The organism is Streptococcus hillyeri (genome assembly GCF_041081565.1).
GTDB classification, from domain to species: Bacteria; Bacillota; Bacilli; order Lactobacillales; family Streptococcaceae; genus Streptococcus; species Streptococcus hillyeri.
In genome coordinates, this window is the sequence record NZ_CP163513.1 from 1550341 (window position 1) to 1781026 (window position 230686).

Genomic DNA, 230686 nt, shown 5'->3' on the forward strand with positions numbered 1-230686 from the left:
AAATGGTAATTCAGCCACACGTGGTTCAGCTTTCAAGGCATCACGCACATCGAAAGCGTGGTCAAAACCAAATTGAACAAGAGCTGTTTCCGTTGGGTCACCGATAAGTTTGCCGTTTTGGTCAACTTTTGTATCGTTGGCAAAGTTCATGACACGAAGGGTCATATTGTCATCTGCGATATCATCTGCAGCATCAAAGACTTGACCGTTGTAGTAAACTTTTTCAACTGTCATTTGGTTCATTGTCAAGGTACCAGTTTTATCTGATGCAATGATTTCTGTTGAACCAAGTGTTTCAACCGCTGGTAATTGACGAATGATTGAGTTACGTTTCGCAAGAACTTGTGTTCCCATTGAAAGAACGATGGTAACAACTGCTGGAAGTCCTTCAGGAATAGCAGCTACCGCAAGAGCTACCGCAGTCATCAATGAATCAAGTGGCTTCTCACCACGGACAAATACAGAAACCACAAATGTAATTGCAGCAATAACAAGCACAGCATATGTCAAGACTTTAGATAAGTGGTGCAAGTTTTGTTTAAGTGGTGTGTCAGTCTCTTCAGCATTAGCAAGCATGCTCGCAATGTGACCAACTTCTGTGTACATACCAGTGTTTGTAACAACACCGATACCACGTCCGTAAGTGACGTTTGAGTTTTGGTAACCCATATTCACACGGTCACCAAGACCTGCATCTTCAGCAAGCGTTACAGCCAAGTTTTTCTCAACTGGCACAGATTCCCCTGTAAGAGCAGCTTCTTCAATTTTAAGCGAAGCAGCTTCTAACAAGCGCATATCTGCTGGTACCACATCACCTGCTTCAAGCATAACAATATCACCAGGTACAAGGTCTTTTGAGTCTACTTCTGTGACGTGACCATCACGGCGAACACGTGCCACTGGACTTGACATTGATTTAAGGGCATCAATAGCAGCTTCTGCTTGCCCCTCTTGGTAAACCCCAAAAGCAGCATTCAAGACAACTACCAAAAGAATGATAATCGCATCTGTTAACCCTTCAGTTCCTTCAGTGACAACTGAAAGTGCCGCAGCGACAAGCAAGATGATGATCATCAAATCCTTGAATTGATCCAAGAATTTTTGCCAGATGGTACGTTTCTCACCTTCATCCAATTCATTATGGCCGTAGGTAGCCAAACGTTTAGCTGCTTCTTCACCTGACAAACCTTTTTTAGACGTTTGTAAAGCTTCAAGAACAGCTTCCTCTGTCTGCGTATAATACGCCTGACGGTTTTGTTCCTTAGACATTTCGTCTCCTCCTTTGGTCTTTTCAAAATAAAAAGACCTGTTTTATTCCAAACAAGTCTCGCGGTTTAAGATTATGCCGGAAATTAATTTCGTAATGACGACATAATCACGGGCTGACCCGTCTGCTACTCCCTTGATATTTTTTTATTATATAAAAAAAACATGAAAAATACAAGTTTCAATCCGAAAATTCATACATTTTTCTCCTACTAAAAGGCAACAATCGTGGACCTTGCAATTGGGCTAACGAAGTAAAAATAAGGTACTCCAGCTTATCTTTAGAACCAATTATACCTCTCTTCCAAAAACAGAGCATACCTAGTTTAGTCATAAGGACAAGAAAATATTTTACAAGTCTGCCTATTAAAGGTACAATAGCAGTATGATGTTCTATAAAATTTTAGCCCTATCTTTTCTATTTTTAACACCACTATTTGGACTGGCTTTGGTCAAACTCTTTAGTCTTGAGCGTTTTAAGGTCAATTTTGCTGACTTAGCTCTACCAGTCTTTATGTTCGAGATTGTGATTGTTTCTCAAAAATTTTTCGTGCACTCCTACCTTCCTCATTATCTTCTTGTTTTAAGCCTTTTAGCAATTGGAGTGTCACTCTGGTTGTTTAAAACAAGCAGGGAGAATTTTACCTATCGTCGTTTTTTCAAATTCTTTTGGCGGTTAAGCTTCATCTTCAGCTTCTTTTTCTATTTGGCTGTGGTTATTGCCGTTTTTGCATTTTAAAAAGTCTGTTCAGAATGACATCTGAACAGACTTTTATACTTATTTCTAGTGGAAGAAACATTTTAGCCTCACTTCGTTCGGTAGTCTATCAATAATATTAGAGGTTCAAAATGTAAATTTTGATTTTGGACAAGTATTAGTCCATCTCGCTCCGTAAGTTCGAAACAAATAAATCACCCGTTAGACGGGTGGTTATGATCTGCAATAAGCCATTATTCATGAATTTCTAAGGGGAGGCCATCTGGATCAAAGAAGAAGGCCATTTTCTTTCCATCGAAATCATCATAGCGTAGTTCTTCGTGGCGGATGCCTAATTGATCAAATTCTGCTAAACAGGTTTCGACACTTTCAACTTTAAAGGCTAGATGACGGAGGCCTGTGTGTTCTGGATTGGGCATAGCAGGGCGTTTCGGTGCATCTGGTTTGATAAAGATTTCTAAGGTCAACTGACCTTTTTTCACATTGAAAAGAATGTCATTTTTTTCAGGACGAATATGTTCATCCAATTGTTCAAAACCTAAATAATCGACGTAAAATTGTCGCGTTTTCTCATAGTTACTTCCAATAATCGCGACATGATGCACAGTGTCTAAATTCATTGCTCTAATACCTTTCTTGGTTTCGTTCCCTCTGCTGGTCCGATAACACCTGCTTCTTCTAATTCTTCCATGAGACGAGTTGCACGGTTAAAGCCAACTTGCAAACGCCGTTGTAACATTGAAGCACTCGCTTTTTGTGTTTCAATAACCATAGCTTTTGCTTCTGCAAAAAGAGGATCGCCCTCAGAAGCTCCGCCTTCTCCATCAAAACCACCATCTGTTTCAGAAACGTCACCAGGGTCAAAGGACTCATCATAGTCAGCTTCTGCTTGATTTTTAACAAAATTAACAATTCGTTCCACATCGTCATCGGAGATGAACGAACCTTGCAAGCGAATTGGGGCAGATTCTCCAATTGGATGGAAGAGCATATCTCCTCTACCAAGCAGTTTTTCAGCACCATTTTCACCTAAAATGGTACGTGAATCTGTTCCTGATGCCACGGCAAAAGCCACTCGTGATGGGACATTTGCCTTAATCAAACCGCTGATAACATCAACTGATGGTCGCTGCGTTGCCAGAATCATATGAATACCAGCTGCACGCGCCTTCTGACCTAGACGAATAATAGCATCTTCCACTTCCTTGCTGGCAACCATCATTAAGTCAGCCAACTCATCGACAATCACCACGATTAGGGGAAGGGGGACTTGTTTTTCTTGAGAAGAAGCGTTGTACTCAGCTACCTTGGCATTGTAACCTGCAATATTTCTCACACCGATATGACTGAATAATTCATAGCGGTTTTCCATTTCTTGAACAACTTTCTGCAAAGCTTTACTTGCCTTACGTGGATTGGTTACGACAGGAATTAAGAGGTGGGGAATATCATTGTAGACTGATAATTCAACCATTTTAGGGTCAATCATCATAAATTTGACTTCATCAGGTCTGGCTTTCATGAGAATGGACGAAATAATTCCATTGACCGCAACAGATTTCCCTGAACCTGTTGAGCCTGCGACCAAAAGGTGAGGCATTTTAGCAAGGTCAAAGGACTTAGCTGTGCCATTCACCGCTTTACCAAGTGGAATTTCTAAGAGATTTTCAGGTTTGGCATCTGATTGTTCCCATAATTCGCGGAAGGAAACTGTCGCAATCTCTGAATTCGGAACTTCAATTCCCACTAAAGATTTCCCTGGAATTGGGGCTTCAATACGCACATCCTTAGCTGCAAGAGCCAAGGCCAAATCGTCAGCCAAGTTTGAAATACGGTTAACACGAACACCCACCGCTGGTTTTAATTCATAGCGCGTCACTGACGGTCCGATTTCTGCCCGCTCCACCTTGACTTCGATACCAAAGCTCCTAAAAGTATCCTCTAAAACTTTGATATTTTGTCGGACAATATACTTTTCTTTCGTTTGGTTTTTCGGCTTATCTGGGGCAAAAAGATCAATCGTTGGTAATTGATAGAGGAGCGCTGCTTTTTTCGGTGAAAAATCAACCGTCACAGGCTCATCATCCTCGACAGGCACTGCTTCTTGTGACAACTCTTGAGGAGCCTCCTCTAGCAGATGATCCATGTCATAGACCTCTTCGTCTAATTGATAGCCTAAAATCTCTGGCTCAAAATCGTCTTCATAAGGTAGATTAGACACCTGTCCATCAACAGGCTCTAAGATTTCACCCGTTTCCGGATCGTAAGCTAATTCTGCCAGACGAGCTTCTTCTTCCAGTCTAGCTTGTTCTTGAGCGGCAGCTTCTTGTTGCTGTCTTTTTTCTTCGCGGCGGACAAAGCGTTCTTGGCGTTTCAACTCGGCATTGCTCTGCCATTTTTCAAAAGCTTGCGCAGTAAACTGTGATAGGTCATGGACATCCCAAGGGCTCATCAAAAACAGGCCTAGCAAAATGAATAGGGTGCCAATCATGAAGGTCCCAATATTGGTGACAAGGAAAGAAACTGGGGCATAAAGAATCGCACCAAGCATCCCTCCACCGACAAAGTGTTTGACTTCAAAAGCTGAGATATCCTTAGCAAGAAGACCAAGTGTTGTCTTGAAAACGGCTTTCCCAGCAAATGCCTTCATGGTAAATAGCCAAGCATGCCACTCCATCAAAAGCCCCATCATGAAAATCACAAAACCACTAACCAATCCTTCTATCTTATGAAAAAACTTAAAGCCAATCAAATAGATCATGGTAAACAGAAAGACTGGATAGGCTAGACTTCCTACAAAAAAGCGGCCAATATTGTAAAGAGTGGTTCCAAAAATGCCAATACGAAAGACTGCAAAAATCGAAAAAAGGACAACAATAACGGCTGTTATCAGTCGTTTAGTCGCCTGACTTTTTTCGAAATCTGCCTTGGTCTGACGTTTGGTAGAACGTTTATTAGATTGTTTTCGAGTATTTGACATAGCATTATTATATCACGTTTTTCTCGTTTTGAGGAATGAAGGCTCATTGGTCACTGATTTCTAAAAAAAGAGACAAGCTCTCTAAAAGAAGTTGCTTATCTCTTATATCGTTTATTCAGAATACTTATAGGTTAAAAAATAATCTCCATTTTTCTCCGTGAAAGTAAGGCTAACATCAGATAATTTTCCTGCATCAGCTGACCAATCGGTGTAATAAAGATTAAGCTCCTTGGTAAAACCATCTCCGTAATTTGACAATGTGTATTCAGCAAATGTTGGTTGTCCATATTTTGAAAGGATATCTTTCCATGAATTGCCCAACTCTAGCCGATCATAGTCACCTTCTATCAGTTTATCAAACTCTTCTTTGGTCCAAGTAGAGTTATAATCCTCCTCGGCTACTATTTTGATATCTTTCGCTTCAGTTGTCATATAGCCATGGTTTAGCATCCAATCCCCTAATTCATTTTGAAAAAAAGATAGGTCAACATATTTACTGTCAGTTTCATCACTATAAGAAAGAGTCAAATAATTATCTAAATAGGTTCCCCTATTAGCCATTCCATATTTGTCAACAAGCTCGTCTGCTGTGATACTTGAAGTGATTGTATCTGGTTCAAAATTTAGGGATTTGAATTTTTCCTCTGTCCAACGAAAAGGCGCATCTGGATCAGTATAAAACTCCTCGTCAAACGCTTCTTCAAAAGAATCTTCTTCGTCATAATCCCAATCCTCATCAAATCTGCTCTGAGCGATACTTTCAAACCTCTCTACGGTAGCATGATAAATTCCAACACTAGTCGCGATAACTAGGGCTCCTACGGCTAGTGGCAGAGCAATCATCGACAGGATTTTCTTTTTCTTATTAAAGTTAACCGCTAAACTCACAATTCCTAAAGTCAATGAAGCCAGAGACAGAGTCAAAAGTAACAAAGGCGACTTGAGCACTAGGCTTAAAAGAATTGTCACCCCAGATATGACAAATGACACAATCGGTAAAGCAATAATTTCCTTGCTAGGATTTAGAATAAATGTTTCAGTCGGCTTAGAACTAGAAATAACATTATCTGAGTTTTGAATAGTTTCTAGAGAGGGTGCCGAAATGGCAACTTCATCACGAACCGTTACAACCTCATCTGCGACAGCACTGTCTTCAAAAAACTTTCCTTCAGAAATCGGGATGATTGCTTTTGGACTAAAGCGACTTTTCTCGGCAGCTAAGACCTCTATTTCTGTCGGTGCACGCCCAACAACCGTCTCAAACAGCCGGCACCATTCTTCTCTTGTTTTCATATCATTCTCCTTATGAACTTTTTTCCATTATAACACAAATTTAGCATCACTTGTCATTTAAGCCATTCCTGATGACTTTATGGTAAAATAGAGAGGAATTTAAGATTTAAGGAGTACCTATGACAAAATTTGCAAAATTATCATTGCTTGCGCTAGCCTCTATGACTATTCTTTCAGGCTGCCAACAACTTGACCGTGCGATAAAAGGGGATGATTATGTGGATGCTCAGCTTGCTTCTAAGAAAAAAAGCGAACACATCGAAAAGCTCAATCAATCAGATACCGTTTTCCCACAACTTTCTACAGAAGTGGCTGAAAATGAAGCTTCCATTGTGATGCATACTACCAAGGGAGATATCACCATAAAATTATTCCCAGAAGAAGCCCCTCTGGCGGTTGAAAACTTTTTGACGCACGCTAAAGAAGGCTACTATGATAACGTCATTTTCCACCGTGTCATCAATGAGTTCATGGTTCAATCTGGTGACCCACTCGGCAATGGAACAGGTGGTGAATCAATTTGGAAAGATAAGGACAGCAAGATTGATAGTGGTTTTGGTTTCAAAAACGAAATCTCTGACTACCTCTACAATATCCGTGGTGCCCTTTCAATGGCCAATGCTGGACCAGACACCAATGGTAGCCAATTCTTTATCGTTCAGAACCAACAAGATTGGTCTGCGCAATTAGATCCAAGTTACTACCCAGAAAAAATTATCGATGCCTATAAAAAGGGTGGTTTCCCAAGCACTTCTGGTGGAGATGGTAACTACACCGTCTTCGGTCAAGTCATCAAAGGTATGGACATCGTTGATACTATCGCCTCTGTCGAAACCAACGATGCCGACAAACCACTGGAAGATATCGTTATCAAATCTATTGAAGTTACCAAAGATTATCAATTTAAGTAAATAAAAAGATAGGATAGTATGATTAGCTATCTTATCTTTTTTGTAGTAATCCTCATCAAAATCACAAGGCATCAAAATCACAAACCAATCAAAGTCCCTGAAAGTTACTAAAATATTTCAAAATATCTATTGACATTATATATATATAATGCGCTTAGGAGGAATATTCTATGAAATTTTTTGGTAAAATGGTAGCTAACAAATTAGCAACAGTATTGGTATTACTAGTCATTTTAGCAAGTCTAGGACTTTTTATTACTTGGAAAATAAACCGATTTAATGGAACTTCAAATGCTCAGTACAATTTTGTCCTCAAAAAATTCACAAAGGAAAATCAGTTACTGGTTGCAGGAGCTGAGTGGGAAACCACTCGAAATCAAAATTTTGAATCTGAAGCTACTAAAAAATGGCCAAAATGGACGAATTTTTTCAAAGACCTTATTATCAGCCGAGACATCGAAGTTAAAGTTCCTATAAAAACAGAATTTAAACTTGATTTAACTCAGTTAAACCAGGATGATATCGAACTCAAAGATAATGTCTTAACCTTTAAAACGCCTTTAACAGTCAATGTTGATAGTCAACAAGAGGGGAATCCCAAAATTGTTAGCTCCTCTTCTGGAATTGTTGATAAGGCAGTTGACCTTCTTACTGCTAGCAAAAAAGCGATGGATTTTCTAGAAGAAAAGGCTCAAGAAACCGTATATGAAACTAGTCAAGAGGCTATCAAGGATAGCGAACGTCAGGAAAAAGTTGCAAAGTATGCCGCTGAAAATCTTGAAAAACTACTCAATTTAGATAATCAAAATCAAGAAAAAATTGATGTTCAAATCTCTACCGCTGACCTGACATTCAAAAATACTGACCCTAAAAAATAAGGTAAGATAGTAGCATTTAACTCACCACAAACCAAAATCAGCTAAGGACATCCCCACAGGATCCTCACAGGAAATTTTTCCTAGTTGACAAAATTTCTAATCTCTGATATATTATTGTTCGGGCACCTCTTTTTGAGGTCGTAAAAAGCTCCCTAGTTTCTAGGGGGTTATTTTTGTTTTTTCTCTCAGAAAAATGCTGAGCGCGCAAGCTTTTTCTAGAAACTAAAAAACATTTCCCAATCACACTAAATATCATCGAAATCACACCATTTCGCCATGATACAGACTTAAACTATTTTTGGAGAACAACAATGATAAAACAAGCTTTTAACTCTGAACACTATTTAAACCTGCAACGAGATCATATTTTAGAGAGAATCGCCCAATTTGATGGTAAACTCTACATGGAATTTGGCGGTAAAATGCTTGAAGATTTCCATGCTGCTCGTGTGTTACCCGGCTATGAGCCTGACAATAAAATAAAACTCCTCCACGAACTCCGTGATCAAGTTGAGATTGTTATTGCAATCAACGCTAGCAATATTGAACACTCTAAAGCTCGCGGTGACCTTGGTATTTCCTACGACCAAGAAGTTTTCCGCTTAATTGATAAATTTAATGACTTGGATATCTTTGTAGGTTCTGTCGTTATCACACAATACTCTGGTCAACCTGCAGCTGATGCCTTCCGTAAAGAACTTGATAAACACGGCATCGCCTCTTACCTCCACTATCCAATCGCTGGATATCCAACAGCCATTGATCACATCATTTCACCAGAGGGAATGGGGAAAAATGATTACATTCAGACTAGCCGTAACCTCATCGTTGTGACGGCACCTGGACCTGGTTCAGGTAAATTAGCAACTTGTATCTCTCAACTTTATCATGACCAAATCAATGGGGTGACTTCTGGTTATGCGAAATTTGAAACTTTCCCTGTTTGGAATTTACCACTGCACCATCCAGTTAACCTTGCCTATGAAGCTGCAACAGCAGACCTTGATGACGTTAACATGATTGATCCTTTCCACTTGGAAACCTATGGAAAAACAACTGTCAACTACAACCGTGACATTGAAATTTTCCCTGTTGTTAAGCGCATGCTCGAACGTATCTTAGGAAGCTCACCATACGCTTCTCCTACCGATATGGGAGTTAATATGGTCGGCTTTGCCATTACAGATGACGAGGCTGCCAAAGAGGCTTCTAAGCAAGAAATTATCCGTCGCTACTATCAAACCCTTGTTGAATTCAAGGCAGAGCGTGTTGGCGAAACAGCTGTTAAGAAGATTGAACTTCTGATGAACGATCTTGGTATTTCTCCATTGGATCGTTTGGTGACAAAAGCTGCGCGTGAAAAAGCTGAATTGACTGGTGCACCTGCTTTGGCTATGGAATTACCAAATGGACAAATCGTCACAGGTAAAACCTCAGATCTCTTTGGACCATCTGCCGCAGTTATTGTCAATGGTATCAAAGCCCTTGCTGGTATCGCTAAGGATACTCATTTAATCGAACCTGAGTATGTCAAACCAATTCAAAATCTAAAACTTAGCCATTTAGGAAATCGCAACCCACGCCTTCACTCTAGCGAGCTATTGATTGCTCTTGCCATTACCGCTATGAACAATGAAGAAGCTGACAAAGCGATGAAAGAACTTGGCAACCTAAAAGGCAGCGAAGTCCACTCAACTGTAAATCTTCCAGAAGAAGATAAAAACGTCTTCCGTAAACTCGGTATCAACGTAACCTTTGACCCAATTTACCAAAAAGACAAACTCTTTAGAAAATAAATAATAAAAAGTGCTAGACGATAATTTTTACTCGTTTAGCACTTTTTAGTTTCTATCTTAAAAATTAGTTTATTGCAATTGCCCTAATATTCCCAGCGTCTCTAATAAAATAAAGATGTAAGCTAGGCTATTATTTAAAATATGAGCCACCGTTGAAAAATAGATATTCTTTTTCCAAAGATAAACGACACCTAGTAACAAACCCAAACCACTATAGACAACAAGTGATAACAACTCACCAAAGGAATAGATATGAACCAAACCAAATAGTAATGATGAGACTAACAATCTAGCGAATTGAACACCCTTTTTTGATTCTCCTTCTCCAATTAAAATTTTTCGGAAAATCAACTCTTCATTAATAGGACCGATGATACTCACAACTAAAATAAAGAGAAATGTTTCAAAACCTTCACTTGCAATATAACGATTCGCTAGAACTGCTTCATTACTAGATTCTTCTAATGGCAGACTGCTAAGTAAAATATTAGCTACATAAAGACCGACAAAAATCAGTATTACCCATAAGATATTCTGAAACACTTTTTGTGAAAATTGCTTTGCTTCTTTTACATAATCGTCTCGATACAGCCATAACATCCCGACACCAAAAATCAGCAAGTGGCGCCCATAAAATAAAACAGTATTTAACAACGGTGGTAATTCAAAATGATTACTGATTTGACGATACAGATAGACTGCCATCACATAAAGTACGATTAAAACAACTGAACGAGAACGTTTTAGTGTGTCCATAATTTCCTCACTTCTATTATGTATTTATCTAACGCTAGAATATTACATCATTTCATTTGCTAGTGCAACCCTTTACAACAATCTTAAGCTATTTTTATGGTAAACTTTAGATTATTTTAATCATTTTTAGATATTGTTTATTTTTGCTATTCTCAATCGCCTTCTATCACTGCTTATTTCATTTATAGTCGAATGAATTAGCTTTAAGACAAGGGACTGAGACGCAAACAGTACTTGAGTACGGCAAGTCGAAAGTAACGATATATTAAAGTTAATTCAAATAACTATATTTATCCGATGTTTCCCCAAATCTTATACTACACGACTTTAGGTATTATCCTTTTAATTCAAGCGACTAGATTTGCCATCTCATAAATCGTACAGCGAAAAGCCCAGCATCTTGGCATACTGAGCTTTGACCATAAATCAATAGCATCTATGATTGCTAAAATAATGTTTTGACATGCTATGGCTATTAGCACATCATACTCTCTTCCTTATTAATTGACTTACACTTCAAAGAACAAGGAGAGCAAAAGTAATAGACAACTATTACCAACTTGCTTTTTTGACACCTGGGATTTGTCCCTTATAAGCTAACTGACGGAAATTAATACGACTCATGCCAAATTTGCGCATGTAAGCATGTGGTCGTCCGTCAATCAAATCACGATTTTTCAATCGATTAGGGTTTGAATCACGCGGCAATCGACGAAGCCCTTCATAGTCTCCTTTGGCTTTTAATTCCCTACGTAATTCAGCATATCGCTCAATCAATTCCTGTTGCTTCTTAAATTTAGCGATTTTGGATTTTTTTGCCATACTCCCCTCCTTTTCTGATATGATGTGCAATCAAATTAACCAGTTAACTAAATTGCAATAATTATTATACCTATAAGTTCTAAAATTAGCAAGTAAAAACATTAACTGGTTAAATATTTTTTTGAATTTTCCGTTGATAATACTTAACAAAAATCAAAAATTACTTTTTTGCTTCTTTCTTAAAAGTGCGGACGCTCCAAAGGTCTGGGAGACCTTTGGAGGTGGGAAATAGAGTTGACGAAGTCAGTCTCCCAACCTTCTACGGAGTTTCATTGCTAGATTTGAGCTTATCTCTATCGCAGTAGATAATTGGCTGTACTTGTCGACTACTCGACAGCGTCCAACCTAATCATCCTTGCGGGGGAACTACTACGAAATTGACTTTCAATTTCTGTAGTTCTCCCAAAAATCCGTTCTTACCAAGCAAATTCCTCTCGCTCTTTTATTTCTGAGCTTGGGCTAAAGAAGCTCTGGAAAATCAATCCATTTATTGGTTCTTGATTTGACTTAAACTGCTAATTTTGATTTTGGATGAGTATTACCCAGCCTCTTTAGGATTATATCTCATTTTTGCTACCGCAATACCATTACATATTTTCTAATTCAGTTACAATTGGTAAGGTAAGCTCAAAGACTTTAGAATAAGGGGCAACATTTTCTGTTCGAAGGCATATATTTCCCCCATGTAAGGTAACAATCTGCTTAACAATGGCTAAGCCAAGTCCAGTCCCACCTTCTCCAGACGTTCTTGCAGAATTTCCTGTTACAAATGGTTGAAAAATAGTTGCTGCAATATCTGTTGAAATCTTTGTACCATCATCAGCAATAGCTAAAATCAAGGTATGTTCTTCACTTCTCACCTTGAAAGATAAAGTTGTTTGTGAAGGATTGTATTTTATGAAATTATTCAATAAGTTATCCAATGCTCTGGTAAAGCGAGAATCATCAAGTTGAACAAAATAAGACGTTTCTGGAATTTCAATGTTCAAGCGATAATCTTGCAACATAAACTCATCATAGCGTTTTGCCCAATAATTTCGTAAGTATTCACAAAAATCAATACGCTCTGCCTGCAACTCAAAATTCGGATGCTGAGCCTGACTAAACTCAAATAAAGAAGAAATCAACTCACCTAATAAAATCGATTTTTGATGGATAATCTGAGTATAACGCTCCCTAGTCTCCTCAACAACAAGTTTGTCTGTTAAAGCCTTAGAATAACCTTGAATAACCGTAATAGGTGTCCTTAAATCATGTGAAATATTAGCAATCATCGTTTGCTTACTTTCTTCTAATTCACGACGTTTTGCCTCACTATTATAGAGTTCAAGAGATACGGCATTAAAGGTTTCAAAAATCTCCATCAATTCCCTTGGTCCACTATAATCAGATACGGTCTCAACCCTATCCTTTTGAGATAATTTTTTAATCGCATCATCCAAAACTTTCAGCGGTACGGAAATTCTTTTGTTCAGTCTCCAGGTAAATACAATGATAACAATCACTACCAACAACAATAAAAATCCCAAATTAAAGATGATACGGTCATAAAACGTTTGCACTTCCAAACTAGTATCGTATGGTCTAAACATCACTACGGACATTTCTTCACCACTATCTGTTTTAAAATCATGTTTATACAGATGGTATTCATCAAAAAGCGTTTGAGTTAAAATTCTAAGTTCTCGAGACGTAAACCGTTTTTTCTGGTTTGACTCCTTTGACACTAAGATATTAAGATTGTTATCTAATAGATAAACGAACTCTTCTTCTTCAACAATCACATCAGAGGCAACATACTTATCCATTGATTCTCTATTTCTTTGGACAAAATAACGCATGCTACCATCATCAGTTGAATAAGGGGTACTAGTATAATAATAGTCTGCATCATAAGGCAACATAATCTCTAATTCTTCATTAGAAAAATTATGATTATGAGAAGGATCACTTGAGTAAACAATCCCCTTATCATGAGAAATGATTTCATAAAACTGCCCATACCGATTAAGCACTGAGAATAACCTAGAATCGAAATTCTCTTTTTTTAATTGCTTCTCAATCTTAGATAACTCCATTTTGGAAACGCCCATATTAAAGGTTGCCATAACTGTTAATGATAGGTAAATCCAAGTAAACACAGCTACCAATAGGATGATCATGTAAATAATAAACTGCCCTAAGAGGACTTGAACCAAACTAGCACGCTTTTTAGATTTGTTTTTCAAACTTATATCCTATCCCTCTTAATGTCTTAATATAAACGGGGTTCTTGGCATCATCCTCAATCTTATCACGGAGGTTAGAAACATGGACAACAATGGTATTATCATCTCCCTCCATATACTGGGAACGACCATTGATTTCCTCATAAAGCTGCAATTTAGTAAAAATTTGCCCTGGATATTTCATCAATTTTTGTAAGATTTTAAACTCAGTTGCTGTTAAAGGAATGATCTCATCGTTTTTATTAAGAATAGCTTCATCAACATTCAACCGTAAACTGCCAACTATGATTTCCTTTGACTCTTTATTAGCCGGCCCATTTAACTCATAATATCTTCTTAAATGAGATTGCACACGTGCCACAATTTCCAATGAATTAAAAGGTTTCGTCACGTAATCATCAGCACCGATATTTAGCCCTAAAATCTTATCTACATCAGATATTTTAGCAGACAAAATGATAATCGGAATATTACTATCTTGTCTAATCAATTTCGTTAGCCCGTAACCATCTAGTTTAGGCATCATGATATCAACAATAGCCAAGTCTACCTCATGACTTTTAAAAAGATCATAAGCAGCTTCACCATCATGAGCTACCAACACCTTATAGGCTGAACTTTCCAAATATAATTGTAACAATTCTACAATATCGTGATCATCTTCAGCAAGTAGTATCGTATGCATAACTTTCGCCTCTTTCTTTATTGACTTCAACATCTTTCTCTTTATTTTAGCATTTTTAAGCAATTATGAAAATAATCATAGCCAAAATGCACGACAAACGCATGAAATCTTCTATTTCCATTTTGCAAGTGTTGAAAGTTTTTTGCCCTAAAGCAATTGTTTTAAATACTTGTCAAAGGACAGACTTAGGGCATATTTCTTACGACGCAGACTCATCTTCTTTCCAAAATCTAACTGTTTTAATACCGCTAAACAGAATTTATCCATGACATTTAAATTAAATGCGAGTTGTTTATTCAAAGTCTTATTGGCATCTTCACGAAAAACAACATCTAGTAGCCAGTGCATACTCTCTATTTGCCAATGACCTCTCACATAGTCACACAACTCTTTAGCGCTAACCTGACAACTTAAAATAAAGTAGCGGGTTTCTTCGCTCTCTTGACCATTCTTTGTTATCTGAATACGCGCCCGTCCAATGCTTTGGATATGTCCCCAATCAGGATGCTCTTGACGTATCCACTCTGTATCAGTAATGACTTCATACTGTCTCAATTCAATCTGACCGTGCGCTTTCTCAAGCGTTTCATAGCTATCGTCAAAATTCTGAGAGAGTTCAAAATAGGGACGAATATCTTCTAGAAGGCTCTTTTGATTCTCTTTGACTGCTAGACAATAATCTGCTTTCTTCATGATAATCTTATCCGCAATAGCCTTTTGTGTGCCCATGGCGTCAATACTAATCATGCACCCTTTTACTGAAATCATGTCTAATAATCGTGGAATCGCTGTAATCTCATTGCTTTTTTCATCAGTCGCTACCTGGCCATACGAAATCCCTAAATCTGTCGCATAGGCTGAGACAATATGTAGGGCTTTTTGAGTTTGACTGCCATTACCACGGATAGTCTTCCCGTCAATGGCTACTAAACGTTTTGAAAGTTGTGGTAAGGTTTTAGATGATGAGTCACACGCTTCAAGAAGAGAAGTCCATATCTGTGTGAGTTCTACAAGAACTTGTGAATCTAAGGTCGCAAAAACACGTTGTAGAGTGTCATGAGAGGGAATGCCATTTTCTAATTTGAGAACGGTGCGTAAGGATTTCTCATAGGCAATACCAAACTCCTCTATCTCATCCCAGTGTTCTGCGCCTGATAAGCGAGCAAAGAAGATGAGAAGAACGATATCTGACAATAAGTGTTTAATTTTCCATGGGGAACGGTCGTCTCTAACAGTAATCAAGAAATTTAAAAGGTCTTCCATAACAAAATCCTCCACTTTTATTATAGCGAAGGATTTTGAATTCATCCATGAAAGTCTTTTCTGTAAGCCATATTTTCTTCATGCGTTTGTCGTGGCCAAAATGAGATGTTCGGATATTTCTTAACCTTATCTAGATTTTTCTGAGTTAGGTAAAATTTGACTCACAATCAAATGATTTTCTTCTTTAATACGATTTCCAAGAATAACCGCATAGAGTGGTCCTACAAAAAGCAAGGTGTACCAGGCATGACACAATAGACTAAGCCCTATCAATTCTGGAGCAATATTTAAAAAGTAATTAGGATGTTTAACAACTCGGAAAAGCCAATGGTCATTAAATTGGTGATTATTAGCAATCATGAGCTTGACTGTCCAAATATCTGACAATAAGCGAACAACGACAACTAGCATAATAAATGCAAAGAAAAGCAATCCTAATCCTAAAAGGCTAATGCTATCAAGTGCCGTCCGACGCAAGTAAGCCTCAATAAAGCAACCTAGATAAAACATGATGTGAGCAATCGTTAAACGCTTAGTATTTTCCACGCCATACTCTACACCGCCATTAGCCAAAATAGCAGCTTCATTTTTCTTTGAAATTTTTAAAAACGCTAAACGCAGTACAAACACTGCTCCAACAATCATTAAAATCACGTGTTTCTCCTTTATTATATTATTAATCATTTCTCATCAGGGAATTCAGTTTCACAAATGGTACACCCCTATCTTACCAAGTTAAAGTTATGGTATTGTCACACTTGGGTAAGTTACTTAAAAACAAAGAAGCTGAAAAAAATATTTTCAGCCTCTTGTTTCTTAGGAATAGTGACAGTTTACCTAACGCTAACCTTTACATTAACGGCGACGTTTCATCACATAAGCTACGAGTGATAGAATACCTGCTACTCCTAAAGCTGACATCATAATTGAGATGAGACTTGTCTCTTCTGAGTTTGTTCTAGGAAGTTGATTACTTCTACGAGATGGTGTCATCTTACGCGCGATACCATGTGTTACTTTTGGTTCTTTTTGATTAGCATTTGATTTTGGTGCCACTTCTGAACGTTTCTGCTCTTGTTTCATGTGCTCTTTGGGTTCTGATTTTTGTTCCACCTTATCGTCACCTTTTGGCGTTGATTTGTCAGATGATTTTGTATCATTCATCGCTTGCTTATAGAAAATCGCATACACGCTAAAGTGAGTGACTCCGAAGCTGACAGTGCCATTAGCATTAAGTGTAAATGGTAAGCTTTCTTTCATATCATCTAGCACATAGTAAACCTTATCAACGATTCCATTGGCTGGTGCTGTTACAGTAACAGGACCTGTTGGTTGAACAAGTTCCCCTTTAGCATCCACAAGGGTAATGTCATAGCTATCAGATGGTGCTTGACCAAGAATAGCAGCTCTCATTGGCACGACACGAACACCTACAGCACCATTGAAATCTTTTTTCTTCGCAGATACAGAAACTTTTGTCGCTGGGTCTTGGAAGGTGATGATTTGGTTTGAATCATCTTGCTGAGAGTCATTCATATCCTGAGTTTTAGGGGCTTCTTCTTGTTGACGAAGATCTTCATGCTTATCTTGTGAAAGATTCATACTACGTGATACAATATCCTTCAATTTAGCTGTTGCATCAGACACAATCTTCTGAACATCTGCCTTGCTTGAAGCCTCACGGATGGCAGCTACTGCTTTCACGATACTTTCTTTTAATTCAGCTTTCAATTCAGGAGTTTTGAGACTATCATAGTGCATTCCTGCTTGTGCTTTTAATTTCACTGTTTCGTCTAACTTGAATGTGTGCAAAGCTTTGCGTTCTTCTTCTTGTTGACGAAGTTCCTCAGCCTTACGAGATTCTTCAGCTTTACGCTCTTGCTCTTTGCGTGCTTCTTCGGCCTTGCGTTCTTGCTCTTTACGCAATTCTTCTTTACGCAATTCGTCTTTACGCAATTCGTCTTTACGCAATTCGTCTTTACGCAATTCGTCTTTACGCAATTCTTCTTTACGCAATTCTTCTTTACGCAATTCTTCTTTACGTAATTCTTCTTTGCGTAATTCTTCTTTACGTAGTTCTTCTTTACGTAGTTCTTCTTTACGTAATTCTTCTTTACGTAGTTCTTCTTTGCGGAGTTCTTCTTTACGTAGTTCTTCTTTACGTAGTTCTTCTTTACGTAGTTCTTCTTTACGTAGTTCTTCTTTGCGGAGTTCTTCTTTACGTAGTTCTTCTTTACGTAGTTCTTCTTTACGTAGTTCTTCTTTACGTAGTTCTTCTTTACGTAGTTCTTCTTTACGTAGTTCTTCTTTACGTAGTTCTTCTCTGCGGATTCTCTCTTTGAGTTCTTGCTCTCTGCGTGTTTTTTCAGCTTGGAATTTAACTTCCTGTTGAACAATCTCTTGTATTTTGCCCTTAGCTGTATTAAAGATTTTTTGAATTTGCTCTGTGGTTTGAGCCTTATCTATGTCTTTTTTAGCTATTTGAACGAGCTTAAGCACTTCAGTTTTACGTTTAATATCTTTTATTTCACCACCCAAAACTTGAGGATATGCTTCAGTTTCTAATAGTTTTTTCTGAGTATCTTTATAAGTTGAAAGTTCTTCTTTCTGACGATTAACTTCTAATTGGACAATCTCTTTGATTTTTGCTTTAGCAATATCATAGATTTTTTTAGCATCTTCTTTATTTTGGGCATTATCTATTTCTTTTTTAGCTTCCTCAACTATTTTGCGAACAGCTGCTATCCGGTCGGGATCTTTTATCTCGCTATCATCTCCTTTAATATGGGATCTAGCTTCTGTAGTTAGGAATGTTTTGTGATCGTTCTTATATTTGGAAAGCTCTGCTTTACGCAATTCTTCTTGAGCTTGTTTTTTCTGATTATCATCCTCTTCTTCTAAAGATTTAAGTTGTTCTTTCAAATCAGCTATTGCTGTTTTAGTCTCAACAGTTTGGTCTGCTCTAACAACAGTTGGCGCTAACATACCTCCAACTAGCATCAGAGATAGAAGTGTTGTCCCCACACTAACCCAAACTTTTTTCCGTTTAATCATTTTGACGCAATGCGTTGTATTCTCTTGTTTCATAATTATTTTCCTTTCTAGGTATCGTCTAAAACACCCTTTATTATCTAGTTTAATAGCTTTAGCCATTATTTCAATAGGATTTCAACGATTTTGCCTAAAGATTGGGTTATCTTAATGTTGGCTAAATATTCTTAATGTTATATTAATATTCTAGGTGTTCTGAGCATTTCCGAAGGGCGATACGACTGTTTCTAATATATAAAAAAACAGCCACAAGGGCTGCTTTTTAGTGTGAGTGCCAGATGTCTTCGTTGTACTGTTCGATGGTACGGTCAGATGAGAAGAAACCTGCTTTGGCAATGTTTTTAATGACTTTTGTCATCCAAGCGGTTTGATCTTCATAGTCAGAAAGCATTTGTTCCTTAACTGCGATATATTCTTCTAAGTCAATCAAGGTCATGAACCAGTCTTTATTGAGCAATTCTAGGTAGAGACGCTCTAAGCGTTCTTCATTTCCTAAATTAAGAAGTTTTGGATCAATAATGAAGTTAACTGCCTCTTTGATAACTGGGTGTTCATCATAGTAGTGTTTAGAAACGTAACCACTTGTTGCATAAAGGTCAATAATGGTATCTGAGTCTTTACCGAATGTGTAGATGTTTTCAGCGCCTGCTAACTCTGCAATTTCCACATTGGCACCGTCCATAGTCCCAAGGGTAAGGGCACCATTTAGCATGAATTTCATGTTCCCAGTTCCAGACGCTTCTTTTGACGCAAGAGAAATTTGCTCAGAGATATCTGTGGCTGGAATGAGTTTTTCAGCTACGGTAACATTGTAGTTTTCCACAAGGTGAACATTGAGGTATGGGCTTACTTCTGGGTCGTTGTTAATTAATTCTGACAAGCAAAGGATAAGGTGGATAATGTCTTGGGCAATGGTATAAGCTGGCGCAGCTTTACCACCAAAGATAACTGTGATTTTGCGTTTTGGAAGGTTGCCACGTTTGATTTCCAAGTATTTATGAATCACATAAAGGGCATTCATTTGTTGGCGTTTGTACTCGTGGAAACGTTTGATTTGTGTATCGATGATTGAATTTTCATCAAGCTCAATGCCTTTATTTTCTTTCAAATAACGTTTCAAAGACAATTTATTAGCGTGTTTGATTTCTGCTAACTTCGCGTGCACCGCTTTGTCATCCGCAAAAGCCAAGAGTTTTTCAAGTTTAGTAGCCTCCGTCAAATACTCATCGCCAATAAGTTCTTTGATGTAATCAGCTAAATCTTGGTTGGCAAATTCTAACCAACGGCGGAAAGTGATTCCGTTCGTTTTGTTGTTGAATTTTTCTGGGTAAAGGTCATAGAAGCCTTTAAGTTCAGAGTTTTTGAGGATTTCTGTGTGAAGGGCAGCTACACCATTGACTGACGTTGCAAAGTGAATGTCCATGTGTGCCATGTGAACTCGGTAATTTTCGTCAATGATGTGTAGGGCTACATCTGGCACTTTTTGGGCAATCATGGCGTCCAATTTTTCAATGATGGTTACCAAGTGTGGCACCACTTCATTGAGGTAGTCAAGTGGCCATTTTTCCAAAGCTTCTGCAAGGATGGTGTGGTTGGTGTAACCAACCATTTTTGAAACGACTGACACCGCTTCTTCAAAGTCAAAGCCGTGCTTTTCAGTCAAAAGACGAATCAACTCTGGAATCACCATTGATGGGTGAGTGTCGTTGATTTGTACATAAGCATACTCATGAAGGTCGTGAAGGTTTGAACCACGCTCAATCGCTTCATCAATCAAGAGCTGTGCAGCGTTTGACACCATGAAATATTGTTGGTAAATGCGGAGCAATTCACCATTTTTGTCAGAATCATCTGGGTAAAGGAAAAGGGTAAGGTTTTTCTGAATTTCAGTCTTATCAAATGAAATCCCATCTTTAATGAGACCGTAGTCAAGTCCATCAATGTCAAAAAGGTTAAGGTAGTTCTTAGTCTCTTTTTTGTAACCAAGGACATCAATACGGTCCAAACGTGATTTCAATGTGAAATCTTTGAAAGGCACATCGTAAGAAATATCTGTTGGAACCAGCCATGAATCATTTTCAATCCAGAAGTTTGCCTCTGCTTCTTGTTGGTTTTGTTTAAAGACTTGTTTGAACAAACCACAGTGATAGTTAAGGCCCACACCTTCACCATTGATTGCTAAGCTAGAGATAGAGTCAATAAAGCATGATGCCAAACGTCCAAGACCACCGTTACCAAGTGATGGTTCTGGCTCTACATCTTCAATTTCTGCAATTGATTTTCCAGCTTGTGCCAACTCTTCTTTGACATCTTTGTAGATACCTAGGTTAATCAAGTTATTTGATAAAAGTTTACCAATCAAAAATTCAGCTGAAATGTAGTAAACTTTACGTTTTGCTGTGTTTTTTCCTTTGCCTGCAGCAGCTTCTTTGACAAAATTCAAAAGCGCTACATAGATTTCCTCATTGCTCATTTGAGCTAAAACGTGTCCTTTTGTTTCAAGATAATTCGTAAATGTACCAGTCATCATTCTTATTTTTATGCTAGCTTATTTGAATCAATAAGCCTACATGTCATCCTTTCTTTGTTCATCAGGGGTACGAGCATAAAGCTCTGTAATATCAGTTAAAAATGCTTTACGTTCAGGTGTTAAATCTTCTGCAAGCATACGCCATTGCCAGTTTCCACCGACAGTATTTGGAGTGTTGGTCCGAGATTCAGCACCTTTATCCAAAACATCTTGCATACAGGCAATCGCAACGTCACTAACTGTTGCATAAAGCGTGCGCAACATTGCCTGTGTGATTGGCTCATCTGCTATGCGGTGAAGGTATTTATCTACAAAATGCTGTTGTTCTTCTGACAAATTGTCATACCAGCCATTGACCACTTCGTTGTCGTGAGTACCTGTATAGGCAATGGTGTTTGACGTGTAAAAATGTGGAAGGTCAAAGCTTTGACCAGTCGTATCAAAAAGACCAAATTCCATGATTTTCATACCTGGGAAAGCTGTATCTGCTAATAACTTTTCAGCTTTTTCATCAATATAGCCGAGGTTTTCAGCAATGATTGGCAAGTCACCAAGTTCCCTTTTTACAGCGTCGAACAAGGCAACTCCCGGTCCAGAAACCCATTGACCTGGTTTAGCTGTCTCTGATCCTTCAGGAATTTCCCAATAATCTGAGAAGCCTTTAAAATGGTCAATACGAAGTAAGTCATAAATTTTGAAACTTTCTTTGATACGGTAAACCCACCATGCAAAGTCAGTCTCTGCATGTTTATCCCAGGCATAGATTGGGTTCCCCCAAAGTTGGCCTACATCTGAAAAATCATCTGGGGGACATCCTGCGATAAAAATTGGTTTCTTATCAGCACTTACTTTAAAGAGCTCAGGCATGGTCCAAACTTCCACACTATCAGCTGACACGTAAATTGGCATATCGCCAATGATTTGAATCCCTTGCTCATTAGCATAAGATTTAAGCGCTGTCCACTGTTGGAAGAAGAAATATTGTGTCACTTTAAAATAAGTGATTTGATCTGCTAATCGCTGACGATAAGTTTCAAGTGCCTCGGGCTGACGCTCAACAATCGCTAAGTCATCCCATTCTTGAAGCGCTCGATTGCCAAAGTGTTCTTTGATTGCCATAAACTCAGCAAAATCAGATAACCATGACTGCTCTGCTTGTTCAAAAGAGGCTAAGAGAGCCTGGCCATTTTCACTTGCTAAAAATCCAGAAACCGCTTGTTCTAAAACTGGACGACGTGCTTCATAGATACGAGCATAATCCACTTCTTCTGGATTATCACCAAAGTTGATATTCTCATAAGCTGCTCTATCTAAATAGCCCGCTTGCGCTAATAAATCCAAATCAATCAGATGGGGATTTCCAGCAATGGCAGAAAAGGATTGATAAGGAGAGTCCCCATAACTTGTTGTTGTTAACGGTAAAATCTGCCAGTAAGTCTGTTTAGTTTCTTTTAAAAAATCTACAAATTGGTAAGCTGCTTGACCGAAAGTACCAATTCCTTGATTACCTGGAAGAGATGTTACTGACATCAAGACACCACTTAAACGTTTCTTCATACGGAATTCCTCCTGCGATATTATATAACTATAATAGCGCAAGCGTTTGCGTAAGTCAAGCAAAAATTTAAAAAAATCTGAGTTCCCCCAGATTTTTACCTTATTTTAATAAATTTCTAACCGTTTCTCTTTCTTTTAAAAGAAAAGGAATGATCACGCGCTCTGTATGTAACATCCGTTTTTCAACCATATCTAGTAAACGCATCAGACTAGAACGTCCCAAGCTTTTGACATTGATATCAAATGTAGTTAAGTAAGGATGCATAATCTTAGCATAGACTGAGTTATTGAAGGAAACAATAGAGGCATCATCTGGCACTTTAATGCCATAAAATGATAGAAACTGCATCACTCTCAAAGCGAGCATATCATCAATAACAATCAAAGCTGTAATTGAGTTTTCTTGGATTGTTTCGATAAATAGTTGCAGTGATTCCGCATCTGTACGGTCAAATAAAATCGCTTCGCTACTCTTTAATCCAAGCTTATTAACGCCTTTTAAATAACCGATATAGCGCTCAGAAAAAATCTCGCTCTGAAGATCATCTGTCACAAAAAGGATATTTTCATGACCACGTTGATTCAAATAATCAACCGCTGTTTTTGACATGAGCTGATTGTCATTATCCACAAACGTCACTTCATTTTCAAATTCTTCCGGTTGCCCAACAATGACAAAAGGAATATTATTTTCCATTAGGTAATGACGAACAGGGTCATGACTTTCTGAGTAAAGAACAATAAAGCCATCAACTAAACGTTGACGATACATGAGTTGCACCTGCTCTTTTAATTCTTCAACACTTCCACCTGTCGCAATTGAGACGGTAAAATCACGTTTTTTAGCCTCATCATTGATAACCGTTAAAATCTCCATAAAGAAGGGGTGGGTGACACGCTCTTCATTTGACAGCGGAGGAAAAATGACACCAACAGCGTGTGTCAATCCACTTGCCAGCATTTTGGCAGCCACGTTAGGCACATACCCCAATTCTTGCATCGCTTTTTTAACTTTATCTTTTGTTTTTTGCGAAATGGTTGAACTATCCTTTAAAGCACGGCTTACGGTAGAAGCATTAACGCCTGCGCGCTCTGCTACATCTTTTATGGTAACCATTATTTCCCTCCATCCAGAGATTAAAATTACTAAAGGAACCGTGACACATTTTAGTACACAGTTCCTAGCTGATATTATTCATTTATTTTTTATAGTCTTTAAAACCAGTTCGATACAAAACAAGCATCATCATCAAAATACTACCAAAAATTTGGACATTCATCAATAAAATAGGATTGTCAACTAAGCCTAAACAAGCCATAATGATGGCAAGAAAACTTGGTAATCCCATACAATTTAACAAGAGCCCAAAGCACTCTTTTAAGGTTTTTAAATCAAATATTCCAGCTTTTCGTGTCATATATAAGGTCGCTGAACCTGCTACTAACAACAAGATAGAACCGACATAGAGAAATGCTGTGTAAACTAGAATGAGAAATAAAAACACATCGGCCTTATGACTTACAAACCATTGTTGATTGATAAAGTCTCGAACATCTCTCTTAGTTTTTAACGTTGATAAATCTTGTTGACCTGATATAAGCGCTTCTAGACTATGTCCATTTGGATAGGTGAAAATCCACTTATCTCTGGTCAATACTAAGCCATACTTACCACTTGTCGCTATTTTTTGCTGCTCTGCTTTTGTTGGCAAAACCGAAACAACAGCATCAGTTCCTTCAATTGATACAGGTTCTCCAGTAAATTGATTTTCTGAAATTTGCCCCACTTGCAAGGCCTGATAAGTCTCATCTGTCACAGCATTTAAACCTTTTGAAACGATTCTCTCCATGTCATAGGTCTTTAAGCTAGCATAATGCAGAGAAACTGGCATTAAAATCAGACTATTTAAAAAGACAAGACTAATGACAATCTGCCACCATTTATAGGATTTTCGACTGGCAAAAATCCTACGAGGTGCCATGATTTGAGCAAAATAAGAAAAAGGGAAGGGCATTGATCAAAACTCCTTTCATCAAGTGGACTCGCAGCTCTTCCCAATAACTTATCCCTTAGTACCACCATTAGTTAAGCCTGATACAAAGTTCTTTTGTAGGAAGAAGAATAATACTGAAATCGGAACGGCAATCAGAATTGCCCCTGCAGCGAATAAGGTTACTTTTTGATTTTTAGCATCTGAAATAAAGGTTTGAAGTCCAACTGCTACGGTATAGTATTCTGGTGAGCGTAGCAAGAATTTCGCTAACATAAAGTCACCAAATGGTCCCATAAATGCCCAAAGCGCTTGGACCGCCAACATTGGTCGTACCAATGGTAACACGATTTGATAAAAAATTCGGAAGTGCCCTGCACCATCTAGCTTCGCTGATTCATCAAGATCATATGGTACGGTATCAAAGTAGCCTTTCATCAGCCAAGCATTCATCGGAATACCACCACCAACATAGATGAGAATCAAGAACCAATATTGGTTAAGAGCATTAAAGAGCCAAGCCATAACAAAGTAAGCTGTTAGAGCTGCCATTGTTGGTACCATTTGGACAATCAAGAAAAACATCAAACTCTTTTTGCGTCCAATAAAATTATAACGGCTGTAAGCGTATCCTGTCAAGGTAATGACCGTTACCTGAATAAGCATCGTAAAAGCAGCTACGATAAGGGTATTCATATACCATTTAACATAAAGCGTTTCTGTGAAGAGACGATGAAAGTTTTGTAGTCCCCATTCTTGACTTAAATTCAGAGTGAAGGATGTCACATTTCCAGACCTAAAAGCTGAGCTGACTGTTACCATTAGAGGAAATAGGATAACGATTGTCAGTAGCACCAAGTAAGCATAGGTCCAAAATTGTGTCCAAAAGCGTTTCATTTTTAGTGAACTATTTACACGAGGTTTAGCCATTTATTTATCCCCCATATCAAAAGCATTGAATTTTTTAAAGCTAATCAAGGATACTGAGATAACAATTAGAGAAATCACCAAGGTAACTGCTGATGCCATTGAGAATTGTGGTGACGTTTGTGTTGTTAATTTGTAAATCCATGAAATCAAAATATCTGTCGCACCAGCACCACCACCTACAGATCCTGGTCCACCATTGTTGAATAGGTAAATGATAGAGAAGTTGTTAAAGTTAAAGGTGTACTGTGAAATAAAAGTTGGTGCTGCAACTGCTAAAATCATTGGTAAGGTAATTTGACGGAATTTTTGCCAAGCCGTTGCACCATCTACTGTTGCTGCCTCATACAAATCAGCAGGAATAGATTGTAAAATTCCCGATACCAAAACATAGATATATGGGAAACCTAACCAACCTTGTACCATGATAACGGCAATCTTTGTAAAGGTGGCATCAGTCTTCCACGGTACAATGCCAAAATCAAGGAATGGTAACAATTTTTCAATAAATGGTAGCACTTGAACATTCATGGCACCGATTGAGTCATTGAAGAAATTACCAAAACTCATGATTGAGATAAAGGCAGGTACCGCCCAAGGTAATAGGAAAATAACACCAAACAGACGTTTGAATTTGATAAAGTTTTGGTTGGCAATAATCGCAGTAGCAACACCGATAACGATTTGAAGCGTTGAAGCTGCGAAGGTCCAAATGAAGGTCCATGAAAGAACTGAACCAAACGCCTTACGGAACGTGCTCAATTGCACCATATTGACAAAATTTTTGCCCCCAACCCAGTCTAATAATTTTTGAGGCGGAATATGACGAAAATCATAATTTGTAAATGCAATAAATAGGGTTACAACAACTGGAAAGACAATTGCAAAAGCCATTGCTAGATATGCTGGAATGATGAGAAGATAAGGAAAACCATTTTCATAAAGACTGTTAAAGGTTTCTTTAAACGTCATTGGAACCTTTTCACCATTGTTCAAGCGCTCTGCAGTTGATTTAGCATCATGCATACTTGCTGAATGAATTAACACCATAACTAAGGTCATAATCAATTGCATTGATCCTTGGATAAGCATGAACAGAGAGTGATCCACTATCGGTGTATCTCCCAAAGTCACCAATCCAATTAGAGCAGACGCCCCAAAAACGACCCATTCAATTATTTCCAAAACAAAGACCAAGAAAAGCAATAGTGCTTTACTTTTTTGCCCATTATAAAACTGTCCCAATCCTGGAATCAGCCCCAAAAGCATGGCTAGTTTTGGATTTTTGTGTTCAGTTGACGTTTTCATAGGTCAACTCCTTTCTTTTTGAATATTTCAATAAAGCAAAGCCCTTAGGCATAAGATCATGCTGTTCTAGTAGGTGACTAGCTAAGACTTCTCCTTGTGGTAAAACCTGTGGTTGCTTGCTGTCATTGACTCGTAATTCTACCACAGTATCGCCTAGCTCTCTGCGGATGATAAAGGTACCTTCTTTGCTCAATAATCGCGTATTGCCCTTGTGTAAGCACTCTTCGTATTTACGACTATTGATAAGACTTCGCATTGTCACCCAGAAAGGATTAGCTACCCCTGCTTTTTCCCAGTCAAAGCCTCTGCGACAATCAGGATCATAACCACCACTCATGGCTATCTCTGTACCATAATAGATACATGGACTGCCCTCAAATGCTAGAAGAATCGCCACTGCCAATAAGAGCTTATCTTTATCCCCATTTACTTGTGTTAAAAAACGATGAGTGTCATGCGAATCAAGAAGATTCAAATTCATCTGATTAACTTGCCATGTATTGCGCATCCTCAAATTCGTCAATGTCTCAATTAAGACTTGACTGTCAAAATCATCTTTTGAAACGTAGTCTAAGACAGCTTTTGAGAAAGCGTAGTTCATGATACTATCAAACTGGTCACCTCTGAGATAGGGGTATGCGTCATGCCAGTTTTCTCCAATGATAACCGCATCAGGATTCAGTTCTTTTACAATTTTTCTAAATCGCCTCCAAAAATCATGAGAAATTTCATCTGAAACATCTAATCTCCAGCCATCAATTTGATACTCCCTAATCCAATAAGCTGCAATCTCAAGAAGATAGTCCTGAACTTCTGGATTTGAAGTGTTCCATTTTGGCATCTCTGAAACGGTTGCAAAGGTCTCATAATTTAGTGGTTTCCTTGTTGGAAAATCCCCATTAATCATGAACCACTCATAATATTTAGATTTCCGACCGTGTTTTAAAATGTCTTGAAACTCAGGTAAAAGGTAGCTTGAATGGTTAAAAACAGCATCCAAAACAACTTTTATGCCTCTGAGATGTGCTTCTTTTATCAAGTTTTTCAGAGAAATCTGATCTCCAAATTGCGGATCAATCGCATAATAATCACTAATATCATACTTATGATTACTAAGTGATTTGAAAATCGGTGTCAGATAAATAGCGGTAATTCCTAAATCTTCAAGGTAATCAAGTTTCTGACAAACACCTGCTAAGTCACCACCAGCGAAGCTACGAGAGGTAGGTTTTGCAAACCAATCCATATCAATGTAGCTATCGTCTTTTTCAAAATCACCACGCGCAAAGCGATCAATAAAGATTTGGTAGAAAGTCCCCTGACTCATCCATTCCACTGGACGGTGAACATCAATCGCATTGATATAGGGCATCTGGAAATAGGTCTGATAACCTAGGTCAAAATCATAACTGTCGAAAAAACCGCCCTCACTATAATAGAAACATTCTTCGCCATACTTAATATGAAAAATATAAGCTAGCCGAACATCCTCTAAAGGGAGGCAAATTTCATAATAAGCATGAAGATGGTCACAACCAACAAACGGCATTTTAATCCGTTTTTGATGATTGTGATAATTGTATTTCATGCCATAAACTAGCTCAATCTCTGCTTCTTTATCCTCTTTGGCTAAACGCAAACGAAGAACCAAAGTATCATTTGAAATTGCAAAACAATAACGTGAATCTGGCTCATGAAAAATAGCCGCTCTATTCATGATGTGTTCCTTTTCTAAATGCCATAGCCTTAGCTTCTTATCTCTCTGTCACATGAGCTGAGACAAAGAGATAAAAAGCTGATCAGAAATGTTCTGAATCAGCTTTTGACATGTTCATTATTCAGAATATTTTTGTTCGATAGCTTCTTTAATCGTAGATACAGCTTCTTTAGCTGCTTCTTCTGGTTTTTTGTTACCAGATGCAACATCGAAGAAAAGTGTAGCTGCTGGTTCCCAAACTTCTGCCATTTGTGGAATGTTTGGCATTGGTTGAGCATCTGCGAATTGAGCAATAACAGCACTTGTTAATTCATTTCCTTTAGAAGTTGCATACTCACGTGCTTTAACATTGGCAGGGATTTCTTGTGTCGCATCATAGAATGCTGATTGGTTAGCTTCATTTGTGACATAATCCAAGAATTTTTGAGCTACTTTCATGTTTTTGCTGTAGCTAGAAACTACCCATGCTTTACCACCACCGAAGGCTTCATATTTACCTCCGTTAGCAAGTGCTGGGATTTGTGCTGCTCCCCATTTAACGCCAGCTTCTGTCAATGACGTTGCTGCCCAAGGTCCATCGATGATTGCAGCTGTTTTACCAGTTGTAAATTGCTCTGTAATAAAGTCACCGGCTTTAGTTGTATCTTGCATACCTTGTGGCCAAGTGTCATACCAAGATTTAGCGTAAGTCAAACCTTCAACAGCCCCTTTATTTGCTAATCCGAGGTCTGATGCGTCAGTACCATCTTTACCGAAGACATAACCACCATAACCAGCAGTCAAACCGTAAGCATAGTAGAAGTTAGTCCAGTTGGCAAGGAATCCGACTGCTTTACCTTCTTCACCAGCAAATGCATATTTCGCATCTTTTTGAAGAGCCATCAACTCATCAAATGTTTTTGGTGCTTCCTTGATAAGGTCTTTGTTGTAGTAAAGGATTAAACTTTCAACAACAGCGGGAGCTCCATAAACTTTACCTTCAAGAGTAACTAATTTTTTAGCAGTTTCATCATACTCAGCTTCATTACCAAGTTTTACTTCTGCAATTTGACCATCCGCTCCAAGTCCACCAACACGGTCATACGGAGCGATGAACACATCTGGTGCTGCACCTGTTGGTCCATCTGTAGAGAGTTTATCGAGGGTATCAATCATTCCCTCTTCTTTAACTTCAATATCTACACCATTTTCTTTTTCAAAATCTGCTTCAATTGATTTGATGTAATCAACGTAGCCAGTGTCTACAGATACGACTAATTTTTTAGAATCTTCACCTGAATCAGCTGACTTGTTTGAAGAACCATTGCCACAAGCAGCTAAAGTTACTGCTGAAGTCAATGTTACTGCACCAAAGGCAAATTTTTTCCAATTCCATTCCATAAATGGGTCCTCCGTAATAGGTTTTGTTTTGATGATGTTAGTATAGCATAGTTTTATTTTTAATGCAAACGGTTTCCGTTTGTTTTTTTTTTTGATTTTTTCTAAAAAATATTTTAGCGCTTTCAAAATCAGGCTATTTTATCGATACTAAGAATATAATTGCTTTATCTGAAACAGTTATCTTTCCATTGATAATAGTGACTTTTTGCCCATTTAGTAAATCCTCATAAGCTCCATCTGGTACTTCAACTGAAACTTCCGTTTCTTTTCCTTTTAGTGAAATAATAGCGACAATCGTTTGCTCATTTGTCTGATGTGTGATGAGGACAACATCATTAGTATCATCGGCTACTAACTGATACTCTGATTGTGGTGAAATCATTTTTTTGATTTGTGCTAATCTCGTTAGCTCCTCAGAGATATCTTCCCCAGACCAATCAATGGGAGCTTTTTCAAACAAACTTGGAATCGTTAAGGCTTGTCGCTCTTGTCCATTATAGATAAGCACTGCACCCTTTTGTAGGTAATTAAATACTGTCCAATTCAACAAGTCAGATTTATTAGGAATCAAGTCTGCTGCTCTGCGATTGTCATGATTCTCAAGATTGCGAAGCTTGATATAGTCAACTGGGAATATGACCTCTTGCAAGTTTAAGCGGTCTATATAGGCTGATAATGGTATTTTTCCTTCCAGATAGTCAACCCAAAGCCCTCGAACATCGTAATCATAAGCCATATCAAAGGCTTGGAAAATCTCACCATCGCTAAGCGCCGTAAGACCTTGACTGCGCATATACTTGATAAAGCCTGGTTCAATGCTCTCTGAGAGCCAAATCACATCTGATTTAATCTGTTCAACTTGATAACGAGCCTCTTTCCAAAATGCTAATGGGATAAGCGGAGCGACATCACAGCGGAAACCATCTACACCTCGATTAACCCAAAGTTTTAAGGTCTCAATTTGATAATCCCAGAGATCGTGATTCGCATAATCCAAATCAATAATGTCCGACCAATCACCAACACGATTTCCAAATGAACCATCTGGTTTGTGATAAAACCATTCTGGATGCTCTTGAGCTAAAATCGAATCTGGGGATGTATGATTGTAGACAATATCAATCATCACTTTCATACCACGTGCGTGAATTTCTGCAACCAGATTTTCAAAGTCCTCCAGCGTTCCAAAATGGTCATCAACCGCTCGATAATCTTTAATAGCATATGGTGACCCTGCTGAGCCTTTTCTTGCCACTTCCCCATTTGGATAAAATGGTAAAAACCAGATAATATCAGTTCCTAATGCCTTGATACGATCCAATTCTGGAATAACTGCTTCAAAGGTTCCTTCTTCAGAAAAATTTCGAACATAGAGCGAGTAAATCACCGCCTGACGTAAATTGATATCTGTATTTTTCACGTCAATTCCTCCTTAATACATTTTCTTCATTAGTTTATCAAATATGCAATTTTTACGCAAGCGGTTTCTGTTGTTTTTATACTTATTTCATTTTGAAAGAGTTATGGGCGACGCAGTCGCCACAACTAGCACTTTCTGCACTGAAACTGATACGTTTTAGCGTAAGGGGGGTGAAATCATCCAGTGGACAGTTTCACTAATAAGAATACCACTATAGCGAAAGAAACATTTTAGCCTCACTTCGTTCGGTGATTTATCAATGACATTCGAAATTATAAACTGCTAATTTTGATTTTTGATGGGTATTAATGAGTATTACTGATAAAGCCCCAAGACATTTAAAAAGCAAGAATCATTCGACTCTTGCTTTAATCTTCCACTATCTTGATATCTGCACCTAAGGCAGTTAATTTTTCAATAATATCTGAGTAGCCACGTAGGATAAATTCAATATTGGTAATTTCTGTTCTTCCTTCAGCCATAAGCCCCATTGTCACAAGCGCAGCACCTGCACGAAGATCAGAAGCTTTAACAGGTGCTCCTGTTAATTGCTTACCGCCTTCATAGATAATTTGTCCGCCAAGAACCTGAATATCTGCTCCCATACGAGCCATCTCAGGCACGTGGTTGACACGTTTTTCATAGATGGTGTCAATAATCTTTCCTCTGCCCTTAGATTTTAACAACAATGGTGTTATGGGTTGTTGCAAATCAGTCGCAAAACCTGGATAAGGGGCTGTTTTAATCGTAACAGCCTCAAGAGGACCTTGTTCTTCAACGTAAATGCTATCCTCATTGACAGTCATGCGTACCCCCATCTCCTCAAGTTTAGAGATGAAAGCTTCCAAATGTTCATAAAGGACATTCGTGATTTTGACACCTTGACCAATAGCTGCCGCCATAGCAATATAAGTCCCAGCTTCGATACGATCTGGAATCACCTGATGACGCGTGCCATGTAGATGTTCTACACCTTCAATAGTAATCACATCTGTACCAGCACCACGGATATGTGCGCCCATGTTGTTAAGAAGCGTTGCCACATCAATAATTTCTGGCTCACGCGCAGCATTTTCAATAACCGTACGACCTTGCGCCTTAGCTGCTGCAATCATGGTATTAATCGTCGCACCAACACTGACTGTGTCCATATAGATATGAGCACCGTGAAGCGGTTTGCCATTGGTTGCAATGCGCATTGCTTCAGCTTCATAAGAAACATTTGCTCCCATTGCTTCAAAGGCTTTTAGATGTAAGTCAATCGGACGAGGTCCTAAATCACATCCACCAGGTACCCCAACAGTAGCCTGACCGTAACGACCTAGAAGGCTTCCGTAGAAATAATAGGAGGCTCGTAGGCTGTTAATTTTCCCAAAAGGCATCGGCATATCTTTAACGCCACGAGGATCAATTTCAAGGCTATCTTGATGACGTTTAACACTTCCACCCATGATTTCAATAATCTCAATCAAGGCATCTACATCACTAATTGCAGGTACGCCATCAAGTGTCACAATACCATCTGCTAAAATAATGGCAGGAATTAGCGCGACTACTGAATTTTTCGCTCCAGAAACCGCTACTTCCCCTTTTAGTGGCTTACCACCATTTATAATAATCTTTTGCATAATAAACTTTCACTGACTAAAATTCAACCCTACAATTTTACCATATTGTATAACATTTTACAAATTTTCAGTTATGAAAACACGACAAGGTAATTTCCCAACGTAAGTTCCACTTTAGCTTTCGAAGTGGTCTTAGTCTAATACTTAACAAAAATCAAAAATTACTTTTTTGCTTCTTTCTTAAAAGTGCGGACGCTCCAAAGGTCTGGGAGACCTTTGGAGGCGGGAAATAAGACGAACAGAGTTCGTCACAGTCGATAAGGTTTGGGGAACCTTTTGAGGTGGGAAATAGAGTTGACAAAGTCAACATCAAAACCTCCTACGGAGTTTCATTGCTAGATTTGAGCTTATCTCTATCGCAGTAGATGATTGGATGTACTTGTCGACTACTCGACAGCGTCCAACCTAATCATCCTTGCGGGGGAACTACTACGAAATTGACTTTCAATTTCTGTAGTTCTCCCAAAAATCCGTTCATATCGAGAGTGAACTCTCGATATGAATACTACTATAGCGAAAAAAACTCTGGTAAATCAAGCCATTCATTGCTACTTGATTTTACTTAAACTGCAAATTTTGATTTTGGATGAGTATAAAAGCTGTATTCCTCATGGGAACGTTAGCCACACCCAATATAAAAAGACTCCATTTTGATGCTTCCAAAATGAAATCTTTTTGTTTTTGCTATTAAAATGTTCTATTTCACTCAATACTTATCGGTCAAAAGTTTTCAGATCACCGATATAATCTTCCCAATCTTTACTCAGAAAACGAGAATCAAGATGGTAATTCGGTTTTTCTGACGTTTTCGTTAAGAAAGGATTGACACTCTTATCCATCTCAAGCCACCCTTTCCATCCAATGTGGATGGTGTCTTGCATGAAGAACTCCTGATTTCCCTCTTTTGAAAAATCAGCGATATGCGTAAATCCTTGACTTTGTAATTGGTATTTGATTTTATCAACTGTTTGTTGGTACATGTCTTGGTCCAAACCAGTGAACTCAGCCCACTTGCTATTGACCGGTGGAATAATAAACAAAACATCCGTATCAGTCTCTGCAAATTGGTGAAGCATTACTTGAAAATCGCGATACTCTGGAGAGACACGATAATCAAATGTTTTTTGACTACCTTTTAATTTCTTTTTGCGACGCGCAATTTTAGAACGGTAAAAGTCATTACGAATTCCGAATTCATTATTGGTAGTCTCTGATTTACCTTCTTCGATTGCTAAGGCTTCTAATTTGTCATATGAAAATTCTTCCGGCAGTTTCTCAGCTTGTTTGACAACATTGGCATAGTTCCCCAAATCAATTGAAAATTGTCCGAAGAAGCGATCTTCTTTTCTCAGCAAATAACTTTCAAATTCGAGGTTTTGAGTTTCTTTTTTTCCCAGCTTTTTCCCATCAGCCACCTTTTGCAAATAGTCTTTAAAAGGAACTTCCGCATAAAGTGATAATAAGCGTTTGGCTACATAACGATCATACTCTGTGTCTTTTTGTTGGCGTAAAAAGGATACAACCTGTCCAGCTGTTAGATAATTTTGAAAGGCATGAGCATTTGCCCCCTCTTTAACAAACCACTGCGGCGACACAAAATAAATCGCCTTTTTCCCCTCAAAAGCCTCTGAAATCTCTTGACTAGCAAAATAATGTGTCAATGATGCTGCACCTCGTTGCCCTAATAAATAAGGGGTGTAGGGACGCTGATAGGCTTCTGCAATCACTGAAGGGTGCATGATGTCAAATCGCAACCACTCACTTGAACCCATAAAGGGAACAAAACGTGTTTCAGGATCTGTCAATGCACGTAATTTCTTGTACTTACTTTTAAAATTAGACTTGCTTAGAGCGACAGCATCGTGCTTTTCAGTTTTTGTCGAATAGGCAATCCCTTCTGGATAACATCCAATCAATCCAACAACTAAAAAGACTGCACAGATGACCGGTCCTAAAATCTGCCAGAGGCGTCTAATCATGGCGAAGCCCTTCTATTCCTGCAACAATTTTATTAACCGTATTCCAATCTTCTCGACCAAGTTCTGATACTGGAACAACAATTCCAAAACGATCTTCCAAGTTAACAATTAACTCAACCGTTCCCAAACTATCGAGAATTCCTGCATCATACAAATCCTCATCTAAGATTTCAGAGGCGTCTTCCATAAAAAGATCGTCGATAATCGCTAATACTTCTGTTTTAATATCCATTGTAAAACTCCTTTTCTTTAATACAAAATACAAACAACATTTACTTCTTTGACTTAGTAAATAATGCTCTTGTTAATTTCACTGACTCTCATTAACGTTTCGGGAACCACAACTGATCTAAGAATCCTGAAAAAATAAGGAAAGAGAACATGACAACATTAAAAGTCACAAAAATTCCCAAAGCTTGCATCCATTGATTTTCAGGCAGTGGTTTCTGTCCCTTTTGTTTGCGCTCTTTGTTCCACATTTTCTTTTGGCGTAACCACCAATCATTAACAATGAGTCCACACCCATGAAACACACCATAAGCAATATAATACCAGGTCACCCCATGCCATAATCCCATCAGAACCATATTCATAAGATAAGCCACACCCGAAGTTACATTTCGACTGTTAAAGAGCTTATTTTTAAGCATAACTTTAACTAATCGCATAAAGACATAGTCTCTAAACCAAAAGGACAAACTCATGTGCCAACGATTCCAAAATTCCTTCAAATCACGTGATTTGAAAGGCAAGTCAAAATTGTGTGGACTTCTAATGCCAAAAAGATTTGAAATCGCTATAGCAAATAGGCTGTATCCTGCAAAATCAAAGAAGAGATACAGGCCATAAGCATACATAACGCCCAAAGTCGGAAGATTAAAGAAGCCACCTTCTAGCAAAGCAGCCGATTTCAAGGGATTCAGAAAGAGTTGCCCAATGGCATAAGCTAAAATGTATTTATAAAGAAATCCCTTCATCAAGTAACGAACTGACTGATCAAGCATTTCAAACAAAACACTTCTATCAGGAATCTGTTCATATTCTTCATTAAAGCGTCTAAAACGATCAATCGGTCCACTTGAAAAGGTCGGCATGAAAAGAAGGAAGCGTAATAATTGCCAGACTGTGAAATCTTTTAAAACACCATCTCGCATTTCCATAATCATCCCAACTGTACGAAAGGTCAGATAAGAAATCCCTAAAAATCCAAATAGGGTCATCGGCTCTGCCTTTTGCATCAAAGGATTAATCTTAACAACCATTAAAGGGAAAATCGCCAAAAATACCCAAAGGTAAAACACCCAAGACGGATGAGGCTTTCGACAATAATACTTGTAAGAAATCAGTAGTAAGACCTGCCAAATCGTGTAGATAACCAGAGAGATAATCTGGTACAACTCTTTCCCCGTTAGCATGAGTACAATAAAAACTAAGCTAACGACCGCCTCATAAATAGGGAAACGTTTTTTAAAAAAGAGACCAATGAAAATAGGAAGAGCTCCCAAAATCACATAAACAAAATACTGGGGATTCCCATAGACTTCCAAATGAGGTAAATTCAACAGAAAATCACTCATGCCTTATTCACCTCATTGATGAGTCCTTTCAGATTCACTTTTCCATTTGGCGTCAGAGGAAGACTATCGCGATAAATGAATTTTGTTGGCATCATATAATCCATCATCACATCTTTTAAGCCTTCACGAATCGCTTTTGTAATGGCTATTTCTTTGTCAAATTGCTGAGCGACACCCTCTTTTAGAACGACAAAGGCAATTAAATTCTGAACCTTATGTTCCTTATTGTAGCGTGGTACAGCTACCGCTGATTCAATCAAGTCAGACTTATTCAAGTTTTGAGCTACATCTTCCAATTCAATTCGGTATCCATTGAATTTAATCTGAAAATCTAAACGACCACCGTAATACAATAGCCCCTCTTCAGTCATCACTCCCAAGTCACCCGTATGATAAGCTGGTTGACCATTTAATTCAAAGAAAGCTTCCGCAGTTTTCTCAGGATTATTCAGATAGCCCTTAGAGATAGCAGGGCCTGTCACAATAATTTCGCCCTGTTCACCTGCTGGTAAAACGTTACCCTCATCGTCAATGATAAAGGCTGGGGAATCTGATTTAACATACCCAATTGGAAGACGCTCACCTAATTCTAGCAAGTCATCAGTAATGGTCAAGGCTGAAAATGCAACCGTGGCTTCCGTTGGACCATAAGAATTGATAATCTGCGCCTTTGGAAAACGTTGACGCAGTTTTTGAGCCGTTTTAAGCGTCAGCTCTTCACCACAGAAATAAAAATGTGATAAATCTGGCAAGGTTTCAGCATTAAAGTCATGAGAAGCCAGCGCCATATCAACAAAGGAAGGTGTTGACGTCCAAACACCTATCGGAAGATCATAAATCGTGCTAAAAAGACGCCTAAAATCTGTCACTAAAGTCTTCGGTAGAGCAAACAAGGTTCCACCCTTAGCCAAAGTTGGCGCCCAGTACATCACTGATAAATCGAATGAATATGGTGGCTGGGCCAACATTTGTGGACGCTCTGGCACATCAAAAACTTCTGAACTAATCATCCAATTGGTGAAACTCAACAGATTTTTATGAGAAATCTGCACACCTTTAGGAGCACCTGTTGTTCCAGATGTGAAGATAATATAGTAATTATCATCTCCTTTGACTGAATGACTTAACTCATAAGATACTTTCTCAGTAAAAATCTGCTGTAACTGTTGTAAACTTACAAGAGGCACCGAAACATCTGATAACGGCAAATCTCCCACAGATAATATCAAACTAGGCTCAGCTATCGTTAAAATGGCTTCAATTCTATCCAACGCAGTATGCTGATCAATAGGAATATAAGCGTGCCCTGACTTTGTTGCAGCCACAAAACACACCAGCATCTCATACTCATGACCACCAAATACCACTATCGGTGAGCCTTCTTTTAACTGTAACGAATCAATATAGGCTGCCAAAGCATCTGAATCTTCTTTCAACTCCTGATAGCTGTGCTTTTCTCCTAAAATATCATAAACGGGATAATCACCTTGAACCTCAGCCCAATGGTTAAGTTGCAAAATCATATCCTGAATCATGCGTCACATCCTTTCTAAAATTCATTGTAAACAAAATTCCCTTGATTTTGCCCCAAATAACTAAACAAATAAATTAAAATTAACATAATAACCGCATAGAAAAGAGTTCTAATTATAAAACGGTAACAATTTTTCATCACTTCTCCTTATTTTTCAGAGGAAAAAACATTTCACAAGCTAATAAGCCTTTAATTATCGAACTGAATCGTTCCTTTTGGATTCTTGATAAGGGGCTTTTATTACTAAACCTCGTCCAAAATTAACAGTTCCAATAACTATTATATCATAAATCAAATGAGACTTACGTTCAAAACCAACATCGCAACAGAAAATGTCTAACTAGATGATAAATTTTTTCACCATCCTACCTACAACCACTGCCCAAATTGCTATTACCATAAAAAGACGAGACTGGATACCTTGTTTCAGCCTCGCGTATTTAATTTTTGTATATCTTTTGAAAACAAGATACACTAACTTATCATTCCTTTTCAGAAACGTTATTAAATTTCCTATAGCTATCACACGCATTATAGTCTCATGGCAACTTCCGTCCTCGCGTATAAACTAACAGAAACTATCTGCGGATTAGCTTCACTACAGCCTCGGTCCTTGCGGTATGTGGAAACATATCAACAGATTGGATATATTTCACATCATAGACCTTAGCCAGCTGAACTAAATCTCTGGCTAAAGTTGATGTATTACATGAGACGTAAACCATCTTCTCCGGTTGGTAGTTTAAAATAGTCTTTAATAATTTCTCATCTAAACCTGTACGAGGAGGGTCTACAATAATAGCATCTGCACGATAACCCTCACGATACCAGCGAGGAATAATATCCTCAGCCTTCCCAGCCTCGTAGTGAGTATTTTCAAATCCCATAGCTTTCGCGTTCTGCTTCGCATCCGCAATAGCCTCAGGAATAATATCCATCCCTCGAACACTAGCTACCTTATCCGCAAAAGCAAATCCAATCGTACCCACACCACAGTAAGCGTCAATCACGTGATCCGTTTCAGAAACGTCCAAGGCTGCCACAGCTTGCCCATATAAGACTTGTGTCTGTTGAGGGTTTAATTGGTAAAATGCTCTAGGAGATAACCTAAAGCCATAATCTAAAACTTCTTCAGAAATGGTATCAACTCCCCAAAGAATTTCCGTTTTATCACCATAAATATCACTCGTTTTAGAACTGTTAAGGTTTAAGGCTACCGTTTTAATTTGTGGAAAATCTGCCACTAAATCTAAAATCACCTCATTTAGACGAACATCACGACTAGTCACAAAAATCAACTGCACCTGTCCAGTCTTTTCAGCCTTTCTGACCATAACAGTCCGAATCCCAGCTATTTTACGCTCATTATAGATTGGAACCTTATATTTATCTAACAACTCAACCACACGATTGATAATCTGTTGCGTCACCTGATCCTGTACCAGACAGTCATCAATTGAGACCAAGCGGTGACTTCCCTCAGCATATAAACCGGCCTTAACAGACCCCCCAAATGCACGGGTCTGAAATTGCAACTTCGCACGATAGTATTCAGGTTTTTCCATCCCCAAAGTATGACGAATCTCATAATTCTCAAAACCTAACGGCTTAAATTTAGTCAAAGCCTGCTTGATAATATCATCTTTAAACTCCAACTGCTTGTCATAACGCAAATGCATCAATTGACAACCGCCACATTCCTCATAGATAGCACAGGAAGGCTCAACACGAAATTTTGATTTTTTGTTGATGGTCAATAGCCTAGCTTCGACAAAGTTACGCTTCACCGAAACAATTTGACAAAACACTTCTTCACCCTTGAGCGCACCAGGCACAAATACCAAGGTCTTCTTATAAAAGCCTATGCCCTCACCATTGATACCCATCCGTTTGATTTTTAAAGGAATACGTTGTTTAACTTGTAGAGTCATCACTTTTTAAACACCACTCCCGCTTCTTTTAATTTTTTGAGCGTTACCTTACCAATTTTTGGAATAGTCAGTAGCTCTTCTTCTGAATAATGTTGAATATCTGTTGCTGTTTTTATATCATAATCATTCAAGCTTAATAATTGAGCCGAACTAAGAATACCAAAGTCCTCTAAATAAACCGCATCATCAGAAAAATAATCATTCAGATAAGCCTGGATATAAGCTGAAGTCGTCAACAATAATGGTAAAATGCTATACAAAGAAATATAAAGGCTATTGTTACTATTTGCTTCATAGAATTCCACAGTTCCCGCATCCAGCACACGAGCCATAGGAAATGCTTCCAAAAGGCAAAATTCAAAAAAGCCATCAACCTGATTACACAACTGTTCAATTAAAACACCCGCTTGCTTATCAGCACCAGACAAAATGGCAGAAACAAGCATTGGAATGGCCATCATCGCATCCAGCTCATGCTCTTTCCGACTTCTGAAAAAAGCATCCGCCATCGTATAATCCGACTTAAGAATGTATAAAGCCAAAATTTCATAACGACATCCTAAAGAATCATTGGGATCTTCACGAAACATTTGCATGACGTGCTCAAGAGCCTTCTGGTAGAGACCATTCTGCTTATAAAGCACAGCTAAATCCATCTTAAGAGAAAGATAAGGACGAGCATCTAGATTTAGCCACGATTTTTCAGAAGACATCATCCAAGCCAAATAGCCATCACTTTCCAGCTCTTCTAAGCGCCTTATCTCTGCCAAAAGTTCTTTCCCACTTGGACCATCCACATTTAGCCCATCACCAAATGCAATGCTGTCATAAAAATCATCAATCTCTTCATCAGACATATTTAAAAGATTTTCAAACAAGTCGTCATCAAATTCCTTATCTGCTCGATACTTCTTCAAATTCACAATCTTATCGTTATCAGCCATCATGACCTCCTCTTTGGTAAAACACCTCCTCTTTGGTAAAACACCTCATCTTTTATAACCTCTATTCTACCATTTTTGGTATAATCAAACTATGAAAATCACAAAAATTGAAAAGAAAAAACGACTCTATCTCGTTGAAATAGACTCGACTGAAACATTATATGTCACTGAAGATACCATTGTCCGTTTTATGATGACAAAAGGCATGACACTAACATCTGAAAGCTTAAATGCAATCAAAGAGTTTGCACAGTTCTCATACGGTAAAAATATGGCACTTTACCATCTTTCCTTTAAAAAACGAACGGAAAAAGAAGTCAAAAATTACCTCATCCAGCACGAAATTGATGACAAAATCATCCCAAAAGTTATTAAAAATCTAAAAGATGACAAATGGATTGACGATAAAAGCTATACTCAACAAATTATTGATACTAACCTTGTCTCAGGTGACAAAGGAGCTTATCTTCTCAAACAAAAATTAACCCAAAAAGGAATTCCTCAAACCATCTTAGATCCTCTTTTTGAAGAAGTTGACTTCACACCATTAGCTGAAAAAATAGCTCAAAAGCTCTATCGAAAATATCAACAAAAACTCCCTCAAAAAGCCCTAACTGACAAAATTCTACAGTTTCTTCTCAATAAAGGCTTTTCTTACCCTGAGTCAAAAGCAGCACTAAGCTCATTAGATATCACAAAAGATGAAGAACAAGAAAGCGAACTCATCTTAAAAGAACTCGAAAAACAACACCGCCGATTATCCAAAAAATATGACGGTTACGAGTTAAAACAAAGACTTATTCAAGCCTTAGCCAGAAAAGGATATCAGTTTGATGATATTTATTCGGCTTTACGTGACTTTTTATAAATAGTGTGCCCAAAACCGTGATTTTTTTGATAAATTGTGATATTCTATAATAGATAACAAATTGTAGAAAGAAGATTGCCATGAAATTACCTAAGGAAGGCGACTTTATTACAATTCAAAGTTATAAGCATGATGGTAGTTTGCACCGTACTTGGCGCGATACTATGGTACTAAAGACAACTGAAAACGCAGTGATTGGAGTCAATGATCACACACTAGTCACTGAAAACGATGGACGACGTTGGGTCACTCGTGAACCAGCTATCGTCTATTTTCATAAGAAATACTGGTTTAATATCATTGCCATGATACGAGAAAATGGCGTTTCTTATTATTGTAATATGGCTAGTCCACACGTTTTAGATGAAGAAGCACTCAAATACATCGATTATGATCTAGATGTCAAAGTTTTTACAGACGGTGAAAAAAAATTGCTCGATGTTGATGAGTATGAAATTCATAAAAAACAAATGGGTTACTCTCCAGACCTTGACTTTATCTTAAAAGAAAATGTCAAAATTCTAGTGGACTGGATTAATAATGAGAAAGGTCCCTTCTCACCTGCCTATATCAACATTTGGTACAAACGTTATCTTGAACTAAAGAATCGTTAAAGTTGTCCGCACTCATTAGAGTGCTTTTTTAATGCGCTCTTAACCAGCAATAATCCATTCCCCAACCTAATCTTCCTAACTTCGCCCTTACCTTTCTCTGAAAAGCACGTTTCCCCCTAAAACACTCACCACTCATCAAATAGTCCAGATAACCTTTTTCCTCTACTGTCAATTCCTGACACAACTCTCCAATAGCCTCCCTATAGGCTACCATCTCCGCCACATCTAGCCCATTATCCGATACCGAATGAGCCACTTCTCCAATCTCATCATAAACCATTCGGTCAAAAGCTCTCTTTATACTCTCTTGCTTTCGAATCTCATCCTTGACACGGTTTGAAAATTTCGTCTTAAAATAAACACACATTTTTCTAGTATTGAAAACTAGATCTGGCTCCTTCTCCAATAACTGATATAAGGTAATCATACCCTCCTGATCCCAATCCTCAGGCTCCCATATCTTAATAAAATAAAACTGTCTCAGTTTCAACACAATCGGACGAACTTTCTGATAAAGCCCTTCAAAATCTAATATTGCTTCCATAACAATACCCCCATAATTTAGTTATGGTTATAGTTTATCCCTAATAAACAAAAAAGAACATGACACAAATGTCATGCTCTAGTAGCTTAAAAAGTTGAACAAATGAAAAAGAAACACTGATGAATCAACGTTTCTAACACATATTATACTCCGCCAACAGGGCTCGAACCTGTGACATCATGATTAACAGTCATGCGCTCTACCAACTGAGCTATGGCGGATGAAAGCTAAGCAACTACCCTATCTCACAGGGGGCAACCCCCAACTACTTCCGGCGTTCTAGGACTTAACTGCTGTGTTCGGCATGGGTACAGGTGTATCTCCTAGGCTATCGTCACTTAACTTCTTCTTGGATTATCCATCCAAAATTGAATACCTATATTCTATCAAGAAACCGCTACGCTGTCAATATACTTTCTTATTTCTAGGATAAGTCCTCGAGCTATTAGTATTAGTCCGCTACATGTCTCACAACACTTCCACTTCTAACCTATCTACCTGATCTTCTTTCAGGGCTCTTACTGATATAAAATCATGGGAAATCTCATCTTGAGGGGGGCTTCGCACTTAGATGCTTTCAGCGCTTATCCCTTCCATACATAGCTACCCAGCGATGCCTCTGGCGAGACAACTGGTACACCAGCGGTATGTCCACTCTGGTCCTCTCGTACTAGGAGCAGATCCTCTCAAATTTCCTACGCCCGCGACGGATAGGGACCGAACTGTCTCACGACGTTCTGAACCCAGCTCGCGTGCCGCTTTAATGGGCGAACAGCCCAACCCTTGGGACCGACTACAGCCCCAGGATGCGACGAGCCGACATCGAGGTGCCAAACCTCCCCGTCGATGTGAACTCTTGGGGGAGATAAGCCTGTTATCCCCAGGGTAGCTTTTATCCGTTGAGCGATGGCCCTTCCATACGGAACCACCGGATCACTAAGCCCGACTTTCGTCCCTGCTCGAGTTGTTGCTCTCGCAGTCAAGCTCCCTTATACCTTTACACTCTGCGATTGATTTCCAACCAATCTGAGGGAACCTTTGGGCGCCTCCGTTACCTTTTAGGAGGCGACCGCCCCAGTCAAACTGCCCGTCAGACACTGTCTCCGATAGGGATAACCTATCCGGGTTAGAGTAGCCATAACACAAGGGTAGTATCCCAACATCGCCTCATACGAAACTGGCGTCCCGTAATCAATGGCTCCTACCTATCCTGTACATGTGGTACAGATACTCAATATCAAACTGCAGTAAAGCTCCATGGGGTCTTTCCGTCCTGTCGCGGGTAACCTGCATCTTCACAGGTACTAAAATTTCACCGAGTCTCTCGTTGAGACAGTGCCCAAATCATTACGCCTTTCGTGCGGGTCGGAACTTACCCGACAAGGAATTTCGCTACCTTAGGACCGTTATAGTTACGGCCGCCGTTTACTGGGGCTTCAATTCAGATCTTCGCGTTACCGCTAAACCCTCCTCTTAACCTTCCAGCACCGGGCAGGCGTCACCCCCTATACATCATCTTACGATTTAGCAGAGAGCTGTGTTTTTGATAAACAGTTGCTTGGGCCTATTCACTGCGGCTGACTTTAAGTCAGCACCCCTTCTCCCGAAGTTACGGGGTCATTTTGCCGAGTTCCTTAACGAGAGTTCTCTCGATCACCTGAGGCTACTCGCCTCGACTACCTGTGTCGGTTTGCGGTACGGGTAGTGTATACTTAACGCTAGAAGCTTTTCTTGGCAGTGTGACGTCACTCACTTCGCTACTTAACTTCGCTCCCCATCACAGCTCAATGTTAGAGATATAAGCATTTGACTCATATCACACCTCACTGTTTAGCCCAGCTCTTCCATTCGCTGGGTTGAGTTAGCCTACTGCGTCCCTCCATCACTATATACACTAGTACAGGAATATCAACCTGTTGGCCATCGGATACACCTTTCGGTCTCTCCTTAGGTCCCGACTAACCCAGGGCGGACGAGCCTTCCCCTGGAAACCTTAGTCTTACGGTGGACAGGATTCTCACCTGTCTTTCGCTACTCATACCGGCATTCTCACTTCTATACGCTCCAGCGCTCCTCACGGTACACCTTCGTCGCCTATAGAACGCTCTCCTACCATCCCTTACGGGATCCACAGCTTCGGTAATATGTTTTAGCCCCGGTACATTTTCGGCGCAGGGTCACTCGACTAGTGAGCTATTACGCACTCTTTGAATGAATAGCTGCTTCTAAGCTAACATCCTAGTTGTCTGTGCAACCCCACATCCTTTTCCACTTAACATATATTTTGGGACCTTAGCTGGTGGTCTGGGCTGTTTCCCTTTCGACTACGGATCTTAGCACTCGCAGTCTGACTGCCGATTATATCTCGTTGGCATTCGGAGTTTATCTGAGATTGGTAATCCGAGATGGACCCCTCACCCAAACAGTGCTCTACCTCCAAGAGACTTAACATCGACGCTAGCCCTAAAGCTATTTCGGAGAGAACCAGCTATCTCCAAGTTCGTTTGGAATTTCTCCGCTACCCACAAGTCATCCAAGCACTTTTCAACGTGCCCTGGTTCGGTCCTCCAGTGCGTCTTACCGCACCTTCAACCTGCTCATGGGTAGGTCACATGGTTTCGGGTCTACGACATGATACTAATTCGCCCTATTAAGACTCGGTTTCCCTACGGCTCCGTCTCTTCAACTTAACCTCGCTTCATATCGTAACTCGCCGGTTCATTCTACAAAAGGCACGCTCTCACCCATTAACGGGCTCGAACTTCTTGTAGGCACACGGTTTCAGGTTCTATTTCACTCCCCTCCCGGGGTGCTTTTCACCTTTCCCTCACGGTACTGGTTCACTATCGGTCACTAGAGAGTATTTAGGGTTGGGAGATGGTCCTCCCGGATTCCGACGAGATTTCGCGTGTCTCGCCGTACTCAGGATACTGCTAGGTATAAAGACTATTTCAGATACGAGGCTATTACTCCCTTTGGCTTACCTTCCCAGGTAATTCTCCTATAATCTTTAAGTCCACGTTGCAGTCCTACAACCCCGAGGAGTAAACTCCTCGGTTTGCCCTCCTGCCGTTTCGCTCGCCGCTACTAAGGCAATCGCTTTTGCTTTCTCTTCCTGCAGCTACTTAGATGTTTCAGTTCACTGCGTCTTCCTTCTCATATCCTTAACAGATATGGATACTAACCATTAGTTAGTGGGTTCCCCCATTCGGACATCTCTGGATCTGCGCTTACTTACAACTCCCCAAAGCATTTCGTCGTTAGTCACGTCCTTCATCGGCTTCTAGTGCCAAGGCATCCACCGTGCGCCCTTATTAACTTAACCTTATTAACCTAATTCTTTCAAATTAGAAAACTCATTAATTCACAGCGTTTTCGGTTTATTTTCTTGTTACTATTCTTACAATTCAATTTCTTGAATCGTGGAATTTGATATAGATATTCAATTTTCAATGGACAATCCTTAACATCTCTTCGATGTTAATGGAGCCTAGCGGGATCGAACCGCTGACCTCCTGCGTGCAAAGCAGGCGCTCTCCCAGCTGAGCTAAGGCCCCACATCTGTCTCTTCCTGAGACCACTCAAAACTAAACAAGACGCTACAAGTGCTTCCATTTCCTTAGAAAGGAGGTGATCCAGCCGCACCTTCCGATACGGCTACCTTGTTACGACTTCACCCCAATCATCTATCCCACCTTAGGCGGCTGGCTCCTAAAAGGTTACCTCACCGACTTCGGGTGTTACAAACTCTCGTGGTGTGACGGGCGGTGTGTACAAGGCCCGGGAACGTATTCACCGCGGCGTGCTGATCCGCGATTACTAGCGATTCCGACTTCATGTAGGCGAGTTGCAGCCTACAATCCGAACTGAGATTGGCTTTAAGAGATTTGCTTACTGTCACCAGCTTGCCACTCGTTGTACCAACCATTGTAGCACGTGTGTAGCCCAGGTCATAAGGGGCATGATGATTTGACGTCATCCCCACCTTCCTCCGGTTTATTACCGGCAGTCTCGCTAGAGTGCCCAACTTAATGATGGCAACTAACAATAGGGGTTGCGCTCGTTGCGGGACTTAACCCAACATCTCACGACACGAGCTGACGACAACCATGCACCACCTGTCACCTCTGCTCCGAAGAGAAGTCCTATCTCTAGGACGGTCAGAGGGATGTCAAGACCTGGTAAGGTTCTTCGCGTTGCTTCGAATTAAACCACATGCTCCACCGCTTGTGCGGGCCCCCGTCAATTCCTTTGAGTTTCAACCTTGCGGTCGTACTCCCCAGGCGGAGTGCTTAATGCGTTAGCTGCGGCACTAAGCCCCGGAAAGGGCCTAACACCTAGCACTCATCGTTTACGGCGTGGACTACCAGGGTATCTAATCCTGTTCGCTACCCACGCTTTCGAGCCTCAGCGTCAGTTACAGACCAGAGAGCCGCTTTCGCCACCGGTGTTCCTCCATATATCTACGCATTTCACCGCTACACATGGAATTCCACTCTCCCCTTCTGCACTCAAGTTCCGCAGTTTCCAAGGCGTACATTGGTTGAGCCAATGCCTTTGACCTCAGACTTACGAAACCGCCTGCGCTCGCTTTACGCCCAATAAATCCGGATAACGCTCGGGACCTACGTATTACCGCGGCTGCTGGCACGTAGTTAGCCGTCCCTTTCTGGTAAGATACCGTCATAGTGTTAACTTTCCACTCTAACACCCGTTCTTCTCTTACAACAGAGCTTTACGATCCGAAAACCTTCTTCACTCACGCGGCGTTGCTCGGTCAGGGTTCCCCCCATTGCCGAAGATTCCCTACTGCTGCCTCCCGTAGGAGTCTGGGCCGTGTCTCAGTCCCAGTGTGGCCGATCACCCTCTCAGGTCGGCTATGTATCGTCGCCTTGGTGAGCCGTTACCTCACCAACTAGCTAATACAACGCAGGTCCATCTTATAGTGAGACAATTGTCCCTTTCAAGATGTTAACATGTGTTAACACCTGTTATGCGGTATTAGCTATCGTTTCCAATAGTTATCCCCCGCTATAAGGTAGGTTACCTACGCGTTACTCACCCGTTCGCAACTCATCCGTCTAGTGCAAGCACCAGACTTCAGCGTTCTACTTGCATGTATTAGGCACGCCGCCAGCGTTCGTCCTGAGCCAGGATCAAACTCTCATTAAAAGTTTGAGTTCTTAACTCACTGTTTTGTCATCGCTGACTTATTGTTTTTCTTGACAGGTTATTTTCACTAACCCGCACTTGCTTCGTCTTGTTCAGTTTTCAATGGACTTCTCCTAAGAGACAACTTCTATATTCTAGCAAATCTTTAATAACTTGTCAACTACTTTTTTAAAGTTTTTTTCAAGTCATCTTTGCCAGCGTCCCCCGCGAGAAAACTTATAAATTTTACCAAATCTTCCCTAAATCTTTTAACTACTTTTTCAAACTTTTTTTCTTTTTTCTAAAAAGGTAATTTCCCAAAGTAATTTCCACTTTAGCTTTCGAAGTGGAAATTAGTCTAAAACGGATTTTTATGGTGGAATTAAGTCTGAGACGTTTGTGTTAGAAATGAGTCCTTACTATGACAAAATATAAACACCTTACCCTCTCAGACCGCAATGACATCCAACTTGGCTTAGAACGTGGAGAAACCTTCAAAGCCATTGGACAAACTATCCTAAAAGATCCTACTACCGTTTCCAAAGAGGTCAAACGTAACAGACAGGTCAGAACCTCTACCAGTGATGGGCTTCCTTGCCCTCTCATTGATAAATCCCCATTTGTCTGTAACGGATGTCCTAAGAGAAGACAAAATTGTGGCTACAAGAAAATCTTCTACCTCGCTAAACAGGCTCAAAAACAATACGAACAAACCCTCGTTGAGGCTCGAGAAGGAACACCTCTCAACTCTCAAACGTTCTGGGATATGGATAAAGTCATTTCTGATGGTGTGAAAAAGGGACAACACATCTATCACATCCTTAAAACGCATAACCTTGATGTCAGTTCCTCAACCGTCTATCGACACATCCGTAAAGGATACCTTTCTATCGCTCCTATTGATCTGGCTAGAGCTGTAAAATTCAAAGAAAGGCGCAAATCTATCCTGCCTTCTATCCCTAAAGAAGCTAAAAAAGGGCGTTCTTATGAGGACTTCCAAAACTACCTGACACATAGACAACTGACCTCTTGGCTTGAAATGGACACCGTTATTGGACGGGTTGGCGGAAAAGTATTACTCACCTTCAATTTGTCTTTCTGTAACTTTATCTTCGCTAGACTTCTGGACAATAAAACCGCTCTTGAGGTCGCTAAACACTTCTATGTCATCAAGAACACACTTTATGAGGCTGATAGAAATTTCTTCGATGTTTTCCCTATCATTCTTACAGATAATGGCGGAGAATTTGCCAGAGTTGATGACATCGAGATGGATATCAGAGGTGAGATTAAACTATTCTTTTGTGACCCTAATCGCTCTGACCAGAAAGGAAAAATTGAGAAAAATCACTCCCTTATTCGCGATATTCTACCAAAGGGAACTTCTTTTGATAACTTAACTCAGGACGATATCAACCTAGTCTGTTCTCATGTCAATAGCGTGAAACGCGCTGCTTTGAATGGGAAATCAGCTTATGAGCTCTTTACCTTTACCTATGACGAAGAACTGGCTAAACTTCTTGGCATTTCCTTAATTCCCGCAGAAGACGTCTGTCAGTCCCCAAAATTACTCCAACATAAATTCTAAAAACTAATCTAAATATAAGCCACTCAAACGTCTCACACTAACTTCCACCATAACGGAACTTAATCTGAAACGCTTTCAGATGAGGGGATTTTGTGTACCCTTTTTTCACCTAAATTCGCCTAAAAATGCAATAAAATCAACCATTATAAAAACCAGTGGAACTTACCCTGACACGGATTTCCACTGGTTGTTAGAGGTTTTATCAGATTAACTTCCACTTTAACAGACGGTGGAAGTTAGTTTGGGAATTTAGCTTTTTTCTAAAAAGGTAATTTCCCAAAGTAATTTCCACTTTAGCTTTCGAAGCGGAAGTTAGTCTAAAACGGATTTTTATGGTGGAATTAAGTCTGAGACGTTTGCGTTAGAAATGAGTCCTTACTATGACAAAATATAAACACCTTACCCTCTCAGACCGCAATGACATCCAACTTGGCTTAGAACGTGGAGAAACCTTCAAAGTCATTGGACAAACTATCCTAAAAGATCCTACTACCGTTTCCAAAGAGGTCAAACGTAACAGACAGGTCAGAACCTCTACCAATGATGGGCTTCCTTGCCCTCTCCTTGATAAATCCCCATTTGTCTGTAACGGATGTCCTAAGAGAAGACAAAATTGTGGCTACAAGAAAATCTTCTACCTCGCTAAACAGGCTCAAAAACAATACGAACAAACCCTCGTTGAGGCTCGAGAAGGAACACCTCTCAACTCTCAAACGTTCTGGGACATGGATAAAGTCATCTCCGATGGTGTGAAAAAGGGACAGCACATCTATCACATCCTTAAAACTCATAACCTTGATGTCAGTTCCTCAACCGTCTATCGACACATCCGTAAAGGATACCTTTCTATCGCTCCTATTGATCTGGCTAGAGCTGTAAAATTCAAACCTAGACGAAAGGCTACACTACCTGCTATCCCTAAAGAAGCTAAAAAAGGGCGTTCTTATGAGGACTTCCAAAACTTCCTGACACATAGACAGCTGACCTCTTGGCTTGAAATGGACACCGTTATTGGACGGGTTGGTGGAAAAGTATTACTCACCTTCAATGTCTCTTTCTGTAACTTTATCTTCGCTAGACTTCTGGACAATAAAACCGCTCTTGAGGTCGCTAAACACTTCTATGTTATCAAGAACACGCTTTATGAGGCTGACCGAGATTTCTTCGATGTTTTCCCTGTCATTCTAACTGACAATGGTGGAGAGTTTGCCAAAGTTGATGACATTGAGATGGATATCAGAGGTGAGATTAAACTATTCTTTTGCGACCCTAAGCGCTCTGACCAGAAAGGAAGAATTGAGAAAAATCATACACTTATTCGCGATATTTTACCCAAGGGAACTTCTTTTGACAACTTAACTCAGAACGATATCAACCTAGTCTGTTCTCATGTGAATAGCGTGAAACGCGCTGCTCTGAATGGGAAATCAGCTTATGAGCTCTTTACCTTTACCTATGACGAAGAACTGGCTAAACTACTCGGCATTTCCTTAATTCCAGCAGAAGACGTCTGTCAGTCTCCAAAATTACTCCAACACAAATTCTAAAAACAACCTAATATAAGCCACTCAAACGTCTCACACTAACTTCCACCATAGCGGAACTTAATCTGAAACGCTTTCAGATGAGGGGATTTTGTGTACCCTTTTTGTCAACTAAATTAGCCTAAAAATGCAATAAATCAACCTTTATAAAAACCAGTGGAACTTACCCTGACACGGAGTTTCACTGGTTGTTAGAGGTTTTATCAGATTAACTTCCACTTTAACAGACGGTGGAAGTTAGTTTGGGAATTTAGCTTTTTTCTAAAAAGGTAATTTCCCAACGTAAGTTCCACTGTGTTTTTAGTCTACAACTGTGTGTAATTGCCTTCCTTTTAGCGATCTGCCATTTCTTAAAAATATAAAGCATGAAATCAAGTTTATTCAACTCAACCTCATGCCTTAACTTTATCCATATAAGAATTTTAGCTTTCAAGGATATTCTTAAATTCTTGAACCATACTCTCACTTTCAATGCGAAGAAACATTGGGTCATCTTTGTCGTATTGCTGGGTGAACATTGGCAGCTGTCCAAACCAAACAATATCTTCATCAAGTATGGTAAATGTTGGCAATGGGGTATCCCTCTCATAAACAGAGATTCCTGTGCCTGCTAGCTGCTGTATTAAGGTTTGATTTTTCTTATCTCGAGTTACATAAACATCTAGACTTACTCCTTTAATCAGCCCCAGTAATTGTTGTAACTTCAACCGATGACCTTTAGCTATCGAAATCGTCACTTTTTTAACCTGTCGCAAATCTTTTGTAAAAGTAGCTTCATAGGAAACTCGGTCAAAAATACTCTGATTTTCCTGTTTAGACGATGTCACATAGCGCATTCTTTCGATAAGCTACTTGTCGCTTATGAAACATCTTTTCTAAGTAAGGGACATGAATATCAACGTAATCGTATATTGTAACTAAATTCTTCCCTGAATATGGACGATGAATGCGACCAGCATATTGAATCAGATTATTTTTCCAAGACAAAGGACTTGCCAAAACAAGCGTGTCCAACTTTGGTAAATCAAATCCTTCTCCCACATACTTACCAATTGATATGAGAACAAAAGGCTCGGCATCATCTAATTGTTCAATTTGGGCTAGAATTGCCTTCTTGTCTTTTGCTTTTGTCTGACCACTCATGACAAAAACAGAGGATCTGCCAGCATCACTCAATCCCTGTTCAAGAATGTTCAAATGCTCAATACGATTGGCTAATACTAGAATATGACGCTTTTGTTGGTACGCTTCTCGAATATCTTGAATTAATAATTGATTGCGAGACGATGATTGAGCTAGTTTCTCACAGAGGTTCACAAAATTTGTACTTTTTTTATCTTGGATATCATATTTTCCAAAATCAGTAAATCGAAGCGATAACTGCTTCTCAAAAGCAACCTGTTCCTCGGTAGCAGTATGCAAAACAGGACCTATACGTTGGAAAAGAATCGGTTCATGACCATTTTTTCGTTCTGGAGTTGCTGTCAATCCATAAAGGTAAGTTCCAGAAAAACTAGCTACTACTTTTTCAAACATTGTTGCGGTCACATGATGGCATTCATCTACCAACATCACATCATAATCAGACAATAATTCTTCAAGATTATCAGCCGTCATCAGTGATTGAATCATGGCGACATCAACCAATTTCGTTCGCCACTTTTTAGCTCCTACAAATTGACCAACGTGTCCTATGATTTTTTCTCGACCAGAAGGCGTGTAGCGCACCGCTTCTTCTTCATCAAATACTAGAAATTGCCCTAAGCGCTCTATCCACTGCTCTAGCAGTTGCCGATTATGAACTAATATTAGCGTCCGTCTTTGTCGCTTAGCAATAAGTGCTGACCCCAAAACCGTTTTTCCAAATCCAGTTCCTGCACAAAGAACACCATTTTCTGCAACCAACATGTCTGATAGCGCTAATTCTTGATTAAATCTCAACTCCCCTGTAAAAGATACCTTAATCTCATTCTCAACACGTTCTTGTTCAATAAGTGTTAACTTTGGAAAGGTTTCCTGAATCTTTGAAACAAGTCCCCTTGGAAGATATAGGTGCCTATCATCTTCTTCAAACAGATAGATGGTCTCTGGTGTTTGGTAAGTCGGCTGTCTCATTGCCTGTTTTAAATAATACTCAGGATTAGAAAAAGAATGCTAACTTTTTCAGATAAAAAAGTGCCTGTGGTGATAAACTATTTTTGACTATCGTTAGTACACGTCCTTTGTGAACCTCTAACGGTTCTTTTTCAAAATGCATCTCTAGAGACAACTGATTAATCTCTTGAACCTGCTGATAACTCAATCGTCTCAATTCCTGAAGATATAGCCACTGATCATCATAAGGGACATACTCCTCATCAACAAATACGCGCTTCCCTTCTTGAAAAGATTGCCCTTGTAAAGGAAGAGCAATCAAATTTCCAAATCCTCCTTTCGGCAAGCAGTCTTGATTTGGAAACATACGATCAAACGAATCAAAGGATAATTTAGGAGATTCTTGCATAGCTAATGCTAACAATTTTTTACCAAATAAACGCGCCTCTCGACAAGAAATCAGAGTTTCAAAGAAAAACCAGACATGTGCTCCATTTCCTGAACGAGAAATTTCCACATGTAGATCGATTCCATAAGCACTTGCTACTTTTCTCAGAACTCGAACGGCTTCTCTCCAATCCCCTTTATCAAAATCAATCGCTAATAAAGAGCAAGTATCGTCTTTTAAAATTGGAAAAAGACCAATACTCGTTTCCCCTCTAAAATGGGATTTCAGCACCTCATCCGTCAAGGGTTCGCACAGACGTTTTTCAACTGGAAGCTGCTTCCAGCCATAACGATAGGAAGGGGAATACTGCAATCTCCCATCCTCATTTTGGTAGGATTTGGCATACACATCATCACGTCCTTTAAATAGGGAACGGTATATCCTTAATTTTTCAACTGTCGTTAACTGAGAACGCCTAGACATAAAGTATTTTTGAAAATCACTCTCGCTGATTAGCACGAACTCCCCATTATCTTGATATTCTAGTAATAGCAACTGTACTTGTGAACTAAAGTATGGGTATTTCGCCTCGATACAGGCTAATCTACCAGAAGTTTTCTCAATGAATTGTTCCAAATATTAATCCTCTTCATCATACTTATAAGCAATTTGGCAGAAAATGTCCATGACTCCTTCTTCAAAACCCCAACCAATTCCTTGGCTAGCTTGCTCAATATGCCTCAACTCTTGCTTGATAGACTCAAAGAATGTCTCATTTCCTTCAGCAACATCAACCACATTTTGGTAAGCATCCAGAACAGCATTGTAATAAGGTACTGACATGTCACCGAAATCCTCTGTATATTGTGTCCCGTCTAAAGCAAATTGCAGATTAACCCTCGCTTGAGCTTCTTGGTCTGAACAACGTTCCTTAAACTCATTAATCAACTTCTTAACTGCCCTATAATCACCACCACGACCAATATTTCTTGGGAACATCACCTTATGGATTTTCTGACAATAATCCGCCACTAAGTCCGCGATATAATCATCACCTCGCAAAGACACATTTAACTTATCCTTCACTACCTTACTCTCACCATATAATTGGCAAATCAGACTCACTAAATCTTTCTTTTCCAAAGTAATTAATTCCTTTTTTAGTGCTGCTTGTGATAATGGTTTCATTCACATGCCTCCAATCCATTCCCAAAGATACCGTTTTCTTCATTATAACAAAAACCACAGCCAATTCATGTAACCAAATATATATTTCCTCCATTTTATGCTATGATAGTATCAAAGGAGAATACCATGTCACAAAAAATTATCAACGTCGTTGCTGCTGCTATTTTGAAAAATGGGAAATACTTTTGTGCACAGCGTCCAGAAGGGAAATCACTTGCTGGCTTTTGGGAGTTTCCAGGTGGGAAATTAGAGGAAGGAGAATCTCCTCAGGAAGCACTTGTCCGTGAAATCAAAGAAGAATTCAATGCTGATATTGAAGTGTTGAACTACGTTAACGAAACCTCTTATGACTATGACTTCGGAACTGTTGTTATGAAAACTTTTGAGGCAAAACTCTTATCTGAACAGCTAACTTTATTAGAACACCAAGACTCCAAATGGTTAGAACCTAGCCAGCTCCACACTCTTAATTGGGCACCTGTTGATCGTCCTGCTGTTGACTTATTAAGCAAAAAATGAGATTCGAAAGAACCTCATTTTTTTGTAATATAGTCATATAAATCCTGTTTTACAGCAGTCTCCAATTTTAGCTGCATCCTTACAACCTTTTTATTCGATTCCGACTCAACATCATTTTGAGCAGTTCCTTCAATATATTTCACTTCTCCCATGAAATAGTGTTCTGATCCTTCGTCTTTACTTTTATTAATAAAAAGATAAAGTTTCATACCAGTACTTGCCGAATTGATAATATCTTTAACTTGTTTTGAGTTCAGATCTGTATCCTTTCGAGTCATCCAGTTAAATATTTTTTCATTCATGAAGAAGTCTTTATAGGGAATTTCCTCATCTTTTTCCTTGTGATAACCTACAAATATTGGACACATATTATACTTTACTGCATATCCATAGATAGTAGAGTTCTCATCTTTTTCCCAATTGAATAATTTACACATTTCTTTTCGGGTATATTTTTCACCAATTATAAGCTCTCCCGTTGTACCCTGAGACTTATAAATTCCTACTTTAATGACATCAATACATAAATCATAAAAAAGTTTTCTTTTAAGAAGTTTCGAAAATAATCTGTTTAAGAAATAAACATCATTTTCATCATCAATCAGGGGGACATTTCCATATTTATCTCTATCGTTTTTCACAAAAAAACGATAAATTTAATATTCTTTCCATACTCCTCATAGTATGAAAATCATTGCTTATACCTTTTTTAGCTAATAGTTCTTTATAAGCTGATTTAGTTATTTTGCCATAGTTAACTAAATACTCCAACAACAATACTTCTTGAGGTCGCTTACTTCCTAGCAACTCTGTAGTCAGAAAAGTTAAATACCCTCTTTCTTCTCTAGTTAAATCAATCACTGAATCAGAGAATTTATTTAGAACATCCGCATAATTCTTATTCTTAAAAGAACTATTTTTAAAGAAAGTCAGCGGATCAATGCTATTATAAGTCACAAAATCTTTCAGAAACGGTTGACGGCCTAATTTATTCTGCAAGTCCACATAGCTATCTCGTAAAATTTTCATGCTAGATAGACTGGTGTTAGTAATAGACTCAAAAATTTGTTTACGCGCGACTTCTTCGAAGTTGATGGTCGTCAAACCACTGATCAAATTCGCTTCACGAACTTCACGACGGTAATTATCCTTGTTCATGGACTGGTCGCCAAATAAAGCTACTGGAATCAAATAATTATTGCGATAATTCCCAATAAAATCAATAATCGTCACATACTCTTTTGACTTATGCTTACGTAGACCACGCCCCAGTTGTTGCACAAAAATAATGCTTGATTCCGTATTTCGAAGCATGACCACTTGATTAACACTTGGAATATCAATTCCTTCATTAAAAATATCAACTGTGAGTAGATAATCTAGTTCACCCTTTTCAAGTTCTTGCACTGCCTTTTCACGGACTGCTTGACTATCATCACCTGTCAAGGCTTGTGTACGAAAACCTTTTTGATTTAAGAGAATAGACAATTCTCTTGCTTCCTTCTTACTGGAACAGAACATCAAGCCACGCACAGACTCACCACTATGCCCATAGTAATTGATTTTTTCGAGAATATGATTGACGCGTTCTTTGGAAACAAGATTTGAAAAATCTTCATTTTCACTAATGAGTTCACCGTCCACCCGAATATCGGTCACACCAAAATAGTGGAACGGACAAAGTAAATCCGCATCCATGGCATCTTGCAGACGAATTTCATAGGCGATATTGTAATCAAATAATTCATAAATATTTTGCCCATCTGTCCGCTCAGGTGTCGCCGTCATTCCCAAAAGGAAGTCTGGAGTAAAGTAATTCATCACCTTCTTATAAGACTCTGCACCAGCCTTATGGACTTCGTCAATCAAAATGTAATTGAAAAAATCGGGCGCAAAGCGCTGTAAATGCTCATCACGTGATAAGGTCTGAATGGTCGCAAAAATGTACTTCTTACCAGTAATATCAACACCTGACTTATAAAGGCAAGCCTCATCATCAGAAAAACCAAGCACGCGTTGGAAACTTTCCAAAGACTTACTCAAAATCTGCTCACGGTGCACAATAAAGAGCACGCGTTCCGGATTGACCTGACGAACATCAAGAGCTGACAAATAGGTTTTCCCTGTACCAGTCGCAGAAATCACAAGAGCTTTCTGAGCGCCATTATCACGCACTTGCTGTAAACCAACCAACGCTTCTTTTTGCATTTTATTTGGCTCAATCTTGCCGACTTGATAGTCTGCTTTTGTTTCTTCTTCGAAAGTTGTTACCTGAATAACCGACTTCCGTTTTTTCTTGTAAGATTCAATAATCTCAGCTGTCAATGGTCTAGATAATTCCCAAACTCGGTCAAATTCTTGTTTGGTCTGATAAAGCAAGTCTCCATTATCCGTCGAATTGAGCTTGATATTCCACTCATAATTTTGTTTCAAAGCTGTCGCTGTTAAATTCGATGACCCAGCAATCAAGACTTGCTTGCTTTCCTGCTCAAACAAATAATATTTGGAATGCAACTGCATGGATTCCTGAGAAATCCGAGCCTCCACATTGGGCAATTTTAACAAGTCATACATAGCCAACGGATCATTGAAATCCAGATAAGGTGAAATCAAAATTTTCCCCTGAACACCACGCGCCGCCAAATCAGCCAGCTGCGCCTTAATCATGGAAATCCCAGACTGGGTCACAAAAGCCACCGAGAAATAAAAGGCCGTACTCTTGAGCAATTCCTCCTGCAAATCCGTCAGAACAAAACGCTTTTCCTCAGCATTATTAAGGGCGCATAAGTCACGTCCCGAAACCTCACCCGGTCAATAAAACCAAACTGCATCGACTCCAACAACTGAGCCTCAAAAGCTGATCCCATAATAAATAGTCCTATCTAGTTGATAGAACTATTATCTAATATATTAGGAGGGATGTAAAGGGGGATAATTTTTTATAATAATAGTTTGATTAACAATCACGCATTTTTCTTATCTCGCTAAAAATGTCTTTTTTAAATTTTCCAAGAGGAATATTTTTAATATCTTCAGTAAATACAGCATTACCATGGATCAAATAATCTATCTCATCATCAGCTAACATTTGATTAAAATTTTCATAAGCAGTCTCATCTCTTTTATTAACTGCATTTTTAAATATCTCTTGTAGTTCCTTTCGGTAAGTGTATGAATATTTCACTTCCCTATCAAGCATATCTTTGATATCTATTTGATGAATTTGGTAACCAGCATTCAATTTAATTATCTCTGTATCTGCTAAACGCTTTGAACCACCATCGATTGTAATTTCCATATCAGTCAAGGATTTAAGTAAATAGTCAAATTTCACTTCATTTTCATCCACATTCTCCTGAATCCAGGGATTAATCCAAAATTCTTTGTTTCCCTTATTAAGATTGCAAATACTACAACAAGGAACAAAGTTGTACAAAGATATAGCAAACATAGGATATGTATCCTTACTATAAAAGTGATCCATTTGTGAACCTAATTTATCATCACGATTGTTAATAAAATTCCGATTACAGTAAGGACAAACTGTGACTCCTAGTGCATTTGTTAAAAGGATATTCAATTTTTGTCCTTTATTACTCTTTTGCATAATATTGCCAGTAGTATAAACAGATTTGAGACGCTGGATATTTCTATATTCCATTTTCTTCGTAGAAATTTCCTTATTTCCTACACGCTTTTTAATAATTTCAGCAATACTTTTAATATCATTCGCTGGCATTAGTATAAGTTGCTTAAAATTGTCTTCAGAATTAACACTTTGAAAAAAGTTAGAAAAACTATCCTTTCCAATAATATCTTTGATACGCCTCATCAAATCAACAATGTTACCATCTAGTTTTATATACTGTGTTTTAGCTTTATTATAGTAAAGTTCTTTTACAGAATCACTATATACATGTCTATCAAAATAAATCATTTCGTTTTCTCACGTTCTTGCAAAATTTTTCGTAATTCATCAGTCGATAATTCTGATACCATCTTACTACTTAAATCCACATTAGGAGCAGATACGTGAGAAAAATTAATTCGTTGGAACATTATTTTTAGTTTCTTTGAAATAACCTTCTCACCAATGGAATTAATTATCTTTTCAAGATATTTTTTAAACTCTAAATCTGATAACTCTCCCAATTTCAACCCTTCTGAAAACTTACTCTTTATTTGTCCTAAGTCAACATATTCTTGATTTAATTCATAGATAGCCTTGATTGTTGCATTTATTACTTTTGTCGCGTACTCGCCTTTTGTACTTTCTAAAAAAAATGAATCCATAAAAAGTTGATGGATATTTTGTCCAAAAGTAGTTTTATGATGGGTATCGGCATATTCAATTATCTTGTTCCCAGTTTCTTTATCTTTTTTCAACATAATAACATTTTCAGAATAAATATCTGATAACATGATTGGCGAATGAGTGGTCATAATAATTTGTACAGATTTTTCATTAAAATTTTCTATAATTCTAGGTAAAATATCACTAATCCATTTCCTTTGCCATTCAGGGTGTAATCCAATATCTACCTCATCCAATAAGAGTAGCATTTCTTGATTACCTATATTTTCAACAATGGAAAACATGCGCCCGAACAGATTTAACAAAGAGTGTTCTCCTGAGCTCAAACCTTCCCATCTAAATTTTATAAATGATACCAACTCATTTATCTTTGTAAACTTTACTTGATTTTGCTCAATTGTAAAATCACTTTGTAAAATTGATATAATTTTATGAAATTTTGATAACTTTTCTTCATCCCCTAATTTAAATAAAGCATTAGTTTCATCAGAGAAATAATGAATTAAATACTTTAGATTGTCCATTGATTTTATTGATGATTTCTCATTCAATTTCTCTAGAATATCCTCTTGGTCTTGATCACAAGAATTATAAGCATTGTAATAATTTATAAACCAGATATAAGATTTATTATAACTAATTAAATCAAGAAAATGTGATTCAAAATTTTTAAACATACCAGTGGGTAGCTTATCCAAGATATCCACTAGTACAACATCTGTAGATTCTATATCAAAGAATTTGTTTCTATCTTTTTTTTCAAGTAATTCTTTCCTATTTTTTAATTCTATTAATTTCCATAATGTATCACAATAATATTCCAAATAGATACTCTTAATTGAAATTAAATCTTTATCAAACAATTCCTCAAATTTTTTTATATCTTCTAAAGGAATGATTTTTAAAAGTTCCTCGCGAATATCATCCAAAAATGCTTCTTTTTCCAAAATAATATCATCAGATTTTATTTCTAAACTTCCTTGAAAATAGTTACTTGCACTACTTAGAAATTCACTTTTAATCGCCTCTATGTATTCATATCTTTTTTCAATAGGAACTTCACCCCAGGCCTGCATCAATTCAACAGCATAATTATCACTTTCAAATTCAGTAAAGATTCCTTCAGTAACAGTTTCTAGAAATCCTTTTTCTAAATTAACTCCTTCATCCTTCCAGTAACTATTCTCTGTAAATCTTTTTATTTCAAATACTAGCTCATCCGATTCCCTTTTAAAAGTCTCAATAAGCTCTACCGCAACATCCAGAACTAAATGATTGAAATTCTCTATATTAAAAACTTTCATAGCTTCTTTTAAAGTTTTTGGTAAAAAATCAAACTTCCCTTGAATACTGTTATCCGTGACAATTTGTCGAAACTTTTTAAACGAGTCCTCTATATTTTCATTATCTAAATCTTTACAACAAAATATATGAACTAAATAACCTTTTAGCATACGATTAATAGAATCAAAAATATTATTCTTATCCAAAATAAATTGTCTCAAATCTATAGAATCTATATCCTCTCTCTCAATATCTCTCATATATTTTTCGTGTGATATATTATATTTTTCCTCTAGAAATGATATGTATTGAGAATCATTTTGAAGTAATGCCCCATATTTATCTATCAAAAATTGTTCATAGTCTTTAATTAAAAATACACCGTCATCTTCTAAATAGAACTCCTCATCATATTTAGAAAAATAATAATCACTGTATTCTGAAATATTATCATCTGTATCATAAAACTCCATAATAGCTTCGATTTGGTCATCTTCATCTTCAAACTTTGTTCTAATATAATCAATATAGTTAAGAAATTCTCTATTATTCTGACGATTAAGTTCAAGTTGAGTAACAATTCTTTTATCTTTTACTTTGAATATGAAGTTATTGATACTAGATAGCTCACGATTTCTAAAAAGAAAATCAATTTGATTAGCCATATCTTTTTGATTCGATTCTAAAATATTTTGATTCGATAATTTATATGTAGTTGTTAAATCAAATTGTGTCTTGCTATACTGAGTATAAGATTCAATAGCATTAGAAAATCTAATAGACCTAATAGGTTTTTCTTCTTTAGAAAAAAACTGTCGTCCTCCATCATTACTTTTATTTAACCATAAATATCTATTATTTTTATTGTAACAAGAATATTTTTTATATCGATTTTCAAAGTCATATGTCTCATAAATAAAATAAAATTCTTTATTTAATTGAAATATATTATTAATTAAGTTAGTCTTACCAACACCATTTTCTCCTACAATAACAGTAAGATTACTAATCCCTTTCGTATATGGAATATGTATATATTCCTTGATTTCTGTAATTCCAAATACCCCATTTTGAGGTTGTGTGACTATTACATCTGGTAAAAAGTTAATGACTTCATACTCTCCATTATTTTCTTCAATCATTGCTACCAATCGTAGCCGTCTATCTTTAGTCTCCACTTTTCTCACCTTAATCATATGATATTTAGTTGCACTGCATCTCTTGCATGACAATTATACCACAAAACCCAGCCTTTCTAGGCTGGGCGTCTATTTATAACTACCTTATTTCCCCAACTTCTCCATTTCCTTAATCCGCTCAACTGTCGCATCAAATTTAGTTTGGTAGTCGGTTTGTTTGGCTTTTTCTTTTTCGACGATTTCTGGTTTGGCTTTTTGGACGAAGCGTTCATTGCTGAGTTTTTTACCGACCATATCGAGTTCTTTTTGCCATTTAGCGAGTTCTTTGTTGAGGCGTTCTAGCTCTTCTTCCACGTTGAGGAGGTCTGCTAGTGGGAGGAAGATTTCAGCACCTGTGATAACGGCTGACATGGCTAATTCTGGATTAGCGATACTTGATGAAATTTCAAGCGTCTCTGGGTTTGTGAAGCGTTTGATGTAGTTGACATTGCTGTTAAAGAAGGCTTCCAAGTCGCTGTCGCTTGTTTTGACCAGGATAGTGATTGGTTTGCTTGGGGCAACGTTCACTTCTGCACGCGCATTTCGCACGGTACGAATCAGGTCTTTCAAGCTTTCCACGCCTTTGTGCGCAGCTTCATTTTCAAAGGCAACATCAACCGTTGGGTAGTCCGCAGTCACGATAGAGCCTTCCGCGTATTGGCCAAAGATTTCTTCCGTTACGAACGGCATGATTGGGTGGAGGAGACGAAGAATCTTATCCAGCGTGTAGAGGAGGACAGAGCGCGTGATGACCTTCTCGTCTTCGTTGTCGCTGTAAAGGACTTCCTTGGTCAATTCCACGTACCAGTTGGCGAACTCTTCCCAGATGAAGTTGTAGAGGATGTGACCAGCTACACCGAACTCAAACTTGTCAAAGTTCTCTGTCACCTTGCCAATTGTCTCATTGAGGTTGTGGAGGATCCATTTATCCGTCACGTTGCCAGCTTCACCGCTCGCCACTTTCGCCACATTTGCGGTCGCATCTGCCAGCGTCAAGCCCTCATTATTCATGAGGATATAGCGCGAAATGTTCCAGATTTTGTTGATGAAGTTCCATGAAGCATCCATTTTTTCGTATGAGAAACGGACATCCTGTCCTGGGGCAGAGCCGTTAGACAAGAACCATCGAAGACTATCTGTACCGTATTTCTCAATAACATCCATTGGGTCAATCCCATTACCAAGCGATTTGGACATCTTGCGCCCTTCTTCGTCACGGATAAGTCCGTGAATCAGAGCATTCTTAAATGGGCTCTTGCCTGTAAATTCAATTCCTTGGAAAATCATACGAGACACCCAGAATGGAATAATATCATAACCTGTTACCAATGTTGAGTTTGGATAATAACGCTGGAAGTCTTCTGACTCCGAATCAGGCCAGCCCATAGTTGAGAATGGCCAAAGGGCAGAGCTGAACCAGGTATCAAGGACATCCTCATCTTGCTTCCAACCATCACCCTCTGGCGCCTCTTCACCAACATAAATTTCACCTGATTCATTGTACCACGCAGGGATTTGGTGTCCCCACCAAAGTTGGCGAGAGATTACCCAGTCATGCACATTTTCCATCCATTGGAGATAAGCATCATTGAAACGTGGTGGGTAAAAGTCAACCTTATCGTCTGTGTCTTGGTTGGCAATGGCATTTTTCGCCAATTGATCCATCTTAACGAACCACTGTGTAGACAAGCGAGGTTCAACCACAACACCAGTACGTTCTGAGTGACCAACTGAGTGAACACGTTTTTCGATTTCAACAAGGGCACCGATTTCTTCCAATTTTGCTACGACTGCTTTACGCGCTTCAAAGCGATCCATACCGGCAAATTCACCAGCTAATTCGTTCATGGTACCGTCAGCATTCATCACGTTAACCTGTGGCAAGTCATGACGTTGGCCGACCTCAAAGTCGTTAGGGTCATGGGCAGGTGTGATTTTAACAACCCCTGTTCCGAATTCTGGGTCCGCATGCTCGTCGGCAACGATTGGGATGAGCTTATTCACGATTGGCAGAACCACGTTTTGACCAATCAAGTCCTTGTAACGAGGATCTTCTGGGTTTACGGCAACTGCAACGTCTCCAAACATGGTTTCTGGTCGCGTTGTTGCCACTTGAAGAGCGCGCGAGCCATCTTCCAACATATAATTCATGTGGTAGAAGGCACCCTCAACGTCCTTGTGGATAACTTCGATGTCTGAAAGGGCTGTACGGGCTGCTGGGTCCCAGTTGATGATGAACTCACCGCGGTAAATCCAGCCTTTTTTGTAGAGGTCCACAAAGACCTTGCGCACGGCTTTTGAAAGGCCTTCGTCAAGGGTGAAACGCTCGCGTGAGTAATCGACAGAAAGCCCCATCTTGCCCCACTGCTCCTTGATAGTTGTCGCATACTCATCTTTCCACTCCCAAACCTTGTCTAGGAATTTTTCACGGCCGAGGTCATAGCGAGTGATGCCTTGCTCACGAAGGCGCTCCTCAACCTTAGCCTGTGTTGCGATACCCGCGTGGTCCATACCAGGCAACCAAAGGGTGTCAAAGCCCTGCATGCGTTTTTGGCGGATAATGATATCCTGAAGGGTCGTGTCCCAAGCGTGGCCAAGGTGCAACTTACCAGTAACGTTTGGCGGTGGAATCACGATGGAATAAGGCTTTGCCTTCTTGTCGCCTGACGGCTTGAAAACATCTTGGTCTAACCAAGTTTGATAACGCCCAGCCTCAACCTCGGCTGGATTGTATTTTGGTGAAAGTTCTTTTGACATATGATGTCCTTCCTAATTTTCTTGTATTTCTTTTATTTTTTGTAAAATAAGCTGCGCTGTTTCCTGAGGAGAAAGCTCCGTATTATTGACTTTAACATAACGTTTCAGACTTTCTGGCGCTTTTTCTGGATTAAAGTTAGCAAAAGTCGCTGTCTCTAAAATATCTTTTTCAGACCACTCTATATGGCGCTTTATAGGTTTATGATAGAGACGATTTTCTGTTTTATTACGTTTTAAACGTTCTTGCAAATCCGTTTCTAACTCGACAAATAAAACTTCTCTATCCCACTGCTGAAAAATCGATTGGATTTCTTCTAAAAAGGCAATATCATCAGAATCATTGAAATCAATAACAACTGTAAAAATCATCTGCTGATTTGTTTTAGCAAAGATTTTGAAAAATTCCATTCGAATCGTATTGATTAGTTCTCTAGCCTCAGTTGACATCGGTATAAATTTTGTGACAAAATCAATGGATTCATGATTATGGAAAAGGACTAAATCAGATTGTTTTTCAAGTTCTTGCCCAATTGTCATTTTTCCAGACGCTTGAGCTCCGATTAAGATTATATTCATACTACTCTCCTATCACTCCTTCAGCTTCGCTACTAGCTTGTCAAAATCCGACACAATTTTCTGGGTACGGTTAAATTTTTCATATTCTTGACTAGCTTTTTCTTCTGCCTGCTTCTTAGAAATTGTTCCCTTACCCTCCAGAATCTCGTATTCGTTGAAAGAGAGGAAGCGGTCAATGCTATCTGCTAAAGCTTGCATAGTAAAGGTGTTTCGACGCTCAATCAAACCTTCAATATAATCAAAATAAGAGGTAACCGTTCGCTCTAGTTGACGGATTTCATTTTCCTGCAAGTAATTTTTAGCAATAAGCACATCTGATTTTAGAACGCGACCATTCGGCGCATTCTTCCATGTGGTCAGTCCCATTTGCTCCTTATCAGCATCCGCCTTATGGTAGATTATCTCAGCAGCAGTATTACCTGTTATGGCAAAATGGAATTTATTTTGCACCATCGCATAGAAACGCTTGGTAATCTCAGAATTGCTATCATAATCAATCGCACATTCTGCAAAAATATCAGTCACCTGCTGGTAAATACGGCGCTCACTTGCACGGATGGAACGAATCCGCTCCAAAAGTTCACGGAAGTAGTCTTTACCAAAGACGGTTTGTCCTTGCTTCAAACGATTATCATCTAAAACAAAACCTTTAATGATAAATTCCTTCAAGGTATTAGTTGCCCAAATCCGAAATTGGGTCGCCTTAGTCGAATTAACACGGTAGCCAACTGAGATGATAGCATCAAGATTATAATACTCCAATTCACGTTGAACCGCTCGATTGCCCTCCTGGCGAACTGTTCGGAATTTCCGAACAGTTGCAGTTTTATCCAACTCACCATCTTTGAAGATATTAGACAGATGTTCACTAACCGTTGATTTGGAGACTCCAAACAGCTCTGCAATTCCTTTTTGAGTTAGCCAGAGGTTTTCATTCTGTAAGAGAATATCTAGCTGAACATCACCGTTTGGGGTTGTGTATAAAATAAAATTAGAAATCTCATTCATAACATCACCTCTCCCCTTCCCACTCGGCATAGAACTGGTCGAGGTAATCTTGCATGAACTGGTGGCGTTGTTCAGCTAGGCGTTTTCCTGTCTCGGTATTCATCAGGTCTTTGAGTTTGAGGAGTTTTTCGTAGAAGTGCATGATGGCGGTGTCTTCGCCCTTGCGGTAGTCTTCTAGGGTAAGGTTGTCACGCGCTTGTTTATTGGGGTCATGGATGAGTCTGCCTTTATTTCCTGAGTAGGCCATGGTTCTGGCAATGCCGATAGCTCCGATGGCATCTAGCCTATCTGCGTCTTGAACCACTTGCCCTTCTAGCGACAGCACCGCTTGATTGTGCCCACCCTTGTAAGAAATACCTTGGGTAATGGCTAGAATTTCTGCTTTCAGCTCACTTGGGAGCAACTGGCTATCAAGGAAAGCGGTCAGTCTGGCTAATCCTTCTGCTTCGCTAGCATTTAATTTCTCATCTGCCACATCGTGGAGAAGCGCAGCCATTTCACAGATAAAAGGATCCGCACCATCTGCTTTGGCAATGGTCAATGTGGTCTTGGTCACACGGACAATATGCCACCAGTCATGACCACTGGCTTCACCGTCAGAAAGATTTTTGACAAACTGACGAGTATTTTCTAAGATGAGGTTTCTATCCATGACTGGCCTCCCATTCCTCTCTCAGCAATCCAAAAATCAGCTTATCTTGATAGTGTCCATCAATCTTTTTCCGCTTACGAAGTCTAGCTTCCAATTGAAAACCTAGTTTTTCAGCCACGCGCTGACTTTGAGGATTGTGATCATAGACCGCAATTTCAATTTTTCGAAGACTGAGCTCTTGAAATCCAAAATCAACTAAAGCTGCCACCGCCTCTGGCATCAAGCCTTGTCCCCATAAATCTGGATGCAAGACATAGCCAATCTCCAGAATATCTGGTTCGACTTCTTTCGCAAAATTCACCGTCCCCATCAGCCTGTCCTGATCTTTCAGACAAATCGCATAAATACGTTGTCGAACAGCCTCACCCCTTTTATCCAAGTCCATCTGGATAAACTGTTTGCACTCTTCAACAGATTGATTCACTGGAAAACCAGCTAGACTTGCAACCTCTGGACGATGTCCATAGTCATACATAGCTTCCGCATCAGCTAAACGAATGGGGCGTAAACACAAACGTTCTGTTAGCAATTCTTTAAATTCTTTCATTGAACACTCCTATCATGAAGAGATATAGAAAAAGCCCCATCTAGCACATGCTAGACAGGGACGAAGTTCGTTTACGATTTCCGCGGTACCACCCAGATTCGGACTCAGGGTCCGCAACTCATACTATTTCATTATTAGCATCAGCAACCAGTTTTGACATTTGTGCGGATTTCTCAGCAACACCGCTTTCTGTGACAAATGGGGTTCAAAACACCTCTGAATGGTAATATTTTAACAGAAAAGATAACTTTATTCAACTGATTTATGCTTTAAGTGAGACATCAATTTGTTAATTTTTTGACTGCCAACGTTTACCAATTGTGCTAAAAACGAAAATTTCAATTAAACTCAATAACGCTATCACATCTTTATCGATTGGCAGTGATTTCAAATTTATAAAATTCCCAGTGTTTATAATTTTCCGCGTATTCGAGAATGATATCGGAATTGCCTTGTTCCGTTTTACGAATTTGTAAAATAGTCGGCTCAAATTCTTTTAGTGACAGAATTTGCGTGATATCCTCTGGCGTTGAAAAGGTCACTTCATGCGTTTCAGTATAGGGTTCTGAAGACATGTGAATATCAAAATCTAATTTAAACCGCTGGTGAATCGATTGATAGTGCTCTTTTGAAGCGCTTGGCGTGAGAATAAAGCGTTCTGGAATATAAGAAATCTGATAGATGTAAGGGCGATTTCCTGCACTTCTTAAACGGTCAATTCGGTAATAACAATCGTTATCAGTTAGTTTTAGTTCTTTCAAATATTTAGGATCATTCCCTTTTTCAACTGAGAGAATTTTAACATGATCATCCTTAAGAGAGAAACGTTCGATATCTGAGAATTCAACACGTTTTCCTTTGCGTGAGCGAGAAACAAAAGTCCCTTTTCCTTGCTTACGAACAAGGTAACCATCTTTTACCAATTCATTAAGCGCTCGAATAACGGTGATTGAACTGACATCATAAAGATGAACCAGCTCATTTTCAGTGTAAAACTTATCACCATTGTCAAACTTGCCAGTGATAAGTTGATTTTTTAAGTCATTTTGAATCCGTTGGTACTTAGGAATTTTCATAACATCGCCCTTTCTGTTAACATTATCATTAAGAATTAAGAAATCTGATTTAGTTATTATACTAAATTTTGGCTGAAAATGTAATCAAAAAAAGCTAAAATTATGCTAACAAGCGCATAAAGAAAATCACGTGCCAAATTTCAAGTTCAAGTTAGGCAGTCTGTAAAAACTCTATAGGAGATTTATAATTGAATAGTTTCTTTGGATAGTTGTTAATCCAGTTTTCAATAAATGCGACTTGTTGTTGATTCGCATTTTTGCTTCCCTTAGGCAACCAACGCCGGATGAGTCTATTATGATTCTCATTAGTCCCACGCTCCCAAGAAGAATACGGGTGGGCATAGTAGATATGAGCAGGGTCAAAAACTTCTGCTAAACGACTGAACTCAGCCCCGTTATCAGCTGTGATAGAGTTCATTTGATAAGCCTTGAGGATTGCTTTCAGAGCTTGATTGACTGAAGACGCGGACTTATCGGGAATGAGTCGAATGATTTGATAACGACTCTTTCTATCGGTTAGTGTCAACAGACACTCGTTTTTTGCCCGTGTTTGAATAACCGTATCAATTTCAAAATCACCGATATTCTCACGCTTATTAATGCTTTCTGGTCGTTCCTCAATAGATTTTCCAGCTGGCTTAAAATTGGGACTAGCATGCTTTTTCTTAGCTTTCTCTTGTCGAGGATAAAGCATATCAGCCTTGGTCAATCCTAAGTGTCCATGATGAATCCAGTAGTAAATGGTGGAGATGGGAACAGGTATCCCTTTTGACTTTACCATCATCTCGGGAGAATATTTCTGTTCGATGTAGTGAGTTATCTTTTCTTTGAGTCCCTTGGTTAGGGAGAGCTGTTTAACAGAACGTTTACGATTGTTTTGATAGGCTTTTTGAGCGAAATCAGCTGAGTAGATCACTTCAAATTTTCCTTTACGCACTTGTTGTCTAACCTGACCACGTTTGACTTCGTTGTGAATGGTTTGAGGAGCTTTAGCTAATCTCCTAGCGATTTCACGATTTGAGAGCCCTTCTTGAAGCCAACGTTCAATCATTCTACGTTCAGTTAGTGTCAAATGTTTACTTTTTGGTGTATAATAGTTTTGCATCTCAGAATCTTTCTAATTGTTGTTGTGGTGATTACAATTATATCTCTCTGAGATGTTTTTTGATACCCTTAGGTGGCTAACTTCATTTTAGAACTTTCCCAAAGAAAATCACGTATTGAAAAAGTTGTAAAAATGGTAAAATAGGTTGACAGAGGGCATTGAATGTCATATAATAAAATAGTTGCCGCTATAGTTAAATGGTATAATAGAGCAATGGTAATGCTCCGTTCCGAGTTCGATTCTCGGTGGTGGCAGATAGCGAGTTGACTACGGTCAGCTCTTTTATTTTGGAGAGAGACATGACGTACGAACAAGAATTTTTAAAAGAATTTGAGGAATGGGTTAACACTCAAATTATGATTAATGAGATGGCAATGACAGAAAGCCACAGAGTCTTGGAAGAAGACAAAGATGAAAGAGCTGCAGACGCTTATATTCGCTACGAAAGTAAGCTGGATACCTATCGTTTTATCCAAGGCAAATTTGCTAATTATAAAAACGGCAAAGGATTTCATGAGTTGCCAGAAGGATTATTTGGAGAAAGGAAATATTAAAATGGTAAAAAATCGTAAAAAAGCACTAAAACATCAAATGAAACGTCAAGGTTTGTTGAAAACGACAGCACCTGTTGTTAACGTCGCAGAGACAGCTTTAACAAAAGAAAAATCAGCTCCAGTTTCAAAAGCAACATTGAGTCTTGAAGAATTTTCAGCGATTTCAGCAGTAGCTGATATCCGTAGCAATCTTGTCGAAACACTTTATAACGAGGGTATTCGTTCACTTGCAGACTTTGCTAACGTTACCGAAAAAGAACTTCTTGCCCTTAAAGGTATCGGACCTGCAACGGTTAAAAAATTAAAAGAAAACGGCGTTACACTTAAAGCTTAACTCAGTTGAATAGACTGAGTTTTTTTCTATAACAGTCGATACACAACTTGTAAAAAAATTACGTTATAAACGGCAAAAACCATCTAGCTCACGTAAACTAGATGGTTTTCTGTTTGTTAAGGTCGTGATAAGATTTAACTGCTGGAACATCTGTCTCGTGTTTTCCAATTAATTTTTCCATCCAAATCATATTATACCAGCGATTAAATTTATAGCCTGATTTGTGAAAGGTTCCAACTAGCTGATAGCCCTGTTTTTCATGAAAACTTTGGCTCACATTGGTCAAGTAATCGTCTTCGACTTCTGCTTGTGCAATGCAGGCATTAAGATTGAGCACTCCCATTTCTTTTAAGATGCTTTCCAGACTTTCGTAAAGCCTAGCCCCTATCTTCTTACCACGCGCAGCTTTGTCCAAATAAACCGTGACTTCTGCAGACCACGCATAGGCTGCTCTGGGATGAAAAGCTGACGCATAGGCATAACCAAGAATACGACCATCCTCTTCAGCAACCAAATAAGGATAGAACTCTTGAACCGACTGCATGCGCTGCTGAAAATCTTTTAACGTCGGCACCTCATACTCAAAAGTAATCGCCGTTTCCATGACATAGTAGGCATAAATCTCAAGTAAGTCCTTGGCATCTGAAAGTTGCGCTGGACGAATTAAAATTGACATCTTATACTGCTCCTAAAAATATCGTTTGGATGAGGCCAACTGATAGATAAATTACTAACAAAATAGCAATAAGCCAGATCACCCAAGTCTTTAAGTCCACTTTCCGTAACTTTAATTGGAATAACGTATTCACAACTAAGGGAATTAGACTATAATAAGCAGATAGTTTAACCGATAAGGTCAACTGATTTAATAACATTTCTGAAACGCCATTAGATGTCTTGAGATAATAAACTCCAATTAGAACACCTACACTGACAATGAAAAAGGATGACAGTAATCTGCGATAAGGCATCTCTTTGGGCGCTGTAAACCAAACCCAAATACCATAAAAAGCAAACCAACACAACAGTAAAAATGGATGAACAGGTAACATATGAGATTCCTTTCTGACGTCTATTGATAGGTCAATTATAACACTATCACTCTAAAAATCAAGAAATACCCAGCTGCGATGTACTTACCATTAAAGAAAAGGACTATAACATGTCAGCGGTGCTAGCCAAAGCAGCTGCTCAACTGAATAGTATCAAACAAAAAAGAGCCCTACGGCTCTCTTTCAATGCTTATTTAACAAAGTCCAAAAGTGCAAGGAAGCTTTCTGGTTGAAGTGAAGCACCACCAACAAGAGCTCCGTCAACATCTGGGCAAGCCATATACTCAGCAACATTTGCTGGGTTTACAGAACCGCCGTATTGAACACGAACTTTGTCAGCAACGTCTTGACCGAAGTCAGCTGCAACCACATCACGAACAGCTTTACACATGTTTTGTGCATCTGCTGAAGTAGCTGATTTACCAGTACCGATAGCCCAGATTGGCTCGTAAGCGATAACTGATGATGCTACTTGCTCAGCAGACAATCCTTTAAGAGCAGCAGACACTTGCGCACCTACAAACTCAACTGCTTTACCTGCTTCGTAAGTTTCAAGAGACTCACCACAGCAGATGATTGGCGTCATACCATTAGCAAAGATTGCGTGTGCTTTTTTGTTGATGTCTTCGTCAGTTTCGTGGAAGTAGTCACGACGCTCTGAGTGACCGATGATCACATATTCTACACCAAGGTCAGCGATTGTCGCTGGGCTATTTTCACCTGTAAAAGCACCTGCATTTTCAAAGTAGCAGTTTTGAGCAGCTACTTGCAACTCAGTTCCTTTAACACCTTTTTTCATACCTTCAAGGAAGATAGCTGGTGAACCGATAACTGTGTCCACAAGTTCGTTTGATGGAATAGCATCTTTAACAGCTGCAACGAATTCGCGTGCTTCAGACGCAGTTTTATTCATTTTCCAGTTACCAGCAATAATTGGTTTACGTGACATTTCACATACCTCTTCTATTTTTTATTTACATTGTCTATTTTATCACATTTTAATTTTTATAGCTAATCATTTTCATCCAATATCAAAATAGGTTTTCAAAAACTCTTTTTCTTTCGGTGTCAGGGGGCGGTAGCTTCCAGGCTCTAGCTCTTCTTCTAGGTGAAAACCTCCGAAGGAAATGCGTTTTAAATAGGTCACTTTGACACCATAGGCTAGAAACATTTTTTTGACCTGATGAAATTTTCCTTCTGAAATGGTCACCCTAGCACAGCTCTTTTCTGAACTAGAGCTAATAATCTCAAGTCTAGCTGGTTTACAGGTCGTTCCGTCTAAGAATGCTATGCCTTTTTCAAAAAAAGCTGGCGCATCAGCATGGAGTTTGTCATTAACTTCGACGTAGTAAGTCTTGTCGACGTGGTGCTTGGGATGTAACATGCGAAAGCCGAGTGGACCATTATTAGTAATGATAACCAAGCCTTCTGTATCACGGTCTAATCGCCCCACAGGATAAAGTCCCTCACGGTAATCTGTCTCCGTTATTAAATCAATGACAGTCTGGTGCTCACGATCTGTTCGAGCAGAGACGACACCAGATGGTTTGTTCATCAGATAGTACACCTCTGGGCTGTGCGTCACCTTTCTTCCTGAAACGGTAATCTCTTGAAGACTGGCATCAACGTTGAGATTAGCAGTTGTTACCACTTCTCCATCTACTCTTACCTGATGTGCTTTCAGCAATTTTTTAATATCATTTCGAGAACCTAGGCCCGCCTCTGTCAGTAGTTTATCAAGTCTCATGATTTTATTATAACATATCATCCAATTTGACTATGACTTAATCATACGACCTACTGTCATATACACCCAAGCAGAGTTTCCCTCTCTTCTGAGATTATTGTGCTCACTTCTCTCAAAAACTTCAGGTTACAAAGCTACCCCAAATACTTCTAAATAATTTAGTTCTTCAGTTGTCAGTCGTCTAAACTCACCACGCTTTAAATCTGTTGGTAAGGTTAATGGTCCCATCGAAATACGTTCTAAGGTGACCACTTCTTTGCCACAAGCCGCTACCATACGTTTGACCTGATGAAATTTTCCTTCACGAATTGTGATTTTAACGCGACAACTCTGACGACTGTCATCAGCTGACAAAATCTCTAATGTTGCTGGTTGGCAGGTATGGTCTTTGAGGGCTATGCCTTTTTCAAAAGCCAAAATATCCGACTGATCCATAACCCCTGAAACGTCTGCTAGATACTCTTTGTCCACGTGCTTTTTGGGCGATAGCATCGCATGAGCCAGCTGACCGTTGTTGGTCAATAGAAGCAAGCCCGTCGTATCAATGTCTAGTCTTCCCACAGGAAAAACCTCTTTGTGGCGAGCAGTATCATCTAAAAGGTCCAAAACTGTATGATGGTGGTTATCTTCCGTCGCAGAAATCACACCACTAGGCTTGTTGAGAAGGTAATAAACAAAAGTCTCGTGAGTAAGCCGTTGACCTTGGTAGAAAATCTGGTCTGTTGTTTCATTAACCTGAGTTTTAGGTGAGGTTTCAATCTGACCATTAACAGTAATTTGCTTCTTCTTGAGAAACACCTTTACTTCCGTTCGAGAGCCAATGCCACAATCCACTAAAAATTTATCTAGACGCATGCTACTTCCTTTCTTTTTAACTATTATAGCATAGAAAAAAGAGAAGACCAATTGCGGTCCTCTCCAAAATTCGGCGTTGTCATCTACTTGTTATCGTTGATAACAAGGCTTAAAAATTCGTTTTGTAATAATCAGTGATCCCTTTAACGATACCATTTGCTAACTTCTCACGATAGTCTACTGTAGCAATCTTTCGATTTTCTGCCGAATTTGATAGATAGCCTAATTCCAACAGTACCGCAGGCGCTGTTGTTTCGCGAAGAACTGCAAATGTATTGCGTTTAACTCCACCATTTTTAGCACCGCTTGTTCCCACAACAGAATTTTGAATCGTTGACGCAAGGCTAGCGCTTAGGCGTAAACGTTCTTTATCATTATGGTAAGTTTTGTTAATTCGTGATGGGTAGTCTGAATAATACTGATAATAGTAGGTTTCAACGCCAGATGCAGATGGTGACGTTGCAGCATTAAAATGAATACTGATGAACAAATCTGCATTAGACTGATTAGCTTTTTCAGAACGAGGAAGCAAATCAACAAATCGATCATCCGAGCGTGTTAAAACAACTTGATAACCAAGTTTTTCCAACTTAGTCTTAAGACGATTTTGCATATCCAAGTTCAAAGTCTTTTCTTGTTGTCCATAGTAGGCAGCACCTGGGTCTGAGCCACCGTGACCAGCATCTAAATAGATGACTTTATTGACAGCCTTATAGTTTCCTTTTGAAGCAGAACCTTTTTGGATGTTCTTTACTTCCAGATTAACTTGGCTTTCAGATACAAAATCCTGTTTACCTTTCTCGTCTGTCACATAGAGATGGACATGATACTTACCACTACTGTACTTATGGTCGCTTGCTCTAACTGTTAGTTTATAAGTTCCATTACTTTGTTTACTTGCCGTATACCACTTAATATCATCCTGTCCATTAGCATCTGACCAGGTTGGTAAGTGGACTTGTTTAATACCATTTGCTGATTTAAGGTTAGAAACAATCACATCAAAAGTTCCAGTTTGATTGTTCACATTTTTAATCTCTAATTTAGCTGTCGGCTTTGGCAATGCCTTAATATCAATAGTATCGCCATCAAGGAAGGTTAACTTGCCATCTTTTGTACGACCGTAACTATGAATATGGTAAATTCCCGTATCATATTTATGGTCTTTGATGTCAACGGTCAAACTATAGCTACCATCTGTTTCCTTTTTAGCTTGGTACCACTTAATATCATCTTGATCACTCTTAGCTGACCAGGTTGGAAGCATAACTGTTCCAATAGTGCTCGGAACATTCTTGACGGTAACCTTAAAGCTCGTTGCTGTCAATGCTTTAACCGTTGTCTCAGGTTTAGAGCTTATTGGTACCTTTTTCGGAGCCGCAACATCATGTGTCACTGCATTTAAGAAAATATTAGCAACTGAACCTGCATTACCATAAACATGAAGATGGTAACGTCCACTTTCATACTTATGCTCTTTGGTATCAACGGTTAATTGATAGCTACCATCTTTTTGTTTATTAGCTACATACCACTTAATGTCATCTTGACCACCTTTATCTGTCCAAGTCGGGATACGAACTTGGTTAATATAGCTTGGAACATTCTTTACAGTCACACCAAAACTTGTTTCTGTGAGAGGCTTAATCGCAGTCTCCACTTTAGGAGTTGCAACATCATGTGTCACTGCATCTAAGAAAATATTAGCAACTGAACCTGCATTACCATAAACATGAAGATGGTAACGTCCACTTTCATACTTATGCTCTTTGGTATCAACGGTTAATTGATAACTACCATCTTTTTGCTTGTTGGCTACATACCACTTAATGTCATCTTGACCACCTTTATCTGTCCAAGTCGGGATACGCACTTGATTGATGTAACTTGGAACATTCTTAACCGTGATGGTAAATTTATCATCTGCAATGCCTTTAACACTGCTCTCTACCTTTGATTTTGGTTGATCATAAGTTGTACTAGCAAGGAAAGTCTTCTTACCTGAGCTTTCTCCATAAAGATGGAGGTGATATTTATTAGTCTCGAATTGATGTTGATCAAGAGAGACTGTCACTTTATAATTACCGTTTGCTTGTTTTTGTGCTTGATACCATTTGATATCATCTTGACCATTCTTTTCAGTCCAAGTCGGAAGCAGCACTCTCGTGTATTTCGCTGGTACATTGCCAATAGTAACTTCAAACAGACGATCATTGAGCGCTTTAACCGTTAGAGATGGTGCTTTAGGAACTGGCTGAGTATAAGTCGCTTGACCAACATAGACCTTCTTACCATTTGGTTTTTCCTCATAGTAATGAATATGATAAAGGCCTGTAGAAGATTTATGGTTATTAGTATCTACAGAAAGCTTATAAGTCCCATTATTCTGTTTTTGTGCCTGATACCATTTGATGTCATCTTGACCATTAGCAGCAGACCAAATTGGTACGTAAAGCTTTTTGAAATACTTTGGAACATTTGAAACGGTAACCTCAAAACTCGTTTGGCTAGTCGCCTTCACATTAGTCTCGAGTTTTGGTTGCGCCAATGTGACTTCTTCTGATTTGACAAACGTCATCTTTCCAGTTGCTTTTTGTCGCAAATAAGCATGGAGATGATAAAGCCCATACTCCCAGTGATTGTTATAGGGAACTGTTGTATGCGCATTGTTCATGGTGTACCACTTGAGATCGTCCTGACCCATAGCTTGTGACCAGACTGCAACACGTACTTCACTATCTTTTGGGATTTCCCCAGAATAGCTAACTTCCATATTCTCAGCAGTTTGATTTACCGTAATAGCATTCTGGGCAGGCGTTTCTGCAACTCTTGCCTCTGCTAACTTAGGTTCAGTAACTACTGCTTTTTGTTGTTGCTTAAGCTGATTCTCAGCTACTTTAGTGACCGCCGTTGCCTCTGTCTGCTTTCTTGATGTCGCTACGCTCACTTCACTTATAGGCTGTTCAGTAGTCGTCGTTACCTTACCTGTATCAGTGACAGCTACTGACTGTGATGTTAGTGAGTTACTCTTTGCTTCAGTTGTAGAGGCTTCCGTTTGTAAAGAAGCAACCACCTTCTCAGAACTTTCCGTTACAGCAACTGAACCATTTTGAGTCACTGAACCTATCTCTTCTGCTTGTACATCGTTTTTAGCAAGAAATAGCGTAAGCGCTAAAGGAATTACCAAATAACTTTTAAAAGATTTTTCCATTATATCTCCCGGACTTTCCGAATATTTTTATTATTATACCATATTTTTATGCATTAATAAAGTAATTTAGTCATTAATACCCATTATTTTATAATATTTAATATCATAGTTGCAGATATTAGCCAAACGATATACAACTTATCCTCATAAGAGAAGTCACTTTTGTATAAGACTAACCTAATATTTTTTGATAAAATAGCAGAGCAGAATTTATTATTGAAGGAGTCATTATGGAAGACTTGGAAAAAAGAATGCTATCTCACGCTTCTGGTGAGCACCGCTTTGACCCAAATCAGCAAAAAGCATTTTTAGGAACCTTTAGAGAACGAGTGGTGTTAGCTGTCAAAATAACCGATTTAGGTCCTGAATTGTTTAAAAACCTCCCAGAGTTTCTAGCAAATCTCAACCAAAATTGGCAACCTTTGGTGGCTAAAATTTCCTCAGAAATCAGTCTATCATCCCAAATGACCTTGATGAAATTATCGGAACAGCATAACCTTCCTAGCACGATTGTACAAGAAAAAGAGGCAACCTCTCCTTACGCCTTTATCGTACATTCTGACCACGCCATCAACCTAGAACAAATCGAACCAGTGTTAGCCACAACCTCAGACAAAACAAGTCCTGAACAGAAAAAATTATCCTTTTTTAAAAAATTATGGAAAAAGCGATAATTGTAAAATCGAAGCTACAATAGGTAGTGCCCTCAAATTGAAGATAGAAAAAGAGGTAGGAATTTTCCCAACCTCTCTTTTTAAAATCGAATCATTTCTCGACTCTTTTCATAAGAATTGACAAAGCGATCTGTTACGCCAGGCTCTACAATTTCTAGAGCATAAGAGATATCATCAAAAGCCTCTTTGTAATTAAAGTGCATTTGGAAGAGTTCCATTGTGCGATCATAGCTTTCTTGAACATTTTGATCAAAGCTACGGTAGCGATTTGAATACTGTAGTAACTGTTCAGTCAAAACAGCGTCTTGAACAACTTTATAAGTCACTTCTTCTAAATTAGCCATTGCTTTAGTAGAGACTTCCTTCATTTTATCAACCGTCATCATATCGACACGACCACGACTGAGTTCATCGCGAAGCGCTTCTAACTGCGAGCTTGCAGTGAAAAATTGGCTCATAAAATCTTGCGGAATTCCTGGAAGATTGCGTTTTTCCATAAAACGCTTAATGGTGTGAAGGCGATTGATATAGACTTCTAATTTATGACGAGCATTGACTTCGCCTTTCTCAGTCCCTTTCAAGCTATCGTAAATAGCTAACTGTCCTTCTTCAACATCAGCAATCTTAGATTGTAACTTTTCCAAAACCTTTTGCCATTCAGAAAATGGCTTTTCTTGCTCTGCCATGTTATCAAGTGCCGGTTGCAACTCTTCTTCCATATCAGACAAGTTTGAGCTATATATTCCTAACTTGTTACCAATGCTATCGCTGAAAATATAGCGTTGCGTTAGGCGATTAAGCTCATTAATTAGACTCGCATTGTTTCCTTTAACATGAGCCAAATATTTTGGTAAGCGATTTGTTGCTTTAACGACTTCCTTATGTGCAGCGATTTCACGTTCGAAAAGATCGTAAAAGCCATTTAAGCGCTCTTGAATGTCTCGGCAACTTGTTTCAGCCTTAACCAATTCAAGATCTGCCAAATCATCAGAAGTGTCACTAATCGCTTCACGGATAGCTTGAAAACCAGTTTCAATATCGTCTTCAGCAAAATAATAATTTTCTTCTAATAAGCGACTGTAGCCCGTTTCTAAGTCTTCTAATTGGTCTGGGAAATCTTCCTCTAATTTTGTAACAATCGGTGGGATTTTCTCAGAAATTTGACCAAGAGCAATCGTGTGCTCTTCAGCTTTTTCTAAAATTTCTGCCGCTTCAACAGGGTCACCAGAAGAGTTAAGCGTCACAAACTGTGAAAATTCAGATTGAATATGAGTAAGTTGCTTGCTAATCTCTGGCATAGCTTTGCCATAATGATCAGCTTGGTTTGCAATTTCTGTTTGCAATTTTTCATACATATCCAAAGCGTAAGTCACTCGCGAACTGTTTTTTTCTTCTTGCTCTGCCAAAACTGCCAAAGCTTCGCGAATCGCTTTAATGTCTTCTTCAACAACATCCAATTGACTTTGAATACCTTTGATTTCATGCTTTGCCTTGATGAAATTAAAGGTATCATTTAGACTCTCAGCTTCAAAAATATGATTTTCAATATCTGAGAAGGAATTTAGGGTTAAATCAACCCATTTTTGATTCCACTCTCGAAACGAGGTCTGGCTTTGTCCAATCAAGTGTAAGCTTTTAACATGCTCAATCTCTTCATTGACAGGTAACTCAAAAAGTTCTTGCTTTTTCTCTTCTAAACTTGCAATCAAGGCGTCATTTCTTTTTCTCACAACAACGCCAAACAAATAGGCAATAATCACTAAAATAATTATTGCTACTATAAGTAGAACGATTCCGTTCGACATGGGGATCTCCTTACATATTTTCTAAAAGGTCTATAACATTACAATTATAACACAGCTATAGCCTCTTTTCAATCAGATGACCAAGTTTAAATGTCCAAAGTTGAATAAACTGCGTTTTCTTCAATAAATTCACGACGCGGTTCAACCTTATCCCCCATCAACATATCAAAGATTTTGTCTGCTTCAGCAGCATCATCAACTGATACACGCGCCATGAGACGACGTTCTGGATCCATTGTAGTTTCCCAAAGTTGATGATCATCCATTTCCCCAAGACCTTTATAGCGCTGAACTGTTGGTTTTGAACGCCCTACAGTATAACGCGCCAAAGCTTCTTGAAGTTGAGTTTCTTGATCTGCACCTGGTTGAATGTATTCTTTAATTTCAGACCCAACTTTAACCCCATAAATTGGTGGTTGGGCAATGTAAACATACCCTGCTTCTAAGACTGGACGCATAAAGCGGTAAATTAATGTCAATAAAAGGGTGCGAATATGGGCACCATCAACGTCGGCATCTGTCATGATAACCAATTTTTGATAGCGAGCTTTTGACACATCAAAATCAGCACCAAATCCTGTTCCCATAGCTGTGAAAAGGCTACGAATTTCTTCATTAGCTAGGATTTTATCCATGGTAGCTTTCTCAACATTCAAGATTTTACCTCGAATTGGTAAGATTGCCTGATATTCACGGTTACGACCTGATTTTGCTGAACCACCCGCTGAGTCTCCCTCAACGATGAAAAGTTCATTCATTTCAGCATTATTTGATGAACAATCCGCCAATTTACCTGGAAGATTTGAAATTTCAAGCCCTGATTTTTTACGGGTTACTTCACGTGCACGCTTGGCTGCAATTCTAGCTTTAGAAGCCAAAATCCCCTTCTCAACGATTTTACGAGCTGTTTGAGGATTTTCCAAAAGGAAGCGTTGGAAGGCATCTGAAAAGAGGCGATTCGTAATTTTGACCACTTCAGAGTTTCCAAGTTTTGTTTTCGTTTGCCCTTCAAACTGTGGATTAGGGTGTTTGACAGAAATAACTGCTGTTAGTCCCTCACGCACATCTTCACCCGTTAGATTATCATCCTTTTCTTTAAGGATGTTGTTGCTACGCGCATAATCATTAACGACACGGGTCAAAGCGGTGCGGAAACCTTGTTCATGGGTACCACCTTCATGCGTGTGAATATTATTGGCAAATGACATGACTGTCTCATGGTAACCTGTTGTGTATTGCATGGCAACCTCAACAGAAATCCCATCCATTTCACCATCGGTGTAAATAGGGTGCTCAAAAATAACATCTTTATTCTCATTGATGTACTCAACGTAAGATGTAATCCCACCTTCATAGTGGAAGTCTTTTTTCTGTTCAAGCCCCTCACGTTTATCAGCAATTGAGATTTTCAATCCCTTGTTCAAGAAGGCTAACTCTTGAATACGTTTTGCGAGTTTAGAGAAATCATATTCTGCTGTCTCTGTAAAAATGTCAGGGTCTGGTGTAAAGTGGACAGTCGTCCCTGTACGATCAGTTGTACCAATCACTTCAAGGTCTGCAACCACTGCACCACGACGATATTCTTGGTAATGAATTTGACCATTTTTATGGACATGTACATCGAGTTGTGTCGAAAGGGCATTTACAACCGAAGAACCTACTCCGTGCAAACCACCAGACACTTTATAGCCACCACCGCCAAATTTACCACCTGCGTGAAGAACCGTAAAGACAGTCTCCACCGCTGGGCGACCAGTTTTTTCTTGGATATCGACAGGGATTCCACGTCCGTCGTCTACTACTGTGATTGAGTTATCTGGTTCGATGACCACATCGATCTGGCTAGCAAAACCTGCAAGTGCCTCATCGATAGAGTTATCAACGATTTCCCAAACCAAGTGATGGAGACCTTCCTTTGAAGTAGATCCGATATACATCCCTGGACGCATACGAACGGCTTCAAGACCTTCCAATACTTGGATTTGGCTGGCATCATACTCCTGCGCTAAAGCTTCTAAATTTTTATTTTCGTCAGTCATTTAAGTCACTATCTCCATCAAGGATTTTTTATTATCAACGAGCAAGGTGTCAAAACCTGCAGCTCGTCCTGCTTGTCTATCAATCTCACGATCACCAATCACAAGAGCCTTTTCAATATGATATTTGTCTTTCAAATAGAGCATACTCTCAGGATTTGGTTTACGGGCAAACCCATTATTTGATGTCACCACTTCTGTGAAATAGGGATAAAGCTCTGTGAGTTCTAGAATAGATAACACTTGCTTATTGCGATGTGATATCAAAAAATTGCGACCATCTTCAGCTACAATCTTGGCTAAAATCTCACGAGCTCCTTCAAATAATACAGGATGTTTAAGGTATTCTGCTTCAAACAGTTTATACTCTTGTAAAAAGCTTTCTTCATTAGGAATAAAGAAATCAATTGCCGCATTTGTTGATTCTTTCAATTTCATGTAGACATCATCATGCGACGCTTTTATGCCATAGTTTTCTAAACAGGCTACAAAAGCTTGCGTGGAAACTTCATAGTTATCAAGTAAAGTTCCACCTAAATCCCATATGTAATCGTGATAATTCATACCCTTCATTATATCATATTTCTTTCATTTTTGACAGAAAGAGGTAAGAACAGCACGACAAACGCATGAAATCTTCTATTTCCATTTTGCAAGTGTTGAAAGTTTTTTGCCCTAAAGCAATTGTTTTAAATACTTGTCAAAGGACAGACTTAGGGCATATTTCTTACGACGCAGACTCATCTTCTTTCCAAAATCTAACTGTTTTAATACCGCTAAACAGAATTTATCCATGACATTTAAATTAAATGCGAGTTGTTTATTCAAAGTCTTATTGGCATCTTCACGAAAAACAACATCTAGTAGCCAGTGCATGCTCTCTATCTGCCAATGCCCCCTTACATAATCACACAACTCTTTAGCGCTAACCTGACAACTTAAAATAAAGTAGCGGGTTTCTTCGCTCTCTTGACCATTCTTTGTTATCTGAATACGCGCCCGTCCAATGCTTTGGATATGTCCCCAATCGGGATGCTCTTGACGTATCCACTCTGTATCAGTAATGACTTCATACTGTCTCAATTCAATCTGACCGTGCGCTTTCTCAAGCGTTTCATAGCTATCGTCAAAGTTCTGAGAGAGTTCAAAATAGGGACGAATACCTTCTAAAAGGCTCTTTTGATTCTCTTTGACTGCTAGACAATAATCTGCTTTCTTCATGATAATCTTATCCGCAATATCCTTTTGTGTGCCCATAGCGTCAATACTAATCATGCACCCTTTTACTGAAATCATGTCTAATAATCGTGGAATCGCTGTAATCTCATTGCTTTTTTCATCACTCGCTACCTGGCCATACGAAATCCCTAAATCTGTCGCATAGGCTGAGACAATATGTAGGGCTTTTTGAGTTTGACTGGCATTACCACGGATAGTCTTCCCGTCAATGGCTACTAAACGTTTTGAAAGTTGTGGTAAGGTTTTAGCTGATGAGTCACATGGTTCAAGAAGAGAAGTCCATATCTGTGTGAGTTCTACAAGAACTTGTGAATCTAAAGTCGCAAAAACACGTTGTAGAGTGTCATGAGAGGGAATGCCATTTTCTAATTTGAGAACGGTGCGTAAGGATTTCTCATAGGCAATACCAAACTCCTCTATCTCATCCCAGTGTTCTGCGCCTGATAAGCGAGCAAAGAAGATCAAAAGAACGATATCTGACAATAAGTGTTTGACTTTCCATGGCTCACGATCATCTCTCACAGTAACCAAGAAATTTAAAAGGTCTTCCATAACAAAATCCTCCACTTTTATTATAGCGGAGAATGTTGAGTTAATTTATGAAAGTCTTTTTTGTAAGCCATATTTTCTTCATGCGTTTGTCGTGTAAGAACAGGAATTGATTTATCAAAAAAATCAATTTCCTTATCTTACCTCTGTCGTGTTTTACAGTATTTAATTGTAACCTCAATCCTATCTATTCAGGTTATTATGATAAGCCATGGACAAAATCAGTCCAACGCCAATCAAATTAGAGATTAGAGAGGATCCCCCTTGAGAAATAAAAGGCAGCGGAATACCTGTCAGTGGTAAAATCCCTAGCGCTGCTCCAACATTTTCAAAAACATGGAACAAAATCATCATGATAAAGCCGACCGCAATCACCGTATAAAAACGGTTATTGGACTCCAAGGTAATGCGCAACATCCTGTAAAAGAGCCACAGGTAACAGCCTAAAACCAAAGCTGAGCCAATGAACCCAAAATTCTCACCAATAACGGTAAAAATCATGTCACTCTCACGAACAGGAACCGACAGTTCTGCAACATTGAACCCTTTCCCAAATAAACCACCACTACCTATCGAAATTAATCCCTGCGTTTGCTGATAGGCAATTCCTGTAGCATAAGCAAAAGGATCCAGCCAGGCAGAAATACGATTGATCTGATAGGTGTCCATTCCCATATGAAAGAGCCACTCACGACCTTGCTCCCAAGAAAAGAGAGCAATAAAAGCGGCGATGAGGAGAAAGACAGAAAGAATAATGGGCAATAAAATTTTCCATGAGACACCAGATAACACCGTAACCCCTGCTAAAATAGCAATAAAGACAAGGGCTGTCCCCAAATCTTTCTGAGCTGCCAAGAGAGCTAGGACTGGCAAGGTTATCAAGACATATAATCCTAATAATTTCCAATCTTCTACCAACTCTTTTGATTTCCTTTTTTTCTGAAATGTAACGGTTACTCTTGCCAAAGCTAAAATGTAGGCAATTTTCATAAATTCAGATGGCTGATAAAGTGTGATATTATTGATTGTCACCCAGTTTTTAGCACCTGTAGCTGCATAGAGGCTAGGACTATAGAAGAACAAGGGTAAAAACATGGTCCCAAGTCCCAAGATGTAAAACCAAGGCGTTGCCTTCCATAAGAATTTTGTGTTAAAAAACATCACTACAAAAGCTGATAAGATTCCCAATAGCAACCACAGTCCTTGCAAGAGGAGAACATTTCCCAAACGATCAGGATAATCTGCCAATGTCGCAACATAGACCGACAAAAATCCCATAACTAACAGAAAAAAAACAGGTAGCAATAGAGAATAATCAACCCGCTGCTCCCAAGTTTTTAAATGCTTTACCATAAGATCCCTCACCTACCAAACTATCCTAAATTAAATGTCTATCCATTATAGCATGATTATCACTCAAGCACTACCACTTTTTGACTGGTATAAATACTGTGTTTTCGATTAACGCTATAGGAGAAAGCTACAGCAACCAAAAAGAAAGGAGTGTTTTCAAAGCCAAAAACCTCACCACCAATAAAAATAGGAGCTAAGATGGTGTTTGTTGCAGAAGCAAAAACAGCAATATAGCCACTAGCTGCCACAATTTCTAAAGGCAACTGAAAAACGCCTGCTAAAACAACGCCTAGTGATGCCCCAATAGAAAAGAGCGGCGTCACTTCTCCCCCTTGAAAACCAAGAGACAGCGTCAACACGGTTAACATAATTTTCAACAGCCAATCATAGCTGGTAATAGTTCCACCAGAAAAAGAGGCCTCAATCAAATTTGTCCCAAGACCAGAATAACGCCCCTCATGGCACAAAAATAGCATAAGAGACAATAAGATACCAACACAAAAGATGCGATGATAAGGATTTTTAACCAGCTCTGCCATTTTTTCCTTCGTCCAAGATAAGCTAGCCGCAAAACCATTACCTACTAGACCAAAGATAAGTCCTGCTACTGCTAATTTCACAAAGGTCAGAAAATCTAATCTTAAATCACTTTCAATCAAATGAGTGAATTTTTCCAACCCTAGGCTATTAGAGGTCCACGCAGCCGTAAAAGAAGCAAGGATTGTAGGTAATACAAATCTTACACGGAGTTGCTCTATCACTAACACTTCTAAAGCAAAAAAGAGTGCCGCCATCGGTGTTTGAAATAGTCCTGCAAAACCCGCTGCCATTCCCATGGTTAAAAATAATGGCGAACTTTTTTCAAAAACTATATAACGAGAAAAGAAATGTGAAATGGTAGCCCCAATCTGTACCGCAACACCTTCACGACCTGCAGACCCACCAAATAAATGCGTTAGCCATGTTGTGACGACAATCAGCGGAACTAAAATCAAGGGAATTTGCTCGTCTTTTCCTTGACCCACTTCAAAAATAAGAGCCATCCCTCTCTTGGCTTGCCCGCCAAATGTTCGATAGAGAAAAACAATCAATAAGCCTGAAATCCCTAAAAACGGAATCAGATAGAAAAAATGCTCTGTCCGAATTTCTGAAATGAGGAGCAAACCTTTCCCAAAAATCGTATCAATGACACCAACAAGAACTCCTATAAAGAGAGCAAGTAAACAGGTCAAAAATGTCTCTTTTAACGTTAAATCATTGCCGTCTTTTATTCCTTTTAACACTCTTTGACCCCTAATTGACGACTTTGATATGCCCTAGAATGTTTCATCATATCAGAAAAGGTTGCCACAATCGCCTCTTCAAAGTCTTTATTTGCAACTTGGCGCGCAACCTTATCTAAGACCATTTGTTCACGAGAAGTGTCTAAAACAGCCTTTCCTGTCGCCCTTTTATAAGCTGTCACTTGATTGACGAGGCCCATGCGTTCTTCTAACAAGGCAATAAGCTGCGCATCAATTTTGTCAATATCTTGACGAATAAGGTTTAAATCCATGTGTTATCTCCTATTCTCTACAGGCAATTGCAGAGCATTCCTTTCTTTAACTATGATGATTAGTGAAACAGGGCTTGATTGACCAAATGAATATCACTTTCATTGACAACAAGATAAATGGTCGCTCCTGCTTGTAACATTGTTTTTCCAGTGACAACTTCACTCTTACCATGAACAACTTGTGTCGTAATGAGAACATCTGCTGGCAACTCCAACTCCGAAACACGTTGACCGACCAATTGCTCAGTGACAGGTAATTCGATCATCGTTGGTTCATTATTTTCCAGATGACTCACTGGTACCATTTTAGCTAACATGGCCTCGTAAATTGGTTCGCCGCCCAGTAAATCCATGGTTAGGTAGGATACCAAAACAACAATGCCAATCGTCATCAATTGAGACAAATCTCCCACCATCTCAGTAACCAAAATCATCGCTGTCAGCGGAGCCTTAGACACCGCACCAAAATAACCAGCCATACCCAAAATGATAAAAATCGTCACCTGACTTGCCTGCGCTAGCCCCATTGTTTCCAATAAAAGGCCAAAAATATAGCCAGATAAAGAACCGAGAGCTAACAGTGGCAAGAAAATCCCACCAGGAAGACCACTTCCATAGGCAATCATGCTCCAGACAAAGCGAATCGCTAAGAACAAAATAGCTGTGCCAAGTAGCATGCCACTATCAGGCAAGTGTAAGATGAGATGGTGTCCACCGCCCAATAATTCTAATGAAAAGTAGCCAACAGGAAAGGTTAGAAGCAATGCAAAAATACCATAAAAATGCGCTGGAATCTTAAACATCTTTCCAAGTGCATCGTAAACTTTACCAACACGAAGCACCACCCATTCATAGCCATACCCTAAAAGACCTAAGAAAATCCCCATAGGAACAAGGAGTAAGTATTGACTAAGCTGCAAAACTTCAAAACCGTCAGGCATATGAAGGACTGGCGTCAATCCAAAAATATTTAGCGAAATGATATTGGCTACCAAACTCGCAACTAAAGCAGTTATCCAAACCAGTCGTGAAAAATGGTGATAAACTTCTTCAACAATAAATAGCAGCCCTGCTATGGGTGCATTGAAGGCTGCTGAAAGCCCCGCTGCCGCACCACTTGCAATTAAAATCCTTTTTTCTTTGGGCGTCACCTTAAGAGACTCTGCTAGTCCTTTGGCAGTAACCGCCCCCAACTGGATACTAGGACCTTCACGCCCCAGCATCAAGCCCATGGAAATCGCAAGACTGCCACCGACAAATTTTTTCCAAAGGACTGACCACCAGGAAACACGTAACCTTCCCATCAGTTCTCCCTCAACATGAGGAATCCCAGAACCTTTAATATCTGAATCGGATTTCACTAATAGACCTACTAAAATGATTAGCACTAGGCTAATCCCTACCCCCCCAATAAGATAGGATGGTTGGTTACTTGCATGCGCATAAGCTTTCAAGGTCCAATCTGTTAGAATACCGATAATAAGACGAAAAAGACTGACAACAACTCCCGCTAGAACACCCACTAAGCAGCCTCTCCAAACCGCTACCAGAAGATGTTGCGATGACAAACGAAATTCTTTTTGATGTGTTTTCATAATAAGTTTCAATAGTACATAAAGAAGGTTAGAGTGACCCCCAACCTTAATCTCTTATCCTAATTTTGCTGATAATGTTTCCGCAAAGGCTTCTAGATTTTCAATATCTTCATCCTCTGCCGCCAAGTCTACCTTAACAGAATCAGCACCCTTTGTGGCACCTGTCAAAGCAAACTGTTCTTCAAATTCATCAACGGATTTACAGAAGTAATCGTAGAAAGTATCTCCTGAGCCAACAACTCCAAAAATCTTTCCTGATAAATCGACATCTGCTAAATCTTCATAGAAATCGACAATTTCATCTGGCAATTCACCATCACCGTAAGTGTAAGTAGCCACAATAGCAATATCAGCATCTTCAAAGTCAGCGGCATCAACGGTTGTACACTCATCAACATCTACTGTGTGCCCTAATTCTTCCAACTTCTTAGCGACGATGTCTGCAATTTCTTCCGTATTTCCGGTCATGCTGGCATAAACAATTTTTGCTAAAGCCATAGTTTCCTATATTCCCTCCAAAGTCAAATTACTATTATTATAGCATACTTTTAAAGAAATGGGGCATAGCCTTCAGCAAGTTTTTGCAAAAGCAATTCCTTTTCACTATCACTAGCAAAAGAGCCTTTTATCGCATCTTGATTATGCTGGTAAAAATCTGTGGGACTTGTGCCAAAATGAGCCGCAAAAAGACCGTACTCTTTCGTTAAATTGGTATCTGACACAGTTCGATTATCTGTGTTAATCGAGATATTAGCCCCTGCTGCTTTTAGGTCTAAATAAGGGTAATCTGCAATTGTCTCAATCGCTTTCGTTTGTAAATTGCTTGTAAGAGCTAATTCTGCTGTCAAATCTGCAGCAACAAACGATTCAAGCAAACCTGGAATTTCCATAATAGCTGTTGTATGCCCTGTTCGCTTGACACCAGCTTGAATCGCATAAGCAATATTTGTTGCGCAACCACATTGCTCCCCTGCATGCAAAGTCATTTTAAAACCAAGATCATGCGCATGCTGAATGCCTTTACTTAGACCTTCTGCTGGAAAATCAACTTCATTACCAGCAAAATCAGCCCCTACAACATAAGGTTCCTCACTGGCTTTTACCTCTGTAAACATCGCCATTGTAGCTTCTAAATCATTTTGACGCAAGCCACAAACCAAAGCCTTAGCCACAATACCAAAATCTTTTTCAGCTTTTTGCAATCCTCGGCAGACTGCTCGGACCACCTGTGCTACTGATAGCCCTTTATCCATTGATAATTCAGGTGCAAATCGGATTTCTGTATAAATAACATTTTCCTCAGCTGACTGTTTGGCAACATCGTAAGCCGCCAACTCCAACGCCTCTTCCGTCTGTAACAAAGGACGAATAAAATCAAAGGTTTTAAGATATTCATTTAAGCAAGTGATATCGGCAGGGGCTGTCACAAGTGATTTTAACTCATCATCACTCGCTGGAATGGAAATCTGTTCCATGGCAGCCAATTGACGAATCATCGGCAACGACAACGAACCGTCTAAATGACAATGTAGTTCGGTTTTTGCAAGCTTTGAAAAGTCAACTTGATTCATGAGAGACTCCTTTTTCCTAAAAGTTGTCATTATCTTACCATAATGAGCCAAAAAATCAACAAGAAATACGAACTTTTAGAAAATCTTATCCTTTTCTTTAGATTATTCTTATCCTCTAAAGATTAACTTTAGAATTTTGGCAAAGTCAATCTCTTACTTAACCTCCCAAAGCACAATTAGCAGCTCTTTTGTCAACTATTTATATGCTAAATTTTTGAAAAAAACCTTTCTTTTTGATAGGCTAATGACAAGAAATTTAATAAGGAGAAATCTTATGTCAGATTATATTTTACCTGAAGTTTGGGAAGCCCCCCAACAAATGGGCGGGGCTTGGGGTGGTCTCAATCAACCAACTGCTGGAGCACGTTTTGAACAAACCTTACCAAAGGGGGATAAACCTTTCCAAGTCTATTCACTGGGAACACCAAATGGTATCAAGGTTACCATTATGCTAGAAGAATTAAAAGAGCTTGGACTTGCTGCTGATTATGACCTTTTCCGTATCAAAATCGGAGACGGTGATCAATTTGGATCTGATTTTGTCAGCATTAATCCTAACTCAAAAATTCCTGCTATGCTCGATTTATCAGGAGATGAGCCTGTCCGTGTCTTTGAATCTCCGTCTATCTTGCTTTACTTAGCTGACAAATTTGAACACTTTATTCCTAAAGATTTTACTAAACGTACAGAGGTGATGAATTGGCTCTTTTGGCAAACAGGCGCAGCACCTTTCTTAGGTGGTGGATTTGGACATTTCTTCCATTACGCTCCTGAGAAAATCGAATATGCTATCAACCGCTTTGCTATGGAAGCGAAGCGCCAATTGGACCTTTTGGATAAGGAATTAGCCACTAAAACTTATATCACTGGTGAGGAATACACTATTGCCGATATCGCTATCTGGTCTTGGTACGGTCGTCTCGCTCAGGATAAGGTCTGGGATCGTGCTGGTATTTTTCTTAACGTCAAAGAATACAAAAATCTGCAACGTTGGACAGACCTCATTGCTAATCGCCCTGCTGTTAAGCGTGGACTAGAAGCCACTTATCAAGAGATTGACGCATGAGTTGGCAAGTTAAAACCTTAGATGAATTGACTCCACGTCAACTACATGCTATCTATCAGACCAGAGTAGCGGTTTTTGTCGTTGAGCAAACCTGCCCCTATCCCGAAGTTGACGAGTACGACCTTAATGCCATGCATTTATTTCAGGAAGACAATTGCAGCATCAAAGCCTATTGTCGCCTCATTCCTACAGATAATACCATCAAACTCGGTCGTGTCCTAGTAACAGAGGCCTATCGTGGAACTGGATTAGGGAGAAAGTTAATTAATCAAGCCCTATCAACCTGCCAACAACACTTTCCTAATCAAACCATCTATGCTCAAGCTCAAGCACATCTTAAAGATTTTTACGCTTCCTTCGGATTTAAAGCCATCTCAAAAGAATATCTAGAAGATGGCATTCCACATGTCGATATGACTTTAACTGCTTAAAAAGGGGGCAATTCCTACAGCACAGAATTTGGTACTCGTATAATATGGTATAATAACTAAAAACAATCCAAGAGAGGTAACCATGACTTTTCATTCTATTCTTGATAAAATCAAGGCATACGACACCATCATTATCCACCGCCACCAAAGACCTGATCCTGATGCCATTGGTTCTCAAATTGGTTTGCGTGAGATCGTCCGCACTAATTTTCCAGAAAAAACAGTTCTAGCAACCGGCATCAACGAACCGACGCTGTCTTGGATTGCGGAGATGGATCAGGTCGCTGATAGTGACTATGAAAACGCCTTGGTTATCGTCACTGATACTGCTAACACACCTCGAATTGATGATGAGCGCTATCAGACTGGAGAATACCTGATTAAAATTGACCACCATCCAAACGATGATGCCTATGGAGACCTTATCCACGTTGATACGACTGCCTCATCTGCTAGTGAAATTATCACCGATTTTGCTCTGACTGTCGGTCTGAAACTTTCTGATTTTGCAGCAAGCGTCCTCTACAATGGGATTGTCGGTGATACTGGGCGATTTTTATACCCTGCGACAACTAGCAAAACCATGCAAATTGCTGCTAAGTTACGCGAATACGACTTTGATTTTTCAGCTATGGCCCGTCGAATGGATTCTTTCCCTATGAAAATTGCTAAGCTCCAAGGCTATATCTTTGATCATCTCGAGGTTGATGAAAATGGGGCTGCGCGTGTCATCTTGACCCAAAAAATGATGGCAGATTTTGACGTGACAGAAGCCGAAACCTCTGCCATCGTTGGAACGCCTGGAAAAATTGATAGTGTTGAAAGTTGGGCAATTTTCGTGGAACAAGCTGACGGCACCTACCGTGTTCGTCTCCGCAGTAAGTCAGCTATTATCAATGAGATCGCCAAACGCCATGATGGTGGCGGACATCCCCTTGCCAGCGGAGCCAATTCCTATAGCTTGGAAGAAAATGAACAAATTTACCAAGAAATTAAAGAATTATTAGCTAAATAACTTGTCAAGCTCTGCCATTTTTGATAAAATAACAGAGTTAATAATAACTATGGTACGTAAAGTACTATGGCAGAAAGGAACTCATTAACAATGAAAAAAGATATCCATCCAGAATACCGTCCAGTTGTTTTCCTTGATACAACTACTGGTTACCAATTCCTTAGCGGCTCAACAAAAGCTACTAAAGAAACTGTAGAATTTGAAGGTGAAACTTACCCACTTATCCGTGTGGAAATTTCATCAGATTCACACCCATTCTACACTGGTCGTCAAAAATTCACTCAAGCAGACGGACGCGTGGACAAATTCAACAAAAAATACGGTCTCAAAGACGCAAACGCAAAATAAGGTCGAGAAACCGCATTATAAAGCCATTCCTAGTTTTAGGAATGGTTTTTATTTTTAAAAAGGTAACGGAAAAGGTAACGATTTAGGGTTATGCCTCTAAAAATTTGATAAATTTTTCCGCAGTCTGCTCCTTGACGTTTTCGGTTACGTGGGCGTAAATATTCATAGTTGTTTTTATATCTTCATGCCCTACGCGCTCTTGAACTTCTTTTATAGTTGCCCCAGCTTCAAATAATAACGATATGTGAGTATGGCGAAAACCGTGAGGTTTGATATAAGGAAGGTTATACTTCTTCAGAATTTTCTTTAAGTGATAATTGATAAAGTCAAATCCTCTAGGTTTACCCGTTTCCGCTGGAAAGAGGATATCAGTATCTTTTAAACGGTTAGGAAAGTTAAAGAACTGCCTTTCTTGTCTCCATTTCTTTAATATTTGCACGGTGACGGTATCAAGGGCTAGGGTTCGCTTACTTTTCTTTGTCTTTGGGGTTTGGAAAATAACGGCATTGTTTTCGCCGTATGCTACTGTCTGATTGACTGATAGCTTGTTAGTAGTGAAATCTATATCTTTCCACCGTAACGCTAAAACCTCGCTCTTACGCATACCAGTATAAGCAAGTAGTCGGAAAACCGTTTTTAATTCTGCATTATCTTCCTTGTCAACACATTCAAGAAAGGTTAACAACTGCTCCCGATTATAAAAGTTCTCTAGCTTTTTTTCATCTTCATCTACTTCTGCGGATTTACGGGGCTTTATAATCTTTCTCATTGGGTTATCATTAACATAACCGAGACTAACCGCATAGTCTAGCACCGTCTTAGTCATGCCTATAAAGTTAGCATACTTCTTATATTTCTTAAACCATTCAAGCGCCTGTTTTTGGCACATTGGTAGGCTTATCTTATCAATATAGCACGCGCCAAATACTGGTATGATATGTAAATCAGCTTGCGCCTTTTGTCGGGCGTAGGTGCTTGGTTTTACGGTGTTTTTGTAATGTTCTAACCATAGGTTATAAACTTCTTGAAAAGTTATCTTTTCAGGCTTATTAAAATAGCCGTCAGTCTCTACCTTGATAAGTAACTGACTTTCTGCCAACTTAGCTTCATTGCGGGTTTTGAAGCCTTTCTTTTTAACCCGTTTGTCCTTTCCTGTGAGTGGGTCTTTTCCCACGTAAGCTATAAAATAGTATCTAGTAGTACCATCTTTTAACGTATAGAGTTTAATCATTAGTGTACTCCTTTTTCTTTAACTGCTTACCTCGCCTAGTTTAGAAAATAAAGAGTATTGACACGCTTGCGCGTGAATTACCGCGCGATTGTCAAGCGTAACTAGATTTGTTATACTGAAATAGCCCCTTTGGGATAGGAAGGGGGTGAATAGTCATGTTAGACGTATTCCTTACAGTATTTCTTGCGCCTTTGCTTGTTGCTATCCTAACGGCATTATTTGAGTATTGGCTCAACTCACGCAAGAAATGACCCTTAGGGCATAGCTAGAAATAGCTAAGAGCCAAAAAGAAAACCCTCAACGTTGCGACCGTTGGGGGCTTTTTTTGTGCCATGCTAGACACATTCCTTACTGTTAAGGGTATTATATCCCAAAACTGCCCCCAAAGTCAAGCGGTTTACTTGTCATCATTTTTTATTAGTTGTCATCAGTTATTTTTAGCTAACCGAGAGGCAGGCTTTTTTGATAATTAACAAATATACCACACGCCAACCTAGAAAGGTTGGCTTTTTAGTTGTCTGTGTTTCTGCTTGCTAGTTTTTTGATAAGGTCATAAGCTATCTCTCTATCTCGTTTATCAAGGGTTATATAGTCTATAAGAATATCACTAAAATTAGTACCTAGTTCTTTATCAGCAATCACTAGACGTAGGACTATTGAAAAATATCCCTCGTCTATATCTGATAACCCTTTTTTTAATCTATTAAATTTTATAGGGTCATCTATATAGCTTTCTAAAAATGTATAAGCTTGTTTAGCTTCTTCTTGCTTTTTGAGACTGACTTTATTTAATTCCTCTATATCTATTTCATTAAAAAAATCCGCAATAGTAAAATCAAACTCCAGATTGTTATCAGCAACAATTTTAATAAAATTGTCTCTTGTAATATCCAAATAATTATATAGCTTAGACGCTTCTTTAAACGGGATAAAATTTTTCTCATTTTCCCACGTTTCCAAAACTTCTTTAGGAAGTCCCAAAAGTACCGACAAGGTATCTATACTTAGATTAAAAAATTTTCGCGTCTTATCCAAAGTTAAAAATTTAGGTTCTGTCGCTTCATCTAAACCTAGTAAATACCCAACCGAAACACCGAAGAAATCGGCTAGAGCTTGGGCTTTTTCGGGTTTTATTTGACTTTCTCCATTTTCCCAGCGCGATACACTCATTTTAGTAGTATATAACTTATCAGCTAATTCTTTTTGAGTTAGTTTTTTCTCTCTCCGTAACTCTTTTAATCTATTCATGGTAAAACCACCTTTCAAAAGTGATTATATCACAAAATAACATAAACTGTTATTTTTTTGAAAAAAACACTTGCAGAGTAACGGAAAATGTTATATTATATTCTTGCGGTAACAAAAAATGTTACAAACCAACCGCCTTTCAATTCTATTCATGGTTGGCAATATCAAAACAAGGAGGTATTTAATGCTTATCACAGTTGAACACGCTGAGAAAGTTCGTATTAAACGTGGGCGCTTGGATTTAACTAAAGCTGAGACGGCTAAACGTATTCAAGTTACACCGAACACACTAAAAAAAATCGAGTTAGGAAACTATGACGCTCCTAAAGCGGTTTATGAAAAAGTGATGAACTTTTTACTAGAAGAATAGGAGGAACATACTATAGGACTACTAACCGCACTACTGCACTTGTTAACGTGGGCTTTTGCTACTGACTACCCCGAGGAGGAAGAAAGCTAATGCCTAGTATTGATAAAGATACCGTGATTTGTCAAAGTAAGGACGGGAACAACACACCTATCACCGCAGAAATGGCACTTAATGACGTTTTTCAAATCTTAGATGATATTGATACACTACTAACGTCAGCATTTGGCACAGACGGGCTATATAGAAAGCCTTTTGACACTAAGCTAGAAGTCCTTTATCAGATTTGGGCGCTACTTTCCGAAGCTTTGGAAGATAATAAATAAGGGTGTAACGACTACTTACACCCTAAATCCTACGGAGGGCGCAACCCCTTAAAACTACGAACCGACCAATAAAACCTTAAAACAATATGATTAAGTAAAACAACGGCTTACCTCGCCTAGTTTAGAAAATAACCACGCCGAGCGCGTGACAAAAAGGAAAACAACTATATGATTAACGAAACCGAACATACTTCAATGACTAAAAATGATTTTTTAGTGTTACGCACCGCAGACTTGAAAGAAAATGCTACTTTTAACGACCTAGCACTTAAAGTGGCACGTCTTGAGCTTTCTCTTATGGATTTACTAGATAGCACGCTAGACGCGGTAAAATACCCCGATATGGCGATTTTAAGCGTACCCGAGCATCTACCTAAGTTAGATAAAAAGGCGCTTGATTTACTGCTAAAATTGGACGAGGAGGGCGACTATATCGCTCTATGGGGATATCTGTCAGATGAAAAAAGCAGAGCTTAAACAACTTCTTCAACGTGCCAAGGAGGCGGACAAACTGCTTGACACCATAACCGACCAACTCGCCCACCTACAAAGCGAAACATTAGAAACAAGCCTAGCACAACCATTTGAAACGGTTAGCCGTTTTATATGGGGTGTCATCAAGTATTTAGAAAGAGAAATTGAGAAAACACATGACAACACCTAAAACTAACCCAACTTATCAAGAGTTTAAGAAATGGATAGACGAACGCGAGGCACTCGCTAGCGCCATGCAAGAAGTTAAAAATCCCGATGTTTTAGACGGCTTGCTAGAAAGCAACGCCCTTGCCTGGTATGACATTAAAACCATGCTAGAAGATTTTACCCTACACTACCAACCAAACGGCAAGCCCAAGCATAAAAAACGCAAGAACAAGGTAGGCAAGCGCCCCGACATGGTTTCTGTTTTAGTCAATCTGTTTAAAATTGATGAACTACTAGGAACGTTTGAAAGTCTTCAAGAAGATATCAAACCCAAATATCGCGAGGTTTACGGCAATGCTTGGATAGAGCTGGAAGAACTCACAGGCTCGCTAATTAGCCACTGTATGAACGTTATTACCCCTAGAGAAAGCCGACAAATTGACAAAATCCAAGAAAAAGAGGCAGAAAGCGAGGGAGACAATGGCTAAAACACCTTTTACACAAGAAATTTTATTACAAGTTTACAATGAAAACGGACTTATTTCTTTTGACTTGCTAATGGAAAAGCTGAACGGTTGGCGATTATCAGACATTAAAGAGCGACTTAATCAATGGCGTTTTAGAAATGTGATTAATTACACCGTTCAAGATGGCGAAATAACCGACTTTCAGCTTTTGAAAAACAAAGTTGAAAGCTCGCAAGAAGTAAGTGAGGGGCGCAAGTTAAAGCTAGAAGCGTATTTTAAGCAAGTTCTAGCTACCGCAGAAATCATCAGCAAAACCACCGCAAGCGACACCAACAGATTAAAGGCTATTCAGCTTCAACAACAAGCTATCAACGAAATACCAGACAAGTATTTCAAAGAATTTCATGAACTATACGCCTAGAGTACCTTAAATTATTAAATTTAGGGGGGAAAATCAGCGTTTTAAATTGATTTTAATATAAATCATCACCTAATACCTAAAACGGCGTATAAAGGATTTTAGAGGGCAAAAACAAAAGGAGGCTAAGAATGACCGTCGCACTACTCGGAGAGCAAGCAAGCGTAGAGCTAGTAAAAGGCACGCTAGACATTGCTAGAGAAATGGCACGCGCAGAGGTTGAAAAACAATTAAGAAAACCCCTACGGCAACAAGAACTACTAAAAGAATATCGGTTTGATATCCGTTACCTAAAATACCTAAAAGCCAACGGACTAAAGTCACGCAGGCAAGGGAAATCAGTGTATTATGACGTTCGAGACGTTGACGCCATTCTTGAAAAACTTAAAGAATAGCAACAAAAAAAGGCTTATAGAACCGACCAAAGTTTAAAGCCTTTCAGTAAATATGATTAAGCAAAAGCACACTTTAGAAAAAAACTAAGGGCTTTTACTATTGCTTAAATCATATCACACCTAAGCAATAGAGACAAGATATAAATGATTTTAGGTTAGGTTATCGCCATAGATAGCTAAACTATCTAAACCACTAGAATTAACTACACACTTGATAAGCTATTTATTTTAGCACAAATTTACACGACCATAGCAAAAAAAGCTAGTAAATTTAGGGCGGTTATCCGCTGAGGGATAGCTTAAGCAAGCAAACGGATATAGTAAAAATCTCGTATAGAAAAACCTAAAAAGGCAACTCTTTAAATCACGGATAAGCACGCGCACCAGCGCAGGCAATTACACAGGAAATAAAAAATAGAAAGGAAAGGCATGACAGAAATAAAATTACAATCAAAGCAATGGACTGACGAAGAACTAGAGCAGAGACTGGAAGAAATCAGACTAACACGACCTGAACTATTTCAGTTTATCAGTGATTTTATCGAACAAGTTTTAACACTTGAAGACATAGAGAAATTTTTAGAATTAAGTGACAAAGAAAAACGCCAATATATCAAGAATCATTTAGCAAAGAGAGGTGTAACATGCCGAACGAACTGAACTTAACACCAACACAAAGTATTATTTTAATCATCGTATGCTTGGTTATTCTCGTTTTATTATGGCACTATGACAAGCCTAGCGATGTTTCAGACACAAAGCCGACAGAAACACCAAAGGACTACGTAAAAGAGCGCTACGGGGCTTATATATGGCTTTCTAATAAACATTACAACTAAGGAGGGTTATTTTATGGAACTCCATGGAAATTATAAGCGCGTGCTTGACCTTTTAAGAATTGGAAGTGATAATGCCATGACATGTAAAGAGATATCTAGGTTATTGAATTTAACTCCCCGAACTGTTCGGGAATGTATTAGAAATTTAATTTTAAAATACAAAATCCCTATCATTGCTAAAAGAAAGGGTAACAATCGAGGTTATTTCATTCCTAGCAATGATAGTGAACTATTGCAAGGTATTATAACCCTAGAAAGTCAATTAACGGAGGAAGAAAAACGCCTGTCCATTTTGAATGAAATAGACTTACAAGCTTTTCTGAACAAATATAGAGGGTCTAAAAATGTATGAAATACTAGAAATCACAATCCATAAAAATCATTTAGCGCGCATTTCATTTCTTTCTGACAATCCTAGCAAGTGCTACTACAAAGATAATCATTTTAAACTGGTTTATTTCAAACCTATACACGTTTTTTTAACTCCTTTTTCTCACAGTGGGATAAATTTAGCTATCAGAGAGAAAGAAAGTAATGTTAAGGGGTGGGAGCTTGTTAGAATGAACGCGATTAACTTAGCAGATAATAAACTGATTGCTTTTCTCGAGGGGTTAGAACTCCAAGCACTAGCAAAACAAAAACAAGGGCGACCACTAACCCTTAATGACTGGTTGCTTGAAAAAGTCTGCTACGGGATTGATACAGAGGAGGACACAACTGCTTTTATTAAACTGCTTTATTTCAATGGTTACGACCCCTCGAACATTATAGAACTATTTGCAAAATTAGTGACAAGGACGGATTTAGCTTTACACTTTATCAATGAACTAAACAAAATCACAAAGGAGGGCGAAAGTGACACAACAACTATTAAGGAACGTCACACCGCTTGCGCGTGAGTTTAAGCAATCCTTCAAATTAAGCACTTTTAAAAATTGGCAAGAGAGAGTTAGAAGCTTTGTTGACAATAAACAATCTGAGCGATTAACACAACTTATCAAGGAAGGGTTAGAGGAAAAACAAGCACAAGCTGAACTTAAAAAACCTATACCACCTTTAACCGTTGCCCACTATATGGCGGAATTATTAACTATTTGCCGTATAGATAGCGACGAGGGAACAAAACCAGTCTATTACTACAATCCCGACCAAGGAATATATACCAATGATAGGGAATTTTTAAAAGATTTTGTGAGCGTTATAGAACCACGTCACAACGAGAAAAGGGCTAGTGATTGTATTTACCACTTAACCCGTAAAGCGCCACACAGAACACCCGAAGCCGACCCTTTTCTAGTAATTGTCGGCAATGGCATTTACAACCGTAAAACAAAGCAGTTAGAACCCTACACACCGTTAAAGGTATTCACACATAAAATAGCAACCAATTACAACCCAAACGCCAAAAGCCCTAAAATTAAAGGTTGGGAGTTTGATAGCTGGTTACTTGACTTATTTAACAACGATAAAGACTTATATACCCTTGCTTTACAACTTCTTGCAGCAGTCGTCAGAGGCGAAAGCCTCGCTAAAATGTTTTGGTTTGTCGGAGAGGGAGGCACAGGTAAAGGAACACTTCAAGAGCTCTTTATTAATCTTATCGGGCGTCAGAATATCGCTAGTATCAAAATAACCGACCTAGACGCAAATAACCGCTTCACACTAGCCCAAGCAGTAGGGAAACAAGCTATCATTGGGGACGACGTACAAGCTGGGGCGATTATCCGAGATACTTCAAAGTTGTTTAGTTTGGTTGGTGGTGATACCGTAACAGTAGAAAAGAAAGGTAAAGACGCTTATAGCACATTTATAAAAACGGTTGTCATTCAATCTACAAACGCTTTACCTAGAATAAAAGGCGATTATCACGCTATTAGGCGCAGAATGGTTATTCTACCATTTACAAAACGCTTTAAGCAAAAACCTAACCGAGCTATTAAAACCGACTATATCACGCGCAGAAACGTCCTAGAATATATTTTAAAGCGCGTGATAGACCTTAATTTTTCAGACTTCATAGAACCCAAAGCCTCGCTTAAGTTATTAGATGAATATCAAGAAACTATTGACCCTATTCTTGCTTTTAGTCAAGACTTATTTCAAGGTATTCATTCCACTTTTATCCCTAATGATTGGGTATGGTGGAATTTTCAAGGCTATACGGAACACTATAACCACCAACACGACTTTAATAGCCAAAGCTTTCACGGCTCTTTTACAAGATACTTGCCCGATGGTTGGGTAAAACTAAACTACCCTGTTACCTTGAGAGTAGGCGCAAATCTACCAGCAGGCTTTTACCCTAAAGAAGACCAGCCAAGCTATTTGCCACACTATGAACCACCAAAGAAAAAGAATCAACGAGGCTATAAAAAATTATAATTTTCTACTACTCCTACTACGCTTTCTACTACGACATTAGGGAATAAGTGTAGTAGATTAAATCCCACCACTTCACTACTCTACCTTATTCTACTACACCTACTACACTTAAATATATAAAGAATAATAAAAGAAAATAAGTAAAAGGTATAGTATATATATTTATAAAAAAATCAACGAGTTGCAAGAAAGTGTAGTAGGTGTAGTAGAATTGTGAAACTCCTTGCGCCCCAAGGGTTTTCGTTACTACTCTTATTTTTCTTAAGTGAAGTAAGGTGAAGTAGAGAGTAGTAGAATTAACCACAAAGGAGGCGACTTGATAAACCATCAAACCAATATAGACCATTTTAGAATACGCAGTTACGGCAAGTATAAAGGGCTTACCGAAGCGGAGGCGAAACGTAAGCAATGGGTAGAGAACGACCGCAAACGAGAGGAAAGGCTACTTAGTTTAGAAAATTGCTCTGAAAATCAGCCACCCTCAGAGCGCGTGAATACGATAGATAAGGAGGTATAGCTTATCAATTTAGTTGAACCATTAAGGGATAAAGACGATATCCAAGCCATGAAAGACTATTTAAGGGCATGGAGTGAACGCAACTACATGATTTTCCTTGTTGGCATTAACACAGGTTATCGCATAAGCGACATTTTAAAACTCAGAGTTAAGGACGTGCAAGGCTGGCATATCCGAGTTAAAGAACAAAAAACAGGCAAGACTAAAAGTATTAAAATGACTAGAAAACTCAAGAATGAGTTAAGGGAATATATCAAAGATAAGCCACTTCATCATTATCTATTTCAAGCCGTAACGGAATAAATAAACCGCTAGACCGCAGAACAGTCTACTGGATATTGAAAACGGCTGGGGAAGATTTAGGAATAGCCAACATAGGCACGCACACCATGAGGAAAACTTTTGGTTATTGGTATTATAAGAAATACAAGAACGTTGCCGATTTAATGACAATCTTTAATCATTCTAGCCCAGCCATCACTCTTATTTACATAGGTGTAAGGCAAGATGATTTAGATAGTAAGATGAGTAATTTTGATATTTAAAAGCCATTTTAGATATTTAATTAGACATATTGAAGCAAACGCTAGAAAGTTTATTAGAAATCGTGTAACCCCTTGATATCGTTAGAGTTAGAGGGTGAAACATAATTAGACAGAATATAAGATATGACTAATTAAGTGAACGCCATTTTATTGATTTTTACAATCATTTCAGCAAAGAATAAACTCAAGTCCTTGTAACTATGTTATAAGGGCTTTGGTTGTTGTTAGCAGATTATAGACAATAGGGGGGTGACAACCTAGCACATACACGCGCCGAACTTCACGCCGTCATTCTACAAATTTTTTCGCGCAACAAAAAGGAATTTTAAAGTTATAGAGTAACTACCCCACCTAAAAAAAATCGCTTCAAAATAGCGACATGGAAACCGGTGGTAAGGGGTAACTAGACAAAAATGTAATTTTATTTTTCAAGGGGTGGGGGTACTTCTTTAAAAAAATCATTTAAAAATGTTTTCAACTATACTTTATTTTCTACAATCCCCCCGATTTAATTAAACGCCTACCTAGGTATAATAACGGTGTCAATCCCTTTGCGTATCTCTCCCCCAAAAATAACTAAAATTGATACAAGAAAATAGCAATTTTTCCTAAACCTTACCAAGCTAAAAAACTCCCCCCATTCCTTTGAAAACTAAGCCTATACGCGGGAACCGGTGAAGGGAACTTTTTCCAAGTCGAGCATATCTAGATAAAAAGGGGGTAAAAACTTGTTGATAATTTTCAAACTTGAATAATGCTTATGTTATAATAAACTAACGGAGGCAGGACATGACCTATAATCAAAACTATTTAGATGATATACTGGTAAGAATGGCTTACCATTCTAGCGGTATCGAGGGCAATACAATCACTTTACCCGAGACCGTTAGTATTATATTAGAGAACACACTACCAACAAATCGCAAAAGTATCCGTGAATTTTATGAAATTGAAAATCACAAACAGGCTTTTAATTATCTACTTGATTTACTGGCAGAGGATAAACCCTTTAATTTGGGGCAAATCCAAGATATGCACACGCTTTTACTTGACCGACTACAACACGACCGAGGACAATTCAAAAAGCAACAAAACGCCATTATAGGAGCAGAGTTCAAGACCGCAAGCCCCGAAGAAACCCCGTTACTCATGAGGCAATGGGCGGACAATACCGCTTATAGGCTTGACATAGCCCTTACTGAAAAGGATATATTAGACGTTTTGGCTGATACTCATATTCAGCTGGAACGCATTCACCCTTTTTCAGATGGTAATGGGCGCACAGGACGGCTTGCGCTTATGTATCTTGCCATGAAGTACCTAAAAAGCCCCGTGATTATCTCTAAAGACTACAGGGCGGAATATATGGAACATTTAGCAAACCAAGACACCAAGAAACTTTCTGAAATGCTACAACAGTCTTTAAATTATGAACGAGAGCGCGTGACGCAATTCTAATCAACAATCTAAAATTACTGTTTATGCAATATTTTTATAATTATTCCATTGGTTTTTATTTTCTAAACTAGGCGGGTAAGCTATTCTAGTGTAACGTTTTTGGTAACGACTGATGAAAGGTCATGAAAAACGTTGATTTAGTTTAATGTTTTAATTTCTATTATAATAGTGCGCTTGTATTATATAGATTAATGATGATAATTTATAAAATATTAAATACGGTCTCAAAGACGCAAACGCTGCGAAATAAGATTAGTAGCCTTTCCGATTGGGAAAGGTTTTTCTTTTGCTTTTTATTTGACAACGTTTTCATTTAGTAGTAAAATGATGTCATCAAACTATCGGAGGAACGGAGCCATGATCAACTAAGAACATGTTATTGATAAACCTTATCAAGATGTGTTTTTAGTGTGCTCTTTTTCTATTTTCTTTTAGGATGTTACCCGATAGAATGCTTCGTTTTAGAAACGATTTCTTTGTTGTTTTTTTAGTTGTCACAAGCTACGCAGCAAGGCGTTCTAGGATACTATTGGTATTACTGAAAGTGAACACACTCTCAACTTGGTAAGGTTGGGAGTTTTTGTCGTCCTCCCACAAGTGACGATTAGAAAGGAAAACCACATGACAACAACCACTACTACTCACAATACCATTCTTAATCAAATCAAAGAAAAGCAAACAGCTCACAAACATGATTTCCACAGCAATAAGTCTCTACATCATGCAACGAAGGCTCAAAGAGCAGGTGGCTATCACAATCGTGGCAATCGTTAACAGAAAGAGGTAACGCCTATTTTACAACTCCAAAATCTAACCATCACCCATCAAAAGGACCTCTCTACTCTCCTTAATGACTTATCGCTTGTCGTCAATCCTGGTGACAAATTGGCCATTATCGGAGAGGAAGGAACGGGTAAATCAACCTTGATGCAGGTTCTCTATCAGCCAGAACTCGTCTCACCCTACGCTTCCATAGACGGACATATCATCAACCACTTTCACTGCCCTGCCTATCTCCCACAGAGCCTGCCTCAAGAAAAGCTTGAGCTTACCGTAACAGATTTTCTTTACCAAGGTGCCGACTTTGATCGCCTTGATTTTAATCGCCTCTATCAATTAGCTGACGAACTTGATTTTCCTTTGGCTGATTTTGAAGAAAAAGGGCAGAGCGTAAAAAGCTTATCTGGTGGAGAAAAACTAAAACTCCAACTGATTAGACTGCTCAGCTATGAACCAGACCTCATTCTTCTTGACGAACCCTCAAATGATTTGGACTTGGAAACCCTGCAATGGCTCGAATCCTTTATCAGACGTAGCCCAGAAACGATCATCTTCATCTCTCATGATGAGCAGTTTTTGGAGGCTACCGCGACAGCTATTTTACACTTAGAACTCGTCAAAAAACGAACCCAAGCCAAGGCAACTTATCAACCAATGACCTATAAGGAATATCAGATATGGCGCAAGGAGACCTATGAGAAACAATTACAACTTGCTAATAAGGAGAGGGAGGAGCATGCTGACAGACTGGCTAGGATTCATCGCCTCCACCAGAGTGTTGAGCATCAATTAAGGAATACCAAAAATGATGTGGCTGGTCGGCTTCTGGCTAAAAAATTCAAAAATATCAAATCTCAAGAAAAACGCTATGATAAAGAAGCTGCAGCCTTCACCGCCATTCCCGACAATGACGATATCATCAACCTCTTCTTTTCAGGGATCACACCGCTTCCTTCCAGAAAAACCTTACTCAACTGGGAGAATGACGTTTTAGAGACAGGTCAAGTGATTGACATCCGCATTTTAGGTCAAGACAAACTGGTCTTTACGGGGAAAAATGGGATTGGTAAAACACGTCTGCTCAAGAAAATTCATACGCATTTGTCAGCGCAAGCTGATATCAAACTAGGTTACATGCCTCAGACCTATGAGGAAAGTATGGACAATCAGATGACTGCGCTAGCTTTTCTCAGCGAAACAGCGACCGCGCAAGAGAGTCGTACTTTACTTGCAAGCCTTAAATTTACTCGTGAAGAAGTCACTCATCCGATGGGACAGCTATCTGGCGGCCAAAAAGCCAAACTTTTCTTTGCCAAAATGGTGCTAGAGAAAGCCAATGTTCTTCTTCTAGATGAACCAACTCGAAATTTTTCGCCAACCTCGCAACCTGAAATCAGAAAGTTATTGCAAAACTTCCCAGGAGCCATCATCAGCGTGTCACACGACCGAAAATTCATTGCGGAAGTGGCTGAAATACGATATGAATTAACAGCTGAAAATCTTGTTAAACACTAAAAAGAGCAGGCCACACTAGGCTTGCTCTTCTGTGTTTTCTTTGGCTAGTTTTTCGCGTTCCAAGCGGAGTTTACGGTTGGGATTGAGGAGGGTAAAGAGTTCCTCTAATTTTTCTTTATTCCAAACATCAGCCGCTGAAACAAAGTTGCCATCTTTATCTTTAAAAGATATCGGTTTATCTCCCATGAACTTGCCTCCTGTTTTATTTCCTAAAAATCTCATAATAGTGACTGTCGAACGTTCCAGCATTACAAGTACAACCATCTGGAACGATTTTAAAAAGCGTCATCCCCAAGTGCTTCATGACCTTTCCTGAAGCAGGATTTTCCTTAGCATGATAGGCAATAATTCGGTTAACATGGACTTCATTGAATAAGAAGTGAATAATTTCTTGCAAGGCTTCCGTCATCAACCCTTGATTCCACCATTTTTTCCCTATTTCATAGGTAATTTCAAGTTCTGAAGATTCTTCGTTGAGAGTGATGACAAATACTCGACCAATTGGTTGAAGCGTTGATTTCAAGACAATAGCCCAATTATAACGATTGGAATTGGCATACAAACCCATCCACCAATGTGTAAATAATCCATTTTTCACGACAAGGTCTTCAACAGTCGTCATCTCATCATAACTGGTCCATTTCCACACGTCAAAGTCAGACCAACAATGATGAAACATAGCTTCAGCATCTTCTAACTGAAATCGCCTTAGAATAAGGCGATTTGTTTCAAGCTGAATTGTTCCTTTATGATCCATAGCTCAACTCCAAATATTTTTGAAATGCACAGCCAACCCCCTCCACTGTCCATCACTCGCTTGTTATTTCTCTGCTTGTTACCTACGACACGGAGGAAAAACAGTCGATATTACCGTTTCTCCGCAGTTAGTAACTTCATCATCGCTCCTTTCCAATTTCTAAGGAGCGACCTAAAGTTTGCCACTGGCAAACTTTAGTCCACAAACTCAAATTCAAAGTTTCCGATGCGGACGATATCACCGTCTTTGGCGCCACGTTCGCGGAGGGCTTCGTCAACTCCCATACCACGCAACTGACGGGCAAATTTCATGATAGACTCGTCACGTTCCATATTGGTCATGACAAAGAGACGTTCTAATTTCTCACCATAAAGTACCCAAGCAGCATCATCGTCACGCGTGATTTCAAATGGACGTTCATCCGCATTGAAGCCATAGTAAACTTCATCGTCTTGCATGTCTTCTTCGGTGTAAAGTAGGAATTCATCTGTCTGATCAAGCAGCTCTGCTGTTGCTTCCAAGAGATTATCCAAACCTTGATGCGCCAAACTTGAGATTGGAAAAATCATTGGCAACTCATCAAATTCATCATAGTTAGCTGCTAATTTTTCCTTGAAAATCTTCAAATTCTCTTCTGCTTCTGGCATGTCCATTTTATTGGCAACAATAATCTGCGGACGCTCCATCAAGCGCAAGTTGTAAGTTTCAAGCTCCGTATTGATTTGCACATAGTCCTCATAAGGATCACGACCTTCACTCGCTGACATGTCAATGACATGCAAGATGACACGCGTGCGCTCAATGTGACGAAGGAACTGAGTCCCCAGACCAACACCTTGAGAAGCCCCTTCAATCAAGCCTGGAAGGTCTGCCATCGCAAAGCTTTCACCAGACTTGGTACGCACCATACCAAGGTTAGGCACAATCGTTGTAAAGTGATAAGCACCAATTTTTGGTTTGGCTGCCGATACCACACTAAGAATGGTTGATTTACCAACTGATGGGAAACCAACTAAACCAACGTCCGCGAGGATTTTTAATTCTAATTCAAGCTGACGCTCTTCACCTGGCTCCCCATTTTCCGCAATCTCAGGTGCAGGATTACGAGGTGTCGCAAAACGGATATTCCCACGGCCACCACGACCACCACGCGCAATAATAAACTCTTGACCATTCTCTACCAAGTCAGTTAGCACTTTACCAGTCTCAGCATCACGAACAGTTGTCCCTTGAGGAACTGAGACAATAAGGTCTTTAGCACCTTTTCCGTGCATCCCTTTGGTCATCCCTTTTTCACCATCTTGGGCCTTAAATTTACGGTTGTAACGGAAGTCCATAAGGGTGCGCAACCCTTCATCCACTTTAAAGATAACTGAGCCACCTTTTCCGCCATCTCCGCCCCATGGTCCACCATCTGGCACATACTTTTCACGGCGGAACGCCACCATACCATCACCACCACGACCAGCCTTTACACTAATCTTAGCAGTATCCAAAAACATTGACATAAATTCGATACAGAGGGCGCCCAAATCAGATAGAAAAATAGGAAACCAACGATGAGTGCTTGCACACAAGTTGGTTTATCTTTTTTCCGAGGATTTAGCCCGAGTTCAGTTTAGTACAATACCTAACCGAAGTCCCCTCTTTCCTTTCTCTTTTTAACTAAATAGAATAGCTTCATCCAGACCTTAGTCCTTCACGACTATCTCTTGTTCTTTTTTATTGATAAAAAGCAGAGCTCTTGCCCTGCCAATTGTAAATGAATTCCACCTTACATCAAGACGTTGATGGCACTAAAGACCACACCGCCAAGCGTAATTAAAATCATAAAGATGACTACAATTTGCACTAAAATTTCAAAAGGTGTTTTTTTACGATTGCCATTATCACCAAAAGCCATGATTATTCCTCTTCTTTGCTTAATTCCTATCTATATTACCATGAAATGAGGGATTTCGCAAACAATAGTAAAGATTTTTCATTGAGAAATTTAGAAGAATATGCTATATTTAAAAGCGACTTTTAGAAAATAGGAGAAGGTTATGACATTACCTAATTTTGAAGAAAACTTAAAAAAATATGCCGACTTGCTTATTGTTAAAGGACTTGGTGTCAAAAAAGGCCATACTGTTATTATGACTGTTGATGTGGAGCAATCACAATTCGCCCGCCTTTTAGTAAAATCAGCTTACGCACACGGTGCTGCTGAGGTTGTTCTTGACTATGCTGATGACCAAATCACGCGCGAAAGACTCCTACACGCTGACGAAGATCGCATCACAACTGTTGCTGATTATGTGGTTGCTAAATCAAATCATTTCCTAGAGAAAAAAGCAAGCCGTCTCTTTGTTCGCTCATCTGATCCAAATGTCTTCGCTGGTGTTGACCAAGATCGTTTATCAAAAACACAACAAGCTTTGTCAATCGCACTTGCGAAACAACGCGAAGCTACTCAAGCCAATAAAGTGAGCTGGAACTTGGCCGCAGCTGCTGGTAAAGAATGGGCTGCTCTTGTTTTCCCTGACCTTGCTACCGAAGAAGAGCAAGTTGATGCGCTATGGGATACCATTTTCAAATTGAACCGTGTTTACGAAGAAGACCCAATCAAGGCATGGGATGAGCACCAAGCTAACTTGGTTGCAAAAGCTGAGCTTCTTAACAAGTACCAGTTTGATGCTCTGCATTACACTGCACCAGGAACAGACTTGACACTTGGAATGCCTAAAAACCATGTTTGGGAAGCCGCTGGTTCTGTTAACGCTCAAGGTGATGAGTTCATTGCCAATATGCCAACAGAAGAGGTCTTCTCAGCTCCTGACTTCCGTCGTGCAGAAGGATATGTCTCATCTACCAAACCACTCAGCTATGCTGGAACAATTATCGAAGGCATGAAATTCACCTTCAAAAATGGTCAAATCACAGAAGTAACCGCTGAAAAAGGCGAAGCTACTATCAAGAAATTGGTTGAAGAAAGTAAAGGTGCACGTGCGCTTGGTGAAGTTGCCCTCGTCCCACACAAAACACCAATTTCACTATCAGGTTTAACCTTCTTCAATACCCTATTTGACGAAAATGCTTCAAACCACTTGGCAATCGGTCAAGCTTACGCTTTCTCAATTGAAGGTGGAACTGAAATGACTCAAGAAGAACTTGAAGCTGCTGGACTTAACCGTTCAACGGCACACGTTGACTTTATGATTGGTTCAGAGCATATGGATGTCGATGGTATCACTGCCGATGGACAAATCGTTCCTATCTTCCGTGGTGGAGAATGGGCAGACTCATTCAAATAATCACTTGAAATCAAAAACGCTAGCTCCTGCTGGCGTTTTTTTGATTTCAAAAAAAGACAAACCGAACAGGCTTGCCTTATAAATCGGCTTTCTTATCTATCGAACCACTTCATTAGAGAATATTGTCGTAATCTTCGCGAACCTCTTTTGGCCAAACGCTTGACTGCACTTCTCCGATGTGTTTTTTACGGAGCAAGAACATGACAAGTCGTGATTGCCCAATACCACCACCAATGGTTAATGGGAAAAGACCGTTTAGAAGAGCTTTATGCCATTCTAATTCAAGACGATCTTCATCGCCTGTGATTTTGACTTGACGTTTCAAGGCATCTTCGTCAACACGAATTCCCATTGAAGACAATTCAAAGGCTGTTCCAAGTTGATCATTCCAAACAAGAATATCACCATTCAGCCCCTTGTAGCCACGCTCTGAATGACTGGTCCAGTCATCATAGTCAGGAGCACGCCCATCATGAGGTTTACCATCTGGTAACACACCGCCAATTCCAATTAAGAAAACGGAACCATATTCTTTACATACTGCATTTTCACGTTCTTTTGGCGTTAGATCTGGGTAACGTTCTACCAATTCTTCTGTATGGATAAAGGTGATTTGTTTAGGTAAAATGGATTCAATATCATAGCGAGCTTCAACCGCAAGTTCCGTCAGACGAATCGCTTTATAAACTTTTTCAACAGTTTCTTTCAAGTAAGCAATGTTACGGTGCCCATCAGGAATAACCTTCTCCCAGTCCCACTGATCCACATAAACAGAGTGAGTTGGGTCGAGAGAATCCTCATCTGGACGCAGAGCCTTCATGTGAACAAAAAGTCCTTCTCCCTCATTAAAGCCAAAACGTGCCAGCGTATGACGTTTCCATTTTGCCAATGAGTGCACAACCTCGAAGGTGTGCTCAGGGATTAATTTGACCTTAACCGATACAGGATTTTCAACACCCGACAAATTATCCTGCATACCATCACCCACTTGGCTCAAAATTGGTCCTTGGACTTCAACAACTTCTAATTTATCTTTCAAATACTGGGTAAAGGTATTTTTAACAAACGAAATTTCTTCCTGCTGATGGATAAAACTTTTCTTCATCAGAACTCCTCGCTTCATTTCAATAATTGGAACTATTATACCTCCTTTTCTATTAAAAAAAAAGCCCTTATGAAGGCTTTTTATGATAAAACGTTCTTTTTGAGGTAAGAAATAGCTGGCGCAGTTAAACGACGGGGGCCTCTGATGTTCGTAACTCCCAATTCTTTTAAGCGGTCAAGCGTTAACTCAGAATCGCTGAGCTGCTGGCGTAAACGGATAAGCATCATCTCACCATCTTCCTCTGCAAGATGGTCATCTAAAACTTCACAAATATACCGCACCGCTTTTGTCGGAGCAGTAATATAAATTAGAACGACATCCCCTTTTTTAAGGGATTTTTTCTGATGCCAATAAACCGTTTGATGCGCCGCAAATTCCCTGTCAATATCATAATTTTTCATATTGGCAGGAATAATCCAATAGTCCGTACCATTTGGATTGGACACTGTTTTTGGCGCAACCAATTGACGGCTTTTGAGCACTAACTCAAAGAGTTCTTGATCAGATACCTTACCATCCAAAACCACAGTGACCCACGACTTCTTAGACATGTGATAGGCTGGATAAATCGAAGTTTTCTCAGTAAGCCTTGGAATATCATTCGGAGAAACCTTGATATTAATGATTTCCACAACTTCTTTTAAATCTTCGTTCGACCACTCCTCATCCCCTAGCTGCAACTTCGAGCGTTCCACAGTCCCTACTAAACCGTACCATTTTTGATTATCGGGATGACGAAAAGCTGTAAAACTTGGAAATTTGGCAAAAGGACTATCCGTTTGATCTCCAAAATTTTCGGTCAAATAAATAGCAAGACGATTGGTTTGTTCTTGAGAAAATAGCTGAGCTTCAAAACAAGTGGCCGCAATTCTTTCTAAAATCTCAAGATATCCTTCTCTAACTTGACCAACAAATGATCCTACTGCACGCTCAACACGTAATGCTAAATATTCCTCATCAAGCTCCAAATCAATAACACAAGCAGAAAGATGCCCATCTTTTGAAATGCTAACTCTAGCTTCAAAACTATCCTCTAAGAAGCTCTCTGTGTAATGATAAATCTCTCCATCAAAAGAAAATCCATAAGGAATTAACTTATCAAAACATACTCGCTTTTTGGTAAATACCACATCTTCTAAAGCCATTACACTTTCTCCATAGATATAAAAGAGCGTAGGGAAGGCAAAACCATGAACGGTTATCTTCTACTGCACTCTAAATCACCCTGACATTATTGTAAAAACGAAGAGGCTGGAATCATTTTCACAACCTCTTCACTTTCTGCCCCCTGCAGGAATCGAACCTGCAACTAATTCTTAGGAGGAATTTGTTATATCCATTTAACTAAGAGAGCTAGTAAAAAATCTGCCACAAAGACAGATTTTTATCCATACGTTATTCCTAACTCTTCTAAATTAGAGGAGTTGAACTGAATACGACCTACGAGCTGTGCAAAAAAGACAGTTTTTCCACGAACGCCAACGTCCATTGTCAAAAACTCCTATTTTTGCTTTGCTCGCTTAACGGTCTTTATATCTTAGAATTAGCGACGGATTTCTTTAATACGAGCAGCCTTACCTTGAAGAGCACGCAAGTAGTAAAGTTTAGCACGACGGACTTTACCGTAACGTACCACTTCAATTTTATCAACACGTGGTGTGTGGATTGGGAACGTACGTTCTACACCGATACCACCTGAGATTTTACGAACAGTGTACATTTCTGAGATCCCTTGACCTTTACGAGAGATAACAACACCTTCGAAGATCTGGATACGTTCGCGGTTACCTTCGACAACTTTCGCGTGAACGCGGACAGTGTCACCAGGGCGGAATGATGGGATATCAGTACGAAGTTGACCTTCAGTCAAACTTTGGATTAATGGATTCATTTTTTATTCTCCTATCTTACTAATCTTAAGAGCAGTTTGTCGTCCCAGCGGATTAGCCGTAATTTCTGTGTGTCCATTACACACTCTTATTATTTTAGCAAAAAGAGCGGACGCTTGCAAGTCAAATGTTGGGAAAATTCATCTCCTTATCAACTGCTAATACTTAACAAAAATCAAAAATTACTTTTTTGCTTCTTTCTTAAAAGTGCGGACGCTCCAAAGGTCTGGGAGACCTTTGGAGGTGGGAAATAGAGCTGACGAAGTCAGTATCACAACCTCCTACGGAGTTTCATTGCTAGATTTGAGTCTCTTTTTCGCAGTAGATGATTGGCTGTACTTGTCGACTAATCGACAGCGTCCAACCTAATCATCCTTGCGGGGGAACTACTACGAAATTGATTTTCAATTTCTGTAGTTCTCCCAAAAATCCGTTCTTATCAAGCAAATTACCCTCGCTTTTTGATTTCTAAGCTCAGGCTGAAACTGTCCACTGGACAGTTTCACTCCCACATCCGCACAGCTCCAAATGTCTGGGAGACCTTTGGAGGTTGGAAATAAGATGAACGAAGTTCATCACATTCGTATAGGATGGCCGCTAACGATTGCGTGGTAGTAAAATAGTCCAGTGGACTATTTTAGGTGGACACTTGAAAATGAAAAAGTGTCCAGTTAGGACTTCCAATCAGCCACTGCGTCAATCTGTTAATGCCATTAAAAATAGAAGGTTGAGATATTTATGTCCCAACCTCCCTCAATTATTATTTATTTTGTCTCAATAAGTCCAAGTTCACCATCTTCACGACGATAGAGAACATTTGTCACGTTGTCTTCAGAATCTGTGTAAATGAAGAAGTCGTGTCCTAATAATTCCATTTGAAGCAAAGCTTCTTCTAAGTCCATTGGTTTTAAAGTGACATGTTTTGTACGAACAACCTTAGTTGCTGGTGTTTCTTCAGCAGCTTCAGCTTCAAATTCGCTCGTAAAGACTTGACCTGTAGCTACTTTTTCACGGTGTTTCTTCGCAATCTTAGTTTTGTTTTTACGAATTTGACGTTCAATTTTATCAACTACCAAGTCAATAGAACCATACATATCTTGTGACACATCTTCTGCACGAAGCGTGATAGAATCAATCGGAATCGTTACCTCTACTTTAGCTGTCTTTTCACGGTAAACTTTTAAATTAACACGAGCACTCAATTCTTGATCTTCATGGAAGTATTTCTCAATCTTACTGATCTTGCTTTCTACATAATCACGGATAGCTTCGGTTACTTCAATATTTTCACCACGGATACTAAATCTAATCATAGTAGATACCTCTTTTCTCGCTTTTTTAAAAGCGCTTTCTTTTTACACTTTTATTATACTCTTTTTAGAAAAAATTGCAAGCCTTTTTAGCGTGCTAGTGAAAATGTTTTTATTTCTTTCACTCCTTTTTCATGAAAAAGCTGGGCTGCTAACTGTAAAGTCATTCCAGTTGTATAAATGTCATCTATGAGAAGGATTTTATCAGGCAAAGCTTTATCGAACCTTAACTCAAAAGGATTTTGAGATTGCAAACGTTCTGCACGAGATTTATCCGATTGCTTTTTTACCTCTCTTTTTATCAATAATTCTTGATAAGATAAGCCAGTACCATCCAATAATCCTGTTACTTGATTAAAACCACGCTCTGCCTTTCGCTTGTCACTTAATGGAATAGGAACCAGAGTATATTCGCGATAAGATTTCAAGGCAAGTTTTAAGTCATTCAGAAATACTTTTCGTAAGAGATAATCACCCTGAAATTTATAGCGACTGAAATAGGCTTTCATGGCAGTATTGTAGCAATAGATTGCCTGATGATTAACCGACTTTCCCTGCTTCTGCCAGTAGAGACAATCGCTACAAACCTCGCTTTCCCCATATCTATAACACAAGGGGCAATGCTGCTCTGCTATTTTTTCAAAAGTCGAGGAACAAGCGGAGCAAACCAGGGTCTTAGAGGGAGCTAAGGTTAATAGTTCTTGAAAACTAGGGCGTTTTTTAAGCTCAGCTGCGCATATTAAACAGGTCATGCAAAGCCTCCTTTTTGATTCATCAGGCGAATCTCAGCAATGGCTCTTGCCATCTCTATAGTCATGCCATCGTGAAAGAAAATCAATTCTCCTGTTGGTCTCTCCATTGCTCTTCCGACACGGCCACCAATCTGCACAAGAGAGGACCGCGTATAGAGTTTATGGTTGCTCCAAAGTACAAAAACATCTACACAGGGAAAGGTAACTCCCCTCTCTAAGATAGTGGTTGATACCAAAACAGTCAGCTTTTTATCTCTAAACTGCTGAACTAATTCTAAACGATTTTCTGTTGTTGAGGCAACAAACCCAATAGTTTCCTGTGGAAATGTTTTCGTTAAGATTTCAGTAAACCTTTGTCCTATCTCAATGTGAGGAAAGAAAATCAAAAGTGGATAACCCGTTTCTCTTTGTGAGGCTACCTGTTTCAACAATTTTGAAGGGAGTTTGTCTTTTTGAAGACTAAATAACAGTCCACTCAGCCACTTCATTTTGGGAACCACGAGAGGATTGGCGTGGAAACGTCTGGCTAAATCTAACTTTTTAAGCTTTCCTTGTTTGACTTGTTTATCCAATGCATCCGTTGAGGTAGCTGTCAAAAAAACTTTGACGCCATCAATTTTAACCGCTTGGTTAAGACCATGATAAAGCATGGCATTATCAACGAAAGGAAAAGCGTCCACCTCATCTATAATCAGTAAATCAAAGGCTTGGTAAAATTTAAGCAACTGATGGGTTGTTGCAATAACCAAGGGCGCTCTAGTATAAGGCTCACTCTCACCATGCAAGAGCGCTATGGGACAAGAAAAATCTCTGCTAAGGCGTTTATGAAGTTCTAGACAGACATCAATCCGTGGACTAGCTAGACAAACCTGTCCACCTTGCTCCAAAACACTTGCCACTGTCTCATAAATCATTTCGGTCTTTCCAGCCCCTGTCACCGCATGAATAAGGATATTTTCCTTATTAGCCACAGCAGTTTTCATGCCATCTGAGATTTCCTGTTGGTACGACGTCAGAGTTCCTTGCCAGATCAGATACTTTTCTTTAGAAAAAGGCTGCGCTGGGAAATAATAGAGAGGCTGGCTTTGTCGATTTCTCCCTAACATAAGACACTCCCTGCAATAATAGTCACCAGCTGGCAACAGCCAGTCTGTTAATATGTGACTGCCACATCGCTGACAACAGAGTTTCCCTTTTTGCTCTAGCATGGCTGGTAACTGTTTAGCTCTGCTTTTTTCCTCATCGGAAAGTTGATGCGCTACAAATAAACGTCCGTAAAAATCTTCCATACTTGACTATTCGGATTTCATTAAAAATATGGTAAAATTTGGGTATGAAAAACTATAAAACAATTGCTAAAGACGGTATTGTCGAAGAAGAGATTAAAAAATCGCGCTTTATCTGTCACCTTAAACGTGTGGAAACAGAGGAAGAAGGGCGTGATTATATCGCTCAAATTAAGAAAGAGCACTACAAAGCTAATCACTCCTGCTCTGCCATGATTATTGGGCAAGATGGACAGCTCAAGCGTTCTTCAGATGATGGAGAACCATCAGGTACTGCTGGTGTTCCGATGCTGACTGTTCTAGAAAAACAAGGGCTAACCAATGTCGTCGCTGTGGTCACGCGCTATTTTGGAGGGATTAAACTTGGAGCAGGTGGGCTTATTCGTGCTTACGCTGGTTCTGTCGCTAACGCTCTGACAGAGATCGGAATTGTCGAAGTTAAAGAACTAGATGGTCTCCAAATCCAGCTCAGCTATTCTCAGTATCAAACCTTTGGAAACTTCCTTGAAGCTGAAACGCTTCAAGAGTTTGACACCCAATTCGGGGCAGATGTGACGACCACTATTTACGTTGACAAGGAAAAAATGGACACTACCATTGCTAAACTCACTGAATTTTACGCTGGAAAGGTAACCTGTCAAAAATCAGGAAATCAAATCGTAGAAGTTCCAGTCCAGTAATCTTTCCCATGATAAGAAAATCTTATCACCACTATAAAAAATTAGTATTTTACAGCACCCGCTTTTCTCCTTATAATAGCGATAGAAAAGTGAGGTATCTGTATGACTAAAATTTATAATAATATTACTGAATTGGTGGGGAAAACCCCTATTGTGAAATTGAACAATATTGTTCCTGAAGGGGCTGCTGATGTTTATGTGAAACTCGAAGCCTTCAACCCAGGATCATCTGTTAAAGACCGTATTGCTTTAGCCATGATTGAACAGGCTGAAAAAGATGGTAAAATCACTCCTGGTGATACCATTGTTGAACCAACATCTGGTAATACTGGTATCGGACTCGCTTGGGTTGGTGCTGCTAAAGGCTATAAAGTCGTTATTGTTATGCCTGACACCATGTCAATTGAGCGTCGTAAAATTATCCAAGCTTATGGTGCTGAGCTTGTCCTCACCCCTGGTAGTGAAGGAATGAAAGGCGCGATTGCCAAAGCACATGAAATCGCAGAAGAGCGCAATGGTTTTGTACCGTTACAATTTGCAAACCCTGCTATTCATGAAGCAACAACTGGTCGTGAGATTCTTGAAGCATTTGGTGAAACAGGACTAGATGCCTTCATCTCAGGAGTTGGAACTGGTGGAACAGTTTCTGGCGTCTCTCACACTCTAAAAGCCGTAAACCCAGAAGTTCAAATTTTTGCCGTTGAGGCAGATGAATCTGCCGTACTCTCTGGAGAAAAACCTGGGCCACATAAAATTCAAGGCATTTCAGCTGGTTTTATTCCTGATACACTTGACACAAACGCTTACGATGATATTATTCGTGTCGCTTCTGACAATGCGCTTGCAACAGGACGTTTAATCGGTGCCAAAGAAGGCTTCCTCGTAGGAATTTCATCTGGAGCTGCTATCTATGCAGCAATCGAAAAAGCTAAAGAGCTTGGCGCTGGTAAAAAAGTACTCGCTCTTCTTCCAGATAATGGTGAGCGTTACCTCTCAACAGCACTTTACGATTTTGAATAATTCCAATTTTCAATGACAATACCAAAAAACTCTTAGAACTGGTTCTCACCAAAACTAAGAGTTTTTTATTATATAGTTGTTTGAATTAATAATAGGACACTATCTAATCAGGATAGTATGAGATAAATCTATCCATCATATTTTTGATTGTCCTATTCTTGATTCAAAACATTATAATGATGCTCAATGGGAAATAATTCTGACAAAGTCAGCGTCAAAACCTCCTGTAGAATTTTAACGTTTTTTGACAAACCTGAACTTTTTCAAAATGCAATGACTACATTATTTTTCTTTGTCTCGCAGGAAAGTCAAACTTTCATCAATCCAATCTGACAGATTATCTGCCAAAGGTTGAAATCCAATTTTCACTCTACTGTTTGAAAAACGGTGACGTTGTGGAAAATGGTGTTTTTCTTCCTCTAGGCTACGCATAGACAATGATGCCTTGCCACTGTATTCATCATAATCAATCACCTGAACTTGGACATGGTCACCAATTTTAAAAACATTGTAAATACTGTCGACATAACCTGTTTTAACTTCAGAAATATGAATGAGGCCCTTGATGCCATTTTCTAAAACCACAAAGGCGCCGTAGGGTCTAAGACCTGATACTGTGCCTTCATATTTTTGTCCAATTTTCATTAGTCAACAACCTCAATGGTTTCAATCACCACATCTTCTACTGGTTTGTCTGAGTAACCTGTTTTCACAGCTGCAATAGCATCAAGAACAGCGTAAGAGGCGTCATCCATCAATTGTCCAAAAACAGTGTGGCGGCGATCAAGGTGCGGCGTTCCACCATTTTCAGCATAATATTCTGCAATCGGCTCTGGCCAACCACCACGTGCAATTTCCTTTTTGCTGTATGGCAGGTTTTGATTTTGGACAATAAAGAATTGGCTACCGTTGGTATTTGGTCCAGCATTTGCCATTGACAAGGCTCCGCGAAGATTATAAAGTTCATCTGAAAATTCATCTTGGAAGCTACCGCCATAAACAGACTCACCACCCATACCTGTTCCAGTTGGGTCACCACCTTGAATCATGAAATCTTTGATGATACGGTGGAAGATGATCCCATCGTAATAACCAGATTTTGCTAAATCCACAAAATTCTTAACTGTTAGTGGAGCATGATCTGGGAAGAGTTTGATGACCATATCACCATGGTTTGTTTTAATTGTTGCAACTGGTCCTTCAACAAGGGTCAAGTCTAATTGTGGGAAGTTCAATTCTTTTTCTACCATTCCTAATTTCTCCAAGGCATTAAAAATGCCATCTTCTTCTACTGTGTCTGTAATGTAATCTGCTTTTTCCTTAAGTTCTGGGACAGCATTGCCCATCGCTATTTTGAAACCAACATAGTCAAAAATTTCCATGTCGTTTGGACCGTCTCCAAACATCATGGCATTGGCTGGTGTCAGACCTTCTTTGTCTAAAACTTGACCAACACCTGAAGCTTTTGAAATGCCATCTGCGACAACATCTGATGAATGCACATGCCAAGGGACTAAACGCAACTGGTTAGCGAGCTCTTCTGGCAATCGAAGCTCTGCATTGTTTTCCGCAAAAGTCCACATGTGATAAACATCATTCTCTAAATGGAAATCTGGCGCCACTTCACATTCACCATAAACAGGAATCATGGCTTCATCAATCAGTTTGCTTCGTTCGGAAACGACTGGCTTGTCCTTACCGGCAAAACCATAGGCAATGCCCTGCTCTTTTGCCCAAGTCACATATGCTTTGGCAAGTTCTGGAGCAATTGGCTGATTGAAAACTTCTTGTCCTTTACGGTCAATGACATAAGAACCATTAATCGTGACAAAATAGTCTGGATTAAGGTCACGAATTTCTGGAACAACACCATACATGGCACGACCTGACGCAATCCCTGTCAGAAATCCTTTTTTCTTTAGACCAGCAAAGACGGTTTTTATGCTTTCTGGCATGTATCCCGTATCTTTCACACGGAGTGTATCGTCAATATCAAAGAAAATGACTTTAATTTTCTTAGCTTTGTATTTCGTTTTTGCATCCATCTTTAAAATTATCCAAGGCCTTTCTCAGTTTTAAGTCAAAACAACTAATAGCTTATTATAGCATATTTATGCCTAAAAGGTGTAAGTGAGAGTAACTGACATCATTTCCAACAGTCTAGATAATTCCTTTATTCGCTATCTGGAACCAATTTATGCTTAAAGGCGTAAACAACAGCTTGTGTACGGTCAGCGACATCTAATTTAGACAGAATATTAGAGACATGGGTCTTAACTGTTTTTAAGGAAATAAAGAGTTCGTCAGCAATGGTTTGATTGTCGTAACCTTTTGCTAATAGCCCTAGAATGTCACGCTCTCGCGCTGTTAACTCATCGTGAAGATGTGGGTCATCCCGATAATCTTTGAATTTTTGATTGACCTCAGTTTCAATGGCAAGATTTCCCTTAGCAACTTTTTGAATAGCATTAAGAATTTCAGCCGCATTTGAGGTTTTGAGCATGTAACCTTTGGCACCTGCTTCAATGACTGGGTAAATTTTTTCATTGTCCAAATAAGATGTTAGTACCAAAATTTTGGCTTCTGGCCACTCTTTCAAGACTTGCAAAGTCGCTTCTACCCCATCAAGTTCTGGCATCACTAAATCCATGACCACAACATCTGGTCTTAATTCCAGAGCAAGTTCAACGCCCACTCTGCCATTGTCAGCCTCACCAACCACTTCAATATCCGGCTGCAGGTTAAGAAAACTCTTCAACCCAAGTCTTACCATTTCATGATCATCTACCAAAAGTACGTTAATTGTCATCCACTTCTCCTTCCATCAAAGGCACTCGAATATCCAAGGAAGTGCCTCTTCCCTTGCTACTCAGCAGTTTCATCGTCCCTGCTAAGTCTTCCACACGGTCTTCAATATTTTTAAGTCCATAGCTGAGCTCCCTCTTAGCGTCTAAATCAAATCCCTGTCCATCATCTATCATCTTGAGTTCGACATCACTCTCACCTTGAATGAGATAAACCTCTAGATGATTAGCCTTGGCATGCTTCAAGGTATTGCTAATAAACTCTTGAGCAATCCTGAAAAGATTTTCTTCGATAGCTTTTGGAATTTCAAAAACTTCTGCTCGGTAATCAACTTTGATATTAGCCTTATCCGTTAATTCCTTTAATATCATGCGCAGACCTTCTGAGAGAGTTTTCCCCTCTAACTCCGTTGGCCTTAAGTGCAAGAGTAAGATCCTCAAATCATTTTGCGCATCGTTGACAATACCTTCCACCGTTTTCAGCTGTTCTTGCAACTGCTTCGTTGTCAAATCCGGTGCTACATGAGATAGACCTGACAACATCATACTAGAAGCAAACAATTCCTGACTAACCGTGTCATGAAGGTCTCTTGCAATCCTGCGTCTTTCTTGCTTAACAATGTCCTCACTATTTTCGATATAGGCATTTTCCGTTTTTTGCAAGTTCGTTGTCAAATGCCTCATCTTACTTGAGAGGCGCAACAAATTTTGACTGAGTTCCGTTTCACCTGATTCTCGTATTGGCTTATTATCCAAAATTTTGCGCAATTGATAGTTGGTTTGGCGTTTACTGTACTCATCCAGCAAAAACCATCCCATGAGCAGTATCACCATTAGCGTAACAGCCAATGATAGCAAACTCCATCCAAGATTAAAAATCAGATTGAAGTTTGAAATAATGATGTTGAGACTTAAGCCCAAACTATCAAAGAGAACAAACGTCACAGTCCCTAAAATGAGGATGTCGAAGATAAACAGTGTCATAATGGTTTTAATTTTCATCGTCTCACCACCTCTACATTTCCAGCAAGAACGCTGACAACGAGTTTCACTCGCTTATGAGACTGTCTGTAACACTCTTCTTCTAAGGTAATGGTTTCGTTACGTAAATCGTATTCAGGATAGTCCAAAAAGGTAATACTGCCATAAACACTCGATGCATTTAGGCGAACGGCAACATCAATCGGTACAATGACCTGAGTTGGTCCGTAAATCTTACGAATGAGAATATGATTGTCTTTACCAGCTACAATAACTTCTGTCAAATCAATCGTATCATTTCCTGTCAATCGGATAATATTGATATCATCAAAAGCAAAGCCTGTACGCTTTAGGGGCTCATGCTCACCAATCCATTGATTGGTAGTAGAAGTGACAGATAACTCTTCCTCAAATTGAATTAAGGCTCTACGATTTTTTTGCTTCACCTGAGAAAAATGGTTAATCAGCATGTAAACCATCCCAAATAAGATGGCAACAATGACATACGGGTTTAGCATAAACACTAAAAAGAGTAGCCAAAAACTAGCTATCAAAAGAAAATTATTGCGACTGCCTAGATTATAAAATCTCAGCAAAAGTAAGGTTACAACCAAGAGCAAGAGAAAGGCTGAAATATCCTTAGACAATATGGTCATGATCGCCATTGCTAAAAGAATACTTTCAACAATTAAGAAAATATGAAATTTTTTCATGTCACTCCTTTATACTTAACAAAAATCAAAAATTACTTTTTGTTTCTTTCTTAAAAGTGCGGACGCTCCAAAGGTCTGGGAGACCTTTGGAGGTGGGAAATAGAGTTGACAAAGTCAACATCAAAACCTCCTACGGAGTTTCATTGCTAGATTTGAGCTTATCTCTATCGCAGTAGATGATTGGATGTACTTGTCGACTACTCGACAGCGTCCACCCTAATCATCCTTGCGGGGGGAACTACTACGAAATTGACTTTCAATTTCTGTAGTTCTCCCAAAAATCCGTTCATATCAAACAAATTCCCCTCGCTTTTTGATTTCTAAGCTCAGGCTGACACTGTCCACTGGACAGTGTCACTGATATGAATACTACTATAGCGAAAGAAACATGTTAGCCTCACTTCGTTCGGTAGTCCATCAAAAGTATTAGAGGTTCTAAAATGCTAATTTTGATTTTGGATGAGTATTACCTATCGTCATCACTATTGTTCATTTTATCAGAATTATGGTTAAATTTCAGCCGTTTCATAGGAAAAAGCAAAAAATCCACCCTAAGGCGGATTTTTATCTAATTGGTCGCACTCGTTTCTGCTTCGCTAACAGTTGTATTTTCAGATACGCTTGCTGATTCACTGTGGCTAGCCGTTGTTTCAGTAAGGGTTGTTGTGGTAATATCTCCCTGGATGTACAGAGCTATATCTCCTTTGCCTTTGACTGAAATCGCTTCTCCATAGTAAGGTTCTTGAGCAACAATAACACTACCGCGACTTGGTTTTTTCACCTCAACATAACCGGCTTCAGACTGAGTGTAAAATTTAATCCGTGACTCTGAGATTCCCAAAGTAGTTAATATGGTAACTGCTTGATTGTAAGTCAGTGCATTACCAGACTCATCTGTCGTCACATTTGGCATGATAATGTTATCTTTAGTCGCAACCTTAAAAACAATTTTTGTTGAATCTGTAATCGTATAAGTAGTCCCAGCTTCTGGCGTTTGAGAAATAATTGTTCCTACCTCAAATTCAGTTCCTTCAATATTCTCATAGCTGATATTTTCTTCTGCGACATGATAAGTTTCGATTAATTCTTTTTTAGCCTGTTCGTAAGTTTGACCTGTGTAGTTTGGCATTTCAAAACTCTTATGACCTAAGGAAACGTATAAATCAACTTTAGAGCCTTTTTTGCGGTTTGACCCTGCTGTAGGATTCGTTTTGACCACTCTTCCAGCCTCAATAGAGTCATTATCAATTTCGTAAACTTTTCCTAGCTTCAGACCAGCATCTTCAAGAGAATGCGTTGCCTCTTCCTGCGTTTGACCAACAATATCAGGAATAGTGACTGAAGGTGGCGTTGAAAGCGCCAAGTAACCAAAGAGGATACTAAACAACAACAGAACTCCTAAAAAGATTTTAAAGAGTGTTGCGATTGGATGACGTTTTTTCTTGTTTACTTTTTGTGAGGCTTGCTCTTGATTTTCCAAGATTTCTGGGGCTGCTTGCCCTATTTCAGGTTCTGGGGTTGGTTTTAATAGCTTATCACGAGGTGTTTTAGCTGTATTGGTTTCAACTTTAGGTAAGCTAGTTTTCGATTGCATACCGTCATCAAATGTCAAACGGCGCTCTCTTGCTCGACCAGAATCCAGTGCTGAAGAAAGGTCTCTAATCATTTGATAAGTCGAAACGTAACGATCTGTCAACTTTTTAGCTGTCGCACGCAAAACAACATTTTCCAAAGCCTGTGGCACGGTGTTATTTTCTGCTATAATCGACGGCAATGGTTTTTGAAAATGCTGCAGAGCAATCGTTACGGCTGAATCACCATCGTAAGGGATATGTCCGGTCAACATTTCAAACAGCATAATCCCCATGGCATAAATATCACTTTGAATGGTTGCTTTAGAACCACGCGCCTGTTCAGGTGATAAATAATGCACTGACCCGAGCATTGAATTGGTTTGGGTCAAACTGGTTTCAGCAAAGGCCACCGCAATCCCAAAATCCGTCACCTTGGCTCTACCATCTCTAGTCAAAAGCACATTCTGAGGTTTCAAGTCTCGGTGAATAATCCCTTTTTGGTGAGCTAACGTCATCGCTGACAAGACCTGTCTCATGATGCGAATGACTTCTTCATTTGATAAAGGTCCGTGGTCATGAATATATTTCTTCAAATCTGAACCGTCAACATATTCCATAACAAGAAATTGTTGACCATCTTCCTCACCAATGTCACGAATCGCAACAATATTAGGGTGAGAAAGTTCTGCCATGGCACGCGCTTCACGTTGGAAACGAGCGACAGCAACTTGGTCCGTCTGATAATTAGTCCGAAGCACCTTAATAGCGACTTCCTCATTGTCCAAAATCAGGTCATTTGCCAAGTATACATCGGCCATGCCACCACGACCAATAGATTTGAGAATACGATACCGACCAGCAAACAATTTGCCAATCTGAATCATTCCACGTCCTCACTTTCGACCGCAACTAAGGCAACGGTAATATTGTCAAGCCCACCTTCAAAGTTAGCTTGCTCAATAAGCGCCTCGGTCTTAACATCAAGACTTGTTTCTTCTGAAATGATATCAACAATCATTTGATTAGACACCAAATTGGTTAAACCATCACTATTAATCAGAAGATAGTCTTCCGCTTCCAAGACTTGTACTGCAACATCAATTTCAAGTGGCGCAGCCTGACCGACAGACTGTGTAATGATATTCTTTTGAGGATGAACAGCAGCCTCTTCTTCTGTCAATTGCCCTGCTTTTACCAAGGCATTAACCAAGGAGTGATCACTAGTCAAAAGGGTATATTGACCGTCTCGAATAAGTCCAATGCGAGAGTCACCGACATGGGCAAATATCGCCACATTTCCAAGAAAGGCAACAACTTCAACTGTTGTTCCCATCCCCTTGTAATCATCTGTTTGTCCAAGCTCATAGATTTTTTGATTTTCAGCTTCAATCGCTTCAAACATCCAGTCGCGAATTTCACTGAGTTCTGTAAACTCAGTATTAACCCAAGAGCGCCCCAAGTCTGTCACTGCCATTTCACTAGCAATATTTCCTGCACGGTGGCCTCCCATGCCATCTGCAAGGACAATCAGTGTAATATCACTTTTATTTGTGTATTTATTGATAAAATCTTGGTTATTGGAACGTTTTAAGCCAATATCCGTTTGTAATGCAATTTTCATAGTTGTATCCGCTGAACGTTGTCAGCTCTTCCTCCTAAGACACTAATCAACTCGACGGAATTTCGCAATGAAGAATCCGTCAGTCCAATATTGTTCTGGCGTGATAGTCAAACAGCCATCCACCACAATATCCTTCTGTGCATGTTCTAATGGTACCTGCTCAAATTGAGGATGCTGCGCTAAAAATGCTTTGACAACCTCTTGATTTTCTTCAGCTACAATCGTGCAGGTACTATACACCATTATACCACCTTTACGCAAGGTTTGACAAACACTTGATAGGATTTCCAGTTGCGTTGCTTGTAGGCTTGTAAAATCCTTGATGTCTTTATTATATTTAATATCTGGTTTACGTCGAATAAGACCAATCCCTGAACACGGGGCATCAACCAAAATTTTATCAAAGGTTTCTGGTTCAAAATGCTGGTGCACTTGACTAGCATCCATTTTTTGCGTTTGAATCCTGTCTGAAACACCTAAGCGTTCCGCATTTTCACGTATCAGCTGGAGCTTATGGTCATACAAATCTAAGGCTGTGATGGTTCCAGTTTTGAGATAGCTGGCCATGTGAACAGTTTTTCCACCGGGAGCCGCACAGGCATCCAGAACATGATCACCTTCTTGGATATCTAAAATCGGAGCAACTAACTGACTGGTCTCATCTTGAATGGTAATGGTACCTGATTTGAACCAGTCACTTGCAGCAAAATGACCACTGGCTTTCGTTAGACCAACTGGTGACAACAGTGACTTGTCCGCACCTGTTTCCTCAGCAATCTCATCCAATTGCGCAACATTCGCTACACGAACACTTGCTTTATTTCGCACAAAAAGACTTTCAAAAATAGCCACTGCACGGTCTTCGCCATACTGTTCGATAAGTTTTTTGACCAACCAAACTGGCAGTGAATACTTGATGGAATAACGTTTGTTCACACGCTTAATCGTATCAGGATCTGGCAGTGGCTCACTACTTAATTTGCGTAACACTGCATTTACTAGCTTCTCAGCCCCTTTTTTATTACCACGATTTTTGGCAATGGCTACCGCATCATTGACGACAGCGTGAGCTGGAATCTTATCGAGGTAAATCAGCTGATATAGGCTAAGCATCAATAAATCATAAACCCAGCTCTGCAATTTATCACGGTCCGCAATAACGTGTGACAGGTACCACTCTAGGGTTAACTTGCGAGCCACCGTTCCATAGACAATCTCCGTCACCAAGCCTTTGTCCTTTTCAGCCAACTGTGACTGAGAAAGCTGCTTGTTCAAAGCTAGGTTAGAATAGGCCCCCTCACGGAAAACCTCTTCTAAGATAAGCAAAGCCTGACCACGCGCTGTTTTTTTCCAATCATTCGCCAAAGCTATCACCTACTTCAAGATTTCGTCCAACGCCATTGAGAAAATCTGCAATCGCCATTTTAGGTTTTCCTGCTGGTTGCACAGTTTTCAAGGAAATAGCCCCTTGACCTGTTGCCACCACCAACTCTTTCTTGGTTTTAAAAATAATCTGTCCTGGCTTGCCATTTCCTTCTGCCAAAGCTGTTTCATAGACTTTGAAACGTTGCCCATCCAAGTAAGTGTGCGCCACTGGCCATGGATACATACCACGCACCTGATTGAAGACCTCACGATCTGATTTAGTCCAGTCAATACGCTCTTGTTCTGGGCTGATATTTGGGGAGAAGGTTGCTTGGCTATGGTCTTGAGGTTCTGGTTTAATGTCTCCAGCAATATAACCAGGTAAGGTTTCTAAAAGCAAATCACGACCAACAATAGCCAATTTCTCAAACATGGTACCAACATTATCTTCGTCCAAAATTGGCGTACTAGCCTTGGAAACCATATCTCCAGCATCCATTTCCTTAACCATTTCCATAATGGTTACCCCAGCTTCTGCCTCACCATTCATAATGGCATAATGAATTGGCGCACCACCACGGTATTTTGGCAACAATGAGGCATGCACATTAACAGCAAAGCCAACGCTATCCAAGAGTTTGGTTGGTAAAAATTGTCCGAAAGCTGCTGTCACAATTCCATCTGCACCTAAAGTCATCAGCTCTGCCATTTCTTCAGAACCTGATAATTTTTCTGGCTGATAAACCTTGAGATTGTGAGCCAGTGCCACTTCCTTAACAGGTGTCATTTTAATTTCTTTTTTACGTCCGACTGCGCGATCTGGCTGAGTTACGACTGCTAAAATGTCGTAACGACCATCCGCCAAAAGTCCCTTGAGAACTGTTGCCGAAAATTCAGGAGTCCCCATAAATAGTAATTTTGTCATGTGATATTCCTTTCACTGCTCTTAATCTATATCTATCTTAACATGATTTGTCTAAGATAGGAAAAGTAATGGCTTCATTCTCTAAAGGTAGGATATCTCCTTTTTCACCATAGTATTTAATTCGTAAGTATTCTCCCCATACCCTTGAACGCCCTATCCCCGTCTCCATCCAATTGTAGCGACTGATTGGAGTTCCCTTATATGCTGCATCAAAGGTATAGGGAATGTATTCAATCTCATTAGGGATGTTCCTAACCAAGGTTCGCCACTGACGTCCGGTGGCGTGACTTTTACAGATAAACATGACACGATCAACCGTAGAAAAATCAAAAACCTCTTTGGCACAAGTCACATTTTCCAAGGTATTGGTCGATTTTTTCTCTGCAACAATACAATCTTTAGGAATACCAGCTTCAAAAAGAAAAGCCATAATAACATCCGCTTCTGTCTGTCCTTCAAAATGCCAATCAGGATGTGGCGTGCCCGTCAAACTACGTCCACCGGTTACAAGAATCTTATCAACATAACCTTTTTGATAGGCTTCAATAGCCTTTTCCCAATGACCAGGGTGAGTCCCTGAAAAGATAAAAAGAACATCACATTTTTGGGGTGAAACTTCCTCACCAAATGTTACTTGTGTTAAAAAATCAATTTCTTCCTGTGTCAATTGACTAGGAACATCAGGAGTCTTAGATATCATTGGCTTCATTACAGTCCTTTCATTGCTAACATCTTACATCATATTCTGTGGTTCATGGTCAATGGCTAGTCTCAAATCTTTATTATTCGGTTCTTGTGTCCAATCCAAAATATCATTTAGAACAGCTTCAAGATTGTCCTCAAAGCGATATTTGATAATGATTTGATAATGGTATAAATTATGAGTTCTAGCGATTGGCTTAGGTGTTGGTCCTAAAATTTTGACTTTTTCTGATAAATAGCTGCGCAGCTTTTCCATGACTTGATAGCTCTTATTAATAAGTAAGGTTTCATCTCTGTGGGATAAGGTCAAACCAACCGTGTAATAGTAAGGCGGGTAGGATAGCTGTCTGCGAATGTTCATTTCATAGTGGTAAAAGCCCTCATAATCTTGATTTTTGGCAAATTGAATGGCGTAATGATCTGGGTTGTAGGTCTGAATGACTACCTCACCAGCCTTTTCTGCACGCCCTGCTCGCCCTGCAACTTGTGTCAATAACTGAAATGTTCGCTCAGCAGCACGAAAGTCTGGTAAATTGAGTGAGGTATCTGCATTAAGCACACCCACTAGAGTTACATTAGGAAAATCCAGCCCTTTTGCAATCATCTGAGTCCCAAGCAAAATATCTGCTCCGCCATTTCCAAAAGTCTCTAAAATCTTTTCATGAGCCCCTTTTTGACGAGTCGTATCAACATCCATTCGTAAAATTTTAGCCTCGGGTAACAACTCTGATAACTCGTCATAGGCTTTCTGAGTCCCCGTTCCGTAATAACGAATACTCCTGCTCTGACAATTTGGACAGACGTTAGGAATAGCTGCTTGATGCCCACAATAATGACAGTTCATCGTCCTAGTATCCATGTGTAAGGTCAACGAAATATCGCAATTAGGACATTCATCAACGTAGCCACAATCTCGGCACATGATAAAAGATGAGTAGCCTCTGCGATTAAGCATCAAGACAACCTGTTCTTTCTTGGCAAGACGCTCCCGAATCTTATCCAGTAAAAGAGGCGTAAAATTACCAGCCTCCTGCTGACCGATAACATCTCTAAAATCAACAATCCGTACCGTAGGAATTGTCGCTAAAGGATTAGCACGTTGAGTCAATTGTAAAAACTCATAGACACTTTTGCTGGCTCTGGCTCGACTTTCGATGGAAGGGGTCGCCGATCCCAAAACGAGGACCGACTGATGGAACTTAGCACGAAGCAGGGCCACATCACGAGCATGGTAACGAGGATTAGACTCTTGCTTATAAGTTGTTTCATGCTCCTCGTCGATAATGATTGCCCCAATATTTTCTAATGGAGCAAAAATGGCAGAGCGAGCACCAACAACCACCTTAGCTTTCCCAGACTTAATCTTGCGCCACTCATCAAATTTTTCACCGTCAGACAATCCCGAGTGCATAATGGCAACCTGTTTTCCAAAGCGTGAAATAAAGCGCTGCGTCATTTGAGGTGTTAATGATATCTCTGGTACTAGAACAATAGCCGTTTTTCCTAATTTTAATACCTTATCAATAATGTGAAGGTAAACTTCTGTCTTACCCGAACCTGTAATTCCTTGTAACAAAAATGGCTTGCTCTCTTGACCAATTTTTTCAGTCACACTATCAACCACATTTTGCTGCTGGGCATTGAGAGTAAGAAAAACAGTTTCCTCTACACGCTCAAAATACTCGTCTGAGCGATTTTGTTCTACTTCATAGATTTCTATCAAACCATGCTCAATAAAGTATTTGACAATAGAAGCTGAAAAAGCTTTATTCAGCTCTGCTATTTTACCATCCTGAGCATTTTCTAATAAGTAATCTTGTAATTCCAAACGTCTTTTAGCGCGATTTCCCAAATCTGCTTGAGAAAGTTTCTCTCGATTAACTCTATAAAAACGTTCGGTTTTGATGTTTTTACGGTCTTTAGCCAGATAATCAACTTGAATATGCCCCAAATTGACTAAACGGGCCACCCTATTTTCTAACGATTTCTCTAACTCATTTGCCGAAAAACTCGCCTTATCCCCAAAAATATCCCGACGGTCGTCCTCAGAAAGCGTTTCTAAAGCTATTAACCGCTTATCATACTGGCTATTTAAAAGATTAGGGAGCATCGTTTTCAAAATCGAAATCTTATAAGAAAATACCGTCTGCCTCATGGCATCAGCCAGCTCCAATTGCTCTTGATTAAGAACAGGTTCAAAATCTAAGACATCAACGATCTCTTTTAACTCAGTATCAGAATCCTCTAGAAAACCAACAACAAAGCCCTGAAGAAGCCTGTTTCCTTTACCAAAAGGAACATGCACCCTAGATCCCAAAGCAATGACATCCACCAGATGAGTAGGAACTTCATATGAAAAAGGTTTATCGGTCTGCAGCAGAGGCACATCGACAATAATCTGAGCTATTTTTGTCATAAGATTTCCTTTCTTAATTGTTACGCCAAGTTAAAATCAATTAGTTTTTATTTAGTATTTTTGTTAGCACTTCTCCTAATGTGGTGTGGGGCGCTCAAAAGGTCTAGGAAACCTTTTGAGGTGGGGAATAAGGCGAACGAAGTTCGTCTCAATCGTTAAGGTCTGGGAGGCCTTTTGAGGTGGGAAATGAAGCTGACGAAGTCAGTGTCAGAACCTCCTCTCCTACAGAGTTCCATTCCTTCTTGGCAAGCCTAGGTCTCCTTCGCTCCTAGGTTTCTAAGCTCAGGCTGAAACTGTCCACTGGAGAATTTCACCCCCACGAGGTTGGGACATAAATATCTCAACCTTCTATTTTTAATAGTAATAACAGATTGACGCAGTGGTTGATTGGAGGTCTGCAACTGGACACTTCTTCATTTTCAAGTGTCCACCTAAAATAGTCCACTGGACTATTTTACTACCACGCAATCGTTAGCGGCCATCCTAATCAACTGTGCGGAGGTGGGACGACGAAGTCAATTTCTTCGAAATCATGACTTCTGTCCCACTCTCTATCACCACTGCGGAAAGTGCTAGTTGTGGCGACTTCGTCGCTCGTAATGATTGCAGAAAATACCAGCAATAAGTATTATAAAATAACCATACGCTAAAGGGGAATTCATTGTGACTAAGACAATTTATCTTAAACGAGTTTACTATTTTAAAGCTAAAACACTATATCTTTAAGTCTCGGCAAAAAACTTGGTTTTTATCTCTTATACGTTTCCAAAACAAAAACTATCTGAATTGGACAACTTCTTGATATAAAGGAAAAATCCAAGATAGTATATCTTAGATTTTTTCTCCTTCTTCTTCTTTTTCTTTAGCAATTTGCTCTTTAATTTTACGTTCTTCTTCTTCTTTTGCCAGACGCTCTGCTTCGATACGAGCAAGAACTTGAGCACGTTTTGCCTCAGGATCTGGGTGGATAGTCACGTTTCCTGATTCAATTTCTTCTAAGGCACGTAGAGTGTTTTTAACAGACTTAAATCCTTGAGTAGGATTTGCACCAGCTTCCAATTCGTGCGCACGCTTTGCCTGTAAAATACAAAGTGAGTATTTTGAAGGCACCTTATCCAATAATTTGTCAATTGACGGTTTTAACATCATAATCGTAGTCTCTTTTCTAAATATCTTTAATCATATCGTTGTATTTTCCGATGACGCGTTCTACACGGTAATGCTCCGCCTCAATCAGACGTTTCACACGTTCAGCTGCCAATGGTACCTCATCATTAACCACTGCATAGTCATACTCACGCATCAATGCAATCTCTTCTTTAGCACGGGCAATACGCTGAGCAATCACTTCATCGCTATCTGTTCCACGACCAACCAAACGATCTTTGAGTTCTTCCAAATCTGGTGGCGTCAAAAAGATGAAGACACCATCTGGCACTTTCTTCTTAACTTGAAGAGCTCCCTGAACTTCGATTTCAAGAAAAACATCAATTCCCTTATCCAAAGTTTCATTAACATAAGTCAGCGGTGTGCCATAGTAGTTTCCTACATATTCAGCATATTCCAACATCTGACCGTTTTTAATCAACTCTTCAAATTCTTCTCGAGTACGGAAGAAATAATCTTTCCCTTCAACCTCTCCAGGTCTCTTAGGACGAGTTGTCATTGACACTGAATACTCAAATTTATGGTCTGGTGTTGAGAAAATCTCCTCACGCACAGTTCCTTTACCAACTCCTGATGGTCCTGAAAAGACAATCAATAAGCCACGTTCAGACATTGTAAAAATCCCTCTTCTAAAAATAACAGACTGCAATAACCATCACAAATCTGCAACAAAAACATTCATATTAGTTCCTATTATTGTAGCAAAATCGTGACTATTTTTCAAGAAGAGAACCGCTAAAAAACAAAAAGCCTTTCGGCTTCCTGTCTATTTAGCATAGTCAACTGCACGTAATTCACGAATGACAGTAACTTTAATATTTCCTGGATAGTTAAGGTTATCTTCAATTTTTTGACGAACCTTATGTGCCATAATGGTAACTTGGTCATCCTTGATTTTCTTAGGTTGTACCATGATACGAATTTCACGTCCTGCTTGAAGGGCGTATGCTTGTTGCACACCATCAAAGCCTGTCGCAATTTCTTCCAAGTCACGAAGACGTTTGATGTAATTTTCCATTGATTCGTTACGTGCACCTGGACGAGCTGAACTAAGAGCATCAGCCGCCGCTACAATAACAGCAATAACTGATTCTGGTTCGACATCGCCGTGGTGACTTGCAATAGTATTGATAACAACTGGGTGCTCCTTGTATTTACGAGCAAACTCCGTTCCGATTTCAACATGGCTTCCATCAACTTCGCGGTCAATGGCTTTACCCATATCATGTAAGAAACCTGCACGACGGGCTAAAGCAACATTCTCACCGAGTTCACCAGCCAAAATACCTGCTAGTTTACCAACTTCGACTGAGTGGCGCAGTACATTTTGACCATAAGAAGTGCGGAACTGTAAACGTCCCATAATCTTAATCAAATCTGGGTGTAGGTTTGGAGCACCAATTTCATAAGCAGCCGCCTCACCATACTCACGGATACGGTTATCAAGCTCATTGCGGTTTTTCTCAACCAACTCTTCGATACGCGCTGGATGGATACGACCATCTGCGATTAAAGCTTCAAGAGTTAAGCGAGCAATTTCACGACGAATTGGGTCAAACCCTGATAAAGTCACAACTTCTGGTGTATCATCAATGATGACATCAACCCCAGTCAAACTTTCCAAGGTGCGAATGTTACGTCCTTCACGACCAATGATACGACCTTTCATGCCATCATCTGGCAAGTGGACTGTTGTCACTGTCTGTTCCGTCACGTATTCACCTGCAATACGTTGCATCGCTTGCGCTAACAATTCTTTTGCTGTCTTGGTTGAACGGTCTTTAACTTCTTGCTCTGCTGCCTTGATGCGAGTTGCAATATCGTGAGACAAGTTATTTTCTGTCTCAGTCAAGATAACCTCACGCGCTTCTGCAATGGTCATATTGCCTACACGTTCAAGTTCGGCATATTTCTTAGCTTCGAGTTCTGCTAATTGTCCCTCACGCTCATCGATATTTCTAGATTTATCTGTTAGACTTTGCTCTTTTGATTCGAGCTGTTTCTCTTTGCTGACCAGACTTTCATCTTTACGATCAAGTGAAGAGGCACGCTCACTCAAACGTGTCTCCATCTGTTTCAACTCTTGACGCTCAGACTTAAATTCTTGCTCAATTTCGTGACGATACTTTCTAGCTTCTTCTTTTGCTTCTAGTAAGAGCTCTTTTCGATGAGCTTTACTTTCAAGTTCTGCCGTTTTACGGATATGCTCAGCTTCTGCCTCTGCCTGTCCACGTAAATTAACAGCATCTTGTTCTGCATTGAGAAGGGTTAGTTCTGCAGCTTCTTTGCTAGATTTCATCTTAGCTGAAATGCCTACATAACCAATCATTAAACCGACGAGGATAGAAACAACTGCTAATACAATATTTAACATTTGTTCACCTCTTATTCTTAGTTTTTTCAATCAAAACTATATTTAAGTTTATCATAAAATAAAGCGTTTCACAATCTAAAAATTGATTTTATGGTATGATAGAAGAAAATAATTTTTAGGAGAAAACCTATGACCAAAGAAGTTATTGTTGAAAGCTTTGAGCTTGACCATACGATTGTAAAAGCCCCTTACGTCCGCCTTATTTCTGAAGAAAAAGGCCCTGCTGGTGATGTGATTACGAATTTTGACATTCGTCTTGTCCAGCCAAACACAAATTCTATTGAGACTGCTGGGCTCCATACCATTGAACACTTGCTTGCAAAACTCATTCGCCAACGTATCGACGGTATGATTGACTGCTCACCATTCGGTTGCCGTACAGGATTTCACCTTATCATGTGGGGGCAGGTTGATGCCACAACCATCGCAAAGGTTCTCAAATCAAGTTTAGAAGAAATCGCAACTGTGACCAGCTGGGAAGATGTGCCAGGAACGACTATCGAATCATGCGGCAATTACAAAGATCACAGCCTCTTTGCTGCTAAAGAGTGGGCAAAACTCATCCTATCACAAGGCATCTCAGATAACGCTTTTGAAAGAAACCTTGTGTAATATCACCAATAACATCATGTGATAGCAATCGTTGAAAAAGACAAAAACGAGCCTCTTCGGAGCGCTCGTTTTTGTCTTTTTCAACGACTATTAATAGTCTAGGTTATCAGCATGACCTTTGGCATTTCCTACAAAGTAGCCTGTTTTACAATTGATTGAAAATAGATAGGTACCATCTGGTTTGAACATGTTGTAGTAACCGTTACCGTTGATAATATTAACTTTTTCCAAGATATAATCGTTACCTGTAATGTAACCACGCTCTTGAGCCGTTGCGACGATTTTTTCAAGAATTCCCTCGTTAAATGTCCAAGCTCGATTATTAGTATCAGCAATCACGTCAAAATTATAAGGCACGCGACTCAACTGGCGTTGCAGCGTGTTAACATCATAATTTGTGATACCATAAATGCTTGAAGCAGGTGCCGCCTGAGCTGGTGTTGTTACCGGTGCTGATGCCGCCCCATTAGTATTTCCAGAAACGCCTGTATTCGAACGCGCTTCTGCTACAACTGCTTGTAAGAGCGTATCTAAAGTAGCATTTCCTGTATTCAACGTTGCTGCAGTTAAATCATCTAGACTAGCATTGCTTTTTAGGTTAGCTACCACTTTTTCACCATCAACAATGGCTTCACTTTCGAATTTATCATTAACACTTTGTACGGCTTTTATTGATTTATTTAAACGCTCAAACTTCGTTTTAGCGTCATTGTAATAGCTACTACCCTCCAAGGCTTTGAGTAAGTTTTCTAGCTCTGACACCTTACCAAATTCACTATTTTTTAGTTTTGACTGGCCCTCATCTACAAAAAATGCAGCATATTTCTTGTTAAAGGCTTCAAGGTTTTGTTTTTCCTTCTTAGACACCTCTTGCTTGGCTTCAGTTGTGCTTTCCGTTTGCGTCACTGTTTCCTTAGTAGACTGTGATGAATTGTTTTGAAGCATACCATAAGTAATAGCAGAGCCTCCCAAAATTAAAGTAAGCACTGTACCTATCCATAGTCCCTTTTTCTTGTAAAATGGCTTCGCTGACTCTTCCTCACCAAGAGCAATTCTTCCATCTAAAGCATTAGAAGTCCCAAACTCTTCAGTCTTGTCAATAACACTGACTGGAATAGCTTCAGTCTTAGAGGTAATTTCTTCATCAACTTGTTTTTGATCTAACTCTTTTGTTTCTTCTAAATTCTCTTGTTGAGCCGCAACCAAGCTTTCAACATTTTGATGGCGCAATTCTGATAAATCACGCGTGTTTTCAAATTTTTGAGAATTAACTTCTTCACGATTTTGCTTGATGTATTTGTCTAGAATCGAATCATTCTCAGTGATGCCAACTTTCAATTCCGCTTCTTTGCGGACAGCTTCTTCAATGGTCATCTCTTTGGCCTGCTCAAAATTAAGTTTACCTTGAGGTTCTCCAGCCGTGTTTTTCTCTGACATAGTCTTCCTTTCTACGCTTGTTGGCGTCTCACTCTTTCTCCATAATATTGGTAAAGATCAACTTTTAACGTTCCGTTGTATAGTTTTCGTTTTTTATCAGCAACTGAACCATATTTCGTCTCAAAAGCTTCATCACTCGTTAAAATGAATTTACTCCACGTTTTGAGAGGGGCAAATGTTTCTCCCATTTCACGATAAAGAACCGTAATCGCATTATCATCCAATAAGCGTTCTCCATACGGAGGATTTGAAACGATAACACCATTAATCTTATCTGTGTGCAAATCTTGAAGGCGCATTTGTTTAAAGGTGATGACATCTGAAAGCCCCGCTTCTTCAGCGTTTTTCTTGGCAATTTCGACCATCCGTGCATCGATATCACATCCCATGATATCCAATTCGATATCATAATTTGCCTTACTTTCAGCTTCGTCGCGTACGCTTTGTACCAAATCCTTATCAACCCAAGGCCAAGCTTCAAACGCAAAGCTACGGTTAAACCCAGGGGCAATATTCATCCCAATCATGGCCGCCTCAATACAGAAGGTCCCAGAACCACAGGTCGGATCAATCAAGGGCTTATCAGGAAACCAGTTGGTCAACTGAAGAATCGCTGCTGCCATATTTTCTTTAATCGGTGCACCACCTTTTTCCGTACGGTAACCACGTTTAAAAAGGCTTGTTCCCGTCGTATCAATCAAAACAGTCACAACATCTTTAAGAATGGAAACTTCAATTTTAAACTCAGGTCCATTCTCCATCAAGGGGACACCCTCAGGACGATGAAAATGCTTTTGAAGTTTTTTCACCACAGCCTTTTTAGTAATCGCTTGGACAGAAGGTTCATTGTGAAGTTTTGACTTAACACACTTGGCCTTAGAAATCGGAAATGCAGCCCCTAAAGGAAGATAATTTTCCCAATCTAAGGCAAAAACACCTTGGAAAAGCTCCTCAAATGTCTTAGCTGGAAAAATTCCAACAACAATCTTGATACGGTCCGCTGCACGTAACCAAAGGTTAGTTTCTGCGATAGTTTTAACATCTCCTGTAAAACGGACTTTCCCATTTTCTACTTGGCAATCAATACCTAAATTTCTAATTTCGCGTCCAAAGACCGCTTCTAGTCCCGCCGCCGCTGTGGCAATTAAATTAAATTTTTCTTTCATCTTGTTCCTTATTCACATATTATTAGCTCTATTATAGCATAAATAGAGACTTATAAGATTAAAATCCTTTTACGTTTCTTTTAGAAATACCACAAGAAAAGGGGACTAGAACAGCTGTCCTAATCCCATCCTATATGCAATTTTCTATAAGCCATGTTTTGTTCCAGAAGTGACTAGGTACCACTTCCTTCGATAATCATCTGTCTACTGTTTCCAGTCAAGATAGTCCGTTCATTTCCAGCTATCTCGTGCCCCTACCAAAGTTTGGGTTGCTAGCTTGAGGGGTTTACCGCGTTCCATTTTTTACGTTTCCATAAAAACTCCGTCACTGTGGCACTTTCAGAGGTACTAAGGCATATCAAAGACTTAGCCCTTTTCCTCGCCGTAACGCCAATGGCGTCCCTAGGCTTATTGTTTCACCTAGCACAAACACTACGAGCATCTCAGCTCGTGCTAGCATGGACTTTCCTCATGAAAAAACCTGTTTTTCATGCGATTATCCGAAAATTACACTCTAAACTTACCGTGATTATTCAACGATTTGCTTACCAAAAACTTCTTTTTCTAAGCGACTGATACGTTTAAGAATATCAAAATTCGTCACAGACGCTGACAAACGCGTTAAATCATTTAGCTGATTATGAGCACTCGTATACGGAGAAAGTTCTGGTTGCACGCGTTCTGATTCAAGTGGTGTTGTAAAGACTTGTGTTTCAGGCGCAAGAGGCGTTGTTTCAGCCATTTGATTTTTGAACTGCTCACGTAATTGTTCGTTCTCCTGACGAAGAGCTTGTAACTGTGCTTCGTAGGTTTCATAGTCCTTAATGATTTCATCTAAAAATTCATCAATTTCATCTTTATCGTATCCACGAAGAACAATTTTAAATTCACGCTCAAAAATATCTTTAGGACTTAACATAATTTTTGCCATAACACACACTCCATACATCACTATTAATTAATCAAAACATTATCAAATCTATACTACCTAAAAGTTATCGAAAAATCAAGTTATTACACTCAATCATATAAATCTGATACAAATTCATCTAAAGTGTCTATCGTAAGAACTTTTAACTCATAGTCCTCTTTCTTAGTCATCAACTCATAAAGGTATTTTAAGGATGTTTCGTGTTCACTGTCATAGAAGATATAAGCGCCTTGGGTATTGTTCAATAAAAATTGATTATATTGCCTAAATTGACTGGGATTTTCGTAACGCTCAAAGGCATATTTGACATAATCAACCGCCTTAAAGTGCGCTAATTTTTCCTGATTGCCTTCATTCCAATTTTCACCCTGATTTTCAAAAAGAAAGATTGTAGCAAGAGAAAAACCATAGTCCTCTTTCAGACTTTTTGCGACTTCCAGCACCCAATATTCAAAACCTAAGTTTCCCGTAAAAATAAGCCAATCAACACCATCTTCAGCCAACCTTATCAGATCTCTTTTGATAACTTTTTTGATAATGTCAATGCGTTGATCCTTGTCTTGAAAAATTCCCAGCTCCATATTTTTATAGCCAGTCACTAAAAAGCTAAATTCCCAAACTAACTTCCACCGTCTGTTAAAGTGGAAGTTAATCTGATAAAACCTCTAACAACCAGTGGAAATCCGTGTCAGGGTAAGTTCCACTGGTTTTTATAATGGTTGATTTTATTGCATTTTTAGGCGAATTTAGGTGAAAAAAGGGTACACAAAATCCCCTCATCTGAAAGCGTTTCAGATTAAGTTCCGTTATGGTGGAAGTTAGTGTGAGACGTTTGAGTGGCTTATATTTAGATTAGTTTTTAGAATTTATGTTGGAGTAATTTTGGGGACTGACAGACGTCTTCTGCGGGAATTAAGGAAATGCCAAGAAGTTTAGCCAGTTCTTCGTCATAGGTAAAGGTAAAGAGCTCATAAGCTGATTTCCCATTCAAAGCAGCGCGTTTCACGCTATTGACATGAGAACAGACTAGGTTGATATCGTCCTGAGTTAAGTTATCAAAAGAAGTTCCCTTTGGTAGAATATCGCGAATAAGGGAGTGATTTTTCTCAATTTTTCCTTTCTGGTCAGAGCGATTAGGGTCACAAAAGAATAGTTTAATCTCACCTCTGATATCCATCTCGATGTCATCAACTCTGGCAAATTCTCCGCCATTATCTGTAAGAATGATAGGGAAAACATCGAAGAAATTTCTATCAGCCTCATAAAGTGTGTTCTTGATGACATAGAAGTGTTTAGCGACCTCAAGAGCGGTTTTATTGTCCAGAAGTCTAGCGAAGATAAAGTTACAGAAAGACAAATTGAAGGTGAGTAATACTTTTCCGCCAACCCGTCCAATAACGGTGTCCATTTCAAGCCAAGAGGTCAGTTGTCTATGTGTCAGGTAGTTTTGGAAGTCCTCATAAGAACGCCCTTTTTTAGCTTCTTTAGGGATAGAAGGCAGGATAGATTTGCGCCTTTCTTTGAATTTTACAGCTCTAGCCAGATCAATAGGAGCGATAGAAAGGTATCCTTTACGGATGTGTCGATAGACGGTTGAGGAACTGACATCAAGGTTATGCGTTTTAAGGATGTGATAGATGTGTTGTCCCTTTTTCACACCATCAGAAATGACTTTATCCATATCCCAGAACGTTTGAGAGTTGAGAGGTGTTCCTTCTCGAGCCTCAACGAGGGTTTGTTCGTATTGTTTTTGAGCCTGTTTAGCGAGGTAGAAGATTTTCTTGTAGCCACAATTTTGTCTTCTCTTAGGACATCCGTTACAGACAAATGGGGATTTATCAATGAGAGGGCAAGGAAGCCCATCACTGGTAGAGGTTCTGACCTGTCTGTTACGTTTGACCTCTTTGGAAACGGTAGTAGGATCTTTTAGGATAGTTTGTCCAATGGCTTTGAAGGTTTCTCCACGTTCTAAGCCAAGTTGGATGTCATTGCGGTCTGAGAGGGTAAGGTGTTTATATTTTGTCATAGTAAGGACTCATTTCTAACACAAACGTCTCAGACTTAATTCCACCATAAAAATCCGTTTTAGACTAATTTCCACTTCGAAAGCTAAAGTGGAAATTACTTTGGGAAATTACCCAGTCACTAAAAATGCAGTCATTATTTGTCATCCTTTTTTAAATTATGTTATAATTAATAAGATATAAGTGAAAAAATCAAGGGAGGGTTATGGTTAATTATCCCAATAAGCTCAACAGAAGAAGTCATTCTGCCACTCAAAATAAGCTGGGCCATAAGACTATTGATTTTGCTAATCGCGGTATGTCATTTGAAACTGCAATCAATGCCACTAATGACTATTACTTGTCTCGTCACATGGCGGTCATTCATAAAAAACCTACCCCGATTCAAATTGTAAGAGTTGATTATCCTAGACGTAGTCGAGCAAAAATTGTTGAAGCCTACTTTAGACAAGCCTCAACGACTGACTATTCGGGCGTTTATAAAGGATATTACATTGACTTTGAAGCTAAAGAAACCCGTCAAAAAACGGCGATGCCTATGAAAAACTTCCATCATCACCAGATTGAACATATGGCAAATGTGTTACAACAAGACGGTATCTGCTTCGTTCTCCTTCACTTTTCCAGTCTCCAAGAGACTTACCTTCTCCCTGCGAAACCTCTGATTGATTTTTATCAGATTGACCAAGGGAGCAAGTCTATGCCTCTTGATTATATCAGAAAAAATGGTTTCGCCATAGAAACAGGTGCCTTTCCTCAGGTTCCTTACTTAGATATCATAGATAAATATATTTTAGGCGGTGATTAGCATCAAAAACGCAAGAAAAAAATTAAAACCTTCCAGAACTAAGAACTCAAGTCCTTGGAAAAAAATCTTAGGCTACTTAACAATCGGTCTACTTAGTATTATCATTTTAGCCGTTTTGGCAGGTGGTGGTCTGTTTGCTTTCTATGCCAGCCAAGCTCCGGAACTTTCTCAAGAAAAATTGCAGGCCACAAGTTCTAGCTTGATTTACGATAAAGACAACAACCTGATTGCCGATTTGGGTACCGAAAAACGAGAACTCGTCACTTCAGATAATATCCCTATCGGCTTGGTGAATGCGGTGGTGTCCATCGAAGACCATCGTTTCTTTCAACACCGCGGAATTGATATTTATCGTATTTTAGGATCTGTTTGGCATAACCTGACTAATGATACGACTCAAGGTGGTTCAACACTTGATCAGCAGCTTATTAAGTTAGCTTACTTTTCAACTGCCGAATCAGATCGTACTATTAAGCGAAAAATTCAGGAAATTTGGTTAGCCTTGCAAATGGAACGTCAATTTACAAAAGAAGAAATTTTGACATTCTATATCAACAAGGTATATATGGGAAATGGAAACTACGGTATGCGTACCGCAGCTAAATCTTACTTTGGTAAAGATTTAACCGAGCTATCCGTTGCCCAATTAGCCTTACTTGCTGGTATTCCTCAGGCACCAAGTCAATACGACCCCTATACACAACCTGAGCTAGCCACTAAGCGCCGTGACATTGTATTATCCCAAATGTATCGTCATGACTACATCACAAAAGAGGAATACGATAGCGCTGTCGCAACTCCCGTCAACGATGGCTTACAAGCCCTAAAACCTGCCACAAGTTTCCCTAAATACTATGATAATTACTTGACAGAGGTTATCGCTGAGGTTCAAAAACAAACAGGCCTTAACATTTTCAACTCAGGGCTTAAGGTCTACACAAACGTTGATAGTGCCGCTCAGGAATATCTATACGACATCTACAACACAGACACATACGTTGCCTATCCTGATGAGGAATTTCAAGTAGCCTCTACTGTTATGGATGTTACCAATGGTCACGTTATTGCTCAGCTTGGTGTTCGTAACCAACAAGAAGATATTACCTTTGGTTCAAACCAGGCAGTGTTAACCGATCGTGACTGGGGTTCAACCATGAAACCTATCACCGATTATGCCCCAGCCATTGAAAACGAGGTTTATACTTCAACTGCGCAAAATTTAAACGACTCTTTCTATTACTGGCCAAACACTAAAACGCAAATCCATAACTGGGACCGTCAGTATTATGGTTGGATGACAATGCAGTCTGCTATCATGCAATCGCGTAATATTCCAGCTGTAAGAGCATTAGAAGCAACTGGTTTAGAGAAAGCGAGTCACTTCTTGGCTGGATTAGGAATTACTTATCCTGAACTTTACTACTCAAATGCCATTTCTAGTTCCACATCAAGTACGGATCAGCAATATGGTGCAAGTAGTGAAAAAATGGCTGCTGCCTATGCTGCTTTCGCCAACGGTGGTATCTACTACGAACCTCAGTATGTTAATAAAATCACCTTCAGCGACGGTTCAAGTAAAACCTATAAAGCTAAGAGCAATCGTGCCATGAAAGAAACAACAGCCTATATGATGACTGATATGCTAAAAACCGTTCTCTACTCTGGTACTGGAACTAGTGCACAAATTTATGGCGTGCATCAAGCTGGAAAAACAGGAACATCTAACTATACAGATGACGAACTTGCTGCCATTGAAAAGAATCTCGGTTTAACTAATTGGAACGTGGGACTCATGGCTCCAGATGAAAGCTTTGTTGGTTATACTCCTCAGTATTCAATGGCTGTTTGGACTGGTTATAAAAACCGTCTCACCCCTGTATATGGCCAAGGGTTATCCATTGCTACTGATGTCTATCGCGAAATGATGACTTATTTAACCGGTGGTTATAATAAAGATTGGACAATGCCAGATGGGCTTTATCGTAGCGGTAGCTACCTCTACCTTAGCGATGCCACTCCAAGCTACAATTATTATGAAGAGACAACCGACGATTCTAGCACTAGCGAATCAGAAACTTCTGAAAGCTCATCAGTGACCGAATCAAGCACTCTCGATGATACAGGCAGCCAAACAACCAATACCAATGAAATAACTTCTACTAATAGAAACTAAATTGAGTATCGAAAAAAGCAGATTGGAAAATCCAGTCTGCTTTTTTTTATTATAGTTTCTAACGGTCATCCTAAGTTAATCAACGACTGATTCTCAATGATATCCTTAGTGATTTTTTCTGAGAACTTTTCCCATCAAGAATCCCAGATAAGCTCCTAAAATATTATGAATCACATCTGTAATATCAGCCATCCCAATCGCTAATAGGTATTGAGTAGCTTCATAAACTAAACTTAGGCAAATAGCTGTTACAAGTAATCTTTTTGCTCTGCTATTTCTCAAAAAGAATCCTAGAGGCGTGAAGGCAACAATATTAAAAACAATTTCTCGCCAGTCTATCGCTTGACTTCCTACTGTTTGTGCTATTTCAGCATAGGGAATAAGATTAAGGGAGCGGTACTCCATCGGCCAAGGCAGACCTATCCGAAACTTAAGAAGAATTCCCTAGGTTAAGACTGTAATGTAAAGAAATATCAAAATCTTTTCAATCGCTTTCATAATTCCTTCTAAAGAAGAGGTTGGGACATAAATATCTCAACCTTCTATTTTTAATGGTAATAACAGATTGACGCAGTGGTTGATTGGAGGTCCTAAACCCTTGCTACGCAATCGTTAGCGGCCATCCTAATCAACTGTGCGGAGGTGGGACGACGAAGTCAATTTCTTCGAAATCATGACTTCTGTCCCACTCTCTTCTCTTATCTATTTACGTTTACGTGCAATGAGGTGAATTGGTGTTCCTTCAAAACCAAAGGCAGCACGAATTTGATTTTCCAAAAAGCGCATATAAGAGAAGTGCATCAATTCTTCTTCATTAACAAAGATAACAAATGTTGGTGGTTTAACCGCAACTTGTGTGCCGTAAAAGATTTTAAGGCGTTTTCCTTTGTCTGTTGGTGTTGGATTGATAGCAATCGCATCCATAATTACATCATTAAGGACAGCTGATGGGATACGTTTATTTTGGCTTTCACTGATACGCTTAATCATTTCTGGTAATTTATGCAAGCGTTGTTTAGTCACAGCTGATACAAAAATAATTGGTGCATAGCTTAAAAATTGGAAACCATCTCTAATATCTGCTTCCCATTGAGAAACCGTGTGATTATCTTTTTCAAGGGTATCCCATTTATTAACAACAATGATAATCCCTTTACCCGCTTCGTGGGCAAAACCAGCAATACGCTTATCGTATTCACGAATACCTTCTTCAGCATTGATCACCAATAATACGACATCAGATCGGTCAATGGCTCGCATTGAACGCATGACAGAATACTTTTCAGTATTTTCATAAACCTTACCAGATTTGCGCATACCTGCGGTGTCAATCATAGTGTACTCTTGACCTTCGCTATCTGTAAAGTTAGTATCAATCGCATCGCGTGTTGTTCCTGCAACAGGGCTAGCAATCACACGGTCCTCACCTAAAATAGCATTAATGAGACTTGATTTACCAACATTTGGACGGCCAATCAAGCTAAATTTAATAATATCTGGATTTTCTTCCTCACGCTCGGTCGGAAGATTTTCCACAATAGCATCTAAAACATCACCCGTACCAATACCGTGTACAGAGGATACTGGATAGGGATCACCTAGACCAAGTGAATAGAAATCGTAAATGTCATTTCGCATTTCAGGGTTATCAACTTTATTGACAACCAAAATAACAGGCTTATTGGTCTTATAAAGGATACGAGATACGTATTCATCGGCATCCGTTACCCCTTCTTTTCCAGAAACAACAAAAACAATCACATCTGCTTCTGTCATCGCAATGTCTGCTTGATGCTTAATTTGCTCCATAAACGGCGCATCCACATCGTCGATACCACCGGTATCTATCAGACTAAACTGGCGGTTGAGCCACTCTCCTGTTGTATAAATGCGGTCGCGAGTAACACCCTCTACGTCTTCAACGATAGAGATGCGTTCACCAGCGATACGGTTAAAAAGTGTTGATTTACCAACGTTGGGACGCCCAACAATGGCAACTGTAGGTAAAGCCATAATTCTCCTTTAAATATTTTGTTTCTTCTAAATTACTGTCACATGTCATCAACAATTTTATGACTGTAACATTATCTTCTATTTTCACCTCGCAGATGTACTTCTTTCGCTAAAAAACGAATGCGTTCCATCACACGTTTGGCTTGCCAAGTCTCATCCGAACCTCTGATCATTCCCATTTTTTTCTCTAAATCAGAAAAACTGTAGTTCGATGTGAAAAAGGTTGGTAACTCTTCCAACATACGATACTGTAAAATCACTTGCAGAACTTCATCACGTACCCATGAGGTTGACTGTTCTGCACCAATATCATCCAAAATCAATACCTGTGATTTTTTCACGGCATCAATTTCTTCTTTAACAGTACCGGTATTGATGGCATTTTTGATATCAATGGCAAAGCTTGGAAAATGTAAAAATGTCGTAGAAACACCTTTTTTCTCCGCTAATTCACGCGCCATGGCAGCAAGCATGAAGGATTTTCCAACCCCCATATCACCATGTAAGTAAAGTCCTTTTTGCTGAGCTTGTGGATAGTCAGCGACAAATGTTGTCAAGTCATCTAAAACCTGAATACGATTCACATCATCAAGATTAACATCTTGAAAGGTAATTTTCTTGTAAGTTTTTGGCAAGCTAACCAGATTAATACGATTTTCAATCGCCTGCTGGTTTTGAGCAGCTTTCAGCTCAGCAGTCTCACGATAAGAGACATCTGCATAACCCTCATTCATAAAGAGAACTGGTTGATAGCCTTTGGCAAGATAACTAGCATCTCCCGCTTCAAATTTCGCACGTTCATTGCGATACTGATTAAATTTCGGGAGACTACGTTTAATCTGTTCAGAAGTCATCTGATGGCGAGCAATAAAGTCTGCCACCTCAGAATCAGCTAAAATCACACGCATCAAGTCATCAGTTACTGCTCGGTGTAAGTGCTGACTGCGCTCTATAGTTTGTCCAACTTTTTCCATCTACTCACTCCCTCCTAAACGCGCAAGCATTTCTCGCTTCATCTCTTCCAACCTCGCCTTCTCCTCAGGCGTCGTCTCATTCTTATAATCTGGATTACTCCAATCAGGAACATTAGATTTTACTTGCTTAGCACTCTTGCTGCTCTCTTTTTTCCTTTGGTCAAAGCTGCGCATTTTGCTGATGGCAACCTCTGCACTAGTAACCTCTTGATAGGCAAAATCATTGGCAATCTTCATCAGATAAGTTTTATTAAGGTTTGCAGACTTGGTCTTTGCCAAGGTATAAATCACCATCACATTAATCACATCATCCAAGAAATTCATAGCAACAAGTTCATCTAAAACACGCCATTCATCCGCAGTGATAACAGCCTTACGAGCTTTTTTAATCTCTCCGAGAATTTCAGCTGGACTTTGCGTCTTAGATTTCGCCAACAATTCAAATTCTTCTTTGGTAAAATCAGATGACGTTGCTGGCTGCTGCGCTTGTTCTAGAAAAATTTTGATGCGTTTGGGCAAAATCGTATGACGGTAAGCCGTTTGTTTAGCCACCTTATACAACTCAAACCAGGTTAAGTGGTATTTTTCAGCCAAATTATAAAGCTCAATGACTTCCTCATCTTCTTTTTCTAAACGCAAACCTTCTGACTGCATGCGCTGTTTAAAAAATTCCCACTGAAAACTAGATTGACGTTGCGGCTTAACATTCGTTTCTTCGATACCTGTAAAAACTTCCGAGAATTTTTTAGATAAATTACGAGCTGTTTCAGGAATTTTCGTCATCAATTCTCTGACAGCTACCTCGCCAATACGCTTTTCCAATAATCTTCGATAAGCAGGATTTTCTAAAAATTCAGAACTTGACAAGGCTGATTGGATATCAATAAGATAACCTTCTGGTGTCTGGTAAAATGCAACCAAATCCATAGCCGTCAACAAAGCTAGCGCCTCTTCAAAGCGCCGCATCCCAAACTGCATATGATTTAAAATCTCAGTAAATTTATGCGGTCTGATACCATTGTCCCAAAAAGCTATAAAATAAGCATAAAGACCAATGGCGTCAACTCCTAAAATTGGCTGATAAACTTGCGCAAGACTTTGATGCTCATAAGCATGACGATTCCCTTCAAGGTAGGAAAAGGTATCATTCGGTGTCATCTCTTAGACTCCCTTTTTTCTTACCTCTTACACGGTTTGTAATTTGTCGAAGAAGCTCTTCAATCTCATCGACATCCTTGAAAGAACGGTAGACGCTGGCAAAACGCACATAAGTAATCTCATCAAGCTCTGCCAATTCATCCATGACCAAATTACCAATCACAGTACTATCAACTTCACTATCGTAGTCACTACGCACCTTGCGCTCAATACGACTAATCGCTTTTTCAATATCGCTACTAGAAACTGGACGCTTCTGGGCACTCTGGATGATTCCATTCAAAATCTTGTCACGAGAAAATTGCTCACGTGTACCATCCTTCTTAATCACAAGAAGAGGCATTTCCTCTAGACGCTCAAAAGTCGTAAAACGATTGGCACATTCTTCACATTCACGACGACGACGGATGGTATTCCCATCCTCTGCTTGGCGACTATCAATCACACTTGATTTATTGCAATGACATTTTGGACAGCGCATAATTCACCTACTTTACCTGATACTTAATACTTTATTCTACCACAAAATACGGAATAACAAAAGCAGTAGGACACGCAATCATTCTATGCTTACCTCCGCTTTCGCTATTTAGTTCCAGTTTCAAGCTAACAGCATTTGGGGCTCAATAATGACAGTATTTCACTATTTCAAACTCTTCTGCTTGTATTCGAACTAGCTTTTATACTTAGTATAGGTAAGTCACAATATGATTTTCAACCCTTGAAGTTAAATAAACAAAAATTTTGTTTTAGTCTATATTGACAAACCGCAAATCCTTCTATATACTAATGCTGTATTAATTAACAGTTACTAAAGGAGTTACTCTTGAAAAAATCACTAAAATCAGCAATGCTTCTAGCTGGATTAGCTCTAACATTGTCTTATCATTCACCAGTAAATGCTAGCGATCGTTCTTGGAAAAGTTGGTTTATTGAGCAATACTTTTGGTTAAAACGTGATAAAAGTTACTATTCACAGCAAAGCGATATCAGCTTTCAAAACTACTTAGATGCCTGTAGAGAACAATCAGACAAACCTTACCAACTTGACCAAGCTTCTGTTAATGGCGAGCTAAAACAAGAGACACTCTATGACATGCAGGTATTTACTTGGAACGATAAAAACGATTCCAATCAAAAAACAATTCTTTATCTAGCAGGCGGTTCTTATCTCAACAACCCAACTAGCTATCACATCAGCATGTTGCGAAACTTGTCGATAGCATTAGATGCTAAAATCGTATTACCAATTTACCCTAAAGCACCGCGTTATAGCTACGATTATGCCATTCCGCGCCTTGTGAATCTCTATGATGATATTTTAAAAAAGACAAATCATTTAATTTTAATGGGAGACTCTGCTGGCGGTGGTCTGGCACTAGGGTTAGCTCATGCATTAAAACATGAAACCAACCACTTGCAACAACCTACACAAATTGTCTTACTCTCTCCTTGGCTTGATGTCACTATGAGTCATTCTGAAATTTCTCAGTACGAAAATAGTGATCCTATTTTATCATCGTGGGGGTTAAAACGCGTCGGAGAGCTCTGGGCTAAAAATCCCGATAACACTGACCACATCTATGTCAGCCCTAAAAATGGTCCTACACAACATTTAGCGCCAATTGCAATTCTGACAGGAACACGTGACATCTTCTATCCAGACATTCGAGATTATGCTAAGACACTCAAAGAAACAGCTACCAGCAAAATTATCTATATCGAAAAAACTGGTATGAATCACGTTTACCCTATTTATCCTATTCCAGAAGCAACTGAAGCTCAAGACCAAATCGTCAAAATTATTAACGGTACCTATCCCTACTAATCATCTGAATCTTATACTTAACAAAAATCAACTGTTAAAGTCAATTAGTTTTTATTTAGTATTTTTGTTAGCACTTCTCCTAATGTGGTGTGGGGCGGAAGCGACCTCCTACAGAGTTCCATTCCTTCTTGGCAAGCCTAGGTCTTGCCAACCCCTTCACACTAAAACTAATTAGTTTTAGTGTTATCACCACTGCGGAAAGTGCTAGTTGTGGCGACTTCGTCGCTCGTAATGATTGCAGAAAATACCAACAATAAGATATTATAAAAAAACCATATGTTGAAGGGAAATTCATTGTGACTGAAACAATTTATCTTAAACGAGTTTACTATTTTAAAGATAAAACACTATAACATGACTACCTCAACTTAACAAAAACAGTTCCATCCAAACTTTATTGATTCATTTTTAGAGAGTATCATCACTTAACTATATAAAAAAGCAGTAGCTAATCAGATTGATTAAGCTACTGTTTTTAGTTTATTTCGATTATTAATGCCTATGCTTGAACTTCAGCAATCACTTCAATTTCAACTTTGACGTCACGTGGTAAACGTGCAACCTCTACAGCCGAACGTGCTGGAAAGTCCGAACTAAAAGCTGTTTTATAAACCTCATTAAAAGGCACAAAATCATTCATATCACTGAGGAAACATGTCGTTTTCACCACGTGATCAAAATCAGTACCCGCAGCTTCTAAAATCGCTGCAATGTTTTTCAACACTTGTTCAGTTTGTTCTTGGATGGTATCACCGACAATCTCTCCTGTCTCTGGTGAAAGCGGAACTTGACCACTGGCAAACAACAAATTGCCAACAATTTTTCCTTGAACATATGGACCAATAGCCGCAGGGGCTTTATCTGTATGAATAGTTTTCATAATTATCTCCTTTTTTCTTAATGCCCTAAATAGTCTTCCCAAATCTTATCAAAATCACTCAGATTAAAGGCAAAACTCGCCTCATCTTCCAAGTAACGACTGACAACTTCAAAATCATCCGTATGTTTTGGGAACGTTGTCTCATCAAAAGCTAAATCAGCTAAGATGGCTACCGGCTCATGACTTTTTGGATTACGCTGAGCCATCAGCCAGGTGTAAAATGATTTTCTCAATGCCAATTCTCCTCAATAATCAAATGTTTCGTCTCCCACTTGAATGGTACGAGTTAATTCTTCTCCTTCAAATGGTTTACGAACTTCAATCAAATTTAAAACAGTATATCCCTGCTTTCTCAAAAACGCTATCATCCCATGGTTGTTAGGATGAACATAATGAAACAAGGTTTCACCACCTAAAAACTGCGATAACCTCTCAGCCCTTTGAAAAAGTGCCGTAGCAATCCCTTGCTTTCTGGCAAGCTCAGATACAAAAATCTGTTCTACCCAAACCAAGGAACCTTCAACTTTACAAACGATGTAGCCAACTAGATTATGCTCAACGAAAGCACCATAGACTGGAAATTTCTCTTCTAAAAAGTATGCGAACTCTTCACGCCCTTCTTCTAAATCAGGCTCTACCATACGATTCTTAAAACGTCTTAATGTAGACCTAAAAGAGGCAAAAAGCGGAGCAGCCTGCTCCAAATGGCAGGTAGTCAATTCTAAAATCGTTATCATTTCCAATTATCCTTGAGAAAGGCTTTACGAATAGCTGAACTTTCTTTATAACGCTCAGGGCTTTTTTTATAAAAACCTTGATGGTATTCTTCTGCTTCGTAAAAAGGCTGCGCTGGTTCAATGGTCGTTACAATAGGTTGTTCAAAACGTCCTGAAGCTTGCAAAGCTGCCTTAGACTGCTCTGCTATTTCCCTTTGACGCTCATCAAAATAGAAAATCACTGGACGATAGTTGTCTCCTCGATCTTCAAATTGACCAAAGGCATCTGTTGGATCAGTCTGCGCCCAATAAATCTCCACCAAATCAGCAAAACTAATCTTCTCTGGTTCAAAGATAATCTCAACTGCCTCGGTGTGCCCTGTCGTCTTGGCACAAACCTCTTCATAAGTAGGATTCGGGACATGACCACCCGTGTAGCCTGAACGAACAGACAATATCCCATCTTGTTCTTCAAAAGGTTGCACCATACACCAGAAACAACCGCCAGCAAAAATAGCTCTTTCCATACTTTTCACCTCTCTAAAAACTCTTTTGTGATTTCAAACTTTTATAATGGTTTCATTATAGCAAAAAGTCGCTTTATTAGGCAATTTAAAAAGAGAGTGTGACAGAAGTTACGATTTCAAAGAAATCGGCTTCGTAGTCACACCTCCGCACAGTTGATTAGATTGGCCGCTAACGCTTACTATTCAAGGGGCTAGGACTTCCAATCAACCAATGCGTCAAACTGTTATTACTATCCAAAATATAAGGTATAAAAGAGGTTTGTTCCAACCTCTTTTATACCTTATATTATTTGCGTTTTCGTTTCACTTCAACGGCTACAATACCCAATAGAATAGCCAAAAGAGGTATGAGGATTAAGCCTTTCTTGAAGAACAAATCAAAAAGTGTCACATCTTGGTCAGCTGATCCTGGAATAACTTTCTTAATAGCCTTTGCGACTGGATTTTCAACCTTAGTCACCTTTTGGCTCGATGTGATGTTAGGACTAACACTTTCTAGACCATTATCCAACGACAGGTTGCCTTGCTCATCGATAGCGTAAACAGGGGTACTTCCTTTTTTCAAAGTACCATAGAAATCCTCTTTAAGTTCGTATTTTTGTCCATTGATTTCCTGCTCTCCTGCTTTTAATAGGAGACGCGTTTCATAATCAGCGTATGCTTTTTCAATAATAGCATTCCCAAAAGGATGACGATAATACTCACCATCTTGATCAGACCAGTCACCCACTCCCATAATCACTGCAATGACTTCTTGCCCCTTACGATTGACAGTTGCCATATAATTAAAGGCACCGCTTGGACTTGAGCCTGTTTTAAGACCATTAACCCCTTCAATACCATATTTTGCACCTGGTAAAGAGTAATTATAAGTATCAAAAGTCTCCTCATATGGTGTCCCTGCTTTCACAGTAACGACTGGATCTTTAGTATGATTGAGGATAGCTGGATATTTCTTAACAAAATTATAAACTAATATGGCTAAATCACGCGCAGTCGTTTCGTTTGGTAATTCAATAGGATAACGTGTAGGCAAATAATAACCATTAAACGCTACTGCCGCTGCACCACTAGCATTGTTCCACGTCGTGTTCGTCATTCCTAGCTCTTTAGCTTTGGCATTCATCAGATCCAAAAAAGCATCCGCATCGTTATTAGACAAATAATTGGCAAGCATAACGGTTGTTGCATTCGACGATGGGACAGCCGTCATCGTAATGAGTTCACCAACTGTATAATCCACACCAGCTACAATTTTATTATTAGAAATAGCATAAATCTGAGCAATAGCTTGATCTGTCTCAGTCGCTGTGATAATCGTTTCCTCTGTCAGACGTCCCTCAGCAATCGCCTCATATACCAGATAGAGCGTCATCACCTTACTCATACTCGCTGGATCTCTGAGAGCATCACTATTATCCTGCCAAAGAATCTCCCCAGTTTTTCCATCAATAGCTATCGAAGATTTTGGACGATTAATCTCAAGAACATCATAACCTGCCGCACGAGTAATGTCCATAATATCATCCGCTTTTACCGTCGCTGGAAAAAGCAGAGCAACTAAAGCTGCTAGTAATACAACACGTTTTTTCACACAACACCTCTTTGGTACAAATTCAAGATAGTTTCATTTTATCATATTTCAGAACTATTTCAAAGTGGTTTCAAACTCAAACAATCATTTTAAGTTTTTTTGACTATTTTATTGTATAATATACTCCATGAAAGAACTCTTACAAAACAAACTTAACAGTCAGTCTCCTTATACCGATCACGAAATCTCTTGGTGCCTTGATAACATTGGGCATCCTGACCCAGCCATACGTGACGAAGTGATTTACAACAGTTTTTGCCACGGCTTTGAACACCACTTAATCAGTCCTGAACAATTTATCTGGCTTGCTAACAACATTCACGAACGTGAACTTCTAACACATACCGATACACTAACACGATCTTTTAGCGCCTTGCTGACGAGCCTACTCATTTCTTGTGACAATTGGCAGGGAAGTCCTTACTTTTCTCTTTTAGAAAATAGCAGAGCACCACTATTTGAGTTATCACTAAATTTTCTAACACGAGAAAAAGATACTCGTGGCTACGATAACGATTTGGGATGGATACACGCTATCGCTCACGGTGCCGAACTCCTATTAGCTACTAGTCTTCACGATAATTTTCCTAAAGAACGCTTAAAAGACGTTTGGCAAGCTATCACCACACTCCTCTATCTGCAAATCTCTGTCTTTTCAGCTGGTGAAGCCGATCGATTAGCCATGGTTATTAGCCAACTCCTTCTCTCTGAAAAATTAACTCAAACCATATTAGCGCAATGGATTTCCGACCTCAACTATTCCGAACAAGAGCCAGAAGACTATTTCTGTTCACTCAATATCAAATCATTTCTAGCCACAATCTATTTAACCTGTGAAAAAGAAGGCATCTTAACAGCCGAGTTAAAACAAGCGATTTTCAAACACTATTAATACTCAACCAAAATCAAAATTAGCATATTGAGCAAACTCAAGGACCAATAAAGGTATCAATTTCCCAGCGCTTCTTTCGCTGTGGTGGCATTCTTATTAGTGAAACTGTCCAGTGGACAGTTTTAGCCCAAGCTCAGAAATAAAAGAGCGAGGGGAAGTGGCTTGATAAGAACGGATTTTTGGGAGAACTACAGAAATTGAGAATCAATTTCATAGTAGTTCCCCCGCAAGGATGATTAGGTTGGACGCTGTCGAGTCGTCGACAAGTACAGCCAATCATCTACTGCGATAGAGATAAGCTCAAATCTAGCAATGAAACTCCAAAGGAGGTTGTGATACTGACTTCGTCAGCTTCATTTCCCACCTCCAAAGGTCTGGGAGACCTTTGGAGCGTCCGCACTTTTAAGAAAGAAGCAAAAAAGTAATTTTTGATTTTGGTTAAGTATAAAAATCTATTGACAACATAAAAGACCAAATCCTCTCGTGAAGTGACTTGGTCTTTTTATCTTCTAGATTAACTTAGATAAGCTCTGTGCCAAATTGATCTTGCTTGATTTTCTTAGCTTTCATCAATCCACCTAAAGCTTTTTTAAATTGTCCTTTTGAAATGCCAAAGGTCGCTTTGATATCGTCTGGTGAGGATTTGTCATTCAAGGTCATAAAACCACCATTGCTTTCCAGATAAGTTAAAATCATCTGAGCATCATTTTCCAACATTTCAAATGATCTAGGCTTAACAGAAAGATTCAAAGTTCTATCAACCACTCGATAGCCAATAACACGGGCCTCAAGCACCTCTCCTAGGCGTGGTTCTACAAAACGTTCACTTGGGTGAATAAAACCGAGCATGTTATTATCTGGTAAGTACACAAAGGTTCCAGATAATTTCAAACGGTAAACAATAGCTTTCAAGGTTTGATTTTGCATATTATCATAGGCAGGACCAGCTATTTTTTGGAAAATTTCAGGCTGCGCAGGAATTGCCCAAATACGGTCTTTGGCATCTACATCAAGCGTTACGTAAAGTTGATCGCCTTTTTTAGGCCACAACTCCTTAATCTCTGGAAGAATATCAAGAGAGACAACGACTTGCTTATCAGGTAAACCTGTATCCACAAAAACCCCTAGGTCTTTTCGGACATCCGTCACAGTTCCCCAACCATACGTTGTGCGAGTTGCTTTTATTTCATTGGTAGTCAAGCGTGGCTTTTGTTTACTGTCGCTATAGGCAAAACCTGTGACCATATCTCCAATAGCATGTGTTCCTTCATTTTTATCCAAGGCAAACGTCAAGCCGTCTTTTTGGACAAAATAAAAGTTTGTATTTTCATCCGTTACCAATCCAGTGATAACTGTTCCAAGTAATTTATTCATTTATTTTCCTTTACAAAATTGAGGAAGTGGAACCACCACCTCCTCATCTTTACTATTTTTGATTTTTAGACAGTCAAAAGTTCTTTTTCTTTTTCAGCAGTCATGCTATCAATTTTCTTAACAGCATCATCTGTTGCTTTTTGAATATCTTTTTCAAGAGATTTCAAGTCATCTTCTGTGATTTCTTTAGCTTTTTCTTGCTTTTTCGCTTCATCCATCGCGTCACGACGGATATTACGAATAGCAATCTTAGCATTTTCTCCAACTTTTTTCACTTCTTTAGCTAACTCTTTACGGGTTTCTTCAGTAAGCGCTGGAATCACCAAACGGATAACTGAACCGTCATTAGCTGGGTTAATTCCCAAATCTGACTCATTAATCGCACGTTCGATGTCTTTCAAAACTGACTTATCAAACGGTGTGATTAAAAGAACGCGAGCCTCTGGAACTGTAATTGATGCCAATTGGTTAAGAGGCGTTGGAGCCCCATAGTATTCCACCTGAATACGGTCTAAAAGACTTGCGTTTGCACGACCTGCACGGATTGATGCAAATTCACGAGCTAGTGATTCATGTGACTGTTTAAAGCGTTCTTGTGCTTTTGCAATAATTGCGTTTGCCATAATTTTTATCAAATATCTCCTCTAACTCAATTTCAGAAACCTTTGCAGTTTCATCATGACCTATTAGAGGCAATCCCTTTCTTTTCCTTTATTTTCTTTTGTTTAATAGCAGAGCTACTTAATGAGAGGTTTTATTTGAAACGGTTGTTCCGATGTTTTCACCGAAAATAACACGTTTAATATTGCCAACTTCATTCATATTGAAGACAACAAGGTCAATATCATTGTCCATTGAAAGTGTAGAAGCTGTCGCATCCATAATTTTAAGACCGCGTTTGATCACTTCAACGTGTGTCAATTCATCAAACTTAACTGCGTCAGCATTTTTACGTGGATCATCGTTATAGACTCCATCAACGCCATTTTTAGCCATGAGAATAGCATCTGCTTCAATCTCTGCTGCACGGAGCGCAGCCGTTGTATCTGTTGAGAAATAAGGAGAACCGATACCAGCACCAAAAATGACGATACGCCCTTTTTCAAGATGACGTAGGGCACGTCCACGAATATAAGGTTCAGCGACATTCTGCATAGCAATAGCAGTTTGTACGCGGGTATCCACGCCGTACTGTTGAAGACTGTCAGCCATCACCAAAGCGTTCATGACTGTTCCAAGCATCCCAGTATAGTCTGCTTGAACACGGTCCATCCCTGCCTCCGCAGCAGGCTCACCACGCCAAAGATTACCACCACCAATAACAAGAGCAATCTGCACACCTGATTCATGTACTTCAGAAATTTCTTTAGCCATTTTCTGAACAGTTGGTAAGTCAATACCGACCCCTTTATCTCCTGCTAAAGCTTCACCTGATAACTTAATCAAGACACGTTTGAATTTGGGTTCCACGATTTGATACTCCTTCTTTTCAAGATACTTCATCCTTATTATTTTACCACAGTTAGTCTATTTTACCTAGTGAAATATCACTATATTTTTATCAAAAAAATCCGCTTCATCAGAAACGGATTTCGTTATTATTACAATGAGTTTGGATCAACCTTGATACCAACACCTTGTGTTGTTGTGATTGATACTGAAGTCATGTAAGTACCTTTAGCAGTAGCTGGTTTAGCTTTAGCCATTACATCGTGGAAAGCTTTGAAGTTTTCAACGAGTTTGTCTGCGTCAAATGATACTTTACCGATAAGAGCTTGAACGATACCTGCTTTATCAGCACGGTAAGTGATTTTACCACCTTTAGACTCTTCAACTGCTTTAGCAACATCCATAGTTACTGTACCAGTTTTAGGGTTTGGCATCAAGTTACGTGGACCAAGGACACGACCAAGACGTCCAACAACAGCCATCATATCTGGAGTTGCGATAACAACGTCAAAGTCTAACCAACCACCGTTGATTTTTGCAACAAGGTCATCTTCACCAACAAAGTCTGCACCAGCAGCTTTTGCTTCTTCTGCTTTAGCACCACGTGCGAAAACAAGAACGCGTGAAGTTTTACCAGTTCCGTTTGGCAATACCATCGCACCACGGATTTGTTGATCAGCTTTACGAACGTCGATGTTCAAGTTGTAAGCAACTTCAACTGATGCATCAAATTTAGCGAAGTTAGTTTCTTTTGCAAGAGCAACAGCTTCTTCTACGCTGTAAAGTTTTGTGCTGTCGATTTTCTCAAGAGCAGCACGCAAGTTTTTGCTTTTTTTAGCCATGTTATATGTCTCCTTGTAATCAGATAATCTTGGGTGCTACTTAGTCAGTAACAGTGAATCCCATAGAACGAGCAGTACCTTCGATCATACGCATTGCAGCTTCAACAAATGCAGCGTTCAAGTCAGGCATTTTAGTTTCAGCAATTTCTTGTACTTGTGCACGAGTAACTGTTGCAACTTTAGTTTTGTTTGGTGTACCTGAACCTTTTTCAACACCTGCAGCTTTTTTCAAAAGAACAGCAGCTGGTGGTGTTTTAGTGATGAAATCGAAAGATTTATCTTCATACACTGAGATAACGACTGGGATGATCATTCCAGCTTGGTCAGCTGTACGAGAGTTAAACTCTTTAGTGAATCCCATGATGTTGATACCTGCTTGACCAAGAGCTGGTCCGACCGGTGGAGCTGGAGTAGCTTTACCTGCAGGAATTTGAAGTTTTACGAGTTTTTCGACTTTTTTAGCCATGATATAAAATCCTCCTATTGTGGTTTTGGCGGTAATTACAGATTTTTACCTCCCACAAGTATGCCAATAGCATACTCTAACTATTATACAGACTTTCCAGTAAAATGCAAGAAATTTGATGACAATTTCAATAGATTTTTTCAATTTTTTAGCGACGCCAAATTTCAAGTTCAAGTTAGGCAGTCTGTAAAAACTCTATAGGAGATTTATAATTGAATAGTTTCTTTGGATAGTTGTTAATCCAGTTTTCAATAAATGCGACTTGTTGTTGAGTCGCATTTTTGCTTCCCTTAGGCAACCAACGCCGGATGAGTCTATTATGATTCTCATTAGTACCACGCTCCCAAGAAGAATACGGGTGGGCATAGTAGAGATGATCAGGGTCAAAAACTTCTGCTAAACGACTGAACTCAGCCCCGTTATCAGCTGTGATAGAGTTCATTTGATAATCCTTGAGGATTGCTTTCAGAGCTTGATTGACTGAAGACGCGGACTTATCGGGAATGAGTCGAATGATTTGATAACGACTCTTTCTATCGGTTAGTGTCAACAGACACTCGTTTTTTGCCCGTGTTTGAATAACCGTATCAATTTCAAAATCACCGATATTCTCACGCTTATTAATGCTTTCTGGTCGTTCCTCAATAGACTTTCCAGCTGGCTTAAAATTGGGACTAGCATGCTTTTTCTTAGCTTTCTCTTGTCGAGGATAAAGCATATCAGCCTTGGTCAATCCTAAGTGTCCATGATGAATCCAGTAGTAAATGGTGGAGATGGGAACAGGTATTTCTTTTGACTTTACCATCATCTCGGGAGAGTATTTCTGTTGGATGTAGTGAGTTATCTTTTCTTTGAGTCCCTTGGTTAGGGAGAGCTGTTTAACAGAACGTTTACGATTGTTTTGATAGGCTTTTTGAGCGAAATCAGCTGAGTAGATCACTTCAAATTTTCCTTTACGCACTTGTTGTCTAACCTGACCACGTTTGACTTCGTTGTGAATGGTTTGAGGAGCTTTAGCTAATCTCCTAGCGATTTCACGATTTGAGAGCCCTTCTTGAAGCCAACGTTCAATCATTCTACGTTCAGTTAGTGTCAAATGTTTACTTTTTGGTGTATAATAGTTTTGCATCTCAGAATCTTTCTAATTGTTGTTGTGGTGATTACAATTATATCTCTCTGAGATGTTTTTTGATACCCTTAGGTGGCTAACTTCATTTTAGAACTTTCCAATTTTTTAGCGACTAATGTTATCCCATCAAGGAAAGGTCGTGCGACACATTATTCTTCAAATAGTCCATTGAGGCTTGCAAAAGGATTATTAGCTGCTGCTTTTTCTTCTTGTTGTGCTTGATATTGTTCTTCCGTCAAAACAGTCCAGGCATTTCCACTTGGCATTTGATCATCTTGTTCTTCTTCAGAAGTTAACACACGTAAGGGAATATTAAGTAAAATATTATCGACAACACTTTCTTCTAATGAAATGGTTTCTCCCTCAATGACAAGAACCAAATCTTCCTCAATAAGCTCTGCCTTTTCCTTAACGTCACCCTCTTCGATGAAAACCTCAGATACTGATAGCGTCTCAGCTAAAACAACTGGCTCCATTGAGCGGCTAGATGGTAAGGTAATGGTGTAATCCAGCTGGTAATTAAGCAGGTAAAGCCCTGCATCATAAGAAATATGACCACGCGCTGTGACATTAGCAATATCTAAAATACTGCTATCGCGTCCAAGCAAAACTTCCTTAATATCTAGCTGGCGATCAAAGGTCACCCCTTCAGTTTGTTTTTTTAGGTCTATAAGATTAAACATGACACTATAAAGAGAGGTCTATCACTTGATAACACAACGGTTTCAACTGCTATAAAATCACTCTCTGTCCTTTCTCTTTTCATTATCTTCATTATAACAGTTTAAGGTGAAAAAATCGCCCCTTGGGACGATTTTACATTTTCTTTAGTCGTTCAATGCGGTCTGAAATAGGTGGGTGGGTTTGAAACAAGGCACTAAAGTCTCGTTTTTTCTTGGGATCATTGATGTACAAAGCTGCGCTGGCACTGTCAACTTCGTGTGCCATCGGACGTGACCTATCCAATTTTTCAAGCGCCTTAATCATTCCCATCGGATTTCGCGTTAATTCTACCGAACTGGCATCTGCTAGGTATTCCCGTTGTCTTGAAATCGCCAGTTGGACAATAGTAGCTGCAAGAGGTGCTAAAACCATCGCCAAAATCGAAAATAACAAAATCAAGATACCTGCTCCGCCATTGTCATCAGAATCACGCCGTGAGCGACTACCGCCACCGAAATACATAAAGCGCCCACCAATTGAGGATAGCAAGGTCACAGCCGAAGCTAATGCTACAGCAATTGTTGAAATTCTGACATCATAATTTCTGATATGGCTAATTTCATGCCCGATGACACCTTCTAATTCTTCACGTGTCATAACTTGAAGGAGACCAGTTGTTGCTGCTACTGCCGCATTTTCTGGACTAGAACCTGTCGCAAATGCATTCAAGGAAGCGTCGTCAACAATGAAAACACGCGGCATTGGGATTTGAGCAACCATTGCCATATCTTCCACGATGTGAAAATAATCTGGCGCTTCTGCTTCAGTCACCTCACGGGCGCCATTCATTGACATGACAATGTTAGTGGACTGAAAAATCATACTAGCGGCATAAATCGCACCAATGATTACGGCTAAAAAAGCACCTAACTCTAGACTTCCTAAAATAAGATAACCAGCCGCTGCACCTATAGCTGTGAGCAGGATAAAAAAGGCGATAATCAACACGACCGTCCGCCTTTTATTTTGGGCAATTTGGTCATATAACATCAGCTTACCTCATTAGAAATCAAATTCAACTTTTGGAACTGATTTTTCTTCTTCAGGTACTGCTAAGAATTCACTTGCTTTAAAGCCAAATAATCCTGCAACAATATTAGTAGGGACCGTCTGTAATTTGGTATTGTAATTAGCTGTTGTGCTATTGTAAAGTTGGCGGGAATAAGAAATTTTATTCTCTGTATTTGTCAATTCATCCTGTAATTTGACAAAGCTAGCATTTGCTTTCAAATCAGGATAATTTTCAGCCACTGCAAACAAACCTGTCACTTGGCGGCCAAGAGCATCTGAGGCCTGCATAGCCTCTTGAGGCGTCTGAGCTTTGGCAACCTGTGCACGGAGCTCTGCTATTTTTTCCAAAGCACTTCCTTCGTACTTCGCATAACCTCTGACTGTTTCAATAAGGTTTGGAATCAAATCATTTCGACGTTTCAACTGAACATCAATCTGACTCCAAGCTTCCTGTGTCTGCATACGGCTTTTAATCAATCCATTATAAGAAGCAACGCCCCAAATCACAAGAACTGCCACAACGGCAAGAATAATCCATAACATAAGAAAGTCCTCCATCATCTTAATTTGCTCTATTATATCAAGTTTTTAATCTTTATGGTAAAATAAAGTCATGACTAAAGAAGAATTTTATCAAATGCTCGCTGATCAAGGTTTTGAGCTCAGCGATTTACAAAAGCAACAATTTAAACGCTATTTTGAACTGCTGGTCGAATGGAATGAAAAAATCAATCTGACAGCTATTACCGAGGAGCAAGAAGTCTACTTAAAACACTTCTATGATTCCATTGCACCTGTCTTGCATCATAAAATTACTAATGATAGCATTCGTCTGCTAGATATTGGGGCAGGAGCTGGTTTTCCTAGCCTTCCGATGAAAATTCTTTTCCCTAACATTGAAGTGACAATTATTGATTCTCTTAATAAGCGTATCAATTTTTTGACCCTTTTATCAGAAGAATTAGGTCTAACTGGCGTTCATTTTTATCATGGCAGAGCTGAAGAATTTGGACAAGACAAGCAATTTCGTGCGCAATTTGACATCGTGACCGCTCGTGCCGTTGCACGTATGCAAGTATTGTCTGAATTAACTATTCCTTTTTTGAAAATCGGTGGTCAATTAATCGCCTTAAAAGCTGTTGCTGCTGAAGATGAATTGGCTGACGCTAAAAATGCACTCGCCCTGCTTTTTTCAAAAGTTGTCGAAACTTACAATTATGACCTTCCAAATGGTGACAGCCGTAACATCACTATCGTTGAAAAGAAAAAAGAGACCCCAAACAAATACCCTAGACGGGCCGGTCTCCCAAATAAAAAACCATTATAAAACTGCCTTTTGTACTATATTTTACTCCTCATGCTTTACATTAGACTTGAACACCTTTATTGTATCGCGTTTGGAGTTTTTTGGTATAACCAACGACGCGTACCCGCATAGCGGGTGGTTTATTTGTTTCGCTCCGTAGGTGAGAAACGGACTAAAAGTCATATAACTGAAAAAAACTGCACACGCAGTTTTTTAATACCCAAAAATCATGAAACGAATTCCCCACAGCACTAAAAGATGTAAGGGATAAAAGGCATAAAAACCCCATTTTACCCATATTGGTGAGTAGCCACGTTGCCCATTATAAGACCACAATAGAGGAATAACCGCTAAAATTCCTACATTGGCAAGAATCATCGCCCATAGCAATGGCCCCAAATTAGGATTAGTTAGGTAACCACCATAGGCATTCCAATTAATCCAAATCATAATCAGAGAGATAATAGGAATAATCCCAAACTTTTGTTGGCTGTTTCTGAAACGATAAAAGGCGTAAATAATCGGTATCCCAAAAACTTGCCAGTCTGACCAAAACGTTAATAGCATAAAAATAATCACTACAGGAATTTCTAACCATTTAGTAGGTGCTTTTTCTAACACCATCATCATGACAACTCCCATTGCAAGGGTAAACATGATATTATTCCCCACCCAAAGTGGGAAAGGTGGCAAGAAAACGTAGTGAAATGGCAAGAAGGACAATAGGCTAAACAGAGCTAGTCTTCCAACATATTTCCAACGATTTCTCGTGTAATAAAAGCCGTCCACTATCAAATACGCCATGATTGGAAACGTTAGTAAACCTACTGATAAATAGATAAAGGCCCAAATAGGTGGATTCCAAATTCCTTCAAAGGTATGACCAATATGATTGATCAGCATAGCCGATATGGCAAGCAGTTTAAGGTAAAAGGCATCAATTTTCTTCATATTTATTCTCTTTCTTTGCCTTAGTTTATCTTCTTTCCAGTCAAAAATCAAGAATAAGCTATGTTCCTAGTTGCCTTTCTCCTAATTTTTGTTATGATATTCTTAATCTTCATACTTAGAAAGAAAACCGCTCGTGAGATCATTTTTTAATCATTTAACAGCAGCCCAAAAGCTCTGTCTCAGTTTCATCATTGTTATTATACTGGGAAGCAGCCTACTGTCCCTTCCTATTTTTCATTTGCCTTCGGCACCTCAGACAAGCTATCTAGATCACCTCTTCACCGTCATCTCCATGGTCTGTGTAACAGGACTTTCTGTTTTTCCCATCTCAGAAGTCTATAACCACGCAGGTTTGACACTCTCAATGCTTCTTATTCAAATTGGCGGTCTTGGACTCGTGACCTTAATCGCCTTCAGCTACTACACTCTACGGCGCAAACTTTCGCTAAGTGATTTAGGGGTTTTGCAAAATTCCCTCAGCCGAGAGTCCAGTAGGCACCTAAATAGGTTTCTCTTTTCCGTTTATAAATTTACCTTTTTTGTGGAAATAGCTTGCGCTTGCCTGCTGATGATTGATTTTATTCCACGATTCGGTCTAGCTTCTGGAATCTTTAATTCACTATTTCTCGCTGTCTCAGCCTTTTGTAACGCTGGATTTGACAATCTAGGAAGTTCTAGTCTTATCTCTTTCCAAACCAATCCTATTGTCAATCTGACCATTGCCTTTCTCATTATTGCTGGTGGGCTCGGCTTTGCTAATTGGATTGACATTGTTCATCGCTTGAAAGATTATGTCAAAAATAAACCTAAAAACCTTTCACTCGTTTTGAGAAAATTAAAAATTCAGACACGTTTAGTCCTTCTGGCAACAGCTATTCTCTTAACAGGAGGGACCATTATCACCTGGTTAATTGAAAGACATAATCCAAATACCATCGGCAATCTTCACCTCTTTCAACAAGGGTTGGTCTCTTTCTTTCAAACAGTGACAATGAGAACCGCTGGTTTTGCCACTATTGACTACAGTCAGGCACATTCCGCAACAAACTTCATCTTCATTATTCAAATGATTATTGGAGGCGCCCCTGGGGGTACTGCTGGGGGAATTAAACTCGCCTGCGCCGCCTTGATTGTCCTTCTCTTTCGTTCAGAGTTTCGTGGCGACAAGCAGGTCACCTTCGCTAACCGAAGCATTCCAAAAAGCATTATCCGACAAATGCTTACCATTTTAGTTTTCTTCTTTACTGTCTTTATTATGGGGTACTTCTTCTTGTTACTGGCTGAACCTGAACTCTCTCCCTTTGCACTATTATTTGAAACAGCTAGTGCTCTAGCAACTGTCGGCGTTTCCATGAATATCACACCTCAACTCAGCTTCTTCGGACGCGTGATTATCATGTTGCTGATGTTTATCGGTCGCGTAGGACCTTTAACGGTCTTGCTCAGCCTTTCTCAAAAACAAAAAACACCTATCACCTATCCAAAAGCTGACATCACGCTTGGATAAGTTTACATTAGAAAGAAATCATTATGACACATAAAATTATCGGCGTTCTAGGACTTGGACGTTTTGGATTCGCTATCGCCCATGAACTCAGTCTTTTTGGTCAGGAAGTTATCGCCATTGACAATAATCCCGAACTGGTAGAAGATGTTTCTGAATTTGTTACCAAAGCGCTTATCGGAGATATGACCGACCTTGACTTCCTCAAGGCTATCGGTATTGACCAATGTGATGTGGTCATCCTTGCGACAGGAAGTAATCTTGAAAGTTCTGTGCTCGCTCTGATGCATTGTAAAAAGCTGGGTGTTAAACAAATTATTGCCAAAGCAAGCAATGACATTTACGAAGAAGTCCTCTATCAGATTGGAGCTGATCGTGTCATCACACCTGAACGTGAAAGCGGTCGAAATCTCGCTTCTTCTTTAATGCGTCACAAAATCACAGAACTCTACCATTTAGAAGACGATATTGCTGTCATGGAATTTCTTATCCCACAAGATTGGGTGGGGAAATCCATCATAGAACTCGATATCCGTAAAAAATTCGACCTCAACCTTATCGGAATGCGTTCAGAAAAAGGCCAATCCCTCTCTACTGATTTAGCTATTGATCAACCACTAAAAGAAGGAACCATCATGGTTGCTGTTGCTAACAATCGTACCTTTGAAAAATACGATTATCTAGGGTATTTGTCTTAATTTAAATAAAAAAATCGGAAACTACTTCCGATTTTTTTATTTTTGAAAACTGAGTTTTCTTATGCATTCCAATGAAAATCTTATTCAAATTTTTCTTGGTAGAATTCGATTTTATCACCGTCGTTAAGGGTGATTTGTTCTGCACCTTTTGGTGCCATGTCGTCATTGACTTTAAACATCCAGTAGATGCCTTTTGTTTCATCTTGAGCAATACCGTCAATAGCTGTAATCATGCCATTGTCTTCTTCGACTTCATAATTGTCCTCTAAAACGTCCATAACCGTGTCGCCTTTTTCAAAAGTGACTTGTTCGTCCATTTTATTGGTATCTAAGTTGACAATGAGTTGTACCTTACCAGCTACTTGATCGTCTTTGTCTGCTCCGCCATTACCACAAGCCACTAAAAAGAGAGAAAGTAGCAAAACAAGGCTAGATAATAGTTTCTTCATGGGAAAATCTCCTAAAAAATGTTCTTATCAGTGGGTAAAAAATTAGGGTCGATAGGGCATGTGCCAAGTTAAAGAAGAACCCTGCCGCCACATAAGACCACCAAGGCATTCCAAACATCGCTGCTGAGAGGCTATCAATCACAATCCCATAGCCAATCCCTACCATGCCAGCTCCAATTGTCTCCACAAACAGTCTTATTATATCAGATTTAACCCACCTTGTCATCAAAGCCAACTGGCACTGCCACAGTAGCATCACAGCAGCAAATGATACGATTTGCAAAAAGACCCAGTGCCCAAAGCCAAGCAAGAATGAAGACACTAGCATGCTCACTGCCATGACTAAAATCGCATCGAAAATCCCCCAAACAGGCACCAATAGTAAAAAAATAGCTGTTATCGGTTGGACATTTGGTAGGCTAGAAAAAGCCTGACGTAACACCACACAAAGAGCCGCCATCATGGCAATCCTTGCCAAACGCTTTACAGTAAAAGTTTTCATAGAGACATTATAAAAAACTAGGCTACAAAATGCAACCTAGTTTCTAAACTCAGATAAGATTATCCCCAAACTTCGTCAATGATTTCTTTAACCAAGGCTAGTTTCTTCCACTGATCTTCGTCTGTCAAAATATTTCCTTCTTCCGTTGAAGCAAAACCACATTGTGTCGAAATCCAAAGTTGGTCCAACGGAATATACTGACTAGCTTCTTTCAATCGAGCAATAATAGCTTCTTTGTCTTCCAATTCAGGGAATTTTGAAGTGATTAAACCAAGAACAGCCACCTTGTCCTCATCTTTAAATTCTGCCAATGGCTCAAAACCACCTGAACGTTCATTGTCAAATTCAAGGAAGTAGGTTTTCGCAGCTTCCTCACCAAATAATTCTTTTGCGATAGGATTGTAGCCACCTGATGATGCCCAAGTTGAGTGGTAATTTCCACGGCAAACATGTGTATTGACCAAAAGACCTCCTGGGACATTTTCATAAACATCGTTGTTCAAAGTAAGGAAAAGTTCAGCTAATTCATCACGAACCTCTTCTTTTGATTTTCCTTGTAAAGCTCCCCAACCTGTTAAGAAGTTGTCATCCACCAAGACACCCCAAGTACAGTCATCAACTTGCAAGGTTTTCAAACCAGCAGCAACCAAGTCATCAACGACCTTAAGGTAAGCTGCCTTAATATCTGCACGAAGCTCTTCAAAGTCCGGATAGACTTCATTTAATTTTGCAACATGCTCTGCATCACGAATCAATTCAAAGTAGAATTGAGATGGCGCTGGAATAGTTGTTTTAGCTTCTGCGCTAGCTCCTTTTTCATCTACATAAGCTTTGAGGAACTTGTACGCCTCCACAAAAGGATGATTCTCACCAGTGATTTTCCCAGAAACAATAGCCGAGTCAGCCTTAGTCTCCTCATCATGGAATTGATAACCTTGTGCAGCTTGAATGTGGTCAATCCCATTGAACCCCCAGAAGAAATCAAGGTGCCAGTAAGCACGACGGAACTCGCCATCCGTTACTTTTTCAAGGCCAGCCTCAATTTGCTTATCCACCAGTGCTTTAATCGCCTTATCTTCTACCGCTGACAATTCTTCAGCTGAAAGGTTACCTGCTGCAAAAGCTTCACGCGCTGCCACTAATTCTTCCGGGCGTAAAAATGATCCCACATGTTCAAAATATTTCTTTGTCATAATCTCTCTCCTAAATCAATTCAAGGTTATCCCCAAACCTCGTCAATCACTTCTTTGACCAATTTTAACTTATTCCACTGGTCTTCATCTGTGATCAAGTTACCTTCCGCCGTTGAAGCAAACCCACACTGAGTTGCTAACCACAACTGCTCCAATGGGAGGTACTTGCTAGCTTCCTTGATACGAGCAATCACCTGCTCCTTATCTTCCAGTTCACCTGTCTTAGTCGTAATCAAGCCAAGAACAGCCACTTTATCAGGATTTTTAAATTCTGCTAGTGGCTCAAAACCACCTGCACGCTCATTGTCATACTCCAAGAAGTAGGACGTCGCATTTTCCTTACCAAAAAGCGTCTCCGCAACTTTAGTGTAAGGACCTTCTGTCAAATGCGTTGATTGGTAGTTCCCACGACAAACATGCGTGTTAATTGTCAAATCTTCCGGAAGATTTTCAATCGCCTTATTATTGATATGCAGGAAGTTATCACGAATCACCTCTTGAGGCACAGTCCCCTTGGTCATCTTCTGATGGAAATCATCGTCCATGACAATTCCCCAACTACAGTCATCCAACTGGATTGTACGGGCACCTTCTTCATAAAGGGCAAGAATAGCAGAGCGATAAGCAACGGCTAAATCTTCTACTAACTCTGCTTGGTTTGGATAGACTTCAAGAGCCTTCTGCAAGTTGCTGCCGCGTTGCAATTCAATCAAGCACTGCGATGGCGATGGGATGGTAATCTTAGCTTCCACACCACGCTCATCTGCTAATGCCTTCACAAATTGGAAGTGCTTGATAAAGGGATGATTTTCTTTAGTGAATCCGATCTTTCCTGTTACAAGAGCAGAATCATCATTTGTCTCAACCCCAACGAAATGCAAGCCCTCACCATAGTTTAGCTTCTCAATGCCATCAAAGCCCCAGAAGAAATCCACATGCCAGTTGGCACGACGGAACTCACCGTCTGTTACTTTTTCAAGTCCAACAGCAACCTGTTTATCAACCAATTCTGTAATAAGACGGTCTTCAACAGCCGTCAATTCCTCAGCAGTGATTTTTCCAGCCTCAAAATCTTCGCGTGCCTGAACCAATTCAGCTGGTCGTAAAAACGATCCCACATGTTCAAAATATTTCTTTGTCATCATAAATCTCCATTTGTTTTAGTAAGTCTAGTTTATCAGAGTCTTATATAGCTGTAAAATATATATTTATTATCATTTGTTATAACTTTTAGCTATACATAATTTCTGCTCTGCCATGTTATAATGAAAGAAAAACAGAGAACCGTTAGAAGAACAAGAAACTTTTGTCGGTAAAGGATTATTGTGATGAAAAAACTCAGAATTCTCGTATCTGGTCGTGTCCAAGGAGTTGGCTTTCGTTATTCAACCTATGCCCTCGCTTTAGAAATTGGTGATATCTATGGTCGCGTATGGAATAATGATGACGGAACGGTTGAAATTTTAGCACAATCAGACGATTCCGCTAAAATGGCTAAATTTATCCAAGAAATCCGAAAAGGTCCTTCACGTTTTGCCAAGGTAACCTATGTGGATGTCACCATGACCCGCTTTGACGACTTCACTGATTTTAGGATGGCTAATTAAAAAACACCCAAAATTAAAAATACAACCTTAGAATGATTGAGAATTATTCTAAAAAAAGGTAAAATAGTAATGTTATGTCTGAAATATACGATTAGACACCACTATAACATAAAGGAATTACATTCAGTGAAAAAACTTCAAAAACGACTAGCCTTATCAGGCTTATCTCTATCAATGCTTCTGCTTTTAACAGGCTGTGTTGGCCGTGACAAAGCAGGGAATCCAGCTGGTCTTATCTGGGATGTCTTCGGTAAACCAATGGCAAGCCTCATCAGCTTCTTTGCTGATAATATGGGACTTGGTTTTGGACTTGGAATCATTCTAGTGACTATTATTGTCCGCTTTATTATCCTACCTCTAGGTCTTTACCAAAGCCGTAAAGCAGCTTATCAATCTGAAAAAATGGCCTATCTCAAGCCAATTTTAGAACCGCTTCAAAAGCGTATGCAAGACCCAAATCTTTCTCAAGAAGAAAAAATGGCTGCTCAAGCAGAATACTTTGCGGCACAAAAAGCAAATGGAGTGAGCATGTTTGGTGGCATCGGATGTCTTCCTCTCCTCATTCAAATGCCATTCTTCTCAGCGATGTTCTTTGCGGCGCAACACACACCAGGCATTGCCGAGAGCAAATTCTTATGGATGAATCTCGGAAAACCTGACTTTATCTTAATTGCTATCATCGTTGCCCTGTACTTCGTCCAATCTTGGTTATCAGTACAAGCCGTACCTGAAGAACAACGCCAACAAATGAAAGCTACCATGTACTCAATGCCTCTGATGATGGCATTCTTCACCTTTAGCCTTCCTGCTAGTGTGGGACTCTACTGGTTTGTCGGTGGTATCTTCTCCATCTTCCAACAATTGATTACAACTTACATCATCAAACCAAGTTTACGAAAAAAAGTTGCTGAAGAATTTGAACTCAATCCACCAAAAAAATTCAACACTTCAAACACACGTCGTGATGTGACACCACAAGCCTCTCAAGCAATTATGACAAAATCAAATCGCAATGCAGGTAAACAACGTAACCGTAAATAATTAACAAAACCGCACTCTTGCGGTTTTTTCTTATGCTCTTATAGTATTTTGAATCAGGAATAGGACAACTGAAAATGAGATGAATAATAGAATTATCTCTCATAACCCTAATTAAATAACGTCCTGTTCCTAATTCAAATAACTATAAGGTACTATCTCACTTTTGACAATGCAAAAAAGCCCCAGTAAAACTAGGGCTTTTACAATTAAAAGTTGTCTGACTTAATAATTGTTATTCTGGGAACTTAAGATATCTTAAGCTTCGATTTCTGAAACGATACCTGAACCAACAGTACGTCCACCCTCACGGATAGAGAATGTAGTACCTTGTTCTACGGCGATTGGGTGGATCAACTCAACGTCGATAGTCACGTTATCACCTGGCATTACCATTTCTGTACCTGCTGGAAGTTCGATTGAACCTGTAACGTCAGTTGTACGGAAGTAGAATTGTGGACGGTAGTTGTTAAAGAATGGAGTGTGACGTCCACCTTCTTCTTTAGAAAGGATGTAGACTTCACCTTTAAATTTAGTGTGTGGGTTGATTGAACCTGGTTTAGCGATAACTTGACCACGTTCGATTTCGTCACGTTGAACACCACGAAGAAGGATACCTACGTTGTCTCCTGCAAGACCTTCGTCAAGTTGTTTACGGAACATTTCAACACCAGTAACAACTGCTTTTTTAGTTTCTTCTTTGATACCAACGATTTCGATTTCGTCGTTGACTTTAACAGTACCACGGTCGATACGTCCTGAAGCAACTGTACCACGTCCAGTGATTGAGAATACGTCCTCGACTGGAAGAAGAAGTGGTTTGTCAGTGTCACGAACTGGTTCTGGAATGTACTCATCAACAGTGTTCATCAATTCCATAACGATGTCTTCGTATTTAGAGTCACCTTCAAGAGCTTTAAGAGCTGAACCTTGGATAACTGGAAGATCATCACCTGGGAAATCGTATTCTGAAAGAAGGTCACGGATTTCCATTTCAACGAGTTCAAGAAGCTCTTCATCGTCAACAAGGTCGATTTTGTTCATGAACACGATAAGGTGTTTAACACCTACTTGGCGTGAAAGAAGGATGTGCTCACGAGTTTGTGGCATTGGTCCATCTGTAGAAGCTACTACAAGGATAGCTCCGTCCATTTGAGCGGCACCAGTGATCATGTTTTTAACGTAGTCCGCGTGTCCTGGAGCGTCGATGTGAGCGTAGTGACGTTTTTCAGTTTCGTACTCAACGTGTGCAGTGTTGATTGTGATACCGCGTTCGCGCTCTTCTGGAGCAGCATCGATAGACGCATAGTCTTTTGGTTGGTTTACTGCTGATGGCAAGCGACGTGCCAAAACAGTAGTGATAGCTGCAGTAAGAGTAGTTTTACCGTGGTCAACGTGTCCAATTGTACCGACGTTAACGTGTGGTTTGCTACGATCGTATTTTTCTTTTGCCATTGTGGAAAAAGCCTCCAATAAAATATATTTTATAGATAGACAGTAGGCAATACGGTCTAACTTTACCTTACCATTCTATCAAATTACCAAATAATTGCAAGCTTTTTGTGCGTTTTCACCAAATCTTACTTTTTTCGGTAATTTCCCAAAGTAATTTCCACTTTAGCTTTCGAAGTGGAAATTAGTCTAAAACGGATTTTTATGGTGGAATTAAGTCTGAGACGTTTGTGTTAGAAATGAGTCCTTACTATGACAAAATATAAACACCTTACCCTCTCAGACCGCAATGACATCCAACTTGGCTTAGAACGTGGAGAAACCTTCAAAGCCATTGGACAAACTATCCTAAAAGATCCTACTACCGTTTCCAAAGAGGTCAAACGTAACAGACAGGTCAGAACCTCTACCAGTGATGGGCTTCCTTGCCCTCTCATTGATAAATCCCCATTTGTCTGTAACGGATGTCCTAAGAGAAGACAAAATTGTGGCTACAAGAAAATCTTCTACCTCGCTAAACAGGCTCAAAAACAATACGAACAAACCCTCGTTGAGGCTCGAGAAGGAACACCTCTCAACTCTCAAACGTTCTGGGATATGGATAAAGTCATTTCTGATGGTGTGAAAAAGGGACAACACATCTATCACATCCTTAAAACGCATAACCTTGATGTCAGTTCCTCAACCGTCTATCGACACATCCGTAAAGGATACCTTTCTATCGCTCCTATTGATCTGGCTAGAGCTGTAAAATTCAAAGAAAGGCGCAAATCTATCCTGCCTTCTATCCCTAAAGAAGCTAAAAAAGGGCGTTCTTATGAGGACTTCCAAAACTACCTGACACATAGACAACTGACCTCTTGGCTTGAAATGGACACCGTTATTGGACGGGTTGGCGGAAAAGTATTACTCACCTTCAATTTGTCTTTCTGTAACTTTATCTTCGCTAGACTTCTGGACAATAAAACCGCTCTTGAGGTCGCTAAACACTTCTATGTCATCAAGAACACACTTTATGAGGCTGATAGAAATTTCTTCGATGTTTTCCCTATCATTCTTACAGATAATGGCGGAGAATTTGCCAGAGTTGATGACATCGAGATGGATATCAGAGGTGAGATTAAACTATTCTTTTGTGACCCTAATCGCTCTGACCAGAAAGGAAAAATTGAGAAAAATCACTCCCTTATTCGCGATATTCTACCAAAGGGAACTTCTTTTGATAACTTAACTCAGGACGATATCAACCTAGTCTGTTCTCATGTCAATAGCGTGAAACGCGCTGCTTTGAATGGGAAATCAGCTTATGAGCTCTTTACCTTTACCTATGACGAAGAACTGGCTAAACTTCTTGGCATTTCCTTAATTCCCGCAGAAGACGTCTGTCAGTCCCCAAAATTACTCCAACATAAATTCTAAAAACTAATCTAAATATAAGCCACTCAAACGTCTCACACTAACTTCCACCATAACGGAACTTAATCTGAAACGCTTTCAGATGAGGGGATTTTGTGTACCCTTTTTTCACCTAAATTCGCCTAAAAATGCAATAAAATCAACCATTATAAAAACCAGTGGAACTTACCCTGACACGGATTTCCACTGGTTGTTAGAGGTTTTATCAGATTAACTTCCACTTTAACAGACGGTGGAAGTTAGTTTGGGAATTTAGCTCTTACTTTTTTCTTACTTTTCTAAGTGGTGATATGGCTGAATTTCGACGCTTTGACCAATATTGGAAGCGTAAATCCAGCTAGCATTTTCCAACTGTTTGAAGTTTTCAGCACGACCTGTCAAAATAACACCAGCAAATTTGGCAGTTTTTGGATCAGAGTTGTTTTTCAAATAGGCCTTAATATCTTTCTTCGTATCTAATTCACTTCCGTCTGCACCACCGTATGTGCTACCTAAGTAATCTTTTTCCAATGCTTCCTTAGCATATCCTTGGAAAATCGTATAGCTGTTTTGTAAACCAGTCAAGGCATCAACAGAATCTGGTGCGCCTATATCAATTTTGGATAAGTCAGGGTTTTTATCTTTTTTCGTTGCTTCTCTTGCTGCTTTTTCCCACTCTTTAGCTTGTTGATAAGTCATGGTCGCTTCTTCATTATGGGTCATGCCAAATGTATCACTTAATTGTATTGTACTAGTATCATACTTACTTGTCGTACCAATCCAGTACCAGTTTATCTTTAGATTATCTGGAATCATTTCCATGATTTCTTCCAGTGTATAACCTTTATCAAAAGTAATCGCCATCTCTACTGCTTGACCAGACATTTCTGAAGTGAGTGCAATATCCTGTGTCACTTTTACATAACTGTCTTTACTATTATAATCATAGTTTACATTGTAGAAAATAGGTACCTTGTAGCTACTTCCTCGTGTATATTTTGAGTGATTATCATCACCTAACATCGTTCCTGCACTACTGTTACCACCACCTAATAGGCGAAGGGAGTAACTGACTTCAAAAGGTTCAAATGGAACAATAATCCCATCAATATCTTTGAAGCGGTCAGAGTAAAAATTTCCTGTAAATTGAGAGGTTGCGTTATAGCCCCATGTGCTGTAAGAAATATTAGGATAGGCAATTTCACTTTCCAATACATAGCTATCACGAATGTTTTCTCCATTACGACTGGTCAGATAATTTAACCCCATATAAGTCGCAAACAGAATTCCCAATACCAGAATAGTACTTAGTAAAATGTTACGAAGAGTATTCTTACGTTTATTTTTCTTTGCAATTTTTTCAAAGTTAGATAAAGTCTTCATAGGTATATCCTTCTTTCTCTAATTTTTGTCGGAGGGCTTTTCGTCCTCTCATAAGATTGATTTTGACTTTACTGACACTATAGTGAAGTAGCTCTGCTATTTCCCTAACCGTCAGGTCTTGAAAATAGAAAAGGTCAAGTGGTAGGCGATACTTTTGGTCCAAGCTGAGCAGGCATTGAGAGAGAGGTTCATAGGTTTTATCATCGAACTTTATCCAAGTCTCTTCTGTAAAAAAAGCCTTTTGCAAAATCTCATGATAGCGTTTATCACGCCGATACTTGTCAATATAGGTTCGAATGGCTGTACGATAAAGCCAGGCTCGCATTTTATCAGCAGGTAGTACGATGTCACTTGCAAGTATTTTAACTAGAATATCCTGTGCTATATCCTTTGCATCTTCTGCTTTTGCTCCTGATTTTATCAAATAAAAACAAATTTCCTCTGCAACATCAACTAAATAGGCCTCATAACCCGAAAGTTTCATCAATTCACCTCCTAACTTTTCTCTTTTCATTAGTATAACGAATAATGAGTAAATTGGTTACAAACTTTAAAAAAATATTTTTATCAAACTCTCAATAGTTCAGAATAGACGGTCTATAACTGTAAGATAAGCGCCCTTACTTGATCCACCTATCGCTTATCAGCAATGCTAAACCTTTCCGATTCACCAATTGTGATTACTCTGATAAATTCTCTATGTATAAAATTCTTGTTTTTATGACATTACAGTGATATACTTAAATGGTTAATCTTTAACTAGTTAAGTATTTTATTTTAGAAAGGATTTTATTATGAAAGCAAAAAAACAAATACTTACAATTATCGGATTGGCATTAACCTGTCATATTACTTTAACCGCCTGCCAAGCACCTGCTAAAAACAGCCATGAACATGGTTCAAAAAAACATCAAGAATCTAAAAAAAGTCAGAAATCTAAATCAGATAAAACAACTAAAGCAACTCAATCTAAGGATTCTTCCAAAAAGAAAGTTGTTCCTGGTATCGATAAACCTACAGATGATGGCTTTTTATTAACCGATGAGTCTCAGATCGAAAATAAAACCTCAACTGGAATTATTGTTAAACACGATGGGCACAGTCACTTTATTTTCTATGATGACTTAAAGGGAAGTAAGTGGGAATACCTCATCCCTAATGATTCTCATAAAATAGCCTCTACCCCTTCTCGCCAGAACAAATCACAGTCAATCGTTAATAGTAAATCCACCAATTCTACTGATGACGGTTATGTTTTCAATCCAAATGATATCGTTGCTGAAGATGAGAATGGTTATACGGTTCGGCACGGTGACCACTATCACTATATTCCCAAATCACAACTAACACCAGGAAAACCACTACATTTTTCTGAACCTAAGCATTCTGTCACACCTTTAGAAGAGCGTCATGGTAAAGCAAACAGTGATATTGTTTATAGCTTGCAAGAAATCAACTACGCTAAAGCTAATGGAAAATATACAACCTCTGACGGATACATTTTTAAAGCTGAGGATATTATTAGCCGTCATGGTAATGGTTATTTAGCTCGTCATAGAGGGCATCAACACTGGATTCCTAAGGAACAACTTTCAGATGAAGAGAAAAAAGCAGCAGAAGATTTTCTTGCCCAAAAAGAACAGTTAAACAACCCAACACAGCCGAATCTTTCTCTTCCGAAAGTAAATCCGCAGGAACAATCTGATTTTGAAGCTAAATTGGAAAAAAAGTTAGCTCGTATCATGAAACAATATGGGCTCAAACGTGAACAAATTACAGTTGATCGTGAAAAAAATGCTATCATCTATCCTCATGGAGACCACCATCATGCTGAGCCTATTGATGAGAAAAAACCATATGGAGGTGGACATTCTCATAATAATTATGAGATTTTCGATCCTGAAGCTGGAGTTGATCAGAAATCTACCGATAAAGTTTACCAAGGCGAGGAATTACAGAAAGCCATTCAACTTTTACGCTCTGGGACATTTAATAACCAGGCTTTCACATTGGATCACGGTCAGAAACGTGTCTCATTTATTTTCTCTCCAACTCTCAAAAAAGATTTGGGAACTAACATTCGTGTAACCTTGCTGACACCTGATGGAAAGACCTTAGAAAAGCTCTCTGGTTTTGTCTTTGGTTCTGGAGTAGGGAATATCGCTAATTTTGAATTAGACAAATCCTACTTACCAGGGGATGTTTTTAATTACACTATTAGCTCTAAAGATTATCCCGAAGTCACTTACAGCGGACATTTTAAAGTTAACGGTTCATTAGCCTATGAAATGGCACGACATGCTATATTTGAACCTTTTTATGCCGGTGATACAACTCTCCGAGTAACGACTAAATTTCCACTAACAACTGGCACTAAAGCACTTGTCAGAGTATTCGATGATTTCCATGGAACTCCTTATTTGGAAAACAATTATACCGTTGGTACGATTACCCTACCTATCCCTAAAAACAATCAAGGAACAACAGCTACAGCCGGTAATGTCATCCCAGTGACCTTTATGGTTAATCCATATGAGGAAAATGAAAGCTACTACCTCGTTGAAATCCCTGTATTAGATTCGACAACTAAACCAGACAGATCGACTGAGGCCCCTGAAATCACACCAGTTCCTCAACCTATGCAACCAACTCCTACACCTGAGAAGCCTAATCCTCAGGAACTGCAAGACAAGTTAATCGCTTTTGCTCAAAAATATGGAGTTGGACTTGACAGTATTATCTTTTCGCCTGACGGCAGCATGGAACTCATATTACCTGATGGTAAATCTATTCCTATTGATCCTAAAGATTTAGAATCACTTGCACCTCAACCAGAAACTCAAAAGGACCCTGAGGTTACACCAGTTCCTCAACCTATGCAACCAACTCCTACACCTGAGAAGCCTAATCCTCAGGAACTTCAAGATAAGTTAGTTGCTTTTGCTCAAAAATATGGAGTGGGCCTTGACAGTATCATCTTCTCTCCTGACGGCAGCATGGAACTCATATTACCTGATGGTAAATCTATTCCTATTGATCCTAAAGATTTAGAATCACTTGCACTTCAACCAGAAACTCAAAAGGACCCTGAGGTTACACCAGTTCCTCAACCTATGCAACCAACTCCTACACCTGAGAAGCCTAATCCTCAGGAACTTCAAGATAAGTTAGTTGCTTTTGCTCAAAAATATGGAGTGGGCCTTGACAGTATTATCTTCTCTCCTGACGGCAGCATGGAACTCATATTACCTGATGGTAAATCTATTCCTATCGTTTTAGAGGAATTATAAATCACTAGTTAAGCTATAAGCTGCATAGCCACACTCACTCCGCATTCCCCACTTAAACAAAAGAGCTAGAACCGCGTTCATGTTGAACGCAGTCCTAGCTCTTTTTATAATTATGATAAAGTATCTTCTAGTTCACGATAAATAGCCTCGCGTTTTTCACTAGCATCAATGTTTAAGACAAAGGCTATGGCCACTGATAGGACCAAGAGACTGTTCCCCCCTAAGGATAGAAATGGGAAAGTAACCCCTGTCGATGGAATCAAGCCTGATATCCCACCAATGTTAACAAAGACTTGGACAAGCATCATACCACCAATTCCTAGCGCCATCATGCTGTTAAAAGGATCTTTGGCCTTAATCCCAACTAATAAAATCCGTAAAATAAGGAAAAAGACTAAGGCTAGAATGAGCGCCCCACCGATGTAACCTAATTCTTCGATGATAATTGAAAACACAAAGTCAGTCTGAGACTCTGGCAAGTATCCCCGCTTTTCAATGGAATTTCCAAGACCTCTACCAAACCAGCCACCATTACTCATGGCATAGTATGAATTGGCCAATTGGTGTCCTGCACCTTGAACATCTTCAAAAGGATTAAAGAAAGCCGAGAAGCGCTTTGCCACATAGCCAAACACAGGGATTTTAGCAAATACATCAACACCAACTATAGAAATTGTCCCAAGAAATGCAGCTGAGCCTGCCACAATCACTGCTAGGAGACCCGAAAACCACCTGAATCCAATACCACTAACCGAAAACATGATAATCGCTGTTAGAATGATAATCGTTGCATTACCAAGGTCTGGCTGAAAAGCAACCAGAAAAACCATCAAGGCTGAATAAAAGCGCCAGTCTTGAAATTTTCGAGGAAAAAGAGTTCCCCTAGTCAAGGCTTGATAATCATAGATTTCCACCTCTTCCTGCCGTCTTGAAAAAATCAATGCCAAATACCAAATAATCAAAATTTTTAAATATTCGGCTGGCTGGAAGGTGAATAGGCTGCGCCCAGCAACTGTAATAGCAATCCAACCGTGCGCTCCATTGACCGTTTCTGTGAAAAAACGTGAATAGAGCAACATCCCAATCTCAACCCAGATAGCTATTGAAACAATACTTGTATTTTTCAAAAAACCAAGTTTCAAACGGTAGATGAAAGCAATCGCTATTAAACTCAAAAACCAAAACACTGTCTGGTTCAAGACAGAGCTAAAAGGATTAGCACCTTTCTGTACTAAACTAGCACTGGTTGTTGAATAAATGACAATTAGCCCTAAAATCGACAGGGCTAAATAAGGCAAAAATATTGAATAGTTCAATAAATGCCGCTTGTTTATTTTCATAAAAACACCTCAAATCGTCAAAAATAAAAGATTTCAGTATAGATTAAAAGACGACCTTTCAATCTTATACTCCATAAAAATCAAAAGCTAACTAGGCAACGAAAGTGCAGATAGAACTAAATAAAGTTCATCAAGTTAAGATAATGACGCTAGATTTTAATTTTTGACGAGTCTTATTTTTCATACAGTCAATAATTTATTATAGCACGTTTTCATATCATTTGCGAACAAAGGAAAAACGAAAGAGAGGAATCCTCATTCGGGTAATTTCCCAAAGTAATTTCCACTTTAGCTTTCGAAGTGGAAATTAGTCTAAAACGGATTTTTATGGTGGAATTAAGTCTGAGACGTTTGTGTTAGAAATGAGTCCTTACTATGACAAAATATAAACACCTTACCCTCTCAGACCGCAATGACATCCAACTTGGCTTAGAACGTGGAGAAACCTTCAAAGCCATTGGACAAACTATCCTAAAAGATCCTACTACCGTTTCCAAAGAGGTCAAACGTAACAGACAGGTCAGAACCTCTACCAGTGATGGGCTTCCTTGCCCTCTCATTGATAAATCCCCATTTGTCTGTAACGGATGTCCTAAGAGAAGACAAAATTGTGGCTACAAGAAAATCTTCTACCTCGCTAAACAGGCTCAAAAACAATACGAACAAACCCTCGTTGAGGCTCGAGAAGGAACACCTCTCAACTCTCAAACGTTCTGGGATATGGATAAAGTCATTTCTGATGGTGTGAAAAAGGGACAACACATCTATCACATCCTTAAAACGCATAACCTTGATGTCAGTTCCTCAACCGTCTATCGACACATCCGTAAAGGATACCTTTCTATCGCTCCTATTGATCTGGCTAGAGCTGTAAAATTCAAAGAAAGGCGCAAATCTATCCTGCCTTCTATCCCTAAAGAAGCTAAAAAAGGGCGTTCTTATGAGGACTTCCAAAACTACCTGACACATAGACAACTGACCTCTTGGCTTGAAATGGACACCGTTATTGGACGGGTTGGCGGAAAAGTATTACTCACCTTCAATTTGTCTTTCTGTAACTTTATCTTCGCTAGACTTCTGGACAATAAAACCGCTCTTGAGGTCGCTAAACACTTCTATGTCATCAAGAACACACTTTATGAGGCTGATAGAAATTTCTTCGATGTTTTCCCTATCATTCTTACAGATAATGGCGGAGAATTTGCCAGAGTTGATGACATCGAGATGGATATCAGAGGTGAGATTAAACTATTCTTTTGTGACCCTAATCGCTCTGACCAGAAAGGAAAAATTGAGAAAAATCACTCCCTTATTCGCGATATTCTACCAAAGGGAACTTCTTTTGATAACTTAACTCAGGACGATATCAACCTAGTCTGTTCTCATGTCAATAGCGTGAAACGCGCTGCTTTGAATGGGAAATCAGCTTATGAGCTCTTTACCTTTACCTATGACGAAGAACTGGCTAAACTTCTTGGCATTTCCTTAATTCCCGCAGAAGACGTCTGTCAGTCCCCAAAATTACTCCAACATAAATTCTAAAAACTAATCTAAATATAAGCCACTCAAACGTCTCACACTAACTTCCACCATAACGGAACTTAATCTGAAACGCTTTCAGATGAGGGGATTTTGTGTACCCTTTTTTCACCTAAATTCGCCTAAAAATGCAATAAAATCAACCATTATAAAAACCAGTGGAACTTACCCTGACACGGATTTCCACTGGTTGTTAGAGGTTTTATCAGATTAACTTCCACTTTAACAGACGGTGGAAGTTAGTTTGGGAATTTAGCGAATCCTCATTCGTCCCATTTTCAGGACACTTTTGAGTCTCTCCCTCTCTTTAGTTCTTTTTAACCTGAATTTCGCAAACCTGTTGCAATACCGTTAATGGTGATGTGAACCAATTTCTCTTCTTTGTCACTTAATTTTCCTGCACGCAGGCGATTGATTAATTCAATTTGGATATAATTGAGAACATTGAAATATGGTAAACGGTAATCTAGACTAGCTTTAAGATTTGGCAATTCTTCTAACAAGTCATCGTGTTGTTCAATTTGTAAAATGATATTTTTGGTTAATTGCCATTCGTCAAGTATCACATTGAAAACATCGCGCACTGCTTGGTCCTCACACATTTGAGCATAACGAAAGGCAATGTTCATGTTTGATTTTGAGAGTACCATATCGACATTTGACAATAGTGATTTAAAGAATGGCCAATTTTGATACATCTCTTGAAGTTTTGCTAGGTTACTCTTATCTTGGTCAATAAAATGCTTGAAACTAGATCCGACACCATACCAGCCAGGGAACATGATTCGATTTTGCGACCAAGAAAATACCCAAGGAATGGCACGTAGACCTGAAATTTCAGTAATCGTCTTACGAGCTGCTGGGCGTGATCCGATATTTAAACTTGACACTTCTTTAATCGGACTAGCCGTCATGAAGTAGTCATAAAAATGAGGATTGCCAAAAACCAAGTCTCGATAAATCCGGTTACTATCTGCTACAATTTTGTCCATATCGGCACGATAGCCATCAATTTTAGTGCTGTCAACAATCTGGTTAGTGACCATGCGACCCAAGGTTGCTGATACTAGCATCTCAAGATTGTAATAAGCTGCATCCTTATTGCCGTATTTATTACCAATGACTTCACCTTGCTCTGTCAAACGAATTCTGTCCTTAATCGTACCAAATGGCTGTGAGGTAATCGCATCGTAAGAAGGACCGCCACCACGACCAACGGTACCACCACGACCATGGAAGAAGGTGATTTTCACTCCATTGTCTTGACCAATTTTCGTCAACTCATTCTGAGCCTTGTAAAGCGTCCAACCTGATGATAAATACCCACCATCCTTATTAGAATCTGAATAACCGAGCATGATTTCTTGATAGCCGTTCTGACTGCTAATCCAATTTTTCACTAAATCAAGCGCCAGGTACTCTGTCATTGTCTCAGAGGCTCTATCTAAATCTTCAATCGTTTCAAATAGAGGAACAATCTGCACGCGCGCACGTTCCGTATCAACGAGACCAACTTCTTTTAGCATAATAGCCAATTCTAACATATCTGAGACATTCTCCGTGTGAGAAATGATATGCTGTTTGATAACCTCTTCGCCCAATTTATCTTTAAGCTCACGAGCAGCTTGATAAATAGCGAGTTCCTTTTCTAGAAGTTCTGATTTTTCAACGTGGGTAGCTGATAAGAGGCGTGGGTCGTCTTTTAGTTCTGTCAAAAGCAGAGCAACTTTATCTTGTTCAGAGAGTGCTGAATAGTCAGCTTCAATATTGGCAGCTTTTAGTAATTCTGCTACGCAGGCTTCTTGGATAGAAGAATCTTGACGCAAGTCAATTGATGCTAGGTAAAAACCGAAGATACGCACCGCTTCTAGTAACTCTGCCAAGTCACCCTTAATCAGATTTTCACCCTTATTTTCAAGAAGAGATTGTTTGATGGTGATCAGGTCTGCTTTAAAATCGCTCGCCTTATCATAGCGAGGAGAGAGATCCTGATTTTCTGTCAGATAGCGTTTAGTATTGGTTAATTTTTCTGTGATGTAATGAAACGCCTTACGGTAGAGCTCTTTTTCACGGTAGATAGAAGTATCAGAAGATTGCTCTGCTAATGTTTTGACACCATCAGATGTGCCAACCAATCCAACTGACAAGGCAAAGGCTTCATAAAGCTCCGCTATTTTCCCTAAATAATAAGACAGGATAACCTCAGCCTGAGTTTCTGCTGATAAACGCAAGGTCTCCGCCGTTACGAAAGGATTACCGTCGCGGTCTCCACCAATCCACATGCCCATCGTAATCGGTTTTGGAGCATTAAGAGGAAGGCCTTTTTCTGTCGCCAGGCGCTGATATTCAGTGGTCAAAGTCGTAATCGCTGGAATCAATGAGGTTTGATAATACTCGGTGACATTGGTGATTTCATTTTTTACCTTGAGCTTTTTCTCACGAATAATATCAGACTGCATCATGAGGTCAATCTGGCGACGAAGATCATCCATCCACTTGTCCTTATTGAGCAAGCCCATGCGGACATCACGGTAACGGCGCAATAATACGTGAATGTTTTTGGTTAAGCCCAACATGGTTTTGCGTTGCACTTGAGTGGGATGGGCGGTTAAGACAGGCACAACTGTGACATTTTGTAAGACGGAAAGAGCTTCTGGATTTTGTGAAACTTGTTCAATCGTTGTCGACAACTTACCCAGATAGTCTTTGCTCATATTATTTTGGTAATTGACTTCATAAGCTAAATCCACGTCTTCAGAAATGTTAATCAGAAGTGGCAAGATTGCAAAATAACGTGCAATGACTTCCATGTCCTCTGTTGAAATAGTTGCAATTTCCTTTTCTAAAAGCTGGTATTGTTTGTCTTTAGATAGCTGGGTTAAGTGTTGAATCTGATCAAAAACTTTTTGTCCTGCTAAATGTTGCACGGTTTCATCAAGCAAGTCTGTCAAAATGACGACTTCTTCTCTGATAACCTGTCCTGTACTTGCAGTTTCTAATTTTTCCATGCGATAACTCCCTGTTAATAAGGTATAGTGTAAAAATCATTTATAATCTAATGTTCTCATTTTACTATTTTTTATCAGAAAAGAACACTAAAAAAACAATTAACTTGCTATTTGTTCGTAAAATACCTGATTGCAATAGCAAACTGACAAAAACAGCTATTTTTGCTATACTGAATGAGATTATTAATATAGAAATGGAGCCTCCTATGGAACTCAAACCACGTTCAGAATTCCCAGAAAATGAACTTTGGGACTTAACAGCCCTCTACAAAGATCGCGAAGACTTTTTACTCGCTATCGAGAAAGCCTTGGCTGATGTTGCTCAGTTCAAACAAAATTACGAAGGCAACTTGAAAACCACAGATGATTTCACCGCTGCGCTTTATGAATTGGAACAAATTTATATCCAACAGAGCCACATCATCAATTATTCTTTCATGCCACAAACAACTGATTTTAGCAATGAAGAATTCGCTGAAATTGCTGCCAGTGGTGATGATTTCATGACCAAAGCTAGTGTAGCGCTCAGCTTCTTTGACACTGCATTGGCAGAGGCTGACGATGCCGTTCTTGATGAACTCGAAAAAAATCCTCATTTTAGCTCTGCTATTCGTCAGGCCAAACGCCAAAAGGCCCACCTGCTAGCTCCTGAAGTGGAAAAAGCCATCACTAATCTCCGTGAAGTGCTAGGGGCACCTTATGACATCTATACGAAGATGCGTGCTGGTGACTTTGCTATGGACGATTTTGAAATTGATGGCAAGGTTTATAAAAATAGTTTTGTGACCTATGAAAATTTCTATCAAAATCACGAGGATGCTGTGGTTCGTGAAAAAGCCTTTCGTTCGTTTTCAAAAGGTTTACGCGCTCATCAAAATGCCGCTGCCGCTGCTTACTTAGCTAAGGTAAAATCGGAAAAATTATTGGCTGATATGCGTGGTTATGACTCTGTCTTTGATTACCTCCTAGACGAACAAGAGGTTGACCGTGCCATGTTCGACCGCCAAATTGACCTTATCATGAACGAATTTGGTCCTGTGGCTCAACGCTACCTTAAACATGTGGCAGCTGTTAACGGTCTTGAAAAAATGACCTTCGCTGACTGGAAACTCGATATTGACAATGAACTCAATCCAGAAGTTTCCATTGATGATGCCTACGACTTAGTGATGAAATCAGTTGCTCCGCTTGGTCAAGAATATTCGCAAGAAGTAGCTCGCTACCAATCTGAGCGCTGGGTTGACTTTGCTGCTAATGAAAACAAGGATTCTGGTGGTTATGCCGCTGACCCTTACCGCGTCCACCCTTATGTTCTCATGAGCTGGACTGGTCGTATGTCTGATGTCTATACTTTGATTCATGAAATCGGACACTCTGGCCAATTTATCTTCTCAGATAACAACCAAAGTTTCTTCAATGCCCACATGTCAACCTATTTCGTAGAAGCTCCGTCAACCTTGAATGAATTGCTCCTTAGCGATTATCTCGAAAATCAATTTAACAACCCACGTCAAAAACGTTTCGCACTTGCTCATCGTTTGACAGACACCTACTTCCACAACTTCATCACTCATTTGCTCGAAGCAGCCTTCCAACGCGAAGTCTATACCTTGATTGAAAATGGTGGAACCTTCGGAGCGGAAAAACTCAACAGCATTATGAAAGACGTCCTTAGCAAGTTCTGGGGAGATGCTGTCGAAATTGATGACAATGCCGCACTCACTTGGATGCGTCAAGCACACTATTACATGGGGCTTTACAGCTACACTTATTCAGCTGGTCTCGTGATTTCAACTGCTGGCTACCTTAACATCAAAAATAACCCTGACGGAGCGAACCAGTGGCTTGATTTCCTCAAATCAGGCGGCAGCAAGACACCACTTGATTCATCCCTTATCATCGGCGCTGATATTTCAACCGAAAAACCGCTCCGCGATACCATCCAATTCCTCAGCGATACCGTTGATCAAATTGTTGCGTATAGTGCAGAGTTGGAGAAGTAAATATCCTAAAAAGAGGCTGGGACAAAATAGTTCTCAGTCACAAAAAAGCTAGAGATTCCCAATAGTGGAACTCTAGCTTTTTAATTTTGAGTTATTCTCTTATTGTATTTTAGGAGATTATTAGCCATGAGTACCAATCCCATGTCAATTGTCACCTGACGTTTACCTCTTAGATTACATCTCTTGTAACCCAAACAAGCCTTTATCTGCCCAAAAACAGGTTCCACATCAATCTTGCGTTGAGCGAAAATCTGTCTTGCCCAACCTCTTTATTTTCTTCGATTTTAGCATCTTTTTTAAGGTTCTTCTATTCTTAGTCGTCATTTTGACATTTTTATTCTTCCCAATAGACCGGTTCTACTAAAAGTGCTAAGATAGTCTAAAAGGAGTTATACTATGACACAATTTTATGATTTTTCTGTTTCAAAGCAAGATGGCACATCATTTAGCTTAGAGCACTATAAAGGCAAGGTCCTTCTCGTTGTTAATACAGCCACCGGTTGCGGTTTAACGCCTCAATACGAAGGGTTACAGGCGCTCTATGATCAGTTTCAGGACAAAGGTTTTGAAGTACTCGATTTTCCGTGTAACCAGTTCAAACAGCAGAGCCCAGGGACAGCAGAGGAAATTAACACTTTCTGTAGCTTAAATTACAATACAACCTTTCCACGTTTTGCTAAGATTGAGGTTAATGGCAAAGCTGCTCATCCTCTTTACCAATGGATGAAAGAAGAGCAAAAAGGTGCTTTTGGAAAAGTGATTGAATGGAACTTTACAAAATTCCTCATTGACCGCGAAGGTCATGTGGTTAAACGCTTTGCACCAACAACTGCACCTGAAAAATTGATTGCTGAAATTGAAAAACTACTATAAAAAACGCTAGAAAATTTTCTAGCGTTTTTTATTAACGATGGCTGATTTTACGCGTCAGCAAATCCCCTACCAACTGAATCATCACAATAATCAAGAGAATTAACAGGGTTGCCACCCATATCACATCATGGTGTGAACGTCCATGACCATAAGAGATAGCAACATTACCGAGACCGCCAGCACCGATAGCGCCAGCCATTGCCGTTTCTCCAACTAAGGAAATTAAGGTCACTGTCGATACACGAATTAAATCGGGTAAACTTTCTCCCAAATACACACGGATGACATCAAACGTTGTGGCTCCTGATGCTTGTGCCGCCTCGATAACTCCACGATCAACTTCTGCCAATACAACCTGAACCTGACGTGTAAAGAAGGCAAAAGTCGCAACTGATAGAGGGACAATAGCCGCCGTTGGACCAAGGCTAGTATTTACTAACAGCTTTGTCACTGGGACAATAACTGCTAATAAAATGATAAAAGGCACTGCACGAAAGACTGACGTTACCTTGTCAAGGATATGAAAGACTGTTTTATTTTCAAGAACTCCACCAGGAGCTGTCAACACAAGAAACAGACCTGTCAAAAGTCCCAAACTACCACCAATAATAAATGCCCAAAAAGTCATGTAAAATGTTGTGTAGGTAGCTGCTAGCCAGCCGTTTTCGCCTGTCAATCCAATTTTATAAACGTGAGGAAGATTTGTTTTAATCCACTCTATCATGATTTTTCACCTCTTTTCAATACTGTCAATCCCACACCTGCCTCTAAGATAGCATGCTCCGCAGCTGCCAAGGAACCTGCTGCTCCAGATAAGACGACAATCAGCTCACCAACTGGTGTATCATCTAAAATTTCAATATTACCATACAAAATATTAGCCGTCACTTCAAAACGTTTGTAAATCTCATTTAAGATAGGCTCATCCGTGGTGTGCCCTGCATAATTGAGCTGAGCTAGTAGGCTATTTTGTGCCAAATTTTGGACAATTTCTTGTTTTTCAATCTTGACCAAGGCATCATCAATGCCAGTCGCTGTTGTGATAAACTCCTGTGTCAAAGCCTCTTTAGGATTTGAGAAAATGTCAAGAACAGAACCTTCCTCAATCAAATGACCGTCCTGCATGACTGCTACACGGTGACAAATGTCTTTAACGATTTGCATTTCGTGAGTAATCATGACTATGGTAAGTCCTAACTTGCGATTAAGCTCCTGCAACAAGGCTAAAATTTGCTTAGTTGTCTTTGGATCCAACGCTGAAGTTGATTCGTCAGAAATTAGAATTTCTGGATCATTAGCAAGGGCACGCGCAATCGCCACACGCTGTTTTTGCCCTCCTGAAAGCTGAGCAGGGTAGTTATCAGCTCGGTCCGCCAAGCCAACTAAACTTAATAGTTCCTCAACTTTCGCCGCACGCTCTGCTTTTGTCAAATGAGAGTGACGAAGCGCAAAAGCAACGTTTTGACGAGCTGTTTTTTGTGCCATCAAGTTAAAATGCTGGAAAATCATCCCAATTTTTTGACGTTTCTGGCGCAACTGAGCAGGACTTAGCTGCACTTTGCCATCTGCAAAAGTCACATCACCAGCCACTGTAATTTTACCAGCTGTCGGCACCTGAAGAAGGTTAATCACACGGACTAATGTTGATTTCCCCGCTCCTGAATAGCCAACGATACCATAAATCTGTCCCTTGTCAATGGACACAGAGACATCCTTAACTGCTTCAATCACACGTTTTTTCTGGTGAAACGTGATATCAATATGTTCTAGTTGAATAATGGGTTTACTCATAAGATTTTATTAACTCCTCAATCATTTCAATATGGGTGTAGTAATCTGCCATTTTTGCATTTTCATCTCCACCGTGGTCTCGGCTATTTGGATTTCCTAGGCCAAAAGATACAATCGGTACTTCAAGCGCTGCAAAAACTTGGTGCATCGGACCTGTTCCAGCTGTTGTTGGCAGAACAGCGACGCCCTTTGGAGAGAATTTTTTAGCAATGTCAATAGTATTTAAAATAGCTGGCGCAGTCATGTCACTACGGTAGCCTTCTTCACCCAAAGTATAAATTAGTTTGACCTTATCAAAACCATTTTTTTGCAGCTGCTTTTCAATTTTCGTCAAGACATCATGGGGTTCCATACCAGGCACCAGACGTACTTCTAATTTAGCAGAGGCTTGACAAGGAATAATCGTTTTAACACCCTGCCCTTGGTAACCTGTGCTTAGTCCTTGTATGGTCAATGATGGCTCAAAGAATAAACGCTTCAGAAGCTCTGCTTTATCATCCGTCAAAAACGGTAGTTTTAAGTCATAAAGGTCACGTAAATCCTCTGACTCAATGTAGGCAAATTGATGTACTAAATCAAGCTCACGAGCCGTTGGTGGCGTCACACCATCATAGATGCCGTCCACCAAAATACGTCCATCAGCCGCACGAAGACTTGATAGGGCATTGATTAAATACCAACTACTACTATCAATCACACCGCCAAATTTTGAATGGATATCAACCTCTGCACTTTCAACAACTGCATCAAAGGTAACAATCCCCTTTGTCCCACCAGAAAGTTCCATCTGACCTTGAGCATTAAAAATCCCTTGCTCCCAAACCAAAAGCTCTGCCTTTGATAATTCAGGTTGGTATTTTGCTAAATACTTCTCCAAATCAACCGATGCGGATTCTTCGGCACCTTCAATGATGAAAATAATATTTACTGGCAATTCAGTCACTACTTTACGATATTTTTGAACGCCTGTCAAACGTGCAACAATATGTCCCTTGTCATCATCAACTCCACGCCCATACATATAACCATCACGAACATCCAAAGTAAAAGGCGCAGCAGTCCAAATTTGGTCACTGTCTGCTGGCTGAACATCATAGTGATTGTAGAAAACAAGTGTCTTTGCATCCGCTTTTTGGCTGGCAAATGTCGCCATGACAAAAGGAGCAGCAAAACTATCATCTAAAACCACATCTGCACCTGCTTCTTCAAATAGGGTAACTAAATAGTGAGCAGCATCATCTAAACCAATATTTTGAGCAAAAACACTTTTAATGGCAACTAATTCTTTTAATTTATCAAAATAATACTGTGCCGTCGCATCATTGTAAAATTTTTCCAACTGCTTTTGATCGTTGTTATCTACCATTTCCTAATCCCTCACTAGATATCCTCTAAAAAAACAAATATAGCGTGCTTTCACACGCTGATATTTATTGACAATTTAGTTAAATGTTGGAGCGCCTTCCCATGCTGGAATGTCAATTCCTTTTGATGTTTCGTTAAGCACTTTGGCAATCTCATCCGTTTGGTAAACTGAGATCAATTTTTTAATGGCATCAGCCTTGTCTGATTTTTCCCAATCTTTTTGAGCTGCGATAATGTTAACCCATTGTTTAGAACCTTCGTTTACTTCTTCTTTGTAAAGAGAAGTTTTATAGTCAATTCCTGCAGACTGTGCAAAAGCATTATTGATAATAGCTGCATCCACAGATACTAGGTTTGCTGCAAGTTGATCAGCTGCAACTTCTTTAATGGTAACGTTCTTGCTGTTTTTAACAATGCTATCAAGCGTCGCAATTTCACCTTTAGGTACTTCAAGATCAATGATACCAGCACTTTCAAGAACATAGAGGGCACGGCTTTCATTTGTCGCATCGTTTGGTACTGCAATCACAGCACCTTCTGGTAATTCAGAAACCTCTTTATACTTAGCTTTGCCACCTTCAGCACCTGAGAAGAGGTGGATTGGACTAAGAAGTGTGTCCGCTGCGGCTACTAAGTCACCATCATTTTCTTTGTTCCAGTTGTTTAAGAAATCATAGTGTTGGAAAGCATTGACATCCACTTCACCATTATCAAGTGCAGTGTTAGGTTGTGTGTAGTCAGTGAACTGAACAAAGTCTAAAGTAACACCTTCTTTTTTAGCCAAAGCTGAAATTTCATCCCAGAGTGGCTCTGTTGTATCATCAAATGCCATAACGCCAACCGTTAATTTTTCACCCTTGTCGCTTGCTTTGTCTTCTTTACCTGAAGATGGTGCGCAGGCTGCCAAAAGTGCTGCTGCTGCCAAAGTTGTTGTTAATCCTAGAATTTTTTTCAATGTCATAATATCCTTACCTCTTCTAATTTTTTAAGATGTGACTATTATGCCATAGGTAGCTATAGATTTCAAATTGTTAAAACTAAGGTTTTTGTATAGTTAAAAACTATAACACTACAAATATTGGCGTGGCACACGTTGGCTCAAAAGGCAGAGCACTTCATAGTTGATGGTATCACGATGCTGAGCAATGTCAGTTGCTGAGATAGCCTCATCACCATTTTTACCAATCAGAGTAACTTCTGTCCCAAGAGGATAGGATTTTGGCAACTTAATGGTCATTTGGTCCATGGAAATACGGCCAACAATTTGACAATAGTTTCCGTCAACTAAAACATGGAAATTTTGAGTATCACGTGTCCAACCATCCGCATAACCAATCGGAACTGTCGCAATGTACTCATCGTTTTTAGTTTGATAAGTCGCACCATAACCAATCGTTTTCAGAGCTGGAAGTTTTTTGACATGAATAACCTGTGTCGAAAGCGTCAAAGCTGGTTTCATTGGATAAGGTAATTCCAAAACTTGTCCACTAGGGTTTAGTCCGTAAATAGCAATCCCTAGTCGCACAGCATTGAAAATGCCTTCTTGATGCCAGAGACTTGTTGCTGAATTACTAGCATGGACAAGAGTAGGTATCTCTTCCAACTCAGACAAGTGTTGTTTGAAGCTCTGCAATTGTCCCAAAAAATGACGATCATCAGCTTCATCAGCTGTCGCAAAGTGGGTGAAAATCCCTTCAACATGAGCACCTAATTCTTTTAATCGCTGCTGTGCTTGTTTAGTGTCAGAACTTTTCCGAAAACCGATACGGCCCATACCTGTATCCAACTTGAGGTGGACTTTTAGGCCTGTCAAATCATAAGAACGCGCAAAATCCAACCACTCTAAACTAGCTACAGTAACAGTAATTTTTTGAGAGATTGCTAATGGTAATTCCTCCGGCATGATCACACCTAAAATCAAAATTGGTTTGATAAGCCCTGCCTGCCGCAATTCAAGCCCCTCATCAAGATTAGATACACAAAAATAATCCACCTGACGCTCGATGTGTTTAGCAACTGCAACTGCACCATGCCCATAGGCATCTGCTTTAACAACCGCAAAACTCTGAGTATTTTCTGGCAGATGACTTTTTATAGTCTCAATATTGCTAGCAATGGCTGATAAATCAACCGTTGCCTTAGTTGGACGATGAATGCTTGTAACCATAGTATAAGATCCCAAGAACGCCGAGAAAGCGATTAGAATTTTAGGAAATCAACGTAGTGTGCTTGCACACAAGGCGATTTATCTAAATTCCGAGCTTTCCGTTCGGGTTCAATTCCTTTCATTTTCCTCAATACTTTCTAAAATGACACTAGCCTGGACAAAAGAACCGCTGTGAGAGATAGATAAATGCACCTTCCCTTCAAATGGTGAGGCAGTCACAATCGGCGCCCCCTTACTATCTTTCAATATTTCAATATCTTGGAAAGATAAGCCAACAAATCCAGTTCCCAAGGCTTTTGAAAAAGCCTCTTTTGCCGCCCAACGTCCCGCTAAAAATTCATAGGTACGAGGAGCTTTAAGCGTCTGAAAGAGCTCTAATTCTTTTGCTGTAAGAATTTTATGGGCAAAGTTCTGCTTTTTATCATAAGCCCGTTGGATAGCAGAAATATCCTGCAAATCAATCCCATGTCCGTAAATCATAGGTTCTCCTTTTCCAAAAAGAAAAACCAGCCTAAGCTAGCTTTCTTTCTATTATACCACTACTTTGATAAAGTCGCATAAATTTCCTGAACAAGTTCCTCAGTTTTCTCCCAACCTAGGCATGGGTCTGTAATAGATTTACCAAAAATTTCTGGACTATCTTGGCGTCCATCTTCGAGGTAAGACTCAATCATGAAACCACGAACATATTGACGAATTTTCTCATTCCAATCACGGTTGATAAGCGTTTGGCGGACAATACGAATTTGTTCTAAATACTGCTTGCCTGAATTATCGTGGTTGGTATCAATCACAATAAATGGATTCACCAATCCCATTTTTTCATACTGGGTAATAGCTTTCAACAAAATATCGTAGTAATAGTTTGGCTCGTTTTCGCCATGCTCGTTCACCGCTCCGCGAAGGATAACATGGGCAAGTGGGTTACCATCTGTATCAACCTCAGCATTTTGGAAAATAAAATTCTGACTGTTTTGAGCGGCGTAAATGCCATTGAACATCACATTGAGGTTTCCAGAGGTTGGATTTTTCATCCCAACTGGAGCATCTATTCCTGAAGCAACAAAGCGGTGCTCTTGATCTTCAACAGAACGTGCACCAATCGCATGGTAAGACACCAAATCATCAACCAAACTGAGATTTGATGGATAGAGCATCTCATCTGCTGTGGTTAACCCTGTCTCAGTGATGACACGGTAGTGAAGATTACGTACCGCAGCAATACCATTGATTAAATCTGGTAATTTTGAGGTGTCTGGCTGGTGCATCAATCCTTTATAGCCATCACCATTGGTGCGTGGTTTAGCCGTGTAGACACGCATCACCATAAAGATTTTGTCTTTGACCTTTTCTTGGAGAGCAGATAGGCGCTTAGCATATTCCAAGACTGCCTCTTCATTGTCTGACGAACAAGGCCCAATCACTAAAAGGATACGGTCATCTTCCCCTTTTATAATACGTGATAATTCTTCATCACGTGCTATTTTATCAGCCAAAAACTGGCCTTCTAATTTTGATAATTCTTTTACTTTAGCAACGTCAATCGTCGCAGATTTTTGATGAATAGCCATCGCTTAATCTTTAGGTCAAAAAATAGGGCCATTAACACACAACAGCGCTACTTTCCTTGAAAGTGTTCCTCGCTAACCAAAGACACACCCCGACCTATCTCCTTTCTTATTCCAATTTATACTTCCAGCAAACTCAGATTCTTTTATCACAACATCCGATATTGGTCATAGTGAATTCATCCGCTTGTTTTTTTATTTCAGTATAAAAATTGTTTCTATTATACCACTTCAAAAATGCTTTTCCAAGATATTTTTCAGAAAATTAAGTTAATTTATGCCTTTAACATCCTAAATAGTTTTTGAGAGCTGGAATGATTTTCTCACCATCACCGACACCACGTCCATAAATCTCATCAAATTTATCAGGATTTTTTTCGAGACGACCTATTTTTAGGGCTTCTTTTGGACGAATAGCAAATAACTGTCCTTCTTTTTCCATCTGAATAATATTTTCAACCTGAGTGTTATAATGCTGATAACGTTTTGAAGCCACTGCCACAAAGTTAGGATATTTTTGATAAAAAAGTCTGTAAAGTCTGCCACTTGAAGACTTCTTTCGATAATCCAGTGGTTGCGTCAAAATCACAATTAACTTATCAAAACCCAAACTTTTCGCAAAATCTACGGGAATCGAATCCGAAAGACCACCGTCTAAATACTTTTTCCCCTTATAAGTGACAATTTCATTGGCTAGGGGCAAAGCAGAGCTGGCACGAAGGGCTTCCATTTGTTCAAAAACATCATCAATTTTAATATAATCTGGTTTGCCTGTTTCAATATCAGTTGTAACCACATAAAAAGGAGTCCCTGACTGAGCAAATCTTTCCTGGTCAAATTTATCTAATTCCATAGGAATTTTATAGTAAGCCATATCCTTATTGACAACATTTCCTGTTTTCACCCAAGAACGAAATCCCATGTAATTTTTATCTTTGATAAAACGCTTGTTATAACGAAGAGCTCTGCCTTTTTGCTGAGAAAGAAAATTAACACCAAAAAGAGCACCTGCAGATACAGCTACAACCCCATCAACTTTGATTCCTGCATCCAAAAACGCATCTAAAACGCCAGCGGTATAAAGTCCACGCATACCGCCACCTTCCAATACCAATCCAACAGTCATCTCCCTATCCTCCTTCATGGTTTTGGTGATTATTATAACAAAATTTCCAAAAAAATGGTTAAAAAGAAGGCCGTAGCCTCCTCATTTATTGACTGATATTGCCATACATCTCTGGGCGTCGGTCACGGAAGAGCCCCCAGTTCAAACGCTCATTGGCACCTTTGTCAAGGTCGTAAGTTACGATAAGAACCGCTTCTCCTTCACGCTCAGCAACAGTTAATATTTCTCCTGTCTCGTCTGTCATAAAGGACGAACCGTAGAAATTCAAGCTCGATTCCTGTCCACCATTTTCCACAGATGGCGTCACATGCTCCACGCCAAAGCGGTTAGCTGAAATAACTGGTGTAATATTAGCTGCAGCATGACCTTGCATGGTGCGTTGCCAGTGATCTTTACTGTCTGTATCCAAAATAGGTTCTGATCCAATTGCTGTTGGGTAGAATAATAATTCTGCACCGTTTAAAGCAAGGCTTCGTGCTGTTTCTGGGAACCATTGATCCCAACAAATGCCAATCCCAATCTTGGCATAGCGTGTAGCCCAAACTTTGAAACCAGTATTTCCTGGAGTGAAGTAAAACTTCTCTTGATAATAATGGTCATCTGGAATGTGGGTCTTACGGTAAACACCTAACACCTCACCTGTCGCATCAATAACAGCAATGGAATTATAGAGGACATTACCATCTTTCTCATAAAAGCTAATCGGTAAAACCACCTGCAACTCTTTAGCAATTGGTTTGAAGTGTAAAATAGCCGTATTTTCTTCTACGGATTGAGCATATTGGTAATACTCATACTGGCGTTCTTGGCAGAAATAAGGACGTTCAAACAATTCTGGCAAGAGAATAATCTGCGCCCCTTGCTCTGCTGCTTGGCGAACCAAACGCTCTGCTGTTTTAATGTTTTCAGCCACATCAAGCTGACACTGCATCTGAATGGCAGCAACGGTTACATGTCTCATCATTTTCCTTTCTCTACAATGGAATTTGCTGGGTGATACAGTGAATATTTCCCCCACCTAATAAAATATCACGTGCTGGAATACCTACAATTCGGCGATAAGGGAACAACTCTTGCAAAAGTTCACAGGCCAACTTGTCTTTAGAGTCATTAAATTGAGGAACAAGCACAGCGTCATTGGTAATGTAAAAATTCACATAGCTAGCTGCAAGACGTTCTCCAATTTCACGTTCGTCTTCCCCTTCAGCAAATTGATAACCTTGCAAATCATGTTCATCAATGACCTGAGTTTTATCTGGAATATGCATTTTATAAACCGTTAACGGGCGTCCTTTGGCATCTGTTTCTGCTTCTAAGACTTTAAGATTAGCTAATGACATGGCATATTGAGGATCATTTTCATCATCTGTCCAAGCAAGGACAACCTTGGCTGAGCCAACAAAGGCTGCAACATTATCCACATGCTCATTCGTCTCATCTTGGTAAATGCCGTATGGTAACCAGATAACCTTTTCCATTCCTAAAAATTCTTTTAAGCGTTCTTCAATCTCTTCCTTGGTTAATTCAGGATTTCGCCCTGGGCTGAGCAAACAAGACTCTGTCACTAATAAGGTTCCTTGACCGTCTGTGTGAATAGCTCCGCCTTCAAGCACAAAAGGTTTAGCATTATAAATAGGCATATTCAGATGACGAGCCACGGCATCCGCTAGCAAATTATCTTCCTGATAGTCTTGATAAAGACCGTCAAAATCACCGCCCCAAGCGTTAAATTCCCAATCAAGTGCCAATTTATCACCTTGTGTATTGGTCAAGATTGTCGGCCCCGTATCACGCGCCCAAGCGTCATTACTTGGAATATCAAGGTAGGTAACCGCATCTCCTAGATAGGATTTTGCTTCCTCACGGTGGGCATCATCCACAATCAAGTACACCTTTTCACTATTGGCAATTTCTGTCATGATACGCGTAAAGGCTTCCTTAGCACCTTTTCCATCATAGGCCCACGAACCAGGTCTTGTTGGCCAAATCATCAGGGTGCCGTGGTGAGGATAATACTCAGCAGGCATGCGAAAGCCTAATTGTTTCGGTGACGTCATTAAGATAACCTCCCCTTGAAATCTTCGTAGCCAAAGGCTTTGATCAAACGGCAATCCCCATTCTTATCCATAAGGTAGAGACTTGGTAGTCCAATACCGTTAAAGGTATTATTTTTAACAAAAGAGTAGATGGCCATATCTTCAAAGTAAAGGCGGTCGCCGATTTCGACAGGCTTTTCAAAGCTATAATCACCGATAATATCCCCTGTCAAGCAAGTATTTGAAGACAGGCGATAGGTAAAGGGCTTTTCATTAGCCTCAAAACCATTGCGAAGTGGAGGACGATACGGCATTTCCAAAACATCTGGCATGTGACAGGTCGCTGATGTATCTAGAACCAAAGTATTGATCCCATTTTCGACGATATCCAAGACCTCTGTCGCCAGATAACCAGCATTAAGGGCAATAGCCTCGCCCGGTTCAATATAAACGTCCACATCGTACTTGGCTTTGATGCGCTTGATTTCAGAAATCAGTAAGTCAACATCATAATCCTCACGCGTCACATGGTGACCACCACCAAAATTCAACCACTTGACTTGATACAAATACTGTCCAAACTTCTCCTCAACTGCTGCCAAGGTTGTGACCAAGTCATCGGAATTTTGCTCACAGAGGGTATGGAAATGGAGACCATCCACCAAATCCATCACCTCTGGATTAAACTTGTCAATCGTCACGCCAAAGCGTGAACCGTAGGCACATGGGTCATAGAGGGCATGGTCACCTTGCGTTGAACACTCTGGATTGATCCGCAAACCGACACTAACGTTAGCCGCTCTGCATTTATCACTATGCTTGCGCAACTGGCGCTCCGAGTTAAAGACGATGTGGTCTGAGATTTCCAAAACCTCATCAATCTCACTGTCTTTAAAAGCTGGAGCAAAAACGTGAACTTCCCCAGGAAATTCTTCACGTCCTAAACGAGCTTCATAGAGCCCACTGGCTGTTGTTCCAGAAAGGTAACGGCTAATCAAGGGATAAGTCGCATAAAGGGAGTAAGCCTTCTGAGCCAATAAAACTTTACAGCCTGCTTCCTCCTGAACACGCGCCAAAATCTGTAAATTCTTTTCCAACTGCCCTTCATCAATGACATAAGAAGGCGTTGGGACTTGTTCCAATCTCATTAGTCCACCAATTGAGGATTTTCAACCACTACCCACGGAAGTCCGTATTTGTTCAAAGCTTCCATGAATGGGTCTGGATCCAATTCTTCCAAGTTAAAGACGCCAGGCTGTTTCCACGTACCGTCCATCACTAATTTTGTTCCAATCATAGCTGGCACACCTGTTGTGTAAGAAATGGCTTGAGAACCCACTTCTGCATAGCATTCTTGGTGGTCACAAACATTGTAGATATAGATGGTTTTTTCAACCCCATCTTTGATACCAGTAAAGATACAGCCGATATTTGTCTTACCAACCGTACGTGGGCCAAGGCTGGCTGGATCGGGAAGTAAGGCTTTCAAAAATTGAATTGGGACGATTTCTTGTCCATTAAAGTTGATTGTGTCTGTACGAAGCAAACCAACATTTTCCAAACATTTCATGTGAGTGAGATAGCTTTGACCAAAGGTCATAAAGAAGCGAATGCGTTTCACACCTGGAATATTTTTAGCCAAAGATTCGATTTCTTCGTGGTGAAGAAGGTACATGTCTTTTTGACCAACTTCTGGGAAATCATATTCACGTTTGATTGACATCGCCTCTACTTCAACCCATTTACCATCTTCCCAATAAGAACCTGGTGCTGAAACCTCACGAAGATTGATTTCAGGGTTAAAGTTTGTCGCAAATGGGTAACCGTGGTCACCACCATTACAGTCCAAAATGTCAATGTAGTGAATTTCATCAAAATAATGTTTCAAAGCATAGGCAGAGAAAACGCTCGTCACACCTGGGTCAAAACCAGAACCAAGTAGAGCAGTCAAACCAGCTTCCTTGAATTTCTCTTGGTAAGCCCATTGCCATGAATAGTCAAAGTAAGCTGTGAAACCAAGTTCCTCACAGCGTTTTTCATAAATGGCACGCCATTCTGGATCCTCAGTATTTTCAGCCTCATAGTTAGCTGTGTCAATATAGTGCACACCCGTTGCCAAGCAAGCATCCATAATGGTCAAATCTTGGTATGGAAGAGCAACGTTCAAGACTGCTTCTGGTTTATAGCTGTTAATCAACGCAATAACTTCATCCACATTATCCGCATCAAGGGCTGCTGTTTCAATTTTCGTGCTTGTTTTCCCCTCTAGTTTAGCCTTCAAGTCATCACATTTTGACTTGGTACGGCTGGCAATCATAATTTCTTGAAAGGTATCGCTATCCTGACAGATTTTTGAGATAGCAACTTGGGCAACGCCCCCACATCCAATAACTAATAAACGACTCATTTTCTTCCTTCTTCCTCTTCTAAAATATCCTCAACGTACTTGGGCAACATAAAGGCCCCCACATGTAAATTGGCAGTATAATATTCGGTAAATAGCTGGCGCTCTTTCCATTGGTCTTTTTTAAAATCCTCAATGGGATGGTATTTTTTTGACGCAAACCCAAACAACCAATAACCAGCTGGACTGGTTGGAATATGCGCTTGATACACACGACTAATTGGGAAAGACTGGGTAGCCTTACGATGCATGCTGCGGCAAGCCGATTCATCCTCATCAAAGAAGGGACTTCCATGCTGATAAATCATAATCCCATCTTCTTTCAGTGCGCGGTAACTATTGCCATAAAATTCCTTGGTAAACAAACCTTCCGTATGTCCAAAAGGATCTGTAGCATCGTTGATGATAATATCGTACTCTGCTTCGCAATTTCTCAAAAAACGCAGACCGTCTTGGTGGTAAATGTTCACTCGAGGGTCGTCCAAACCCTGAGCAAAATCAGGGAAATACTGGCGACAAACCTCAACCAACATCTCATCAGGCTCAACAATATCAATTTGTTCCAACTCTGGGTACATGGTCAATACCTGAGCAACACCACCATCACCACCACCTAATACTAAAACTTTTTTAGGATTAGGGTGAACTGCCATCGGTACATGAGCAACCATCTCATTGTACACAAAGTCATCTGCGTCTGAGAAAAGGACATGCCCATTCAAGACAAGAATTCGACCAAAAGCAGGTGTTTCCAACACCGCAATATCTTGCCATTCGCTTTTTCCTGAGTACAATTGCTGCGCGGTACGAAGCGATAATTTCACATCTGGTGTGTGAACTTCTGAAAACCACATATCCATCTAGCAGCCCTCCTTGATAATATTGATGACATTAACCTCTGGATCTTCTGTTCCTTGAAGCGAACAGCCTCTGTCTTTGGCAAATTGAATGTAATCAACCAAGTCCTGTGTTACTCGCTCACCCGGAGCTAAAATAGGAATCCCCGGTGGGTAGCACATGACAAATTCACCACAGACAGACCCAACAGCCCCTTGCAGGCTAACACTCTCTCGGCTAGCATAGAAAGCTTCTTGTGGCGACATAACCACCTCTGGTTGAATATACTCTCCCGTAATCAAGTCCTTGCCATCTCGTGAATAGAGGCGTTTAATATCTGCTAAAGCACCGACCAAACGTTCAATATCCTGAATACGGTCTCCAATCGAAATGTAGGCTAGAATATTACCAATATCGCCAAACTCAATCTGGATATCATATTCATCTCGCAAGAGGTCATAGACCTCAATACCAGTCAAGCCAATTCCTTGTGTATAGACTGATAACTTGGTCACATCATAATCATAAACCGATACACCATCAATCAATTCCTTGGAATAAGCATAATAGCCACCAATCGCATTGATTTCACGACGCGCATACTCCGACAGTTCAATAACTTTTTCAAAGGATTCTTTGCCACGAAGAGCCAGATTGCGTCGAGAAATATCAAGACTTGACATGAGCAAGTAAGATGCTGATGTGGATTGTGTCAGGTTAATGATTTGACGCACGTATTCCGCATTCATATCCGGTCCAAGCAGAAGAATCGAGCTCTGTGTTAAGCTACCGCCTGATTTGTGCATGGATACTGCTGCCATATCAGCGCCAGCATCCATTCCAGAAATCGGTAATTGCTCCGTAAAGTGTAGGTGGGCACCATGTGCCTCATCAACCAACACTTTCATTCCTGCTGCGTGTGCCATCTCTGTCAGACCTTTCAAGTCTGAACAAATGCCATAGTAGGTTGGATTATTGATTAATACAGCCTTAGCATCTGGGTGTTCCTTGATAGCCTGTGCCACTCGGTCATTTTCCAAGCCCAGAGCAATTCCAATTCGAGGATTAACGCTCATCTCAATGTAAATCGGAATCGCACCGCAAAGCACCAAGGCATTGATCGCAGACTTATGCACATTTCGTGGCAAGATAATCTTATCTCCAGCCTTACAGGTCGCTAAAATCATCGCCTGGACTGACGACGTTGTCCCTCCAATCATCAAGAAGGCATGTGCTGCGCCAAAAGCATCCGCCGTCAATTCCTCAGCCTCTCGGATAATCGACACGGGGTGGCCTAAATTATCCAAGGGTTTCATGGAATTGACATCAATCCCAACACATTTTTCGCCTAAGAGTTCCACTAATTCTGGATTGCCTCGACCACGTTTGTGCCCTGGCACATCAAAGGGAACAATGCGTTTCTTGCGTAAATTCACCAACCCATCGTAAATGGGTGCACGGTGTTGATTTTTTCTTGTCACTGTCTCTCCATTCCTACCATCTTCTCACGGTTGAAAATGCCTTTCCAAACCGTTTCTTTCTGTCTCTTGTCAAACAAAAAGAGCAGGGTATGCTCCTGCTCTACAATCGTTTTTTGTTCACGTTTTGATTTCTTCTTTATGAGTATCTGGGGCTAGATGTTTCCTACTCTCAAGTGCAAATATGACGTACTTTATTGACCGTTTCACAAGATGACGTGTGCTTTCACCACACTAAAATAACTATGAATTAGGAATCTTTCCTAACATCAACTGTAAAATTTGGGCTTCTAACCCAATCAATAATGGGAGCAGAACATTACTGTACGATTCCCGCTTCGGCATTCCCCTGCCTGTCCGTAGGCATTTTTTACTCGGGGTATATTTGCTAGAAACATCTTTTGGATACTTATTCTAGACAAAAAGTATTCTAACAGAATCTTAAGAAACCGTCAATAACTTTTTATCATTTTTGTATTTTTCTAAAATTCGTTCGTTATTGACGAACAAAAAAGAGATTGAGACAATTCTCAACCACTTTTGTTATCATAGATAGACCAACTTACAATTCAGCAATTTGATAAAGTTCCACTTCTGCCTGTGTTTCTGTACCAAACATGCTGAGCATTAATTTCACTTTATTACCATCAATTTCTACCACACGACCTTCTTGTCCCATAAAGGCACCGTCAATGATTTGAACAACATCACCAGCTTTAATATTGGTATCAATGATATCCACTTTTTGTCCCATTGAAATGAGAATAGCGCGGATTTCTTCTTCCAAAAGTGGTGTTGGTTTTGAACGGTTACCATGTGATCCAACGAAACCTGTAACGTTTGGCGTGTTACGAACAACAAACCAAGCTTCATCTGTCATCACCATTTCAACCAAGACGTAACCAGGGAAACGATTCTCTTCAACTTCTTTAGTTGTTCCATTTTTTTCAAAACTAACGGTTTGTGTTGGAATAATAACCTGTAGGATATTATCTAACATGTCATAAGTCTGAGCGCGTTGTAAAAGGTTCTCTTTTACCTTGTTTTCGTAACCTGAATAAGTTTGAAGGACAAACCAGCCCTTATCAAATGAATCTAACATTTCATGCTCCTTTGAATAATTATAGTCTTTTGTTTTTCTTGAATTTTAGATGGTACCATAAGACCTGAAAAAAACGATATAAAAAAGCCGGCGATGCGGCTCTATGTCTTACTGATATTATACCACAGTTTTGACCAAATAAGCCATAACATCTGCTTATTTTATAAGACTTTTTCTTAGAATTTATCAAATAAACTCAAGAGACCACCTGAAATCAAACGGTCAAATAAGAAAATGATCAAAGTGAAAAATGCGGTATATTCAAGAACTGAGATAAAATCATACCAACGTTGTTTACGAGTTGGCCAAGTTGTATTTTTCAAAACTTGAAAAATGCCTTTGATAAACATAATATTTTTGTACTCCTCATTTAAATTAAACGGTTCATTCAAATCCGTATATTACTTTTAATAGGTATTGAAAACCTAGGATAAAACAACTTTAGCTATCGCACTACTGCGAAACTCAAATACTAACTGTTTTACCCCATTCTCAATCACCACTAGCGTGTTTCTTTATGTAGAGTATATCCTTTACAGTGCTTACAAAATTTTTTAACTTCTAAGCGTGTCGGTTTTGGATTGCTACCAACAGAGATGGAATAGTTACGACTACCGCAATCTGCACACGCTAAACTTGCTTTTTTCTGTGCCATACTGCCTCCATAACTGCCATTATACCATGTTAACATGCTCTTTGCAACTTATCTAAAGTAATCAACAATACTATTCCAAATATTTTCAGCATTCTCCTGAATAGATGAGTCTTGCAAAGCTTTTTCTAAGTCTTCTTTGGCCTTAGTCGCTGAATCTCTCAAATCATCAATAATGCTACGCGATTCTTCCTGGATGTCTTGTGCTGAGGCATCATAGACAGCCTCAATGCCATTAGCAAAGTAGGCATTCGTCACCGAAAAATCGGTCCCCTGTGTATAAGGTAAAACCGTGCTAGCTACCGCACTAAAGAGAGCTGAGGAATTTCCGTAAGGATCAACAATATAATGGCCCTCATCCGTCTTGTCATAACCAATCCACTGTGAAATCACGACATCGGGTGTATAACCAATAACCCACTGGTCACTGACTACATCTGGGTTGAAGCTTGCTTCGTTCGTGCCAGTCTTACCAGCCATCGTATAGCCGTAAACATTCGCCGAAGTAGCTGTACCATTAGTAAATGTTCCCAACATCATACTTGTCATCTTATCAGCGACAGACTTGCTTACTACACGTTGAGCTGATGGTGTATAGGCCTTAACTTTTTCACCACTAGCTGTTTCAATTCGAGTAATAAGATGCGCCTTATTCATCACTCCATCATTAGCAAAGGTGGCATAAGCTTGCGCCATCTGCAAAGGACTGACGGCCATACTAGAACCTAATGCTACTCCTAATTCTTCTGGGACATCCGACATATTAAAACCAAATTTTTTCCCATAGGAGAAGGATTTTTTCACATCGATTTGGTCTAGGGTATAGACAGCTGGAATATTATAGGAATTCGCCAAAGCTTGATACATTGGTAGATCCTCCGTCTCAATTCCTCCGTAGTTTGATGGGGCATAGCCATTAAAATCGCGACGAGTATTTGGCAAGAGCTCATCAATGCTCCAACCTGACGCAATAGCAGGGGCGTACACCAGAAGTGGCTTAATAGCTGAAGCTGGGCTACGGCGTCCCTGAGTAGCATAGTTAAAGCTTCTAAATGCTGCATTCTCACTACTATTAGAACGCCCAACCAAACCTCTTACTCCTCCAGTTTTAGGATCAAGGGCTACGCTGGCAGCCTGAGTGGTTTGCCCATCAGCTGCAACAAAAATATAATTATCATTATCCAACGTCGCCTGCATACCCGTTTGATAATTTTGATCAAGCTCCGTGTAAATTTTATATCCATTATTTAAGATATCCTTTTCACTCAGCCCATAAGTCTCAATCGCTTCGCTGATAACCGCATCAAAGTAAGAAGGGTATTTATAATCGTCCATTTTTCCAGAATAAGTATCTGCCAGACGGTTTCCCATTCCCACAGTCATCGCACTATCAGCCGTTTCTTGGCTGAGATAGCCTGCCTCAACCATTCCTTGTAAGACGGTATCACGACGATTGGTCGCCTGTTCAATAGAATAATAAGGGTTATAAATCTCCGGTCCTTTAAGCATTCCAGCTAGGGTGGCTGCTTCATCTAGAGAAAGATTAGCTGCGCTGGTACCAAAATATTTCTGGCTGGCATCTTCAACTCCCCAGACCCCATTTCCAAAGTAGGCGTTGTTCAGATACATGGTCAAGATTTCTTGCTTGCTATATTTTTTGGTTAGTTCTAGTGCAAGGAAGAATTCTCGTGCCTTACGCTTTACCGTTTGGTCCTGAGTGAGGTAAGCATTTTTTGCCAATTGTTGTGTGATGGTAGAGCCACCACCCGATTTCCCAAGGGTCAGCACTGCTAAAATCGTACGCTTAAAATTAATCCCTTTATTTTCATAAAAGGTACGGTCCTCCGTTGCCAGCACCGCATTTTCCAAATCATCAGAAATCGCATCGAGTTCAACATAGGTTCCCTTTTGTCCAGTCAAAGAGCCTGCATATTCCTCATTGCGATCATAAATGACTGTCGTCGCTTTGAGGGCTTCTTGAAGGTCAGAAACCTTAGCAGTCTTTGCGAGGTAAAAAAGATAACCACTAACCAGTAGGACAAAGCCTGCCATGGTAATCAAGACAATCTTCCCAAGATGGTAACGACGCCAGAATTGACGCAGAGGATTTTGAGGGGCTAGCTTTAAACGATCCGCCTGCTTCAAAAACTCAGGCTTCCTCACCTCTTTTTGCTGATGGTTACGGCTACGTTTATAGCGTGAAACTGGTTCTTCAGTCTCAGCAAGCTCAGGCTGAGCAATATCAACGTCATTCTGATCTACTTCTTCATCAGTCGCCATATCCATATCAACTGCGTCTTGTTGCCTTTGGAGCTCAGCCTTTTCTTTTTGATATTGGCTAGGTAAAAATTTTTTCTTCAATAATTCTAAAAATGTCATAAGAAAATTATATCACAGCTATTTCTTTCTTGGCTTAACCAACCATTTTGATTAAGAAAAAATCAGCCCTAAGGCTGATAAAATAATAAAAAGCCAGCTGCAACTGGCTTAGTTTGCTATTAACGAAGTTTACTAATCACGACGTAGCGGTTAGGGTCATCTCCTTCAGAGTAGCTTTCAACGCCTGCAATTTTTCCAACGGTTTTGTGGACGATTTTGCGTTCGCTGTTACTCATTGGATCCATCACATAGTCATGACCTGTTTCTAGGACACGTTTTGCCATTTTCTTGGTGAAATCAATGACAATCTCCGTGCGGTGTTCAACATAGTCATGAACATTAAGAACTACTGAGAAATAACGTGAATAGCGGTCATGCAAGAAATTCTGTGCTAAAAGTTGCATTGATTTCAAAACTTTTCCGTGGTAACCAATCACACGACCAGCTTCAGGCGTTTCAATTTGAAGGGTGATTTGACGACGATTAATGCCCACTTCCAAGGTTGCTTCAACATCCATCTCATAGATGATTTTTTCAATGTAGGCAGCCACTTCTTTAGCAGCAGTCTCAATCTCTTCTGAAACAACTTCTTCTTGTTCCGTTTGACTAAATTCACTAGAAACAAAGGCTTGGAAATCATCTTCTTTAGCCGTTTCTGTCAACTCTTCTGAAACAACTTCTTCTACTGCTTCAAGAGGCTCACCTGGTTCCTTACCTTGCAATTCTTTGAGGACTTCGATATGACCTGTTTCCTCTAAAATCGTTTGTGGCGATTTTTTATTGTTTAAAAATTGCTCTTTGACCTCTTGATCAACCTCAAGTTCCCCACGCGCTTCCATTTCCTTAATGAGACTAGTCACTTTACTCAATTCGATTGTATCTTCAAGACTGGTTGTCACAGGGGCATTTTGTTGGTTAACCTCATCTGGTACGCCTTTTACAGCCTTTTGATCTGCCTTATGCGCCGTTTTCTCATCAATGTTTTCAATTTCAACCTGCGCAGGCTTTTTGCCAAAACCAAGGAAACCTTTTTTCTCTCTTGAAACGACACGAATATGTGCTTTCATACGTGGCAAACCTAGCTCACGCAACCCTGCTTCAATAGCATCTTCTACCGTTTTTCCTGTAAAAATAGCCATAATTTCTCCTTATTTACGTCTATGTGCTTTCTTTTTAGCACGACGAATCCTAGCTTCTTTTTCTTTTTCGGCTTGCGCCAATTGCTCCCGCTCTGCAATGAGTTTGAACGGATTATTGAACAGTAAGGTTTGGACGACTTGGTAAGCATTTGACACGGTCCAATAAAGGGACACACCACTAGCAATGTTCAGGGAAACCATCAAAATCATAATTGGAGCCACAACTGACATAATGGTCATTGCAACATTTTTCTCTCTAACTCCCTTGTTAGTCAACCATGTTGATAAGAAGGTAAATGCTGCCGCCAAGACTGGAAGAATAAACAAGTGATCTGGCTCTGCCAATTTGAACCAAAGAAATGAACCTTCTTTAAGAAACTCAACCCTTAAGAGTGCTTGATAGAGGGCAATCATAAGAGGAAGTTGAATGAAAAGTGGCCACATGCTTGTATAAGGATTGACACCTTCTGCTTTGTAAAGAGCATTTGTAGCTTCCGTCAAAGCAAGACGACTTTCATTGTCCTTACCAGAATACTGTTTTTGTAGCTCTCTCAACTTTGGTTGCAACTCTTGCATTTTACGACTGGACTTGATTTGCATGTTGTACAGTGGCAAAAGCACTGTTCTAATCAAAATGGTAAAAAGGATTATCCCGACACCAATATGTCCAAACGACAAGCCATCAATCGCCTGCGCAAATAAATAAACTAATTTAGCCCAAAAGCCTGTACTTTCTGCTGTGATAGGAGCCATATCCTGAGGGTTACGACTACACGCTGAGAGTAGAACACCACCAGCCAACATCAACCCGCTGAATCTTAATTTTCTGTTCACCTTGATTTCCTTCCTGATAACAATTAAATCTTGTGTCATGCCTCATCAAAACTGTTTTCTGAGAGAGTAGCCTGATGGTCATTTTGATAAAGTTTTCCAAGTTTTAACACATGAACGAGATTACTTTTCATTTCCTGATAGGTCAGTGTTTCAACTCCCTTACGGGCAATGATGACAAAGTCTGTCGTCACAAGATGAGGCGACAAGTCTTTGACTAGGTGACGGAGTCTACGTTTGATACGATTTCTGACTACCGCATTGCCCAGCTTTTTACTAACTGAGAGACCCACCCTAAAATGGGGTTGATCTTTTGGAAGACTATAAACTACAAATTTTCGATTAGCGACACTCGTGCCTTTCTGAAAAACTAGCTTAAAGTCTTTATCACGCTTGACGCGATAGCTTTTTTTCACGATAAGACTCCAAGTTCTATATTTTTTTCATTATAACATATTTCGGAAAAAGCTAAAACCCCTAGAATAGAGGTTTTTCGCGGATTTTTTAACTGTTCTTAGGCTCTCCAATGTTTTGCAACATCAAATGGCTCACCAATCACTGCCGAATCGTCTAGTTCAATGATCCCACGAACCTGTGGTGCATTTGGCAAAGCAAGCTCACGCGGGCTACACATCATGCCAAAACTATCTTCTCCACGAAGTTGACCTGCAAAAATCAAACTTCCGCTTGGCATCATCGCTCCTGGTAAAGCAACAATCGTTTTAAGTCCAACTGCTGCATTAGGCGCTCCTGCTACAATCTGAATCGTTTTGTCTTCCGCAATTTTAACCTGACAAATATTGAGATGGTCACTATCAGGATGTGCCTCCATCTCTACAATTTGACCAACTACAAAAAACGGACCCTCATCATTCACAAGTTCTTCTTTGAAACCTTCTTTAGAAAGCTCCTGATTTAAAGTTGCAACATCCTCATCTGACAAAATGACCTGACCATTGCCTTCCACAGTAATCAGACTAGATACCTCAAAAATATTCCAAGCTAAGGTTTCATTTGTCGCTTCGGCATAAACACGCGCAACCTTACCACGGCGCTCAACGTTCCGTTTCACATCAGCTGTATCTTGTAAAATAACTAATAAGGTATCTCCGACCTGTTCTTTATTGTATGCAAAAATCATCCGCTTATGCTAACTCCTCTAAAAATCTTATAATTTCTTCTTTACTCTTACGCAGTTTATTAACAAATCGTCCCAACTCTTTTCCATCTTGAGTCACAACGAAACTTGGAATGCCAAAAATATTCCATGTTTGAGCCAGTTCAATATGCTCATCTCTATCCACTCTGACAAAGGTCATTTCTGGAAATTGCGCTTCAATTTCTGGCATAGCTGGATAGATAAATTGGCAATCAGGGCACCAATCTGCCGTGAAAAAGAAAACGACTTTCTCAGAACTCTCGACATATGTTGCCAATTCTTCTACAGACTTAGGAATAATCATTTATCCAAATCCTCCTCTAAGCGATAGTTAATATCACCATGATCATAACTAAAATAAAAGGTTACGCCATCTTCAAAGACTACACCACCTGTCACCAACCTCCTAATGGACTCAAAATCATTGACATAGACAACTGAAATGGTTCCAAAGGACTCAAAAAACTCACGCACTTCCATAAGGATTTGCTGCCGCTCTTTTTCTAACTGCTTTTGTCTGGCAACTACCCCAGCAGCTGCTAGACCACCTAGCCCTAATAAGCCTGCTAGGAAGGCAAATTTCTTTTGTTTCATAATCATTATTTTATCATAAAAGCACTGCTTTTGTCTCAATTGAATGAAGAAAGTTCGCTAATGTTTCGATAAAAAACTGACAAAGTGACCGTATAGTGATAAAATAAAACATAACTATTCAGATTGAGGAGACCAAAATGAATCATTTATTTTCAAAAATCAAAGAAGTTACGGAATTGCACGGGATCGCAGGTTTTGAGCACGATGTCCGTCACTTTATGCGCCAAAAAATCACCCCACTTGTTGATGAAGTCGAAACAGATGGCCTAGGGGGGATCTTTGGTATCAAACACAGTAAGGCTGATAACGCCCCTCGCATCATGGTGGCTGCACATATGGATGAAGTTGGTTTCATGATTAGCGATATCAAGGCTGACGGTACTTTCCGCGTGGTCGAAATCGGTGGGTGGAACCCACTCGTTGTCAGCTCACAGCGTTTTGTTCTCCACACACAAGCAGGTGACAAGTTGCCAGTTATCTCTGGTTCTGTTCCACCACACTTGATGCGTGGCAATGGCGGAGCTCCTAGTATACCTCGTGTGGCTGATATTATTTTTGATGCTGGTTTTGCTGATAAAGCTGAGGCTGAAAGCTTTGGCGTGCGCCCAGGAGATATTATCATCCCAGAATCTGAAACCATTTTAACTGCTAATCAGAAAAACATCATTTCCAAGGCTTGGGATAACCGTTACGGTGTCCTTATGGTAACAGAACTTTTAGAGCACTTAAAAGGTCAAGAGCTTCCAAACACGCTTATCGCTGGTGCTAACGTTCAAGAAGAAGTTGGTCTTCGTGGAGCACACGTGTCAACCACTAAATTTGACCCAGAGCTTTTCTTTGCGGTAGACTGTTCACCTGCCGGTGACATTTACGGTGACCAAGGAAAAATCGGTGATGGTACCCTCCTTCGCTTCTACGATCCAGGTCACATCATGCTCAAAGACATGAAAGATTTCTTGCTGACTACTGCCGAAGAAGCTGGGGTTAAATTCCAGTATTATTGTGGTAAAGGTGGTACCGACGCTGGTGCAGCCCACCTTAAAAATGGTGGTGTGCCGTCAACTACTATCGGTGTCTGCGCTCGTTACATTCACAGTCACCAGACGCTTTATGCCATGGACGATTTCCTAGAAGCACAAGCTTTCTTACAAGCTATCGTGAAGCGACTTGACCGTTCAACTGTTGATACAATCCGAGGTTACAAATGAGAATAGGGTTCATTGGCGTTGGCAAAATGGCTAGCGCGATTATCACCGGCTTAAAGACCACCGAGCATGAGCTAATCATTTCAGGATCTTCTTTAGCACGTTCTCAGGAAATTGCAAAGCAGCTTCATGTTGATTTTGCTCAGTCACATGAAGACTTGATTGAACAAGCCGATTTGGTCATTTTGGGAATCAAACCACAATTATTTGAAACCGTACTAGCTCCCTTGACCTTCAAACAACCTGTCCTATCAATGGCAGCTGGTATCAGCTTGAAATGCTTGGCACAGCTGACTAATCCTGATTTGCCACTCATTCGTCTCATGCCAAATATCAATGCGCAACAATTAGCCAGCTCAACGGCTATCTGCGCCAATGATAAGGTACCCTCAGATTTACTTGACGTAACTAAGGAAATCTGCAATAGTTTTGGAGCCACCTTTGAGATTGCTGAAAAAGACTTCGATACCTTTACAGCCTTGGCGGGTTCTAGTCCTGCTTACATTGCTTTATTCATCGAAGCTCTTGCAAAAGCTGGGGTCAAAAATGGTTTTCCAAAATCGTTAGCTCTGAATATCGTTGCCCAAACGGTTCAAGCAACCGCTCAGACTATCTTGTCTGGACCAGATAGTCCTCATGACTTGATTGACAAGATTTGTAGCCCTGGCGGTACAACTATAGCTGGTCTGATGGAACTAGAACGCTTGGGTATGACCCACGCTACCAGCTCTGCTATTGACAAAACCATCGAAAAAGCAAAAACCTTGTAGAAATCTACAAGGTTTTTCATTACTCAAAATTACCAAAATAATGGAACCAGACTATTGTTCAGTATATGAAGTGCTATGGGATAGGCTATATCGTCTGTTATTTCATAAACCGTAGCAAAAATCAATCCACTACCACCATAAATAATCCACGATGGAAGATTTGTTGGTCCATGCAAAGCTCCAAATAATAAAGAACTCGCTAGAATACCAATAAACCGCCAATGGGGAAAAAATAGCTTATTCAGCAAGCTACGGCAAATAACTTCTTCTGCAATTGGACCAAAAATAACTGTCCCTATCGCAGTAATCACAATAGGTAGTTTATCCGCTTCTTCAATGAGGGCAAGTTCATTAGCCGTTGTTACCTCACCTAGCGCGTAAAGCCATAATAAGCCAAGATAATCTACCAGAAACATCACGCCATAACCAATCACAACATAGCCTAAATAGCGCCATTGAAAATGTTCTAAACTAAAGGCTCTCACCTTATAATGCCTAATAACCCAAAAAATCAATGCGCTAAGTAAACCTAAAGTCATTGCATAGAGACCGTAGGCTAATAAGGGTTGCCAACTTTGACCCGTCCACCAAGCATTTGGAATATAGACTTCCGGAAAAGTCATAAACAGTATCGCTACTGTCAGTAATAGAAGTTTTCCCTTTTCCATCACCTGTCTTAAAATCATTTGATTGTATCCCTCTCGCTTTTTGTTACATCGTACAAAAAAGAATTGATACTGTCAATAGAACTTCACATAATTTATGAAATCTTAAGATTATCTTTAGAAAAATCATATCATCTAAAGATTGTTTTAATATTTCAACATCATCAAAGATTACTTTTCATTTCTTTTCTTAATAGTTTAGATGCTAAAAAGGGGTAATAAAACTGACAGAACCATCTTAAAAAACCTTCCTAACGGAGTTTCTATTGCTTATTTTCAAACCCAAGATCTTGAGAAACTCCCACTCTCATTCCCCACAATCGTTAAGGTCTGAGAGACCTTTAGAGGTTGGATATAAAATGAACGACGTTCATCACATTCGTATAGGAGTTTATTTCCATCAACCTTCCAGTCGCATTTTAAGCTAATGCTAAGAAGTTTAACCTGAAAATAAGTTTTTAACAGGACTCTAATCCCCAATATAACCCATCAATCTGGTTGAATTTCCAATACAAATGATCGTCTGACACACTCTTATCATTTTACACCACACGATATGGGGTCTACAGTTTCAGATTGTAATCATTTTTACAGGTACTAGGACAAGAAAAGGAGAGTGGGACAAAAATCGTTAAATCGTCAAAAAATGACGATTTCGATTTTGTCGTCCCACCTCCGCACAGTTGATTAGGATGGCCGCTAACGATTGCGTAGCAAGGGTTTAGGACTTCCAATCAACCACTGCATCAATCTGTTAATACCATTAAGAATAGAAGGTTGAGATATTTATGTCCCAACCCCTGTAGGAATAATCATGCTATTTTAATTGACTAATCATAGTTGCCAATACAAGTGCATTGTGTATCGCATGTAGGATAATGCTGTATTCGATACGTTTCCCAAAATAGCGAACAAGAGCAAACACCATTCCCATGCTAACATACTGAATCACACTTCCTAAATCTGTTGGATTATGAATGAGCCCAAATAACACTGCACCAATGAGAAGCCCTACCCATTGCCATTTTTCAGGAAACATCTCTGGAATAAACCCTCTAAAGATACTCTCTTCAACAATTGGTGCCCCAAGGATTAGCATTATAACCATGAGCACCATCGGTACTTGTTGCATCAAATCATTGGCGATTTCTTGGTTAGCAGCAACAGCAGCATCTCCCATAATCAATTTAATAATAACCGCAATCAAACTGAAGGCAAAGATTGCCACCTCTCCTGCAAAAATAGCAAGTGCTAAATATTTCCAATTTAACTTATGCTTCAAATCTATTACTTTTGTATAAATACCTATGATCAATGTTATGACAATCAAAGTCAAATAAGCACCTATGGCAATAAGCGACTGCATGCTTGTTAATGCCGACTCCTTATTTTGCTCAAGGAAGTAAAAAATTGGTAGCTGGGCAAATTGAATGCCAAAAAATAAACCTAACGCAATTAGTCCAGAAATTAAAGATTTGGTAATTGTTTTTGTCATTATATTCCCCTATTCTTTCACTTTTTTACGTCTGATTAAAGCCCCAGCGATAAGAAGCGCCAGCACTAGCCATACTAGTAAGATGAGGAAGGTTTTGTCTGTCAAGACATACTCAGCACCCTCGACATTCCATTTTGTATAAGCACCTAGTGGGGTATAATGAATCATTTTAGCAAGTCCTTCATCACCCATTGCTAACATTGGTAAAAGCATGGTCGCAAACATGACTGGCATTGCTGCTAGACTCGCTTTTGATTGGGTGTCACATAGCAGAGCGACAATCATATATAAGGTTAAAATCACAAAACTAGTCACAATATTAACCGCTAAATAAGCCAACCAATTAGTCAAACCCACTCTCAGTAACAGTGGTAAGGTCAGTAAATAAAGAATAATGACCACTAAAGGAATGATGATATTCGCTAGGAGATACACTTCATAAGTCACACCAGACAACAGTAAACTGCGTTGGTTATGCTTCTCATCTTCTTCTGAAACGGTAATGGGAAGAATCATTCCTACCATTCCAGATAAGGTCGCTGTCGTAAACATGAAGATAAATTGATTACCATCAGGCATATCCTTATACATAAAGCTATAAATTGCCGTAAAAATCAAAGGAAATAATAGGGCAATAGAATTTTGCTTATTCGCTAAAAGGAGTTCTTTTCTGCTCCAAAGAAGGGCTTTCAGTTGTTTAAACATTTAAGGTACCTCCTGTCAATGTGATAAAGACATCTTCTAAGGTTGGTTCACATGAGTGAATGGTTTCGATAGCATTAAGCTCTAAAGTGGCTAGGTCTGGGTAAGCAACTTCTTTCGTGCTACCATCTTGATAAGCAACAACCACTTTTTTGTCAGTATAATATTTCTTAATAAGACTTGCTGGACTACCTGTTTCGACGAGTTTTCCTTGGTGAAGGAGGGCTAGATTGTCACAAAGTAGCGTTGCTTCGTGCATGTCATGCGTTGTTAAAAAGATCGTTGTTCCTTTCGCTTTTAAATCCAACAATAACTCATGAATCACACGAGACGTTGACGGGTCAAGTCCACTAGTTGGTTCGTCTAAGAACAGCACCTCAGGTTGATTGATGAGCGCACGCGCCAACAGCATGCGTTGCTTCATCCCTGTTGATAATTTCTCAGCTAGCTTATCCTTTGACTCATAAATGCCAACGGCTTTAAGCAAGTCATCCACACGTTCATTACTCACACCGAAAAGTTTAGCGTAAACCTGCATATTTTTATAAAGCGTCAGCTTTTCATAGAAGCCACTGACATCACTGACAATACCAATCTTCGCTAGGTCATCTGATGTTAAAGCCTGCGCAGCTTTTCCAAAAACCTCTGCCGAACCTTCTGTCGCCAACAACTGACCAGTTAAGATGTTGATGGTCGTGGTCTTTCCTGAACCAGAAGGACCAAGGAAACCAAAAATCTGGCCTTTCCCAATCTCAAATGAAATCTTATCCAAAGCCACTTGTGTTCCAAAATGCTTTGTTAAGTTTGATGCCTTAATCACCATAATTATTCCCTCCATTAACTATCCTTAGTTTTGTTTGTTAGTCCTCTTGTGCAGTAATGCTACTAGAGCAATGATAAAACCTGTCATGCTATAAAATGCCACATCTCCTAGAACTCCTTCTCTTACCAAGTAAGTGATGCTCAATTGAATCGCACATACGACTAACACCAACAACCAAGTTATAACCGTCTTTTTCATTAGTTTCCCCTTTTCTTGTATTGTCCCTTTGATGTCCTTAGTATATAATACCTATCACCTTTTTAAACACCTTTGTCCTGAAATGTCAGTTTTTTATCTTGAATGACTATTTTATACTTAACAAACATCAAAAATTACTTTTTTGTTTCTTTCTTAAATGTGCGGACGCAAGCAACCTCCTATGGAGTTTCATTGCTACTTTTTGAGCCTAAGTCTCAAAAAGTCCGTTCTTATCAGGCAAATTACCCTCGCTTTTTTATTTCTGAGCTTGGGCTAAAACTGTCCACTGGACAGTTTCACTAATAAGAATACCACTATAGCGAAAGAAACGTTTTAACCTCACTTCGTTCGGTGGTCTATCAATAATATTAGAAGTTCTAAAATGCTAATTTTGATTTTGGATGAGTATTAGGCAGTTATTTTTAAATTAATTTGTCTAAAATAGCCTTAATCACTGTTTGACCTAACAATGTGGTAAATAATAGCACAACCAGCAAGGTATGATAGTCTAGTTTTACCTGCCAAAAAGCAAACAAGACGATAAGAATCATGATAAATAAAACTAATAGGGCAAAGGTTAGCTGCGCTGCTAAATTTCTGATATGACGACTCCTCTCATCATAATAGGAAATGTAATAGCGATTAAAGGACTTCTCATTTCCGACTAAGATAAGAACTCTTAGACTGAGCGACAAGACACCAATGGCTATACCTATTAAAAATCCTAGCGTGTAAGAGCTTAATGATAAGCGAAAAAGCGATAGGAAGACCAGTAAACTAAATACCATCCCAAATTTTGCTTTTGCAGCCATCTCTTTTTTAAAACGCTCTTTGGGCTGTTGTTTTCCAAAGTTTTGTAAGACATCATTTAATATGTTTAACACGATTAACTCTCCCTTAATTTGCTTGGCGTAACTGTTTCATGACGACTTGTCCCGTAAAATAAACAAGACCCGCTACTATCACCATTCCAATACGTTGAAGTAGTGTATAGTCACTAATCGCATGACTTGCTCCAAAAACAATTCCCATCATTATAATAGTTTCTTTAAATGGTTTTTTCATTTCTCATGTCCTCCTAATCCTCAAATATAAAAACTTCTTCGATGGCTTTTCCACTATCACGTAATTTCTTAAGACCAAAAATGGCAACAGCGGCTAATATCACTAAGCCGAGCAAATTCTCCCAAATACTATAAAGTACAATTCCCATCGCAATACCAATAATAAATAGATTAAACATTTTTTTCATCTTTCATTTCCTCCTAATCTTCAAAGATAAAGACTTCTTCGATGTTTTTTCCAAAAAATTTAGCAATTTTATAGGCTAGCTCTAGTGAGGCATTGTAGCGACCTTTTTCAAGGGAGATGATGGTTTGTCTGGTGACTTCCATCTCATCTGCCAACTCCGCCTGACTGAGCTTTTGAGCTTTTCTTAGCTCTTGAATTTTAGTTTCCATAATAATCACACCTTAAGGTTCTAAGCATATCAATCCCTCGTTTACACCTAAACGTTCCTTTCTTTTTTATCAAAGTTGACGTGAATAATAATATTTGATTGCATGAAACAGTCCAAAAATCGCTAAACTAAATCCAAATATGACTAGTACAATCAGCCCTCTTTGTTCTACCGTTAGTTCATCATATAAATAGCCAAAAACAGTTCCAGAAAGAAAGACTCCTCCAACCATTAGGATTTGCAGCATTTTTCGATAAGTGAGATTCTCAACCTGAACATTTCGTTCATCATTCTTTTTAATAAGGTATCGCTTACGATAGGTTTTATCTAATAGTAAACGAGTATTTTTATAACCATCTGCTAAAACTAACAAAACTGTCATTACTATAAATAAAATCCAGTCATTGCTTTGGATAGCTTGCCACAGAAAAAATCCTAATAAAACTGGTATTGCAAATAGAGTTTGCTTAGCATCTGATAGAATCTTTTTTTCTGTTAGTTTTTTCATCTTGATTATCTCCTTTTTGTCAAGTTTGCTTTACAAAATAAGTATAGCTTGCTTTACATAAAATATCAAGCGTGTTTTACAAAAAATGTAAAATTTTTTTGACATTTTTTTGCTCTGCTATTTTCCCAAAAAGAAAAAACCGCCGAAGCAGTTTTTTGAATTAATCTTTTACCAAAACATTAACCAAACTTGTCAAGAGGAATAGGATAATAAAAATCATGGTAATCGTCGCACTAGCTGGTGTTTCCCAGTAGTAAGAAAGGAAAATCCCTGACACCATACCGATAAAGCCAACCACGATGCCTAAGCCAATCACGGAACGGAAATTATTGCCAAGGCGCATAGCGATAGAGGCTGGAAGAACCATGATAGTTGATACGAGAAGGGCTCCTGCCGCTGGAATGGTAAGGGCAATCGCCACACCCGTGACAACATTAAAGAGGGTAGACATGAGGCGAACAGGCAAACCATCCACAAAGGCGGTATCTTCATCAAAGGTCAGCACATACATGGGACGAATAAAGAGGGCAGTCAACAAAAGAACAACTCCTGCAATCACAAAGAGGGCAACGACCTGCTCCTGACTGATTGTGATAATCGACCCAAAAAGATATTGCTCCAAGCTCACACCTGACGATGAGTCTGATTTACTCATCAATATCAAAGATAAGGCCAGACCCATTGACATCAAAATCGCTGTTGAAATCTCCATATAGTGACGGTAAACCGTGCGGAGATATTCTAAAATGACTGCCGCAATGGTTACGACTAAAATCGTCGTCCAGGTAGGGTTAACACCACTGATGACACCAAGAGCTACCCCAGTCAAGGACACGTGACTAAGCGTATCAGACATAAGACTTTGACGACGCAAGATTAAAAAGGTTCCTAAAATTGGGGCAAAAATTGAAATGGCAACTACTGCCCATAGAGCACGTTGCATAAAATCATAGGCTAAAATCTCAGTGAACATGTGTCTCTCCTCCCTCATCAGTTTCATGTACGTTAAAGCAACGCCAAGGAAGGTCATGATTTCTAACCAGATGAATATTGCGATCCGTATAGTCTTTGACCTCTTCTGGGTCATGAGTAATCATCAAAACAGACTTGCCATGCTTATGGGCAGAATGGTGCATCAACTCATAGAAAGTCTTAGCCGTACCAGAATCCATTCCTGTTGTTGGTTCATCGAGGACGAAAATATCTGGATCACTAGCAAACATTCGCGCAATCACAACACGTTGTTTTTGACCACCAGACAAGGCTCCCAAACGTTTATGACGGTTTTCCCACATGCCAACCGCCTCAAGACTAACCTTGATGTGTTCTTCATCATGCTTGGTCAATCGGCGGAACCAACCTTGTCTTGGATAACGCCCTGAGCGGACAAATTCATAAACGGTACTTGGAAATCCTGCATTAAAGCTGGCAATCTGCTGGGGCAGGTAAGCAATTCGGAGCTTTTTTCCATCCTTATTTGTCTTGGAAATTGTCACCTGTCCTTGTTTAGGTTTTAAAACACCCAAGGTGGCTTTAATTAGCGTGGATTTTGCTGCGCCATTTTCACCTGTCAGCGTGACAAATTCCCCACTGTCTAAATAATAACTGACTTCACTAAGCACAGGTTCTCCATCGTACTGAAACGACAGATTTTCAACGGTAATATAGCGCATCTAATCCTCCAATTTCTGTGAAAATGTCGTAATAAATTGACTGATAACAGACTGGTCTTCAGGAGAAAATTCTGATAAGAGTTCGTCGTATACAGCAAGTGTTTTTTCGTGATGATGGCTATGCTCCTCAGCAATCGGAGCGGCATCAGCAGTCAATGTCAAATGTAGACTGCGACCATCTTCTTCTTTTTTAGTCGTCTCAAGCATCCCTTTTCCGACCAAACTTTTAACAGCTTTCGTCACAGCAGCCTGACTGATATTCAATCGCTTAGCAAGGTCAGAACTTGTCAAATTTTCTTGAGACAAAAGCATGAGAATGTGTTCTTGAGTATTGGTCACTTTCACATGACTTTCACAAGAACCAATCAGTAATTCATGCTGATTTTCTGCTTTTAAGAGAATGCGATTGATTAGGGCATCTAATTGGTGTGCTAATTCTGTCATCTTAAACCTCCAGGGAGAAATCATTTTGAAAATGATTCCTTTCATTCACATCATATGATTTGATTCTTTTTCATTGGTGAAGCATCACGCTTCATTAACTGGTTAATTATACCACAATAAAAAGGCAGGGGCAAGATTTACCCCTGCAAAATACGAACTTTATAAACTTCTTTACAAAATCCCTTCATGCTATTAACCACACGATCGGCACGTTTTTCTGTTGGACAAAGGGCGAAAACAGTTGGTCCAGAGCCCGTCATCAGTGTGACATCGGCGCCACATTTAAGCATACGGTCCTTGATTTTTTGGATAAAAGGCTTGCGCGCGATAGTCACGTCTTCCAAAGAATTCCCCATATGGCTTATCATGCCTTCGTAGTCTTTAGCCAGCAGCGCTTTTTTCAAAGCAGAAATATCAACCCTCGAAATGGTTTCTAAATCAATTTCAGGAAAAACTGTTCGTGTCGAAATGCCAAAATGAGGCTTGACGAGAACGACCCAAGAAGAAAGTGATGTCTCAAGGCGTTCCACAAACTCTCCCTTACCTGTCACCAAGGAACAACCCGCTTCCAAGCAATAGGGCACGTCACTTCCAATCTGAAACCCAACCTCAATCATCTCTTCCCTAGTCATCTCAAGGTTCCATAGCTTATTTAGGCCTCGAATAGTTGCGGCTGCGTCGCTAGATCCACCGCCTAAACCTGCACAAATCGGGATTGATTTTTGAAGCGTGATCTCAACTCCTTTTGTGATGCCGTATTTTTCTTTCAAAAGCAGAGCTGCTTTATAGACATCATTTTTTTCATTAAGAGGCATTTTGTGGCTATCAGAGGTCATTGTAATCGTGTCACTATCAAGCAAGGTTAAGGTCACATAATCATTTAAGTCAACACTGACCATAATCATCGACAGCTCATGATAACCATCTGGACGTTTCCCAGCAATGTCCAATCCAAGATTAATCTTGGCTGGTGCTTTTTCAATAACTTCCATCTTCATCCCCCTTCAAGTGATTTTTAATCATTATACCATAAAATAAGAGACAAAAAAGAGGGAATTGCACCCTCATCCTATACCTTATCAAATGCTATCTCAATTTCTAATCCAAAGTGGTCAGAAAGTATTGGGGTTACCTTGCCATCAAAAATAACTTTTGAAGAAACAACGTTCAATGCTTTACTGACAAAGGCGTGATCAACTTTTAGAGCCTGCTGATTATCTTCCCAGCCATCAATATCCGCTAAAATCGTATACTCTCCTGACACCTGACCCGCCGCTTGATGACTATCAACCAGATTTAAGGGACTATTGACAATCATCTGATACCCTTCTTGGTCAGTTGGATTGTTAAAATCGCCCATTAAAACGAGTGGATTTTGATAAGATAACAAGTGTTTTTCGATAATCGCCCACTCATCTTCAAAGCCTTTGCCAAACCATGACAGGTGAAGACTGGCTAAGGTCACCGCTCTGCCTTTAACCTCTGTCGTCGCCAAAAGAATCCTCCTCGTGTGGTAATCTGTCTCGTCATCGACCTCGGAAACCAAAAGTTCTTGAGCATCAATTGGCGTTTTACTGAGCAAAGCAACTCCCTCATGGTAACGGTCATAACCAATGTGATTATAAGACCAAGACCAATAGTAACGTTTGCCTTTTTGTGCTAGCTTCTCCGTCAAAAGGTAAGCATAATGATCCTCATGTAAAACTGGCGCAAAAGGCAAGGCTTGATAATCCGCTGGTGCTGTTATATGTGAAGTCGTCATCAACTGGTTAATTTCTTGAAGACAGACCACATCATAGTCTTCTCGCAGAATATGCTCCACCAACTGTTCCAGCTTCTCTTCTGGGAACTCTTCCATCCAAGAATGGGTATTTAGGGTTAATAATTTCATAATCTCTCCTTTAGTCGCTATCAACTCTACTGTGTTTGTTAATAATGGAAAAAGCTGAGCAGACCATCACTCAGCTATTCCATAATCACGTTTATTTTTCAGTTGTCGGAATCGTCACACCTGAATCTAGGAGGTCTTGAATATCAGATTTTAGGATATCAGCTTTTGGTCCGTAAACCGCTTGAACACCGTTATCTTTCAAGAAGAGACCAAGGGCACCAACTTTTTTCCATGCTTCTTCATCGGCAACCTGTGACGCATCTTGGACAGTCACACGCAGACGTGTCATACAAGCATCAACGTCAACAATATTGCTACGACCACCGAGAAGGTTGATGATTTGAACACTTTGTGAATTTGTATCAACTGTAGCTGATTCGTCATCTTGTGACGCTTCTTCATTTTCATAGTTACCAAGACGACCAGCAGTTGCAAGTTTCATTTTACGAATCATGATATCAGAAATGAAGTACATCGCTACGGCAAAGAGAAGTGATACCCAAACAAAGTTAATCAAGTCACCACCCAAACCTGCCTTAATCGCCATTGGTGTACGTGTTAAAAGTTCAATATTACCAAATGAGTGAACACGAAGGTTAACAAGATCGGCAACCGCAAATGCAGCACCTTGAACAAAGGCATAAACAACATAAAGTGGCATTGCAACGAACATGAACATGAATTCAAGTGGTTCGGTAACACCAGTCAAGAATACAGCTGCCGCTGCTGAGATGAACATCATTTTATATTGTTTTTTCTTATCAGCATCAACATTTTTGTACATGGCTAGCGCTACACCCATAAGTGTACCAGTCGCACCAATCATTTGTCCAACTTTGAAACGAGCTGGAGTAAATGCTGTAAACAAATCATTGTAAGCTGCTGTATCACCTGCATCTTTAAAGTTAATAAGGTCTGTTACCCAAGCCAACCAGAGTGGGTCTTGCCCAAATACTTGAGTCCCTTGAGCGGCACCTGTCAAAACATCATAAGTACCACCAAGCGCTGTGTAGTTCATTGGAATGGTCAACATATGGTGCAAACCAAATGGTAAAAGAAGACGTTCCAAGGTACCATAAACAAATGGGGCAAAGAATGGTGCTGATTCTTTTGAGGTCGCAATCCACATACCAAAGCCATTAATTCCTGATTGGATAACTGGCCAGATAAAGGCAAGAGCAAGAGCTGTTAATACTGAGCGCCAAATCACGATAAATGGTACAAAACGTTTCCCGTTAAAGAAGGAAAGCACATCAGGGAGTCTACGGTAGTTGTAGTATTTGTTAAAAGCTGTCGCACCCACAAAACCTGAAATGATACCAACAAAGACACCTGTGTTAAGCGCTGGCGCTTCAAGAACGCTAGTAAAGTAGTTAGCGACTGCCATTTTAGTGCCAAGGAAGCTCGTAACAACAGCTTCTGAGTCAGATAGCATAGCACTAGAAATACCATAAATCGCACCAGTAATACGGTTAATCAAGACAAAGGCAAGACCAGCAGCAAATGCACCTCCAGCACGTTCTTTAGCCCAGCTTCCACCAATAGCTAAAGCAAAGAGCAAGTGAAGGTTACCGATAATCGCCCAACCAATCTGTGCTACCACATTACCAATCGTTGCTAGAACAGCATTACCTGGTGCAATAAGTGGAATCGAGTTCCCAATACTGACCATCAATCCAGCAGCAGGCATAACAGCGATAACAACCATTAAACACTTACCGAACTTTTGCCAAAATTCAAAACCGAATTTTTCTTTTAAGGTTTTCATAATTCCTCCTATGCTAACGTTTGCATTTATTCGCAAACGTTTGCGTTGTTTTTGATAAGTTCATTATAGCACACTTTTTTGTTTTGTAAAGCGTTTTCTTGGAAAAATTTCATCAATTTTAACTGGATTAAATCTTACGTTTCATATCGGTCATATTTAGCACAAAAAGCCTAATCAGAAATTCCAATTAGACTTTTGAAGAGTTGCGTTCTATGATTTCGTGTACGACAATCAGGTTGTCTTGGGTGTCATCTGGGCTAACCAACTGTTTAGCGGCTAGTTCTCCTAATTGGTATGGGAAAACATCCACAGACGTCAGAGAGGGACTAGCAAGTTCTGTCATCATTGAATTATTGAAACTTATCATGGCATAGTCGCTCGGTGATTTGTCAATTCGGAATAAAAAGCGTTGTAAGCGTAGAGCTAGCATATCGTCAATGCTAACAAATCCTGTGACAGTTTCTTTGGCTAAATACTGTGACAACCGTTCTTGATTAGTATCATCTTCTTGCCTTGGAAGGTGAAGTAATTTAGGTGATAGTCCTGCTTCTTCCATCGCTAAACAGTAACCTTCAAAACGGTTTGCTTGGACCAGCTCTGCCATGTCTGTAAAGGCATAAACTAAGTCTTTATAGCCTTTTTCAATCAGAAATCGGGTCGCATCTTCTCCTGCTCTGCAATTGTCATTATCCACGAAGGTAACCCACGAAGGGACCTCACTATAGGGCTGCCCGACGACGACACAGGGGATTTTCTCTTTTTGTACAGCCTCAAAGACAGGGTCATCTTTTTTAGCGTAAAGAAAGATGAGACGACGGATGTTTCCACTACGAATGAGCGTTTCAACATTTTTAAGTAGCTCTGCTTCACTACGCCCGGTAGCTAAACTAACCATGAAATTATAATCCGTACAGACGCTGCTAATGCCTTGAATAATTTGCATGAAAAAAGGGTTATTACCAAGCGATTCCTGATTTTCACGCACTGGTAAGACAATTCCGACCATATTAGAATCACGTTTGACGAGATTTTGGGCTGAGTAGTTGGGAGAGTAATTCAACTCCTCCATTGCTTTTCTAACTTTGGCCTTGGTAGCTTCACTAATCATGCTATTGTTGTGGAGCACGCGCGAAGCGGTCGATGCGGAGACGCCAGCTAATTTTGCGACATCTTTGATAGTTGCCATATCACTATTTTCTTTCCTATTTTTTCTTAATAGCCTTAGGATAGCATTTTCTAAAAAACTGTCAACTCAAAAACTTAAAGTGCCCTACTATCTTAGAAAATAGCAATGATAAAAGTGAAAAAACATCTCACACTAAATGATTTTCAGCGGTGTTTTTTTGTAAAATAGCTGTGCGATTTCCCATTTTCTATGTTAGACTAGAAAATAAGAACTAATGAAAGGCATCCAGATGATTAACGTTGAAGAGATTCTCTCACGCATGACTCCTAATCAAAAAGTCAACTACGATAAGGTCATGCAACAAATGGTCAAAAAATGGCAGACAGAAAATACCCGACCAAGTGTCCTTATGCATGTCTGCTGCGCCCCTTGTAGCACCTACACTCTAGAATACATCACCCAATTTTGTGATGTGACCATCTATTTTGCCAATTCCAACATTCATCCTAAAGTCGAATATGAACGCCGTAGCTATGTCACGCAAAAATTTGTCAACGACTTTAATCGCAATACTGGTCAAAATGTGCAATTCTTAGCAGCCCCTTATGAGCCTAATGAATTTTTCCGAAAAGTTCACGGACTTGAGGACGAACCAGAAGGCGGTGACCGTTGTAAGGTCTGCTACGACTACCGCTTAGACAAAACCGCAGCCAAGGCTGTCGAGCTAGGCTTTGACTACTTTGGCAGTGCCCTAACCATCAGCCCACACAAAAACTCCCAGACCATCAATGCCGTCGGTCTGGAAGTGCAAAAAATCTATGATACCCAGTATCTCCCTAGTGATTTCAAGAAAAACCAAGGCTACAAACGCTCTGTCGAAATGTGTGCTGAATACGACATCTACCGCCAATGCTACTGCGGCTGTGTCTTCGGAGCCCAAGCCCAAGGCATCGACCTCATTCAAGTCAAAAAAGATGCCAAAACCTTTATGGCAGATAAGGACCTTGAACGCGACTACTCCCATATCCGATTTGTCGTGAGCGGGAAAGAAATCTAGCATCACCATTCAAAACAACCTCACCTATTTATGGCGACTATAAAACTGAATCAATCAAAAAAGAAACGAGGAATCTACTCCATTTGTCAGAGAGATTCCTCGTTTTTAGTTCTATTTATACTTAAGCAAATTCAAAAACTACTTTTTTGTTTCTTATTGCGCCATCTCCAAGGCATAACTCACTGCGCTTAGGGCGTAGAGCGGTGCCGTTTCGGTACGCATGATTCGAGGACCTAGACCAACTTTGATGCCACCTGCTTGTTCAAAGGCTTCGATTTCTTTTGGTGAAATGCCACCTTCTGGACCGAAGATAAAGAGAAGTTTGTCCCCTTCTTTCACCGTCTTTAATTCACGCGCCAAGGCTGATAATTCACCTGCTTTAGCCGTTTCTTCGTAGGCAATGAAAATCTTGTCAAAAGCTGATAGCTGCGCTACAAAATCTGCCTTTTTCTCAAACAAAGTGACGTTTGGAACACGATTGCGTTTACTCTGCTCTGCAGCGCCGAGGGCAATTTTCGCCAGCTTTTCTTCTTTCTTGGCTAATTTTTTGCCATCCCATTTGACCACAGACCAGTCCGCTGGAAAGGCCCAGATAGCACTGGCACCTAGTTCTGTTGCTTTTTGTGTGACCAAGTCTAGCTTGTCTCCCTTTGGAAAGCCTGAGGCGATGGTGACCTGCACTGGCATTTCCACATTGTCAGCTAACTCTTCTACCAATTCAAATTGATGGGCTGCGCTGTCTGACACTTTCGCCAAGTGCTTCACGCCATCTTCAAAGACCAAAACAACCTCATCACCGTCCGTCAAGCGCATGACTTGAAACATGTGCTTAACAGTATCCTTATCGGTGATGGTTACTAGCTTTTCTGCTTTGCCATTTACAAAATACTGCTGCATTTAGCCTCCAATCACGCCCGACATATCGTCGGTTTTCTTAAAGACCACACAGTTCCACTCACCCTGAATCATGTGCGTTTCGAGGAAAAAGCCTGCGCTGTAAGCCGCTTCGAGGACCGTATCCAGTTTTTCGGCAATAATTCCAGACATGATGAGATAGCCCTCGTCCTTGACCAAACGGTATGCATCATCGGTCAGATGAATCAAAATATCCGCCAAAATGTTGGCAACGATGACATCAGCTTCTTGCGTCACGCCTTTAAGAAGATCTCCTGCTGCCACATGGATATTCTCCATGCCCGGGTTCATGTCAATATTTTCCTGAGCCACGCGCACCGCCACATCATCAAGGTCATAGGCGAAAATCTCCTTGGCCCCAAGGAGCGAGCTGGCAATGGAAAGAACGCCTGAACCTGTTCCCACATCAATCACCGTCTCCCCACCACGAAGCACCTGCGAAAGAGCAAATAGGCTCATCTTGGTTGTTGGGTGTGTCCCAGTACCAAATGCCATACCTGGGTCTAACTTGATGATTTTCTCCCCAGCCGTCGCCTCATAGTCCGTCCAAGACGGCACAATGGTCAAGTCACTCGTGATACGAGCAGGCTCATAGTATTTCTTCCAGTTCTCTGCCCAATCTTCCTCAGCCAAATCCTGACTGTCAATACGAACAGCCCCTGTCGCCACACCAAAATCAGGCAATTCCGCAAGACCAGCCTCAATCTCAGCTTTGACCGCCTCCAAATCCATAGTATCAGGATAGTAAGCCGTTACCGCAATCATCTCAGATTGCTCCACCTCAGGATACAGCTCGCCAAAACGATCCTCCTGCCCAATATAATCCGCCGAGTCACTAATCGCAACCCCCTGACTCCCTGTCTCAATCAATAAATTTGAAACAGCCTCCTCTGCCTCACGATGCACGTGAACCGTTAATTCCTTCCAGTTGTTCATCATTAAGATACCAAGCCCGTAAAACACAACGTCAAAATAGGAAAGACTCCGACAATGCTCTGCATTTAGGAGAACTTTATCTTTTTGACACAGTGTTTAGGGCGGGTTCAGTTAGACATACTAACTGACCATTTCCTTTCTAGTTGTTTTTATTGAGAAATCAGTTCAGACATAATTTACGTGTGAACTTACGAGCTCTATCTTTTTTCCGAGGATTTAGCCCGTGTTCAGTTAGACGAACTAACTAAACGATTTCCTTTCTAAATTTATTTAGGGCGGGTTCAGTTAGATACACTAACTAAACTATTTCCTTTCTATTTGTTTTATTTAAGACAAGTTACCAAGTTCTATGTCTTCCAATGATTTTTTGAAATGCGGCACTAATAAATTCAATCATCATTTAGTACTAGCGCTTTTATTCCAAAAAATAATTGAGTCATTTTTCTCTCCTTACTTAGCTCCCCCTACCTAAACACCTCAATCCAATTGCGCTTTTGGTACAGCACTCGCAATACAGCGATGGCTTTGTCATCGACGATGTAAAAGACGAGATAGTTCCCAGCAAGTGTCATCCATAGCGTATGGTCCTTGGAAAATTGTCTCCCTATGCGTTCTGACACATCAATACCTAGGTCTGGCACTTCTAAAAGCCACTCTATTGCTAAACGAATGTTGGTCATGGTTGTTTCGGCAGCCTGAGGTGCTAAAAAACGCTTCAAAATATAGTGGTAAATCTCATCTAAATCAGCCTCGGCTTCAGGCATAATCCGCAACTTACGAACCATATTTTGAAAATACCTCATCAACCGACTTCCCTTTACCATCAAGGTAGCTGGTATAGCCTTTTTGAATTTCAGAGAAGAGGTCATCTACAATGCGATCTTTTTTTGACTTTTCATTGTCTAATAGCATAGCAGGCACACGCTCTTGCTCAACGACAGTCTGTAACAGATTATTAAACAAGGTCGTCATATCTAAGTTTTCATAACCAACAATCTCTTTCGCACGTTGCAATAAATCTGCATCCGTCCGAAAACTAAACTGAGAATTCTTTTGAATCGTAGCCATTCTTTCTCCTTTGTATATTTTGTATATACATTTTAACACATTAACCACTATTCAGCAATTTAAATCCCTATAAGACTCACCCTCATAGAACTACGAATTCTTTTATTTTTTGTCTCTAATACTTAACAAAAATCAAAAATTACTTTTTGTTTCTTTCTTAAAAGTGCGGACGCTCCAAAGGTCTGGGAGACCTTTGGAGGTGGGAAATAAGACGAACAGAGTTCGTCACAGTCGATAAGGTTTGGGGGAACCTTTTGAGCGCCCCACACCACATTAGGAGAAGTGCTAACAAAAATACTAAATAAAAACTAATTGACTTTAAAATGCTAATTTTGATTTTGGATGAGTATAAGGACATCATAAAATCAAATGTCAACAATCAAAATAAAAGCATAAAATCAGCTATTTTATTACTAATACTGATTCTATGCTTTTTATGTTTTATTTAGTTTATCAAGCAATCTTTCAGAGAAAAACGACCGCCTTTAATTTCTCTGTTCTAAATAATCCTTCAATCGCGCTTTGAGACTGCCATAAACTTGATCATCGTTTAAAAATGCTTCGATCGGCATCATCTTCCAACCCTGTCCCTCATCTCCAAAGACAATTTGATTAATGTCTGCTTGGCTAATCGTTCCGACCATAAAGATAGAGTCTTTTGTTGGATCGATCATACCTGGATATTGTTTAACCCAGCGGATGCTTTCTTTGGAAATCGTAATCCCTAACTCTTCAAACGTCTCGCGTTGGACACACTCAAAGGGCGTTTCGTTATCCTCACGACCACCTCCAGCTAGGTCCCAAGTATTTGGATAGGGGATGGTTGGAATATCATCACGCAAAATACTGAGAATATTGTCCCCATTTAGTAGGGCAATTTTCGCTCCCGAAAAGGGAAATCTTTCATCTAATAGATCCATGTTTTCCTTCCATTATTCTTGACAATAGCTGAGCGGTACTGTTAAACACAGTCATAATAGTATTTTTGAGCTCCTTAAGCTTTACCACTACGGTCCATGTTCCAGAAATCGGTAACAGCACCTTTTGCCGCTGATGACACGGTGTGGGCATATTTACCGAGAACCCCACGGCTATAAAGTGGTGGGATAACAGTCGTTTTCTTGCGCTCTGCTATTTCGTCATCAGAAACATGCATGGTGATTTCTTTCGTGTCTTGGTCAACAGTGACAAGGTCGCCTGTACGCAAGTAGGCAATCGGGCCACCATCCTGCGCCTCTGGGGCAATGTGTCCGACAACGAGACCATAAGTCCCACCTGAGAAACGACCATCGGTCAGAAGGGCAACCTTATCGCCTTGACCTTTACCAACAATCATAGATGATAATGACAGCATTTCAGGCATACCTGGGCCACCTTTTGGACCAACGTAACGCACAACTACCACATCACCGTCAACAATCTCATCGGTAAGAACCGCTTCAATAGCAGCTTCCTCCGAGTCAAAGACCTTAGCTGGACCCGTGTGGTTACGAACCTTAACCCCTGATACCTTAGCCACAGCTCCATCTGGTGCCAAGTTTCCTTTAAGGATGATCAATGGACCATCGGCACGTTTTGGATTCTCGAGTGGCATGATAACCTTTTGACCAGGTGTCAAGTCATCAAAGGCTTCCAAGTTTTCTGCGACTGTTTTACCAGTACATGTGATGCGGTCGCCATGCAAGAAGCCATGTTTCAACAAGTATTTCATGATAGCTGGTACACCTCCAACCTCATAGAGATCTTGGAAAACGTATTGACCAGATGGTTTCAAATCGGCCAAGTGAGGCACTTTTGCTTGAAGCGCATCAAAGTCTTCTAAGGTTAAATCAACATTAGCCGCGTGAGCGATTGCCAACAGGTGAAGGGTGGCATTGGTTGACCCACCGAGCGCCATAGTTACTGTAATGGCATCTTCAAAGGCTTCTCGCGTCAAAATATCAGACGGTTTCAGACCTAACTCAAGCATACGAACAACGGCACGACCAGCTTCTTCAATATCGGCAGTTTTCTCTGCTGATTCCGCTGGGTGAGATGATGAGCCTGGCAAGCTCATTCCCATGACTTCGATAGCCGTTGCCATAGTATTTGCCGTGTACATACCGCCGCAGCCACCAGGGCCAGGGCAGGCATTACATTCCAAAGCCTTCACTTCTTCAGCAGTCATGTCGCCG

At 39.7% G+C, this 230686-nt stretch carries 215 protein-coding genes, 4 tRNA genes, 3 rRNA genes, 1 other RNA gene and 7 pseudogenes (2 of these 230 running past the window's edge); 55 read left to right on the forward strand and 175 right to left on the reverse strand.

The features are described 5' to 3' along the window. Positions 1-1269, reverse strand: the beginning of a protein-coding gene (locus tag AB6M99_RS07445; protein WP_121834852.1) for a calcium-translocating P-type ATPase, PMCA-type. 1419 nt of this gene lie to the left of the window's left edge; the window shows 1269 of its 2688 coding nt (coding positions 1-1269); its start codon is at positions 1267-1269; the stop codon falls past the left edge of the window. Between the two features lie 382 nt (positions 1270-1651). Between AB6M99_RS07445 and AB6M99_RS07450 the strand changes: the two genes are divergently transcribed. Next, positions 1652-2005, forward strand: coding sequence for a DUF3397 domain-containing protein (locus tag AB6M99_RS07450; RefSeq protein ID WP_121834853.1), 354 nt, complete (start codon positions 1652-1654; stop codon positions 2003-2005). Between the two features lie 212 nt (positions 2006-2217). Here AB6M99_RS07450 and AB6M99_RS07455 read toward each other — a convergent pair whose 3' ends face one another. The 3 genes from AB6M99_RS07455 to AB6M99_RS07465 form a co-directional block, all read right to left on the reverse strand. Then, on the reverse strand, positions 2218-2604 hold the full coding sequence (locus AB6M99_RS07455) for a VOC family protein (protein WP_121834854.1): 387 nt from the start codon (positions 2602-2604) through the stop codon (positions 2218-2220). Beyond that, positions 2601-4964, reverse strand: coding sequence for a DNA translocase FtsK (locus AB6M99_RS07460; RefSeq protein ID WP_121834855.1), 2364 nt, complete (start codon positions 4962-4964; stop codon positions 2601-2603). The genes AB6M99_RS07455 and AB6M99_RS07460 overlap by 4 nt, the downstream gene beginning before the upstream one ends. A 111-nt stretch (positions 4965-5075) precedes the next feature. Then, on the reverse strand, positions 5076-6257 hold the full coding sequence (locus AB6M99_RS07465; protein ID WP_121834856.1) for a hypothetical protein: 1182 nt from the start codon (positions 6255-6257) through the stop codon (positions 5076-5078). A 119-nt stretch (positions 6258-6376) separates the two neighbouring features. On the opposite strand from AB6M99_RS07465, the gene AB6M99_RS07470 reads away from it, so the two are divergent. The 3 genes from AB6M99_RS07470 to AB6M99_RS07480 all read left to right on the forward strand — a co-directional run bounded on the left by AB6M99_RS07470 (position 6377) and on the right by AB6M99_RS07480 (position 9842). Next, on the forward strand, positions 6377-7168 hold the full coding sequence (locus AB6M99_RS07470; protein ID WP_121834857.1) for a peptidylprolyl isomerase: 792 nt from the start codon (positions 6377-6379) through the stop codon (positions 7166-7168). A gap of 170 nt (positions 7169-7338) precedes the next feature. Beyond that, positions 7339-8046, forward strand: a complete 708-nt coding sequence (locus AB6M99_RS07475; protein WP_121834858.1) for a hypothetical protein — start codon at positions 7339-7341, stop codon at positions 8044-8046. A gap of 311 nt (positions 8047-8357) precedes the next feature. Beyond that, positions 8358-9842, forward strand: a complete 1485-nt coding sequence (locus tag AB6M99_RS07480) for a DUF1846 domain-containing protein (RefSeq protein WP_121834859.1) — start codon at positions 8358-8360, stop codon at positions 9840-9842. 69 nt (positions 9843-9911) lie between these two features. Here AB6M99_RS07480 and AB6M99_RS07485 read toward each other — a convergent pair whose 3' ends face one another. The 6 genes from AB6M99_RS07485 to AB6M99_RS07510 all read right to left on the reverse strand — a co-directional run bounded on the left by AB6M99_RS07485 (position 9912) and on the right by AB6M99_RS07510 (position 16250). Beyond that, positions 9912-10598, reverse strand: a complete 687-nt coding sequence (locus tag AB6M99_RS07485; protein ID WP_121834860.1) for a CPBP family intramembrane glutamic endopeptidase — start codon at positions 10596-10598, stop codon at positions 9912-9914. A gap of 552 nt (positions 10599-11150) precedes the next feature. Beyond that, entirely contained in the window at positions 11151-11420 is a 270-nt protein-coding gene (rpsN, locus tag AB6M99_RS07490; RefSeq protein ID WP_121834861.1) for a 30S ribosomal protein S14, read from the reverse strand. Positions 11421-12007: 587 nt separating this feature from the next. Next, positions 12008-13648: a sensor histidine kinase gene (locus AB6M99_RS07495; protein WP_369350498.1), complete on the reverse strand. Its 1641-nt coding sequence runs from the start codon at positions 13646-13648 to the stop codon at positions 12008-12010. Beyond that, positions 13632-14333: a response regulator transcription factor gene (locus AB6M99_RS07500; RefSeq protein WP_121834870.1), complete on the reverse strand. Its 702-nt coding sequence runs from the start codon at positions 14331-14333 to the stop codon at positions 13632-13634. The genes AB6M99_RS07495 and AB6M99_RS07500 overlap by 17 nt, the downstream gene beginning before the upstream one ends. A 147-nt stretch (positions 14334-14480) precedes the next feature. Then, complete coding sequence (locus AB6M99_RS07505; protein ID WP_121836465.1) at positions 14481-15641, reverse strand: ISAs1 family transposase; 1161 nt, start codon at positions 15639-15641, stop codon at positions 14481-14483. A gap of 81 nt (positions 15642-15722) precedes the next feature. Then, the gene (locus tag AB6M99_RS07510) at positions 15723-16250 is read right to left on the reverse strand and encodes an isoprenylcysteine carboxyl methyltransferase family protein (RefSeq protein ID WP_220702233.1); all 528 of its coding nucleotides are present in this window, start codon (positions 16248-16250) and stop codon (positions 15723-15725) included. Between the two features lie 1249 nt (positions 16251-17499). Here AB6M99_RS07510 and AB6M99_RS07515 point away from each other — a divergent pair. Further along, positions 17500-17766, forward strand: a pseudogene (locus AB6M99_RS07515) (pentapeptide repeat-containing protein); the annotation flags it as partial. Here AB6M99_RS07515 and AB6M99_RS07520 read toward each other — a convergent pair. The 19 genes and pseudogenes from AB6M99_RS07520 to AB6M99_RS07610 form a co-directional block, all read right to left on the reverse strand. Beyond that, positions 17648-17992: pseudogene (locus AB6M99_RS07520) on the reverse strand (hypothetical protein); the annotation flags it as partial. The pseudogenes AB6M99_RS07515 and AB6M99_RS07520 overlap by 119 nt on opposite strands. 571 nt (positions 17993-18563) lie before the next feature. Further along, positions 18564-18749: pseudogene (locus AB6M99_RS07525) on the reverse strand (hypothetical protein); the annotation flags it as partial. A gap of 160 nt (positions 18750-18909) precedes the next feature. Next, positions 18910-21174 carry a glycogen/starch/alpha-glucan family phosphorylase gene (gene glgP / locus AB6M99_RS07530; RefSeq protein ID WP_369351204.1) on the reverse strand — a complete coding sequence of 755 codons (2265 nt, stop codon included), beginning with the start codon at positions 21172-21174 and terminating at the stop codon, positions 18910-18912. A gap of 39 nt (positions 21175-21213) precedes the next feature. Next, a complete protein-coding gene (gene malQ / locus AB6M99_RS07535) occupies positions 21214-22734 on the reverse strand; it encodes a 4-alpha-glucanotransferase (RefSeq protein ID WP_121836195.1) in 1521 nt (506 codons plus the stop codon). Positions 22735-22834: 100 nt separating this feature from the next. Further along, the gene (locus AB6M99_RS07540; protein ID WP_121836194.1) at positions 22835-23851 is read right to left on the reverse strand and encodes a LacI family DNA-binding transcriptional regulator; all 1017 of its coding nucleotides are present in this window, start codon (positions 23849-23851) and stop codon (positions 22835-22837) included. A gap of 82 nt (positions 23852-23933) precedes the next feature. Continuing rightward, positions 23934-24749 carry a DUF1189 family protein gene (locus AB6M99_RS07545; protein WP_369350499.1) on the reverse strand — a complete coding sequence of 272 codons (816 nt, stop codon included), beginning with the start codon at positions 24747-24749 and terminating at the stop codon, positions 23934-23936. 48 nt (positions 24750-24797) lie between these two features. Then, positions 24798-25655 carry a sugar ABC transporter permease gene (locus tag AB6M99_RS07550; RefSeq protein WP_121836192.1) on the reverse strand — a complete coding sequence of 286 codons (858 nt, stop codon included), beginning with the start codon at positions 25653-25655 and terminating at the stop codon, positions 24798-24800. Next, positions 25656-26960: a carbohydrate ABC transporter permease gene (locus AB6M99_RS07555; RefSeq protein WP_121836191.1), complete on the reverse strand. Its 1305-nt coding sequence runs from the start codon at positions 26958-26960 to the stop codon at positions 25656-25658. Then, complete coding sequence (locus AB6M99_RS07560) at positions 26944-28677, reverse strand: glycoside hydrolase family 13 protein (protein ID WP_121836190.1); 1734 nt, start codon at positions 28675-28677, stop codon at positions 26944-26946. Before AB6M99_RS07560 ends, AB6M99_RS07555 begins: the two co-directional genes overlap by 17 nt. A 117-nt stretch (positions 28678-28794) precedes the next feature. Then, entirely contained in the window at positions 28795-30057 is a 1263-nt protein-coding gene (locus AB6M99_RS07565) for an extracellular solute-binding protein (protein WP_121836189.1), read from the reverse strand. 133 nt (positions 30058-30190) lie between these two features. Continuing rightward, positions 30191-31477 carry an alpha-amylase family glycosyl hydrolase gene (locus AB6M99_RS07570; RefSeq protein ID WP_121836188.1) on the reverse strand — a complete coding sequence of 429 codons (1287 nt, stop codon included), beginning with the start codon at positions 31475-31477 and terminating at the stop codon, positions 30191-30193. A gap of 368 nt (positions 31478-31845) precedes the next feature. Then, entirely contained in the window at positions 31846-33105 is a 1260-nt protein-coding gene (locus tag AB6M99_RS07575; RefSeq protein ID WP_369350500.1) for a UDP-N-acetylglucosamine 1-carboxyvinyltransferase, read from the reverse strand. A gap of 713 nt (positions 33106-33818) precedes the next feature. Next, complete coding sequence (dltD, locus tag AB6M99_RS07580) at positions 33819-35084, reverse strand: D-alanyl-lipoteichoic acid biosynthesis protein DltD (protein ID WP_121836186.1); 1266 nt, start codon at positions 35082-35084, stop codon at positions 33819-33821. Then, on the reverse strand, positions 35077-35316 hold the full coding sequence (gene dltC, locus AB6M99_RS07585) for a D-alanine--poly(phosphoribitol) ligase subunit DltC (RefSeq protein ID WP_121836185.1): 240 nt from the start codon (positions 35314-35316) through the stop codon (positions 35077-35079). The genes dltD and dltC overlap by 8 nt, the downstream gene beginning before the upstream one ends. A 91-nt stretch (positions 35317-35407) precedes the next feature. Next, positions 35408-36661, reverse strand: coding sequence for a D-alanyl-lipoteichoic acid biosynthesis protein DltB (gene dltB / locus AB6M99_RS07590; protein ID WP_121836184.1), 1254 nt, complete (start codon positions 36659-36661; stop codon positions 35408-35410). After that, positions 36658-38196 carry a D-alanine--poly(phosphoribitol) ligase subunit DltA gene (dltA, locus tag AB6M99_RS07595; RefSeq protein ID WP_121836183.1) on the reverse strand — a complete coding sequence of 513 codons (1539 nt, stop codon included), beginning with the start codon at positions 38194-38196 and terminating at the stop codon, positions 36658-36660. Before dltA ends, dltB begins: the two co-directional genes overlap by 4 nt. Before the next feature lie 14 nt (positions 38197-38210). Continuing rightward, positions 38211-38333, reverse strand: coding sequence for a teichoic acid D-Ala incorporation-associated protein DltX (locus AB6M99_RS07600; protein WP_121836182.1), 123 nt, complete (start codon positions 38331-38333; stop codon positions 38211-38213). Positions 38334-38773: 440 nt separating this feature from the next. Further along, on the reverse strand, positions 38774-40126 hold the full coding sequence (gene rlmD / locus AB6M99_RS07605) for a 23S rRNA (uracil(1939)-C(5))-methyltransferase RlmD (RefSeq protein WP_121836180.1): 1353 nt from the start codon (positions 40124-40126) through the stop codon (positions 38774-38776). Next, positions 40126-41070, reverse strand: coding sequence for a hypothetical protein (locus AB6M99_RS07610; protein WP_121836179.1), 945 nt, complete (start codon positions 41068-41070; stop codon positions 40126-40128). Before AB6M99_RS07610 ends, rlmD begins: the two co-directional genes overlap by 1 nt. Positions 41071-41161: 91 nt before the next feature. Here AB6M99_RS07610 and recX point away from each other — a divergent pair, with 91 nt between their 5' ends. Continuing rightward, positions 41162-41938: a recombination regulator RecX gene (gene recX, locus AB6M99_RS07615; protein ID WP_121836178.1), complete on the forward strand. Its 777-nt coding sequence runs from the start codon at positions 41162-41164 to the stop codon at positions 41936-41938. A gap of 80 nt (positions 41939-42018) precedes the next feature. Then, a complete protein-coding gene (locus AB6M99_RS07620) occupies positions 42019-42552 on the forward strand; it encodes a DUF402 domain-containing protein (RefSeq protein ID WP_121836177.1) in 534 nt (177 codons plus the stop codon). A gap of 28 nt (positions 42553-42580) precedes the next feature. On the opposite strand, the gene AB6M99_RS07625 is transcribed toward AB6M99_RS07620, so the two are convergent. From AB6M99_RS07625 to AB6M99_RS07650, 6 genes are all read right to left on the reverse strand, one after another. Further along, the gene (locus AB6M99_RS07625; protein WP_183121689.1) at positions 42581-43096 is read right to left on the reverse strand and encodes a sigma-70 family RNA polymerase sigma factor; all 516 of its coding nucleotides are present in this window, start codon (positions 43094-43096) and stop codon (positions 42581-42583) included. Between the two features lie 148 nt (positions 43097-43244). After that, a tRNA-Asn gene (locus AB6M99_RS07630) sits at positions 43245-43317 on the reverse strand. Positions 43318-43322: 5 nt separating this feature from the next. Continuing rightward, a 5S ribosomal RNA gene (gene rrf, locus AB6M99_RS07635) occupies positions 43323-43438 on the reverse strand. Between the two features lie 83 nt (positions 43439-43521). After that, positions 43522-46421 (reverse strand): 23S ribosomal RNA (locus AB6M99_RS07640). Positions 46422-46580: 159 nt separating this feature from the next. After that, positions 46581-46653 (reverse strand) — tRNA-Ala (locus tag AB6M99_RS07645). A gap of 66 nt (positions 46654-46719) precedes the next feature. Next, positions 46720-48268, reverse strand: a 16S ribosomal RNA gene (locus AB6M99_RS07650). Together the 16S, 23S and 5S rRNA genes with 2 tRNA genes alongside form the textbook arrangement of a ribosomal RNA operon. 400 nt (positions 48269-48668) lie before the next feature. On the opposite strand from AB6M99_RS07650, the gene AB6M99_RS07655 reads away from it, so the two are divergent. Together AB6M99_RS07655 and AB6M99_RS07660 are read left to right on the forward strand one after the other, a co-directional pair. Beyond that, on the forward strand, positions 48669-49835 hold the full coding sequence (locus AB6M99_RS07655) for an IS30 family transposase (protein WP_369350352.1): 1167 nt from the start codon (positions 48669-48671) through the stop codon (positions 49833-49835). Positions 49836-50215: 380 nt separating this feature from the next. Next, entirely contained in the window at positions 50216-51382 is a 1167-nt protein-coding gene (locus tag AB6M99_RS07660) for an IS30 family transposase (RefSeq protein WP_369350344.1), read from the forward strand. A gap of 419 nt (positions 51383-51801) precedes the next feature. Here AB6M99_RS07660 and AB6M99_RS07665 read toward each other — a convergent pair whose 3' ends face one another. From AB6M99_RS07665 to AB6M99_RS07680, 4 genes are read right to left on the reverse strand one after another with little or no spacing between them, the layout of a single operon-like run. Further along, a complete protein-coding gene (locus AB6M99_RS07665) occupies positions 51802-52206 on the reverse strand; it encodes a hypothetical protein (RefSeq protein ID WP_369351225.1) in 405 nt (134 codons plus the stop codon). Then, positions 52193-53494: a DEAD/DEAH box helicase gene (locus AB6M99_RS07670; protein ID WP_369351226.1), complete on the reverse strand. Its 1302-nt coding sequence runs from the start codon at positions 53492-53494 to the stop codon at positions 52193-52195. The genes AB6M99_RS07665 and AB6M99_RS07670 overlap by 14 nt, the downstream gene beginning before the upstream one ends. Positions 53495-53519: 25 nt before the next feature. Beyond that, a complete protein-coding gene (locus AB6M99_RS07675) occupies positions 53520-54497 on the reverse strand; it encodes a DNA primase (protein ID WP_369350502.1) in 978 nt (325 codons plus the stop codon). A 3-nt stretch (positions 54498-54500) separates the two neighbouring features. Continuing rightward, positions 54501-55049 (reverse strand): hypothetical protein, encoded by a 549-nt coding sequence (locus tag AB6M99_RS07680; protein WP_121836420.1) that lies wholly within the window; start codon positions 55047-55049, stop codon positions 54501-54503. Between the two features lie 126 nt (positions 55050-55175). Between AB6M99_RS07680 and AB6M99_RS07685 the strand changes: the two genes are divergently transcribed. After that, a complete protein-coding gene (locus AB6M99_RS07685; protein ID WP_121836419.1) occupies positions 55176-55568 on the forward strand; it encodes a (deoxy)nucleoside triphosphate pyrophosphohydrolase in 393 nt (130 codons plus the stop codon). A gap of 14 nt (positions 55569-55582) precedes the next feature. Here the strand turns inward: AB6M99_RS07685 and AB6M99_RS07690 are convergent. The 10 genes and pseudogenes from AB6M99_RS07690 to AB6M99_RS07735 all read right to left on the reverse strand — a co-directional run bounded on the left by AB6M99_RS07690 (position 55583) and on the right by AB6M99_RS07735 (position 70066). Continuing rightward, positions 55583-58435 (reverse strand): annotated as a pseudogene (locus AB6M99_RS07690) (DEAD/DEAH box helicase). Positions 58436-58524: 89 nt separating this feature from the next. Continuing rightward, the gene (locus tag AB6M99_RS07695) at positions 58525-59505 is read right to left on the reverse strand and encodes a hypothetical protein (protein ID WP_121836418.1); all 981 of its coding nucleotides are present in this window, start codon (positions 59503-59505) and stop codon (positions 58525-58527) included. Further along, positions 59502-62345 carry an AAA family ATPase gene (locus tag AB6M99_RS07700; protein ID WP_369351227.1) on the reverse strand — a complete coding sequence of 948 codons (2844 nt, stop codon included), beginning with the start codon at positions 62343-62345 and terminating at the stop codon, positions 59502-59504. Before AB6M99_RS07700 ends, AB6M99_RS07695 begins: the two co-directional genes overlap by 4 nt. Positions 62346-62450: 105 nt before the next feature. After that, positions 62451-65102 carry a valine--tRNA ligase gene (locus AB6M99_RS07705; protein ID WP_121836416.1) on the reverse strand — a complete coding sequence of 884 codons (2652 nt, stop codon included), beginning with the start codon at positions 65100-65102 and terminating at the stop codon, positions 62451-62453. Between the two features lie 12 nt (positions 65103-65114). Continuing rightward, positions 65115-65678: a shikimate kinase gene (locus AB6M99_RS07710; protein WP_121836415.1), complete on the reverse strand. Its 564-nt coding sequence runs from the start codon at positions 65676-65678 to the stop codon at positions 65115-65117. 12 nt (positions 65679-65690) lie between these two features. Beyond that, positions 65691-66686, reverse strand: a complete 996-nt coding sequence (rhuM, locus tag AB6M99_RS07715; RefSeq protein WP_121836414.1) for a RhuM family protein — start codon at positions 66684-66686, stop codon at positions 65691-65693. A gap of 4 nt (positions 66687-66690) precedes the next feature. Then, complete coding sequence (locus AB6M99_RS07720) at positions 66691-67338, reverse strand: HD domain-containing protein (protein ID WP_121836413.1); 648 nt, start codon at positions 67336-67338, stop codon at positions 66691-66693. Then, on the reverse strand, positions 67331-67885 hold the full coding sequence (locus tag AB6M99_RS07725; protein ID WP_121836412.1) for a GNAT family N-acetyltransferase: 555 nt from the start codon (positions 67883-67885) through the stop codon (positions 67331-67333). Before AB6M99_RS07725 ends, AB6M99_RS07720 begins: the two co-directional genes overlap by 8 nt. A gap of 368 nt (positions 67886-68253) precedes the next feature. Beyond that, positions 68254-68961, reverse strand: coding sequence for a GntR family transcriptional regulator (locus AB6M99_RS07730; protein WP_121836411.1), 708 nt, complete (start codon positions 68959-68961; stop codon positions 68254-68256). Between the two features lie 151 nt (positions 68962-69112). Further along, a complete protein-coding gene (locus tag AB6M99_RS07735; RefSeq protein WP_369350506.1) occupies positions 69113-70066 on the reverse strand; it encodes an IS30 family transposase in 954 nt (317 codons plus the stop codon). A 183-nt stretch (positions 70067-70249) separates the two neighbouring features. Here AB6M99_RS07735 and AB6M99_RS07740 point away from each other — a divergent pair. From AB6M99_RS07740 to AB6M99_RS07750, 3 genes are all read left to right on the forward strand, one after another. Then, positions 70250-70320: transfer RNA gene (locus tag AB6M99_RS07740), tRNA-Thr, on the forward strand. Positions 70321-70365: 45 nt separating this feature from the next. Further along, positions 70366-70620 carry a DUF1912 family protein gene (locus tag AB6M99_RS07745; RefSeq protein ID WP_121835722.1) on the forward strand — a complete coding sequence of 85 codons (255 nt, stop codon included), beginning with the start codon at positions 70366-70368 and terminating at the stop codon, positions 70618-70620. Continuing rightward, the gene (locus AB6M99_RS07750) at positions 70616-70954 is read left to right on the forward strand and encodes a helix-hairpin-helix domain-containing protein (RefSeq protein WP_121835797.1); all 339 of its coding nucleotides are present in this window, start codon (positions 70616-70618) and stop codon (positions 70952-70954) included. The genes AB6M99_RS07745 and AB6M99_RS07750 overlap by 5 nt, the downstream gene beginning before the upstream one ends. Before the next feature lie 97 nt (positions 70955-71051). On the opposite strand, the gene AB6M99_RS07755 is transcribed toward AB6M99_RS07750, so the two are convergent. The 6 genes from AB6M99_RS07755 to AB6M99_RS07780 all read right to left on the reverse strand — a co-directional run bounded on the left by AB6M99_RS07755 (position 71052) and on the right by AB6M99_RS07780 (position 77819). Then, positions 71052-71630 carry a GNAT family N-acetyltransferase gene (locus AB6M99_RS07755; RefSeq protein WP_121835724.1) on the reverse strand — a complete coding sequence of 193 codons (579 nt, stop codon included), beginning with the start codon at positions 71628-71630 and terminating at the stop codon, positions 71052-71054. 1 nt (position 71631) lies between these two features. Next, a complete protein-coding gene (locus tag AB6M99_RS07760) occupies positions 71632-72006 on the reverse strand; it encodes a hypothetical protein (protein ID WP_121835726.1) in 375 nt (124 codons plus the stop codon). A gap of 190 nt (positions 72007-72196) precedes the next feature. After that, a complete protein-coding gene (gene tpiA / locus AB6M99_RS07765; RefSeq protein WP_121835728.1) occupies positions 72197-72955 on the reverse strand; it encodes a triose-phosphate isomerase in 759 nt (252 codons plus the stop codon). A 72-nt stretch (positions 72956-73027) separates the two neighbouring features. Next, positions 73028-73753, reverse strand: a complete 726-nt coding sequence (locus AB6M99_RS07770) for a pseudouridine synthase (protein ID WP_121835730.1) — start codon at positions 73751-73753, stop codon at positions 73028-73030. Between the two features lie 126 nt (positions 73754-73879). Next, a complete protein-coding gene (locus tag AB6M99_RS07775) occupies positions 73880-74608 on the reverse strand; it encodes a pseudouridine synthase (RefSeq protein WP_121835732.1) in 729 nt (242 codons plus the stop codon). A gap of 109 nt (positions 74609-74717) precedes the next feature. Next, positions 74718-77819: a GBS Bsp-like repeat-containing protein gene (locus AB6M99_RS07780; protein WP_369350509.1), complete on the reverse strand. Its 3102-nt coding sequence runs from the start codon at positions 77817-77819 to the stop codon at positions 74718-74720. Between the two features lie 230 nt (positions 77820-78049). Between AB6M99_RS07780 and AB6M99_RS07785 the strand changes: the two genes are divergently transcribed. Further along, positions 78050-78493, forward strand: coding sequence for a DUF1694 domain-containing protein (locus AB6M99_RS07785; RefSeq protein WP_369350510.1), 444 nt, complete (start codon positions 78050-78052; stop codon positions 78491-78493). A gap of 80 nt (positions 78494-78573) precedes the next feature. Here the strand turns inward: AB6M99_RS07785 and ezrA are convergent, their stop codons facing one another. From ezrA to add, 10 genes are all read right to left on the reverse strand, one after another. Continuing rightward, positions 78574-80298 (reverse strand): septation ring formation regulator EzrA, encoded by a 1725-nt coding sequence (ezrA, locus tag AB6M99_RS07790; RefSeq protein ID WP_121835737.1) that lies wholly within the window; start codon positions 80296-80298, stop codon positions 78574-78576. Between the two features lie 86 nt (positions 80299-80384). Then, positions 80385-82337: a DNA topoisomerase (ATP-hydrolyzing) subunit B gene (gene gyrB / locus AB6M99_RS07795; RefSeq protein WP_369350511.1), complete on the reverse strand. Its 1953-nt coding sequence runs from the start codon at positions 82335-82337 to the stop codon at positions 80385-80387. After that, positions 82338-82898, reverse strand: coding sequence for an HAD-IA family hydrolase (locus tag AB6M99_RS07800; protein ID WP_121835798.1), 561 nt, complete (start codon positions 82896-82898; stop codon positions 82338-82340). It abuts the gene before it with no gap. 111 nt (positions 82899-83009) lie between these two features. After that, the gene (locus AB6M99_RS07805; protein WP_121835739.1) at positions 83010-84125 is read right to left on the reverse strand and encodes an ISAs1 family transposase; all 1116 of its coding nucleotides are present in this window, start codon (positions 84123-84125) and stop codon (positions 83010-83012) included. Positions 84126-84305: 180 nt separating this feature from the next. Beyond that, positions 84306-85475: an FtsW/RodA/SpoVE family cell cycle protein gene (locus AB6M99_RS07810; protein ID WP_121835740.1), complete on the reverse strand. Its 1170-nt coding sequence runs from the start codon at positions 85473-85475 to the stop codon at positions 84306-84308. 59 nt (positions 85476-85534) lie between these two features. Next, entirely contained in the window at positions 85535-86746 is a 1212-nt protein-coding gene (locus tag AB6M99_RS07815) for a chloride channel protein (RefSeq protein ID WP_369351205.1), read from the reverse strand. 5 nt (positions 86747-86751) lie between these two features. Beyond that, a complete protein-coding gene (locus tag AB6M99_RS07820; protein ID WP_121835742.1) occupies positions 86752-87030 on the reverse strand; it encodes a chorismate mutase in 279 nt (92 codons plus the stop codon). Between the two features lie 59 nt (positions 87031-87089). Next, a complete protein-coding gene (locus AB6M99_RS07825; RefSeq protein WP_121835743.1) occupies positions 87090-88625 on the reverse strand; it encodes a ClC family H(+)/Cl(-) exchange transporter in 1536 nt (511 codons plus the stop codon). Between the two features lie 54 nt (positions 88626-88679). Continuing rightward, a complete protein-coding gene (locus AB6M99_RS07830) occupies positions 88680-89123 on the reverse strand; it encodes a flavodoxin (protein WP_121835744.1) in 444 nt (147 codons plus the stop codon). 50 nt (positions 89124-89173) lie between these two features. Beyond that, on the reverse strand, positions 89174-90196 hold the full coding sequence (gene add / locus AB6M99_RS07835; protein WP_121835745.1) for an adenosine deaminase: 1023 nt from the start codon (positions 90194-90196) through the stop codon (positions 89174-89176). Positions 90197-90470: 274 nt separating this feature from the next. On the opposite strand from add, the gene yghU reads away from it, so the two are divergent. The 4 genes from yghU (at position 90471) to AB6M99_RS07855 (ending at position 93056) form a co-directional block, all read left to right on the forward strand. Further along, positions 90471-91262: a glutathione-dependent disulfide-bond oxidoreductase gene (gene yghU, locus AB6M99_RS07840; protein WP_121835746.1), complete on the forward strand. Its 792-nt coding sequence runs from the start codon at positions 90471-90473 to the stop codon at positions 91260-91262. After that, complete coding sequence (locus tag AB6M99_RS07845; protein ID WP_121835747.1) at positions 91259-91693, forward strand: GNAT family N-acetyltransferase; 435 nt, start codon at positions 91259-91261, stop codon at positions 91691-91693. Before yghU ends, AB6M99_RS07845 begins: the two co-directional genes overlap by 4 nt. Positions 91694-91775: 82 nt before the next feature. After that, positions 91776-92708, forward strand: a complete 933-nt coding sequence (locus tag AB6M99_RS07850) for a bifunctional oligoribonuclease/PAP phosphatase NrnA (protein WP_121835748.1) — start codon at positions 91776-91778, stop codon at positions 92706-92708. A gap of 90 nt (positions 92709-92798) precedes the next feature. Further along, a complete protein-coding gene (locus tag AB6M99_RS07855) occupies positions 92799-93056 on the forward strand; it encodes a type B 50S ribosomal protein L31 (RefSeq protein ID WP_121835749.1) in 258 nt (85 codons plus the stop codon). A gap of 88 nt (positions 93057-93144) precedes the next feature. Here AB6M99_RS07855 and AB6M99_RS07860 read toward each other — a convergent pair whose 3' ends face one another. Together AB6M99_RS07860 and AB6M99_RS07865 are read right to left on the reverse strand one after the other, a co-directional pair. After that, the gene (locus AB6M99_RS07860; RefSeq protein WP_369350514.1) at positions 93145-94287 is read right to left on the reverse strand and encodes a tyrosine-type recombinase/integrase; all 1143 of its coding nucleotides are present in this window, start codon (positions 94285-94287) and stop codon (positions 93145-93147) included. Positions 94288-94797: 510 nt separating this feature from the next. Continuing rightward, on the reverse strand, positions 94798-95535 hold the full coding sequence (locus tag AB6M99_RS07865) for a helix-turn-helix domain-containing protein (RefSeq protein ID WP_121835751.1): 738 nt from the start codon (positions 95533-95535) through the stop codon (positions 94798-94800). A 184-nt stretch (positions 95536-95719) separates the two neighbouring features. Here AB6M99_RS07865 and AB6M99_RS07870 point away from each other — a divergent pair, with 184 nt between their 5' ends. From AB6M99_RS07870 to AB6M99_RS07945, 16 genes and pseudogenes are all read left to right on the forward strand, one after another. Beyond that, the gene (locus AB6M99_RS07870; protein ID WP_121835752.1) at positions 95720-95905 is read left to right on the forward strand and encodes a helix-turn-helix transcriptional regulator; all 186 of its coding nucleotides are present in this window, start codon (positions 95720-95722) and stop codon (positions 95903-95905) included. 89 nt (positions 95906-95994) lie between these two features. After that, entirely contained in the window at positions 95995-96228 is a 234-nt protein-coding gene (locus tag AB6M99_RS07875; RefSeq protein ID WP_121835753.1) for a hypothetical protein, read from the forward strand. A gap of 168 nt (positions 96229-96396) precedes the next feature. Then, positions 96397-96705 (forward strand): hypothetical protein, encoded by a 309-nt coding sequence (locus AB6M99_RS07880; protein WP_121835754.1) that lies wholly within the window; start codon positions 96397-96399, stop codon positions 96703-96705. Further along, on the forward strand, positions 96686-96892 hold the full coding sequence (locus AB6M99_RS07885) for a hypothetical protein (protein ID WP_121835755.1): 207 nt from the start codon (positions 96686-96688) through the stop codon (positions 96890-96892). The genes AB6M99_RS07880 and AB6M99_RS07885 overlap by 20 nt, the downstream gene beginning before the upstream one ends. Then, the gene (locus AB6M99_RS07890; RefSeq protein WP_245962708.1) at positions 96879-97358 is read left to right on the forward strand and encodes a hypothetical protein; all 480 of its coding nucleotides are present in this window, start codon (positions 96879-96881) and stop codon (positions 97356-97358) included. Before AB6M99_RS07885 ends, AB6M99_RS07890 begins: the two co-directional genes overlap by 14 nt. After that, positions 97351-97758, forward strand: a complete 408-nt coding sequence (locus AB6M99_RS07895; protein ID WP_121835756.1) for a hypothetical protein — start codon at positions 97351-97353, stop codon at positions 97756-97758. Before AB6M99_RS07890 ends, AB6M99_RS07895 begins: the two co-directional genes overlap by 8 nt. 128 nt (positions 97759-97886) lie before the next feature. Then, positions 97887-98150, forward strand: coding sequence for a hypothetical protein (locus AB6M99_RS07900; protein ID WP_121835757.1), 264 nt, complete (start codon positions 97887-97889; stop codon positions 98148-98150). Positions 98151-98579: 429 nt separating this feature from the next. Continuing rightward, the gene (locus AB6M99_RS07905; RefSeq protein ID WP_121835758.1) at positions 98580-98810 is read left to right on the forward strand and encodes a hypothetical protein; all 231 of its coding nucleotides are present in this window, start codon (positions 98580-98582) and stop codon (positions 98808-98810) included. Next, the gene (locus AB6M99_RS07910) at positions 98795-98989 is read left to right on the forward strand and encodes a hypothetical protein (protein ID WP_121835759.1); all 195 of its coding nucleotides are present in this window, start codon (positions 98795-98797) and stop codon (positions 98987-98989) included. Before AB6M99_RS07905 ends, AB6M99_RS07910 begins: the two co-directional genes overlap by 16 nt. Before the next feature lie 13 nt (positions 98990-99002). Next, positions 99003-99341, forward strand: a complete 339-nt coding sequence (locus AB6M99_RS07915) for an HTH domain-containing protein (RefSeq protein ID WP_121835760.1) — start codon at positions 99003-99005, stop codon at positions 99339-99341. Positions 99342-99549: 208 nt separating this feature from the next. Beyond that, positions 99550-99888, forward strand: coding sequence for a hypothetical protein (locus AB6M99_RS07920; RefSeq protein ID WP_142925595.1), 339 nt, complete (start codon positions 99550-99552; stop codon positions 99886-99888). Next, on the forward strand, positions 99845-101371 hold the full coding sequence (locus AB6M99_RS07925) for a phage/plasmid primase, P4 family (RefSeq protein ID WP_121835762.1): 1527 nt from the start codon (positions 99845-99847) through the stop codon (positions 101369-101371). Before AB6M99_RS07920 ends, AB6M99_RS07925 begins: the two co-directional genes overlap by 44 nt. A 520-nt stretch (positions 101372-101891) precedes the next feature. Next, positions 101892-102433: pseudogene (locus AB6M99_RS07930) on the forward strand (site-specific integrase). Positions 102434-103222: 789 nt separating this feature from the next. Continuing rightward, positions 103223-103891, forward strand: a complete 669-nt coding sequence (locus AB6M99_RS07935; protein ID WP_121835765.1) for a Fic family protein — start codon at positions 103223-103225, stop codon at positions 103889-103891. Between the two features lie 621 nt (positions 103892-104512). Next, positions 104513-104665: a hypothetical protein gene (locus AB6M99_RS07940; protein WP_183121669.1), complete on the forward strand. Its 153-nt coding sequence runs from the start codon at positions 104513-104515 to the stop codon at positions 104663-104665. A gap of 18 nt (positions 104666-104683) precedes the next feature. Then, on the forward strand, positions 104684-106186 hold the full coding sequence (locus AB6M99_RS07945) for an ATP-binding cassette domain-containing protein (protein WP_369351206.1): 1503 nt from the start codon (positions 104684-104686) through the stop codon (positions 106184-106186). A 15-nt stretch (positions 106187-106201) separates the two neighbouring features. Here the strand turns inward: AB6M99_RS07945 and AB6M99_RS07950 are convergent, their stop codons facing one another. From AB6M99_RS07950 to AB6M99_RS07965, 4 genes are all read right to left on the reverse strand, one after another. Beyond that, positions 106202-106372, reverse strand: a complete 171-nt coding sequence (locus AB6M99_RS07950) for a hypothetical protein (protein WP_121835767.1) — start codon at positions 106370-106372, stop codon at positions 106202-106204. A 16-nt stretch (positions 106373-106388) separates the two neighbouring features. Continuing rightward, positions 106389-106943: a GNAT family N-acetyltransferase gene (locus AB6M99_RS07955; protein WP_121835768.1), complete on the reverse strand. Its 555-nt coding sequence runs from the start codon at positions 106941-106943 to the stop codon at positions 106389-106391. A 194-nt stretch (positions 106944-107137) separates the two neighbouring features. Continuing rightward, positions 107138-108451 carry a GTPase ObgE gene (gene obgE, locus AB6M99_RS07960; protein ID WP_121835769.1) on the reverse strand — a complete coding sequence of 438 codons (1314 nt, stop codon included), beginning with the start codon at positions 108449-108451 and terminating at the stop codon, positions 107138-107140. A 266-nt stretch (positions 108452-108717) separates the two neighbouring features. After that, entirely contained in the window at positions 108718-108846 is a 129-nt protein-coding gene (locus AB6M99_RS07965; protein WP_083959937.1) for a DUF4044 domain-containing protein, read from the reverse strand. 142 nt (positions 108847-108988) lie between these two features. On the opposite strand from AB6M99_RS07965, the gene AB6M99_RS07970 reads away from it, so the two are divergent. Next, complete coding sequence (locus AB6M99_RS07970) at positions 108989-110239, forward strand: aminopeptidase (RefSeq protein ID WP_369350515.1); 1251 nt, start codon at positions 108989-108991, stop codon at positions 110237-110239. 112 nt (positions 110240-110351) lie between these two features. Here AB6M99_RS07970 and asnA read toward each other — a convergent pair whose 3' ends face one another. The 7 genes from asnA to AB6M99_RS08005 form a co-directional block, all read right to left on the reverse strand. After that, on the reverse strand, positions 110352-111344 hold the full coding sequence (gene asnA / locus AB6M99_RS07975) for an aspartate--ammonia ligase (RefSeq protein ID WP_121835771.1): 993 nt from the start codon (positions 111342-111344) through the stop codon (positions 110352-110354). 80 nt (positions 111345-111424) lie between these two features. After that, positions 111425-112489: an MmcQ/YjbR family DNA-binding protein gene (locus tag AB6M99_RS07980; RefSeq protein WP_121835772.1), complete on the reverse strand. Its 1065-nt coding sequence runs from the start codon at positions 112487-112489 to the stop codon at positions 111425-111427. A 137-nt stretch (positions 112490-112626) separates the two neighbouring features. Continuing rightward, a tRNA-Arg gene (locus AB6M99_RS07985) sits at positions 112627-112698 on the reverse strand. Positions 112699-112887: 189 nt separating this feature from the next. Continuing rightward, a complete protein-coding gene (rplS, locus tag AB6M99_RS07990; RefSeq protein ID WP_027971744.1) occupies positions 112888-113235 on the reverse strand; it encodes a 50S ribosomal protein L19 in 348 nt (115 codons plus the stop codon). Positions 113236-113997: 762 nt separating this feature from the next. Next, on the reverse strand, positions 113998-114546 hold the full coding sequence (gene raiA / locus AB6M99_RS07995; RefSeq protein WP_121835773.1) for a ribosome-associated translation inhibitor RaiA: 549 nt from the start codon (positions 114544-114546) through the stop codon (positions 113998-114000). 86 nt (positions 114547-114632) lie between these two features. After that, a complete protein-coding gene (locus AB6M99_RS08000) occupies positions 114633-115295 on the reverse strand; it encodes a ComF family protein (RefSeq protein ID WP_121835774.1) in 663 nt (220 codons plus the stop codon). Next, complete coding sequence (locus AB6M99_RS08005) at positions 115292-116584, reverse strand: DEAD/DEAH box helicase (protein ID WP_121835775.1); 1293 nt, start codon at positions 116582-116584, stop codon at positions 115292-115294. The genes AB6M99_RS08000 and AB6M99_RS08005 overlap by 4 nt, the downstream gene beginning before the upstream one ends. Before the next feature lie 44 nt (positions 116585-116628). On the opposite strand from AB6M99_RS08005, the gene AB6M99_RS08010 reads away from it, so the two are divergent. Together AB6M99_RS08010 and cysK are read left to right on the forward strand one after the other, a co-directional pair. Beyond that, the gene (locus AB6M99_RS08010; RefSeq protein WP_121835776.1) at positions 116629-117261 is read left to right on the forward strand and encodes a YigZ family protein; all 633 of its coding nucleotides are present in this window, start codon (positions 116629-116631) and stop codon (positions 117259-117261) included. A gap of 102 nt (positions 117262-117363) precedes the next feature. Next, the gene (cysK, locus tag AB6M99_RS08015) at positions 117364-118281 is read left to right on the forward strand and encodes a cysteine synthase A (protein WP_369350516.1); all 918 of its coding nucleotides are present in this window, start codon (positions 117364-117366) and stop codon (positions 118279-118281) included. Positions 118282-118563: 282 nt separating this feature from the next. Here cysK and AB6M99_RS08020 read toward each other — a convergent pair whose 3' ends face one another. From AB6M99_RS08020 to AB6M99_RS08085, 14 genes are all read right to left on the reverse strand, one after another. Further along, entirely contained in the window at positions 118564-118926 is a 363-nt protein-coding gene (locus tag AB6M99_RS08020; protein ID WP_121835778.1) for a S1 RNA-binding domain-containing protein, read from the reverse strand. Further along, positions 118926-120326, reverse strand: a complete 1401-nt coding sequence (locus AB6M99_RS08025; protein ID WP_121835779.1) for a Cof-type HAD-IIB family hydrolase — start codon at positions 120324-120326, stop codon at positions 118926-118928. The genes AB6M99_RS08020 and AB6M99_RS08025 overlap by 1 nt, the downstream gene beginning before the upstream one ends. A gap of 128 nt (positions 120327-120454) precedes the next feature. Then, the gene (locus AB6M99_RS08030) at positions 120455-121090 is read right to left on the reverse strand and encodes a response regulator transcription factor (RefSeq protein ID WP_121835780.1); all 636 of its coding nucleotides are present in this window, start codon (positions 121088-121090) and stop codon (positions 120455-120457) included. Further along, positions 121080-122087, reverse strand: a complete 1008-nt coding sequence (locus tag AB6M99_RS08035; protein WP_121835781.1) for a sensor histidine kinase — start codon at positions 122085-122087, stop codon at positions 121080-121082. The genes AB6M99_RS08030 and AB6M99_RS08035 overlap by 11 nt, the downstream gene beginning before the upstream one ends. Continuing rightward, on the reverse strand, positions 122084-122779 hold the full coding sequence (liaF, locus tag AB6M99_RS08040; RefSeq protein WP_121835782.1) for a cell wall-active antibiotics response protein LiaF: 696 nt from the start codon (positions 122777-122779) through the stop codon (positions 122084-122086). Before liaF ends, AB6M99_RS08035 begins: the two co-directional genes overlap by 4 nt. Before the next feature lie 568 nt (positions 122780-123347). Further along, complete coding sequence (pknB, locus tag AB6M99_RS08045; protein ID WP_121835783.1) at positions 123348-125237, reverse strand: Stk1 family PASTA domain-containing Ser/Thr kinase; 1890 nt, start codon at positions 125235-125237, stop codon at positions 123348-123350. Then, positions 125234-125974, reverse strand: coding sequence for a Stp1/IreP family PP2C-type Ser/Thr phosphatase (locus AB6M99_RS08050; protein WP_121835784.1), 741 nt, complete (start codon positions 125972-125974; stop codon positions 125234-125236). The genes pknB and AB6M99_RS08050 overlap by 4 nt, the downstream gene beginning before the upstream one ends. 42 nt (positions 125975-126016) lie before the next feature. Beyond that, complete coding sequence (gene rsmB / locus AB6M99_RS08055) at positions 126017-127339, reverse strand: 16S rRNA (cytosine(967)-C(5))-methyltransferase RsmB (protein ID WP_369350518.1); 1323 nt, start codon at positions 127337-127339, stop codon at positions 126017-126019. Next, complete coding sequence (gene fmt, locus AB6M99_RS08060) at positions 127329-128264, reverse strand: methionyl-tRNA formyltransferase (protein ID WP_121835786.1); 936 nt, start codon at positions 128262-128264, stop codon at positions 127329-127331. The genes rsmB and fmt overlap by 11 nt, the downstream gene beginning before the upstream one ends. 37 nt (positions 128265-128301) lie before the next feature. After that, on the reverse strand, positions 128302-128973 hold the full coding sequence (locus AB6M99_RS08065) for a YdcF family protein (protein WP_121835787.1): 672 nt from the start codon (positions 128971-128973) through the stop codon (positions 128302-128304). Positions 128974-128997: 24 nt separating this feature from the next. Further along, positions 128998-131382, reverse strand: a complete 2385-nt coding sequence (locus AB6M99_RS08070) for a primosomal protein N' (RefSeq protein ID WP_121835788.1) — start codon at positions 131380-131382, stop codon at positions 128998-129000. An 831-nt stretch (positions 131383-132213) separates the two neighbouring features. Beyond that, complete coding sequence (gene rpoZ / locus AB6M99_RS08075; RefSeq protein ID WP_121835789.1) at positions 132214-132531, reverse strand: DNA-directed RNA polymerase subunit omega; 318 nt, start codon at positions 132529-132531, stop codon at positions 132214-132216. A 16-nt stretch (positions 132532-132547) separates the two neighbouring features. Beyond that, positions 132548-133162, reverse strand: a complete 615-nt coding sequence (gene gmk, locus AB6M99_RS08080) for a guanylate kinase (protein WP_121835790.1) — start codon at positions 133160-133162, stop codon at positions 132548-132550. Positions 133163-133315: 153 nt separating this feature from the next. Then, positions 133316-134923, reverse strand: coding sequence for a ribonuclease Y (locus AB6M99_RS08085; RefSeq protein ID WP_121835791.1), 1608 nt, complete (start codon positions 134921-134923; stop codon positions 133316-133318). A 129-nt stretch (positions 134924-135052) separates the two neighbouring features. Here AB6M99_RS08085 and AB6M99_RS08090 point away from each other — a divergent pair, with 129 nt between their 5' ends. Beyond that, positions 135053-135535, forward strand: a complete 483-nt coding sequence (locus tag AB6M99_RS08090) for an S-ribosylhomocysteine lyase (protein WP_121835792.1) — start codon at positions 135053-135055, stop codon at positions 135533-135535. A gap of 90 nt (positions 135536-135625) precedes the next feature. Here AB6M99_RS08090 and AB6M99_RS08095 read toward each other — a convergent pair whose 3' ends face one another. The 6 genes from AB6M99_RS08095 to AB6M99_RS08120 form a co-directional block, all read right to left on the reverse strand. Continuing rightward, a complete protein-coding gene (locus AB6M99_RS08095; RefSeq protein ID WP_369350519.1) occupies positions 135626-136972 on the reverse strand; it encodes a cell division site-positioning protein MapZ family protein in 1347 nt (448 codons plus the stop codon). A gap of 11 nt (positions 136973-136983) precedes the next feature. Then, a complete protein-coding gene (locus AB6M99_RS08100; RefSeq protein WP_369350520.1) occupies positions 136984-138138 on the reverse strand; it encodes a class I SAM-dependent RNA methyltransferase in 1155 nt (384 codons plus the stop codon). Between the two features lie 142 nt (positions 138139-138280). Further along, positions 138281-138646, reverse strand: an RNA gene (gene rnpB, locus AB6M99_RS08105) — RNase P RNA component class B. A 21-nt stretch (positions 138647-138667) separates the two neighbouring features. Further along, on the reverse strand, positions 138668-139069 hold the full coding sequence (locus tag AB6M99_RS08110) for a DivIVA domain-containing protein (RefSeq protein WP_121835795.1): 402 nt from the start codon (positions 139067-139069) through the stop codon (positions 138668-138670). Positions 139070-139158: 89 nt separating this feature from the next. Then, a complete protein-coding gene (locus tag AB6M99_RS08115; protein ID WP_281272443.1) occupies positions 139159-139722 on the reverse strand; it encodes a DUF1273 domain-containing protein in 564 nt (187 codons plus the stop codon). A 206-nt stretch (positions 139723-139928) separates the two neighbouring features. Beyond that, entirely contained in the window at positions 139929-141095 is a 1167-nt protein-coding gene (locus AB6M99_RS08120) for an IS30 family transposase (protein WP_369350352.1), read from the reverse strand. A gap of 203 nt (positions 141096-141298) precedes the next feature. Here AB6M99_RS08120 and recU point away from each other — a divergent pair, with 203 nt between their 5' ends. Both recU and pbp1a read left to right on the forward strand, forming a co-directional pair. After that, positions 141299-141901, forward strand: a complete 603-nt coding sequence (gene recU / locus AB6M99_RS08125) for a Holliday junction resolvase RecU (protein ID WP_121836407.1) — start codon at positions 141299-141301, stop codon at positions 141899-141901. 64 nt (positions 141902-141965) lie between these two features. Beyond that, positions 141966-144074 (forward strand): penicillin-binding protein PBP1A, encoded by a 2109-nt coding sequence (pbp1a, locus tag AB6M99_RS08130; RefSeq protein ID WP_369351207.1) that lies wholly within the window; start codon positions 141966-141968, stop codon positions 144072-144074. 105 nt (positions 144075-144179) lie between these two features. Here the strand turns inward: pbp1a and AB6M99_RS08135 are convergent, their stop codons facing one another. The 5 genes from AB6M99_RS08135 to nrdR form a co-directional block, all read right to left on the reverse strand. After that, on the reverse strand, positions 144180-144479 hold the full coding sequence (locus AB6M99_RS08135) for a VanZ family protein (RefSeq protein ID WP_369350521.1): 300 nt from the start codon (positions 144477-144479) through the stop codon (positions 144180-144182). A gap of 297 nt (positions 144480-144776) precedes the next feature. Continuing rightward, on the reverse strand, positions 144777-146087 hold the full coding sequence (gene der, locus AB6M99_RS08140) for a ribosome biogenesis GTPase Der (RefSeq protein WP_121836404.1): 1311 nt from the start codon (positions 146085-146087) through the stop codon (positions 144777-144779). 71 nt (positions 146088-146158) lie between these two features. Further along, positions 146159-147061, reverse strand: a complete 903-nt coding sequence (gene dnaI / locus AB6M99_RS08145; RefSeq protein ID WP_121836403.1) for a primosomal protein DnaI — start codon at positions 147059-147061, stop codon at positions 146159-146161. Then, a complete protein-coding gene (locus tag AB6M99_RS08150) occupies positions 147062-148219 on the reverse strand; it encodes a helicase loader (RefSeq protein ID WP_121836402.1) in 1158 nt (385 codons plus the stop codon). Further along, positions 148206-148700: a transcriptional regulator NrdR gene (gene nrdR, locus AB6M99_RS08155; RefSeq protein WP_121836401.1), complete on the reverse strand. Its 495-nt coding sequence runs from the start codon at positions 148698-148700 to the stop codon at positions 148206-148208. Before nrdR ends, AB6M99_RS08150 begins: the two co-directional genes overlap by 14 nt. A gap of 369 nt (positions 148701-149069) precedes the next feature. On the opposite strand from nrdR, the gene AB6M99_RS08160 reads away from it, so the two are divergent. Beyond that, the gene (locus AB6M99_RS08160) at positions 149070-150047 is read left to right on the forward strand and encodes an alpha/beta hydrolase fold domain-containing protein (protein ID WP_369351208.1); all 978 of its coding nucleotides are present in this window, start codon (positions 149070-149072) and stop codon (positions 150045-150047) included. A 499-nt stretch (positions 150048-150546) separates the two neighbouring features. Here AB6M99_RS08160 and AB6M99_RS08165 read toward each other — a convergent pair whose 3' ends face one another. The 5 genes from AB6M99_RS08165 to AB6M99_RS08185 form a co-directional block, all read right to left on the reverse strand. Continuing rightward, positions 150547-150930 (reverse strand): RidA family protein, encoded by a 384-nt coding sequence (locus tag AB6M99_RS08165; RefSeq protein ID WP_121836409.1) that lies wholly within the window; start codon positions 150928-150930, stop codon positions 150547-150549. Between the two features lie 14 nt (positions 150931-150944). Next, positions 150945-151160: a YozE family protein gene (locus AB6M99_RS08170; protein ID WP_121836400.1), complete on the reverse strand. Its 216-nt coding sequence runs from the start codon at positions 151158-151160 to the stop codon at positions 150945-150947. 12 nt (positions 151161-151172) lie between these two features. Beyond that, a complete protein-coding gene (locus AB6M99_RS08175) occupies positions 151173-151664 on the reverse strand; it encodes a GNAT family N-acetyltransferase (protein WP_121836399.1) in 492 nt (163 codons plus the stop codon). Continuing rightward, complete coding sequence (msrA, locus tag AB6M99_RS08180; protein ID WP_121836398.1) at positions 151661-152170, reverse strand: peptide-methionine (S)-S-oxide reductase MsrA; 510 nt, start codon at positions 152168-152170, stop codon at positions 151661-151663. The genes AB6M99_RS08175 and msrA overlap by 4 nt, the downstream gene beginning before the upstream one ends. A 286-nt stretch (positions 152171-152456) precedes the next feature. Next, positions 152457-153764 (reverse strand): D-alanyl-D-alanine carboxypeptidase, encoded by a 1308-nt coding sequence (locus AB6M99_RS08185; RefSeq protein ID WP_245962726.1) that lies wholly within the window; start codon positions 153762-153764, stop codon positions 152457-152459. Between the two features lie 127 nt (positions 153765-153891). Between AB6M99_RS08185 and AB6M99_RS08190 the strand changes: the two genes are divergently transcribed. Continuing rightward, positions 153892-154656: a DUF2785 domain-containing protein gene (locus AB6M99_RS08190; protein ID WP_121836397.1), complete on the forward strand. Its 765-nt coding sequence runs from the start codon at positions 153892-153894 to the stop codon at positions 154654-154656. 519 nt (positions 154657-155175) lie between these two features. On the opposite strand, the gene AB6M99_RS08195 is transcribed toward AB6M99_RS08190, so the two are convergent. From AB6M99_RS08195 to AB6M99_RS08235, 9 genes are all read right to left on the reverse strand, one after another. Beyond that, positions 155176-156030 carry a S1 RNA-binding domain-containing protein gene (locus AB6M99_RS08195; protein WP_121836396.1) on the reverse strand — a complete coding sequence of 285 codons (855 nt, stop codon included), beginning with the start codon at positions 156028-156030 and terminating at the stop codon, positions 155176-155178. Between the two features lie 65 nt (positions 156031-156095). Continuing rightward, positions 156096-156653 carry a ribosome recycling factor gene (gene frr, locus AB6M99_RS08200; protein ID WP_121836395.1) on the reverse strand — a complete coding sequence of 186 codons (558 nt, stop codon included), beginning with the start codon at positions 156651-156653 and terminating at the stop codon, positions 156096-156098. Positions 156654-156771: 118 nt separating this feature from the next. After that, positions 156772-157503, reverse strand: coding sequence for a UMP kinase (gene pyrH, locus AB6M99_RS08205; protein ID WP_369351209.1), 732 nt, complete (start codon positions 157501-157503; stop codon positions 156772-156774). A gap of 128 nt (positions 157504-157631) precedes the next feature. Then, positions 157632-158321, reverse strand: a complete 690-nt coding sequence (gene rplA / locus AB6M99_RS08210; protein ID WP_004194879.1) for a 50S ribosomal protein L1 — start codon at positions 158319-158321, stop codon at positions 157632-157634. A gap of 40 nt (positions 158322-158361) precedes the next feature. Continuing rightward, entirely contained in the window at positions 158362-158787 is a 426-nt protein-coding gene (rplK, locus tag AB6M99_RS08215; protein WP_369351228.1) for a 50S ribosomal protein L11, read from the reverse strand. A gap of 175 nt (positions 158788-158962) precedes the next feature. Next, a complete protein-coding gene (locus tag AB6M99_RS08220; protein ID WP_369350523.1) occupies positions 158963-159916 on the reverse strand; it encodes an IS30 family transposase in 954 nt (317 codons plus the stop codon). A gap of 149 nt (positions 159917-160065) precedes the next feature. After that, on the reverse strand, positions 160066-160599 hold the full coding sequence (locus tag AB6M99_RS08225) for a DUF177 domain-containing protein (RefSeq protein ID WP_121836372.1): 534 nt from the start codon (positions 160597-160599) through the stop codon (positions 160066-160068). A gap of 133 nt (positions 160600-160732) precedes the next feature. Continuing rightward, a complete protein-coding gene (gene htpX / locus AB6M99_RS08230; RefSeq protein WP_121836371.1) occupies positions 160733-161629 on the reverse strand; it encodes a zinc metalloprotease HtpX in 897 nt (298 codons plus the stop codon). Between the two features lie 12 nt (positions 161630-161641). Beyond that, a complete protein-coding gene (locus AB6M99_RS08235) occupies positions 161642-162193 on the reverse strand; it encodes a LemA family protein (RefSeq protein WP_121836370.1) in 552 nt (183 codons plus the stop codon). Positions 162194-162263: 70 nt separating this feature from the next. Here AB6M99_RS08235 and rsmG point away from each other — a divergent pair, with 70 nt between their 5' ends. Next, positions 162264-162977, forward strand: a complete 714-nt coding sequence (gene rsmG, locus AB6M99_RS08240; RefSeq protein ID WP_121836369.1) for a 16S rRNA (guanine(527)-N(7))-methyltransferase RsmG — start codon at positions 162264-162266, stop codon at positions 162975-162977. 192 nt (positions 162978-163169) lie between these two features. Here the strand turns inward: rsmG and AB6M99_RS08245 are convergent, their stop codons facing one another. Beyond that, a complete protein-coding gene (locus AB6M99_RS08245) occupies positions 163170-163907 on the reverse strand; it encodes a TraX family protein (RefSeq protein ID WP_121836368.1) in 738 nt (245 codons plus the stop codon). A 133-nt stretch (positions 163908-164040) separates the two neighbouring features. On the opposite strand from AB6M99_RS08245, the gene AB6M99_RS08250 reads away from it, so the two are divergent. Both AB6M99_RS08250 and AB6M99_RS08255 read left to right on the forward strand, forming a co-directional pair. After that, positions 164041-165414: a TrkH family potassium uptake protein gene (locus AB6M99_RS08250; RefSeq protein WP_121836367.1), complete on the forward strand. Its 1374-nt coding sequence runs from the start codon at positions 164041-164043 to the stop codon at positions 165412-165414. Between the two features lie 23 nt (positions 165415-165437). Then, a complete protein-coding gene (locus tag AB6M99_RS08255; RefSeq protein WP_121836366.1) occupies positions 165438-166109 on the forward strand; it encodes a TrkA family potassium uptake protein in 672 nt (223 codons plus the stop codon). Positions 166110-166189: 80 nt separating this feature from the next. Here the strand turns inward: AB6M99_RS08255 and AB6M99_RS08260 are convergent, their stop codons facing one another. The 4 genes from AB6M99_RS08260 to AB6M99_RS08275 are packed head-to-tail and all read right to left on the reverse strand — an operon-like array spanning position 166190 to position 169395. Next, positions 166190-166558, reverse strand: a complete 369-nt coding sequence (locus AB6M99_RS08260) for a DUF4430 domain-containing protein (RefSeq protein WP_121836365.1) — start codon at positions 166556-166558, stop codon at positions 166190-166192. After that, positions 166539-167060, reverse strand: coding sequence for an ECF transporter S component (locus tag AB6M99_RS08265; RefSeq protein WP_121836364.1), 522 nt, complete (start codon positions 167058-167060; stop codon positions 166539-166541). The genes AB6M99_RS08260 and AB6M99_RS08265 overlap by 20 nt, the downstream gene beginning before the upstream one ends. 59 nt (positions 167061-167119) lie before the next feature. Then, positions 167120-168253 carry a 5-methyltetrahydropteroyltriglutamate--homocysteine S-methyltransferase gene (locus tag AB6M99_RS08270; protein WP_121836363.1) on the reverse strand — a complete coding sequence of 378 codons (1134 nt, stop codon included), beginning with the start codon at positions 168251-168253 and terminating at the stop codon, positions 167120-167122. A 26-nt stretch (positions 168254-168279) separates the two neighbouring features. Further along, the gene (locus AB6M99_RS08275; RefSeq protein ID WP_369351210.1) at positions 168280-169395 is read right to left on the reverse strand and encodes a 5-methyltetrahydropteroyltriglutamate--homocysteine S-methyltransferase; all 1116 of its coding nucleotides are present in this window, start codon (positions 169393-169395) and stop codon (positions 168280-168282) included. 186 nt (positions 169396-169581) lie between these two features. Between AB6M99_RS08275 and AB6M99_RS08280 the strand changes: the two genes are divergently transcribed. Both AB6M99_RS08280 and yidC read left to right on the forward strand, forming a co-directional pair. Next, a complete protein-coding gene (locus AB6M99_RS08280) occupies positions 169582-169860 on the forward strand; it encodes an acylphosphatase (protein WP_121836361.1) in 279 nt (92 codons plus the stop codon). A 126-nt stretch (positions 169861-169986) separates the two neighbouring features. Next, the gene (gene yidC, locus AB6M99_RS08285) at positions 169987-170901 is read left to right on the forward strand and encodes a membrane protein insertase YidC (protein WP_121836360.1); all 915 of its coding nucleotides are present in this window, start codon (positions 169987-169989) and stop codon (positions 170899-170901) included. A 255-nt stretch (positions 170902-171156) separates the two neighbouring features. Here the strand turns inward: yidC and tuf are convergent, their stop codons facing one another. After that, the gene (gene tuf / locus AB6M99_RS08290; protein ID WP_121836359.1) at positions 171157-172353 is read right to left on the reverse strand and encodes an elongation factor Tu; all 1197 of its coding nucleotides are present in this window, start codon (positions 172351-172353) and stop codon (positions 171157-171159) included. Between the two features lie 249 nt (positions 172354-172602). Between tuf and AB6M99_RS08295 the strand changes: the two genes are divergently transcribed. Next, a complete protein-coding gene (locus tag AB6M99_RS08295) occupies positions 172603-173769 on the forward strand; it encodes an IS30 family transposase (RefSeq protein ID WP_369350352.1) in 1167 nt (388 codons plus the stop codon). Positions 173770-174036: 267 nt separating this feature from the next. Here the strand turns inward: AB6M99_RS08295 and AB6M99_RS08300 are convergent, their stop codons facing one another. Then, positions 174037-175128, reverse strand: coding sequence for an anti sigma factor C-terminal domain-containing protein (locus AB6M99_RS08300; RefSeq protein ID WP_121836358.1), 1092 nt, complete (start codon positions 175126-175128; stop codon positions 174037-174039). Next, a complete protein-coding gene (locus AB6M99_RS08305; protein ID WP_245962725.1) occupies positions 175112-175612 on the reverse strand; it encodes an RNA polymerase sigma factor in 501 nt (166 codons plus the stop codon). The genes AB6M99_RS08300 and AB6M99_RS08305 overlap by 17 nt, the downstream gene beginning before the upstream one ends. Positions 175613-175922: 310 nt before the next feature. Here AB6M99_RS08305 and AB6M99_RS08310 point away from each other — a divergent pair, with 310 nt between their 5' ends. Then, positions 175923-178418 carry a pneumococcal-type histidine triad protein gene (locus AB6M99_RS08310; protein WP_121836356.1) on the forward strand — a complete coding sequence of 832 codons (2496 nt, stop codon included), beginning with the start codon at positions 175923-175925 and terminating at the stop codon, positions 178416-178418. A 110-nt stretch (positions 178419-178528) separates the two neighbouring features. On the opposite strand, the gene AB6M99_RS08315 is transcribed toward AB6M99_RS08310, so the two are convergent. Then, entirely contained in the window at positions 178529-179758 is a 1230-nt protein-coding gene (locus tag AB6M99_RS08315; protein WP_121836355.1) for a cell division peptidoglycan polymerase FtsW, read from the reverse strand. Between the two features lie 375 nt (positions 179759-180133). Between AB6M99_RS08315 and AB6M99_RS08320 the strand changes: the two genes are divergently transcribed. Beyond that, complete coding sequence (locus AB6M99_RS08320) at positions 180134-181300, forward strand: IS30 family transposase (RefSeq protein WP_369350352.1); 1167 nt, start codon at positions 180134-180136, stop codon at positions 181298-181300. Between the two features lie 314 nt (positions 181301-181614). On the opposite strand, the gene ppc is transcribed toward AB6M99_RS08320, so the two are convergent. Further along, positions 181615-184305 (reverse strand): phosphoenolpyruvate carboxylase, encoded by a 2691-nt coding sequence (ppc, locus tag AB6M99_RS08325; RefSeq protein ID WP_121835548.1) that lies wholly within the window; start codon positions 184303-184305, stop codon positions 181615-181617. A 206-nt stretch (positions 184306-184511) separates the two neighbouring features. Between ppc and pepF the strand changes: the two genes are divergently transcribed. Next, entirely contained in the window at positions 184512-186308 is a 1797-nt protein-coding gene (gene pepF / locus AB6M99_RS08330) for an oligoendopeptidase F (protein WP_369351229.1), read from the forward strand. A gap of 80 nt (positions 186309-186388) precedes the next feature. On the opposite strand, the pseudogene AB6M99_RS08335 reads toward pepF, so the two are convergent. After that, positions 186389-186565 (reverse strand): annotated as a pseudogene (locus AB6M99_RS08335) (transposase); the annotation flags it as partial. Positions 186566-186704: 139 nt separating this feature from the next. Here AB6M99_RS08335 and AB6M99_RS08340 point away from each other — a divergent pair. Next, positions 186705-187181, forward strand: coding sequence for a glutathione peroxidase (locus tag AB6M99_RS08340; RefSeq protein ID WP_121835544.1), 477 nt, complete (start codon positions 186705-186707; stop codon positions 187179-187181). A 31-nt stretch (positions 187182-187212) separates the two neighbouring features. On the opposite strand, the gene AB6M99_RS08345 is transcribed toward AB6M99_RS08340, so the two are convergent. The 24 genes from AB6M99_RS08345 to AB6M99_RS08460 all read right to left on the reverse strand — a co-directional run bounded on the left by AB6M99_RS08345 (position 187213) and on the right by AB6M99_RS08460 (position 209815). After that, positions 187213-187905: a methionine ABC transporter permease gene (locus AB6M99_RS08345; protein ID WP_121835542.1), complete on the reverse strand. Its 693-nt coding sequence runs from the start codon at positions 187903-187905 to the stop codon at positions 187213-187215. Continuing rightward, positions 187902-188972: a methionine ABC transporter ATP-binding protein gene (locus AB6M99_RS08350; protein WP_121835540.1), complete on the reverse strand. Its 1071-nt coding sequence runs from the start codon at positions 188970-188972 to the stop codon at positions 187902-187904. Before AB6M99_RS08350 ends, AB6M99_RS08345 begins: the two co-directional genes overlap by 4 nt. Then, positions 188965-190338, reverse strand: coding sequence for a M20/M25/M40 family metallo-hydrolase (locus AB6M99_RS08355; RefSeq protein ID WP_121835538.1), 1374 nt, complete (start codon positions 190336-190338; stop codon positions 188965-188967). The genes AB6M99_RS08350 and AB6M99_RS08355 overlap by 8 nt, the downstream gene beginning before the upstream one ends. A gap of 75 nt (positions 190339-190413) precedes the next feature. Next, the gene (locus tag AB6M99_RS08360; RefSeq protein ID WP_121835536.1) at positions 190414-191298 is read right to left on the reverse strand and encodes a MetQ/NlpA family ABC transporter substrate-binding protein; all 885 of its coding nucleotides are present in this window, start codon (positions 191296-191298) and stop codon (positions 190414-190416) included. A 108-nt stretch (positions 191299-191406) separates the two neighbouring features. Continuing rightward, positions 191407-192504, reverse strand: a complete 1098-nt coding sequence (alr, locus tag AB6M99_RS08365) for an alanine racemase (RefSeq protein WP_121835534.1) — start codon at positions 192502-192504, stop codon at positions 191407-191409. Positions 192505-192612: 108 nt separating this feature from the next. Beyond that, positions 192613-192984 carry a holo-ACP synthase gene (gene acpS / locus AB6M99_RS08370; protein ID WP_121835532.1) on the reverse strand — a complete coding sequence of 124 codons (372 nt, stop codon included), beginning with the start codon at positions 192982-192984 and terminating at the stop codon, positions 192613-192615. A gap of 59 nt (positions 192985-193043) precedes the next feature. Beyond that, complete coding sequence (locus AB6M99_RS08375; protein ID WP_121835530.1) at positions 193044-194075, reverse strand: 3-deoxy-7-phosphoheptulonate synthase; 1032 nt, start codon at positions 194073-194075, stop codon at positions 193044-193046. 280 nt (positions 194076-194355) lie between these two features. Then, positions 194356-195198, reverse strand: a complete 843-nt coding sequence (locus AB6M99_RS08380; RefSeq protein ID WP_369350525.1) for a patatin family protein — start codon at positions 195196-195198, stop codon at positions 194356-194358. 85 nt (positions 195199-195283) lie between these two features. Continuing rightward, positions 195284-196159 carry an N-carbamoylputrescine amidase gene (gene aguB / locus AB6M99_RS08385; RefSeq protein WP_121835525.1) on the reverse strand — a complete coding sequence of 292 codons (876 nt, stop codon included), beginning with the start codon at positions 196157-196159 and terminating at the stop codon, positions 195284-195286. Between the two features lie 13 nt (positions 196160-196172). Next, on the reverse strand, positions 196173-197255 hold the full coding sequence (gene aguA / locus AB6M99_RS08390) for an agmatine deiminase (protein WP_121835523.1): 1083 nt from the start codon (positions 197253-197255) through the stop codon (positions 196173-196175). After that, positions 197255-198382, reverse strand: coding sequence for a carboxynorspermidine decarboxylase (gene nspC / locus AB6M99_RS08395; RefSeq protein ID WP_121835521.1), 1128 nt, complete (start codon positions 198380-198382; stop codon positions 197255-197257). The genes aguA and nspC overlap by 1 nt, the downstream gene beginning before the upstream one ends. After that, positions 198382-199641: a saccharopine dehydrogenase family protein gene (locus AB6M99_RS08400; protein WP_121835519.1), complete on the reverse strand. Its 1260-nt coding sequence runs from the start codon at positions 199639-199641 to the stop codon at positions 198382-198384. The genes nspC and AB6M99_RS08400 overlap by 1 nt, the downstream gene beginning before the upstream one ends. Further along, the gene (speE, locus tag AB6M99_RS08405) at positions 199638-200498 is read right to left on the reverse strand and encodes a polyamine aminopropyltransferase (RefSeq protein WP_121835517.1); all 861 of its coding nucleotides are present in this window, start codon (positions 200496-200498) and stop codon (positions 199638-199640) included. The genes AB6M99_RS08400 and speE overlap by 4 nt, the downstream gene beginning before the upstream one ends. Beyond that, positions 200499-201956, reverse strand: a complete 1458-nt coding sequence (locus AB6M99_RS08410; protein ID WP_369350526.1) for an aminotransferase class I/II-fold pyridoxal phosphate-dependent enzyme — start codon at positions 201954-201956, stop codon at positions 200499-200501. It lies immediately after the preceding gene. Positions 201957-202515: 559 nt separating this feature from the next. Further along, positions 202516-203055: a transcription termination/antitermination protein NusG gene (nusG, locus tag AB6M99_RS08415; RefSeq protein WP_121835513.1), complete on the reverse strand. Its 540-nt coding sequence runs from the start codon at positions 203053-203055 to the stop codon at positions 202516-202518. 176 nt (positions 203056-203231) lie between these two features. After that, positions 203232-203408 (reverse strand): preprotein translocase subunit SecE, encoded by a 177-nt coding sequence (secE, locus tag AB6M99_RS08420; RefSeq protein WP_121835565.1) that lies wholly within the window; start codon positions 203406-203408, stop codon positions 203232-203234. 149 nt (positions 203409-203557) lie between these two features. After that, positions 203558-203710 carry a 50S ribosomal protein L33 gene (gene rpmG, locus AB6M99_RS08425; protein WP_121835511.1) on the reverse strand — a complete coding sequence of 51 codons (153 nt, stop codon included), beginning with the start codon at positions 203708-203710 and terminating at the stop codon, positions 203558-203560. Positions 203711-203758: 48 nt separating this feature from the next. Next, positions 203759-206086, reverse strand: a complete 2328-nt coding sequence (gene pbp2a / locus AB6M99_RS08430; protein ID WP_121835509.1) for a penicillin-binding protein PBP2A — start codon at positions 206084-206086, stop codon at positions 203759-203761. Positions 206087-206205: 119 nt separating this feature from the next. Next, positions 206206-207225, reverse strand: coding sequence for an RNA-binding cell elongation regulator Jag/EloR (gene jag, locus AB6M99_RS08435; RefSeq protein WP_121835507.1), 1020 nt, complete (start codon positions 207223-207225; stop codon positions 206206-206208). A gap of 9 nt (positions 207226-207234) precedes the next feature. Further along, positions 207235-208029, reverse strand: coding sequence for a YidC/Oxa1 family membrane protein insertase (locus tag AB6M99_RS08440; RefSeq protein ID WP_281272440.1), 795 nt, complete (start codon positions 208027-208029; stop codon positions 207235-207237). A gap of 65 nt (positions 208030-208094) precedes the next feature. Beyond that, positions 208095-208472 carry a ribonuclease P protein component gene (gene rnpA / locus AB6M99_RS08445; protein ID WP_121835503.1) on the reverse strand — a complete coding sequence of 126 codons (378 nt, stop codon included), beginning with the start codon at positions 208470-208472 and terminating at the stop codon, positions 208095-208097. Between the two features lie 98 nt (positions 208473-208570). Continuing rightward, positions 208571-209197, reverse strand: coding sequence for a YtpR family tRNA-binding protein (ytpR, locus tag AB6M99_RS08450; protein ID WP_121835501.1), 627 nt, complete (start codon positions 209195-209197; stop codon positions 208571-208573). Between the two features lie 4 nt (positions 209198-209201). Beyond that, positions 209202-209519, reverse strand: coding sequence for a thioredoxin family protein (locus AB6M99_RS08455; protein ID WP_121835499.1), 318 nt, complete (start codon positions 209517-209519; stop codon positions 209202-209204). After that, positions 209516-209815 (reverse strand): DUF4651 domain-containing protein, encoded by a 300-nt coding sequence (locus AB6M99_RS08460; RefSeq protein ID WP_245962699.1) that lies wholly within the window; start codon positions 209813-209815, stop codon positions 209516-209518. The genes AB6M99_RS08455 and AB6M99_RS08460 overlap by 4 nt, the downstream gene beginning before the upstream one ends. Positions 209816-209946: 131 nt before the next feature. On the opposite strand from AB6M99_RS08460, the gene pepA reads away from it, so the two are divergent. Together pepA and proC are read left to right on the forward strand one after the other, a co-directional pair. Next, positions 209947-211017, forward strand: coding sequence for a glutamyl aminopeptidase (pepA, locus tag AB6M99_RS08465; protein ID WP_121835497.1), 1071 nt, complete (start codon positions 209947-209949; stop codon positions 211015-211017). Beyond that, a complete protein-coding gene (gene proC, locus AB6M99_RS08470) occupies positions 211014-211784 on the forward strand; it encodes a pyrroline-5-carboxylate reductase (RefSeq protein ID WP_121835495.1) in 771 nt (256 codons plus the stop codon). The genes pepA and proC overlap by 4 nt, the downstream gene beginning before the upstream one ends. A gap of 29 nt (positions 211785-211813) precedes the next feature. On the opposite strand, the gene AB6M99_RS08475 is transcribed toward proC, so the two are convergent. The 17 genes and pseudogenes from AB6M99_RS08475 to AB6M99_RS08555 form a co-directional block, all read right to left on the reverse strand. Further along, entirely contained in the window at positions 211814-212470 is a 657-nt protein-coding gene (locus AB6M99_RS08475) for a CPBP family intramembrane glutamic endopeptidase (RefSeq protein WP_121835493.1), read from the reverse strand. A 796-nt stretch (positions 212471-213266) separates the two neighbouring features. Further along, on the reverse strand, positions 213267-213944 hold the full coding sequence (locus AB6M99_RS08480; protein ID WP_369350529.1) for a CPBP family intramembrane glutamic endopeptidase: 678 nt from the start codon (positions 213942-213944) through the stop codon (positions 213267-213269). 9 nt (positions 213945-213953) lie between these two features. After that, positions 213954-214649 carry an ABC transporter permease gene (locus AB6M99_RS08485; protein ID WP_121835489.1) on the reverse strand — a complete coding sequence of 232 codons (696 nt, stop codon included), beginning with the start codon at positions 214647-214649 and terminating at the stop codon, positions 213954-213956. After that, positions 214642-215469, reverse strand: a complete 828-nt coding sequence (locus AB6M99_RS08490) for an ABC transporter ATP-binding protein (protein WP_369350530.1) — start codon at positions 215467-215469, stop codon at positions 214642-214644. The genes AB6M99_RS08485 and AB6M99_RS08490 overlap by 8 nt, the downstream gene beginning before the upstream one ends. A 24-nt stretch (positions 215470-215493) precedes the next feature. After that, the gene (locus AB6M99_RS08495) at positions 215494-215667 is read right to left on the reverse strand and encodes a hypothetical protein (protein ID WP_183121661.1); all 174 of its coding nucleotides are present in this window, start codon (positions 215665-215667) and stop codon (positions 215494-215496) included. Positions 215668-216089: 422 nt separating this feature from the next. After that, on the reverse strand, positions 216090-216551 hold the full coding sequence (locus AB6M99_RS08500) for a hypothetical protein (protein WP_121835485.1): 462 nt from the start codon (positions 216549-216551) through the stop codon (positions 216090-216092). 13 nt (positions 216552-216564) lie between these two features. Next, the gene (locus AB6M99_RS08505; protein WP_183121660.1) at positions 216565-216732 is read right to left on the reverse strand and encodes a hypothetical protein; all 168 of its coding nucleotides are present in this window, start codon (positions 216730-216732) and stop codon (positions 216565-216567) included. Positions 216733-216745: 13 nt separating this feature from the next. Continuing rightward, positions 216746-216919: a hypothetical protein gene (locus AB6M99_RS08510; RefSeq protein ID WP_369350531.1), complete on the reverse strand. Its 174-nt coding sequence runs from the start codon at positions 216917-216919 to the stop codon at positions 216746-216748. Positions 216920-216932: 13 nt separating this feature from the next. Continuing rightward, positions 216933-217127: a helix-turn-helix transcriptional regulator gene (locus AB6M99_RS08515; protein ID WP_369350532.1), complete on the reverse strand. Its 195-nt coding sequence runs from the start codon at positions 217125-217127 to the stop codon at positions 216933-216935. Between the two features lie 69 nt (positions 217128-217196). After that, complete coding sequence (locus AB6M99_RS08520) at positions 217197-217634, reverse strand: hypothetical protein (protein ID WP_121835481.1); 438 nt, start codon at positions 217632-217634, stop codon at positions 217197-217199. Positions 217635-217794: 160 nt separating this feature from the next. Then, a complete protein-coding gene (locus tag AB6M99_RS08525) occupies positions 217795-218607 on the reverse strand; it encodes a metal ABC transporter permease (protein WP_121835479.1) in 813 nt (270 codons plus the stop codon). Then, entirely contained in the window at positions 218597-219307 is a 711-nt protein-coding gene (locus tag AB6M99_RS08530) for a metal ABC transporter ATP-binding protein (protein ID WP_121835477.1), read from the reverse strand. The genes AB6M99_RS08525 and AB6M99_RS08530 overlap by 11 nt, the downstream gene beginning before the upstream one ends. After that, positions 219308-219751, reverse strand: coding sequence for a zinc-dependent MarR family transcriptional regulator (locus AB6M99_RS08535; RefSeq protein ID WP_121835474.1), 444 nt, complete (start codon positions 219749-219751; stop codon positions 219308-219310). It abuts the gene before it with no gap. Positions 219752-219888: 137 nt separating this feature from the next. Continuing rightward, positions 219889-220743, reverse strand: a complete 855-nt coding sequence (gene ispE / locus AB6M99_RS08540) for a 4-(cytidine 5'-diphospho)-2-C-methyl-D-erythritol kinase (RefSeq protein ID WP_369350533.1) — start codon at positions 220741-220743, stop codon at positions 219889-219891. Positions 220744-220820: 77 nt separating this feature from the next. Beyond that, a complete protein-coding gene (locus AB6M99_RS08545; protein ID WP_369351211.1) occupies positions 220821-221645 on the reverse strand; it encodes an endonuclease/exonuclease/phosphatase family protein in 825 nt (274 codons plus the stop codon). 103 nt (positions 221646-221748) lie between these two features. Continuing rightward, positions 221749-223410, reverse strand: a pseudogene (locus tag AB6M99_RS08550) (PTS transporter subunit IIBC); the annotation flags it as partial. Positions 223411-223597: 187 nt separating this feature from the next. Further along, positions 223598-224596, reverse strand: coding sequence for a LacI family DNA-binding transcriptional regulator (locus tag AB6M99_RS08555; protein WP_121835471.1), 999 nt, complete (start codon positions 224594-224596; stop codon positions 223598-223600). 229 nt (positions 224597-224825) lie between these two features. Here AB6M99_RS08555 and AB6M99_RS08560 point away from each other — a divergent pair, with 229 nt between their 5' ends. Continuing rightward, entirely contained in the window at positions 224826-225593 is a 768-nt protein-coding gene (locus tag AB6M99_RS08560; RefSeq protein WP_121835554.1) for an epoxyqueuosine reductase QueH, read from the forward strand. A gap of 153 nt (positions 225594-225746) precedes the next feature. On the opposite strand, the gene AB6M99_RS08565 is transcribed toward AB6M99_RS08560, so the two are convergent. The 6 genes from AB6M99_RS08565 to ilvD all read right to left on the reverse strand — a co-directional run. Beyond that, the gene (locus AB6M99_RS08565; RefSeq protein ID WP_121835469.1) at positions 225747-226490 is read right to left on the reverse strand and encodes a 16S rRNA (uracil(1498)-N(3))-methyltransferase; all 744 of its coding nucleotides are present in this window, start codon (positions 226488-226490) and stop codon (positions 225747-225749) included. Next, complete coding sequence (gene prmA / locus AB6M99_RS08570; RefSeq protein ID WP_369351212.1) at positions 226491-227444, reverse strand: 50S ribosomal protein L11 methyltransferase; 954 nt, start codon at positions 227442-227444, stop codon at positions 226491-226493. Between the two features lie 464 nt (positions 227445-227908). Next, complete coding sequence (locus AB6M99_RS08575; protein WP_245962698.1) at positions 227909-228247, reverse strand: type II toxin-antitoxin system RelE/ParE family toxin; 339 nt, start codon at positions 228245-228247, stop codon at positions 227909-227911. Further along, complete coding sequence (locus tag AB6M99_RS08580; RefSeq protein ID WP_369350534.1) at positions 228219-228512, reverse strand: addiction module antitoxin RelB; 294 nt, start codon at positions 228510-228512, stop codon at positions 228219-228221. The genes AB6M99_RS08575 and AB6M99_RS08580 overlap by 29 nt, the downstream gene beginning before the upstream one ends. Before the next feature lie 485 nt (positions 228513-228997). After that, on the reverse strand, positions 228998-229432 hold the full coding sequence (locus AB6M99_RS08585) for an NUDIX hydrolase (RefSeq protein WP_121835463.1): 435 nt from the start codon (positions 229430-229432) through the stop codon (positions 228998-229000). A 74-nt stretch (positions 229433-229506) separates the two neighbouring features. Continuing rightward, positions 229507-230686 carry the 3' portion of a dihydroxy-acid dehydratase gene (gene ilvD, locus AB6M99_RS08590; RefSeq protein WP_121835461.1) on the reverse strand. Its footprint extends 533 nt past the window's final position, so the window shows 1180 of its 1713 coding nt (coding positions 534-1713); its start codon lies off the right edge, out of view; its stop codon occupies positions 229507-229509.

Excerpts from the sequence above, each read along its gene's own strand:
- pbp2a (WP_121835509.1), bottom strand. The coding sequence starts at position 206,086 with ATGACATTTTTAGAATTATTGAAGAAAAAATTTTTACCTAGCCAATAT.
- AB6M99_RS08580 (WP_369350534.1), bottom strand. The coding sequence starts at position 228,512 with ATGGCTACGATTCAAAAGAATTCTCAGTTTAGTTTTCGGACGGATGCA.
- AB6M99_RS07905 (WP_121835758.1), top strand. The coding sequence starts at position 98,580 with ATGACAGAAATAAAATTACAATCAAAGCAATGGACTGACGAAGAACTA.
- AB6M99_RS08320 (WP_369350352.1), top strand. The coding sequence starts at position 180,134 with ATGACAAAATATAAACACCTTACCCTCTCAGACCGCAATGACATCCAA.
- AB6M99_RS08360 (WP_121835536.1), bottom strand. The coding sequence starts at position 191,298 with ATGACATTGAAAAAAATTCTAGGATTAACAACAACTTTGGCAGCAGCA.
- AB6M99_RS07710 (WP_121836415.1), bottom strand. The coding sequence starts at position 65,678 with ATGAATATAATCTTAATCGGAGCTCAAGCGTCTGGAAAAATGACAATT.
- AB6M99_RS08280 (WP_121836361.1), top strand. The coding sequence starts at position 169,582 with ATGAAAAAACTCAGAATTCTCGTATCTGGTCGTGTCCAAGGAGTTGGC.
- AB6M99_RS08505 (WP_183121660.1), bottom strand. The coding sequence starts at position 216,732 with ATGAAAAAACCATTTAAAGAAACTATTATAATGATGGGAATTGTTTTT.
- AB6M99_RS08375 (WP_121835530.1), bottom strand. The coding sequence starts at position 194,075 with ATGGCTATTCATCAAAAATCTGCGACGATTGACGTTGCTAAAGTAAAA.
- AB6M99_RS08085 (WP_121835791.1), bottom strand. The coding sequence starts at position 134,923 with ATGTTAAATATTGTATTAGCAGTTGTTTCTATCCTCGTCGGTTTAATG.
- AB6M99_RS08090 (WP_121835792.1), top strand. The coding sequence starts at position 135,053 with ATGACCAAAGAAGTTATTGTTGAAAGCTTTGAGCTTGACCATACGATT.
- AB6M99_RS07980 (WP_121835772.1), bottom strand. The coding sequence starts at position 112,489 with ATGGCTTTAGAAGATGTGGTATTTACCAAAAAGCGAGTATGTTTTGAT.
- AB6M99_RS07540 (WP_121836194.1), bottom strand. The coding sequence starts at position 23,851 with ATGGTTACCATAAAAGATGTAGCAGAGCGCGCAGGCGTTAATGCTTCT.
- frr (WP_121836395.1), bottom strand. The coding sequence starts at position 156,653 with ATGGCAAACGCAATTATTGCAAAAGCACAAGAACGCTTTAAACAGTCA.
- AB6M99_RS08025 (WP_121835779.1), bottom strand. The coding sequence starts at position 120,326 with ATGGATGCAAAAACGAAATACAAAGCTAAGAAAATTAAAGTCATTTTC.
- AB6M99_RS07850 (WP_121835748.1), top strand. The coding sequence starts at position 91,776 with ATGACTTTTCATTCTATTCTTGATAAAATCAAGGCATACGACACCATC.
- AB6M99_RS07885 (WP_121835755.1), top strand. The coding sequence starts at position 96,686 with ATGAAAAAAGCAGAGCTTAAACAACTTCTTCAACGTGCCAAGGAGGCG.
- AB6M99_RS07970 (WP_369350515.1), top strand. The coding sequence starts at position 108,989 with ATGACATTACCTAATTTTGAAGAAAACTTAAAAAAATATGCCGACTTG.
- nrdR (WP_121836401.1), bottom strand. The coding sequence starts at position 148,700 with ATGCGCTGTCCAAAATGTCATTGCAATAAATCAAGTGTGATTGATAGT.
- AB6M99_RS07940 (WP_183121669.1), top strand. The coding sequence starts at position 104,513 with ATGACAACAACCACTACTACTCACAATACCATTCTTAATCAAATCAAA.
- AB6M99_RS07875 (WP_121835753.1), top strand. The coding sequence starts at position 95,995 with ATGCCTAGTATTGATAAAGATACCGTGATTTGTCAAAGTAAGGACGGG.
- AB6M99_RS08175 (WP_121836399.1), bottom strand. The coding sequence starts at position 151,664 with ATGATAACGATTTTAGAATTGACTACCTGCCATTTGGAGCAGGCTGCT.
- AB6M99_RS08225 (WP_121836372.1), bottom strand. The coding sequence starts at position 160,599 with ATGTTTAATCTTATAGACCTAAAAAAACAAACTGAAGGGGTGACCTTT.
- AB6M99_RS07660 (WP_369350344.1), top strand. The coding sequence starts at position 50,216 with ATGACAAAATATAAACACCTTACCCTCTCAGACCGCAATGACATCCAA.
- AB6M99_RS07830 (WP_121835744.1), bottom strand. The coding sequence starts at position 89,123 with ATGGCTTTAGCAAAAATTGTTTATGCCAGCATGACCGGAAATACGGAA.
- AB6M99_RS07780 (WP_369350509.1), bottom strand. The coding sequence starts at position 77,819 with ATGGAAAAATCTTTTAAAAGTTATTTGGTAATTCCTTTAGCGCTTACG.
- AB6M99_RS08340 (WP_121835544.1), top strand. The coding sequence starts at position 186,705 with ATGACACAATTTTATGATTTTTCTGTTTCAAAGCAAGATGGCACATCA.
- AB6M99_RS08315 (WP_121836355.1), bottom strand. The coding sequence starts at position 179,758 with ATGAAAATAAACAAGCGGCATTTATTGAACTATTCAATATTTTTGCCT.
- AB6M99_RS07575 (WP_369350500.1), bottom strand. The coding sequence starts at position 33,105 with ATGCAAAAGATTATTATAAATGGTGGTAAGCCACTAAAAGGGGAAGTA.
- recU (WP_121836407.1), top strand. The coding sequence starts at position 141,299 with ATGGTTAATTATCCCAATAAGCTCAACAGAAGAAGTCATTCTGCCACT.
- rsmG (WP_121836369.1), top strand. The coding sequence starts at position 162,264 with ATGACTAAAGAAGAATTTTATCAAATGCTCGCTGATCAAGGTTTTGAG.
- AB6M99_RS08195 (WP_121836396.1), bottom strand. The coding sequence starts at position 156,030 with ATGAATAAATTACTTGGAACAGTTATCACTGGATTGGTAACGGATGAA.
- AB6M99_RS07655 (WP_369350352.1), top strand. The coding sequence starts at position 48,669 with ATGACAAAATATAAACACCTTACCCTCTCAGACCGCAATGACATCCAA.
- AB6M99_RS07470 (WP_121834857.1), top strand. The coding sequence starts at position 6,377 with ATGACAAAATTTGCAAAATTATCATTGCTTGCGCTAGCCTCTATGACT.
- AB6M99_RS07825 (WP_121835743.1), bottom strand. The coding sequence starts at position 88,625 with ATGAAAACACATCAAAAAGAATTTCGTTTGTCATCGCAACATCTTCTG.
- AB6M99_RS08070 (WP_121835788.1), bottom strand. The coding sequence starts at position 131,382 with ATGACAAAAATAGCTCAGATTATTGTCGATGTGCCTCTGCTGCAGACC.
- dnaI (WP_121836403.1), bottom strand. The coding sequence starts at position 147,061 with ATGGAAAAAGTTGGACAAACTATAGAGCGCAGTCAGCACTTACACCGA.
- glgP (WP_369351204.1), bottom strand. The coding sequence starts at position 21,174 with ATGACTGGTACATTTACGAATTATCTTGAAACAAAAGGACACGTTTTA.
- raiA (WP_121835773.1), bottom strand. The coding sequence starts at position 114,546 with ATGATTAGATTTAGTATCCGTGGTGAAAATATTGAAGTAACCGAAGCT.
- ispE (WP_369350533.1), bottom strand. The coding sequence starts at position 220,743 with ATGGAAGTTATTGAAAAAGCACCAGCCAAGATTAATCTTGGATTGGAC.
- AB6M99_RS08555 (WP_121835471.1), bottom strand. The coding sequence starts at position 224,596 with ATGGCAACTATCAAAGATGTCGCAAAATTAGCTGGCGTCTCCGCATCG.
- AB6M99_RS07880 (WP_121835754.1), top strand. The coding sequence starts at position 96,397 with ATGATTAACGAAACCGAACATACTTCAATGACTAAAAATGATTTTTTA.
- cysK (WP_369350516.1), top strand. The coding sequence starts at position 117,364 with ATGACTAAAATTTATAATAATATTACTGAATTGGTGGGGAAAACCCCT.
- AB6M99_RS08350 (WP_121835540.1), bottom strand. The coding sequence starts at position 188,972 with ATGAGTAAACCCATTATTCAACTAGAACATATTGATATCACGTTTCAC.
- yghU (WP_121835746.1), top strand. The coding sequence starts at position 90,471 with ATGTCAGATTATATTTTACCTGAAGTTTGGGAAGCCCCCCAACAAATG.
- AB6M99_RS07755 (WP_121835724.1), bottom strand. The coding sequence starts at position 71,630 with ATGTCAATTTTAATTCGTCCAGCGCAACTTTCAGATGCCAAGGACTTA.
- AB6M99_RS08050 (WP_121835784.1), bottom strand. The coding sequence starts at position 125,974 with ATGAAAATTGCATTACAAACGGATATTGGCTTAAAACGTTCCAATAAC.
- AB6M99_RS07680 (WP_121836420.1), bottom strand. The coding sequence starts at position 55,049 with ATGAAACCATTATCACAAGCAGCACTAAAAAAGGAATTAATTACTTTG.
- AB6M99_RS07805 (WP_121835739.1), bottom strand. The coding sequence starts at position 84,125 with ATGGAAGACCTTTTAAATTTCTTGGTTACTGTGAGAGATGATCGTGAG.
- rpoZ (WP_121835789.1), bottom strand. The coding sequence starts at position 132,531 with ATGATGTTAAAACCGTCAATTGACAAATTATTGGATAAGGTGCCTTCA.
- AB6M99_RS07855 (WP_121835749.1), top strand. The coding sequence starts at position 92,799 with ATGAAAAAAGATATCCATCCAGAATACCGTCCAGTTGTTTTCCTTGAT.
- AB6M99_RS07465 (WP_121834856.1), bottom strand. The coding sequence starts at position 6,257 with ATGAAAACAAGAGAAGAATGGTGCCGGCTGTTTGAGACGGTTGTTGGG.
- AB6M99_RS07565 (WP_121836189.1), bottom strand. The coding sequence starts at position 30,057 with ATGGAATGGAATTGGAAAAAATTTGCCTTTGGTGCAGTAACATTGACT.
- AB6M99_RS07705 (WP_121836416.1), bottom strand. The coding sequence starts at position 65,102 with ATGTCAAAAGAACTTTCACCAAAATACAATCCAGCCGAGGTTGAGGCT.
- AB6M99_RS08300 (WP_121836358.1), bottom strand. The coding sequence starts at position 175,128 with ATGAAGACTTTATCTAACTTTGAAAAAATTGCAAAGAAAAATAAACGT.
- gmk (WP_121835790.1), bottom strand. The coding sequence starts at position 133,162 with ATGTCTGAACGTGGCTTATTGATTGTCTTTTCAGGACCATCAGGAGTT.
- AB6M99_RS07485 (WP_121834860.1), bottom strand. The coding sequence starts at position 10,598 with ATGGACACACTAAAACGTTCTCGTTCAGTTGTTTTAATCGTACTTTAT.
- AB6M99_RS07685 (WP_121836419.1), top strand. The coding sequence starts at position 55,176 with ATGTCACAAAAAATTATCAACGTCGTTGCTGCTGCTATTTTGAAAAAT.
- aguA (WP_121835523.1), bottom strand. The coding sequence starts at position 197,255 with ATGACGTCACCGAAACAATTAGGCTTTCGCATGCCTGCTGAGTATTAT.
- AB6M99_RS08440 (WP_281272440.1), bottom strand. The coding sequence starts at position 208,029 with ATGTTGGCTGGTGGTGTTCTACTCTCAGCGTGTAGTCGTAACCCTCAG.
- AB6M99_RS08100 (WP_369350520.1), bottom strand. The coding sequence starts at position 138,138 with ATGAAAGAAAAATTTAATTTAATTGCCACAGCGGCGGCGGGACTAGAA.
- AB6M99_RS08110 (WP_121835795.1), bottom strand. The coding sequence starts at position 139,069 with ATGGCAAAAATTATGTTAAGTCCTAAAGATATTTTTGAGCGTGAATTT.
- htpX (WP_121836371.1), bottom strand. The coding sequence starts at position 161,629 with ATGTTATATGACCAAATTGCCCAAAATAAAAGGCGGACGGTCGTGTTG.
- AB6M99_RS08160 (WP_369351208.1), top strand. The coding sequence starts at position 149,070 with ATGCTTCTAGCTGGATTAGCTCTAACATTGTCTTATCATTCACCAGTA.
- AB6M99_RS07800 (WP_121835798.1), bottom strand. The coding sequence starts at position 82,898 with ATGAATTATCACGATTACATATGGGATTTAGGTGGAACTTTACTTGAT.
- AB6M99_RS07610 (WP_121836179.1), bottom strand. The coding sequence starts at position 41,070 with ATGGCTGATAACGATAAGATTGTGAATTTGAAGAAGTATCGAGCAGAT.
- AB6M99_RS08525 (WP_121835479.1), bottom strand. The coding sequence starts at position 218,607 with ATGTTCACTGAGATTTTAGCCTATGATTTTATGCAACGTGCTCTATGG.
- AB6M99_RS07545 (WP_369350499.1), bottom strand. The coding sequence starts at position 24,749 with ATGCCCTTCCCTTTTTCTTATTTTGCTCAAATCATGGCACCTCGTAGG.
- AB6M99_RS08585 (WP_121835463.1), bottom strand. The coding sequence starts at position 229,432 with ATGGATCTATTAGATGAAAGATTTCCCTTTTCGGGAGCGAAAATTGCC.
- AB6M99_RS08260 (WP_121836365.1), bottom strand. The coding sequence starts at position 166,558 with ATGAAGAAACTATTATCTAGCCTTGTTTTGCTACTTTCTCTCTTTTTA.
- AB6M99_RS07600 (WP_121836182.1), bottom strand. The coding sequence starts at position 38,333 with ATGAAAAATTGTTACCGTTTTATAATTAGAACTCTTTTCTATGCGGTT.
- AB6M99_RS07670 (WP_369351226.1), bottom strand. The coding sequence starts at position 53,494 with ATGAGACAGCCGACTTACCAAACACCAGAGACCATCTATCTGTTTGAA.
- AB6M99_RS07900 (WP_121835757.1), top strand. The coding sequence starts at position 97,887 with ATGACCGTCGCACTACTCGGAGAGCAAGCAAGCGTAGAGCTAGTAAAA.
- AB6M99_RS07455 (WP_121834854.1), bottom strand. The coding sequence starts at position 2,604 with ATGAATTTAGACACTGTGCATCATGTCGCGATTATTGGAAGTAACTAT.
- AB6M99_RS07745 (WP_121835722.1), top strand. The coding sequence starts at position 70,366 with ATGACGTACGAACAAGAATTTTTAAAAGAATTTGAGGAATGGGTTAAC.
- AB6M99_RS08355 (WP_121835538.1), bottom strand. The coding sequence starts at position 190,338 with ATGGTAGATAACAACGATCAAAAGCAGTTGGAAAAATTTTACAATGAT.
- AB6M99_RS08520 (WP_121835481.1), bottom strand. The coding sequence starts at position 217,634 with ATGAAAAAACTAACAGAAAAAAAGATTCTATCAGATGCTAAGCAAACT.
- AB6M99_RS07860 (WP_369350514.1), bottom strand. The coding sequence starts at position 94,287 with ATGATTAAACTCTATACGTTAAAAGATGGTACTACTAGATACTATTTT.
- AB6M99_RS08000 (WP_121835774.1), bottom strand. The coding sequence starts at position 115,295 with ATGACCTGTTTAATATGCGCAGCTGAGCTTAAAAAACGCCCTAGTTTT.
- jag (WP_121835507.1), bottom strand. The coding sequence starts at position 207,225 with ATGGCTATTTTTACAGGAAAAACGGTAGAAGATGCTATTGAAGCAGGG.
- liaF (WP_121835782.1), bottom strand. The coding sequence starts at position 122,779 with ATGAAAAAATTTCATATTTTCTTAATTGTTGAAAGTATTCTTTTAGCA.
- recX (WP_121836178.1), top strand. The coding sequence starts at position 41,162 with ATGAAAATCACAAAAATTGAAAAGAAAAAACGACTCTATCTCGTTGAA.
- dltB (WP_121836184.1), bottom strand. The coding sequence starts at position 36,661 with ATGAGTGATTTTCTGTTGAATTTACCTCATTTGGAAGTCTATGGGAAT.
- AB6M99_RS07915 (WP_121835760.1), top strand. The coding sequence starts at position 99,003 with ATGGAACTCCATGGAAATTATAAGCGCGTGCTTGACCTTTTAAGAATT.
- fmt (WP_121835786.1), bottom strand. The coding sequence starts at position 128,264 with ATGACAAAATTACTATTTATGGGGACTCCTGAATTTTCGGCAACAGTT.
- gyrB (WP_369350511.1), bottom strand. The coding sequence starts at position 82,337 with ATGACTGACGAAAATAAAAATTTAGAAGCTTTAGCGCAGGAGTATGAT.
- der (WP_121836404.1), bottom strand. The coding sequence starts at position 146,087 with ATGGCTTTACCTACAGTTGCCATTGTTGGGCGTCCCAACGTTGGTAAA.
- AB6M99_RS08095 (WP_369350519.1), bottom strand. The coding sequence starts at position 136,972 with ATGTCAGAGAAAAACACGGCTGGAGAACCTCAAGGTAAACTTAATTTT.
- AB6M99_RS07895 (WP_121835756.1), top strand. The coding sequence starts at position 97,351 with ATGGCTAAAACACCTTTTACACAAGAAATTTTATTACAAGTTTACAAT.
- aguB (WP_121835525.1), bottom strand. The coding sequence starts at position 196,159 with ATGAGACATGTAACCGTTGCTGCCATTCAGATGCAGTGTCAGCTTGAT.
- dltD (WP_121836186.1), bottom strand. The coding sequence starts at position 35,084 with ATGATTAGACGCCTCTGGCAGATTTTAGGACCGGTCATCTGTGCAGTC.
- AB6M99_RS07775 (WP_121835732.1), bottom strand. The coding sequence starts at position 74,608 with ATGCGTCTAGATAAATTTTTAGTGGATTGTGGCATTGGCTCTCGAACG.
- AB6M99_RS08030 (WP_121835780.1), bottom strand. The coding sequence starts at position 121,090 with ATGACAATTAACGTACTTTTGGTAGATGATCATGAAATGGTAAGACTT.
- AB6M99_RS08495 (WP_183121661.1), bottom strand. The coding sequence starts at position 215,667 with ATGAAAAAGACGGTTATAACTTGGTTGTTGGTGTTAGTCGTATGTGCG.
- AB6M99_RS07725 (WP_121836412.1), bottom strand. The coding sequence starts at position 67,885 with ATGAAAGAATTTAAAGAATTGCTAACAGAACGTTTGTGTTTACGCCCC.
- rlmD (WP_121836180.1), bottom strand. The coding sequence starts at position 40,126 with ATGACTCTACAAGTTAAACAACGTATTCCTTTAAAAATCAAACGGATG.
- tuf (WP_121836359.1), bottom strand. The coding sequence starts at position 172,353 with ATGGCAAAAGAAAAATACGATCGTAGCAAACCACACGTTAACGTCGGT.
- AB6M99_RS07500 (WP_121834870.1), bottom strand. The coding sequence starts at position 14,333 with ATGCATACGATACTACTTGCTGAAGATGATCACGATATTGTAGAATTG.
- AB6M99_RS07505 (WP_121836465.1), bottom strand. The coding sequence starts at position 15,641 with ATGAATTCAAAATCCTTCGCTATAATAAAAGTGGAGGATTTTGTTATG.
- AB6M99_RS07735 (WP_369350506.1), bottom strand. The coding sequence starts at position 70,066 with ATGCAAAACTATTATACACCAAAAAGTAAACATTTGACACTAACTGAA.
- dltA (WP_121836183.1), bottom strand. The coding sequence starts at position 38,196 with ATGATTCAGGATATGATTTTGCAACTTAACCATTGGGCTGAGGTTCAA.
- ezrA (WP_121835737.1), bottom strand. The coding sequence starts at position 80,298 with ATGTCGAACGGAATCGTTCTACTTATAGTAGCAATAATTATTTTAGTG.
- AB6M99_RS08255 (WP_121836366.1), top strand. The coding sequence starts at position 165,438 with ATGACACATAAAATTATCGGCGTTCTAGGACTTGGACGTTTTGGATTC.
- AB6M99_RS07560 (WP_121836190.1), bottom strand. The coding sequence starts at position 28,677 with ATGAATAGAGCGGCTATTTTTCATGAGCCAGATTCACGTTATTGTTTT.
- AB6M99_RS07480 (WP_121834859.1), top strand. The coding sequence starts at position 8,358 with ATGATAAAACAAGCTTTTAACTCTGAACACTATTTAAACCTGCAACGA.
- AB6M99_RS07720 (WP_121836413.1), bottom strand. The coding sequence starts at position 67,338 with ATGGATAGAAACCTCATCTTAGAAAATACTCGTCAGTTTGTCAAAAAT.
- pknB (WP_121835783.1), bottom strand. The coding sequence starts at position 125,237 with ATGATTCAGATTGGCAAATTGTTTGCTGGTCGGTATCGTATTCTCAAA.
- AB6M99_RS08510 (WP_369350531.1), bottom strand. The coding sequence starts at position 216,919 with ATGAAAAAAATGTTTAATCTATTTATTATTGGTATTGCGATGGGAATT.
- AB6M99_RS07955 (WP_121835768.1), bottom strand. The coding sequence starts at position 106,943 with ATGGATCATAAAGGAACAATTCAGCTTGAAACAAATCGCCTTATTCTA.
- AB6M99_RS08480 (WP_369350529.1), bottom strand. The coding sequence starts at position 213,944 with ATGACAAAAACAATTACCAAATCTTTAATTTCTGGACTAATTGCGTTA.
- AB6M99_RS07935 (WP_121835765.1), top strand. The coding sequence starts at position 103,223 with ATGACCTATAATCAAAACTATTTAGATGATATACTGGTAAGAATGGCT.
- AB6M99_RS08400 (WP_121835519.1), bottom strand. The coding sequence starts at position 199,641 with ATGAGTCGTTTATTAGTTATTGGATGTGGGGGCGTTGCCCAAGTTGCT.
- rplS (WP_027971744.1), bottom strand. The coding sequence starts at position 113,235 with ATGAATCCATTAATCCAAAGTTTGACTGAAGGTCAACTTCGTACTGAT.
- AB6M99_RS08560 (WP_121835554.1), top strand. The coding sequence starts at position 224,826 with ATGATTAACGTTGAAGAGATTCTCTCACGCATGACTCCTAATCAAAAA.
- AB6M99_RS08575 (WP_245962698.1), bottom strand. The coding sequence starts at position 228,247 with ATGAGGTATTTTCAAAATATGGTTCGTAAGTTGCGGATTATGCCTGAA.
- AB6M99_RS07920 (WP_142925595.1), top strand. The coding sequence starts at position 99,550 with ATGAACGCGATTAACTTAGCAGATAATAAACTGATTGCTTTTCTCGAG.
- asnA (WP_121835771.1), bottom strand. The coding sequence starts at position 111,344 with ATGAAGAAAAGTTTTATCCATCAGCAGGAAGAAATTTCGTTTGTTAAA.
- ytpR (WP_121835501.1), bottom strand. The coding sequence starts at position 209,197 with ATGATTTTTGCATACAATAAAGAACAGGTCGGAGATACCTTATTAGTT.
- AB6M99_RS08455 (WP_121835499.1), bottom strand. The coding sequence starts at position 209,519 with ATGATTATTCCTAAGTCTGTAGAAGAATTGGCAACATATGTCGAGAGT.
- msrA (WP_121836398.1), bottom strand. The coding sequence starts at position 152,170 with ATGGAAAGAGCTATTTTTGCTGGCGGTTGTTTCTGGTGTATGGTGCAA.
- AB6M99_RS07555 (WP_121836191.1), bottom strand. The coding sequence starts at position 26,960 with ATGAAAACGTCAACTGAACACAAAAATCCAAAACTAGCCATGCTTTTG.
- AB6M99_RS08065 (WP_121835787.1), bottom strand. The coding sequence starts at position 128,973 with ATGAAGCCAATGATATCTAAGACTCCTGATGTTCCTAGTCAATTGACA.
- AB6M99_RS08020 (WP_121835778.1), bottom strand. The coding sequence starts at position 118,926 with ATGAAAATTGGACAAAAATATGAAGGCACAGTATCAGGTCTTAGACCC.
- AB6M99_RS08485 (WP_121835489.1), bottom strand. The coding sequence starts at position 214,649 with ATGTTTAAACAACTGAAAGCCCTTCTTTGGAGCAGAAAAGAACTCCTT.
- AB6M99_RS08310 (WP_121836356.1), top strand. The coding sequence starts at position 175,923 with ATGAAAGCAAAAAAACAAATACTTACAATTATCGGATTGGCATTAACC.
- AB6M99_RS08275 (WP_369351210.1), bottom strand. The coding sequence starts at position 169,395 with ATGACAAAGAAATATTTTGAACATGTGGGATCGTTTTTACGACCAGCT.
- AB6M99_RS07460 (WP_121834855.1), bottom strand. The coding sequence starts at position 4,964 with ATGTCAAATACTCGAAAACAATCTAATAAACGTTCTACCAAACGTCAG.
- pepF (WP_369351229.1), top strand. The coding sequence starts at position 184,512 with ATGGAACTCAAACCACGTTCAGAATTCCCAGAAAATGAACTTTGGGAC.
- AB6M99_RS08235 (WP_121836370.1), bottom strand. The coding sequence starts at position 162,193 with ATGTTATGGATTATTCTTGCCGTTGTGGCAGTTCTTGTGATTTGGGGC.
- nusG (WP_121835513.1), bottom strand. The coding sequence starts at position 203,055 with ATGTTAGATTCATTTGATAAGGGCTGGTTTGTCCTTCAAACTTATTCA.
- AB6M99_RS07620 (WP_121836177.1), top strand. The coding sequence starts at position 42,019 with ATGAAATTACCTAAGGAAGGCGACTTTATTACAATTCAAAGTTATAAG.
- AB6M99_RS07450 (WP_121834853.1), top strand. The coding sequence starts at position 1,652 with ATGATGTTCTATAAAATTTTAGCCCTATCTTTTCTATTTTTAACACCA.
- AB6M99_RS07785 (WP_369350510.1), top strand. The coding sequence starts at position 78,050 with ATGGAAGACTTGGAAAAAAGAATGCTATCTCACGCTTCTGGTGAGCAC.
- AB6M99_RS07870 (WP_121835752.1), top strand. The coding sequence starts at position 95,720 with ATGCTTATCACAGTTGAACACGCTGAGAAAGTTCGTATTAAACGTGGG.
- AB6M99_RS08190 (WP_121836397.1), top strand. The coding sequence starts at position 153,892 with ATGAAAGAACTCTTACAAAACAAACTTAACAGTCAGTCTCCTTATACC.
- pepA (WP_121835497.1), top strand. The coding sequence starts at position 209,947 with ATGAATCATTTATTTTCAAAAATCAAAGAAGTTACGGAATTGCACGGG.
- AB6M99_RS07730 (WP_121836411.1), bottom strand. The coding sequence starts at position 68,961 with ATGAAAATTCCTAAGTACCAACGGATTCAAAATGACTTAAAAAATCAA.
- AB6M99_RS07890 (WP_245962708.1), top strand. The coding sequence starts at position 96,879 with ATGACAACACCTAAAACTAACCCAACTTATCAAGAGTTTAAGAAATGG.
- tpiA (WP_121835728.1), bottom strand. The coding sequence starts at position 72,955 with ATGTCACGTAAACCAATTATTGCTGGTAACTGGAAAATGAATAAAACT.
- rpmG (WP_121835511.1), bottom strand. The coding sequence starts at position 203,710 with ATGGCACAGAAAAAAGCAAGTTTAGCGTGTGCAGATTGCGGTAGTCGT.
- AB6M99_RS08535 (WP_121835474.1), bottom strand. The coding sequence starts at position 219,751 with ATGACAGAATTAGCACACCAATTAGATGCCCTAATCAATCGCATTCTC.
- AB6M99_RS08515 (WP_369350532.1), bottom strand. The coding sequence starts at position 217,127 with ATGGAAACTAAAATTCAAGAGCTAAGAAAAGCTCAAAAGCTCAGTCAG.
- AB6M99_RS07865 (WP_121835751.1), bottom strand. The coding sequence starts at position 95,535 with ATGAATAGATTAAAAGAGTTACGGAGAGAGAAAAAACTAACTCAAAAA.
- rplA (WP_004194879.1), bottom strand. The coding sequence starts at position 158,321 with ATGGCTAAAAAAAGCAAAAACTTGCGTGCTGCTCTTGAGAAAATCGAC.
- AB6M99_RS08265 (WP_121836364.1), bottom strand. The coding sequence starts at position 167,060 with ATGAAAACTTTTACTGTAAAGCGTTTGGCAAGGATTGCCATGATGGCG.
- AB6M99_RS08005 (WP_121835775.1), bottom strand. The coding sequence starts at position 116,584 with ATGGAAGATTTTTACGGACGTTTATTTGTAGCGCATCAACTTTCCGAT.
- AB6M99_RS08460 (WP_245962699.1), bottom strand. The coding sequence starts at position 209,815 with ATGATTATGAAACAAAAGAAATTTGCCTTCCTAGCAGGCTTATTAGGG.
- AB6M99_RS08295 (WP_369350352.1), top strand. The coding sequence starts at position 172,603 with ATGACAAAATATAAACACCTTACCCTCTCAGACCGCAATGACATCCAA.
- AB6M99_RS08490 (WP_369350530.1), bottom strand. The coding sequence starts at position 215,469 with ATGGTGATTAAGGCATCAAACTTAACAAAGCATTTTGGAACACAAGTG.
- AB6M99_RS07770 (WP_121835730.1), bottom strand. The coding sequence starts at position 73,753 with ATGAGACTTGATAAACTACTGACAGAGGCGGGCCTAGGTTCTCGAAAT.
- AB6M99_RS08035 (WP_121835781.1), bottom strand. The coding sequence starts at position 122,087 with ATGAAAATTAAAACCATTATGACACTGTTTATCTTCGACATCCTCATT.
- add (WP_121835745.1), bottom strand. The coding sequence starts at position 90,196 with ATGAATCAAGTTGACTTTTCAAAGCTTGCAAAAACCGAACTACATTGT.
- speE (WP_121835517.1), bottom strand. The coding sequence starts at position 200,498 with ATGGATATGTGGTTTTCAGAAGTTCACACACCAGATGTGAAATTATCG.
- AB6M99_RS08345 (WP_121835542.1), bottom strand. The coding sequence starts at position 187,905 with ATGATAGAGTGGATTAAAACAAATCTTCCTCACGTTTATAAAATTGGA.
- AB6M99_RS08245 (WP_121836368.1), bottom strand. The coding sequence starts at position 163,907 with ATGAAGAAAATTGATGCCTTTTACCTTAAACTGCTTGCCATATCGGCT.
- AB6M99_RS08475 (WP_121835493.1), bottom strand. The coding sequence starts at position 212,470 with ATGATTTTAAGACAGGTGATGGAAAAGGGAAAACTTCTATTACTGACA.
- AB6M99_RS08220 (WP_369350523.1), bottom strand. The coding sequence starts at position 159,916 with ATGCAAAACTATTATACACCAAAAAGTAAACATTTGACACTAACTGAA.
- AB6M99_RS08380 (WP_369350525.1), bottom strand. The coding sequence starts at position 195,198 with ATGACTGTTGGATTGGTATTGGAAGGTGGCGGTATGCGTGGACTTTAT.
- alr (WP_121835534.1), bottom strand. The coding sequence starts at position 192,504 with ATGGTTACAAGCATTCATCGTCCAACTAAGGCAACGGTTGATTTATCA.
- AB6M99_RS07950 (WP_121835767.1), bottom strand. The coding sequence starts at position 106,372 with ATGGGAGATAAACCGATATCTTTTAAAGATAAAGATGGCAACTTTGTT.
- AB6M99_RS07760 (WP_121835726.1), bottom strand. The coding sequence starts at position 72,006 with ATGTTACCTGTTCATCCATTTTTACTGTTGTGTTGGTTTGCTTTTTAT.
- rplK (WP_369351228.1), bottom strand. The coding sequence starts at position 158,787 with ATGGCTAAAAAAGTCGAAAAACTCGTAAAACTTCAAATTCCTGCAGGT.
- AB6M99_RS07965 (WP_083959937.1), bottom strand. The coding sequence starts at position 108,846 with ATGGCTTTTGGTGATAATGGCAATCGTAAAAAAACACCTTTTGAAATT.
- malQ (WP_121836195.1), bottom strand. The coding sequence starts at position 22,734 with ATGAAGAAACGTTTAAGTGGTGTCTTGATGTCAGTAACATCTCTTCCA.
- AB6M99_RS08305 (WP_245962725.1), bottom strand. The coding sequence starts at position 175,612 with ATGAAACTTTCGGGTTATGAGGCCTATTTAGTTGATGTTGCAGAGGAA.
- AB6M99_RS07625 (WP_183121689.1), bottom strand. The coding sequence starts at position 43,096 with ATGGAAGCAATATTAGATTTTGAAGGGCTTTATCAGAAAGTTCGTCCG.
- nspC (WP_121835521.1), bottom strand. The coding sequence starts at position 198,382 with ATGAGATTGGAACAAGTCCCAACGCCTTCTTATGTCATTGATGAAGGG.
- proC (WP_121835495.1), top strand. The coding sequence starts at position 211,014 with ATGAGAATAGGGTTCATTGGCGTTGGCAAAATGGCTAGCGCGATTATC.
- AB6M99_RS07820 (WP_121835742.1), bottom strand. The coding sequence starts at position 87,030 with ATGGATTTAAACCTTATTCGTCAAGATATTGACAAAATTGATGCGCAG.
- AB6M99_RS08120 (WP_369350352.1), bottom strand. The coding sequence starts at position 141,095 with ATGACAAAATATAAACACCTTACCCTCTCAGACCGCAATGACATCCAA.
- dltC (WP_121836185.1), bottom strand. The coding sequence starts at position 35,316 with ATGGATATTAAAACAGAAGTATTAGCGATTATCGACGATCTTTTTATG.
- AB6M99_RS07695 (WP_121836418.1), bottom strand. The coding sequence starts at position 59,505 with ATGATTTATTTTGATAGACATGTATATAGTGATTCTGTAAAAGAACTT.
- prmA (WP_369351212.1), bottom strand. The coding sequence starts at position 227,444 with ATGAACAACTGGAAGGAATTAACGGTTCACGTGCATCGTGAGGCAGAG.
- acpS (WP_121835532.1), bottom strand. The coding sequence starts at position 192,984 with ATGATTTACGGACATGGGATTGATTTGCAGGATATTTCTGCTATCCAA.
- AB6M99_RS07550 (WP_121836192.1), bottom strand. The coding sequence starts at position 25,655 with ATGGCTAAACCTCGTGTAAATAGTTCACTAAAAATGAAACGCTTTTGG.
- AB6M99_RS08010 (WP_121835776.1), top strand. The coding sequence starts at position 116,629 with ATGAAAAACTATAAAACAATTGCTAAAGACGGTATTGTCGAAGAAGAG.
- ppc (WP_121835548.1), bottom strand. The coding sequence starts at position 184,305 with ATGGAAAAATTAGAAACTGCAAGTACAGGACAGGTTATCAGAGAAGAA.
- AB6M99_RS08150 (WP_121836402.1), bottom strand. The coding sequence starts at position 148,219 with ATGACACCGAATGATACCTTTTCCTACCTTGAAGGGAATCGTCATGCT.
- AB6M99_RS08270 (WP_121836363.1), bottom strand. The coding sequence starts at position 168,253 with ATGACAAAGAAATATTTTGAACATGTGGGATCATTTTTACGCCCGGAA.
- AB6M99_RS07845 (WP_121835747.1), top strand. The coding sequence starts at position 91,259 with ATGAGTTGGCAAGTTAAAACCTTAGATGAATTGACTCCACGTCAACTA.
- rpsN (WP_121834861.1), bottom strand. The coding sequence starts at position 11,420 with ATGGCAAAAAAATCCAAAATCGCTAAATTTAAGAAGCAACAGGAATTG.
- AB6M99_RS08135 (WP_369350521.1), bottom strand. The coding sequence starts at position 144,479 with ATGGAGTACCGCTCCCTTAATCTTATTCCCTATGCTGAAATAGCACAA.
- AB6M99_RS07910 (WP_121835759.1), top strand. The coding sequence starts at position 98,795 with ATGCCGAACGAACTGAACTTAACACCAACACAAAGTATTATTTTAATC.
- AB6M99_RS08565 (WP_121835469.1), bottom strand. The coding sequence starts at position 226,490 with ATGCAGCAGTATTTTGTAAATGGCAAAGCAGAAAAGCTAGTAACCATC.
- rhuM (WP_121836414.1), bottom strand. The coding sequence starts at position 66,686 with ATGAATGAGATTTCTAATTTTATTTTATACACAACCCCAAACGGTGAT.
- AB6M99_RS08530 (WP_121835477.1), bottom strand. The coding sequence starts at position 219,307 with ATGCGCTATATTACCGTTGAAAATCTGTCGTTTCAGTACGATGGAGAA.
- obgE (WP_121835769.1), bottom strand. The coding sequence starts at position 108,451 with ATGTCAATGTTTTTGGATACTGCTAAGATTAGTGTAAAGGCTGGTCGT.
- AB6M99_RS07475 (WP_121834858.1), top strand. The coding sequence starts at position 7,339 with ATGAAATTTTTTGGTAAAATGGTAGCTAACAAATTAGCAACAGTATTG.
- AB6M99_RS07810 (WP_121835740.1), bottom strand. The coding sequence starts at position 85,475 with ATGGTAAAGCATTTAAAAACTTGGGAGCAGCGGGTTGATTATTCTCTA.